Genomic DNA, 187,585 nt, shown 5'->3' with positions numbered 1-187,585 from the left:
TCACGGCGGTTGTTTGTCCTTCGGACGCAGGCATATTATTTCCCCATAATCACACAACAGAGGTATTTGCTACTGTTAACATATTGGTTTTGAGTGTGGGGTGTACGTTGATCAGCGGGTAATCATCATCATGGCCCGTGTCCTGGTGTCTCTCTTAATGGACAGCGCTCACGGCGGTTGTTTATCCTTCGGACGCAGGCATATCATATCCCCCATTAAAGCAATTACTTATTGCTTCTCGAAAGGACGCGACCAACAAGCCCCCACTTGCCAAGCTCTTTTCCTTGTTCGGCATATCCCTTTTGATTTCTGCACTTTGGCCAGTTCTGACAAACATAATACCTTTGACCAGTCTTAGAACCGGACAACCTCTCACGTACGACCATTTCTCCCCCACACCAATCACAGATCATTGTCGAATCACAGATCACCGAGCAAACCTCCCGAGAATATAGCCACTTGAACTAAAATTTAACACAGGGGACGAGTCCACAAAACTAATTAAAAAATAATGGCATGATATATGCCTTATCTATAAGTACTTGAAATTATTTTATTAATTTCCAATGGCATGATTATTGCCCTATTAAAATTTAATTTAATTATAAAATTATAATATTATATTTATATTATTAAATCGACCGAGACACCACGACCACTTTTCTAGGAAATTGTCTGCAAATACTCATCCCAGTGCGGCCCGTGAAGGGTGGAACAACGAACCCATGTTTTTTGTGTCCCTTTTTCAACCTGGGGAGGACTGCCACAGTGAACAGGATCAGTATCCCTTCCCCATGAGTCAGCACTGAACACCTCAAGCGAATCATAAAGCCGAGCCGCCCACAATGGCAAGGGGAATAAATCACGATCAGCAACAACAGAGGCACCAGCACCGAGACCAGCATACCTTTTTATAACAAGGAAAAGGGGAAAAGGAGACATAGGCAAACCGACAACAGGAAGCTTGAGTTTTTGCATATTACGGAATGTACTAGCGTATTCGGCTAATGGTCTAATCTGACTATCAACCATCTCTATTGAATGAGCAATTAGAATAACGTTCCAACCGAGTTTTCTATGCTGGGTAAAAAACTCTATCCAATCCATGTTTTTCCCCCATTTACGGGAATTAAAAACAAGCTGGCACTCATCAATTATAAGGAGGCCGGAACCCTCAGAATAACCGCCCTTGTCTTTATACAAATGAACAGCTTGTTTTCTTGGATCAATTTTCCTAATAGCGGAAACAGAGTTGACACGATAAAAACGAGGATAAAGAGAGGATGCAATCTTTTGACGATGTGAAGGGGAAAATTTACCTAGAAAATTCCTTTTTGAAACTTCATCAGCCCAACCATCGACAAGTGAAAAATTAGCGGCAACAACCCCGCCTTTTTTAAGGTGCATAATAGCACGAGCAACAGCAACGGCACTCTTACCACTGCCGGGAGTACCTTGTGCAATTTCAATCATAGAAGCCTCAGTTTAGGAGCTTAAGCCAACGAGCAACAGGAGCAATAGCCACAAAAGCCATCAAGCCACAAGTCATAAAATTAACCAGAGAGATAAAGAAAGTAACAGGGAACACCCAATTTAAAGCCATAAGGAAAGAATTTAAAACTGCACCAGAAACAGGAGCATTAACAGCCTCAAGACAAGAACCAACACAGTCAGGGAAAAGCGATATAAACTGGATACTGAAAGTTATTATGGTATCAAAAACACCTTGCAACAACTTCATGCCCGCATTTGTCTGAGCCACAAGGTAAACAGTAGCGAAACCTATGAGCCAAGTAACCAAAGGGGTGAATAAAACGGCCATTAAGAAACCCCCCTATAGAACTTAATAACAAACATAATCGCACCAACAGAAAGAAGAAGAGAAAGCACCCAACGGACAACATCCATAACAGGGTCAAAAAAGGACAAATCAACATGGGCATTAATATCTTTATAAATATGAAAATCGAAAACAGGAGCCGCATGATTAGAAGTGGCAAGAGCATCGAAATAAGATGAAATTCTAGAAATATAATTAAAGGGATATGCACCAGACATAGCACCTTTAAGGTCATTCAATTTATTAAGGTTAAAAGCGACAGGAGCTTCTGCAGTGGGAACATTGAGTACTTCCGAGGCTTTTTCGTCCTTAGATTGATCGGCTGACTCAGAAGCCTGTTGAGCTTGAGCAGCGGCGAGTTGAGCTTTAATGTCATTCAAAGATTGTAAAGTTGAATCAGAAGGATAATTATTATAAATATTTGTAGCATTTTGTACCGCATTATTAAGGTGAGTAATCTGTTCCTGACGAGCATAATTCTGGTCAACCTTTGCAAGCTCCGAAGAAGGCAAAGAAGAAGAAAAAGGGACACCCAAACGAAAAGCGCTATCAATTTCAGGTTGATAAGCAGGAGAGATAGAACCAAAAGGAGCAACTAAAGCATTAAATTGTTCCTGAGTACTAGGAGAAGGAACCGGTGCAGTAACAGAAACGACAGGATAGGAAGTCATAGCATTAGCTCGAAGAGTACCAGCGTACATAGAACAATCGCCGCTACCACCGAAAGTTAAAACATTTATCTGACCGGAGGAATAGCTGATAGCATCGATGGAAGGAGTATAACAAGCATTACGAGGAGAAACAGAACCAGCACCAACAATTTTATAATAGTTATTACCAGAAGCCTTAAGAACAGTATTGAGGGGCAAAGTCTGAGAACCAGAACCAAGACCTGGAATGTCACTAGGAGCAAAATAATTTTTATTAGCATTTAAAGCAGAATCAAGCAAAGGATGTGAAGATTTATTGGAATCGACATAAGTACGCAAAGCCTCAAAACCGATAGTCAGAACAGCAGCAGCACCAACGGAGGCCATAACGGTACCTATTGAATTACGTTTTAGACCATAATTATCGGCTGAACCGTATGAAGGAACATTAGAAGTAGCAGACGTAGGAAGAAGATACTTGACACCAGCTTGAACAACAAAAGGAGCAGCAACTTCCGCAGCAGTAAGAATCAAAGGAGCAATAGCGAGGGCAGGGGAGACAGAAAGAGCGATAATAACGAGAGAACAGATTATTTTTTTCATAAAAAACCCCAACCACTAGTGAATTGAGAAAGCCAACAGAGGAAGCGGAAAACCCCTGTTAGCTTTTTCGTTCAAATTACTTGGTAAACTTTTTGTAAAGCTTCCAAGCAATACCAGCGGCCAGAATAGTACCGGCAATAGGCATAGCGGCAGCAATGGCAGGGGAAAGTTCAGCAGTAACAGCAGTGCCAACACCGGTAAAATCAAGTGTAGCGGCAGCGAAAGAGGGAACAGCGGCAGTAACAACAGAACCAACAACAGCGAGACCAGACAAAATACGTTTTTTCATTTTAGTGCGCTCCTTTTTGCGCTTGAATACCGACTCCCAAGGAGAAGGCTGGTTAATACCTCCCACCCTACCGCAGAGCGGCAGGGGGGAGGGGTACTACCCGCTTTTTAACTGACAAACTTCTTGAATGTAAGATACGTACGATTAAGGCCCCAAGTCATAAACCAAACTGTCATACCAAGACCGTATGATTGGACTATTGGATAAACGTATTCCATGATTTAGCCCCTCCACGTTATGGCGAATATAACAGCGAGACAAAGACCGACTAAAACAGCAGTTTTATAATCCATACCATCCTCAGTGCCAGAGATATTATTTAGTTTCCTCTCGATAGTCGAAAGTTTGGAAGAAATATTATTAAAACGCGGAGGAATAGCATCTACAGTACGCCTGGTATTGTATGTATCAAGGTAAATAGATGAAATATTTGTATTAATCGTCTCAAGATAAAATTGGGCGTAAGAAAGATTATTTGCAAGGCTCAATAAACTATTTTGCGTACGATTAAGAGCGATATAAGAAGTTGAAGCAGTAGTTGACAGTTGAACAGGATCAAATGCAGTAGCAGGAACATAACCACCATAAAGTGGAACAGGAGAAGCAAATGCTAAAACAGGCAGAAAAACAAAAATGAACAATATACAAATTTTAGCTAAACCGCGCCGCATATAGGTTCCGATCAAAAAATTGAACTTTGTTGCCAGCGAACAATGGACTCATGAGTAAATGGTTCTGGGTAGTACGACCTATAATTTGTCGAGACACAACCAGACAATACAGCCGCAACACTACCCAGAACCATCAAATGCCGGAACATTAATTTGCAAACCCGGCAAAAGCGAGTTTTCCGGCCACAAAATCAACATTGATATTGGCGATCTTCCCGACAGAAGGTGCAACGGTATCGAGCAATTCTGATTTGAGCTTTAGGCGCAGCACTTCTTTTTTTGTTGCCTCTGCGTCAAGAACCTCCAACTGATAATATGGCTTTTCAACCCCTTTTTCATCTTTAAACGTACCGGAAAAGATACTTAAAACTTGAGCTTTAACTCTCATTCGTTTAACTCCTTTTTTTTGTTTAATTTTGTTGCAAGAGCAATAACACAAGAAAAAAGTCAGTTTTTTCATTTTGACTTGTAAAAGCCCGTATTCTTTAACAATTTATTTTTTGTTAATATTTTTTTAATGCTGTCGAACGATGAAAAAGGGAATTTTTCATGTACTTTTGAGACAGTCATACTCAATGACTCTCGTGGAGAATTGCCTTTATTTACAAGTGTTTGGAAAACAGTAACAGCATGTTTCTCATATTCAACAAGTATTTCATCATTTTTTATTTGCTGGACAGCATTTCGAGCATGAATTCCGTCAATATTCGTTTTTACCCGCCAACTCAAACCCTGCAACAGATCAGTTAATGAATTCAGTATACCGACAAACGGAGAAATTTGAGATTCAGGCATTATGAACGTTACAGAGTAGAGACCAGATTCAATCATTTTTACATCACATGGTAATTTTGATATTGGATGATGCGGAGCCATTTGTTCCCCCTAGAACGGCAAGCTTGAAGCATAAGCAAGCCTTGAAGTTTTAATAATAAGTGCATGTTTTTTTGTGAGTTTTTCTTTTCCTGTTTCAAGCAGATCATCCATGAAGGATCGAAACCGAGCAACGCCCAAGTACTTTCGACACATTGCAATAGTAGCTGAATATTGACGCTTCAAATGTTCCATAGATTCATCGACGAGCTTGAGCATTTTAGAAGTACTTAATTTAAGAATATCAGTAGTTGCCAACCACGCAGACCACCAAGCTTGTGTTGAACACCTAGAAATATTTGAATCATCCTTATTTATTGGTGTGAAGTAGTTATTAATTATAGAGAAAGCAAGATGGCCTACATCTACACCACGAAGCAAATGTTTAACTGCTTCAATTGCACGCTCAGCCATACATTGGAGTTCACACCTAACCCAATGCTGATTCGGTATATTCATTTGTGCAGCCTTGTCATAAAAACGTATCTTGAAGCGCGAAGCCTTCGAACCCAAATAGATAGTTTCTCCGTCTGCTACCTCTGATTCATCACCAAGACTAAAACCATTTATACGTTGCCCTTTTTTGAACTTAGAACGAACAGACTTTGTCTCAATAGCTTCCAAAAGCCTATCAAGTCTTAAAGCACCATCGACATTATCAATCGCAAGATCTAAACGTGTAAAATTTGCCTTTACTTTCATAAGTTGAACCATAAGCTGATACCAACAATGCTTAGTACCCTTGTACGCCTCATATTGACGGCAACCTTGACCAGTCAAAGAAACATGACAACCCATGCCGTCATTACCATCATAATAGACAACGACATTACCAGAGCGAAGCGTTGACTTATACCCCATGCCACCACCAGAAGACTTTTGAAAATCCATTGAATCAAGGCCAGACAAAAGAATAGCCTCTCGCGGGTCATCGACCTTAAGAGTCCAAGCAAACCAATCAATCAAAATCTGGTTTTCCTTTGGAGCAACGGGCGCTGTAAATTCTGCACCCATGTTATTAGATGGGTGCTTTTTCACCGCACACCCCCGTAAGCCTCAGCAATCCAGACAGAGCAGGCATCGAAATAAAGAATTTCGGCGAACCAGACAGAGCAAGCATCGCAGTCTTGAATCATATAAAACTGGCTACGAGTAACGTAACCACAGACAGGACAGACACAGTGATATCGCTTATAGGTAGGCTTGCAAACTTCCGAGAGAGTTTTCACAAATCACCCCCGAAAAGAGACATTTGTTTACTCTCATCCAACTTGACATAACGCTTTGTGATTCTATAACTGCCAGAGGGGAGGAGAACGGACTTGACAACCGGAGGAATTGGCAACGGAGGTGAAACATAAGGATGTGCTTGTGAATAGCCCCAGAGGTAACGAAGATCAATATCACGAAAAGCCATACCACAGGCGGCACAACGCGACCACTCACCAAACGGATTGACAGCAATATACTTTTTACACGTGGGGCATTTCGGATTCGATGGACGAACGGGAAGCAACTTCACCATGGAAAACCTCCTTTTAATGAATTGGAGGCCCGATAATAATCGCCCATAAGTTATATTATGTAAAGTTGATGTCTTCTATTGTAAGCAGGAACAAAAAACGGCGTACCTGAAAAGTACGCCGCAGATTCTGTCGATGTATTACTGGGCTACAAAGATCGCCTGTCAATCACTCGCAGTGACTTACCTTCGTGCCGAGGAATGCTATTGGGCTCCACAAGCTTTACGGTAACACTTACACCGAGTACGGAATCAATCTTTTTCTCGACCATTTCCAAAAAAGCTCTTTGCCGCTTCATTTCATCGAAGAAGATGTTTTCTGTAACTTCAATGCAGACCTCCAGCACATCCATTGCTCCCTTCCGGTCCACTATCAGCTGATAATGAGGTTGACATCCTTCGATTGCAATCAGTACCTCCTCGATTTGGGAAGGAAAAACATTTACACCTTTAATTATGAGCATGTCATCTGAGCGTCCCATCGTCTTTTTCATGCGGACCATGGTTCGACCGCAATCACAAGTCTTGTACATAAGGCTAGTGATGTCACGAGTCCTGTACCGTATCATTGGAAACGCTTCCTTGCTGATGGTTGTCAGCACAAGCTCGCCAATGCTGCCCAACGGCAATACCTCACATGTTTCAGGATCAATAATTTCAGCGATGAAGGCGTCTTCTGAAATATGCATGCCGCATTTGCACTGACATTCTCCAGCCACACCCGGACCAATGATTTCGGAAAGCCCATAATTATCTGTTGCGCTGATAGATAATCGTGTTTCAATCTCTCGTCTCATTGACTCTGACCAAGGTTCGCCGCCAAATAACCCCACCTTGAGCGATAGAGTTTTTGGATCAATTTGCTGTTTTTCAATCCTATCTGCTATCGTGATGGCATAACTGGGAGTACACACCAAAGCAGAGGTCTTGTAATCCTGCATGATCATGATCTGTTTGTCTGTATTACCGCCACTCATGGGAATTACAGCAGCCCCGATGGCCTCTGACCCGTAATGAAGCCCGAACGCCCCCGTAAACATGCCGTAACCGAAAGCTATCTGCACAACATCGTCGTGAGTAACGCCAGCCGCCGTCATAAAGCGGGCAACCAGATTCGACCACATCTTAAGATCATTTTTCGTGTAACCGACTACAGTCGGCTTACCTGTGGTACCTGAAGACGAATGAATACGCACAACTTCCCGTAAAGGGACCGCAAACATGCCATAGGGATAATTGACCCTCAGATCTTCCTTGGTTGTGAACGGTAGTTTGGAAAGATCAGCGAGAGAGCTTATGTCTTCAGGCACAATACCGAGGCTTTTGAACTTTGTCCGATAACAGGTGACATTCTTGTAAGCACGGTTAAGGGTGGCCTGCAGTCGCTCCAACTGCAACTGTTCCAGTTCCTCGCGAGGCATTGTTTCGTGTTGTGGATCCCAAATATTCATCTGCATAACAACCTCGCGGAGCGGTTATTTACTGCTGCCCAAGGCAGTTGCAACCATTTTGCAGATATGCTCGACTGCATCCTCTATCGGCAGCAGTTGAACCTCACCTGTAGCACGAATTTTAACCTCCACCTTGCCTTCGGCTAACCCTTTACTGCCAACAACAATTCGTAGTGGTATTCCTATAAGATCGTTGTCTTTAAATTTGACACCGGGACGTTCGTCCCGATCATCAAAGAGTACTTCGATACCGGAACTTTCAAGTTTTTTATACATATCTTCCGCAGCGGCCATTACTCCGGAATCTTTGGTGTTCAGGGCAACCACAGCGCAATGGAAAGGCGCGATGGGCAGCGGGAAGATGATTCCGTTTTCGTCATGGTTCTGTTCAATTGCGGCGGCCACAGTACGACCGATGCCGATACCATAGCAACCCATAAAGATGACTTGCTCTTTGCCATCAGCATCGAGATAAGTGGCATTTAGAGCTTTAGAGTATTTCGTTCCCAGCTTAAATACATGCCCAACCTCTATTCCCCGCCACATCTCCAGTTTACCGGAATCACAACGTGGGCATGCGTCACCTGTTACAACATTGCGGATATCAACGAAGCGGTCAGGAGCAAAGTCACGTTCCAGATTGGCATTAGTGAAGTGCATGTCCTTTTCGTTAGCTCCAATCACGACATTAATCATTCCTTGAACTGCCAGATCGGCTATTACTGTTACCTTCTGCTTAAGTCCCACTGGCCCCAGAAAGCCAACAGGCGATCCTGTTATCTTTTGAATATCTGTCTCGGTTGCCATCTCAATCTCATCCCAAGAGAGATGATTCTTCAGCTTGATCTCGTTCAGATCGTGATCTCCGCGCAAGAGAGCCATGACGTGCTCTCCCGCACTTGATGAATACACCAGAGTCTTGATTGTTTTATCAGCTGACATGCGTAAAAAATTAGCTACATCTGTAATGGTCTTCATTTCCGGCGTAGCAGTTTTTTGCAAAGGCAGTTGTTCAGCTTTAGCTGCAGACTGGACATTTCTTGCCTCGGCTTTCTCTACATTGGCAGCATACCGGCATGTGTTGCAGGAAACAATTGCATCTTCACCGGAATCTGCCAGCACCATAAACTCATGCGAAGAAGACCCTCCGATGCTTCCGGTATCAGCCTCAACAGCACGAAAGTTCAACCCGCACCTTTCAAAAATGCGATGGTATGCCTGATACATCTTCTCGTAAGAACTGTCAGCCGCAGAACTATCCACATCGAAGGAATATGCATCCTTCATGATGAATTCACGGCCTCGCATCAATCCGAACCTTGGGCGTATTTCATCGCGAAACTTGGTCTGAATCTGATAGAAATTGAGCGGCATCTGGCGATAGCTCTTGATTTCTCTCCGTACCATATCGGTAATAACTTCTTCATGAGTAGGTCCCATGCAAAAGTCATTATCTTTGCGATCTTTAAAGCGAAGTAACTCTTTACCATAGAATTGCCAACGCCCTGATTCCTGCCATAACTCGGCTGGCTGTACACTGGGCATGAGCATCTCGATGGCACCAGCCCGATTCATCTCCTCACGTACAATAGCTTCAAATTTGCGAATTGATCGCAGTCCCATCGGCAGATAATTATAGATTCCGGCAGCCAACTTGCGGATCATTCCGCTTCGCAGCATCAGCTGGTGTGAAATTACCTCGGCATCTGATGGGATTTCCTTGACAGTAGGAATGAAATAACGAGAATAGAACATTAAGACCTCAATAAGATTATTAGATTACAGCTTGTTTATTTCATCGATTAATGCCTCTGCCAGCTGATCTTCAGGCACCTTGCGGATTATTTCGCCATGTCGGAAAAGAAGCCCCTCCCCTTTTCCTCCAGCTATTCCGACATCTGCCTCACGTGCTTCGCCGGGACCGTTTACGGCACAGCCCATGACAGCAACAGTAATCTGCTTATCTATACCCTGAAGGCGACGTTCAACGGTTTCAGCAACCTGAACAAGATTAATCTGGCACCTGCCGCACGTCGGACAGGATACAAAATTGACACCCCGTTGACGCAATCCCAGGCTTTTCAGAATTTCATATCCCACCCTGACCTCATCAAGCACATCACCCGTAAGTGAAACACGCAGAGTGTCTCCTATGCCTTCGGACAGAAGAATTCCAAGACCGACTGAAGACTTTATCGTTCCGGAAAAAAGCGTACCAGCTTCGGTAATGCCTATGTGCAGTGGGTAATCAACTTTGGTGGAAAGCAAACGGTAAGCGGATACGGTTTTCATGACATCTGAAGCTTTAAGAGAGATTTTTATTTCCTGATAGCCCAAGTCTTCCAGAATGCGGACATGACCTAGCGCTGATTCCACCATTGCTTCTGCTGTAGGATGCCCATAACGCTCAAGGAGTTCTTTCTCGAGTGAACCCGCGTTGACTCCGATACGAATCGGAACCTGCCGCTCAGAAGCTGCCTTGACAACTTCGGCAACCTTCCAGTGATCACCTATATTACCCGGGTTGAGGCGCAGACCGTCTATACCACCTTCCAGTACCTTCAGTGCTAACTTGTAATCGAAATGAATATCAGCAATAACCGGTATGGGACTCTCGTTTTTGATTTTACTTAGTGTAACAGCTGCATCCATGTCCGGTACAGCACAACGAATTATCTCGCAGCCACCGACAGCGAGTCCCTGTATCTGTGTCAAAGTAGCGGATATATTTCGAGTGTCTGTGGAGCACATGGACTGTACAGCACAAGGTGCATCACCACCGATGCGTACAGTACCTATTTTTATCTGTCTGGTTATCTTTTTCATAAGACGCGCATAGTAGCTAAAATAGTGGCGAAAAGTCAAGAAAGACGAAACTGCGGAGAGCGTGAATAAAATACGGCGCTGCCGGTGTGACCGACAGCGCCGCATGTTTTGCAAATATGTTGGAGACTCAAATCAGACGCTGTGCGTAGAGCGGGAAGCGTTTCATCAATTGGTTTACCTGTGACTTGATTGCTTCCAGCTTCTGATCATTGCCGATGTTGGCAACAGCATCGGCAATAAAGCCTGCCACCTGGTCCATTTCGGTTTCTTTAAGGCCATGGGATGTACAAGCTGGTGTTCCGATACGGATACCAGAAGTGACAAAAGGTGAGCGGGTTTCAAAGGGCACGGTGTTTTTGTTGACCGTAATACCCGCTTTGTCCAATGCTTCTTCTGCTGCTTTACCCGTTGTGTCGGTGCCGGAAAAATCTACCAGCATGAGATGGTTATCCGTGCCGCCGCTTGTCAGTTTGAATCCTCGGCTCATTAATGCTTCTGATAACGCCTTGGCATTTTTGACAATCTGCTGTTGATAACTTTTGAACTCAGGCTGCAGCGCCTCTTTAAATGCGACCGCTTTAGCAGCAATAACGTGCATGAGCGGCCCACCCTGGATCCCAGGAAAAATCTGGGAATTGATTCCCTTGGCAAGCTCCTCACGACACAAAATCATGCCACCACGCGGGCCACGCAGGGTTTTATGGGTAGTAGTGGTGACATATTCGGCATAGGGGACGGGACTGGGATGAACTCCTGCGGCTACCAGGCCAGCAATATGTGCCATATCTACCATGACAACCGCACCCACTTTGTCAGCTATTGTACGGAATGCTGCAAAGTCAATTGTGCGGGGATAGGCTGAGGCGCCGACAACGATCATTTTCGGCTTGTGCTCGCTTGCAAGGCGCTCTACCTCAGCATAATCGATAGTTTGAGTTTCAGGAGAAACTCCATAAGGTACAATATTGAAAAAACGGCCGGAAAAGTTGACAGGACTGCCGTGGGTCAAATGTCCACCGTGGCTAAGATTCATGCCAAGAATGGTGTCACCTGGCTTACAGGCAGCAAAATATACAGCCATGTTGGCCTGAGAACCGGAGTGGGGCTGAACATTGGCATGTTCTGCACCGAAAAGTTCTTTTGCCCTGTCGATGGCCAGCTGTTCGACAACATCCACGTGGTGGCAACCGCCGTAATAGCGCTTGCCTGGATAACCTTCAGCATATTTGTTCGTTAGAATTGAACCCTGAGCTTCCATTACTGCTTCTGACACGAAATTTTCAGAAGCGATCAGTTCCAGATTGTATTCCTGTCGTTCGGTTTCGAGTTGTATGGATGCTGCAATTTCCGGATCAAATTGAGAAAGTATAGTCATGTGGCAACAACTCCTTATGAAAGAATTTCGTATACATGCTCTACAAATGCGAAGCGGGACTTATGAAAGTCCCGCTCGTAAAATCCTGACAAAAAAACTTATTTACAATAGTTCTTTTCAATTTCTGTAATCAGATCAAGTCTTCCTTGATGGCGACCACCTTCAAAAGTGGCATCCAGCCATGCACCTACCAGGTCACAGGCCTTCTGTTCATCGAGCACACGACCACCCAGCACAAGTATATTTGCATTATTGTGTTCTTTAGCCATGCGGGCCATAAAGACATCAGTTACCAATGCGGCACGAATACCGGGGATCTTGTTGGCCGCGATAGACATGCCGATACCGGTTCCACAAATCAATACACCCAGTTCAGATTCACCGGAAATGACTTCCTCAGCAACCTTGAGACCATATGTGGGGTAGTCAACGGATGCATCGTTATTTGTGCCTGCGTCATGCACCTCTATGCCACGGCGGCCAAGATAACTGATAAGGGCCGTTTTAAGGTTGAGACCACCATGATCGCTGCCAATCACTAACATTTTAAACTCCGAAAGCTATATTTTTTTAAACAGCAGCGTAGCGTTGGTACCACCGAACCCAAAATTATTGCTCATGGCGTACTCGATTTTTGCATCACGTGCGGTATTGGGAACATAATCCAGATCGCAATCCGGATCAGGCTCTCCATAGTTGATGGTCGGCGGAACAACATTATTGTTCATGGCCATAAGCGTGAAAACAGCCTCGACACCGCCTGCGGCACCAAGAAGATGTCCAGTCATGGATTTCGTCGATGAAACCATCAGCTTCTTGGCATGCTCACCAAAAACTGTTTTTATAGCCATCGTCTCGTACATGTCACCCAAAGGCGTTGAGGTTCCATGTGCATTAATGTAAGCGACAGATTCAGGATTCACACCGGCATTCTTGAGAGTCATCTTCATGCAGCGGGCAGCACCTTCTCCACCAGGAGCCGGGGATGTCAGATGATAGGCATCACCAGTCAAACCATAACCAACGATCTCTCCATAAATTTTTGCGCCACGAGCTTTGGCTGCCTCATATTCTTCCAGCACGACAATGCCAGCACCCTCCCCCATTACAAACCCATCTCGGTTTTTGTCAAATGGCCGGGAAGCTGATTCAGGTGAATCATTACGATCGGAGAGAGCCTTCATGACGGAGAACCCGCCTATACCAAGGGGGGTTATGGTTGATTCCGTGCCGCCAGCAATCATTGCATCGGCGTCTCCGCGCTTAATAATATGATAGGCATCACCAATGGAATGAGTAGCTGTAGCGCAGGCGGAAACCGAAGAAATGTTGGGTCCCTTGGCTCCATATTTGATGGAAATATGACCAGGAGCCAGGTTGATGATAAGCATGGGGATGAAGAAAGGAGAAATTTTCTTGTAGCCACCTTCCTGCAGGGACAGGTGATAGCGTTCAATGGCCGGCAAGCCGCCTAAACCGGCGCCTACCAGAACACCTACACGCTCAGCGTTTGTTTCATCAATGATCAATCCTGAATCTTCCATGGCAAAATGAGCAGCACCCAAGGAATACTGGATGAAGAGATCCATTTTTTTGATCTCTTTTTTCTCGATGAAGTCTTCGGCATTAAAACCTTTAACCTCACCGGCAATTTTGACAGGCATATCAGAAGCGTCAAAACGGGTTATCCGTCCAATACCAGAGGTGCCGCTGATCAGCGCGTCCCAGTTGGCTGCGTTACCTGTTCCGAGGGGCGATACTGCACCGACGCCTGTAATAACGACTCTTCTCATGTTGTATGACTCCCGGTGTAAAACTGTTCGTTACATTAAAAGCTTAAACAGAAAGAGGGGAGTCGGCTCCCCTCCTCCATACCTACATCATGTTGGTTTTCAGCTGTGCTCGGTAATGTATTCGATTGCATCATTAACGGATTGAATTTTTTCGGCATCCTCATCAGGAATCTCGATGTCGAACTCTTCTTCGAGAGCCATTACCAATTCAACTGTGTCGAGAGAGTCGGCGCCCAGATCATCCATAAAGGAAGCTTCGGGTACTACCTGTGCTTCTTCAACACCTAACTGTTCAGCAACGATTTCTTTTACGCGTTTTGCAATGTCAGACATCTTTCACCTCCGTGTGATGTAACCTTGTTCAGGTTGTTTTTTAGTTGAAATACACCTGCTTGATTAGCTATGAAACTGCTAAAAGTCAATCTTATTTTAGTTTGACAAATCACATGTACATGCCGCCATTGACCGAGAGAACATGCCCGGTGATGTACGAAGAAGATGGTGACACAAGGAAAAAGACTGCATTGGCAATATCATCGGCAGAGCCAAGGCGCTCCAGAGGAATCTGCTGCATTAGCGATTCACGAACTTTTTCAGACAGCTCAGAAGTCATATCTGTCTCGATAAATCCGGGAGCAACAGCATTGACTGTTATATTACGTTTAGCAAGTTCACGAGCCGCTGATTTAGTCATACCGAACATGCCTGCCTTACTCGCACAGTAGTTCGCCTGCCCAGGATTGCCCATTTCGCCCACAACCGAACTGATGTTGACAATCCGGCCATAACGCGATTTTGTCATGACTTTCGAAGCTTCACGAGTGCAAAGAAATGCGCCTTTAAGATTGGTATCGAGCACGGCATCCCAATCATCCTCTTTCATGCGCATGAGAAGACCGTCTTTGGTGATTCCTGCGTTATTGACCAGGATATCGAGGCGACCATGATCGGCGATGACCGCCTTAACAAGCGACTCAACTTCTGCCGCATTGACAACATCAAGCTTTACTGCGCGCGCTGTTCCATTCTGGGCCGTAATTGCCTCTACCGTAGCAAGCGCACCAGTCTCTGATGTCGCCGTGGCGACAACGAATGCGCCCTCTCCTGCCAGTTTCAAGGCTATTGCCCGGCCGATGCCACGGGATGCCCCTGTTACCAGAGCGACTTGACCTTCAAGAATCATGCTCGTTCTCCGACTGACTTGATACCGGCGACATCTTCGATATTCATTATGGATACTTCTTTGGTTATTCTTTTCACCAAACCACTCAGTACTTTGCCAGGTCCCACTTCCACGAAAGATGTGACTCCATTAGTGACCATGGCGGCAACTGACTGTTCCCAAAGAACCGGTGCGCAAACCTGAGTGACAAGAAGTGATTTTACACGATTTCCGTCACTATTTGCCGCAGCGTCAGCATTTGCAACAACCGGCAATTTCATGGTGGATAATTCAATAGAATCAAGTACTTTTGATAAACGATCGGCAGCTGGCTTCATCAAGGCGCAATGGAAAGGAGCGCTGACAGGAAGCAGCATAGTTTTTCTAAAGCCTCGTGCCTTGGCAATCTCTATCGCACGATTTACTGCCGTAGTATGCCCAGCAATTACTATTTGACCAGGAGAATTGAAGTTGGCTGGCGAAACTACTTCCCCATGAGCTGCTTCCTGGCAGATGTCTTCCAGTACATCGGGTTCAATACTCAACATGGCAGCCATGGTTCCTGTGCCAACCGGCACCGCTTCCTGCATGAAAGTACCACGTGCGCGAACAGTGCGAACCGCATCGGCAAAAGATAAAACGCCGGAAGAGACCAATGCAGAATATTCGCCCAAGGAATGCCCGGCAAGGCAGGAAGGCTCAAGTCCGGTTTCCTGCTCAACAACTCTCAGTACGGCGATACTTGCTGTAAGAATGGCTGGCTGAGTGTTTGCTGTAAGTTTGAGTTCCTCTTCACTACCCGTAAAACAGAGGGAAGAAAGTTTCATGCCCAGTGCGTCATCAGCTTCTTCAAAAACTTGACGCGCAACCGGGAAAGTTGCGGCTAATTCCTTCCCCATGCCTGGATATTGAGAACCCTGCCCGGGAAATATAAATGCTGTCCTGCTCACGGTCACTCCTTATTATGCAGTATTCGGCCCAAAGAGACTACCACCGCATCAATATGGAACCGTAGGTGAATCCACCACCAAAAGCATCCAACAACACAACGTCCCCGGCGTGCATACGATGTTCTCGATTTGCCTCATCCAAGGCAATGGGAATTGAAGCTGCTGATGTGTTTCCATACTTATGCAGATTCACAAAAACTTTTTCCTGCGGCAAGCCAAGGCGTTTGGCTGTTGCATCAATAATACGGCGGTTGGCTTGATGGGGGATGAACAAGGAAATATCTGCAGGGGTCATATTGTTGGCAGTAAGGGCTGTTGATGCAGCTTCATCCATACATCGAACCGCATGTTTGAATACGTCATTGCCTTCCATTTTAAGGTAAAAAAGACCCTCATCTATGGTGCGGTTGTTGCTGGCCGGGTTTCTGCTTCCGCAGCCAGGCTGGTAGAGCATGTCCCAGTAGGATCCGTTACTAAAGATGTGACTTGAAAGGATGCCTTTTTCACCGTCGCATACCTCAACAACCGCGGCACCAGCTCCGTCACCGAAAAGAATGCACGTATTACGATCGGACCAGTCTATAATCCGCGATAAAACCTCGGCACCGATTACAAGAACTTTTTTAGCAGCACCGGTGCGAATATAGTTATCGGCGATTGATAGTCCATAAATAAAACCTGAACAGGCTGCAGAAACATCAAAAGCAACAGCATTACAGGCCCCGATTTCACGCTGGACGATACAGGCAGTAGCAGGAAAAGGGAAATCAGGGGTGATGGTTCCCAATATGATCAAGTCAATCTGGTCAGCGGAAACGCCTGCCATATCCATCGCACGTCGCGATGCAGCAACGGCAAAAGTCGAAGTAAACTCACCCTCTTTTGCAATCCGGCGTTGCCGGATGCCGGTCCTGCTGGTAATCCACTCATCGTTTGTCTCAACCATTTTTTCCAGATCAGCATTGGTAAGAATGGTATCAGGCAGTGCAGATCCAGTGCCGGTAATTTTCGATCTAAGCAGTACAGAATTCATTATGCGGCCGCCTGGGATCTGGGGGTGTCACGTTGCACAAAAACAGAGGTGTTTTCAGAAAGTTTTTCGGCCACATGCTCGGTTACTCCACTTTTAGCGTATTCGTGGGCGAAACGGATGGCGTTTTTGATGGCTTTGATGTTTGAACCACCATGACAAATCATGCCGACTCCATTGATGCCGAGAAGAGGTGCTCCGCCGTACTCCGCATAATCCACTATTTTTTTAAATCGTGAAAAAGCACCACGGACAAATAGATAGCCGAGTTTGGAAACCCAACTTTTCAAAATTTCATCCTTTAGCATATGACCGGCAGCGTCAGCGAGGCCTTCTGAAGATTTGAGAACCACATTGCCGACAAAACCATCACACACAACCACTTCTACCGTACCTTTGAAGATATCACGCCCTTCAACATAACCGGAATAATTGATTGAAGCATTCCTGAGTATGCTGTTTGTTTCACGGGTCAGTTCATTCCCTTTGGAATCTTCCTCTCCATTTGACAGCAAACCAACGGATGGCGAAGTAATCCCCATGGCATAGCGGGCATAGACTTCACCCATTATGGCAAACTGCACCAGGTGAAGCGGCTTGCAATCTACATTGCCGCCAACATCCAGAACGAGCGTCTGACCTTTAAGGGTGGGAAAAATTTGTGCAATTGCAGGACGTTCGATACCTTTGATTCGCTTGAGGACAAACATTCCGGCTGCCATGGTGGCTCCGGAATTACCGGCACTTACAGCGGCGCACGCCTTGCCTTCTTTGACCAGTTCAAAAGCCAGCCTGACTGAAGAGTTCTTTTTTTTCCTCACGGCATCTGATGCGGAATCATGCATTCCGACAACTTCACTGGCGTGATAAATGTCTATATCCAGTCCAGCACATGCATGTTTGGCAAGCTCTTCCTCAAGGCGTGTCCGGTCCCCAACCAATGTTACGGAAATACCGAACTCACGACAAGCAGCGACAGCACCACCAACCTCGATAGCCGGGGCGTTGTCGCCACCCATTGCATCAACTGCTACTCTCATAGATCCAGGCTGTATCACAGACACAAAAAACAGCTTTTATTGTGCTTTGGTGAGATCAAGAACTTCTTTGCCTTTATAGGTACCGCAACTGGGGCAGACGCGATGGGGTAACTTGGGGGATTTGCACTGGGGGCAAACCGAGACGGACTGTGTAGTAAGGAAATCGTGGGCTCTTCTCATGTTTTTACGTGATTTGGATGTCTTTTTCTTAGGTACTGCCATGATGTATCTCCTTTTTTCCGGTGAAACGGCCAGGCCGCCACCATGTTGTTATCGATGTTTATTTATTAACTTTAAAATCTTTAAGTGCACTGAATTTAAAATTTACAGGGGTGAGCGAACAGTCACAGGTGCCCTGGTTATGATCGACACCACAGGTAGGGCATAGTCCCTTGCAATTTTCCGAACACAGCGGTTTAAGCGGCACTTCCATTGCTACCTGCTCCTCAATTTCATGGGACAGATCAATTTCATCCCCGCTATATGTCACCGAAATGAGATCCTGCTCGGTCAGTTCAGTTTCTTCTTCAGCTGCAACCTCTTCTGGTGTACCTCGACGGTACATAATAGTGAAAGATGAGTCGACAGCGGTTGCATAATCAGCAAGACAACGTGAACAGGTAAGCGTCAAAGGTACAGACACCCGACCAGTCACCCGTAAATGGTCATATTCACGTGCGGCATTAATATCGTAAGTCACAGGACCCGTAAATACACATTCACCTTCAGCCTGCATCCCGGAAAGCACGGGAAATGATGCGACCGGTTCTTCAGCGTGAAGGGTCTGGGTTTTTTCCTGGATGCGCTCAACTGATAGTTTCATAAAGTCAGTCCATAGCCTCTATGAGGGCTTCGCGTACATCAAATCAAATCAAAGCAAGCAAGTATATTCAATAGCTGTTGTTTGTCAAGTAATTTAGGCGTCTTGGGGTTTGAACCGGCCATATCGTTCGATCATCTCTCGCAAAGAAAAGCCCAGGTGCCGTGGTACAATGCCCCACTGGAAACGCCAACCCCAGTTCCCTTCTGCGGTTCCAGGTGTATTCATACGGGCATTTCCGGGAAGACCGAGAAGATCCTGAAAAGGAATAATTGCAGTATTTGCCACCGAAATCAGGGCCGTTCGCAACATGCCATTAACAAGGTCTCTACTGCTGCAACCAATGTACTCCAACACCTCGTGCTGTTGGGTGGGAGCAAGACTTTCAAACCATCCCAAGGTAGTAGTATTGTCATGGGTACCGGTATAAACAACACTTTTGCGGATGTAATTATGGGGCAGATATGGATTGTCTGACCCGGAATCAAATGCAAATTGAAGTATTTTCATTCCTGGATATCCGCAATTATCCAAAAGTTGAACGACGTCAGGGGTAATCAGCCCAAGGTCCTCGGCGATAATGGGGAGGTCACCAAGGACATTATGCATTGCATTAAAAAAATTCTGGCCCGGTCCATTAACCCATGTGCCGTTTACAGCAGTCAACTCATCCGCCGGCACATGCCAGGCGGCTGCAAACCCGCGGAAGTGATCAATGCGAATGACATCAAACTGAGAAAAGAGATTCCTGAATCGTTCAATCCACCAACAGTACCCCTGCTGTTGAAGCAGGTCCCAGTTATATAGCGGGTTACCCCATAATTGCCCTGTGACACTGAAATAATCCGGTGGCACACCCGCAACAACCTCAGGTTTTCCTTTGGAATCCAATAGAAATATGTCGCGGTTGCACCAGACATCCGCTGAATCATAAGCTACAAAAATTGGTATATCGCCAATAAGTGCTATTCCACGATGTGCAGCATAGTTACGCAACGCTCTCCATTGGCGGGCAAACTGCCATTGTACGTATTTATGAAAGCCAATTTCCGGGCCCAGTTCTTCCGAAGCTCTCTCATAGGCTCCGGGCTTAAGCAAAGCAATACTAGTTGGCCACTGATTCCAGGTCAACCCTTGGTAACGTTTTTTAAGTGACATGAAAAGGGCATAATTATGCAGCCAACTGGTAGTGTCACAGAAGTGCCAGAATTCTTCCATGCGAGCAGTTTGACCAGCTGCAAAAAAAGCTTCTGACGCAGAGCGCAATGCGGCCAGCTTGAAATTGGTTACAGCGCTGAAGTCAACCTGCACCTCCGGAAAAAGTGGCGTCTTGAATGTAGCAGGAAGATCTCCTTCTTTGATGATTTCTTCAAGATTGATCAGGAGCGGATTGCCGGCAAAAGCGGAAAAAGCCGAATAGGGCGAATTACCGCAACCTGGCGGTGTCAGAGGCAGTACTTGCCAGCAGGACATGCCCATCGAGGCCATCAAATCAATGAAATGTCTGGCATCCGATCCGAGTGAGCCGATACCACCAGGTCCAGGTAACGACGTTGGGTGCAGCAGGATTCCACATGTACGACGATTCAGCATAACCACTCCTCAAACCGTGACTTGAGACAAATTAAACATAGATGATAACGTCTGCGCAAACAAAATCAATTTTGTCAGATCAGTGGATGGGTTTCTGCTGAGTGAACAGCAGGTATTTTAATCCCCCCTCTCCTTCTTGACTTTCAACCTTGCAGTGTTTACCTCAATAAACAGAAGAATAATTTACCGTTTAAGGGAAGTAGCTCATGGACTTCAACAAACTTACTCAAAAGTCACAGGAAGCATTGGCCGAGGCACAGAATAAAGCTGTAACCCATGGCCACATTGAGGTAGATGGAGAGCACCTGCTGTGGGCCCTGCTAGACCAGACGGATGGCCTTGTTCCGCGTCTGCTGGAACGCATGAATATCCGATCGGAACATATAAAAAAGGATATTGAGGCAGATCTTAATCGGAGGCCCCATGTTTCAGGACCAGGCATCGAACCGGGTAAAATTGTCATCTCTCAGCGACTTTCACGGATCCTTGTAGCAGCCGAACAGGAGGCCAAGCGACTCAAGGATGAATATGTTTCCGTTGAGCACCTCTTGATCGCTTTAATGGCGGAAGGTGACAAATTCCCATCCGGAAAAATATTAAAGCAGGCCGGAATAGATCGGGAAAAATTTCTGGCCACTCTCACCGATGTACGTGGCAATCAAAGAGTAACATCTGCCAACCCTGAAGTAAGTTATGAGGCTTTGGAAAAATATGGTCGAGATCTGGTCAAGCTTGCAAAAAATGACAAACTCGACCCAGTCATAGGACGGGATGATGATATCCGCCGGACCATAAGGATACTATCTCGTAAGACCAAGAACAATCCGGTTTTAATCGGTGAACCTGGCGTTGGCAAGACAGCCATTGTGGAGGGGCTTGCCCAGCGTATCGTTCGCGGCGACGTTCCCGAAGGCCTGCACAACAAGACCATCTTCGCTCTTGATATGGGTGCGCTCATAGCCGGTGCCAAATACCGCGGTGAATTCGAAGAACGGCTCAAGGCTGTGCTCAATGAGGTCAAGGAGGCTGAAGGACGCATCCTTCTTTTTATTGACGAACTGCATACCATTGTTGGCGCCGGTAAGGCCGAAGGCTCTATGGATGCAGGCAACATGCTCAAGCCGATGCTGGCTAGAGGTGAACTGCACTGCATTGGCGCCACGACACTGGATGAATATCGCAAGCATATTGAAAAGGATGCCGCTCTGGAGCGCCGTTTTCAACCGGTTCTGGTGGAGCAACCGAGCGTGGAAGACACCATTTCGATTCTGCGCGGCCTGCGGGAGCGGTTCGAGGTGCACCATGGCATAAAGATTCAGGATAATGCACTTGTAGCCGCTGCCACCCTTTCCAACCGCTATATTACGGATCGTTTTCTGCCTGACAAGGCTATCGATCTGGTGGACGAAGCATGTGCAATGTTGCGCACCGAAATCGATTCTCTACCATCAGAATTAGACACTATCAGCCGCCGTGTCATGCAGTTGGAGATAGAAGAGACAGCCCTCAGGAAAGAAAAAGATACGGCCAGCATCGAGCGCCTTGAAGCTTTACGCAAGGAACTAGCCGAAGACCGTGAAAAAGCAACGCTGATGCGTGCCCGGTACGATTCCGAAAAATTGGCCATACAGCGTGTGCAGGGGTTACGCGAACAGATTGAGAAGACACGCCGGGATATTGAGCAGGCCGAACGGTCCTACAACCTGGAGCAAGCTTCACGTCTGAAATATTCGGAATTGCCCGGGCTGGAAACAGCACTGAAAAATGAAGAGGATTCTCTCGTTAAAAATCAGGGAGATCAGAAACTTCTGCGTGAGGAGGTTACTGAAGATGAGATCGCCGAAATCGTAGCCCATTGGACCGGCATACCTATCACACGCCTGGTGGAGGGTGAAAGGGAAAAGCTGTTGCGATTGGAGAGCATCCTCCATCAGCGGGTTGTCGGTCAGGATGAGGCGGTCCAACTGGTTTCCGATGCTGTTCTGCGGGCACGGTCCGGGCTCAAGGACCCACGCAGGCCGATCGGCTCATTTATTTTCCTGGGGCCAACCGGTGTTGGAAAAACTGAGCTGGCAAGGACGCTCGCCGAGGCACTGTTCGATTCAGAAGAAAACATGGTGCGTATCGACATGTCGGAATACATGGAGAAATTCGCAGTATCGCGCCTGATCGGCGCTCCTCCCGGCTATGTTGGTTACGAAGAGGGGGGACAACTGACTGAAGCTGTACGCCGCAAGCCGTATTGCGTGCTGCTCTTTGACGAGATAGAAAAGGCTCATCAGGATGTCTTCAACATTCTGTTGCAGATTCTTGACGATGGCCGGGTCACGGATAGTCAGGGACGCACCGTCGATTTTAAGAATACTGTCATTATTATGACCTCCAATATCGGTGCTCCTTTTTTAATTGAAGGAATCACCCCGGCCGGAGACATCCGTGAAGAGGCCCGTCATAACGTGATGCGTGAACTGAGGAGCAGTTTTCGCCCGGAATTCCTCAACAGAGTAGACGACATAGTCCTGTTTAAACCACTCCACCTTGAGGAGATCGTCAGCATTACAAAAATGCTGGCAGAGCAGCTTAGTATCAGACTCAGGGACCGACGCATCAGTTTGGATATATCTGATGCTGCCTTGCGATTCATAGCTGAATCCGGCTATGATCCGGTCTATGGCGCACGCCCTCTTAAGCGTTATATTCAGCGCGAGCTTGAAACCAAGGTAGCGCGGGCGATTATTGCGGGAAATGTTGTTGATGGCAGCACGCTTAGAGTGGATGTGGAGGATGGCAAATTAAAAATAGAAATGGCTGAATAGCAAAAAAACGGCGAGTCCCCCCTATTGGCAAGAGGGGCACTCGCCGGCTTACATGCTGTGAAATGGTTACTACTTCCTTTCCAAAGCCATGATTTCCAAGTTTTTAATCCTTTCGGCAGCAACCTGACCGACAAGTGAAGATATTCCATGTTGCTGCACAGCATGCCGTAATAGATGAAGTGCACGATCGTGGGTTTTGTGCTTTATAAGCAATGCTACTACATCATCAAGAAACCGATTGTCTTCCCCTTCATGCCGCAAAAGTTCATCATAGCAGCCACATGCCTCTTCAAGCCTGCCCTGGAGGCAGTACAATTTCAATATTCCCACCATCGTGAATTTATCATATGCGATATCCAGATTTTTTCTAAAAGCTCGTTCCGCGGCATCAAATTCACCGAGATTTCGATAGGCGTCGCCTATACGGGTCATTAGATTTACTGTCCCGCTGTTTTTCTCCAGAATTTTTTCCCATACCGCAATGGCCTTCCTATAATCGCATTTCCAACGAAAATAGTTACCCAATCCATAAAGAGCGTAGGAGTTATCCGGATCACGGGAAAGGGTTTTGTCAAAATAAAGCTTTGCCTGCTCATGGTTTCCCAAACTCCAATGCAATTTGGCCACAATGGTCAGCACATTAATTAATGTAACTCCATTTGCTAACGCCTTTTCATAATGTTCGACAGCGGATGCAGCTTGACCCTTCTTGTGATAAAGATCAGCAAGTCCCATCAACGCATACCGATCGCATCCATCAAGTGCCAGTGCTTTTTTATAGTAGATCAATGAGCTTTCATCGTCGTTCACTGTCTTGTAACTGTCTGCAATGCGTGTGAGTACGAAAATATCGCGATGATTGCGCAACTGGAGATACTTTTTCCAGCAACTGATGGCTTCCAGATATAGCCGTTGCCCACGCAGAGCATCCCCCAAACCGCGCAAAGCGAACACATTTTTGGGGTCTATCTCAAGCACCCGTCGATAATGAACGGTTGCGCCAGAAAAGCTTTTTTGCTGCCTCAGAGCATCACCAATTCCCGTAAGAATATAAGGATCATCAGGAGCCAGTTCCAAGGCTTCCTCGAACGAGGTACGTGCTTCGGCATAATTACGATTTTTGAGCAACTGACTCGCCCGCTTGGTGAGCTGAACCACTTGATTGTGTGCTGCCTGATTTTCTGTTTTGCTATCCATGTTTTATCTCGCCACGGTGGAATAAACAGTATTGTACGGGCAACTATACACATTCCCGGTATTGAAAACAATCAACCTGTACCCCCGAAATTAAGATAAATCCTTTTAGAATATTGTAATGATAATAGTTCACAGGTAATAATGTTATTATTCAATTGTAGTTGAATCCCCGCTCAGGTTTAAATTTCTGATGCAGAAACACGTAAGGGAGGAATAGGACACAATGACCATCCAACTAGCCTTTGCTAAAAACAATCAGACTGAACTGGCACTTCTTTCCAACATGGCAAATCGCCATGGCCTTATTACTGGAGCCACCGGAACCGGTAAGACTGTGACCCTGCAAACCCTGGCGGAGCTGTTTTCGTCAATCGGAGTGCCCTGTTTCATGTCCGATGTAAAGGGGGATTTGTCAGGGATCTCCCAACCAGGCGGAGGCAATGCAAAAGTGCAGGAGCGCGTTGAGCAGTTGGGTCTCTCTGGTCATGCTTATCAAGCCTATCCGGTGATATTCTGGGATGTGTTTGATCAAAATGGTCATCCACTACGCGCCACTATCTCCGATCTCGGTCCTCTACTGCTGTCGAGGATGCTTGAATTGAATGAAACACAGGCGGGAGTGCTCAACCTGGTATTCAAAGTGGCTGATGACAACGGTCTTCTGCTTCTGGACATGAAAGACCTGCGAGCGATGCTCCAGTTTGTAGGTGACAACGCAAAAAACTTTACGACTGAATACGGCAATATCTCAGCAGCAAGCGTGGGCGCGATTCAACGCAGCCTGTTAGCCCTTGAAGGCCAGGGGGGAGAGAAACTATTCGGTGAACCGATGCTGAATATAAATGATCTCCTGCAGACCGATCAGGGCAAAGGGGTCATTAATATTCTTTCAGCAGACAAGCTTATGCAAGCGCCTAAGGTTTATGCGACCCTCCTGCTTTGGCTGCTTTCGGAGCTGTTCGAAAACCTGCCGGAGGCTGGCGACCTGGATAAACCCAGGCTGGTCTTTTTCTTCGATGAGGCACACCTGCTGTTTAATGATGCTCCTGACGGATTGGTTGATAAAATCGAACAAATAGTGCGCTTGATACGCTCCAAGGGAGTCGGGATCTTTTTTGTCACCCAGAACCCAGCCGACGTGCCGGACAAAGTGCTTTCCCAGCTGGGAAACCGGGTTCAGCATGCCCTGCGTTCATTTTCTGCTCGTGATATGAAAGGGGTCAAGGCTGCAGCATCGACAATGCACGATAATCCTGACCTTGATGAGCAAACAGCGATCACCAACCTGTGTGTTGGCGAAGCATTGGTCTCCTGCCTGGATGATAAAGGACGACCCGCTGTTGTGGAACGAGCCCTGATTTATCCTCCTCATGCGGCGGTTGGTCCCATCCCTGACCAGTTGCGCCGGCAGCTGATGGCGTCATCCCTCGTGGCTGGAGCCTATGAAACGGCTATCGACCGTGAATCAGCCAACGAGCAGCTCAAGGCCCGGAGGGGGCAGGCAACAGCACAGGAGGAAGCTCACTTGCAGGAGAGCCTTACGTCACCCACCGAGGATCGTACTTCCGACAGGTTTGGCGGCCTTGGCGGGATGTTGGGCGATATGTTCGCAGGGGGGTCAGGTTCTGCAGGCGGCAGAAAGCGGGAAAGTGTTGTGGAGGCTTTAGCCAAAAGCGCGGCACGATCGGTAGGCAGTCAGGTCGGAAGAGCAATCGTTCGGGGTGTCCTAGGCTCCATTTTTGGCGGCAGGCGCGGTTGATTTAAATTTTTAATTATTTATAACTCCTCTATTTTTGTTTCCCTCAGGGGCTGGACCGGCTCTCCGCTTGACAAACAGCATTCAGGGGACAATAATCCTTAGCTTTCTGTATACACTTCACTTGGGAAAGAGACTCTCACCATGCACATTGAAAGTGATTTTCTTGTAATCGGCAGCGGTATAGCCGGCCTCTCCTACGCTCTTCAGGCAGCCAATCATGGCAGCGTCGCCATTGTAACCAAACGTGAAATTACTGAATCGGCTACCAAATACGCCCAAGGCGGCATCGCCTCCGTATTCTCTGCAGAGGATTCGTTTGATGCACATGTGGAAGACACCATGGTGGCAGGAGCAGGCATCTGTCATGAAGACGTGGTACGCATGGTGGTGGAAGAAGGTCCTCAGACAATTCGCAATCTTATTGAATGGGGCGTCAAATTTACTACCAGTGGCGAATCATACGACCTCACCCGCGAAGGTGGCCACAGCGCCCGGCGCATCTTGCATGCAGAAGACATCACCGGCAGGGAGATCGAACGCGCGCTGGTCGAGGCGGTCCGGAATCATCCCAATGTACAGATTTTCGAACACCATATTGCCATTGATCTAATCACATCTGCAAAGGTAGCTAAAAAGAGTGATGATAACCGCTGCCTGGGCGCCTATGCCCTTGACATCAATGACGGAGGTCGGGTAAGGACTTTTTCCGCCAAGGTAACTCTTCTTGCTTGTGGAGGAGCAGGCAAAGTCTACCTGTACACCTGCAATCCTGACGTGGCGTCAGGCGATGGTGTGGCCATGGCGTATCGCGCCGGTGCCACCGTTGCCAATATGGAATTCATGCAGTTCCACCCCACCACCCTGTTTCACCCACATGCCAAGTCATTTCTTATTTCCGAAGCAGTACGCGGCGAAGGAGCTATTCTGCGCCGCCGCGATGGAACTGCATTCATGGAAAAATATCATAAACTGAAAGATCTCGCCCCGCGTGACATCGTGGCCCGTGCAATCGACAACGAGATGAAAACGAGCGGTGATGACTGCGTCTATCTGGATATCACCCACGAACCTGCAGATTTTGTTCGCAGCCGTTTTCCAAACATCTACCAGACCTGTATGGATTTTGACCTCGACATGACCAAAGAATGGCTGCCGGTGGTACCTGCCGCCCATTACCTGTGCGGAGGAGTAGCGGTCAATATTAACGCCGAGACTGATATACCCGGTCTTTATGCCATTGGCGAAACGGCCTTCACAGGATTGCACGGTGCCAATCGCCTTGCCAGTAATTCATTGCTGGAGGCTGCCGTCTTTGCGAGCCAGGCTTACAAGCATTCAGTCGAAGCCATAAAAGTGCTCTCTAAGGATCGGCCAATACCCCCTGAATGGGATTCGGGTACTGCTACCAACAGCGATGAAATGGTTGTGGTCTCTCAGAACTGGGACGAAGTGCGCCGCTGCATGTGGAACTATGTCGGCATCGTCCGCTCCGACAAGCGTTTGGCGCGCGCTATGCGGCGTATTAAACTGATCCAGGACGAAATCGAAGAATATTACTGGAATTTCATTGTCACCTCGGATCTGATCGAGCTTCGCAATATTGTTACCGTGGCGGAACTAATTGTCTCCTGTGCACAAATGCGGAAAGAGTCCCGTGGCCTGCATTACACCATTGACTATCTTGAGCGTGATGACATAAATGGCAGAAAAGATACCTTCATCAAAAAACAGTTTTAATGGAGCACTCTTTGGACATCAACGAAATCCGAAAGCGTATCGATCTGTTGGACGATGTGCTGTTGCGCATCTTCAATGAACGCGCCCGACTGGCCCTTGAGATCGGGCATCTCAAAAAAGAGCTTAACCTGCCGGTTTTCGATCCTTCCCGGGAAAAGCGTATTTTTGCCCGAATGAATGAAGATAACCCGGGGCCTTTGGACGACGGAGCGATTGTGCGTCTATTTGAAAGGGTGGTTGACGAATCGCGCCGCCTGGAGCGGATAACATCGCATAAAGAAGAAGATCAGGAGAGACACCATTCATGTTGATTATAATGAAGAAACACGCGCCGGACGAAGCACTTGACCAGATCAAGGGCTATTTGATCAATCAGGACTTTGATTTTCATCAATCAACAGGAGCCAACCGGACTATTATCGGTGTAATTGGTGATACGGAGACGCTTGATGATCATGAAATCGAGGCCATGCCCGGGGTAAGTCAGGTGGTGCGGATCAGGAAGGATGATTAAAAAACGGCGGGGTAACCCCGCCGTTTTCAATGTCGTTGTGATGTTAGGGAGTGCGCTGCAGGATCTCCACAAGATGAAACCCAAATTGGGTCTGAATAGGCCCATGCACCTTGCCTACCTCACCGGTAAAAACCACTTCATCAAATTCCTTGACCATCTGACCTGGACCGAATTCGCCCAGATTGCCTCCCTGACGTCCGGATGGACATTGGGAGTGTTCCTTGGCACAAGCGGCAAAGTCTGCTCCTGCCTCAATTTTTGTTTTCAGATCTTCACACGCTTCTCGCGTCGACACCAGAATGTGTCGGGCACTTGCTCTCGCCATACTATCTTCCTCCATTGGGCTGGTATTTTCGGCTCTTGGGATACCTTCAAAACAATGTCATGTCAATAATCTTTGTACCTTCAGCCTTCCCGTAAAATCAGTTTTTCAATTTCGAGCACCGTAAAGACCACGATCCCTGGTACAAGTACCCATACCAGATTATTCAGTGTAAGAGGCATTGTGTGGAAATATGGCTGCATTACCGGCAAATACACCACCAATAGCTGAAGGATCACGACAGTACATACCATGAGCAAAAGCAGAGGATTGGTGAAAAATCCCATACGCAAGAACGAAAATCTACGCGAGCGCAGGGACATGGCCTGGCCAATCTGTGCAAAGGCGAGGGAGGTAAACAAAACAGTCTGCCAGGTACCGGAGGGGTGGCTACCCCAGTAATGACGGGCAAGCAGAATTGTTGTTAAGCCGATCAATCCGCCGGTCAAGACAGTGTGACGAAGCATGGCACGATCGAAAATTTGTGAATTCGGCGCTAACGGAGGACGACTCATCACATCCGGTTCAGACCGCTCCATTCCCATACCAAGGCCAAGCAGACCGTCCGTCAGGAGGTTAAGCCAGAGCAGCTGAAGCGGAGCCAGAGGATTTGGCAGTCCTAGAAAGGGAAGCAGCAACACTGCCAGAATTTTACCCAGATTGCCTGCAACCGAAAACTCGATAAATTTCAGAAGATTATCATAGATAGTACGTCCTTCCTTTACAGCCGAAACTATGGTGGCAAAGTTATCATCGAGCAGCACCATATCCGCGGATTCCTTAGCCACATCAGTACCTGTAATGCCCATGGCTACGCCAATGCTGGCGCGTTTCAGTGCCGGAGCATCGTTAACGCCGTCACCAGTCATTGCAACAATCTCGTTGCGATCCTGCAATGCCTGGATAATCTGCAACTTATGCTCGGGCGAAACCCGTGAATACACTGAAACATCTTGTACCCTTTCAGTCATACCCCTTAGCCCCAGTTGGTCTAGTTCAGGACCGGTTAGTACCCCACCTGGAGATAAGATACCTACCTGGGCAGCAATTGTTTGGGCGGTAAGAGGATGATCGCCTGTGATCATGATCGGCCTGATACCAGCCTTAAGGCAGCAATGCACTGCTTCCCCCGCTTCTTGCCGCGGTGGGTCCATCATGGCGACCAGGCCAAGAAGGGATAGCTGTTGTGTGCTTTCTTCTGGATCGGCATATTCAACGTTGCGCATCAATCGAAATGCCAAGGCAAGGACACGTTCTCCCTGCGATGCCAGCTGATCAACTTTCCGATTAATTTGTTCATGGACGGCCTCACCCTCGATGCACATGGCAAGAATTGCATCGGAAGCTCCCTTGGCAATGATCAGGCGATCGTCAGCCTGTGCGTTCCATTTCTCAAGTAGCGGATGCAGCAATCCCTCTTTACTAATTTCATGAATAGTAACCATGCGCTTGGTGGCTGAGTCGAAAGGAATTTCCGCTATTCGGGGAAAGAATGTCTCCAGTTCCTGGCGGTAAATTCCATTCTCGGCACCTTCAAGCACGAGTGCCGCTTCAGTAGGATCGCCCACCACTATATTTTGGCCGTTTTCTATCCGCAGCATTACATCATTGCACAACACCGAGACGGCACGTAATCGCGCAACTTCAGTTGGCTCATCAGCCTTCCCCATCAATTGGGAAACAGATACCATGCGGGTAACAGTCATGCGATTTTCTGTCAATGTGCCGGTTTTATCCGTACAAATTACTGTAACTGAGCCGAGGGTTTCCACAGCAGCGAGCCTGCGGATGAGTGCACGCTGCTTCAGCATGCGTTGGGCGCCCATTGCAAGAGTAATTGTTACAACCGCCGGCAATCCTTCGGGGATGGCAGCCACGGCAAGACTTACAGCGGTCAGGAGCATTTCGCGTAACGGTTCGCCTCGCCAGACACCAACTCCAAACACAAGAATGGCAACGGCCACAGCCAGTGCTGCCAGGAACTTTCCCAACCGGTCGAGGCGCTTCTGCAGCGGTGTCCATTGATTTTGCACCGACTGGAGCATGCCTGCTATGCGCCCCATTTCAGTTCGCATCCCGGTTGCCACCACCATGGCAGCTCCCCGTCCGGTTGTGACCACCGTACCCATCCAGATCATATTGGTCTGGTCAGCAATTGGCGCACCTTCCTGAAATACTGGAAAAATCTGCTTTTCGACAGCATCGGCCTCTCCGGTTAGCAGCGATTCCTGCACACTCAGCGAGAACGCCTCGAAAAGTCGACAATCGGCAGGTATTACATTACCAGCTTCAATCAGTACGATGTCACCGGGCACAAGCTGGCTGGCCTGGAGTTCTATCACCTCGCCGTCACGGCGAACTCGCACATTGGGTGCTGCCATTTTAGTGAGAGCCCGCATGGCACGTTCTGCACGAAATTCCTGGATAAATCCCAATAAAGCAAAAAGAAAAACAATAGCCATTATGGATATGGCATCGCGTATGGAGCCTATTACCAGAGAGAGGATAGCTGCAGCAAGAAGCATAAGCACCATTGTGGAAGTAAATTGTTCCCAGAGGATCTTCCAGAATGTTGTGCCGCCTGTTTCGATCAACAGGTTTTTTCCGTGTTTACTTAGACGGCGAGTAGCTTCGTCTGAGGCGAGACCATAATCAGGAGAAACAGCACATGAGCGAGCAACATCATCAACGCTTTGTGCGTACGGTTGCATCAGTAAACCAGCGGATCGGGATGTGACAACATCGGATTGAGACGGACGGCGAGGGAAAACAGATAGGGGTAATCCAGTTGGAGGTGTTTCATATAAAGAACCCATTCACGGGAGAGATAACCAAAAGCGCGATTAATATCACCGTTGATGTGTTCGATGTCTGATTGCGGCATGTTTTGAAAGGATTTTCGAGCATCCAACTCCTCCATCAGGTGAAATACAGCCCAGAGAAGATCGGTGAATTCTTCGTGTTCAAGCAGATTCTGATTTTCCAGGAGTCCCACCATAAAATTGCGCCTGGAGACCAGCAACTCTTTCAGCCGTTGAAGATCACATCCACTGCCGTCTACCTTGAAGTGATGCGACTGGAGCCAGTTCAGCGCCCGCTTGAAATCAGCTTCCCTCCATTGACCACTCACCTGTAGCTGGGCATGCAGGTCACCTTTCGATTCAACACAAAGAGCAAGTTCTTTCAGGAGGGTATTGCCGATCTCACTGAAGAAGACCCCAATCACCATGTTGAGTTTGCGCATGATGGTCTGGTGTTCGCGGTCGCGCATGGTTTGTTCAACCATCAAGGTAACAAATATTACATAAACAGGCAGAAATGCAAGATTACCTATAAAGCTGGAAGCGATGTCACGAACATTTCCAAGAATGTAATAATCGATCAGATACAGAAAGATTGACGCGATTGACAATGCAATCAGGATGATGTGCCTCTTCAGAACATTAAGTAATTGCACTCCGCCTCCAAACTCAATTTCCACAAGAACTACCAGGAATACTTCAGATAATCAACTGCTGCGCAAGGCATCCACAATCTTTAGTCTGCTGGCACGAATAGCAGGAATTACGCCACCAGTAAAACCCATCAAAAGAGCAAACAAGATGGACTGGTACATGATTTTGAAAGTGAGAGTGAATGAAAAAGCCAGTTCGGAAAAAGTCTGCCAGTTCATAGTCGAAATGGTTATCAGTTGCATGCTGGAGGCAAGCAAAAGCCCGGCTATACCTCCAATTAGACCTAGAAACAAAGCTTCCATCAGAAAGGAAATCATTATGCTGCCTCGTTGGAAGCCAAGTGCACGCAAAGTTCCGATCTCCCCTACCCGGTTGGCAACAGCAGCATACATAGTGATCATGGCGCCAATAACGGCGCCCATAGAAAAAATGACTGTAAGTGAAATCCCAAGAATACGCAGGAATTTCGCCATGGCTTCAGACTGATCACGGTAATACTGCGTTTCGCGTCGTACATCAAGTGTCAGGCGTGGGTCACCCTCCAGTTTATCCCTGACTTTGACAAAGTCACTCGCATTACGCATCTTGAATGTAACCGACGAGTATACGGGGCGGCGGAAAGCCTGCATCAACTGGGAGGCATCACCCCAGATTTCGGAACTGAATCCTGTGGCACCGGCATCAAATATACCAACTACAATCCAGTCAGCCATACCAAAGTGAAGCGATTCTCCTATCCCGCCTCCCTTGAAACGAGTGGCAATGCTTCTGCCTGCCATGATCTCACGCGACCCTTGGCGGGGCATGCGTCCTTCGACAAGATGCACCTGTGGACGCAATTGCAGTGACGCACTGTCAATACCCCTGATAACAACGTTGGCAGGCTTGTCGGTGCCACGTTTTGAGAGGCTAATCAAAACCACTAGCTCTTTGGCTGTCAGGGGCTGTCCATCACTGCCTGTGGCTATGTTCGGCAGGCTTCCTACAATGGCAGCCTGTTGGCGTTCAACTCCGCTTTGCACTTCAGAATTGGCAGCCTTGCGGGTCACAATCACATTGTCGTCAGATCCCGTCTCTACAAGAGTCTTTTCGAGTCCGGCTGAAAGCATGAGAATCGAGGCGAACACAAAAACCACCAGGGCCATGCCGGATGCAGTAAGAAAAGTAGTCAGTCGTCGGGTGAGCAGGTTCCGCAAACTATACGAGAGAGGTATGTTCATGTCAGGCAGGAAGAGATATTACAAAACGGCAACCGACATCAGGCGGTGATTCCACCCTGATAGTGCCTCCATGTGCTTCAATGATGCGATAAATGATCGCAAGGCCTAACCCCGTTCCTTCGGGCTTGGTAGTCCAGAATGGCTCGAAAAGATGCGACATGGATTCGTCAGACATACCAGGTCCATTATCGGTGACAGTTATGACTGCAGTCGGAGTTTTTTTGAGACCATCAATACCCATTAACTGAACGAAAGCCTTTATTTCAACTCGGCCGGTCTGTTCGGCAGCATCGGCAGCATTGTGCAGCAGATTGATCAGCACTTGACGCAACTGGTTTGGATCAGCTGTCACGGTCAAATGGGCGGGAACAGAATTTACAATGGTCATTTCTGCGAAACGTTGATCAGATTCAACCAGGATTCTGACATCTTCGACCAATTCCGCAAGTTCCAGGCGTCCTCTGCGGGGAGAAGCAGGACGGGCATATGTCAGAAAATCGGAAATAAGGCCGTTCAACCGGTCAGCTTCGCGCATGATAATAGTCAGCAGGCGTTGGTTGCTATCCACAACAGAGCCATGCTCTGCCAATAGTTGTACCGCACCTCCCATGGCTGCAAGAGGATTGCGAATCTCATGGGCCATGCGGGCTGATAGTTCTCCAAGAGTAGCCAGCCTGTCCGATCGCTTCAAAGCTTCTTCCATTCGTTTAAGTGCTGTAAGATCTTTAAAGTTAATAATAACACCAGCACAATTGCCCTGAGTATCCGTGAAGGGAACCGCAGTAAACCCAAGAATCATGGTTCTGTCAGTAAAGCTGCGACATTCGAACTCTCCGTTTGCAACGGCATCCAAATCTTCAACTATATCTGCCATCTCAGGAAAAACATCCTTGAGCGGCATATCGTATACTTCGGCCTGAGTCTTGCCGGTCAATTCTTCGGCGTAACGATTGAATACGCGAATGGTCTTTTCTAACGTGATCGTCATCAAACCGCTTTCGAGATTGGCCACAATGGTTGTATTCAGCCGTTCAAGCTCATCATAGTTAACAGTTTTTTCCCGAAGAGCTTCCTCGCTTTCCCGGGCCATTCCGGAAAGGTATCCAGTGATGAAAGCTGTAAGGTAGAAGCCAATCAAATTGAGGAAGATGTTGTAAAAAATATGACGGGGACCGAGTGATGTGGCTGCTGATTGGCTCAAACCGAGAGGCGCCAGCAAACCGAAAAACTGGAAATCAATGATAGCACCATAAAGGATTCCGCAGAGGGAAGCAGTATACAAGGCTTCACGTCGGCCTAGCAGAACCCCTGCAATCATGATGGAAAGAAGATACAGAAACGAATAGGGACTACTAACCCCTCCGGTGAAAAGAAGCAGCACAGTTACAAAAAGAAGATCCCATATTGTCTGCAGGTAGGTAACGAAGTGACGGTACTGTTGAAGTTTAAGGAAGAAGTATGAACCCACTGAAAACATGAAAGAAAAAGCCATTAAACGGACCATTCCTGAATAGGTAAGGTCGTCAATGGCTTTAGGGTCCTGAAGATTGAGAACAATTGTGGATGCCAGAAGCAGGAAGGTAACTACGATCCTGGCAAATATAAAAAGGCTGAGCCTGCGTTCAGGTCTCATGCCCTACCCGCCGACAGCTCCTGCAAGTTTGAAGATTGGCAAATACATGGCCACTACCAGACCACCCACCGTTGTGCCGAGGAAAACCATTAAAAGTGGCTCCATCATGGCAGTCATAGCCGAGACGGCATCATCGACTTCGTCATCATAAAAATCGGCAATCTTGTTAAGCATTGCATCCATAGCGCCCGTTGCTTCTCCGACTGCAATCATCTGCACCACCATCGGAGGAAACACTCCACAGGCTGCAAGAGGTTCGGCCATTGTTTTTCCTTCGGAAATGGCGGAGCGCACACCATAAATGGCCTCTTCAACAATCTTGTTTCCGGCTGTTTTGGCCACTATTTCAAGACCGTCCATTATCGGCACTCCGGAACTGACCATGGTTCCCAGTGTCCTGGTAAATTTAGCTACTGCAACTTTTCTGATCAGGGGACCGGCAATGGGTGCCTTTAAGGCCATTCTATCGATATTCTTACGCCCTACCGGCGTCGCATAATATCTTTTGATCAGCCATATTAGTCCGTAGAAACCGGCGATAATTACAATGATGTACCTTGAAAGGAAATTACTGAGGGCAATGACGAACTTTGTTGGAGCGGGAAGTTCACCACCGAAATCAGCAAACATTTTGGCAAAGGTAGGAATAACAAAAACAAGAATGACGCCGACAACAATAACCGCAATGGACATGATGGTTATCGGATAGACCATGGCACCTTTGATCTGTTTCTTCAACTTCTGGGCTTTTTCTATGTAAGCAGCCAATCTCTGCAGAATCGTATCAAGAATACCGCCGATTTCGCCAGCGGCGACGAGGTTCACGAAAAGCTGGTCAAACGCCTTAGGGTGCCTGGCAAGGGCATCTGCAAAGGTGGAGCCACTCTCAACGCTCTCCTTTACCTTGAAGAGGATATCCTTGAAGGTCTTGTTTTCCTGCTGGCTGGAAAGGATTTCGAGGCATTGCACCAGAGGCAGGCCCGAATCAATCATGGTGGCAAATTGCCTGGTAAAAATAACCAGTTCTTTTGTTTCGACCTTACCCCCTCCGAATGAAGGAAGCTTTATCTGAAAGCCTTTACTCGCTTCTTTTATGGATACATTGGAAAAGCCGAATTTTCTGAGTTGGGCTTCAACAATTTCAACGCTGGCAGCTTCAATTACACCTTTTTGCGCAGCACCTGCCTTTGTGCGAGCTTCCCAGTTATATTTAGGCATTACCATTCTCCTCGGGGGATAAAACTGATCCTGTTACAATCTGCGGAATAACTGCTAACGGCCCGGAGGACGACGCTGCATGCCCGCCGCAGGATTACTGAGCATCTGTTTAAGCTCTTCCGGATCCTGGGACCTGCCCAAGGCCTCTTCCAACGAAATGTATCGTTTCATAAACAAAGAGTAAAGTGATTGATTCATTGTCTGCATTCCGAATTTATCCTGGCCAACCTGCATCTGGGAGTATATCTGATGGACCTTATCCTCGCGGATTAGATTGCGAATAGCCGGATTGGGTACCATGATCTCCAATGCTAAAGCTCTTCCTTTGGAGTTCATCTTTGGAATGAGCATCTGAGACATAACTCCTTCAAGCACAAAGGAAAGCTGAGCTCTGATCTGGGTTTGCTGATAGGGAGGAAACACATCAACAATACGATTTATAGTCTGAACGCAGGAATTGGTATGCAGGGTAGCCAGGCACAGATGTCCTGTTTCGGAAAGTGTCAGAGCTGCTTCTATGGTTTCCAGATCGCGCAGCTCACCAACAAGAACAACATCAGGATCCTGCCGGAGAACATATTTAAGTGCGTTTTTAAATCCCTTGGTATCAGCACCGACCTCGCGCTGATTCACCAGACATCCCTTGTGAGGATGCAGGTATTCGATAGGATCTTCGATGGTGACAATATGATCATGACGATTAAGATTGATGTAATCAATGATCGACGCCAACGTGGTGGATTTACCGCTGCCGGTAGGACCTGTCACGAGAATCAGACCACGTGACTTGGCGGCCAGTTCGGGGACAATTGGAGGCAGAGCCAGTTCTTCAAATGAGAGGATTTTGTAGGGAATGACGCGAAAAACACCGGCGACGGCGCCACGCTGGATGAAAACATTGCCCCTGAAACGCGACAGGCTCTTCACTCCAAAAGAGAGGTCAAGCTCATTCTCTTCCTCAAACTTATGTTTCTGTGCGTCGGTAAGCACACTGTAGCACAGCTGTTTCGTTTCCACCTGATTCAAGGGAGGAAAATCAAGTGGATGCAGTTTACCGTCCACCCGGATCTGAGGTGGTGAATTGGTGGTAAGGTGCAGATCGGAGCCGCCGGCTTCGACAAGGATCTTAAGCAACTGATGGAGGTTTACCATATAAGAAATTCCTTCCTAATCATCTGCAACAGTGACCCTCAAGACTTCTTCCAGAGAGGTGACTCCCTCCTTCAGCTTTGTGAGTCCCGATTGGCGCATCGACTTTATTCCTAGTCGCATTGATTCACGCTTGATTTCAGCTGTGTTAGCTCCATTCAAAATAAGTTCGCGAATCTCTTCAAGCATGGGCATGACCTGATAAAAACCGACCCGGCCCTTATAGCCCGTGTTGTTGCATAAAGAGCAGCCTTTACCGCGATAGCAGACATATGAGGGTGCCTCGTCAGGAGAAACACCCGCGTCAATAAGCGCCTGTACCGGGATATCCTCGGGTTCCTTGCATTCGCTGCAGTTGCGACGTGCCAGGCGCTGGGCAGTAATAAGATTGACTGCCGAAGCGACCAGAAAGGGTTCCACACCCATGTTGAGCAGACGGTTTATGGTGGCCGGTGCATCGTTGGTATGCAAAGTGGAAAGCACGAGATGGCCTGTCAGGGCAGCTTTTACAGCAATTTCAGCTGTCTCGAAGTCACGTATCTCGCCGATCATGATGATGTCAGGGTCCTGACGCAGGAAAGAACGCAGGGCAGCAGCAAAATTGAGACCTATATCCTCATGCATCTGAACCTGATTTATGCCTGCAAAGTTGAATTCAACGGGATCTTCGGCAGTAGAAATGTTCTCGGACACCTTGTTGAGTTCAGAAAGCGCAGAATAGAGAGAAACAGTCTTGCCGCTGCCAGTTGGGCCGGTTACCAGCACCATGCCGAATGGCTTGTGGATCTCCCGCTTGAAATGAGCCAACGCATCTTCCTCATATCCAAGCTTGGTCATATCCAACTGCAGATTACTCTTGTCCAAAAGACGGAGACAGATTTTTTCACCGAAAAGGGTTGGCAGTACCGACACACGAAAGTCCATGTCTTTGCCGCCACCTAACTTTATTTTGATACGTCCGTCCTGGGGCAGGCGACGTTCGGCAATATCAAGCTCAGCCATTATCTTGATGCGTGAGGTAATAGCGTTCTTCAGCTTGAGCGGCGGTTTCATGGCCTCATACAAGACACCATCAATTCGATACCGGACTCTGAAGAGTTTTTCATAAGGCTCTATATGAATATCACTCGCTTTTTTCTTGATTGCATCCTGCAGGATGGCGTTAACCATTCTTACAACCGGCGCATCTTCAGTAGCCCGCTCTATTGAATTGACATCAAGGGTATCTTCGTCGCCGACCACCTCGACATCCTCGACATCAAGGTCGTTCATGACGTCAGCCAAAGAAGCCGATTGATCATAGTACTTGTCGATGGTGGCTTTGATGCCGCTTTCTGAGGCAACGACCATCTCGACGTTGTAGCCGGTCATGAACTTGATGTCTTCGATGGCAAAAAGATTGGAAGGATCGCTTACAGCGACGATAAGAGTGGAACCTGCTCTATTTACAGGTATTAATTGATATTTTTGGACTACATCTGACTGGATGATTTTGGTTACAGCTGGATCGATGTCGTAATCAGCGAGGTTTACAGTGGGAACACCATATTGTTTCGAAAGAAAGGAAGTTAAATCGAGTTCACTAATGAGGTTGTGCTTTATCAGAATGGAACCTAGGCGAAGTTGCCCTCCCGAGGTTTTCTGCTCCTCGAGTGCTTTGGATAACTCCTCCCGGGAAATCAGATTGTTTTTGACCAGGATTTCGCCCAGCCTGCTTGACTGCATATACGCCCCTGAATATTGATGTGGTGGGATACTAAGCGGATTGGCAGAGTATGTCAAGCTGTTGTTAGATACTGTAACTACAGGGGAAAAGGCTTTTCATTAAACCAGGAGGAGGTATTTTCCCTGTCCAGATTTTAAATGCATACTCCCCCTGCCCGACCAGCATTCCCGATCCGTTAGCACATGTATGCCCTTTTGCCATGGCCTCATGCAAAAAAGGAGTAATAGCAGGTGTATAGACCATGTCATAAACTTTTGCAGTGGGAGGAAGAGCGCTTATCTTCAGGAAAGGGATGGTTTCGTTATGCATGCCAAGGGAGGTGGTATTCAAAACCAGAACACAATCCCTTAGAAAAGGCATCAGTTCATAAGCTGTACTGACAACAGTAAAATCGACTTGCGGAAAATGTGACCAGAGCGACCTTGTCAGTTCCAGCGCCCTATCCTGACTGCGATTAACCACCACGATACTGGAAGCCCCGCCACTGCACAGGGCGGCAACTGCACCACGGGCAGCGCCACCAGCCCCGATAATTATTATTCTGTCATCACCGGGAACAAATGCCAGGTCCTCTTCCAGTGATTTCAAAAGTCCCGCTCCGTCAGTGTTGTAACCGATCAGGCGTCCACTATCGTTATGAACCACATTTACCGCACCTGCCAATTCAGCAGATTTATCGAGACGGTCAAGGTGATTGATAACAGCTGTTTTATGTGGAATGGTCACATTGAACCCTGCCACCCCCAGTGAGCGCAGACCTGCTACTGCGCACCCAAGTTCATCGGGGTGAACATTAAAAGGCACATACACATAGTTCAAATCACTGGCGTCCAAAGCAGCGTTCTGCAGCAAGGGTGACAGGGAATGCTCGACTGGGTGGCCGATAATGCCGAGGACCCTGGTTTTTCCGTTAAGAATTTGCATTTGAAGTTACCTTGTCATGCCATAACGCATGAGAACCTGTTCGACAGATGCCCTCATCTCCGGTGAAATCTGTTCCGATTTGTACAGCATGGTAATTCCGTCCTGCCTACGTCCAATACTAATCAGAAATTCACCAGCTTCAAGGTAGCTGTTGGCATAGATCAGGATAGCCTTGCCTGTATCCAGATCAAGAAAGGAAATTTTTTCAAGAATTCCCCGATTACTGTAATTATCCCAGACCGATAAATCGGGTAGCCCTCCAGGTTCCTTGACACGGCGCATGCGATAGACAATTCCCTTCTGAACAGGAATGTAGTCTTCAAAATTGATCGAGTAGCGAGTAGAGAAATCTATATAGGTAGGTCGCTTGCCGATAACATCCGATATTGCTATGCGCAAACCTGTTTCGGGACCAAAAGATTGGATGTCATATTTGCGCAGGTTGCTTTCGCTGAAAAGTCTGGGCATCGAGTTCAAATACCAGTCGAAAACGATGTGCGGAGTATGGGGCAGATCGACATCCTCGCGCATGCGTTCGACACCCTGCAAGTACCACAGTGGAAAGGCACCACTGTCTCCCCAGGTAAACATGACTGCGTTCTGGGGCAAAGAGCGAAGCGTGTTGGTGGCATAGTCAAAAGCTATATAATTATCATGCTGATCATTTTCATAATAATTCATGGCACACAATGTCACTGGCAAAGAAAAAAACATAGCAATTACAAGGGTGTAAACAGCCTTTCCGTAGTGTTCCGGTAGACGGGCATTGCGTACTGCGTATGCCAGCAGATGAAACAAAGCAACCCCTACTATCACAGCCGTCAACAGGTAGAGCGGGGTAAAAAATTCCTCCGTCAGGAAGATCAGATCAAAAGGGGTATTGAAATACCCGGCAATAATTAACAAAAAGAAAAACACTCCGGCGAAATATGCAATCACCACATCACGCTGCCGCCGCCAGAGACACACCAATCCAAAGACGAGCAGCGCCATTCCTAGCCAGGTGTATTCATGTGGAACATCAAAAGCCTTAATCTGAGCCCAGAGCAGTGACAGATTACGCTGAGGCGGTTCGCTCGGGTATCCTTGTCGCAAAAAATGCCACAAAAACTGAGTGATGTTTTGGGGGTCGCCCCAATTAAGCAAAGGATTTTGCAAGGCTCTCAATGGAAGATAAAGATGAATGGAAAAACCAAGCATTGCAAAGGCAGTGGCAAGAATAAATTCCTTGAGTCTGGTAATCAGGCGCCAGTCGGCCAAAATGATTAGCAAAGACCAGGCGGGTAAAAACAGTACGACCGTCTGATGGAGCGCCATGGCCAGACCGGCAAGAAAGGTGCACGCATAGATATAACCCGGACGTTCCTCTCCCTTATGGTAACCATCGCGCCACCTGAGGAGTATAAGAAAAATAACTGAGGTAATGAAGGCCAGCAATGGATAGGGCTTATCATGATTTGACTGAAGCCATAAACGAGGTGTGACCGAAAAGGCACACGCTGCGGCAAGACCGGCCGCTCGGGATGCAAATGAATTGAACGTGGAATCTTCAGTAATCGCATCTTTTTTGAGCAGATAAGTGGTCAGCAGGTATACTCCCAAACAGGCGAGAGAAGAGGAAAAAGCTGTGGCCATGTTGATCCGGAAGGCAATACTACCCAGAGGTACCCAGGTAAAAATTTTCAGATACATGAGAAACAGCGGGTATCCGGGAGAGTGGGCTGATCCGAGGGAAGCAGCGGCGGTCAGAAATTCCCCGCTATCGAAGAAAGTTACAGAAGGGGCCAGGGTAGCCATGTAAATGGCAAATGGAACAACCACAGCAAAGATTGCAAATGGATCGAGGTAACCCTTCCCGAAAAAGATCTTTTTCATGCAGCATCACCAGCTTTTCTAACAGTGCCAAGTGACATTTTCTCTCTCCATAGATGATAGAATCCGGCAAGTATGACCGGGAAAAAAGATGTTCCATGAATGACTAATGCGATGCTGACAGCGGTCGCCTCAGGTATTTGAAAGACAGACAACCCTTTAAAGCAGGCATAATGATAGGTCCCGATATATCCGGGTGACGCCGGTACCAGAACGGCAAAAACAAGCAGTACCATGATAAACATGGAGGCAGAAATGGGCAGATGGAGTCCAAACGCCTGAAGAACAAGATCAATGGGCAGCAAGGCAAAGGTCCAGATAAGTATCGAGGAAGCAAGCACAGCGGAAACATGACCCGCTCGTGAGGGTATTCTGATTCCGCCGATGAATGAACCAAGCAGAGGGATAAGACGATTACTAAGGCTGAGAGGAAATGGTTTCAGGAGCATTCCTACCAAATGTAAGGTCCTCACGGTCTGGCGCTTCAGAAGCAACAGAAAAACGACCAATCCCGCATACAGCACAAAGGTGATAAGTCCACCAGATTTCATAAGTGCATCTGCCTCTGCCATGTCCTTTGGCAGGTGCAGTGTAAAAAGTGTCAGAAGCAGCAACAGCATCACCGTGAACCCGTCGCACAAACGGTCAATAACAAGGGAAGCAAAAACGATCGGCGTCTGAATTCCTTCTTTTCTGGCCAGAACATATGCACGCACAAACTCTCCCAGTCGTGCCGGAAGCAGGTTATTTGCCATGTACCCGATTATGGTTGCAGGATAAAGCGATGCGAATGGAATTTTTTTTATTGATAGTAGCAGGTATTGCCAGCGAACCGCTCTCAGGAAATAGCTGATGAAGGTTAATACAATTGCGACCAGGATAAATCTGTAATCGGCGGAGCGCAGCGTATCCAGGAGTTGGTTGAAATCGATTTTTCTGAAAAAGAGCACTAAGAAAAAGATGCTGATTACCACACCCAACCAAAATCTGATATCAAACCGTTTTTTCATGATCGTTCTTTTTCGAGAAGATTGAATGGGACAGGAATCATGTCTTTTTCAACAGAAGCTAGAATTTCTCTGGTTCTGGCTACGTCATGACCGATTGCCTCAATCAAGGTTTCCATATTTGAAAATTTTTTCTCCTCCCGCAGACGCTGCACAAAACTGACAGAAAGTTGCCGATCATAAAGATGGCCGGAAAAATCCAGCAGAAAAACCTCAACAGTGCATCTTTCGCCATTAAAAGTGGGATTTGAACCTATATTGCAGGCTCCCCAGAAAAGTTTGTCGTCTACCGTCACCATTACAGCATAGACCCCCTCCGGAGGGATCAACTCATTATAGGTAGCTATATTGGCTGTAGGAAAACCAAGCTTGATGCCTATTTCGCGGCCATGGACCACCTGTCCTGAGATTGTATGATATCGCCCCAGCACTTCAGTCGCCCCGGTAATATCCCCAGCAGAGAGCAAACGTCGGGCAAGGCTGCTGCTAAAAATGGCACCTCCACCTCCAACAGGATCGAGATCCTCCAGTGTAAATCCGCACTCTTTTCCCAATCGGGATAAGGTTTCAAAGTTGCCCTGCCGGTCTCTGCCAAATGCGTAGTCATGGCCGATGATCACATGGCGCATGCCAAGAGAATGGCAGAGTATATCACGAACAAATGATTCGGCGGAACAGAGCGAAAATTCAGGAGTAAACTCAATGACCACCAGACAATCGATGCCTGCTGCTGCAATCAAGGCGGCCTTTTGATCAAAAGTAGTGATTCTTTGGGGAGCAAGTTCAGGTGCCAGAACAGCCAGCGGATGGGGCTCAAACGTTACGACAACCGATGGCATTTCAAGGTCCTGGGCACGAGTGGTCAGAAACCGAAAAATCTCCGTGTGGCCACGATGTACTCCGTCAAAATTTCCGATGGTGACAACAGACTTTTCAAAATTTTTAAGTAGCAGGTCACGGCAGTGTAATATTTTCATGTCTCTTCCGTGATAGGTGTAATGCGATCAGTAAAGTAAGTAATGAACAGACTACCCAATAGCCCCTAGTTCCAGACGTTGCCCCCAGCGTCGCAAAAGCTCTTTTCGAAGGGGTACATGACCGGTTTGGATCAATTCGGGATCTGAAGCCAGTAGATCAAAGGCGGCTTGCCGCGCCTGTTCAAGAATGGCACCATCACGCAGAATACTGGCAACTCTAAAATCTGGCAAGCCGGATTGACGTGTGCCAAGGAAATCTCCTGGGCCTCGAATTTCAAGGTCTGCTTCGGCGATACGAAAGCCGTCCGTGGTGGAGGTCATAACTCGCAGACGTTTTTCACCCTCTTCAGATAATTTACCCGGTGTCATCAGAATACAGCGCGAACTTGAGACGCCCCGCCCTACCCGTCCGCGCAACTGGTGCAACTGGGACAGGCCGAATCTTTCAGCGTGCTCGATGACCATGAGTGTTGCGTTGGGAACATCTATACCTACCTCGATAACCGTGGTTGCCACGAGAATATCGACTTCCCGTGCCTTGAAAGCGGCCATAACCGTTTCCTTTTCCTCCGGGGTCATCCTGCCGTGCAGCAGCCCCAATCTCAGATCCGGAAACACTTCTGCATTCAGATGTTCGGCCATCTGGGCTGCTGCCTTAAGGTCCGATTTCTCTGTTTCTTCCACAAGAGGATAGATTATATAGGCCTGATGCCCTTTGCCAATCTCTTCGCGGATACTTTCATATACCTGCTGACGCTTGTTCTCGAAAAGCAGCTGCGTTCTTATCGGCGTCCGATTAGGGGGAAGTTCATCTATTACCGACAGCGCAAGATCACCATACAAGGTCATTGCGAGTGTACGTGGTATGGGAGTCGCAGTCATCACCAGAATGTCGGGATTGATGCCTTTTTTTCTGAGAATGCCCCGCTGCAGGACACCAAAGCGATGCTGCTCATCAATGACACCAAGACCGAGTCGTGCAAATTCAACCTTCTCCTGAATCACTGCATGGGTACCAATTACAATCTGCGCACTTCCGTCGGCTATCCGTGCCAGCACGGCTGCTTTTTCTTTCCCTTTTAACCCGGAAGTAATCAATGCCGTTTCCAGCCCCAGTTTTGAACACCATGAGTGAATGGTGTGCCAGTGCTGTTCGGCCAGGATCTCGGTTGGGGCCATTATGGCTACCTGGTAACCGTTTTCAACCGCAACCAGCGCAGCCATTAATGCTACCAGCGTCTTGCCGCTCCCCACATCCCCCTGTACCAGACGGTGCATCGGATGGGGAGCCATCATATCGTTTTTGATTTCAGAAAGCACGCGACGCTGAGCACCGGTAAGCTCAAACGGGAGCAGCTTTACAAGCTGTTTCGTGTAGCAGTGCGTCACCTGAAAAGGTATGCCTTCCTCAAGTGCAGTGCCTCGTTTTTTAAGTGCCAGGCCAAGTTCCCAGAAAAAAAATTCATCAAATGAGATTGCCTGGTGAGCCAATGTGCGTCCACTGTTGAGTTCATCAAGCATTCCATCAGTCGGCGGCAGGTGAAGAAGTCGCAATGCATCGCGGAGGCCAGGCAGCCTCATGGGATTGAGAATGAATTTTGGAATCAATTCCTGAATCGAAACAGTAAATAAATCCACAATCTCACGCATTACCTTGCGCATTACCTTTTGGTTTAACCCCTCAGTCAGGGGATATACCGGCACGATTCTGCCGAAATTTACCGGATCGCCAGCCAGGACCTTATTTACATCCTGCTCTTCGGCAAGCCATTCAACATCAGGATGATGCACCTCACGTTGATAGCCAAACTGTGAAACCTCACCTGTAAACACACCTCTTCTGCCAGTCTTCCAAATCCGTTTCATGAAAGTAGCATTGCTGTTGAACCACTTTAATACAACAGTGCCACTCTCATCACCCACAAGGGTTTCGAAAAAACCTCTTCCTCCTTTTGTTGTTTTAGAGGTCGAAGTAATTACTTGTCCGGTGAAAACCTCGGTGAATCCAGGACGAAGTGCCTGGATGGGTCGCACTTCGCGACGATCCTCATACCGGAGCGGCAAAAAGTATAGGGCATCTTCAACTGTGTTGATTCCACGTTTGGAGAGAAGTTCTGAAAGTTTTGGCCCCACCCCTTTGATGAACTGCATTCTTGTCTCAAGGTTTTTACGGGCAACAGTATCCTTGAGAGTTTGCGTTTCTTCACTCTGAATGTGGTTACTGTTGCGGGAGAAGCTATCGGAAAGAGGTTTAGGAGAGACCACCTTCCTCAACATCAGTCCGTCATCCTGCACTTCAATTGAAACAGCATCACCCGTACGCAGACCAAGGCGTGCCAGCAGCTCGGTAGGCAAGGAAAGTTGTGATGCTTTATCAATGGTAACAATGGGCATGGAGATTGGGGCGATTTAGTAGGTTGTAGAGCTTTTCGGAAGGCTGAGATCGGGCTGGGAAGCGGCACCTGTCAAGGATTTCATAGGACTGAGTAATGTTGAACAATATCCAAGCGGGGTTGGATTGTCCACTCATTTCATTTTGAAAAAACTTTAACCTGAAGAGAGTTCTCTTGTAGGGCATAGAAAAATAAAAAAATCCAGTTGCCCTAACTATCAAGCTTAAAGGTTTGCACAACACTGTGAACGGCGCCACCTGATGTTAAACGACTCTCGAAAAGTATGAATTCATGAACCTCAACAGGGGGAAGTGCGGCTTTTGACTGATGTAGAAAAGTATTCAATTCGCAAACAGCAGGGGCTTTAATACGGGCCAGGGTTACATGAGGAACCATGGCACGAGAATCCTGGGGAATGCCATATGTCATAACTGCTGTACGTATTTTTGCCACCAAACGATTCAGCAAAGGTTGTGGCTCAAATCCGGCCCATAGAACTCGTGGTCTTTTAGGGTCGGGAAAACAGCCGGTACCAGCATGCTGAAGCTGAAATGGCGGAGAATGTATCTTATCCAATGACTCAGTCAGTCGAGGAACCAGTGCGTTCTCTACGTCTCCAAGGAATGCAAGTGTAAGATGAATTTGCTTGTTGAATACCCACTTGGCACCGGGAATATCAACACGCAGGTGCTCAAACCGATACTTTATTTCATCAGAAAAATCTATGGCTATGAACAGTCTAGGCATCACATTGAAAAAAAGCCCTCACGGAAACATGAGGGCTTATTGTTGTGATCGGAAAGCAGCCTTACTGAACAGCTGCATTAAGATCTTTGAGCAGTTCGTCAACGTTCAATCCATGGGCATTAGCTCCCTGCTCCAGACTTTCATTCTGAGCGCCCATGCAGCCGACACAGCCCAAATTGTGCTTTTGCAATACTTTCACAGCCTCGGGATAGGTGCGCATTACTTCAAAAAAGGTCATGTCCTTAGTAATTTTATCACTCATGATTAGTTCTCCTGTCCGTTATTCTTCGTTGTTCTAGGTAAAAAGATTACCCTATTCGTACTTTATTTCAATAATTTCGTATTCCTTCGTTCCAGAGGGAACGGTAACCCTGACTGAATCATCCAGCTTATGACCAATGAGTGCCTTGCCTACGGGAGAGGTGCAGGAAATCTTGCCGAGCTTGATATCAGCCTCATCCTCGCCGACAATCCGGTAAGTAACTTCTTCTTCAGATGCAGTATCATACAAGGTAACTGTAGCGCCAAAAACCACTTTGTCCGGTTTCATACCGGTCAGATCTACAACATGGGCTCGAGCAAGCTTACCGTTGATCTCCTGGATGCGGCCCTCGATAAATCCCTGACGGTTTTTGGCAGCATCATATTCCGCATTTTCCGAAAGGTCGCCATGGGCACGGGCTTCTGCAATATCCTGAATAACCTTGGGTCTTTCCTCACGGATAAGCCGCTTAAGTTCTTCCTGCAACGCCTCGTAACTTTCTTTTGTCAATGGAATGGTATGGGACATCTAACAGCTGCTCCTTGAATAAATGTAAGGGATGGTACAACCTTCCCTCTACATCATGTTAATTAAGATAATCCTGCAACGCCTTAACACCCAGTTCTTGTTCTTTCAGTGCAACGATGCTGTCGACTACGGCCTTGGCACCAGCCACTGTGGTGTAGTAGGCAATGTTGTGCATGAGTGCTTCACGCCGTATGGAGAAAGAATCGGCAACTGCCTGGGGACCATGCGTGGTATTGACCACTAAACTTATCTCGCCGTTCTTGATGGCATCAACGATGTGTGGGCGCCCTTCAGCAACCTTATTGACCCGTTTGACCGGTATACCCTTTTCCGTCAGGAATGCTGCGGTTCCGCCGGTGGCAACGATTCCGAATCCTGATTTATACAGCTTTTCTGCTGCAGTGACAACATGTTTCTTATCTCCATCACGTACGCTGATAAAGGCGTTGCCGGCCAACGGCAATTTAACGTTTGCCCCGAGCTGCGCTTTGCCAAAGGCTTCGGCAAATGTGTCGCCAATGCCCATGACCTCGCCGGTAGACTTCATCTCTGGCCCCAATAGTGTGTCAACACCAGGAAACTTTACAAAAGGAAAGACCGACTCTTTGACCGAGATATGTTTTGGTATGATATCCCCACAAACTCCCAATTCCTTCAGACTCTTTCCGGCCATGATGCGTGCGGCAATTTTGGCCAACGGACGTCCGGTTGCCTTGGAAACAAATGGTGAGGTGCGTGAAGCACGGGGATTGACTTCGAGAATATAGATATCACTGTCTTTGACGGCATACTGTACGTTCATCAGACCCTTGACGTTCAGTTCCAAAGCCATCAGTACTGTCTGCCGACGAATTTCAGCTACTACTGTGTCGGAAATGGAATAAGGGGGAAGAGAACAGGCAGAGTCGCCTGAGTGAATACCAGCCTCCTCAATATGCTCCATGATGCCGCCGATAACAACTTCAGTACCATCGCACAATGCGTCAACATCAATCTCAATGGCCTCATCGAGAAACTTGTCGATCAGGATGGGATGCTCAGGAGAAACCAGAACAGCTGTTGTCATATAACGCCGCAGGTTATCCACGTCGTACACGATTTCCATTGCCCTGCCGCCCAGAACATAGGAAGGACGAACAACAACAGGATACCCGATGCGATCTACCACTTTCTCGGCTTCTTCAAAAGAGCGGGCCGTGCCATTGGCGGGTTGGAGCAACCCAAGTTTGTGCAGCATCTCCTGAAAACGCTCCCGGTCTTCCGCACGATCGATGGCATCAGGCGACGTCCCGATGATCGGCACGCCTGCTTTTTCCAGGGCAACCGCAAGTTTGAGAGGAGTCTGGCCGCCAAACTGCACGATCACGCCTACCGGTTGTTCCAATGCCACGATCTCCAGCACGTCTTCCAGGGTAAGTGGCTCAAAGTAAAGTCTGTCAGAGGTATCGTAATCAGTTGAAACTGTTTCCGGATTACAATTGACCATAATGGTTTCGTAACCATCTTCAGCAAGAGCAAAAACACCATGCACGCAGCAGTAGTCGAACTCGATCCCCTGGCCGATCCTGTTCGGCCCTCCCCCTAGGATCATAATTTTTTTTCTATTCGTCGGTTCTGCTTCACACTCCTCCTCATAGGTGGAGTAAAGGTAGGGGGTATGGGCTACAAATTCGGCAGCGCAGGTATCAACCCGCTTATAGACCGGCTTTACACCATATGAGTGACGCAGAGTTCGAATGTCTGCCTCAGTTTTGCCACAGAGCTTTGCGAGAGTTTTATCGGAAAAACCAAATTGCTTGGCTTCAAAGAGATCTTCTCGGGAAAGTGCTGCGGGGGCAAGACTTTTGAGCTCAGCCTCTTTTTCAACTATCTGGCGGATGTTGTGGAGAAACCAGGGATCAATCCCGGTGTGCTGGTTTACTTCTTTCACGGTCATACCGCTTCGTAGAGCATCGGCAAGATACCAGAGACGTTCACAGTTGGGAGTACGAAGCTTTTCAAGGAGAAGCTGTTGTTCTTTGGATGTCAGAGCGCGGCGAGTTTCCGTGGACAGATCAAACAACTGTGAGTCCAATCCGGAAACGCCGATTTCAAGAGAACGCAGAGCTTTTTGAAAAGATTCCTTAAAGGTCCGACCTATAGCCATTACTTCACCGACGGATTTCATCTGGGTGGTCAGAGTAGCATCGGCTGCAGGGAATTTTTCAAAAGTGAAACGCGGAATTTTTGTGACAACGTAATCGATAGTCGGCTCAAAGCAGGCAGGTGTCTCACGGGTAATATCATTGGTAACCTCATCCAGGGTATACCCAACAGCCAGTTTTGCAGCGATTTTGGCAATGGGGAAACCGGTTGCTTTGGATGCGAGGGCAGATGAACGGGAAACACGTGGGTTCATCTCGATAACTACCAGGCGCCCGTCAGTGGGGTTGATGCCGAACTGAATGTTTGATCCGCCTGTATCCACGCCAATTTCTCTTATGATCTTCAGGGACGCGTCGCGCAGGATCTGATATTCTTTGTCGGTCAGGGTCTGGGCAGGTGCAACGGTAATAGAGTCTCCGGTATGTACACCCATGGGGTCAAAGTTTTCAATGGAGCAGATGATAACCACATTGTCAGCCGTGTCACGCATCACTTCCAGTTCATACTCTTTCCAGCCGATGACCGACTCCTCCACGAGAATTTCATCGGTCGGGGAGGCATCAATGCCGGCAATTGCCATTATTTCGTATTCCTGCATATTGTAGGCAATACCACCGCCAGTGCCTCCCAATGTGAAGGAAGGGCGGATAATTGCAGGGAAACCAACTGATTTTACGACTTCCATCGCCTCCTGTCTGTTATGTGCCAGGCCTGATTTAGGTACCGATAGACCGATCCTTTCCATGGCAGCCTTGAACAGAGTGCGGTCCTCCGCCTTTTTAATGGCCGGGAGTTTTGCACCGATCAACTCCACATTGAATTTATCGAGCACTCCCATCTCAGCGACCGAAACAGCGGTATTTAAAGCAGTCTGACCACCAAGTGTAGGCAACACCGCGTCAGGGCGTTCTTTTTCAATGATCTTTGCCAGGATTTCGGGAGTAACCGGCTCGATATAGGTACGATCGGCAAAATCAGGATCTGTCATGATGGTAGCTGGGTTGCTGTTAAGCAGTACTACCTCGTATCCCTCTTCCTTAAGAGCCTTGCAGGCCTGGGTGCCGGAATAATCAAACTCACAGGCCTGGCCGATGACGATCGGTCCCGCCCCTATGATGAGAATTTTTTTGATGTCTGTTCTTTTTGGCATTAGAAATTCAACTCCTTGTCATGATTGAAGATATTAAAGTCATACGAATTATCTGAAGATAAAAAATACGGCACCTGCCAGACAACATCCTGCCCAGACATAATTCCAGGAAAGAGTAGTTCCCATATAAAACACCGCAAATGGAACAAATACAGCAAGCGTTATGACTTCCTGCAGAATTTTCAACTGGGCAAGGTTGAACTTGCCATACCCCATGCGGTTGGCCGGCACCTGAATCAGATATTCAAAAAAAGCGATTCCCCATGATACTGCCACTGCCAGCAGCCAGTGCCGTGTACGCATGTTTTTCAGGTGGGCGTACCAGGCAAAGGTCATGAATATGTTTGATATGGTCAGCAGGATTATTGTTCTCATGTGATCTCAACATGGAAAAGGAAAATAACACCATTTCCTCCCCTCATGGGTCCTCATGCTCCTGTACCCACCCATGTTCAAGATTGGCATCAGAAAGCCATTCAACGGTCTCTTCGTACTCTTCGAGGGAAATTCGTCGATTTACACCCGACTCCTCATGGGCGGCATGGGCCGGAAAGTATTGGCTCATCAAGGAAACATGTGTTTCCTCGCCGCAATTAAGACTTATCCATTGCAGGGTGTCCCTCGTTCCTGACAGCCTTTCCGGAAGAACGAGATGCCTTATGATCAGGCCTTTTACAGCGATTTCTTTTGCATCAGTCTGCAGATGCCCGACCTGGCGAAGCATCTCTTTCACCGCCAACAGATTCGCTTCCCTGTAACCCTTTATGTAGGAAAGACGCAAGGCAACAGCATCATTAACGTACTTCATGTCCGGCAGGTAAATGTCCACTACGCCATGCAGAAGCTTCAAGGCGTCAACCCGCTCATATCCGCTGGAATTCCACACGAGAGGCAGTCGAAAACCCTGCGGAATGGCCAGCCACAGAGCTGCCAGAATCTGTGGCAGAAAATGGGTCGGAGTGACGAAATTTATATTGTGCACCCCCTGGTGCTGCAGTTTCATCATTCGTACTGCCAGGGCTGCCGTAGAGACCTCTTCACCGTTACCAAGCTGGCTGATGGGGAAATTCTGACAGAAACGGCACTTGAGGGAACAGCCGGACAAAAAGATTGTTCCAGATCCGTGTGTGCCTGAAATTGGTGGTTCTTCGCCGGTATGCACATTGGCCGAAGCAATTTTAGGTTTTAATCCTGCTCCACAAAGACCGCGCTCACCTTTTATACGGTTAACACCACAATCGTGTGGACAGAGATCACAGGTTTCGAGTCTCCGGTAAGCTTCGCGGATCCGTTGCAGCAATTCACCTGATTGATAGAGTTCAACATAATTCATAAATAGGGGCAATGGACAAGGCAAGGACCTTTTAAAGGATGTTTACCTCTTTAATATTAATTACCGATTCTTTTCCATGAGCTCTACAAATCTGCTGAACAGATACTGAGAATCATGGGGTCCGGGAGAAGCTTCAGGGTGATGTTGGACCGAGAAAATCGGCAATGAACAGTGCCGGATACCTTCGACTGTCTGGTCATTAAGATTCTCATGTCCAAGACAGGCAGCGTCCCCTAATGAATCGAGATCAACAGCAAAACCATGGTTCTGGGCAGTAATCTCAACCTTGCGGGTTGCCATATCCATAACAGGAAGGTTAGAACCATGGTTGCCGAAAGGAAGTTTCATGGTTTTGCCACCCAGAGCAAGCCCAAGAAGCTGATGCCCCAGACAGATACCAAAAATGGGTTTTTTACCGATCAATTTTCGTAATTCTTCCTGAACCATCACAAGCGGCTCCGGGTCACCAGGCCCATTGCTGAGGAAGATACCATCAGGATTCATGGCGAGTGCATCTTCAGCCTTAAACGTAGCGGGCACCACGGTAACATCACATCCGGCATCAACCAGGCAACGCAAGATATTGTACTTTATACCAAAATCATAGGCAACGACCTTGTACTTCAGGCTCGCAGGATCAACCTGAGGATAACCGCCTGCAAGATCCCACAGCCCCTCGGTCCAGTGATATGGCTTGTCACAGGAAACTTCACTTGCCAGATCCAGACCAGCCATGCTGGGGATGGCACGTGCCTTGGCAACAAGACTTTCATGGTTGAAATCACTGGTGGAGATGATGCCATTCTGGGAACCTTTGTCCCGCAGATGGCGAGTAAGTGCACGGGTGTCGATGCCATGAATGCCGACAACCCCATTTTCCTTGAGGTATGCATCAAGGCTCATCGTGGCACGCCAGTTGGAATAGCATTCCATATACTCCCTGACGATGAAACCTGAAAGAAACAGGCCCCTGCTCTCAACATCTTCGGGGTTAACGCCAGTATTGCCAATCTGGGTATAGGTCATGGTGACCATCTGCCCTTTGTAGGAAGGGTCCGTAAGGACCTCCTGATAACCAGACATGGCTGTATTGAAAACAACCTCGCCGGTGGACTCACCCGGTGCGCCGAATGATTTCCCTTCAAAAATACGCCCATCCGCGAGCGCCAGTACAGCTTTCATAAATCATTGCTCCTTTTTAAAATGCTCAAGAAATTCTTTAAGGACCCCCGCATTGTTGTGCTCGGCATCCTTGGCTGCGAAAAGCAGCGTAACTGTATTCATCTTAGCCCTAAAGTTCCGTTACGAGATAATGGAATTAATCCTTGCGAATTCGAGTGATATACCACGGTGCCAGAGTCTGTCACCCAGAACCGGAACCCATCATTATCTGAAGGGGCATCGTAAATCCTCTTGATTCGGATCATAAGAGCACCCAGTCGTCATTTAGCGCCCGTTGAACACCAGTTTGCCGCTAACGATTGTTGCTGCAGCGGCACCTTTCATCTGCTGTCCAAGCCAGGGAGAGTTCTTTGATTTACTGGCGAGGGCATCCGCCGCCACCGTCCATTCGACTGCAGGGTCAATAACTGTCAGATCAGCAATGCTGCCGACTTTGAGAGTGCCACGCTGCAAGTTTAGAATTTTCGATGGGTTGAACGACATCTTTTCAACTAGTTGTGAAAGAGTAAGTACTCCTTCATTTACCAGCGCAAGCGACAAGGGCAGAGATGTTTCAAGACCGACAATGCCATTCATTGCTGCATTAAATTCAACGTCCTTGTCATCCAGGTGATGGGGAGCATGATCAGTTGCAATGGCATCAATAGTGCCATCTTTCAGCCCAGCCTTGACGGCAGCCACATCATGCTTTTCCCGAAGGGGCGGGTTCATTTTAGCATTTGTGTTGTATCCGCGTACAGCATCGTCAGTCAGGGTGAAGTAGTGAGGTGCAGTCTCACAAGTTACCTGTACCCCACGAGCTTTGGCCTCACGAATGACCTGTACCGAGCCTTCGGTCGAAACATGGGCGATATGAATTGGGGATTTGGTGTACTCCGCCAGCATTACATCGCGTGCAGTAGCAATGTCCTCGGCAACACGTGGTATGCCTTTCAGGCCGATCTCTGTTGAGGTAAAACCTTCATTCATCACACCTTCACCCACCAATGTCAGGTCTTCGGCGTGAGTGATCACTAAAATACCCATTCCACGAGCATATTCAAGAGCCCGCCGCATCAGTTCAGAGTTTGCCACGGGATGGCCGTCATCTGATACAGCTACACAGCCTGATTCCTTAAGTTCCCCCATTTCTGACATACGATCGCCCTGCAGGCCGTAGGTAATGGCACCGATTGGAAAAACATTACAAAATCCTTCCGTGCGGGCTTTATTGATAATGTAAGAGACAATCGCCTTGTTATCGATAGCAGGTTTAGTGTTAGGCATGCAACAGACCGAGGTAAAGCCACCTGAGACAGCAGCACGGGTACCACTGATGATATCTTCCTTGTATTCCAGACCAGGATCACGCAGATGTACGTGCATGTCTATCAGGCCGGGGACAACGAATTTGCCTCCGCCATCGATTACCTCAACGCCGGCAGGGGTTTGCAAATCACGACCAATATCTTTGATCAGGCCATTTTCCACCACAACATCCAGTGTATCGTCAATTCCCTGGGAAGGATCTATCACCCTGCCATTCTTAATGATCAAATTCATTGTGTCACCTCATGAAATCAAGTGTAAGGCCTTCTTGTAAAAGTGAACTACACCCTCGCTGGGAATTACTCCAACTCACCGCCGCATACATGGTACAGCATCGCCATTCTAACAGCCACGCCGTTTTCCACCTGCTTGAGCACATGGGACTGATCGCCGTCAACAACGTAGGAAGACATTTCAACGCCGCGGTTGATAGGCCCAGGATGCATGACCATGGCATCAGGTTTGGCCAGTTTGATGTTTTCCGGATTCAGCCCGAAATACCGGGAATACTCACGGGCATTTGGCATGAGAGTTTTACCCTGACGTTCCTGCTGGATACGAAGCATCATCACAACATCAGCATCCTGAATAGCTTCCTTCATGGTGCAGCAAACAGTGACATTACCTAGAAGTTCAGCACCTGGCGGCATCATGGTCGGAGGGCCTGCCAGAAAAACCTGCGAACCCATCTTTGTAAGCCCCTGAATATTGGAGCGGGCAACGCGACTATGGGTAATATCTCCGATTATTGCTACTTTGAGATTATCGAGTCTGCCGAATTTGTCCTTCATGGTAAGCATATCCAGTAACCCCTGTGACGGATGTTCATGGGTGCCGTCACCAGCATTAATAATGGAGCAGGAAGGCAATTTTTTGGAAAGGAAATAGTGTGAACCGGAGACAGCATGGCGCATGACAATAATATCGGGCTTCATGGCCAGCAGGTTCAGGGCCGTATCTGCAAGTGTCTCACCCTTGGTAGCAGAACTGGAAGAGGGAGTAATATTGACCGTATCCGCAGAGAGGCGCTTGCCGGCAATTTCAAAAGAGGTACGGGTACGAGTCGAAGCCTCGTAGAAGAGGTTGATTATGGTTTTGCCTCGAAGCGTCGGAACCTTCTTGATGTCACGGTTGTTGATTTCGCGCATGCTTTCAGCTGTGGTCAGGAGTCGTTCAATTTCCTCCTTGGTCAGATCACGCAACGCGATGATGTCTTTGTGCTTGAAGTCAGCCATGCCGCCCTCCCCTCTTATTTTTCGAGAATCACTTCAACCGGTTTATTCTCAGAATCAAATATGACTTGGACATTTTCCTTGAGGCTGGTCGGAACGTTACGACCGACAAAATCCGCACGAATGGGCAATTCTCTGTGCCCTCGATCAATCAATACTGCGAGCTGAATCGAATCGGGCCGACCGTGATCCATCAGGGCATCCATGGCGGCACGGATGGTTCGTCCGGTAAACAGGACATCATCAACCAGGATCACTTTTTTACCTTCCAGAGAAAACGGTATTTCCGTTTTGCCAACAGGTAGGTGAGGTATTTGCCCGCTTATATCATCACGGTAAAGCGTAATGTCCACCGCCCCCACAGCAGCCTTTTCACCTTCAATGACCGCGAGACTATCACCAATCTCAGCGGCCAGATACGCTCCACCAGAGCGAATACCGATAAGGACTACATTGGCTAGTCCTTTGTTGCGTTCCAAGATTTCGTGAGATATGCGTGTCAATGCACGCCGGACACCCGCCCCATCCAGAATAACCGTCTTTTCAGCAGCCATATTTGTCACCTCGTTGGCATAAAAAAAGAGCCTCACCGCTTTAGGCGGCAAGACTCTCCTGGTATTGGTCTCACGTGATTCATCGGTGTCACCTTTGCTAGCCTCTCGGGCTAAATTAAAAGGTCTGATTTAATTTTGGAAACATTACCACCGTGGTCTATTCTGGTCAAGGGAAGATTTAATCTTAAAAAGACTTTCCTTAAATCTTTAGTAGGGGTTACGATATTCAGAATGGAAGCAGGATATTTTGACTATTTCAGCAAACGGGAGTGATTAAAATGAAAGAAATACTGGTGGTGCTGTTGGTTTTATTAATATGGTTCATCCTCAACCGCTACATTTTTCCCAAAATTGGAATCTCTACCTGACTGTCAAGCTCATGCACTCCCGTGGAGCGGGAGTCCAGAGAAAAAAAGAGTAACGAGCAAAAGCAGGATTAATCTCCGGTCCCTTATCTGTTATTAATCGGCTCATCCAGCACAACAAGATACCCGTCCGGATCAAAACACCACATCTCTTTGATGCCGTATGGCTTCACTTCAAGAGGATACAGTATTTCCAGTCCCTCCTCCTGTATGGCATCACTGATCCCCTCTATATCTTTAACTTCAAAGTGTAGTGTCACACCATTTCCACGAGGAAACATCCCCAAACGATGTTCCAGTATTGGATGAGTGCGGATAACATCATCTTCCTCGACGAAAACAATGGCAATACCATCCATATCAAGCGTGAGATGATCCGGTGCTCCAGGCGAAGTAAACGAACGTTGGAGGGGAATCTCAAGAATGCCTGCATAAAAAGCTTCAGTTACTACAAGCTCAGACACAACGAATTGCACAGAATGCTGTGCAGTATAGGTTTTCATTCAGAATCCAGAAAAGAGGGATGTCGTATAGCCGGAAAGGCGAGTTAGCCAGTTGGAATAAAGCAGGATACCGATGATAATCAGAAACAAGCCGGTTACAACCTCAAAAATTCGGATATGTTTCTTAAATCGATTGAAAATGGAGAGAAACTGGTTCATAGCGAGGGAAGAAAGCAGAAAAGGAATACCAAGTCCCAAGGAGTAAAGCAGCAGGAGCATGATGCCATTTAAAACATTCTCTTCTGTGGCTGCCAAGGTCAAAATGGCCGCCAGAATCGGGCCAATGCAGGGAGTCCAACCAGCAGCAAATACAAGACCTACAAGGAGACTGCCAAGATATCCTGTCGGTTTGTGTCTGATGGTGACTCTTTTTTCTCCCATCAACAGCCTTACAGGGACAAGGCCGGTTACATGAACACCAAAAAGGATGATGAGGATACCACCTATCTTACGAATCAGGACGGCCTTGCTCTGCATAAAGGAACCAATAAAAGTAGCTGAGGCTCCCAGCAGAACGAAAACTATAGTAAAACCGAGAATAAAGGCGATGGAGTGAAATAATGTTTTTTTTCGGACTATGTGGGAAGGGTGTTCAGCCTGCAAATCGGCAAAGGAAAGCCCGGTTATATATGTAATGTAAGAGGGAATCAACGGCAGCACGCAGGGGGATAGGAAAGAAAGCAGCCCCGCTATAAAAGCTCCAAGATAGGTTACGTCCGGACTATTCATTCTCTGACCCTATTTGAGCAACTCTTCAATAAAAGCTTTCACTTCTGGTGAGTCCCATTCAACTGGTCCAATTATCTTTTTCACAATTATGCCTTTTTTATCGATAAGAAAAGATTCTGGAACACCTGTAATTCCATATATCTTTCCTGCAGCATTAGCCTGATCCATGTAAGTAGGAAGCGTGAAACCAGTAGATTTAAAGAATTCTTCAAGGGCAGGCTTGCCTCCCTCATCAATTGATACTGCAAGCATCTGAAAAGGTTTTCCGCTCATGGCGCTGTTAAGCTTCATCATTGAGGGAATCTCTTCGCGGCAGGGAGGACACCATGTAGCCCAGAAGTTCAGCAGCACAACCTTTCCCTTCAAGGAGGAAAGTTTAAGAGCCGTACCATCAAGGGCAGTTACCGTTATGTCGGGTGCCGTTTTCTGCTCAATGGCTTCGCCAGCGTTACTTTGGATCTTATTAGAATTTCGCTCGCATGCCGAAGCAAAGATTACTAGCATAAGCATGATCAGACAGGTCAGCTTCTTCATTAATCCTCCAAGGCAGGGATTTGCTTCAGTCAATAAATTGAATGTTACCGGGGGAAGAATCACTTGCTGCGGGTAACTACGTATTCCGCTAGTTCAAGCAGTGCATCCTTGACTACTCCAGGTGCGAATAACTCGAGGTGGTCAGAGCAACGCTTGATGTAGCACTGTGCCGAAGCAACAGCGTAATCAATACCGCCATATTGTTTTACAAGTGCTGAAACTTCACGAAACTCTTCAAGGGACATTTCATCTTTTTCAATGACCGCAGCAATTGTGTCACGTTCATCACTTTTGCACTGACGCAGCGTATGAATCAGCGGCAAAGTGATTTTGCCCTCTTCAAGGTCATGTCCAATACTTTTGCCAAATTCTTCTTCAGTAGCAGTGTAATCAAGGGTATCATCCATGAGCTGAAAGGCAATACCGAGATCCATGCCAAAGTCAGCAAGAGCCCGTCGTCTTTCAGGAGTAACCTCACCTAGAATTGCCCCTGCTTCGCAAGCTGCAGACATGAGAATCGCCGTTTTTGCACGCACCACATTGATATACTGTTCTTCAGTAAGATCCAGCTCGCCTGTACAGAGCAGTTGCATAACCTCACCCTCGGCGATGATTGTAGTAGCAGCGGAAAGTACCCGAAGTATATCAAGGCTTCCTACGGCGACCATCAGAGAAAAAGATTTGGAGAACAGGAAATCGCCAACCAGCACGGATGCTTCATTGCCCCATAGGGTGTTTGCCGATGCAAGACCGCGACGTAGCGTGGCGCTGTCAACAACATCATCGTGAAGAAGAGTGGCGGTATGGATGAATTCAATAACGCTGGCGAGTGGAACAGCCTTATCGCCGGTATAGCCGCACAGGCGGGCCGCAAGCAGAAGAAGAGCCGGACGCACTCGTTTCCCGCCACTGGAAAGTACGTACTCACCCACTTTGCGTATAAGGGGTACGTCAGATTCAAGATCCTTAACAAACTGTTGTTCAACGCTTTTAAGCTCGTCACCGATGATGTTTAAGGCAGCTTGCATCACACCTGTCCTTAGGGGGTAAAGTTTTGACATACTAAAGGAATGAAAACGGGTTTGTCAAAGCATTTCTGGCTGTTGCACGCCCGCTTGCGGCAAGGTTTCCATTGCCAGACGTAGCTTCGCAGTATATGGTATTTAAATAGTATTTGTGAACTGACACACGAGTTAAGGATAAGGAACCCGCATGAAATTTGATTCACTTGTTCTACCGGAAGCGCTTCAGAAAGGGATTTTTGAAGCCGGATTCGTAGAATGCACCCCTATTCAGGGAAAAACATTCCCAATTTCTTTGAGTGGAAAAGATGTTGCCGGCCAGGCCCAGACCGGCACCGGAAAAACTGCTGCCTTCCTGGTAACTTTATTCTCCAGGCTTCTGGTTGGAGGCGCCCGAAAAGGCAACCATCCTCGAGCCTTGATCCTTGCTCCGACACGGGAGTTGGTAGTGCAGATTGAGCAGGATGCCCAATTGCTCGGCAAACACTGCGGCTTTACCATTCAGGCTATCTATGGCGGTGTTGATTACATGAAGCAACGCGATGCACTTCGTGATGGCGCTGACGTGATCATCGGTACTCCTGGCCGCCTGATCGATTATCTTAAGCAGAAGATCTACAGTTTGAAAGAGATAGAGATGCTGGTGATCGATGAAGCTGATCGAATGTTTGACATGGGTTTTATAGCTGATCTGCGCTTCATCCTGCGGCGGCTTCCCCCATTTGACAAACGTCAGAATCTGATGTTTTCCGCTACTCTCAACCATCGAGTAATGGAACTGGCCTATGAATTCATGAACATGCCTGAGAAAGTTTCGGTCACTCCAGAAAAAATGACCGCTGAACGGGTTGAGCAGGTTATTTATCATGTATCGCGCAAGGAAAAATTCCCGCTGCTGCTTGGACTCCTACGTCGGGATGGCATGGAGCGCACCATGATCTTCATCAACACGAAGCGCGAGGGAGAGTACCTTTACGAGCGACTGAATGCCAATGGATTTCCCTGCAGGATTATTTCAGGAGATGTTGAGCAAAAAAAGAGATTACGCATCCTCGAAGATTTCAAGGAAGGTAAGCTGCCCATTCTGATCGCTACCGATGTAGCTTCCCGTGGTCTGCATATTGACGGTATTTCTCATGTCGTGAACTACGACCTCCCCCAGGACAGCGAGGATTATGTCCATCGCATTGGGCGCACCGCACGCGCCGGCGCCGAAGGAAAAGCCATCTCACTGGCAGATGAAGATGGTGTTCTATATCTGGAGGCTATTGAAGACTATATCAAGGATAAAATTCCCACCGAATGGGCTGAAGACGAACTGTTTGTTACTGATTACAACCAGGTAGCCCGGCCGAAATACAATAAAAATCCAAGAGAGAATACCGCAAGCGGTCGAGCTGGATCAAAGCCGCACGAAAAAAATAAACAGCCTAGACGACCAACAACAGGACCTTCTGGCAAAGCATCTACTGCGGTACAGACCAATGCCGAAGCAGGTGACCCCACTAACAAACGCCGCCGACGGCGCAAGCCCGGTGCTAAGAAAGAACAAACACCGCCGACAACTGAATAATTGTGAGGCCTGCCGATATAACCTCTGTCAGCAGGCTTTTTCTTTGTCTACACCTTCAAATCCCTTTCTCTCCCTCTTCACTACCTGCTCGCCAGCAACCACAATCCTGATTTTACTGGCTATTGTCAGTTCCGCCTCTCTGAATTAAGTGCTTGCTTATTGAGCGTCATTGTATAAAGATTTGCACCTGCATTCCCTTGATATAAGCTCGAACCGGTAACGGGTTGTAATCACCAGATATGAGAGGTTGATACAGATGTCTTTTTCCGGCGACTTGGAACACCTGCCCATCGTTGATGTTATACAACTGCTCCATTCGACGAGAAAAACCGGTACCCTGTGCCTTAAAAGCCATAAGGGCGAAAGCCAGCTGGTATTCAATGACGGCTATATCGTAAGCGCCAATCATGTCAACAACAGTGTCAGGATTGGCCGGATACTGCTAGATACCAATGCCATTTCACAGGCTGATCTTGACTTGGCCCTGGAACAGCAGAAGAGTGCCGGGTCCAACCGGAAGCCATTAATTGCAACTCTCATAGAAGGCGGGAAGCTCAACAGGGAGGATGCCTATACAGGGCTGGAGACATTGATTGGGATGTCCATTGTTGAAGTACTTACCTGGACCAAGGGTACTTTTTCTCTTGATGTTCACACTACGGTCATTTCGGATGAATATCGTTATTTCCCTGAAACTCTCAAAGAAGAAATAAACATGAACACCCAGAGCATACTCATGGATGCCCTGAGGATATATGATGAAAAGATGCGTGATGGAACGCTGGAATCTGGCACATTCTTAGCCGATTCCGGACAGACACTGCCAGAACAGGATGACACGAATCAAGCAGGCAGACAGATAACTGTAGATGATCTGGGCCTGGATGAGCTTGACCACCTGGAAAAAAGTATCCCCGATGTTTTTGGGGGTCTGAAAGAATATGATCCCTCCGAAATTCATCGGCAAAAAATAAGGGAAACCGTACCCGGACTGAACCAGACACAACATGAAACGTTGCTGGCCGCTCTGATGGCTTTTTCCGATACTTCTCTTGATGGTAAAAAGAAGCCCTCAGCAGAACATTCGCCTCTTGCAGTAATTGTCTTCAGCAGGGATGATTTTCTCAAACATGAAATAACGACGGTTTGCAAATACGAAAACATGTTCGTATTCACTACTGACGAGGAAAACAGTATTGACCTGATCATAGACCAGTCGTTCTCAAGAGGGCTGATTCCACTGCTGATAATTGATTCTCCAGAAGCTGGAGAATTACAGAATGCTCTTAGGTTGCTGCATCAAAAACAGAAATATCTGCAGTTGTTGATTTTGCAGCTGGCTACTCCTGATGACAATGAATTCGCGCTGCAGGCCTTGCAGGCAGGCGCACACAAGGTGATTTGCAGACCTGCTGACCAGGAAAACAAGGATCAGTTCATTGATGAATCGACTACTTTCCTGAGAACATTGCATGAGACCATCACAAATCCTTTTTATACCCACGAGCAGATGGTAATGAACAAGTTTAAGAAGAGTATTCTCGAACTGGAGACACTGCGGGAAGTTCCTGATATAGCGGCTATTCCGCTCAAATTTGCATCTACCATGTTTGAACGTTGCATCATGTTCGTGGTCAGCTCGACGGAGTTAATTGCCGAAAAAAGCATTGGTGTAAAAAGCAATAAAAGAGCCGGTTTATCGTCTCCACTGATGTTTAAAATATCTCTGACACAACCCTCCCCTTTTCAGAAAGTCATCCAGAGCGGTGTTTTCCATTACGGTCAATGCGCTGATTCACCTTCAACAAACCACCTGTTCAAGGAGATCGGACTGCCCCGAGAATCAAAAATACTCCTCATGCCAATAAAGAGCTTTGGCAGGGTAATTGCCATTATCTACGGTGATTTTGGATCAGGAACCACTTCCCCCGTGCAAACTGACCTGCTGGATATCATGACCCGTTTTGCGGGACTCGTTCTGGATAACAACCTTTACCGTAAAAAAATAGAAAAGCATGCTTGATATCATACTGTAAATAAACTCATAAAAGGCTGATATGGACGCACATATTTTGACCCAGATACTCGAGATAGCATTTCAAAAAAAAGTATCAGATCTGCATTTTGAAGTAGACAATCCCCCGTTTTTCCGAGGCAGAGGACAACTAATTCGCTCAAAAATGCCGAACTTGACTCCTCAGGATACGGAGTTCATTGCTTCCAGAATCCTGGAGTTCAACGGTCGGCAGATCACCAGTGATCTCAAGGAACTAGATGCCTCCTATTCCATCCCCAGCGGGGGACGCTTCAGAGTAAGCATATTCAGACAGCGGGGCCATTTCGGCATTATCATGCGTGTCATCCCTCCCCATATTGGTACTTTCAAGGAATTAAACCTTCCTCCTGTTCTCGGCGAAATTGCAAAGGCTCCCAACGGATTAATCCTGGTCACCGGCCCAACCGGGAACGGTAAGTCCACCACTCTTGCTTCAATGCTCAGGTATATCAATGAAAATAACTACTACAACATCATCACCATTGAAGATCCCATAGAGTTTCTTTTTTCTTCACAAAAAAGCTGCATTATCCAGAGAGAAGTCGGCATTGACACGCAAAACTTCAATTCAGCTTTAAAAGCTGCCTTAAGAATGGATCCCGATGTTATCATGGTTGGTGAAATGCGTGATCGGGAGACTATCGACGCCTGTATAAAAGCAGCGGAAACCGGACATCTGATCCTGTCAACCCTGCACACTCAGGGAGCTGTTTCAACCATAAACCGTATCATTGGTCATTTTCCTCCTGAGTCCCAGGAAATAGTTCGTCAACGTTTAGCCGACATATTGGTGGCAACAGTATCTCTGCGTCTGGTGAAGGACAAAACCGGAGAAAGTATTCTGCCGGTTGTGGAAATAATGCGAGCCACCACTACGATTCAAGCATGCATACGTGAGGGACGACTGGACGAAATTGAAAAACACATTGAAAATGGAAGTTCTCAATACCAGATGCAAAGCCTGGATCAACACCTGTTATCCCTTTATCGTCAGGATCTCATTTCGATTGAAGACGCCAAGCGGCTGTCACATTCGATGGATTTTGAACGCAAACTTATGTTTGACAATTGATATTGCCAGGCAATAAAAAACCCGTTTAAAGCGGGTTTTTTGTTGCCTTATTGATGCCGCAACTTATGCAACAACCTGCTGGGGTGCTGCATAAGTTGATGAAAAAGGCATTGAGCTAAAAGGAGTTAACAAGGTGATCTGAAGGTTACTTATTTACCCAGCTGTTCTTTTTAGCGCTCTGTTCAATGAGGTTTCAGCAAGAAGGGTGATAGAAAGGTTAGCAGAGAGGAATTAACAGTTGATATCACTAAGTTGGTCTATTGGAACTAATTTTAACCGTGGAAGCAATTCTGAAGGAAGATCTGCCATGTGTTCAGGTCCAAGGGAAATCAGTTTTTCCCGCATTCTGTTAGCGGATTCAACCAACGCTGTAACATCTATTCGTTGACAGGTGGAGTTCACACGGCTCAGATAACCTGCTCCACCTTCCAGCAGGCTAATCGATCCCCCAAAATTGCCGTTTCGCCAGTGATGTAAAGCAACGGCGATTTGAAGCATGCCTTGATAGAAATCCCGCAATTCTCCTTGTTCGCCCAACCACAGGTCTTCGAGCGTTTCATGACATTCAAACCATTCACCGCGGTTGAACTCACCCAAGGCACGCAGTAATGGACCTGGGGGTGATGAATTACAACTTTTCATTCATTATACCTGTTTGCAAAAGCAGAGCATGCGGAGTCAGCGCTTTCAATCGCGCTAAAAAGGGCTCTGAAGTTTAGGGGTTTGAGGAGATATGAGTCAATTGAAATACCTTGAGAGAGGAGGGCCTCAGAAATTGTTTTGTTGCCGAAAGCTGTCAGGACAATGATTCTGGTGGTAGCTTTAATCGACTTGATTCTACCAGCCATGCAAATACCGTCCATTCCCGGCATGTTTATATCAGTAATAACAATATCCGGACGATGCCGGATGAAACAGTCAAGTCCGCTCTTACCGTCTTCTGCAGTATGCAAAGAAAAGTTGGGGAACCTGACGGTAATAACCTTTTCAAGGATCTGACAGGCGGCACAATCATCTTCTACAATTAGTATTGACCGCATTTCTTGTACCTCACCATAACTCTTCGCGATTGTCTCAGGAGGTAAAAAAAAGGCTCGTCTTTACGACGAGCCTTTGAAGTTTTATTGATAGTCTGACATCTCGTCAAACTGCAGATATTTGTAAATTTTTTCCTTATTGGGTTCAATTTTCTCTTTGTAGATAGCCATGAACTCGGCAACCGTCGGCAGTCTGCCAATCGTTGAAGCAACTGCACCCAGCTCGGCGGAACCGAGAAATACCTTGGCACCGTCACCTATGCGATCATCGAAGTTACGGGTCGAGGTTGAGAACATGTTTACCCCATCAGGTACGCGTGCCTGATTGCCCATGCAAAGAGAGCAGCCGGCAATTTCAATGCGGGCACCAAAGGCACTGTAGACTGAAAAATAAGCCTCGTCCTTGAGTTGTTGCTGATCCATGCGGGTCGGAGGGCAGATCCACGTGCGAACGTTTGAATTAAATTTCAGACCACGCCAGATTTCAGCGGCAGCACGGAAATGACCAATGTTGGTCATGCAGGAACCAAGGAAGATATCCTGAATCGGGGTATTAGCTACTTCAGAAAGAAGCTTGACGTCATCCGGATCATTGGGACATGCCAGAATCGGCTCGGTAATTTCGGCAAGATCGATTTCAATAACGTCGGCATAAGCACCAGTTGCTTCGGCATTCTTGTCTGCTTCAAGCAGTTCGGGTTTTGCCAACCAGGCCTGAACAGCATCAATGCGGTTCTGCAAGGTCTGAGCATCCTGATACCCGTCGGCAATCATCTTCTTCATCAAGGCGACATTGGAGCGAAGATAGGTAGCAACCGATTCTTTGGAAAGTTGAATGCAACCGGCAGCAGCAGAACGTTCTGCAGCAGCATCGGTCAATTCAAAAGCCTGCTCCACGGTCAATTCCGGGAGACCTTCCATTTCTAGGATGCGACCGTTGAAGATGTTGATCTTGTTTTTCTTGGGCACGGTGAGCTTGCCCTGTTTAATGGCCCAGTAGGGTATGGCATTCACAGCGTCACGAAGGGTAATACCGGGGTTAAGCTTACCCTTAAAGCGAACAAGTACAGATTCAGGCATATCAAGCGGCATGAAACCCATGGCACCTGCAAACGCTACCAGTCCTGACCCTGCCGGAAAGGAGATACCAATGGGGAAACGGGTATGCGAATCGCCGCCGGTGCCAACAGTGTCAGGAAGGAGCAGACGATTCAGCCATGAGTGAATAACTCCATCGCCTGGCTTGAGTGGTACTCCGCCACGCTCGATGATGAACTGGGGCAGAGTCTTGTGCATTTTCACGTCAGCAGGTTTTGGGTATGCAGCTGTGTGGCAGAATGACTGCATGAACATCGGTGAAAGGAACTTGAGGCAGGCCAGTTCCTTCAATTCGTCAGCAGTCATAGGACCGGTTGTGTCCTGAGAACCAACAGTAGTCATCTTCGGCTCACAAGCTGTGCCTGGAAGAATACCTTGCACGCCGCAGGCCTTGCCGACCATCTTTTGCGCTAATGAATATCCTTGGTCAGACTTGGGAACAGGGTTGACAGGAAGGGTAAACGCTTCAGTCGCTCCCAGACCAAGTGCTTTACGCGCCTTGTCGGTAACTGCGCGACCAATAATCAGCGGTATGCGGCCGCCGGCGCGAAATTCATCAGCCAGCGTGTTGGGAGTAATCTTAAAAGTAGAGATGACCTCCCCTTTTTCGTTGCTGATCTCACCTTTAGCTGTATTTATTGTAATGATGTCGCCATCATTCATTTTGGTAACGTCAGCTTTCAGCGGCAGTGCACCGGAATCCTGAGCGGTATTGAAGAAGATCGGAGCAATAACACCACCGATGATTACACCGGCGGTTTTTTTGTTAGGCACGCAGGGGATATCCTGGCCCATGTGCCACAGCACCGAGTTGCATGCTGACTTACGTGAAGATCCAGTGCCGACCACGTCACCGACAAAAGCGACCTGGTGACCGGCAGCACGCCAGTCAGCAATATCCTTGAGGCGGTTAGGAAAGCGGGTTTTACCCATTGCCAGAGCATGAAGAGGGATATCGGGTCGACTCCAGGCATCGCCAGCAGGTGAGAAGTCGTCAGTGTTGATTTCACCCTCGACCTTGAAGACTTTTACTTTGATTGTTTCAGGTACGCCCGGACGATTTGTAAACCACTCCGCTTTAGCCCATGACTCAAGAACTTTTTTTGCCGCGGTATTAGACGAGCTAAGAGCTGCTACTTGATCAAAGCCATCATAAACCAGGGTCATACCTGAAAGTGCACAAGCAGCTTCTTCAGCAAGCTCTGTGTCAGACAGCGCTTCAACCAGCGGGGTCACATTATAGCCACCGAGCATAGTTCCCAATATACGGACCGCATCTACCCGCGAGATCAAAGGAGATTTCTTGCCACCTTTGATGATCTCGGCAAGAAAGGCAGCCTTGACCTTGGCAGCCGGATCAACACCAGGAGATACACGTTCTTTGAGAAGGTTCAGAAGAAATTCTTCTTTGCCTGCAGGGGGCAATTCCAGCAACTTGCACAGGTCGGCAGTCTGCTCGGGGGTCAGTGGCAGCGCGGGAATGCCCAGTGCCTTGCGCTCAGCCTCGTGGGCCAGATAAGCTTCGATCATTGTTTAATCCTCCTTCGTAATATGGGGTGACATTCAGATGTTTTCTGGGCTGTAAAGTGCATACTGTATACATTTTTAGTGACGTCTTGTCAATGGATTATGAAGATTGTCAAAGGGGGTTTTACTTGCGGAATGTTGTTTGAAGCCGTTGCTGGAGAAGCGAATCAGCGCAATCAGGAGTGCCTACTGGATCGTCACCGCAGCATAAGCTACCACCTTGCTGTTGTCTCCGGTTACATCACCACTCGTGCCATAAGCGGTGATTTCAGCAACCGTGGCGCCAAGCAACCCGGCAGCCACCAGCATAACCGCAACTGGTGCCACGCCGCACATGGTGATCCGCTCCATGCGGCAGATACGTAGCAAACCTTCTGGATCAAAGGCCAATACTCTATCAAGCGCCAGGTTGTCTTTGGCGCGAGCAGAGGCAGCAGGTTCATAATGCGTCATATCAGAACTGGCTACAATGAGGACATCCTGACCATATTCACGCACTGCTGCGGCGATACCGGATCCAATCTCACGGAGGATAGGGAAGTTTGCAGTACCGATGCAGAGAGCCGCGATAGTTACATTAGGCTTGAGTACTTGCAAAAACGGTACTTGTACTTCAAGGGAATGTTCAAATTGGTGAGCGACATTGTCAAACTGGACATGGGAAGCATGTTTGTTGATCAGAGAATTCAGGCGAGAATTGAGAGCAACTGTTCCCAAGGGAGTTAACCATTCTCCATCGGGAAATAGTGCTGTCGTTTCGCCAAGGCCGTGGTGATTTGGGCCGATTATCAGAACAGTGTCGGGGATATGTACTTTACCGTATATTTGGCCGGCAATGGAACCTGAATACATGTAGCCGGCATGGGGAGCAACGATGCCGATTACTTTTTGGCGCGTATCAGTGAGTTGTATCAGTCTGGTCAGATCATCATGCAACTTGATTCTATCTTCTGAATAAAACTGTCCAGCCACAACAGGTTGGCGCTGCATAGTATACCCTCCTGCTCTAGGTTGCCTGTAATGTTCCTAGCAAATTATAACACTCCTGAAGGAATCAGCTTCCGGCAGAATGTTCCGTATCGAATGGCAAAAGGGTATCTATATTTTGAGTGGCATTCTGGTCGAGGGGCAACTCTTCCTGCAGTTCCATAAAGGGGGTTTCGTCAAGGGCCTGAATCTCTTTGAGTGTTGGTAAAGCTTTCAAGTCCTTTAGTCCGAACGTTTCCAGGAACTCCTTTGAAGTGCCATAAATGAGTGGCCGTCCGGGAATTTCTTTCTTTCCCAAAATCCTGATCAGCTTTTTATCCAGCAGGGTTTTGATTACGCCTCCGCAGTCAACTCCGCGGAGATATTCCACTTCGGCACGCGTTATCGGCTGGCGGTAGGCAATGATAGCCAGGGTTTCAAGAGCTGAAGGGGAAAATTTAGCAGATCTTGTCCTGACATGCCTGACGATGTAGTCCTGAAATTCCGATCGAGTCCTGAATTGCCAGCCACCGGCCACTTCCACCAGATGAAAACCCCCTCCCCGTCCCTCATGAAAGGCAGCCAGATCGATGAGGCAGGACTTTAGCTCACTGCGCTCAAATTCCTGCAGCAGGTCACACAGCCGGTCAAGGGACAGGGGAGTTTCCGCTGCAAAGATAATACTTTCAACAATAGCGGATAATGACATTGGTATCCATGAGGTGAACGCTACTGCGCCGACACGCCATCATTAGAATCATCCCGACTCACGGCGGGTATAAACCATATCGCACCATGCGGTTCATTCTGGAAAATGCGAATAAGCTTAAGTCTGCACAGCTCCAGAATTGCAAGAAAAGTTACAACAATTCGCTCCCGTGTCGGTTCCAGCGAAACCATTTCGTCGAAATGGATCAGGTCCCGCTCCTGCAGAAGAGAGAGCATTTCATTGATACAATCGGCAATGCTGAGCGAATCGGCTGCAGCAACATCATGAAAACTTTCAGCAGGTACACGGGCCAGCAGTGCACGGAAGGCATCCACAAGATCAAAAAGCTCCAGCTCAACCGGACCATCATCGTTCTGCATCCGGGAAGCCAGTGGTTCCTCACAACAACCACGAGTGAAAACTTCGCGCCCCAGAAGCGCCCGTGCTCCAATTACAAGACCCGCTTCCTTGTACTGCTGGTACTCCAGCAAACGGCGAATGAGCTCAGCTCTGGGATCAGCTTCCTCTACCTCTCCCTCTTCCTGGTCATCCAACGGCAGCAGCATGCGGGACTTGATATGCAGCAACGTGGAGGCCATCAGCAGAAAATCTCCGGCAACTTCCAGATTCAGGTCCTTCATCAACTTGATGAAATCCAGATACTGACGGGTAATAACTGCAATCGGGATATCCCGTACATCAAGTTCATTCTTCCTGATCAGATGCAGAAGAAGGTCCAGAGGTCCGTCGAATACATCAAGATGTACATTGTAATAGCCCTTGCAGCTATCCAGCAGGCTTGGATTATCTTCTCGCACCTGCTTCATTCCATGTCGCCGATTATCAACATCTTTAGATTTTCAGAGCTGAGCGGGCCTCGGCCATAACCGCATCGGATATCAAAGAAGCCCTGCTGCTTCCATCCTGCAGAAGTTCCTCCACAAATTCTGGTTTCGAGCTCAACTCAACTCGTTTGGCTCTGAAGGGTGCAAGATGATCATTCATGCATTCAGCAAGAATGCGCTTGCACTCGACACAGCCAATGGTGGCGTTGCGACAAGCCGGAATTATCTCATCCAACTTTTCTTGAGGGACATAAATGCGATGCAGATTAAAGGCTACGCACACATCAGGTTCCCCCGGGTCTGCTCGTCGAACGCGAGCCGGATCCGTCATCATGGAAAGAACTTTTTTTGAAGTTTCCTCAGCTGTATCAGACAAATAGATGGAGTTTCCGTAAGACTTACTCATCTTGCGACCATCGAGTCCGAGGAGTTTGGGTGTTTGGGTCAAGAATGCCTCGGGCTCCGGAAAGACATTTCCATAGAGATGATTGAACCTCCGGGTGATCTCACGAGTGATTTCAAGATGTGGAAGCTGGTCGTGCCCGACGGGTACTCGGGTTCCCTTGTACAGGATGATGTCGGCTGCCATCAGGACCGGATACCCTAAAAAACCGAATGTAGAAAGATCACGATGTTCAATGTTGTCCTGGAGTTCCTTGTAGGTGGGATTCCGTTCCAGCCAGGAGACCGGAGTAATCATGGACAGGATCAGGTTGAGCTCTGCATGGTGCGGCACCAGGCTCTGCCGGAAAATGATTGATTTTTCCGGGTTCAAGCCAAATGCAATCCAGTCCAGAACCATCTCGCGAATGTTATCTCTGATAGCGGCTGTATCGGCATATTCAGTGGTAAGTGAGTGCCAATCTGCCACAAAGAAAAAACAATCAAACTGGTCTTGAATTTTAATCCAGTTTTCAAGAACACCATGATAATGACCAATGTGAAGCTTTCCGGTAGGCCTCATTCCGCTGACAACTCGATGTTTCATCTGAATATGCTCCTTAATGGCATCAGTTAATATTTAAGGCACAATATGTTTCTGCATTTTGAAATACGAACAGAAACAGGTTCAACGCATCATCATATGTGTTACCCCAAGCACGAGACCGCTCTGTGGCCCTGCAAGGAGATTTACACTCACCTGAAGAAACGGGGAAATTACATAGGAAAAGACGTTGGTGAAAAATACCAGCAAAATAATGATTATCATGCCGTAGGGCTCAATACGCGACCATGCAGCCGCCTGACGGTAGGGCAATAGACCCACCAGCACCCGTCCGCCATCCAGTGGAGGGACCGGAATCATATTGAAGATGGCAAGCAAGAGATTGATGTAGACCGAGAATGCAAGCATCAGCACCAGCGGCTCGGCAATCATTCCAAACGGCAAGGCTGTTGTAGTCAAATTGCCTAAAGCCACCATCCCTCTCAGGGCAAGCGCCGATAGAATTGCCAGCAGGATATTGGTAATTGGTCCAGCAGCTGCGACCCAGATCATGTCCTTCTTGGGATTACGCAGATTCTCATAGACGACCGGTACCGGTTTTGCCCATCCGATGCCAATGAAAAAAATCATCAAGGTACCAATTATATCAATATGTTTTAGGGGATTGAGGGTGAGCCTGCCTTGCATGCGGGCAGTAGGATCACCGTAACGCCAGGCAACCAGCCCATGAGAGACTTCATGGCAGGTAATAGCCAGCAGACCAGGAACCAGCATGATGGAAAGCTTGAAGAAGAAATTTTCCATGGATATCCTTTTCAGAGGGATAAAATCAGTAAAACTAACAGAGTGAAATTCCAAAGTCAACCGCACGACCTGTGGACTTCCTTTCCCTCAGTTGGAAAAATTGATTTATTGTTAATTATATCGACGATTCCAATAGAACCTCTGGGAATCTTTTCTTTAAAAATAATAGTTTTTAATTTGGAAAGGTACTTGCAGCTGCCTTGAGTCATCTGACTGTTAAGAAGGAGGCTGAAGTACGATGATTGCAAATTTCCTTAAGCTACTGTTGCCATCAAAAACATTTCTATACTTAAAAGTCTTCTATTACAGCCTGAAAAATGAACTCACCTATCTGGAGACCCACATAACCAATCATTGTAACCTTAACTGCAGTGCATGCCGGCATTTTAGTCCCCTTAGTGGCGAGAGTTTCAGAGACCTTAATCTTTTTAAAAAAGACATGGAACGAATGCAGGAATTATTCTCTAACGTCAGAGTAATCCGTTTGATGGGTGGAGAACCGTTATTGCATCCAAATGTATCCGACTTTTTGACCATTACACGAAAAGCTTTCCCAAGGGCAGAAATTCACCTCGCAACCAATGGGATTCTACTTTCAAAAATGAATATAGGGTTCTGGAAATCTTGTTCTTCGGCAAAAATAATTCTTGATGTAACTCGATACCTGAAAGGGTTCGATTTTTCTCGTATCAGGCAGTTGACACTTGAGTATGGCGTAACAATGAATGAATCCCCATTGGTGACCAAATTTCACAAGTATCACATGAATCGCGAAGGAAATTCTAATATCGAAAAAACCTTTAACGCCTGCAGAAATCAGTCCTACTGCCCCTTCCTGGACAGTGACAAAGGACGTCTTTATACATGTGCTGTTTCAGCAACGGCCAGTATATATTCGGAACATTTCCAGGATAAACTAAATACCTCTGACAGGGATTACATATCCATTTATGGGAATCTCACCTCCCGAGATATATTCAAATTCCTGAGTTCTTCAGTCCCTTTTTGCCGCTATTGCACCACAAAGAAAACTCTTTTTGACTGGTCCCTGAGCCGCCTTACAAAAGAAGAGTGGTTTGATTGATTACATAAGTTTCTTGTCTTTAAACGCAAAAAGGCGGAGGTTACACCCCCGCCTTTTTGCGTTACGTACGTTTAATATTAAATATCGTAGTACAGTTCAAACTCGAGAGGTACCGGACGCATGCGAACGGGGTTAACTTCTGCCTCTGTTTTGTACTCGATCCATTTTTCAACAACATCTGGTGTGAAAACATCACCTTTCAACAAGAAGTCATGATCTTCTTTGAGAGCGTTAAGTGCTTCCTCAAGGCTGCCCGGAGCAGAAGGTATGTGTTTGAGCTCTTCTGGAGAGAGACCGTAGATGTCTTTGTCAAGCGGTTGACCGGGATCGATTTTGTTTTCGATTCCGTCAAGTCCGGCCATCAGCATTGCAGCAAAAGCAAGGTAGCCATTGCATGAAGGATCTGGTGTGCGGTATTCAACGCGTTTTGCCTTGGGATTGGTGGACATCATCGGGATACGCAACGAAGCGGAACGGTTACGGCTTGAATAAGCCATATTAACCGGAGCTTCGAAGCCCGGCACCAAACGCTTATAAGAGTTGGTGGTCGGGTTGGTGATGGCGCAAAGAGCCTTGGCGTGCTTAATGATACCGCCGATGTACCAGAGAGCCATCTGGGAAAGCCCGCCGTATTTATCACCGGCAAACAGGTTTGAACCGTCTTTCCAGATTGACATATGACAATGCATACCGGAGCCGTTATCACCGTAAAGAGGCTTAGGCATGAATGTAACAGTTTTGTTATTGCGGTAAGCAACGTTTTTGATGACATACTTGAACCACTGCAGCTGGTCAGCCATGTCAACCAGCGAGGAGAAACGCATATCGATTTCGGCCTGACCACCAGTGGCGACTTCATGATGCTGGCATTCTACACGGATGCCGACTTTCTGAAGTTCAAGGACCATTTCATTGCGCAGGTCATTCTGGGAGTCAACCGGTGAACAAGGGAAGTAGCCTTCCTTATGACGTGGTTTGTACCCAAGATTCGGGAATTCTTCACGCCCTGAGTTCCAGGCACCTTCTGAAGAATCTACAGCATAAAAAGACTGATTGGAGCTTGAGTCATAGCGAACATCATCAAATATGAAGAATTCAGCTTCTGGTCCAAAAAAAGCAGTATCGCCAATCCCGGTCGACTTCAAGTACATTTCAGCCTTTTTTGCAATATTACGCGGATCCCGTGTGTAGTCTTCCTTGGTAATAGGATCGAAAATGTCGCAGATGATCGACAGAGTCGGTACAGCAACAAATGGATCCATTTTGGCTGTAGTGGGATCAGGAAGAAGGATCATGTCGGATGCGTGAATAGGTTGCCAGCCACGGATGGAAGAGCCATCAAAGCCTTGACCTTCTTCAAAGGTATCTTCACTGAACTCTGTCATGGGAACAGATACATGCTGCCATGTTCCTACAAAATCCATGAATTTGTAATCAACCATCAATGCGCCATTTTCTTTTGCAAACTCAATTACTTGCTTCGGTGTCATTAAAGTACTCCTTTCGGGGATTTAGAGGGCGTCTTCGCCGGTTTCTCCAGTTCTGATACGTACAACAGCTTCAACGGGGGTAACAAAAATCTTGCCATCGCCGATTCGGCCAGTTTTTGCAGATTTTTCAATTACTTCGATAACCTTAAGCAGGATATCGTCAGCGACTATTATCTCTAGTTTAATTTTGGGGATGAAATCTACAACATATTCTGCACCACGGTATAACTCGGTGTGTCCCTTCTGGCGGCCGAAACCTTTGACCTCACTCACGGTAATACCCTGAATACCGATTTCGTTCAGAGCCTCTTTGACTTCATCAAGCTTGAAGGGCTTGATTATAGCATCTACTTTTTTCAATGGCGCTCCCCTTTCATGAAATTTGACAGACAAAGCGATTGCCGCTGAGCAAAGTCGCCTCAGAATTGCAATTCTTTTGCCAAAATTTACGTCATTTTTTTAACATTAAGAAACAAAGACTTAAGTAATCATCAAAAAGTTGTGAGAGAGATGTGAAGAAATGTTTGCCTTATTTTTTAGCAGAGACAACAATAACTGCTCATTATTTAGTCAACTACTAATTCCCTAGTTCTTTAAGTTCCTTGATGATTTCCACTTGTCGTTGATTGATGAAATAAGCGATCTGCTGTTGGGAAATTTTATCTGGCTGGAATTCAAGCAGGCATGTAAAAGGGGCCGAATCACCTACTATGCGTACAACTTTTGCACTTAGCTCAACTTCGGTTACTCTTCCGGAACCTGGATCACTCAGCTTTAAGCAAGGTGTGACGATCAGACCCGGTAGCAGCAGTTCTGCGTCAATCACCTTCAAAGCCGCGCCTCCCAATGAAATATCAAGAACTGAAGCTTCTATTGGGTGTCCCTCTATCACCAACTCAACTTCAAGTGGCTTATCCAGAACAACTCTGACAAAACGCCTCATGTCGGAACGGATCTTGGCATAACTGAATTTGCAGAGAATGACCTTTTTTCTATTAACATTGATATAGAAAGCTTCTCCTAGAATGTCGTCCGAAAACGGTGATTTTTCGGGACAATATATCAATGCTCTTTTTTCTAAATTAACCACTTTGGCTTGATATTCATGAACTTCAAATTCAGACATTTCATTTTCAATAGCTAGCAACGTAGCATCATAGGAAACAGGGATCTCTTTGTAATAATTGAGGAAGGAAAACTTCTTTCCAATCATCCCCTTCATATGCTGCAGAATCATCAATGCGTCATCATATGGTGTTGTACGTACAATTTTATCAAAATATTGAAACATTACGGGATCCTGAAGGTAACAAGATTTGCATAAGGAATCGGCTTGCTGTATATTCCTTTGAGCTGAATTTCTCTATCAGAAATATTCTGTTCCCACAAGCACTAATGAGTTATCAATGTACATTTCAAACCTTTCGCGCGTTTTCTCTCCATGTATAGTTGCTGGCAGCATGATGTTTTTAATTTCATCCGCCTGCCCCGTTCCTTCTTATGCTGACATTTACCGTTTTGTTACCGTAGATGGAGTCGAGACCTTCACTGATGCGCCATCGAACAAACAGGCAAAAGTCATCATCAAAGATTCAATAGCAAAACAGGGTAAAAAAAAGAAAAACACTGGAAGGGAAAAAACAAGAGATATTTCACTTGATGAAATTGTCGCCAAAACAGTAAACGCATCACTTTCTCCACAGGATACCAACGCCACAATCGTACCCAGGCTGCCTTCGGTTGGCGGCACCATAACTTCCGTTGTCGGCATGCGCACTGATCCAATCGATGGAAAATGGCGCCAGCACAACGGTATAGACATTGCGCTTCGCGAAGGGACCCCCGTCCCTCCCGCTGCCCCAGGTGTGGTAGTATACAGCGGCCAACGATCCGGATACGGCAATACCGTCATAGTTGAACATTCCAATGGTATGATCACGCTTTACGGCCACAACAGTCGCCTCATGGTTTCATCGGGACAGATAGTAGATAGTGATACCGTCCTTGCCCTGTCCGGTAATACCGGTCGATCCACCGGTCCTCACCTGCATTTTGAAGCCTGGCAGGGAGGGACCAACATCACCTCGGCATTTCTGTCAGGCAGCAGGGAAAAGCTTCCCCAACTTCAGCTGGCTTCATTCAAGTCCAAGGTACAGTTTCGAAAAGAAACGCTCTCGGATGGTTCAGTTCTCTTTACCAACATTCCATCATCCACTCCCTGATGCGCGATCAACTCGAAAAATATAGTAACAAGCTAAAAGCAGACCGTTCCGCTTTAGCTGATAGAATTGCACTAGCGGCCCAGGACGATATTCTGATCAGCGCAGGTGAATCAACGTTATCACTGCTTTCAGCGGACATCCTTTCCCAGCTCAATTGTCTTGCTTTAGTTGCTGCCACCCCTGCCCTTCCTTTTGCAGATTTTCTGGTACAACGTTCGTGTGCCCAAACGCACGAAATTATTCCCCAGGACACCGAAACCAGGACCTTCCTGCATGATATCCCGATTCTTCGTTCCAGTGACCTTGGCACACAACCGGCTGACACCATTGCCCGATTGCTTGGCAACCGCAAAGGGATAGTTGTCGAAGGTATCGGCATCATTGCCACCGGAGCGCTCACCGTAGAACAGGCCTACATCAACTGGTCGTCTGTCTTCCACGCTACCTTTGTCAAATATCTGCAAGATGTTTTAAGTAATGGATTCAACTTGCCTGGCGAAGCATCCGCCTTTTCCCGCTTCCGAAATGAATGGCTGCTGCCGCTTTCCGCCAACGGGCTGGAATTCAGAGAAGGACCGTTGCTGGAAAAAAGCGAAATTCTCCATGAAATGGCACGGGTTGGAAGTTATACCGTACACCGCGGGCTGGTTGACTCCTTCTTCGGCAATATTTCCTATTCCAACGGAGATCTGATTTACATATCCCAGACCGCTTCCAGCTTGGACGAACTGCCTGGCTGCATTGATCCTGTTCCCTTTGAAGATAGCTCAACAGTAGGTATCACTGCCTCCAGTGAGCTTGTGGCCCATCGACGAATATTTGAAACAACCGGCTGCCGGGCCATACTGCATGGCCATCCTCGTTTCGCCGTTATCATGAGTATGCAGTGCGAAGAACAGCAACAGTGCCATGTCAGAGACTGCTGGAAAGATTGCAGCAAGGTCAGGCTGCTGGGAGCCACACCGGTTGTAGCAGGAGAAATTGGCGCCGGCGGAATCGCAAAGAACGTTCCACCTGTCATCGGCAGCACAGGCCAGGCTATCGTGTATGGCCACGGTGTTTTCAGCATCGGCAAGAAAGATTTTGCAGAAGCGTTTCAGGCGCTGGTGGATGTTGAAAACTGGTGCCGCGAAGAGTATTTTCGCAGGTTTGATGAGCAGTATTCCACCATGTCGTCGTAAACGCTGTTTTTCAAATCCGCTTTGCAATTCCTCCCATTTTGCCAAACCCTCAATATCCTTCACCATCCTCATTGTTAGAAACTCCGCTCCCGACATGAATCGTTATCATTTCTCATGTTTGACCTGCATCAAGGCATGCAACGCAGGTCCATGCCAGAGTAGAGACCTTATACTCTATTTTGACAGGAGCAGAACATGATCACTACGAGCGAGATTGCCGTTACTATCACCATATGGGTTTTAACTCTGGCAGGTGTTTTTTTTGGCAGCCGAGCCGCCTGGCGGCGCCGAAAAAAGAAAAAGCGTGGGGAAAAAATATAAATTTGAGGGGCGAGGGATCAGAAGCGGACAATCAAAGATCCTGTTACTTTACATACGCGACACTTTGAAACTTTTTGATGCATTATGAATTAATTTGATCTGTGTTTTAATACATCCTAAATCAGTTTCATCTTGTCGTGTACCTCAACAGTTGTGCTACAAAATGAAACATATTGATTTAAGTTACAACAAATTTGCCATCCCAAAAACACCATTATTACTGATTAACAGGTTCCCCCAGCAACAGACGATTTTTCGGAGTGATATCGCCAGGAATCCTTTGTGTAATTATTCGATAGCCTGATTCGCGCAGACGTGATGCCCTGATTACATCCTGAGCCAGCGGCCCGTCCAGCCAGCCTCGCAGACCTCCTGTAGTACTTTCAGCCACATCGTGGCAACAGGGAAGCACAGCCACCCTTGCTCTTACCGCAACAGCCCGTTCCAGCACCAGATCCGTCAAAGCTCCACAGGCATGTACTGATACTACCAGATCGTCAGGCAGCAGGTTAACCTGTTTCAGATCCGTCTCTAAGAACGCCACCCTACCCGCCAGACGTGGCCAATCTTCCTCCAGACAGGCCGCCAGCTTGGCTGCCTGCTCCGGAATGCGCCGGTCAACAGCCAGGGCCATCGGTGAACTGTCGTCCAATAACAGAAGAATGTACGCCAGCAGTCCGTGTCCACAGGCAAGGTCTATCACCCTACCCCCACGGAAGCGGCGCCGAATCCGTCGTGCCACCTCCCATGCCTCATATAATTCTTTACGGGGCAAACAGCCTGCCTGGCACACACTGCGGGCAATTCGATCGAAGAGAGTCTCGCTGGAGAACTGGGGGATGAGCTTTTCAGTAAGTCTGTTGCGAGATGCTCGGTTCATTTTAATCCTATCTGTGATTACTACTAAATATACGCCTTTGTTCCGACCAGGATGCCGCATTCACTAAAATTGTGGTAGCGTACACCGGTGAAATCAGCCTTGGCACGCGTTTACTCCTTTGTGCTTTTTCAATCGCCATGCTATCACTACCCGACTCGTTCCATAAAAATCAATTACATCAAAGAGCCCTATGAACAGAAAACTCAGCATGATCCTCCTTCTTGTTTTTGTACTCATCCTGGTTGTTTTCGGGACCTGGCAACTCTTTGCAGGCAACCTGAAAGCCGCCTTTTCCACCTTTCCCTTTCTGCTGATCATGTACCTGTTTGTACTGAAACTTCGACGCTAGATTTATCCATAAAAAAAGCCGTTCATCAGCATCTGCTGCCAGAACGGCCTTACCTTCTTGACCAGGCAAGCCTCACGGAATCATCGATTTTCAAGGTTGGCTTAATCGTGAAGTAATCGCTAAATCAAGGAATTTCTCTGTGTCTTTTGCGGTAGATTCTATTAAATGTTGATCTTCCTAGCCACCTCGAACAGAGCAATCCCACCGGCAACTGAAGCATTCAGCGAACCTATTCCGCCGTATTGGGGGATTGACATGACCACGTCACACTGCTTACGCACCAGCGGCCTGATTCCTTCCCCTTCATTACCGATCACCAGCACCACGTTGCCGGAAAAAGCGGTTTCATAGATTGACTGCTTTGCCTCCCCGGCCAAACCATAGGCCCAGTATCCTGCTTCTTTCAGGGTTGCCAGCGACTGGGCAATATTGGTCACCTGAACCACCGCAATGGTTTCCACCGCACCAGCAGACGACTTCTCGGCAGCAGCAGTCACGCCGCAGGCACGATCCTTGGGAATGATTACGCCATTGGCACCTGCACAGGCTGCCGATCGGATCAGGGCGCCCAGGTTGTGAGGGTCCTGGATGCCGTCCAGCACCAGCAGAAAACCGCTTTTGCCGTTTTCAGAAATGGAAACCAGCAAATCGCTCAGATCAGTATAGCGAAAAGGCTCCACTTCCAGGGCAATCCCCTGATGATGGGACGATGCGCACATCTTGGTAAGATCCAGCTTCTCGCGACGATGTACCGCCACTCCGCGCTCTTCGGCCAGTTTGATGATCTTTTCCACGCGATGGTCACTGGCGCTGACCTGCACATACAAATTATAGGCGCCGCGCGTGCTCTGCAGGGATTCCTTGACCGGGTTGACACCAAAGATCAATTCACCTTTCATGGACAGCCCCCTGCAATTTCCTCCACTATCAGATCAGCTGCGGCCGCAGGATCGGATGCCTTGGCGATTGGCCGGCCGATAACCAGATAATCTGCGCCGGCTGTCACCGCCTCGGCCGGAGCCATGATGCGTTTCTGATCATCAACCGCTGCAAAGGATGGGCGTACGCCCGGAGTGACAATCAGAAAATCAGGGCCGCATGCCTCACGTATCAGGCCTATCTCAAGCGGAGATGCCACTACACCGTCCATACCGCTCTCCTGAGCCAGACGAGCCAGACGGACCACCATCTGGTCCACTGGATGCTCGATACCAACCCGCCGCAAGGTTTCAGCGGTAGAAGAGGTCAGAATGGTAACTGCCAGCAGGCGCGGACGATCATCACCGAATTCCGAACGCACAGCATTAGCCGCTGTTTCCATCATTTCGGCTCCACCCAAAGCATGCAGGTTTGCCAAGCGCACCCCCATCCGGGATGCCTCTACCATGGCTTTGGCCACCGTGTTGGGAATATCGTGATACTTAAGATCCAGAAATACTTCCCCTCCATGGCGCAGGACGGTCTGTACCGCCTCGCGTCCGCAGGCGGTAAAAAGCTCCTTGCCCACCTTGAACATACCCACTTTGCCCGACAGCAGAGCGGCGTAACGGTCTATCTCAGCCACCCCGTTCACATCCAGGGCAAAGATTATTTTTTTGCGTGCTTCATCACTATTCATGGATTACCTCTCAATTAGCGCTCCCAAATTTCCTTCTTATCCTTGCCCAGGTAGGCCCGCTTCACCTCGGCATTTTCCATCAGCTCGTTGCTGGGCCCTTCCAGGATCACCTTGCCGGTCTCCAGAACATAGCCTCGATCAGCCAGCTTAAGGGCGGCCTTTGCATTCTGCTCCACAAGCAGGATCGTAGTTCCCTGTTCCTGGCGCAGCCGTGCAAGCACTTTGAAAATCTCCTGCACAACAAGCGGCGCCAGTCCCATGGAGGGTTCATCCAGCAGCAGCATTTTCGGCTTTGCCATAAGAGCCCTGCCGATGGCCAGCATCTGCTGTTCCCCCCCTGACATGGTGCCTGCCAACTGCCTGCGACGTTCCTCAAGGCGCGGGAACAGTGAGAAAATCTGCTGCATGTCCTGGTGGATGGCACTCTTTCCTTCGCCGCTGCGATAACGCAGATAGGCACCCAGCTCCAGGTTATCCTCAACTGACAGTGGTTTGAATACCTGTCGTCCCTCTGGTACCTGGGAGATACCCAGCTTAACGATTCTGTCTGGCATCAGGGCTGTAATCTGCTCTTTGCCGAAAAGAATCTCGCCACCTGCTGCCGGTGTTACACCGGAAATGGTATTCAGAATGGTAGTCTTGCCAGCCCCGTTTGCACCGACCAGAGTAACAATCTCCCCTTCGTCCAGATGCAGGGAAACATTCTTGAGAGCGTGGACCTTGCCGTAATAGGTATTTATATTTTTGAGTCGTAGCATGGGCTTGGTTACTCATCTCCCAGGTAGGCGGCAACAACGTCGCCGTTTTCCTGTATCTCACGCGGTGTGCCCTCGGCCAGTTTGCTGCCCAGATTCAGGACCACGATTCGGTCGCAGATATCCATGACAAGTTCCATGTCATGCTCAACCAGCACGACCGTGATACCCATGTCGCGTATCTTTTTAATCACATCAGCCAGGCCAAGTGTCTCCTGGCTGTTGAGACCAGCAGCAGGTTCGTCCATCAGGATGATTTTCGGATCTGCAGCAAGAGCGCGGGCAATTTCAAGCATGCGCCCCTTACCGAATGGAAGGTTTCCGGCGACGGTTCCAGCCAGGTCGCTGATCTCCGCAAATTCAAGCCAGCGCATGGCGTTATCCCGTATGCGGGCCTCCTCCTTGAACGTCCAGGGCATTTTCAGAGAACAGGCCAGAAGACCGCTGGAGCTCTTGGTGTGCATGCCCACCATCACGTTTTCAAGAACAGTCATGCTGCTGAATAGCTCGATGTTTTGAAAGGTACGCACCATCCCGAGAGGAGCAAGCCGCTCCGGGGGCAAACCCGAAATGTTCCTGCCTTCCAGAACCACGGTACCCGAAGTCTGGGTATAGATTCCGGAGATGATGTTGAAAAGTGTCGTCTTGCCTGCTCCGTTAGGGCCGATCACGCCGGTGATGCTTTCCTTGGCAATGGAAAAGGAAACATCCTTCAGGGCGGTAACTCCACCGAATATCTGAGTGATGCCGGAAACTTCAAGCATTGCCGGCACCTCCCTTCAATCGTACAAGCTTCCGTACCGCATCAGGCACGCTGCGCACCAGACCGCCCGGCATGAACATGACCATCACCATAAGAAGTCCCCCGTATATGATGATGTCATAGTCATGGGCTGCTCGCAGGAATTCGGGCAGCAGGGTCAGCAGGGCAGCACCGAGAAAAGAGCCATAGATGCTTCCAAGTCCGCCGATAACTACCATAGTCAACAGTTCGACGGAAAAGTTGAATCCAAAGGAGGCGGGTGAAATGAAAGTCATGGTATGGGCATACAGACAACCAGCCAGGGCTGAAATGACTGCAGACAGGGCGAAAATACGGACTTTCAGCTCGCGAGCATTAACGCCGACTACACGGGCAGCTATCTCTGAATCATGAATCGCCCGCAATGCACGCCCTACTCGCGAATTCGCCAGGTTAAGGGAAAAAAGGCATACCCCCAGGGTGAAGGCCCAGACCAGATAATAGCTTTTGACGTCACTGTCAAAGCTCGTCGAACCGATGGAGAGAGCAGGTATGCCTGAAAGCCCTGAGGGGCCACCGGTGTAATCGACAGATTCGTTGAAAACGATGTAGATGATGATCCCCATTCCCAGGGTGGCCATGGCAAGGTAGTGACCTTTGAGTTTGAGTATCGGAAATCCGATCAGGTAGGCCAATAGCCCGACCAGACCGGCAGCCAGAGGCATGACCAGCCAGGGATTCAGGCCGTGGGTTGCGGTGAGGATGCCGGAGAGGTAGGCACCCAGACCGAAAAAGCCTGCATGCCCCAGTGAAATCTGGCCGCAATAGCCTAAAAGCAGATTAAGGGCAATGGCAAGCATGGTATTGATGCCCACGAACACAAGAACGTTCATCAGGTAGCCCCCCTTGAACGCAAGCGGAGCAACGAGAATCAGGACGGTAAAGATCAAGAATTTGAATAGTTCTTTTTTCAAGCGGTCACACCCTCTCCGATTCCGCTTTTCCGAACAGGCCCTGAGGCCGTATGAAGAGGATCAGCAAAAGAATAATGAATGCAATGGCATCCTTGTAGCCGGAGGAAATCAGGCCGGCACCCAGGGATTCCAGAATACCCAGGATCAAGCCACCGATCACCGTAGCAATACCACTGCTCATACCGCCGATGATGGCGGCGCAAAAACCTTTCAGACCGAGCATGATACCCACGTCATAGCTGGTCATGGTCAAGGGCGCAACTATGATGCCTGCCATGGCCCCCATTGCGGAGGAGATCACGAAGGAGAACAGCACCATGCGGCGAACATCGATACCCACCAGTCCTGCAGCGCGGCTGTTATACGAACAGGCCCGCATGGCCTTGCCGCTGATGGTGTGGTAGAAAAAGAACTTATTCGCTCCGATTATTACCAGGGTGATGCCGAGAATCCATAGGTGCTGGGGCAGGATTGTAGCATTGGCGATGGTGATTGGTTCGTCGCCAGAGAAGGACGGCAGGGAATGGGTATCCTTGCCCCAGAGCAGCATGGAGAGACCGCGGATGAAGATGCTGCCGCCAATCGTGATAATCACCAGATTGATAGGTGTAGGCTTCCTGAGCGGGCGAATGGCTAGCCGCTCAAAGAGCATGCCTGCCAGAGTGCAGACTAGTACGGCACATGGTATCGCCGCCCAAAGCGGCAACTGCAGCAGTCCGATAAAAAACAGCGTCAGCATGCCCCCCAGCATGACAAATTCACCTTGAGCAAAATTGATGATTCCAGTGGAGTTGTAAATGATGGAGAAACCGATACCGATCAGGGCATAGATTGCACCGGTGGACAAACCTGAAAGCGCGAATTGAAGAATCTGGTCTAACTGCATGGGACCTCATGGCAAAACAGGGCAATCAGTAAATAATCGGCTTTACCCATTAGTGGTAATATTACAAAAACCGGGCGAAGCAGGTATACCATGCTTCGCCCGTGTATCTTGACGTGAAGATGGACAGCTATTTTACAATGACCCAATCCTTGTTTCGCACTTCAACAAGCACGAAAGCATCTTTTCCAAGACCGGCATGATCATTGGCAGAGTAGGTAAAGGTTCCGCCGACGCCATGAAATTGCGTTGTCTTCTCAAGTTTCTCACGGATGGAGGCAGGGCTATCGCCGCCACGTTCAATGGCATTTTTGAGAAGCATAACAGCATCCCAGGCGTGACCACCGAAATGGTCTCCCTCTGCCTTGTAATGTTTCTGATAATCCTTCACGAATTCCAAAAGTGACTTCTTCTGGGAATCAGAATTGGGAAGCAGGTCCGCCACAAGCACCTTGCCTGAAGGGAGCCTGATCCCTTCAGCCGCGTCGCCTGCAAGCTGGATGAATTTCTTGGATGAAACACCATGGCTCATGTAAAGGGGGGTCTTGATGCCAAGCTGATGGGCATTTTTCGCAATGACAGCAGGGCCCGGATTGGTTCCCCAGCAGATGATGGCCTGGGCACGGGAGCCGCGGATCTTGGTAAGCTGGGCTGTCATATCCGTATCTTTGGGGCCATAGGTATCATCAGAGACAATGGTGATTCCGTACTTGCCAGCCTGGGCCTTGAGCTGCTCCCGTCCTGAGGCACCAAAGCCGTCCGAAACCGTGAGCAGTGCTACAACGGTCAACTTCTGTTTCTGGAGTTGTTCATAGATTCTGCCAACTGCAAGAGCATCGTTCTGGGCTGTCTTAAAGACCCATTTTTTTACAGGATCGGTGATTTTGCTTCCTGCCGAACAGGAGATCAGCGGAATGCGTTCCTTCTCCACAACCGGAATGACGGCCATACTTTCACCGGTGGTACTGGGTCCGATAATTGCCGAAACCTTATCATTCTTGATCAGTTTGGTGGCCAGTTGTACCGCCTTGGTGGCATCGCCGGCAGTATCATATACGACCAGTTCCAGTTTACGCCCTTTGACGCCACCTGCCCTATTTATTTCTTCGATCACCATCTTGGCCGTATTGCGCTCAGGTTCCCCCAGAAAAGCAGCCGGTCCGGTCACGGCAAACAACGCTCCTATCTTGATTGGTGCTGCTGCAAATGCTGAAACGGATGTCAGCATGGTAAAAGCAGTGAAAGTCAAAAAAAATCTTTTAAAGCTCATGGATACCCTCCGAACCTGAAATCGCTACTTCACCATTGACCAGTCACCATTGACGATTTTGACCATTTCAAAAGCAGACAGATCAAGCCCGTTATGATCCTGGGGAGACATGTTGAATACGCCGGAAACACTTACCAGTTTGTGGGTCTGTTCCAGGCCGTTGCGAATTTTTTCAGGAGAAGGACCTGAAGTCTTGATGGCGTTGGTTACCAGCAGGAACGCGTCATAGGCATAGCCGCCAAAAGTGGATGCTTCCACTCCAAAATGTTTGCGATACGCCTGATCATAATCCTTAAGCAGCTTTGCCTGTGGGTCAGCCTTTGGCAAGACATCATAGATGGCCAGTTTGCCGGCAGGCAGCATCACACCCTGTGCCGCTTCGGCACCGGCGAGCTCTATATATTTTTTGGAGGCAACGCCGTGGCTCATGTAGAGCGGAATCTTGATTCCAAGTTGTTTGACATTCTTGGTAATTACCGCAGGTCCGGGATTGGTGCCCCAGCAGATGATCGCATCCGGTCTGATACCACGGATCTTTGTCAGCTGGGCAGTCATGTCCGTATCTTTAGGGCCGTAAACCTCATCAGCCACTATTTTAAAACCTTTTTTAGCTGCCAGTGCCTTAATCTGCTCACGTCCCGAGGAACCAAATCCATCCGTTACCGTGAGCAGCGCGATGCTTTTCTGCTTGGATTTGGCCATCTGGTTGAGAATCTTTTCAGCAGCAATGTGGTCATTCGCGGGGGTTTTGAAAACCCATTTCTTTACCGGGTCAGTAATCTTAATGCCGGCTGCACAGGAAATCAGCGGTATCTGTTCTTTCTCAACAACAGGAATAACCGCCATGGACTCTCCGGTGGTACTTGGACCAACAATTACCGCCACCTTGTCATTCTTGATCAGCTTGGTTGCAAGCTGCACAGCCTTGGTTGCATCACCGCCGGTGTCGTAGATAACGGCCTCAAGCTTCATGCCGCTGATGCCGCCTTTGTCGTTGAGGTCCTTTACCAGCATTTCCAGTGTCTTTTTTTCAGGTTCACCAAGAAAAGAGGCGGGACCGGTCACGGCGAAAAGTCCGCCGATCTTGATTGTGCCCGCAGCCATGGCCGATGAAATCCACAGCAGACTGATGAATATCACGCTCATTACCAAAATATTTTTTTTCATTCCCCCTCCTTTTAGCGTAAAGCTGAATTACATGCCATACAGTCTTTCACCTTCAAGGATGTTGAAATTCCTTGCCTTGAGGGTGGTGATGGCCTTGTCGGTCTCATCGAAACGGAAGATGATGACAGCATTGCCGCCGCATCGCTCCACAAATGCATACATATACTCGACATTAATCAGATCGGAATCCAAAGCTTGCAGTATGGTAGAAAGCCCGCCAGGCTGATCAGGAACTTCCACGGCTACCACTTCGGTTTTGTTGACCGTGAAACCTTTATCCTTGAGAACACGCTTGGCTGTTTCAACGTCATTGACGATCAGGCGAAGAATACCGAAATCGGACGTATCAGCAAGCGACAGGGCGCGGATGTTGATACCTGCTTCACCGAGAATGCGGGTAATTTCCGCCAGACGGCCAGACTTGTTTTCTATAAATATGGATAGCTGTTCGACCTTCATGAGTACCTCCATTCTGACGTGCTGTGTCAGATTCGCTTTAAGATGCGGTCCCTACAGTTTCCTGTTATCAAATACTCTTTTTGCTTTACCTTCGCTGCGCTGGATGCTCTTCGGCTCAACCAGTTTTGCAGTGCAGGTAATACCAAGCATGTCCTTGATCTCTTTTTCAATCCTGCGGGACAGTTTCTGAAGCACTTTTATCTCGTCGGAGAAAAGCCGTTCATCAACCTCAACCTGAATTTCCAGGGTATCAAGATTATCCTTACGCTCAACAATCAGCAGATAATGCGGTTCGACTCCCTCGATGCCAACAAGGACAGATTCGATCTGGGAAGGGAAGACATTGACGCCGCGTATAATCAACATGTCGTCGGAACGTCCGCTCATGCGCATGATACGGGCATGGCTCCTGCCGCAAATGCATGGTTCAGTGGTGATGCTGGTAATATCGCGGGTGCGGTAGCGGATAAGGGGAATGCCCTGCTTCGTTATTGTGGTGATGACCAGTTCGCCCCGTTCACCCTCTTCAAGACGTTGACCTGTTTCGGGATCGATGATTTCCGCAATAAAGTGGTCTTCCCAGATATGGAGGCCTTTCTTGCCCTGGATGCATTCGATGGCAACGCCAGGTCCCATGATTTCAGAGAGTCCGTAAATATCTATGGCAGAGAGATTGAGCTTATCTTCTATTTCAGCACGCATGGCCTCTGACCATGGTTCGGCACCGAAAATACCGACCCGCAGTTTGAGGCTGCGGAAATCAATACCCTCCTCGTGGGCTGCTTCAGCCATAAAGAGCGAATAGGAGGGTGTGCAAGTCAGAACGGTGGAGCCGAAGTCCTGCATGATCATGATCTGTTTCTTGGTGTTGCCGCCGGACATGGGAATAACCGAGGCACCCAGGCGTTCGGCCCCGTAATGCGCACCGAGTCCGCCTGTAAAGAGGCCGTACCCGTAGGCGTTATGAATGATGTCACCTTTGTGAGCGCCTGCAGAGACAAAGGAACGCGCCATAAGTTCTGCCCAGACATCAATGTCTTTAGAAGTATATCCTACGACCGTAGGTTTGCCGGTGGTGCCGCTGGATGCGTGGATGCGGACGATTTCTTCCATTGGCGTGGCAAACAGGCCATAGGGATAGGAATCGCGCATATCCTGCTTTGTGGTGAAAGGAAACCGCTGCAAGTCCTCAAGGCCCTTGACATCACCAGGCTTTACACCGGCTTTATCAAAAGATGACTTGTAAAAAGGCACATTTGCATACACTCTTTCAAGTACGACCTGAAGCCTTTTGAGCTGTAATGCCGCCAGAGCCTGACGCGGGAGTGTTTCGAACTCTTCGTTGAAAAACATGGCCTGCTACCCTCTTGGAAGTAAATAGTATCAGGGATGGAACTACAGCGCGCGCCCCATTATGAATGCTTTCCTGTTAATTTCCAGCGCCTTTGCAGGCACCATTTTCTCCAAAGCCTTGATCCAGAATTCCTCGGCAACATCAAGTCGCTTAGAGACGGCCCCCAATAGAACTGTATTTGCCGCACGGGGATTGCCCGCCTCAGTAGCCAGTTTCTGGCCATCGACAAGCAGAAAATCAGGGAAACGATTTCTTATCTGATCAGCGAGACCATCCGGATAGGCCACCTGCCCCATCAGCACAGAGGGGGGCGGGATGCGCAGATCATTGACGATCACTGCACCCTCCGGTTTCAGCAGTGAGAGATAGCGGCTGGTTTCCATCAGTTCGAAACCAAAAAGAATATCTCCCTCTCCTTCGGGCACTATTGGTGAAAAAACCTCTTTGCCGTAGCGCACATGGGAAACGACGCTGCCGCCACGCTGGGACATGCCGTGGATCTCGCTCTTTTTGACATCAAACCCTGCCAGCATGAAGGTTTCAGAAAGGATCTCCGAGGCCAGCAGGATTCCCTGGCCGCCTACTCCAACCAGGAGGATGTTGGTTATCTGTTCGCTCATTTACTCCTCCTGATTGCATTGAATTTGCATAATTGGCTGCACACGTCACAGCCGGTACAGAGAAACGGATCGATATAGGCCTTGCCTTTTTTGCTCCCCTCTCCTTCAGGACGCCATTCAATTGCAGGACATCCGATCTTGAGACAGGCCCTGCAACCGGTACAGGTATCTTCACTGACCTCAAGGACGATCCCCTTTTCAAAGACACCTTCACGCTTGATCAGGACACAGGGCTTGTCGGTAATGATGACAGAAGGCTCCGGCCGGTTCATCTCCTCCTGGAGTATCCGGCGGGTTTCTTCCAGGTCAAACGGATTGATAACGCGGATATGCTTGACTCCCACCGCTTTGCAGAGCAGCGGCAGGTCGATTCGGTGTGACGGGTCATCCATCAGGGTATAGCCGGAAGCAGGATTGTCCTGACGTCCGGTCATGGCTGTGATGCTGTTGTCCAGGATGATCAAGGTCGCCGGAGACTGGTTGTAGACCATGTCCATCAGACCATTAATGCCTGTATGTAGGAATGTAGAATCGCCAATGACACCGACAACTTTTTTCTGTTCCTCGGAAGAAACCACTTTAGTTACACCGGTTGCCATGCCCACGGATGCGCCCATGCAGACACACGTATCCATTGCTGAAAGCGGCGGCATAAAACCAAGTGTATAGCAACCGATGTCGCCGGTGACGTACGCTTTAAGCTGATTGAGAGTATAAAAAACACCGCGATGGGGACATCCGGGGCACATGTTAGGTGGCCGGGGAGGCAGCTTCGCAGGGGATTCTTCAGGCTGAGCGACTGCAGGTGCAGTAGCAACACCGATGGAGGCAAAAGCCTTCTGAATTCTTTCGGGGGTGAGTTCGCCGCAGATTGACATGATCTGCTTGCCGATCACACTGATACCCATCGCTTTGATCTGCTCCTCAATGAAGGGGTCCAACTCTTCAACGACATAAAGTGCTTTAACCTTGGCAGCAAACTCTCGGATCAGGTCATGGGGCAAAGGGTGCACCATTCCAAGCTTGAGAATGGAAGCAGTGGGCAGAACTTCGCGCACATACTGATAACAGACGCCTGAGGTAATAATTCCAATGGCAGAATCACGCATTTCCAGACGATTAATCGCCATGGTAGCGCCATCCTTTGAAAGCTTTGAAATGCGCTCTTCAACCAGAGGATGACGGACCCGCGCATTACCTGGCAACATGACCAGCTTGGATGCGTTACGGATGAGACGGGGCTCGGGCAGACCTGTCACCGGCTCTTCAAGTTGCACTATGGATTTGCTGTGAGATATGCGGGTGGTGGAGCGGAGCAGGACCGGTGTGTCATACTGTTCGGAGAGTTCAAAGGCCAGACGGGTAAAGGCTTTGCACTCCTGGGAATTAGAAGGCTCCAGCATCGGAACTTTGGCAAACTTGGCGTAATTGCGGCTGTCCTGTTCATTCTGGGAAGAATGCATCTCGGGATCATCAGCAACAACAAGAACCAGGCCAGCGTTGACACCGGTGTAAGACAGGGTAAAGAGCGGGTCGGCAGCCACGTTGACACCAACATGCTTCATGGTGCAGAGGGCGCGTCCGCCACCGAAGGATGCACCAATGGCAACTTCCAGAGCTACTTTTTCGTTGGGAGCCCAGGAGGAGTTAATCTCATTATAATTGACTACGTTTTCAAGTATTTCCGTAGAAGGTGTACCAGGATAGGCACAAGCGACACGACAACCAGCCTCATAGGCACCACGGGCAATAGCTTCATTGCCTGACAAAATTTCTTTCATACAGCTTACCTGCTTGCATAGTGGAATGGTCCGGCTAAAGTCTTGGCACTATACTAAAACAGGAAGCAGATTGCAAACGTTTGCAACCATTGTTTTAATCTTGGGCTGGCCTGGGAGGCGGGTTTAAGGGCGCAGGAGAAAAGTTTGACAAGATCAAAAAATTAGAAAAACCTTCTGAACAGGGCCAGGCCGGCTAGATTTTAACCTCAACTTCAGAAGCTGACATTGGCGAAATCATCATTAACAATCAGCCCTTCCAACAAACCGTAATCACTGACCTTCATCGAATCCAACGCAAACATATCCATGGTAGCGAGCGTAACCATTGATCCGGCTATGATCAGATCTTCTCTTCCTTTTTCAAGTCCGGGGATTCTCAAACGTTCTTCAGGCGACATAGTCACCATTCGGTCAAAGATATCCTGTATCTGCTTACGGGATATGACCAGATTATTCACTTTGCGATAATCATAATGTTCCATCTTCAAGCTTATTGCAGCCAGAGTAGTGGCGGTACCTGCCGTACCGATCAGTACGGTACCCGACTTTATTGAGCAGTTTGAATTTTTCATCGATTCCCCAAGAGCCTGCAGTTCTCGGCGGATCTTGTCTTCCATGGCTGGCAGGTTCTTCTTCCCTTCGGTAAGCCGCACAACCCCCAGGGGCAGACTACTGATAAAGCGTGCCTCGCCATTATGTGCCAGGGTATATTCGGTACTGCCCCCCCCGATATCAAAGAGCAGGATATCTTCGTGGTTCTGGTCCAGGCCGGCCAGCACACCCTCCAGAGTCAGCAACCCTTCTGTTTTTCCATCAATTACGATCAGCTCGATACCGGTCTCCTGAAGCACGCTTTCCCTGAAGCAGGCACCATTCTCTGCGTCTCGAATCGCACTGGTCGCCACGGCCCTTACCTCTGTAACAGAGTTGGATTCAATTATTGAGGCAAACCTCTTCAGACATGCCATACCTCGTTCAATAGCCTCTGGTGACAAGCCGGAACCGGAGCTGAATCCGCCCCCCATCCGCACTATTTCCCTTTCTAGGCAGATATGGTTGAATCCCCCCTCCGAAGGACGGTCGGCAATCAGCAGTCGCGCAGTGTTGGTTCCAAAATCTATAGCAGCAATCCGGTTTTTCATTTGTTCTGCTTTCTCCCCTGCACCGTTATAATATTCCAGCACAATTCAGCTATACGCACAAAGGCTGCGGTGAATTCGTTAAACAGCATGGCAGCCCTGGGTGGGCAGACTCCCGAGCTGATTCTCTCAAAATGATGCTGTTTGATTTCATCAAACAGCAGTCGCGCCGCCTGTTTCCGTTCGCGAAATTCCGTATCATCCGGAGTCCTTACCTGCTTGATACTATCCTCAGTGAGAACTACGTTCTTTTTCACTTCCGCAGCCAGTCGACGCAAGTCATTCATGGCTTCATCGGAAAAAAAGATGTTGCCCTCCTTGCGATCAACGATGCAATTAAGAACATTTTCGGTGCTATCACCCATATGTTCAAAATCTGTTACCGTCTGAAGCATGCCTGGAATTTCAAAACTGATTCCGGGATTTGACGTTGTACGGGCCAGGGCTGCCAGGAAAGAGGTGATTTCATGATTCAATGAATCGAGTACCTGCTCGTGCTGCCTGATCGTCACGGCCCGGCGGGCATCAAAGTCAAAGAGCATTTCTTGTGTTTCGGCAAACATAGAAGATGTAATGGAGGCCATTCTGATGATTTCTTTGCGGACCTGCTCTATGGCAAGAGTTGGCGTATTGAGAATGCGCATATCAAGGTACCGCGCGCTTGGCTGGGGGTTTACATCCTCGCTCTGCCTGAATCCGGCTCCTGCGCGCCGGGCAATAAATCCCACCAGTGTGATGACCAGCAGAGCGACCATTAGAGAAGCACTGGTATGCACCCATGCCAGGTGTTCGAAAAGCAGCCGCCCCATAGAAACCCCTCGGACTGCTGCGACCGGAAATCTGTCATCTATGAGATCCAGCAGCTGAGGCACAAGCGACACAAGTACCAGCGTCGAACAGAGGGTGATCATAAAAAAGGATGCTGCTATTCGACGGGCGACGGAGGTGCCGCCTATGGATGCCAACCCGCCTATTACAGCCACCCCTACTATTCCACCAAGCATCATTGCACTTGCAGTCACCGTAGTCATGTCGTGGCTCACAACCAGTGAACAGATTGCTGTAGCAGAAGAGAGTGTCGACTGCACGAATGAGGTGAGCATGCCGCCGAAGACCATTGCCAGAAGAGGGTTTGAAAAGAAAATTTCACTGAAGACGCTGTAAAAAGGCTGGCTGACCGATGATCTGAAGCAAGTTTCCAAAAGGGTGAGTCCCAGGAAAAGCAGGCCTGAACCCAAGAGGAGATTACCGGCATTGGCAAGCTTGCGCCGGTGGGCAAAGTATTTGAGAATTACACCTAGAAAAAGAAGTGGCGTCGCAAGCAGGCTGTAAGGAATCCATGTAAGGTGCAGCGTAAGTGAGGCGCCGATCAGTATCCCGGCCAATACACTTAATGCCTGAAATAGATTCAGTATTCCTGCATTTGCCAGGCCTATGGAAAAAACTGCCGCTGCATTGGCGGAATTAAGCGTCATTGAAAGTGCCATACCAAAAAGCATGGCATAAAAACGATTTGAAGTGAAAACGGCAAAAACGTTTCGGATGCGGTCATCAGCAACTGTTCGAATGCCGTCGGACATGAGGCGCATGCCGAGCAGAAACAGGCCGATACCACCCAAAACGCTCTCTGTAAGACTGAGAGGCATGGGAATGTGTACTCCTGTTATTATTTTAGAACAGTAAAAGGGAAAATAAAGTCAGCGGGAAGCGACCTGGATGAATTCTTGCGATACACATGCAGCTTTACCTGCTGATGGTTGGCAAGATCAATCTTAAAGAAGAGAAGACCTTCAACTGACATGCCGGGAATAACGGAGGTTGCGGGCAGGGATTTACTGAGCAGATCCTGTGGATACAACTCATAGTAGTAAGGCAATGAGGAATTGAATCGGTTATAGAAGCTGGTTTTCTGAAAATCCTCAAGATAGTAAAAACCAACGTAAGGGTACGGCATCAGATAATAAGAATCCTTTTTCAAAATATCCTTCAACCGTTCCGGAGTCAGCTGCTCGTACTGCAACCCGCGCTCATCGGTAAGTACAAAGGAACTGTCTGAAAAAAGCACCTCATTGGAGGAGTTGTTTTTAATGCTCACATTAAAGGAAGAGACAGTTTGCTCAAGATTGTAGGCATTGATACCGGAGTCGGCGAGGCGAGCCTTTATTTCCAGGTCATTTCGTACAATAGTCTGGGAATTATCGGCACCATTGATGGTACCGCCTTCCACCTGCTGAGGAACGATTTTAATTGAAGAACAGGCAGCGACCAGAAATGGCAACAGTATGATCAAAAGAGATTTTCTCATGTTCTTGTATCCTTCCGGCGGAATACGCCTATTCAATGTGGGCCATGACCGATTCAGCTTTCATACGATCAAGCTCCCGGTAGGATGGTGATAACACAGAAAAGGTAAGTGCAGAAGCATTTCCGTCTGTTTTTGAATGTGCCGATAGCCATAGTTCAACATGAAGTTTATGGTGTTCACGCAGGTATTTTTCAACCTGAGCTGCGATGGTGAAAGCCCGTGAAAGATCGTTTTCCCTGTCTATTTTTCCATTGTAGTGACATTCGAGCAGTATGACCTGTTCCTGCGAAAGTTTTTTTAGTTCAGGAACCAGACGATCAACACGTTGATATACATTTCCTGTTACACCTGCCGTTGGTACCGGAATAATGCCTACCTTCGTGAGGTATTCTGATAAGTCACTATCACCTGCAGCCACTTCTCTGCTGCTTGTCAGTGCCAGAAACAGCAGGATTCCAGATATGAGATTAGCCAACCTCATTGGCCATCCTTGTTAACCAGCAGCATAACTTCGGTCCTGCGATTCTTTTTTCTACCCTCTGCACTATTGTTATCGGCAAGTGCAGCTGATTTGCCGAAACCTTTGATAAAGACGCGCAAGGGGTCAAGACCTTCGTGGCTGATCAGATAAGTGGCAACGGCTATAGAGCGTTTCAAGGAAAGATCCATGTTGTAGGAAACGGAACCAATACCATCAGTATGTCCATCAATTTTTAAATAATGCCATTTCTTGTCTTTTCTGATTTGATCGGCAACTTCGGAGAGCATTTTTTTCCCCTCCGCGGATAATGTCCATTGATCAAAATCAAAGGTCACATCGGGAAACCTGAATTTCCGGTACACAGCCATTTTTCCAGGAAGAACAACTTCATCCGGAACCATAACCTCTGTTCCCTTGACGTCTACACCATACAAAGGGGTGATGCCTCTAATTCTGTTCAGGGTGTATTCAACGGCACTTGCCTCGAGATCCTTGGTGCTGCGACTTGGAAGCAGAGTTATTTCCTCTTCTCTAGTTTTACCTGGAACTTCTACCGGAATAACTGGAGAGGTAAGATTGGATGAGGCTTGCTGAGGTGCAATGGTGACCTGTCCATACGGCTTGACGTAAACTTCCTCACCATCACCGTCCATTTCAACTTCCAATCTGTTTGCCGGTGATGCCAGGGGGGCAGAAGCTTTGAGGAGCAATGTGGAAATAGGAATAATCTTGAGCGGTTTTACCAGATCCTTGGCAGGACCTTTCTGGACAAATTTTCTACCTACAGACGGAATTGGCTGGACATATGATCCTACACCCTGGCATGAGCTTAATCCGGCGATAAGACGAAAATCAGGATCATTCTTGCCAAGTCCGGTACCAGCGGATACATTAAATGTAAAGTGAGGCGACAAAAAGTACTGCAGCCCCAACGATGCTTCGGCACTCAGTTCTGATGAGGGATAACTGCTGGTGCTGCCAACAATTTCACCAAGAAGTTTCGTCCTCGAAAACAGCAGATACTCAATACCAGCTCCAAAAAGAAATCCATTATCACGTGATAATCCGGGAAGGGAGCCGGGAAAAAGGTATCCCGCATACATGTGTATCCCAAGTTGGTTTTTTGAATAAGAAGCAATGACTTTTGCTGAGAGATCGGTGGTTCCGTCAACAGAGAGATTTTCGGAGATATGGCGTTGAGCAAGAAAATCGGCAGCCACCTTGAAGAAAGAATCACGACTGCCTAGAAAACGCAGTTTCGTACCGAGATCCAGAGTTCCCTTGCCCGATGCGTCCTCGTTATCATTAAAAAGGATATTGGGATAAGCTCCATATATTTCCCAGAAAGAGCCGATACCGAGGGTAATGCTTACTGGTGCGATTAATGCGCTCTTCTTGGCTTGGTTGCTATTTTCGCTAAGATCGGTCCAGACGCCAATACAAACGTTACCTGCATCAAGAGTATCTGCAGAGGGAACAGAAATGAGTCCGGTCGATCCATTTTGACCAGGATTAGCAAATGCAGAGGTAGCCGTGGATATGAAAATTGCTATTAAGATAGCAAAAAAATTTTTCATAGGGTGATAGGGGTGTGCCTTTCCTTGAATGACCTTTACTGGCAACAACTGAGGGATGTTCATTCTGCAGGTGCAGAATCCGATCACCCATGGAGATAATTACTAGCCGATAACCATTTCTCGTAACTCTTTGCCTACTTTGAAAAACGGAAGTTTTTTGGGACGCACGGTGATTGGTTCACCTGTTTTGGGATTCCTGCCAGTGTATGTTTCGTAGCTCTTGATCACAAAACTGCCCAAACCGCGAATTTCGATGCGATCACCCTCGATCATCGCCTCGGTCATGGAATTAAAAATCAGATTGACTATCTCTTCAGCACGCCTGTTGGAGATATCCCTTTTGACTGCCAGATGTTCGATGAGCTCAGATCTATTCATATTTCCTCCCGAGTGAAACTGCAAATTTTTCAATGGATTGGCATTATCAGTGACAACACCCTCCAAGATATTTCTTAAAAACCAGAGCAGCCTCCTGATGACGGCCGCTTTCAAGCAGAATGTGATGAAGCCTTTCTGCGGCAGGCTTGGCAACAGGTGATTGCAACAATCCTGCAAAAATATCCATTGCTCCTGCAGCATCTCCGGCCATCATGCACACCTCACCCCGCAGCAGGTGCGTCTGTTCAGGAATCATGGTCCGGGCAATCATTTGATCAAGCCGGACTGCAGCTTCATCAAGTCGTCCTGCATCCATATAAAGAAGAGCAAGTCCTAGGTGAGCAAGAGAATTTGCTTCTTCAAGGCGGATGGCGTCAAGAAAACATGTTTCTGCTTGTTCTACCTTGCCAATCCGGTACAACACTTTCCCTTTTTCATACTGATAAATGTCACTGAAATCCTTTTTATACCACTCATCAAGCAGCGCTAAAGCCTTGTCATGTTCATCCCGGCTTGAAGCAATATAAAAATATGCAAATTCCTCTCCTAATCCTTTGTAACGCTTATACATTTCAGCAGGCAGCTGCCGAATGAGCAAATCGTAGTAGTCCAGGAGATCCATATCAGGCTCTTCAAGAACTGCATCAGAAGAGGCTTCATGCCCTTTTGACGAACAGGAACCACAGCCACCTGATGGTACGTGATTTACCTTCTCTGTACCGGCATTTTCCGTGACAGATTCCAGCAGCTTGTCCGCCTTTTCCCGTAAAACTGTGTCATTTGTCAGTGTTTTTGCAAGTTCAAGATGTTCCAGCGCTTTCTTCAGCAAGCCCTGTCTGATTGCACCTTCGGCTTCACAGATGTTTAGAGACGACAGCTCACGATTGGCAAGGGCTATTTTGGCGGCAAATTCAATGGCAACTTCATCGTTTGCGCCATGAGCATCATTTTCCAGGTGGCGCCGCAACCCTTCTTCAAGAGTTGTGCGGGCATCGAAAAAACGTTCGGCAGCCAAAAGATTGGCTCCTTTGGCCAAATAATCTTCGGTATTCTTTGAAAATAGACGCGATAGAAATTTCACTGATTTACCTCGTTTTTATATACGTTCGAGCAGAGTCACACTCTCGATATGGTAGGTTTGTGGAAACATATCCACCGGCACACTGACGCATACCTGATATCCATTTCCCCCAAGCAGGCCGCAATCCCGAGCCAGAGTAGAAGGATCACAGGAGATGTAAATGATTTTGGCGGGCCGCAGACGACTAATTTCCTTTACCGTCTCCACAGCACCACTACGAGGAGGGTCAATTATGATCGTATCAAAAGAACGGCCTTCATCAGCAAGCCGTTTGGTTGCTTTGGAAGCATCGGAACACACAAAGTGCGTGTTGTTTAGCCCATTACGACGAGTATTGTCAACAGCAGCGGCAATGGACTCAGCAGATTCTTCAATGCCGGTTACATTGGCAACTTCACGTGCGATGGGCAAAGAAAAATTACCATTGCCACAATACAAATCGAGAACCTGCTCTTTCCCGGTAAAGTGTGCCAGAGATCTGACAAGATCAAGCATGGCACGATTCTGTAACGCGTTCACCTGGGAAAATGAACCTGGACGGAATCCCAGGCTGAATTCATCGCCGGCACCTGTGGGCAGATGATAGATCAGCTGGTCATCACCGTACACCTTATGCAGGTTGGATTTACGCCCGGTCTGCAGGTACAGGCCTGTCAATGGTTTCAGTCGGTCCTGATGCTGCAGGAAAAAAGAAGCAGCACGGTCACGCTCCTCTCCAACATAATGTACGATGGCAACAATTCCTTGCTCTGCACCTTCTATATTAATCTGTAGCAGGTTCTCCTGATCGGGAAATACAGCCAGTACAGAGCGCAGACTCACCAGTGATTCATTAATGGCTGGCGCGGCAATGGGACAACCTTGCGGTGCATCGACAACGGAGTGGGAATTATGGCGAAAGAAACCAATTTCAAGCTTATCCGCTGGCTTATAAAGCTTAAACTGGACTCTGCTGCGATATCCATACTGCAGTTGCGATGCAACCATCTGCCTGATTCGATCACCGCCTACCCGTGCTCCCCTCCAGAGTGCGTCGGCAAGAATCTGGCGCTTGGACTCTTTTTGCTGCTCATACCGGATGTGTTGCCAATCACAGCCGCCGCAGGTGCCGAACAACGGACAAACCGGATCTGTACGTTGAGAGGAAGGTGTCAGGATTTTAGAGATCGAACCGGTGAGGTAGGAGCGTTTTTCAGAGACAATAGAAACAGACAGTTCGTCCCCAGGGCAACTATACGGAACAAAACAAACCTTGCCATCAATACGCCCGATTCCACTCCCTCCGAAAGCAAGTTTGTCTATGGTAACAGGTGCATCAGCCATGGTTATAGATTCTCTTAGGTCTCGCGGATTTAACGTGTTTGACGTATTCGGCAAGTACAAATCGTCGGGGAAAGTCCGGTCTAGAAAGATACACAAGCATGTTTTTCTCGTACATTTCCAGCAATTTCAGACGTACAGCTTCAATTTCTGCTTCAGGTACAGCCATTTTTTCAAGTGTACGTCTGAAAAAGACCGAAGTGCCCAGGTGCTGACAGGCCTGTTCGAAAGCAAGCTGATTTTCGAACCAGCTTTCATCCAAACAGATTTCTGCCTGTACATCAAGGCGGACATGATAATAGCCGCCGAAGTAATGGCGGGTGATATCCCGAACTTCAGCTTTGACACCACCAGACAGAACGTGGTGACGAACAACATTATGCATCATTTGAACTCACCCGATTCAAGCAGTTTCACAAGATCAACCAGCTTACCTACCACCAGATCCTCAAGCAAGGCACCTTTTTCTGCAGAAGCCTTGCCAGGATCGCCCCAGACGCCGCCAGGCCAGAAACGCCGTTTATTTCGCACCAATATACCTGGTGGAAAAGAGGGGAATTCGCAGGGAGCACTTCCCTTTACCAGGTGTGGATGGCTATGCAGAATACGAGAAGTCTCAATCTCGCCGGCATGGGAATCGCCTGCTGTCTCGACCAACCCTCTCCCAGCTGCACGGGCCAGATCAAGCTCAGTCACCACTGCAATTTCAATGTCCATCAGCTCGGTGATGAGTTCTTCACCAGCATCCTGCAGCGCCATGCAATGGGCTCCGCCTGCATGACCGGACAAGGCGATGAAATTGCGCATACCCTGGTTGCGAAGCGAACGCACGATATCCTTGAAGAGCATTCTCAAAGTAGTTGTGGAAATCGAGATTGTTCCCGGATGGCAGAGCGTTGAGCGGCAATTGCCATAATGAACCGGTGGTGCGACGAACAACGGTATGATTCCGGCCGCCTTCCGGGCAACTTCAAAAGCCTCAAGGGTATCCGTAGAGAGCGGCAGGTGAGGACCATGTTCTTCAACCGAGCCAAAGGGAATCACCACGGTGCGGGAACAGGCCAGACCGGCTTCAAATTCCGTCATGGTCATTTCTTGAATGATCATGCAACCCCCAGCAGTTTATGCATCTGGGGAATAACCATCACATTCGGCAACCGGGCGGATGCTATGCCCTGAAGACGCAACAGAGCAACGGCAGTAATCCCCACGGTTCCACCTGCAAGGGTTACCGGTTGCAGAAACAGCGGGATATTCCGGTCAACAGAGGTTATGATGTCACACGCTTCCAGGATCTCATCCCGTGTCGACTCATTCCCTACAACCAGTTTTACTGATACATCGGTGCCTTGTGCAGTTTTAAGAAATAACCGGTGCAGACCCCAGAGATTGTCAGTACAGCCCGATGTGGAAGGAAGCTTCATATCCATGCTGATGTAATCCAGATGCTGAACAACCGTTTCAAGCGCAAGGTGCATGGTGCCGTTTGTTTCCAGATGAATCGGCAACTTATGCCGAAGCTCCGGAAGCCACTCCTTAAGCATATTGCTCGAGAGGAGCGGCTCGCCTCCGGTCAGGCTGATGGAATGGTGGGCATTTGGCAGCTGTTCTATCCAAGTAGCGCACTTTTCAAGAACTGCAGAGAGAGCGAGCGGTTGAGGGATGGAATCAAACGCATTAAACCCGGGACCAGTCTCCATACGGCATGTATCACACCTTTCAAAAGCGGTGTCACAATAGCTGCAATCCAGATTGCACTCAGTCAGCCGTATGAATATCTGCCGACGGCCGGCCAGCATTCCTTCGCCTTGGATGGAAGAAAACATTTCACTGACGTACAGCGGACTACTCATAGTAACAGGCAGATGCGTTATCGGATTCCCAGACCGTTACAGATTCAACCTTGATGTTGTCGTTATTGAAATGTTTCGACAGACGTTCGTACAGATAGCGGGAGATGTGTTCCGAAGAAGGTGACAGATCGCGGAAGGCCGGATTGTCATTGAGATATTTGTGATCGAGCTCGTTGATAATTACGCCCGCGTCACGCTTAAGCACTTTGAAATCTATTCCCAGCCCGGCTTTGTCTAGTTCATTGGCGACAACGGCTACGTCAACTTTCCAGTTGTGACCATGCAGATTTTCACAGTCCCCCTGGTAATTGATCAGATTATGTGCAGCAGCAAAGCTCGTGCGGATGGTTAGTCTATACATGCAGGACTCCTGAAACTGGAAGATATATGGAAATACGGTCTGTCGATACTACACAAAAAACAGGGCAACCACAAGTCGCAGTTGCCCTGAATCGAGATGAGAACGCTATACAGCAGAATTGCTTATTGTTGCGATATCTCCAGCGCCTGCTGAATATCGGAAATGATATCGTCAACATTTTCCAGACCAATCGAAAGGCGGATGAAATCTGCCGTAACACCAGATGCAATCTGTTCTTCTTCGGACAGCTGCTGATGCGTGGTTGAGGCAGGGTGAATCACCAGGGATTTTGCATCGCCGATGTTGGCCAGGTGAGACAGAAGCTTCACATTGTCGATGAACTTCGTTCCCGCTGTAAGCCCACCCTTGATGCCGAAACCAATAATGGCGCCCTCTCCTTTGGGGAGATATTTTTTAGCCCTGGCATTGTCCTGGTGACTGGCAAGCCCCGGATAGTTGACCCAGGTAACGGCAGGATGCTTTTCAAGCCATGCGGCAACGGTGCGCGCATTTTCAACATGGCGCGGCATGCGTACATGGAGAGTTTCCAGCCCTTGCAGGAACTGGAATGCATTGAATGGCGAGAGGCATGCCCCGGTGTCACGCAACAGGGTCACTCTCATCTTGAGAATGTAGGAAAGTCCGCCAAGGGCCTCCCAGTATTTCAACCCATGATAAGAGGGGTCCGGTTCGGTGAATTCAGGGAACTTGCCGTTATCCCAGGGGAATTTGCCGCCATCTACAACAGCGCCACCAATGCTGGTGCCATGTCCGCCGATAAATTTGGTCAACGAATAGACCACGATGTCTGCACCATGCTCGAGCGGTTTGAACAGAAAAGGGGTCGTGACTGTGTTGTCAACTACATAAGGGATGCCGGCTGCATGTGCTATGCGGCCTATTTCTTCAAAATCATCCACGTTGTTCTTGGGATTGCCGACCGATTCCGAATAAACCAGACGAGTACGCTCATCAATGGCAGCCCTGACGTTTTCGGGATCTGAGGAATCAACAAATTTAACCTGAATTCCAAGTCTTGGCAGGGTGTAATGAAACAGGTTGTAGGTTCCGCCATACAGATAATTGGTGGAAACGATGTTGTCCCCAGCCTGGGCAATATTAAGAACAGCATAGGTGATGGCGGCCTGACCCGATGCTACGGCCAGAGCACCTACACCGCCGTCCAGGGCAGCTAAACGCTGCTCCAGTACATCGGTGGTGGGATTCATGATGCGGGTGTAAATATTACCAAACTCTTTGAGACCAAAGAGATTGGCAGCATGTTCCGAGTTTTTGAAAACATAGGAACTGGTCTGATAAATGGGAACAGCACGGGAAAGGCTGGAGGGGTCAGGAGTGTGGCCTGCGTGAAGCAAGAGTGTCTCGATTGAATGTTTTTGTGAATCCATGATACCTCCCACATATGTTAGTAAATAATTGTGCTTAAGTACCTTTTACACCCAAACAAGTCAAGTAGATTGAAAAATTACCCAGTGTTTATATGAACAATCAAAAACTACATTGCTACAAAGTTCCCTGGGTAAATCAGATCGTGATTGTTGAGCCGGGATGCAAGGGCCTTTCATTCACAGGGGTGGTGAGAGTAGTGACAAACAGATAGAAGAAAAAGATCATGCCAAAAGCAATCAGCATGAACAAGGGCAGCACACGCACGCCGTCATCACGAGGTGTGGATGGAAGTATGAAACCAAGAGTGGCAAGCATTACTCCATATGCACCCATGGCAGCAGCCCAGAAAATACCGAGACTATAAATACGTTGTTCGGTGTGCATCGATAAAGAAAAAAAGTCAGCTATTCCTGCGTGGAAAAAACTTGCCACAATTATCAACAGCAAAGCTGCCAGCAGGATGCGCATCCCGCTGCGTATGGTGCGCTTACGCATCACTGCGCTCCATGCGAAACATCACGAACACCATGAGACATCCCCCAGACCTGCCCGCAATACCTGGGGCGTATCATCGACCAGACTGACAACCGAACTGACATCAGTGGCCAAGATACCGCCATCCACAATGATATCGAGCCTGCTGCCAAAAATATCTTCAATCACCCGGGGATCCCCAACCGGTTCTTCACCGGAAAGATTAGCACTGGTTGTTACAATAGGATTACCAAGAAGCTGAACGATATCGATGCAGATTTTATTATCGGGAATACGTATGCCAACGGTCTTTTGACGCGTAACCAGCAGGTCCGGCACATCGCGGGTAGCATCAAGAACAAAGGTATATGGCCCCGGCAGATATCGCTTGATTATCTTGAAAGCAACATTGCTCACCCGGCAATATTGAGCAATTTCCGAGATACTTGGACAGATGAACGAAAAGGGTTTCTTATGTTCACGTTGCTTCATCTGATAAATACGTTCAATGCCTTTTTTATTGAAGATAGAGCAGCCTATACCGTAAGTGGTATCAGTCGGATAGGCAATAATACCACCATCTCGCAGAGACTGTGCTACACGGGCAATGTATCTGGGCTGAGGGTGTTCCGGATGAATTTCAAGCAGCATAAGAGACCCTTTCTGGTAGTGGTTAACTTACACAGACTATAGCAAAACTTGCCTGCCTGTAAACATATTGTACACCTGCCGGTTGTACTAACCTACTCCTCCGCTATACTTTCTTAACGGTCAAGAAACAGATAGTCAGTACTTCAGTCACTATCCCTCCTCAGGATACACCCATGCAACTCCTCTCCCACCACCTCTGGATCGGCTTCATCGGCGGCCTTCTGGCATTCGCCCATTGCCTCGGCATGTGTAGTGGATTTGTAGTTCATCTGGCGCGGGAATCCGACAGGCGCCGCGTGATGCACCTGCATCTGCTCTGGCACGCTGGACGAATCACCATGTACATTTTCATGGGTGCAATTGTCGGCTACACCGGAGACCTAATTCAGAAAGTGATATTTGATTATAACCGCCTCCAGAATGTTTTAGGTTTCATCACAGGAACCTTCATCCTGGTGATGGGGATCAATCTGCTCGGTCTGCTGCCGGCAAAGATGAAACGAAGTAGCCTGACAGGCGGTTTGCTGGGAGACTTTTGCAGCACCCTGAAAAATTCCCCCTCAATGGGAGCAACCTTTTTTATGGGAATGCTCAATGGCTGTCTCCCCTGCCCTGTATTGCTTGCTTTCCTGGCCTATGCCCTTCAGACCGGATCTGTCCTAAGCGGCATGGCAACCATGGTCGCAGTGGGATGTGGAACCACGCTGCCGCTGCTGCTGGTTGGCATTGCCGGACGATGGGTACACCTGTGGAATTGGGGGAGCCGGGCTGGTGGTCTGATTCTGATCCTGCTCGGTATCAGCACCATACTCAGGGGCACCGGCTTCTATCATTCACTCCTGGGCTGCTCCCCTTCCGTGCCTGTCCATGTCCAGAGCCTGTCCAACCGTCACGAATGCCCCCACCCGACTCAGGTCAAAGATGTCCGTCACTAGGAAATCCCTTCATCGCCGCTGCACCCACTGCGGCCTGCCCATCCCCGGTGTGGCTGCCGCGAATCAGGAAACCCTCTTCTGCTGCCATGCATGTCGACTTGCTGCCATGATCGTAGGAAAGCAGCAAGAGCAGGGACCGGCCTCCTGCCACCTGTTGCGGCTCGGTTTTGGCACCCTCCTGGCAATGAACATCATGATGATATCCCTGCTCATGTATAGCGGCAGCATCGAGGAACACACTCTGCCGGCCTTCCGCATGGTACTTTTGGTGCTCTCCCTCTTGGCGCTGATAGTACTACTCCCTCCATTTATTAAAGGTTCCCTTCAGGAGATGAAGAGCTTTCATATCCTGATTGCCGGAGGTTCATTGACCGCATTTGGTGTCAGTGCCTTCAACACACTGAGCGGTACAGGAGAATTATTTTTTGATACCGCCACGATGCTTCCGGTTCTGGTTACCTTCGGCACATTCATCGAATCCAGCGCCAAAAGAAGGGCCAGCGATCTGCTGGAGAGTCTTGATTCCTTACTTCCGGCTTCAGCCAAACGCATTACTTGCTCTGGCTTGGAAGAGGTCACAACCGCCTTGCTTCAGCCAGGCGACATGATCAGAGTACATCCAGGAGAACGGATCCCGGTGGACGGCTGCATAATGGAAGGAAACACAACCATCGAAGAAGCGCCTTTTACCGGGGAATTTCTTCCCAGGTTGTGCGGGCCGGGAGACAATGTTATCGCCGGAACCGTCAACGGAACAGGCAGCCTGGTGGTAATCGCCCGACAGACTGGAGATGACCTGCTTTTGAACAACATTGCAGAAATGATTGACACTGCCTGGTGCAATCCTTCCACAGCAGAATGCATCGCCGAACGGGCAGCAAAACTGTTCATTCCGCTGGTACTGATCATTGCGGCAGGATCGCTGGTTGTCTGGGCAGCTGCCGGAGATCCGGCACAGGGATGCTTGAGCGCTCTGGCAGTGCTGGTGGTGGCCTGCCCTTGCACAATCGGGATTGCGACCCCGCTGGCAACCACCCTTTCCGTGGCCCGCGCGGCAAGAAGCGGAATCGTAGTCCGCGGAGGTCGCACCATGGAAACAGCAGGCACAATCGACCACATCTATTTCGACAAGACCGGAACCATTACCGCCGGCTGTCCTGTGATACTGGAAACAATAACAACCGACCCGGACGTCGAACCACTGGAATTGCTTGGCAGGTTGGCCGCACTGGAATCCGCAAGCGAACATGCATTGGCACGTGCCATACTAACCTTTACACGGGATCAAGGCATCGAGACCGGTACTGTTAGAGGTGTGCAGGTTCATCCCGGCAGAGGCATCAGCGGAATGGTGACCTGGCGGGGTAGGACCTGTGAAGTAACTGCTGGAACCAGTGACTTTGCCGGCACATGCAAACGTCCAGTCAAAGGTCCCTGGACAGTCATTGATGTAGTATGGGAGGGGAAAACCAGGGGACATGTCCTGTTGACAGACCGGATGCGTACCGATGCAGGTCAGACTGTCAAGGCGCTGCACAGCCAGAATATCACCAGCGCCATCCTCTCGGGTGATCGCTACCTTGCTGCGTTGGCAATGGCGGAACAGTGCGGAATTAAAAGGGTTGAAGCGCCGTGCCGTCCGGAGGAAAAACTGGCTGTCATTACAATGGCCATTGCTGCCGGGGAAAAGCTAGCCATGGTAGGTGACGGTATTAACGATGCTCCAGCACTTGCTGCTGCGGATGTGGGCATTGCTTTTGGGGCGGGAATGGAACTGGCCAGACAGGCGGGCAATGTAATTATGTTTTCAGATCAGCTGCAACAGATTCCATGGCTGATCGGTCTCAGCAGATATACCGGAAAAATCATCAAGCAGAATTTTGCCTGGAGCTTTCTTTACAATGCAATAGCCCTCGGGGCTGCTGCAGCAGGGCTGCTTCATCCTCTGCTGGCAGCAGTTGCCATGGTTGTTTCAAGTCTTACGGTGCTGGGCAATTCTTTGCGCGTGATGAATTTTCCCGAAATGGAGCCGGCATCGTTACCCCAGCTTTACTCAGCCAGCGCTTTGCCGGCGGAGAACGCCTGACCAAGCACTGGACCAACGCCATGATAGTTACGGTGGCTGGTATCGAAAATCAGCGGTTTGATCTTGCTGATGTCAGGCAGACCGTCTTCACCAAGCACATTTGCTTCAGCCTTCACATCCACTATTTCACCGACAAACAGGGTGTGCAAACCTATTTCAAGAGTGTGCAGCAGGCGGCACTCCAGGACAAAAGGGAATTCAGCAGCATAAGGGGCATCGACAAGTTCGCTTCTCACCGGAGTCAGACCGGCAACCTCAAACTTGCGCACACTGCGCCCCGAACTTATCCCGACATAATCCGCTTGCTTCAGATACTCTTCCGATGGAATACCAATGGTAAACGCCTTGCGCTCCATGATCGCGCCATAGGAGTAGGTTGCCTTGCGCAGGGAAACCGATATGCAGGGAGGTTGGGAACAACAGATACCACCCCAGGCCGCATTCATCAGATTGGGGACGCCCGCCTCGTCATAGGTACCCACCAGCAGGACTGGTGTCGGAAAAAGAAGGGTTCTGGCCCCTAAAGATTGTTTCATGGTATTCGCTCCTTATAAAATAGCAATGTGGTGGGCAACTCAGGACATCAATGCCCGAGCTGACGCATCAGCCTGCTGCAGGAAATTTTTGGGAACCGCATCAACACTCGCAGGACCAACCCCACAGACACGGATCAAACGGCTCTCAGTCACCCCCATCCATTTCAGAAAACCATCATAGCGGGGAAAGATATCGCTGAAGGATTCCTCATCAGGATTACCCTGGGTAAGCACGAAAACCAGCTTCTTCGGGCCGAGCCTGCTTGGATCGGGGTTGGTTAGGTAATCGGGTTTAAGGAAGGAATAACAGCGGTCAATGAAACCTTTCAGCTGAGCGGTCACATCACCGTAATACACCGGAGACGCAAGCACCACAGCATCTGCATCCTGCACCGCGGAGAGGACTTCGGTCAGATCGTCATTCAGGACACAATGATCGCTGGTTTTCTTGCAGGCATAGCATCCCTGGCAACCGCGGTATGAAAGCCGGTTCAGCTCGTAAGTGTGGACCTCAGCACCGAGTTGTGCGGTAGTTGCGGTCACGCGGTTGGCAATGGTAGCACTGTTTTTGTTTGAACGTGGACTTCCCAGAAGTGTAACGATTTTCATGCAGCTCTCTCCTTGAATGTTGTTCAGCTTTCTAAAAGATTTACCACAACGCGTCCAGTGATACTGCCATCAAGCATGGCCTGTATCGCCGGTTCCAGCCCGGAAAGGGTCTGTTCGGCAACCAGTTCTTCCAACCGGGCAGGTTTCCACTGTGCAGCCAGACGCTGCCAGATTTCTCTGCGAGTTTCAGTGGGGCAATTAACTGAATCAATCCCAACCAGACTTACTCCTCGCAGGATAAAAGGATACACATTCACTGGCAGTTCCGGAGAACCAACCATTCCGCAACAGGTCACCGTACCGCCATACCTGGTGCTCTTGAGCACAGCCGACAACAGCGCACCGCCGGACACCTCCACGGCACCGGCCCAGCGCTCGGGAAGCAGCGCCTTTTCCGCACCCGCCACGATCTGGTCCCTGGACACAACTTCAGCTGCACCGCACTTCATGAGGAACTCATGCCGATCCTCCTTGCCGGTGACCGCAACAACCCGATAACCTGCAGCAGCGAGTATGGATACAGCCATACTTCCGACCCCGCCGGTGGCCCCGGTAACCACAACATCGCCCGATTCCGGCTTGACTCCGTTGCGCTCAAGCTTAAGCACGGACAGGGCTGCAGTAAAACCGGCAGTGCCCAGTGCCATGGCCTCACGGAGCGTCAGCCCAACAGGAAGTTTGATTGCCCAATTAGAGGGGACGCGGATGTACTGGCCAAAGCCGCCATCGGTTTCCATGCCCAGGTCATGGCCCGTGACCAACACTTTGTCACCTGGATCAAAAGCCCCGTTTGTGCAGGAAACCACCTCACCGGCCGCATCGATACCGGGTGTATGGGGAAACTGCCGTGTCACTCCGGGATGACCGGTGGCAGAAAGGGCATCCTTATAATTAAGAGATGAATAATGAACCTGTACCACCAGATCACCGGCCGACAGGTCTTCGATGGATTTTTCACGAACAGAGCGCAGAAACTGCCTGTCTCCCGTTTTCTCTACAACCAGTGCCCTGAAGGTGACCACATCCATACCAATTCTCCCTCATGCATTTATTGAATCGCCCCAAAAGCCTATGGGGTTTTAAGACTGGAGAGATCAATGACAAAGCGATAGCGAACATCACTTGCCACAACCCTGTCGTAGGCTTCATTAATCCTCTGAATCGAAATGATCTCAACGTCGGAAACTACCCCGTGTTCGGAACAGAAATCAAGCATTTCCTGGGTTTCACGGATGCCTCCGATCAGAGACCCAGCCAATCGACGACGTTGCATCACCAATGCCGCAGCTGAAAGCGGAACCGGATCAGGAATCCCGACCAGCACCATGGTTCCATCACGTCTCAGCAGGTTGAGGTACTTGTTGTAATCATGCTTCGCTGAAACCGTATCCAGAATGAAGTCAAAGTGCAGGGCATGCGTGAAAAAAGCTTCCGGGTCACCAGTTGCAATAAAATCATCGGCCCCAAGGCGCAAAGACTCTTCCTTTTTTCCCGGGGAATGACTGAGTACGGTGACATGTGCTCCCATGGCCTTAGCGATCTTGACTGCTATGTGTCCTAGACCGCCTAACCCGACAATAGCTACCTTATCTCTTGCTTTGACTCCAAAATGTCGCAACGGAGAATAGGTGGTTATTCCTGCACAAAGCAGCGGGGCGGTCCGCTCCAGGGGCATATTCGGCGGAATGCGCAGAACGTAATTTTCGTTTACCGTGATACGGGTGGAATAGCCGCCATAGGTCGGTGTAATCCCGTCCTGCTCAAGCCCGTTGTAGGTCTGGTTCATTCCCTTTTCACAGTACTGCTCCTCACCATCCCGGCAGGGACCGCAGTCGCGGCAGGAACCTATAAAACAGCCAACTCCTACAGCTTCGCCACGTTTCCACCTGGTAACGTGGTTGCCGGTAGCCACCACCGTACCGACAATTTCATGGCCTGGTACCATGGGAAAAACAGCTTCACCCCATTCATCGCGCACCTGATGAATATCGGAGTGACAGACACCGCAGTAAAGAATCTCAATCAGTACGTCATGGGGGCCAGGCTCACGTCGTTCTATGGTATAGGGCTCAAGCGGCGCGGCAGAAGTCAGAGCTGCGTAAGCAGGTACTTTTGACATGAAAACGCCTCCTTTTTAGGTTTTTCTTTCGAATACTTGTTAAATGCGAAATCCATGGCAGTTTGACCACCATGGATTTTTTTTCGTCACTAAATTCAACGAAGAAATAGTTCATGCAGATAATGTGCATGAACTGCCGCTCCTTATACCATTTTTTCCAGCTCCTCTGCTTTCGTGCGAATGGTATCCAACTCTTCTCGAATAGCAGCCTCCAGATTGGCATCAGGCTTTACAAGCCCTTCTTTGTGGTTGTCCTTCAGTTCAAGATGTACATTGATATCAAGGTTCACAGGTGAAGTTGGATTCTGTACCGATCTTGGCAGCACTCGAGTATCCAGGAATCCGAGATACCGTGGATGCTCCAGCAGTTCGGCATGAACAAGCAGCTCGCCGTCATCATAGGTGATGCGCTCGCGGATCAGCATGTCGTCAATGCGCATCTCTCGGACAACCCCTTCACTGAATCGTTCCACAACCCTGGATTCCAGAATCCTTGGCTGGTATTTTTGTGGATTTTCCACCCGGTCAAGCAGCAGATTCCAGATCGTGTCCACCTGGGCATGAATTACGGTTCCATATGAAGTTATCAGCATCGGGGCGCCTCCAAAATAAGAAGTCTTTTATACAATAATAACGGTAGCGGCCGCGATGTCAAAGGCGCAAAGGAGGCAAGAGAGGCAGCGTAAAAACGATAACGATAGGTCTTGTGCCACAGTCCCACAAGCCTGCCAATGTATGCCGATCGAAGAATCCAACAACATCAGAGCACCTGTTCCAGCTCTTCCGCACGCACCTTCACACGTTCCATTTCCTCTTCCAGCAGCCGTACCGCTTCCTCTTCATAGTACTGCCCTGTTCCCTTCAGATGTTGTTCCTGTGCTTCAAGCCTAACCTGCACCTCAATGTGCAACGGCGCCATCGGGTTCTGTATAGAAGTAGGTAAGACCCGAGTGACGATGGTGCCTGTAGAAAGAGGATGCTCAAGCACAACCGTGTGAATGGCGTTTTCCTTCATGACGACTGAAATTCTTTCACGGATAGAACCATTTACAACCTTTGATTCCCTGATTATCCCCTCTGGTGTACGCTGGGTAATTCGGGACCCGAGTATAAGCGGCTGATAATTCTGCGGGTTCTCAATACGGTCATAAAGAAGTTTCCACACGGTTTCTGCCTGGGCATGTACAAGAACTCTGAACGTAGTAATAGCCATTTCATCCTCCTGACACCTGATACCTTCCCTTTTTAAGTGTACCATCAAGCCTGAAAACATCTTCATCGCTGCGTTTTTTCAGCGCCAGCATCAGATGAGTTGCCACCTGTTCTTGCTACATGATCCGCTGCTGTTACAATCAAAAAGGATAATCCTCCGACAGCCCAGGTGGTGCCCCTATGCCGGAACTCATGCAGGCCCTGAAAGGATGGGAATCCACCCTCTTTTCCTTTGGCCTGATCTTCGCTGCTTTCATGGTTGGACTGATCCTGTACGGATTCCTCTTTCACTTTCTGGAACGTGCCGCGGGTCTGGGCTGGTTTTTCACTGACAGGCGAATGGTGGACCGCTGGGTTGCTCCGGTGCGCATCATACTGCCCCTGGTGATGATCGTGATGGTTGCTCCTTTTCTCACCTTCCACCAGGAAATCAAGGTAGTTCTTACCCATATCTTCACCCTCTCCTTCATTGTTTCCGGAACCTGGTTACTGATCAATACAATAGATGGTCTGCAGACCATCGTACTGGCACGTTACGACATCATGGCTCAGGACAACCTCAGGGCGCGGGCGGTTCACACCAAGGTCAACGTACTGGTCAAAATCCTGCTGGTGGTGATCACTGTAATTGCCTTTGCAATCGCGCTGATGACTTTTGAACGAATCAAACAGTTCGGCGTCAGCATCCTGGCTTCGGCCGGAATTATCGGGATCATAGCCGGAATCGCAGCCCAAAGATCAATCGCCAACTTCATTGCCGGAATCCAGATTGCCTTGTCACAACCTATCCGAATCGATGATGTGGTAATAGTGGAAGGAGAATGGGGGATTATCGAAGAAATAACGCTTACGTATGTGGTCGTGAAAATATGGGACCTGCGACGCATGGTGGTACCCATTATTTATTTTCTGGAAAAACCCTTTCAGAACTGGACCCGGATGTCGTCCTCCCTGCTGGGGACTGTGTACATCCATACCGACTACACTATTCCTGTTGAAGAACTACGCGAAGAACTGCAGAGACTCGTAAAAACGAGTTCATTCTGGAACGAAGAGGTGTGTGTACTGCATGTAACTGACGCCAAGGAGCGGTCACTGGAACTGCGGGCGATTGTAAGCGCCAACAATGCAGGTCATATGTGGGAACTGAGGTGTTACGTGCGAGAAAACATGATCAGATTCATCAGGCTCAACTATCCCGAATGCCTGCCAAGACTTCGAGCAGAGCTGGAGCCAAAGGAAGTTTTCGAAACAAAGGACCCAAAGTTGAAGGGCAAACCCAAACCCCCAGAAATGGGCCCTACCTTCTGACAGGTTTTATCCGGAAGCTCCGGATGGAAACTAACCCCATATTGGTTTTTCGTTCCTGCCTTCCCTCGCTTCTTTTTCACTCTTCTGCCGCATCCCGCTCCCTCGGTCATTCGAGATAGGAATTCTACGTTTTACCGCTGCCCTTGAACCAATGGCTCCGCCGAACATTCCGAGTCCCATTGAAAACAAAACCCCAAAAAACAGGCCCCACTGCAGTCTGGAAGTCCCTTCAGCTCCAACCGCCCCTTTCCCTGCGACAATGCCCCCTTCCTGTCCCACCAGGGCAAAATTCCCCCCAACAAGAGAACCTAATGGGGTGGTCAGCAGAAAGGTAAACACAAGAGTGCTGACGCCCCATACCACCAGGCCATGCAGGATACCGTCAGCCAGCCGTGACAAACCCGACATGCGCGCCGATACATACCCGCCCACAAAGGCGGAAACGATAAAGCTTATGCTGGTCCAGACACTGGATACGATCTGCATCGTCTCGGAGGGTCGTAGCGTTTTTACCGGCGTAAGACCCGCAGCCAGTCCAAACAACGCAAAAACTATATATATGGCCATGCCGCTGACCAGACCGCCTGTTATCGCCCCCCAGCTGATTCCGGGAAAATAACTCCTGCGCACCTGAACCTGGTCTTCCATGGTCGCTGATTCCATTGTGAATCTCCCTGCTGTTTGTAACGCTGCATCGATATCGTCTGTCGATTTTCAAAGTTTTTTTATCACTTCGCGAGCAGCGATCACAACTGGGTCCCAGACTGGTGAAAAGGGAGGTGCGTAGCCAAGGTCGAGATTGATCATTTCTTCCACCGTAAGGCCCGCATGAAGTGCGGTGGCCAGAGTATCTATCCTTTTGGCTGAGCCTTCCATACCGACTATCTGCCCTCCCAATAAACGGCCAGTACCTTTTTCGGCAAATACCTTAACCGATATTTCTCCTGAGCCGGGGAAATATCCAGCCTTGGTGCTACTTTTGATCACGGTACTTACCCATTCAAATCCCAACTTCCTGAGCTCTTTTTCCTGAAGGCCGGTGCGGGCGACTTCTAAATGACATATTTTTGTGACAGCCGTTCCCATGACTCCAGGAAAAGTGGCGTAGCCACCTCCAAGGTTTACTCCAGCAACCCGCCCCTGCTTATTGGCGACTGTTCCGAGTGCTATATAGAATGGTTTACGACTGACCAAGTGAAACGTTTCAGCGCAATCTCCAGCGGCCCAGATTCCGGTAATACCGGTTTCCATCCGTTGATTCACCCGTATCGAACCTTGTTCTCCAAGGGGAATTCCGGCCGCCGCGGCAAGTGAGGTATTGGGTTTTACTCCGAGCCCGAGGATGACAACATCTGCCGGAAGGCTATGCTTTTCTGTAGATACTCCGGTGAGTTTCCCACCTGTTGTCTCAAACCCTGTGAGTGCTTCTTCCAGATAAAGTTTTACACCAGAGTCCAGCAGAGCCTGGGAAACCAATTGCCCCATGTCCTCATCAAGAGTCCCCATCACCTGAGGAGAACGGTCAATCAGCGATACATCCATACCACGCCTGAGCATGGCCTCCGCCATTTCGAGGCCGATATAGCCACCGCCGACGACAACCGCTGTTTTCGCGTTTCTATCGTCAATGATACGTCGCAAACGAATTCCACTCTGGAGAGTGTTAATCCCGCAAATCTCGACAGCACCAGCGCCGGGAACGGTCGGACAGGCAGGAATCGCACCAGTAGCTATAAGAAGATGGTCAAAAGTTTCCCATTCCACCTGTTTGCTTTGCAAATTGCGAATACGAATTTTTCTACCTGCTGTGTCTATCTCCTCAACTTCATGAAGGACCCTTACATCAATTCCTTCCCGCTCCCGAAACGTGTCCGGAGAACGGATAACAAGTGTTTTCTCAGTGTCGACAACACGGCCGACATAGTAGGGAATTCCTCAGGCAGAATATGAAGTGTGAGGGCTTCTTTCAAAAACAACGATCTCCATGTCGCGGCGGCGGCGCTTGGCCTGAGAGGCAGCGCTCATCCCAGCTGCATCGCCACCGATAACAACAAGCTTTTCTTTAGCCATTGATCGTCCTCCTCTGTCTTTTGCTTGAATCCGTAACGTTGGAATGCTGTAGTGGCCGGAAAGAGCCGGGCCCAACGTCGCCTTGCGGCAACAAACTGCTCACCCGGTTGGTCCTCCGTCGGGCTGTCATGAATGACCAGAAATGCAGAGGCAGGTGCCTTCCGGACTAGCGAAAGCATGGAGACGTCACGGATTCAGGTTTTACCTCAGCAACTGACATTTTGCTGTTTGAAGAACCGGATTCCGTTTCCTTCGCGTTTCAGCCTACTATCTCATGCCTTATTTTATCTTTACCCCCTACCTTCGCTTCGTACATCAGACCATCAGCCCTGGCAATCATTCCGTCAACGGTTGCCGGCGGTTTGACAAAAGTGACCATGCCGATACTGAATGTTACCGGCCAATCGTGCTGCACTGCAGCCATAAGTCCATTTTTAACTTTAAGTATTACAGCCTCAGCCGCTTTGTTTCCCGTCTCGGGTAGAAATATGGCGAATTCATCCCCACCCAGTCTCGCCACCATATCGGAAGTTCTTATGTTGTCTTTCATGGTGGCAGCCACCATTCGTAAAAGAGTGTCCCCCGCAAGATGTCCCATCGTGTCATTGACGGTTTTAAAATTATCAATATCAATTGAGATTATGGTGAAAGGGTGGCCATAGCGACTGCTGATACTGAGTTCCAGGTCTACGAGGTCATAAAAGTTTCTTCTGTTCGATATCCCGGTCAGATGATCCGTTCTAGCCGAATTTTTCTCCTGCTCAAGCGCATTTTTAAGAGCCGATAGAGTGAAGGAAACTATAAGAAAGAAACTGAGCTCCATTAAGTCATTCCAATAAAGCGCAATGGGATAATCGTGGTATGTCTTTTCAAGTAATCCAGCAACGAGCCACGCAAGTGCAGCAAACAAGGAAAACAGCATACCTGTCGTTCTTCCGCCAAACCATGCAACAAGAACTACGGGTAACAGGTAAAAGAGGGAAAGAGAATATTCCGGGTGGATCAGGTAGTCAGCGGCAGCCACAGCTAGAATACCTGACACCCCCCAACCCAGGACAATGGTTTTTTTGTTGAAGTATTCCTGCAACCTGGCCTCATACTTCCAGAATGGTTTCAATGGTTTGGTCTCCTAAGCAAGTTCATTGCCTTCCATCCCATCAAGCTGTTTAGTCAGTGGGTGTGCGTACTTCTCTTCAGTCTCTCCTCAAGGAACTCCTTGAGGGCTAGGGCGTTGTTGTGCTCATGGTCGTGGGCGCTGTAGAGCAGCGTTACGGTACGCTGACGTGCCTCTGCCAAAAGCGGCTCCCAAAAGTCACTGTGTTCCTCCAGCTCGGCAGTGTAACGGTGCTGGAACTCCTCCCATTTGGCAGGCTCATGCCCGAACCAGTGTCGCAGTGCGTCACTGGGTGCCACATCTTTTATCCACCCGTCCATTTTCAGGCTTTCTTTCTTCATTCCCCGCGGCCACAGGCGTTCCACGAGAAATCGCGTACCGTCAAGGTCATCCGGTGGATCATAGACTCGTTTGATTTGTATCATATGCTCTTCTCCATCGCGTATTTCCAGAAGGTGAACAGGCAATTCCGTATCAACTGTATTTGGGTGAAAGTTGCGTTCAATGCAATACGATTTTTAACTTCAACTGCAAATCTGCGGCTACTGCACCACCCCCAGTGACCGCACGAACACCGCCAGGTCCCGGACATGCTGGGGATCCACAACACGTTTCAGCACTGGTTCATGTCCGTTTCCCGTCAGCATCGCCCTTAGCAGCTCCGTGTCGTTGTATTGCCTGATCCTCAATTCCGTGAGGTTGGCAGGCACCGGCACATAACTCTGTCCTACCGGACCACGACCATCTCCTTTTTCACCATGACAGAATACGCAGTAATAATGGTAATACACCCTGCCCCGCTCAAGACCGGACATGCTCCCGGTCACTGGTATCTGGAGCACAGGCCTATTCGCATCCGGCCAATCGGTGGTTACCGTACCCGGTGGTACTGCAGGAAGAATCGCCTGGAATGCCCGTATGTGCTGCTGAACTCTCATGCGAGGCCCGTTATAAAGCACCACAGCATAAAGTCCTATCAAGACCACAAGAAACAGGGCCATAAGTGACAGAATCAGTTTTTTCACCGGCTTGTCCCTCTTTCACGCAAATGCTCCTGGTGCGGCTTGGCAGGATTCAGCGGCTGCGATCCCGGCAGCACCGGCATCTGTCGCGGTACCACCGTCCGAGTGGGTGGTGCTTTGGTGGAATAAATCGATTCAGCCGGCGTATCCGGCAACTGGCCAAAATCCCAATATCGGGGACCTTCCTGAATCAAATGGTATACCAGCAATCCGAACAGCACGATCGAAGCACTGAACAAGGTAATGATCACCCATTCCCAAGGCGATGGCAGTTCCCTTTCCTCATCATATTTTCTCTGTCTTTCCATGGCTCACCAATTAGGCAGATGCAGCGTAGCATCCAGCAAATGTGTGATGGTGTAGGCAATACTTATCAAAATCACCAGAATCACAACCCACGGCATGAAATTCACGATCCAGTGAAGAAAAGAAATCGGCCCCGTGATCCTGATCTGTTCCTGCATGGTTTCCATTTCCCTCGGACGCCATAGGGCCCAATAACCAAGACATAAAAGGATCGTCAGTATAGTTCCGGCCAGTAACGTAAGCAGAACCCAACGATCATGCTGAACAAAGACATCGAACATCATCATGATTGTTTGCCCCGTTTTTCAGCAGCTTGTTTCTCTCCAGGGTACCTCTTACGCTGATCCGAAAGCGGTAAGTAACGGGCGCGATCCTGGTCCTTGAACTGACCGGACCGGATCGCCCAGATAAAAACCAGAAGGATCCCGGCGATCATCAGAAAGAGAAACCCGATCCACATGTAAAAAAAAGTTGCGCTATCAGTAGGTCCATTCATGGTTCTCTCGTAAAAGTTTCTTTAAACTTTCCCCTTTTGGTTGGAAGGGAGATTTGCACTGGGTCCTTTTTCTTCATTTTCCCGGTTGCCCTGGCAGTTCAGGTGCCTGGTAATTGTTTTTCCATTCTTCCTCGTAGGCGGCATCGATCCCACGTGGATCAGTGTTGGCATCGGTAAAACCAAGAAATGTAACTCCCAGGTAATTTGACAAGTCCCATATTTTTTCCGATTCGAGATGTTTTTTAAAATACGGCATCGCTGTGCCGGTTACTCCGTTCATGATCTGATAGTAAAAAATGCCGCCGATGTATTTGTTCTCCACCAGGTGCCGACGCAGGGTTGTGAAGTTAAGCGGCGGCGGATAGGTCTGAAGAGCAGCCATCCCCTGACCGTCGCCAATCGGACCATGGCAGTTGATGCAGAAATCCTGGTAGATCCGCTTGCCTCGCAGCAGGGAGGCCTCTGTTGCAGGATAAGGATTGGGCATCTTGCGCCAGACTTCCGGGACCTGGGAATGAAGCCAGGTAATATTCCCGTCAGGCCCCGCCTCAAACGCTGCAATGGCTGCCCGTTTATAGTGGTTTTGACGCTTCATCCTGCTATCCGCCATTTTGCCCCCCATTGCCTGGACAAAGGCGGTCAGCTGCCGTATTTTCTCGGCCCCCAGAAACTTCCAGGAGGGCATCAGTGAAATCGGGCTAGTGAAGCGTGGGTTGTTGAAATGTGATATGTGCCAATCATCGGGATGCTCCCCTCCTTCCTGGGAAAGGTCAGGACCGGTTCTTTCGGTGCCGAGAATTGCCGGTTCCTGACCGACGTAGTCGCCGCTCTGGGCGATGCGTTCCGCACCGATATCCCAGTCGTTGATCCTGATGTACCGTGAATGGCAATAGCTGCAGCCGTTCTGCACATACAGGCGCAGGCCCGCCTGTTCGTCAGGCGTCAATTGACGCCAGATGTCGGAGGGTTCATCCTTCATGGTCAAAGAGGGAAGCCCAACTATGATGAAACTGGAAGCCCAGAAGACCATCAGCGCACCGACGATAAGCAGAGCCGGGGTCATCTTCATAAACCCTCCTCTGCTTGATCCAGCTCTTCAGGAGCAAGCTTGCGACCATGGGTAATCGTCATGATCAGGTTGATCAGACCTATAATGGAAGCAGTCAGTATGAAGATGCCCAGTGCTGCCCTGGAGACCATGAACGGCCTCAGTTGCGGGAGCACGCGGTAAACTGTTTCTCCGTTATTCCACGATGTACCCTGGACAAGTCCGGCAGCGGTCAGAACAAGAAAGAAACCGGTCAAGCCGAAGGTGATCAGCCCGAACTGGAGATTGATGAGTCTGGCTGAATAGACACTGCGACCTGTAACCATCGGCAGGATGTGGTACATAGCCCCGAGGGCGATATACCCGCCGAAACCGAGCATGGCTATATGGGCATGGCCGACGGTCCAGTTATTGAAATGGGTGACCCGCTGCAGGTAGGGAAGTGACTGGACCGGTCCCTGGATGCAGGTGATCAGGTACCAGACGATTCCGGCCATTACCAACCGGGCCGCCGGGTCCCCCCACACCACTGCACCGCGTTGGCGTGCTGTCAGCCACAGATTGAGCACCACGATCGTTACCGGCACCACCATGGCAACGGAGTCGACAATGGAGACCGCCTTCAACCAGTTAGGGATCGGTGATTGGAGCACATGATGTCCACCGATGTGGGTATAAAGCGCCACCAGCAGCCAGAACCCGAGCAGCGACAAGGTGTGTGAATTAAGCGGCGTACGGGCAACTCTTGGAATAACGAAATAGGCGGCTCCAGTAGCAAGCGGCGTTATAAACAGTCCGGGAAGATTGTGACCCCAGAACCAGAGGAAAATGGAATCGATCAAGCCGGGCATGGCTCCGGTTGCCGGGTGCCACATGACATTTCCGATAGGATAGTTTCCGGCGGTCCAGAGAAATGCAGCCACGAAATACCAGATGGAGACATATAACTGCTGCTCAGTGCGATGCACGATGGTCATGATCAGGTTTATGATAATCAGAGTCACCGCCACCATCAGGAGCATATCGGCTGACCAGGTGTATTCGCTGTACTCACGCCCCTGGGTGTACCCGAAGGCAAAGCCCAATGGCCCGCTTAGGATCACAAGATTCCAGAGGACGAATCCGCCCCAGGCCAGAGGTTCAGACCAGAGCCTGGTTCTGAGCAGCATCGGAACGCAGTAAAGCCCGCAGCCGATCAACATGGTTCCGACAAAGCCATACAACATGGTGTTGACATGGACCGGTCGCTCACGCCCGAATACCAGCCAGGCGACTTCGGGAAGGAATTCCGGCGACACCAGGTGAATGGCGGAAAACATCCCATATACCGCGCCTACCACGAACCAGACCGCTCCCGCGACCATGAAGGCAAGTGATGCGCTGTTGGGTTTTTTGAAATAACGTGTCATAGAGTTCTCGTTGTTACTCAGACGGCAATGCACCCTCCTCCAACCCTTTGGGTCCTCCCATAAAGGGAAGGGAGCTTTCGCCCCCTCTCCCCTCAGTGGACCCATAGGGCCTAAAGGAGAGGGCCGGGGAGAGGGGTGGTTGCCTTTCCCGCCTCACCGATGGCATCCCATACAATCATGTGTCGCGTTATTCCTGCGATGACACTCAATACAAAATCCCATCTGAAACTCCTGTTTAGGCACCACCCGATCCATCATGGAGACATCTCCGTGGCATATGCCGCAGTCAATACCTTTATTGATATGCATTGAGTGATTGAAATAAACAAACTCGGGCACCCAGTTTACCCGCTCCCATATGACCGGTTTCCCCTGCTGAAAATGTTCCCGGAGTTTGACGATATATGGATGGGTCCTGATGATCCGCTCATGACACAAAAGACAGGTCTGTAACGGCGGAATGCCTGCCCTGGCGGAAGTTGCCACCTGGGAGTGGCACATCATGCAGCTGATATGCTTTGTGTACACATGTACCCGGTGGCTGAAAGGTATCGGCTGACGAACCCCCAGATACGTCGGATAGACCACGCCATAGAGCACCAGTGCGGCCAGAAACCCCAAGAGCAGCACCAGCAGGCTGACCACAGCAGGCTTCCACATGAATTTTTTCTCTATCTGCCGGGTATCGCCCACGTGTCACTCTTCCTTACCGAATCGCATCAGGTGTGGCCCAAACCTGCGATACAACCCGATACCCAGACCAAGTATTCCGCTTAAGGCTGCTGCTGCCGAAAGTTCAACCATACCCAGCCGGGACGCCTTCTCGAATGTCGGCGCTATCAACCACCACCGCTCCCCCCACATTCCAACAAGGATGATCAGCGAAATCATTCCAAGCGTTATCCTGTTGCGTTTCGCCCACTCGGTCAGAAGCATCACAAGCGGTCCCAGGTACACTGTGGCAAGCAAAATGAAACTTACAATTCTCCATGAAGGAGGTTTTATTCGATTCATGGGAAACCGTACTTCGTGGGGCAGGTTTTCGTACCAGATCGGGAGCAGGTGTGAATACATCAGGTAAGCGGTCATCAGGCTGAAACAGAGTACGAGGCGCCCGAGATCGTGACGTTCCGTTGCACTTCTTTCCGACTCACACGAGCATAAAAAAGCCCAACAGGCAGCGGCAATATAGAGGCCGGATATGAAGAAATAACCTCCTGCCAGGGTGCTGAACCAACGTGGATCAAGCGCCATGACAAGATCAAAACCAAGCAGGGAAAACACCAGGCAATATACGACAATCAGTATCCCCCCAGTTATTCGGGCTTCCCCGGTACGCCGTCTAATAATAAAAATCCAGGCGGCTGCCCAGAACAAAAAAAGAGCAGCCAGGTCACGAGCAAACAGGAATGAATTGTTCAACCAGATTCCCTGATGATGTTCGATCCCATACCAGGGAGACCAGGAGGGGCTGCCAAACCAGAGCAGCACGAGTACCAGGAGCGAGGGGAGCGAGAATGAGATCCCTGACGCAGCAAGGTGTTCCACGCCTGAGTGCCATCTGCCATTGCAGGTCTGCGCTACGGCCGGCCAGACTACAAGTCCTCCTGCCAGAGATGTGAAGAAGATGAAATTGGACAGCAGTGCTCTCCAGGCCCGGTCCGCTTCGCCGCTGGTCACAAGCATGATCCACAGACCGCTGCCGGCAATGGCCAGCACCAGCCATATCCACGTCGCAGCAGACACGCGGCGAGTTGTGGAGTCAGCGGCTGACATGCATTTCCTCCGGCCGGGTCGTTGAAAGCAATTTCTGAAGCCGTTCCTGATCGTGAATGTCACAGTTCACCAGCAGACCGAACCTGTCACGGCTGAAGCGGCGATCATAAAAGGAAGGAAGCCTGTACTTGAACAGTCCGGCATGTAGCACAAGCCCGCACAGATTCGCCAGACTCCCAAGAAGCACGGTCCCTTCAAAAGCTATGACACAGTAGGGAATCAGCGAAACCGGCTGTTTACCTCCGACAATCAGACTGTTGACCAGAGCCGTGCCGATGGCCAGCCAGAAACCGCCGGCCATTCCTGCTATTGCACCGGCAAGAGTCCAGAAGCGGACAGGACTTTTCGGCCTGGCCATCACTTTTTCCACTTCTTCCAGTTTTGTTGGCGAAAAAACTTCCATAATGGTAAATCCATGTCCGCATGCAGCCTTTACGGCCTCCAACATATCGCCGGCATGAGAAAAAACCGCCAGTACAGAAGAATGTGCCAGGTGACTTTTTCCAGGAGAAACTCGCATGGCGCACTCTTCGCTTGACCGCATCTGCATCTCGGAAATCTTTGTCTTAAGCTCGGCAATCGGCACTGTCGGCAGAAATTTGCTGAACCCGAAAAACCAGAGAAAGAAGAATGAAAACGATCCGATCGTTATGCTGACTTCCACCCAGGTAGGAGCATAGCTGCCCCAGTTGTGGGGCAGGAAATCATGGGCCAGAGAGGTGAAAATCAAGAAAAGTCTCTCAAGCCACATGCCCACGTTGATGAGCAACGAGATGCAAAAGAGCCAGACATAGCTGGTACGTATTTTTTTAAAAACAAACATCCATGGAATCAGCACATTAAGCGGAATGATCATCCAGTACAGCCAGGCTGGGGAGCCTGTGCTGCGCCAGTGATAAAGCTGCCATTCGAACCTGTCGCCCGAATACCACGCAATGAAAGCTTCCGCTGCATAGGCATAACCGACAATGGACGCTGTCAGTACGATGGTTTTGGCGATCATTTCGAAATGATGCAGGGTTATGATGCGCTCAAGGTGGAGCAGTTTCCGCATGGGGATCAGCAGGGTCAAGACCATGGCTAAGCCTGAGTGAATCGCACCTGCTACAAAATACGGGGGGAAGATTGTACTGTGCCACCCGGGTAGAAGACTCACCGCAAAATCCCAGGAAACAACGGAATGCACTGAAATGACCAGTGGTGTTGCAAGAGCGGCGAAGTAGAGATAGGAACGATTATAATGCAGCCATTGAGTCCCGGACCCGGTCCATCCCAGACTGAGTATTCGGAAAATACGGGTGCGAATATGGTCAGGACCAAGCGCTTCCTCGTAACGGTCACGGGCAGCAGCCAGATCAGGAATCATTCCCACTGACCAGAAGATGAGGCTGACGGTAAAATAGGTTCCGACAGCGCATACATCCCAGACAAGAGGACTGAGGAAGTTCGGCCAGAGCTGACGCTGGGACGGGTAAGGGATGATGTAGTAGAAGACCCACAGCCTCCCCAGATGTATCAGCGGGAAAAGTCCGGCAGTCATAACGGCAAAGATGGTCATTGCCTCTGAAGCTCTCGAGACCGGTTCACGCCAGTTTGCCCGCAACAGATAGAGGATTGCTGAGATCAGGGTTCCGGAATGGGCTATGCCGACCCAGAACACGAAATTGGTTATATAGGTAGCCCATCCTACCGGACGGTTAAGTCCGGTGACGCCGATTCCATTCTGAATCTGGTACAACAAAACCAGTGCAGCATAGCCTACGACTGCGGCAAGACAAGCCACGGCTATCAGATACGGAAGCCGTGGGGGCCGCATCGCATTCAGCACGTCGTCGTTGATATCACCGTAGCCAAGTTCCTTCACATCACACTCCAGTTACGGCAGAGTAAGGTTCAGGTTGAGGTTAAGGTTAAGGTTGAGGTTTTTCGCTCAACCTAAATCTCAACACTCAATCTGTCTGCTAAATCTCAACCTCGACCTTTTTTAGATATGCGATCGCCGGTTTGGTATTCAGCTCTTCCAGTACGTGATAGCGTCGCGGATCGTTACGGGTCAGCCGCGTAACCTCGGAATTCGGGTCCAGCAGGTCGCCGAAGGTAAACACTTTTGTCGGGCAGGTTTGCACGCAGGCGGGCTGCACTTCGCCATCACGAACAGGGCGCTTCTCACGTGCTGCCCGGTATTCAACCTCCCGAATGCGCTGTATGCAGAAAGTGCATTTTTCCATCACCCCTCGAGAACGTACCGTCACTTCTGGATTGAGCTGCAGATCAAGGGGTTTTCTCCACTCAATGTTGACCCAGTTGAACCTGCGAACCTTATAGGGACAGTTGTTGGAACAATAACGTGTACCGATGCAGCGATTATAGACCTGGGCATTTAATCCCTCTTCATTGTGCACTGCAGCAAACACGGGACATACCGGCTCGCAAGGGGCTGCATCGCAATGCTGGCATAGCATCGGCAGCCAACCGTATCGCATGATAGAGCCAGGTTTTCGATAGGGAGGCACCCGCAGCCAGGCCATTTCACGTCCCCCACCCACCCCTGCCTTTCCAATCACCGGAATGTTATTTTCGGCATAGCAGGCAACAGAGCAGGCTCCGCAGCCGATACAGCGTTGCAGGTCAATCACCATTGCCCAGCGATGCTTCAGATATTCCCGTTTGGGATACATGTCCTTGCCGGAGCGGTAGCCTTCCGGCAGCGGCATGATCAACTTTTCACCATCCCCTGGTTCCATGGTACTGACTTGGGAAAACGGGGCCCACTGCACTATTTCCCGTCCAAATTGCTCGGTGCTGTGTGCTGTTGCCCGGGGACCATAGTCATCACTTCTTTCCACCCTGCGAATCCTGCAGGTACCAAACATACCGGTGGCAGTTTCCCTGCCAAGCATGAAAGCATTAGTTCCAACACCCCTGGCATTCTTTCCCATCTCTGAATGCCCCTGACCGTAGGCCAGAGCAACCGTCTGTTCGTGAACCTCTTTGCTGATTCTCACCGGGGCACGAACCATACCTGCAGAGGTTGTCAATTCAGCCAGATCACCATCCTTCAGTCCCAACCCGGCAGCCTTGCCGGGATGAATATCGATCCAGTTCCCCCATACGTAAAAAGTGATCGGGTCAGGTGCTTCCTGCAGCCACCCCCGGTTCGCCAGTCGTCCGTCATAGAGCATGATCGAAGCCCATAACCACAGCTCCGCCGCATCGGTAGCCTGCTGTTGCTCTCTCGGGAAGGGGGTAAAAGCTATTTCCGACTGTTTCAACTGAACCGGACGAGGTTTTTCACGCTCTTTCCACAACCCGCCTTTGCGGAGCACATCCATCCAGAATTCTTCGCTCGGTGTATTTGGGTCCGTCTTGGTGCGCAATACTTCCCAGCGCTGCCTAATCCATGCGAGAAAATCCTGTGGCGGCTGACTCGTGCCGGTTCTGGACAAAGGTTGTCCAGTTCGGCGGGACAGTTCCAGAAACAGATCACCGGGAGAGCAGGTATCGTACAGGCGTCCCATTGTAGGCTGCATGATCCCGTTAACACCCGCGACAGGTTCATAATCACCCCACATTTCAAGAGGGAAATCCATAGGCAGCACCCAATCCGAAGCTTTGGCGGTTTCATCCATCAAAGTGCCCATGGAAACGACCATACCTGCCTTACGGATAAAAGGCGCAATGTCAGGCCTGCTGTAAAAAGGATTGGTATCGTGCACAAAAACTATTTCCCTGGGTCCGATGCCTGCCAGCACACCCTGGAGTTCAGCCTCCCGTGCGGTGGCAGAGAGTGCATGCGGCCGCGAAAAATCGACATTTTGAGAGGTTCGACCGGCAGCATGGTTTAGCAATCCAACTGCAACAGCTGTTTCCATGGCAATTTGATTGTTGGCTCCCAAGGGACCTGCAAGGGCGACACTGCTCTGTGCGTCAGTAAACATCACAGCCAGTTTGATCAGTCTTTTCGGAGAAATTCCGGGCACTGGTCCGCATTGCTTTAAAAAACGGTTGATTGCCGGCATGAATGAAGCAAGATCATTACTCCCCCACCCATTCTCCACGATGATTTTCACCAGGGTCAATGCAACCAACCGCTCCGCACCAGGCGGCACCTGCACGAATTCATCGGCATTAGCCGCTGTCATTGAGAGTCGTGGCCCCACATAGACAAACCTGTTCAGATCCTGGGCACGAACTTCTTTGGAACCAGCTCGCTTTCCATGAAAAGCGTGCATGTCGCCAAACTGGGCAGCAAAAGATACCGGAGAAATCCATGTCTCGAGGAAATCTGCACAAAAGCTGATAACCATTTCACTTGTTCCGATGTCAAAGGAAGGAATCAATGGCAGGCCGAACAGTTTTTCATTGGCAGTCTTGAGAGGCTCATGGTTGAAGGCTTCATACATCAGCAGACGACCTGCACCAAACCTGTCCGTGAACTGTTTCATCACCTCGGCCAACGATCCGGTCTGAAGGCTGGAAAGGATGATAGCCCGATCCCCGGCTTTAAGTCGGCTACTGATAGCTTCCAGGGCTTCAGTCCAGGAACTCCGCGCTTCGCGCCCTTGCCTGGTACGCTGCACTACAGATTTCAGACGGTCCGGATCATAAAGTCCCTGCAGTGCCGATTGCCCCCGGGGGCATAACCTGCCGCGATTGATAGGGTGCAATGGATTGCCCTCTGCCTTGGTCGCACGTCCATCCCGATGCCTGACATGCACGCCGCACCCGGCCGGACACTCCCGACAGGTGGTAGCAAAGGAGACCCATTCTCCAGGTTTGATATTTTCAGGGGGAATTATCTGAGGAATCAGCTTGTTGATCAGTTTTCTGGAAGGGTCGGTCGCAAGTGCAACTCCGCTTCCTCCAGTAAGCCACATGAATGTACGTCTGGATATGGGCATCAACAGATCCTCGGGCAACACCATAGATCGCAAGCTTATAAAAGTCTTATCAAGTAACCGGTGCTTGTCAACATTAGCCCCATGCCCGACAGTCGCCTAGAAGTCGGTTTTCTCTGCGCCTTGGCGACTTAAGCGAAGCGAGCGAGAGAGCAGTTGAAAACCTTCCCTCACGCGAAGTCGCAAAGACGCTAAGAGAAGCAATTCTTTAAAAGAAGAATCACTTTTGAGAAACCGCAACACAAGTCACTAGGAGGCGCCAGATTGACAAGGTGCCAGGTGGACTTAGACTTGAAGTTAAAAAGCAGAGGTTTGGGAAAAACCGGCAAAACAAGGAGAAAACCATGGCCACGACAGGCGATTACCTGGTGCAGCGACTCTATGACTGGGGAGTGCGCCGGGTATATGGATATCCGGGAGACGGAATAAATGGCGTCATGGGGGCCCTCGGTCGGGAAAGGGAGAAGGTGGAATTCATCCAGGCACGCCACGAAGAAGAGGCAGCTTTCATGGCCTGTGCCCACGCAAAATTTACCGGGACTGTTGGAGTCTGCATCGCAACCTCAGGACCAGGGGCGATCCATCTGCTGAACGGCCTCTATGATGCGAAGCTGGATCACCAGCCGGTCGTGGCAATTGTCGGACAGCAGGCCACCAGCGCCCTGGGAGCGGACTATCAGCAGGAAGTGGATCTGATATCACTCTTCAAGGATGTGGCCGCACACTATGTACATATGGCCAGCAACCCAACCCAGGTGAGGCACCTCATTGACCGTGCCATCAGGATTGCCGTGGCCGAACGTACCGTTACCTGCGTGATTCTGCCCAATGATATCCAGGAGGAAGATGCGGTCCCCTCACCGGATCGCAAGCATGGTAACACCTTCACCGGAATTGGCTTTAGCACTCCGGAGGTAATTCCGCGTAAACCTGACCTTGCCCGGGCTGCAGATCTGCTTAACGCAGGTAAGAAAGTCGCCATGCTGGTGGGAGCCGGTGCCCTCGGGGCCGCTGAAGAGATTGTCGAAGTTGCGGAACGGCTGGGCGCAGGCGTTGCAAAGGCCTTGCTCGGCAAGGCCGCACTGCCCGATAGTCTGCCGTTCGTGACCGGGTCCATCGGATTACTTGGTACCAAACCGAGCTGGGACATGATGAATGACTGCGATACGCTGCTCATGATCGGCAGCGGGTTTCCCTATTGTGAATTTCTCCCCAAAGAGGGACAGGCGCGAGGAGTACAAATAGATATCAATCCGCGCATGCTGAGCCTGCGCTATCCCATGGAGGTCAACCTTCAGGGAGACAGCCGGTTGACACTCCGGGCTCTGGCTCCCCTGCTGGCACGCAGGAAAGATCGCCAATGGCGGGATACCATTGAGAACAATGTTGCGGAATGGTGGCAAAAAACTGAAGCACGGGCCATGGCAGGCGCTAACCCGATCAATCCCCAACGCCTGTTCTGGGAACTCTCTCCCCGACTTCCGGACCGCTGCATCCTGACCTGCGACTCAGGCTCTGCCGCAAGCTGGTTCGCAAGAGATCTCAAGATAAGAACCGGCATGATGGCTTCACTGTCAGGGGGATTGGCCACCATGTGCCCCGGTGTTCCCTACGCCATTTCAGCAAAAATGAATTATCCCGACCGTCCGGTAATTGCCATGGTAGGGGATGGCGCTATGCAGATGCTTGGAGTCAACGGCCTGATCACAATTTCCAAGTACTGGAAAAACTGGAGCAATCCATCTCTGGTTATTCTAGTACTCAACAACCTTGATCTCAACATGGTCACCTGGGAACAACGCGTCATGAGCGGAGATCCAAAATTTACCGGATCCCAGGACCTGCCGCAGTTCCCTTATGCACGCTATGCGGACATGCTCGGGTTGGAAGGGATCGAACTGGAAAGGCCCGAACAGATCGGCGTTGTGTGGAGCCAGGCTCTCAGCGCCAAACGCCCGGTTGTAATAGATGCCCACTGCGATCCGGACGTGCCCCCTCTTCCTCCGCACATAACTTTCGATCAAGCCAAGAGCTTCATGTTCTCACTCTTCAAAGGGGACCCCAATCGTGCGGGGGTAGTGCGGCAATCGGCAAAGCAGGTGATGTCAGCCCTGCTGAACAAAAGCGGGGACCGGTAGACCCTTCTCCCTTATGACCCAAAGGGCCTAAAGGAGAAGGTGGCCGAAGGCCGGATGAGGGGGCAACAGCATACGTTTCCCCCCTCACCCATCCCTTTCCCTCAGGGAGAGGGGACCAATTGCAAGAGAAGGAAAAATATGAAAGAGCCAACCATCGAGCGTGTCGAGGCCAGAGCATTTCGGATTCCGACCGATCAACCGGAAGCAGACGGTACGTTCCGGTGGGATGCCACCACTATGGTGGTGGTACAGCTGAAAAGCGAGGGAGTCACAGGCCTGGGGTATACCTATGCAGACACCTCTGCGGCCTGCCTGACCAAGGATAAGCTGGCTGATCTGATCATCGGCAGGAATCCATGTGACATTCCTGCCTGCTGGGACGCCATGCTGGGCAGTCTGCGCAATCTTGGAGAAGCAGGTATCGGCATGCTGGCAGTATCCGCCATTGATGTCGCTTTATGGGACTTGAAAGCGCGCCTGCTCGATCTGCCTCTGGTGGACTTGATCGGAAATTTCCGGGACCGGGTACCGATCTATGGCAGCGGCGGATTCACCACCTACAGCATTCCGCAGTTGCAGCAGCAATTGGCCGGATGGGTCACCGAGGGGATTCCGCGGGTGAAAATGAAAACAGGCTCAGATCCCGGACAGGATGCGGAACGTGTGCGCTATGCCAGGGAAGCAATCGGCAGTTCTGCGGAGCTGTTCGTGGATGCCAATGGAGCCTATGGCCGCAAACAGGCCTTACATCTGGCCAATACATTTGCTGAGCAGGGTGTGACCTGGTTCGAGGAACCGGTGGTGCACCATGATCGGCAGGGATTGCGGCAGCTACGGGATCGAGCACCCTGCGGAATGGAAATAGCTGCAGGGGAATATGGATTCACAACCGGATATTTCCAGCAAATGCTGCATGATGGTTGTGTAGATGTGCTCCAGGCAGATGCCAGCCGATGCGGCATTACCGGATTCCTCAAGGCAGCTGTACTTTGTGAGGCTTACCATTTACCCCTTTCCTCCCACTGCGCACCTGCCCTGCATGTTCATCCCTGCTGCTCGGCCGAACCGGTACGGCACCTGGAATACTTCCACGATCATGCAAGGATAGAGCAGATGCTGTTTGAAGGTGTACCGGAGCCGGTTGGTGGAAACTTGCTTCCGGACCGTAGCCGTCGGGGAATGGGACTGGGACTGCGGGAGGAGGAATCACGGAGGTACGAGCTGTGATAGTGACCGGGGTCGGGAAAGGCGGGGACCGGGTACCGGGAAAAGGTTTTTCAGGTCCCAAATTCCCAGTCCCAGATTTACAGGTCCCGGATGCCCTGGAAACGGACCTGGGTAACGAGGTTGATGGGGAAGTACGTTTCGATACAGGCAGTCGTGCCCTGTATGCCACCGATGCCTCCAACTACCGCCAGGTACCGGTTGGAGTGGTGCTCCCCAAAACCACTGCAGCGGTCATCAAAACTATCGAGATATGCCATCGCCATGGCGTACCGATTGTCTCCCGTGGAGGAGGAACCGGACTGTGCGGCCAGACTTGCAACACCGCCGTAGTTATCGACCATTCCAAGTACCTCAACAATATCCTGGAAATTAATTTTGATGCAAAGACCGCCCGGGTGCAGCCCGGCACAATTCTCGATCATCTCCGGGACAGGGCGGAAGAAGGACATCTCACCTTCGGCCCCGACCCGGCCACCCATGACCACAATACCCTCGGCGGAATGATCGGCAACAATTCTTGCGGCATCCACTCGATAATGGCTGGAAAAACGGTGGATAATATTCTTGAGCTGGATGTTGTCACCTATGACGGCATACGCATGCGTGTCGGCCAGACATCGGAAGAGGAGCTGAACAGGCTCATCGCCGGTGGTGGCAGAGTCGGAGGAATATACAAGGGGCTACGCGAGCTGCGCGATCAGTACGCAGAGCTGATCCGTGAGCGCTACCCCCAGATTCCCAGGCGTATTTCAGGCTTCAACCTGGACCAGTTGCTCCCGGAAAACGGTTTTAATGTCGCAGGCGCCCTGGTAGGCACGGAGAGCACCTGTGTGACCGTATTGGAGGCGAAAGTACGTCTTGTACATAGCCCCCCTGCCCGCTCATTACTGCTGCTGGGATATCCGGATGTTTTCACGGCCGGTGACCATGTGCCGGAAATACTGGCTTTTGGTCCCGTCGGTTTGGAAGGACTGGATGACCTTCTGATCGCATTTGCTAAAAAGAAAGGACTGCATCCCGAGAACCTGACGCTGCTGCCGGAAGGTAATGGCTGGCTGCTGGCTGAGTTTGGCGGTGAATCCAAGCAGGAGGCAGATGACAAGGCACGCCGGGCCATGGACGCAATTAGCCGTTTTTCCCAGCCACCTTCAATGAAGTTGTTTACTGACGAACAGGAAGAAAAAAAGATCTGGCAAATTCGGGAATCGGGACTGGGAGCAACCGCGAATGTGCCGGGCATGCCGCTGAGCTGGCCCGGTTGGGAAGACGCGGCCGTGGCACCGGCACAGATCGGCGCTTACCTGCGTGATTTCAAGGCGCTGCTGGACGCACACGGCCTGATAGCATCACTGTACGGCCACTTTGGTGACGGATGCATCCACTGTCGCATATCCTTTGATCTTTTTTCCCATGATGGTGTCCGCAATTTCATGGCCTTTATCGACAAAGCCGCTGATCTGGTGGTGAAGTATGGCGGGTCGTTTTCGGCAGAACATGGCGATGGACAATCAAAGGCGGTTTTTCTCGATCGGATGTACGGTCCGGAACTTATGGAAGCTTTCCGGCGCTTCAAATCCTTGTGGGACCCGGATTGGAAAATGAATCCCGGCAAAGTGGTGCTGCCCTACATTCCTGACCAGAACCTGCGCCTCGGTGTGGAGTACAACCCCTGGCAGCCGGAAACCCATTTCCATTTTCCCGATGATGAGGGAAGCTTCTCCCGGGCAACCCTTCGCTGCGTTGGGGTCGGCAGTTGCCGCAGGACTCACGACACCTTCATGTGCCCCAGTTTCCTTGTCACCAGGGAAGAAAAGCATACAACCCGGGGCCGTGCCCATGCCCTTTTCGAGATGTTCAGGAGAGACTTTCTGAAAGATGGCTGGCGCAGCGGAGAAGTACGGGAGGCGCTGGACCTGTGCCTCTCTTGCAAGGCATGCAAGGTTGATTGTCCGGTCAATGTTGACATGGCCACCTACCGCGCTGAATTTCTTTCACATTACTATCACCACAGGCTGCGGCCAATGCCTGCCTATTCCATGGGCCTGATAGGCCTGTGGAGCAGGCTTGGCTCTTTCATGCCTCGGCTGGCTAATTTCATGCTGCATGCTCCGGTGCTGGCCAATATCAGCAAGATGTTGGCTGGCATCGCACCTGAACGCACGCTGCCTAAATACAGTACGGAAACATTCACCGAATGGTACCACCGATACCACAAGCCGATCGAATCAGGTTCACGGGTACTGCTGTACACGGACACCTTTAATGACTGTTTCTTCCCCGAAACTCTTAAAGCCGCACATGAGGTTCTGATCCACTATGGATACGAGGTGGAGATCCTTCCACAGCGTCCCCCTGCAGCCCGCCCTCCCCTGGATTACGGCATGATCACCTATGCCAAAAAACAGATGATGAGGATCATCGATGCGCTGTCCGCAACAGTGCGCCAGGGAATACCTGTCATCATTCTGGAACCAAGTACGGCTGCACTCTTTCGCGAGGAACTTCCTGAACTTGCTCCCCAGCACCTGGACGGGCAACGTCTGACCCGACTGACCTTTCTGCTGAGTGAGTTCATGGAACGAGAACGGCTCGACCCGCCCAAGCTTTCCGGCAGGGTCATATTCCAGCCTCACTGTCACCAGAAGGCGGTGCTTGATGTCAACGCCGGCCGGTCGGTACTGACAAAAATGGGGCTGATAGTGGAGGAGCCGCAAAAATGCTGCTGTGGCATGGCGGGCTCTTTCGGGTTTGAAAAGGATAAGTTCCAGCTCTCGATGAAAATAGGCGAATTGGCACTTCTGCCAGCGGTTCGAGCCGCCGGTGAAGACAGCTATGTCGTGGCGGATGGTTTCAGCTGCCGTACCCAGATTCTGGGTGGAACAGGCAGACAGGCAATGCATACGGCGGAACTGCTGGCATATGCATTGCGCGGAGGGCACTAGGTAATGAATGTAGGGCCGATGCATGCGTCGCCCAACAGGAGGTGTGACAATGCCCAAAACAGGAACAACGGTAATGGTTACCGGCGCCTCAGCCGGAGTAGGACGTGCTGTGGCCCAGGCTTTCGCCCGGCAGGGAGCATACATCGGACTGCTTTCGCGTGACCGGGAACGCCTGGAAACGGTCCGGGAAGAGGTTGAGCAGCTGGGGGGAAAGGCAATCGTACTGGTGGCAGATGTAGCAAATGCCGAAGAGGTGGAAACCGCCGCCGTGAAACTGGAAGAGAGATTCGGCCCCATCGGGATCTGGATTAATAATGCGATGAGTTCGGTTTTTTCAACCTTTATGGAAATGACTGCGGATGAATTCAAGCGGGTGACGGAAGTGACCTATCTGGGAATGGTTCATGGCACCCGCTCCGCCCTCAGCCGCATGTTGCCGCGTAACAGCGGCTGTATTATCCAGGTCGGCTCGGCCCTGGCAGAACGGAGCATCCCGCTGCAGTCAGCTTATTGCGGTGCCAAACATGCCGTGCGCGGTTTTACCGACTCTCTGCGCTGCGAACTGCTCCACGACAGAAGCAAGGTACATATCACCATGGTTCATCTACCGGCCATGAATACGCCCCAATTCAGCTGGGTTAAATCCCGACTTCCCAATCATCCACAACCTGTTCCTCCAATCTTTCAGCCGGAAGTAGCTGCTGATGCGATTGTCTGGGCCAGTCAGCACCGGCGGCGGGAAATGTATGTCGGTATGCCGACCGTGAAGGCAATGTGGGGCAACAAGTTCATTGCCGGGCTGTTGGACCGGTACCTGGCACGCAAAGGATACAGCGGCCAACAGACTGGTGAACCAGTAGAACCTGACCGTCCCGACAATCTCTGGCAGACGGTAAAGGGCAACTTCGGCAGTCATGGCATTTTTGATAACCGTTCCCATGCTTCCAGTCAGGAACTGTGGCTGGTTAAACACAAATGGCTGATGCTGGCGGCTGCAGGCACAGGGCTGGCCATGGCGGCAGGGGCCGGATACGAGCCGTTCATGCGTCGATACAGAAAAGTGAAGTTCCTGTTGAAACTTAAGAAATGGCTGTAACTGAGTGGTGAAACATAACACGGAGATACTTGAAAAAAGACACAACAAATTACAACAAATAATGTCTTTATGCTTCATATTGAATCAAATTGTATTATTTAAATTTGATGCAAAACATATCGAATCGGGAGGTGCTGCATGAAAAAAGATATCGGTAAAAAGCATTGGGCCATTGCGGAAGGATACATCCCAGGCTGGAGCCATGGAGTAGCGCCGGAAATGACCAGTCATGAAACCGTGTGTATCCTAAACATGACAGACCACGACGCGGATGTGGAGATAACCATTTATTTCAGTAACCGGGAACCACAGGGGCCGTATCGTCTGGTAGTACCGGCGCGGCGTACCCTTCACAAGCGTCTCAATGAACTGCACGATCCTGCACCGATTCCGAAGGAAACCGATTATGCCTGTACAATCGATTCCAATGTGCCGATCGTGGTTCAGCATACACGCCTGGATTCGCGGCAGGCTGAAAATGCTCTGATTACCACCATGGCTTTTCCGGGTGATTAATACAAGCCGTCCAGGACGTCGCGATGAAACCAATGCAGTCACTTCATACCTACCCAGCTATCAGCGACTATGGGTTCATCGCCGACTGCCATTCCGCTGCGCTGGTATCCAGGGAAGGTTCTATTGACTGGTGCTGTATGCCAAGGATTGATTCCTCCAGTTGCTTTGGGCGTCTGTTGGACTGGGAATCAGGCGGATTCTGCAAGATTGCGCCTGCAGTGGAGTTCGAGACCAGTCGCTGCTATTTGCAAGACACCCTGGTACTGGAAACACAATTTCACACAGGAACCGGAGACCTGCGCCTGATAGATCTTTTTTCAATGTGCAAGGAGGGCCGGCACAAGCCGCATCAACAGCTGCTGCGAATTATTGAGGGAATTCAGGGAGAGGTTGCACTGGACGTACATATTGTACCTCGCTTTGAATACGGAGCGGTACGGCCCTGGATCAGAAAGTATCTTAGCAACTCGTTCATAGCCCTCGCGGGATGTGACGGCCTGCTCATTTCTGGCGACATTTTACTGCATCAGCCCGACCGCCACTGCCTGATGGCTACTGTAACGATCAAAGCGGGAGAGCGCCGACGACTATCCCTGCTCTATCGGCTGTCCCAACCACTTGATGACGGGTGGGTTGTTCCGCCTGACATTGATGAATTGGATCAACGTCTGGAAGAGACACTGACACTCTGGCGAACCTGGGCCGCAAAAGGTAAATCAGCTGACCCGCGCAATGAATTAATCAATCGCTCCGCACTTGTCCTGAAAGGACTCTCAAACGCCGCCACCGGCGCCATTGCCGCTGCGGCCACAACTTCACTGCCAGAAGCAATTGGCGGTATCCGAAATTGGGATTACCGCTTCAGTTGGGTCAGGGATTCAGTTTTTACCGTCCATTCCCTGGCCGCTGTTGGTTACCCCATGGAGGCGGATGGATTCCGCCGTTTCATAGAAAGGAGCGCTGCCGGCAGTGCCGATGAATTGCAGATAATGTTCGGTGTGGGTGGTGAACGGCGCCTGGAGGAGTATGAAGTCCAAGGGGCCGACGGCTACTGTGGCTCTCGGCCTGTACGCATCGGCAATGCTGCATTTCGTCAACTGCAGTTGGACATTTACGGCGAACTGCTGGATCTGGCCTGGCGGTGGCACCAGGGGGGGCAATCACCGGATGACGATTATTGGGCATTTTTGAAGGATTTGGTGAATGAAGTTGGACGCAACTGGCGCAGGAAAGATCAAGGCATCTGGGAGATGCGCGGCAGAGCACGTCATTTTGTATTCTCAAAAGTAATGTGCTGGTCAGCAGTGGACAAGGGTATCGCACTTGCAGAAGAACTGGGTCGCAAAGCTCCGCTGGAATGTTGGTACGGCTTGCGGAATGAAATCAGAAATGAAGTGGAAAATTTGGGCTATGACAAAAAAAGAGGAATTTTCGTGCAGTATTATGGAGCCAAGAGACTGGATGCAGCTTTGCTGCGCATGCCCATGACCGGTTTCATTGCATTTGACGATCCTCGCATGGTGCGAACAGTAGATGCGATTAGTCAAGAACTGGGAAAGGACGGCCTGGTGCTTCGGTATGCAAGTGGAACTGACGGATTCAAGGAACCGGAGGGAGCTTTTCTGGCATGTTCTTTCTGGCTGGCAGAGTGCCTTTCCCGCCAGGGACGTCGCGAGGAGGCTCATGAAGTCTTTGAAAAGGCAATGGCAACAGGTAATGATCTCGGCCTTTTTTCCGAACAATTTGACACCTGCTCGCGCAAAATGCTTGGCAATTTTCCACAGGGGCTGACCCATCTATCCTTCATTTCAGCAGCCATGGCATTGGATAAGGTCAGCAGGCAGAGTGGTAAGAATACCTGGAAAGAAATTCAGAAAAATTAGCGGGATCGTTTCGGATGTATGATTGCAAAGAAAAGGTAGAGAACAATCCCAAGATTTACGATCAGGACCGAGACCTTGGGCCATGTGGAACCGCGAAGTACTTCAAACAGTTCCACCGGAACATAGATCCCCCCACTCAACAAACCGAACCATTCCGCCCACGCCTGTCGTTTCCATAGCCCATACGCTTCAGTAAACCGTACAATGCTGTAAATCATGGCTGCCAGTGCCAGTGCCACAAGCTGTCCATTGGTAATATTGCCGGCTGCATCGATAAAGATACGCGGGTAATGTTGGGCGGGATTTATATGCAGATGGGTCACCAGCTGTTCGGCTGCGAGCCGCAGATCCTTGTGAATAAAAGAAAGCAGACCAAAGCCTGCCAAGATAACGATAGCTCCTTTGGCACCTTCAAACAGGGCAACCAGATATATTCCGTCGAACGATCCTCTTCTTTTCTTCTGAAGCATAAAGGTACCCTTACCCTTAATAATTCCTCTGATCGTAACGAAGTGAAGGATACCATAACCAGAACATGCATCCAGATTAAAGTGGGACCTGCATGTCTTGCGGGCAAAAAGGGCGGTGATATACTTTCGCACAGGAGGGAATGCCATGAACGATCAGCCCAAGGAAAAGACTCTGCACAAGTTGAGAAGCAATCTTGTTGAAATGCGGGACGGGCTGTTGGAACTGCAAAGTGCGCTGGAAAAGCTTCATCGGGCACTGCAGTATAAGCAGCGCGTAATTCAGGAAGGATTCAAACATGAAGGTATGGAGAACGCGGGAAATCTGATCCATGCTGGTGTGCCATTAAGGGAAAATCCGGCTGCTTTGACTGATCTTGTCCGGCGTATGGCTGATAGCAGAAACAGGGTACGTGAGACGAAGAACTAATATAAATAAAAACCCAGATTCTCTTTTTTAAGCAAGGACCTGCCATTGAACCAGGTCCTTTCTTTTTTTAATCAGGAGGTAAATAGCCAGGCGTGCAAGGCCATCAAATTCAAATTTCAACAAACTCGGTCAGACCAAAAAGATTGCAATATTAAAATACAGACGCTATAAAAATTGGTTTGTATTTCATGCCATTTTCAAGGAATTAACCATGACAGGCCCTTTCCGTTCTTTAACTGTTGCGATGCTTATTACCCTTGCCTCTGCAGTACATGTTTCAGCACAAACAGAGCAGGATTCCTGCGGGCCTGTGACTCCAATGGAGGAACAGTTACTGAAGCTCCAGTTTGACAATGAAGCCCTGACCCTGCAAATAAAACAACTTGAGCTGGACAAAAAAGTTCCTGCTGAACGGTTGCATCAAAAGAAAATACGGCGACTGAAGGATATTGCCGCAGATGTAAAAATGCAGCGACAAACAACCAGTGATTTTGAAGGGTTTGTGAAATGGATGAGCCTGCATCTTGCCGGCTACAATCGCTACATCCAGGCGGGCTCCTATGCTGCCGTTGCAGCCAGAATGTTGCCCATTCCCTATGCGGGTCAGGCCTCCATCTTCACCAAATTTATTGCACAGTTTACCGTTGCCCTTAACTCAGCTTCGGTCTCCCTCACGAACTACCTCAACTCCTCACAGAAATTTGTGGCCATGGCCGATGCAATCGATACATCGAAACCGGTGGATGACAAAGCCGTCGCCCAAGCGGCGCTGTTTGCCGACCGCCAGCTGCTGAAGGACATGCAGGATGCCCAAGCCAAACTGGCAACAGTGTCAGATCTCTCTTCAGGTGCGCTATCTTTTCTGGAAAGCCTCAATCATTATGTAGGTGGCACTGATGAGTACTGGAATAAGGCGAAGGGGATCTTCAAGAACAATGTGGATCCGAAAGAGAAAAGTTTCATTTCAGACAACATCAGCACCCTTAAAACCCAGGCCGATCGTTTCAATGGCAGATTGAAAACGTTCGCAGAGCTTGGACAAAAAGAAACCGCCAGCGTAAAAGCGCTGGCGGTTTATGATGAGCTGGTGCAGGACGTCAGCCTACTTAAATAATGTAACCACTCCGTCATCCAGATCGTATTTGGCAGCTACGATAGCTATTTTTTTAGACTCCAGCAGATGTTTTATAATCTTTGATTTGCCTGGCAGGTTGGCTGCCACGCGCTTGGCATTCGTATCGGATACACATTCAAGGAAGTCATCTTTCTTTGATTCGGCACACTTTGCCTCACCCTTGCAGGCTGCACAATCTTTGGCAGCAATCTTTACCGCTGGCGCTACGGTTTTTACAATGGCATCGATGTTTGCACTACCGGTGGATTTGCCCTTGGATTCAACTGTTGCTTTTACAGCTCCGCACCTTTCGTGACCCAACACCATAATTAAAGGTGATCCAAGATGTTCAGCAGCATACTCGATACTGCCGAGAACGACCGGATCAGGAACGTTGCCTGCCACGCGAACGACAAACACTTCTCCAAGCCCTTTATCAAAAATCAGTTCGGGGGGTACCCGCGAATCGGAGCAGCTCAGGATGATGGCGTATGGTTTCTGCGATTTTGCCAGTGCGGTGCGTGCTGTAATATCGCACAGTTTTTCACCGGTCATCTTGTTTTCAACGTAGCGTTTGTTGCCTTCCATGAGTTTCTCCAGCGCCGTATCGGGAGACATGGCGGATTCATGACCGGCACCGGCCCAGGCCATTCCAGCCATCAGGGCCGCCATACCTGCTACTACTGCTATCCTGCCTGCAATACTTTTGTTATGCATTGATTCCTCCTGTTTTAAATTTAAGCGCAATTTAATTAATGTTTTTGCTGTCTGTCAAGTATTTTGTATACATTTATAATATCCAGACAGCATCGATCAAGGAGATTAACATGAAAGCCGAATCAAACAGTTTTGAAGACCTGGTAGAGATCATGCGTAAACTACGCGCTCCCGGTGGATGTCCCTGGGATGCAGAGCAGACTCATGAAAGCCTGACACGGTATCTGCTGGAAGAAACCTATGAAGTAATTGAGGCTATTGATAACAAAGACCCGGATCACATCAAGGAAGAACTTGGTGATCTCCTGCTGCAGCCGGTTTTTCATGCCGCCATTGCAGAAGAGGCCGGTTCATTTACTATTACTGACGTAATCCAGACTTTATGCGACAAACTCATCCGGAGACATCCACATGTATTCGGTGATATGGAGATCAGTGACAGCAGCGCCCAGATCGAAAACTGGGAAAAAATAAAAAAAGCAGAAAAAGGAGAAGAAAGAAAATCGGCACTTTCAGGAGTACCGCCCCATCTTCCCTCTCTCTTGAAGGCACAGAAGATCACGGAGAAAGCAGCCCGCGTCGGATTTGACTGGGAACATGTAGACCAGGTGATTGCAAAAGTGATGGAAGAGTTACACGAGTTTGAAGAAGCGATGATCAGCAGGAATAATGATCATATGGAAGCTGAATTGGGAGATCTTCTTTTCGCCATTGTCAATCTGGGCCGTTTTCTATCCATCAACCCGGAAGAGGCATTACGAAAAACGATCAATCGTTTCCAAAGCAGATTTCAGCATGTGGAAAACAGCCTGCAACGTAAGGGATTTTCAATGAGCGAAACTTCGATTGATGAGATGGATCGGCTGTGGGAGGAAGCAAAAAAATTGGAGAGATCTGGCAAGTAACAGGAATGTTACAGTTTTTGCAGCATGTTCATGTTTATCAACAAAAACTGTGGATAACTTGTTGGCAACCATGTTGATAGAGAACAAAAGTAATATTTTTACAAGACATTTTTACGATTTGCCTTTTTTTTATACAGCAAACTTTTAACGAAAAATCAAATACTTACATCGTTTTCCTTGTTTACTGGGCAGTTAGCTCATCCGTTAAAAAAAAGGCCTGTCAAGTTTTTTTACATGCAAGATGTGCATGTTTATAACCTTAACATTTTCTTGCTACTTGCTCGCCTTTAAATTCAACACCTTCCGCTCTTAATATATTTTTCTTTAATTTTAATCCACCAGGCGCAGTGTACCCGGTCAGCAATCCGTTAGCGGCAACAACACGATGGCAGGGGATGATTATCGGCACCGGATTGGAAGCCATTGCCCCTCCAACCGCACGTGCTGCATGGGGCAGACCGGCCAAAAGAGACACATCTTTATAGCTGCGGGTCTCGCCGTAAGGTATGGTCCTGATCAACGTCAGAATACGCATCCGGAATGGCGGCAGGCCGGTCAGATCGACAGGGACAGATTCGAATGGCTGCTGTTGCCCCATGAAATAAAGTCGCAGCATCTTGGCAACCTGTTCAGTCAAGGGAGATGAGGGATGCTGCCCTGCTTCGGCACCAATACCGTCACCAGGCTCGGAAGGAAGATTGATTTTGCAGATACCCAGTTCAGTTGCGAAAACAGTTCCATATCCACGTTCTGTTTCAAAGTTTGATTGATACATATTTACCTCTCTTTCCGCTTCAACCTGGACTTGACCAGCGCCATCAAATCCAGCGCCTCATCTGAACGCAGCAAATGAACACACACGCCATAAACGGCAATTCCTGCAGCAACAGCGCCTGCCAAAACCAGTGTCTTGGAAAAGGAATGTCCTTTAAGTGACCAGTCGGTCAGGCGACATAAATAATGTACCACCACAGCCATGGGAATTGTAGCCAGTAAAGATTTGGCTGCTGAGACAACAATTTTGCGCCCTCCCAGGATACCGATTTTGCGGCGAAGAAACCAGAGCAGAAGAAGCATATTGCAACAGGCAGAAAGTGTAGTTGCCAGTGCGAGACCACCGTGTTTAAGCGGTCCCATCAGCAAAAGGCTGAAGCCAAAGTTGAGCAGGAATGATACAAAAGCTGTCCAGACAGGGGTCTTGGTATCCTTGAGCGCATAGAAGGCCGGTGCCAGAACACGTATCATGGCAACGAAGGAAAGCCCTAAGGAGTAATATACGAGTGCCTGTGCAGTGTTGACCGCCTTTGCATAGTCAAACTCGCCCCCCATAAATAACAGGCTGAAGATGGGAACAGCACACACCATCAAACCTGCCATGGCAGGAATGGTAATGAAGAGGGTCAGACGCAGTCCGAATGTGAGGGAATCCTTCATGCCGGCCATGTCACCGTCGGCAGCCTGTCTGCTCATTGAGGGAAGCACTGCCTGTGCAACAGATACTGTAAAAATACCCTGAGGGAACTCGAACAGTCGCTGAGCATAATAGAGATAGGAGATACTTCCCTGGGGCAGCAGCGACGCCAGAATGGCACCAACGGTGATGTTGAGATAGTAGACACCGACACCGAAAATTGAGGGAAGCATCAACAGGGCAATGCGCCGGACTTCCGGACTGAACATGTCAAGGCGGGGACGCAGGGGAAATCCCTTGTGCCAAAGCACAGGCAATTGCATGACTAGCTGGATGATGCCACCAATTAGTACGCCACAGGCCAGTGCAGTGATCGGTACTTCGAAATACCCCCTCAGCAGCAGGGCTGCGAGGATCATGGATACGTTGAGAAAAACCGTGGAAATGGCAGGAGTGAAAAAATGGCGAAGCGTGTTGAGAATGCCCATGCAGAGTGCAACCAGGCTGATGAAGAAAATGTAGGGGAACATCAGGCGGTTGAGCATCACCGTCAGCTCGAACTTTCCCGGAATGGTGCTGAAGCCCGGAAACATCAGCTTCACCAGAAAAGGGGAGAAAATGATTCCCACAATGGTGATGCCGGCCATGACGATGGTCAGCAGAGTGAAGCAGAGATTGGCAAGTTCCCGCGCCTCGTCCCTGCCCCGTTTTGCCAGGGTTTCCGAAAAAATCGGCACAAAGGCCGCTGTGAGCGCGCCTTCGGCGAAGAACCGGCGCAGCATGTTGGGAATCTGGAAAGCTGCAAAAAAAGCATCCGTTGCCATTCCGGCACCAAAGAGACGTGAAACCACCATGTCCCGCACCATTCCCAGAATACGGGATAGCATCGTTGCACTTCCCAGGACACCGGCTGCCCTGGCGATATTCTTTTTTTCAGACATTCATAGCCCCGTTCTTTAATTTCTCTGTAACTACCGGCTCTTCAATACTCGACTCACTCTTCAGTCCGAGCAATAGTTCGGCCTCAACCTCGCCAACCTGCTCCACACCCTTCAGTTTCCGGGTTATGGCTCTCTGCCGCACAGCAGCAGTGTCGATGCTCGAAGAAGCTTCATCAAGCTTTTTCCTGGTTTTGTCCAGCAAGACACCGAACACATCGAATTCCGTTTTTATGGCCCCCAGCAGACGCCAGACATCGCTGGTACGCTTTTCAATGGTGAGTGTGCGGAAACCAAGGCTGAGAGCGGACAGTAGGGCTGAAATGGTTGTCGGACCGGCCAGAATGACCTTGTAATCGCGCTGCAGGGTTTCAAAGATGAGCGGCCTGCTGAGTACCGAGGCATAGGCAGCCTCATTTGCCAGATACATGATCGCAAAATCCGTAGTATGGGGAGGATCGAGGTATTTTCCCGAAATCAGCTTGGCCATGGAGACGAGAGTGCGGTCCAGCAGGCGGCTTGCTTCATCGATGGCAGCCCGGTCCCCCTTTTCCTGAGCCTCGACCAGACGAACGTAATCTTCGTGGGGAAATTTTGCATCGATGGGAAGCCACAAGGGGCGATCATTGCTGCCTGGCAGACGAATGGCGAACTCGACCCGCCCCGCACTCCCCTGCCTGGTGACAACATTTCTCTCGTACTGGTCGGGAGTCAGCAGTTCCTCCAGCAGATTGTGCAGCTGCACCTCTCCCAGCGTGCCACGGGTTTTTACATTCGAGAGCACTTTCTTAAGATCTCCCACCCCATGGGCCAGGCTTTTCATCTCCCCCAGCCCCTGATGAACCTTTTCCAGCCGTTCGCTGACCTGTTTGAAAGATTCGCCAAGACGCTGCTCCAGGGTGGCATGCAGCTTTTCATCCACCGTGCGGCGCATTGCCTCAAGTTTCTGGTTGTTATCCTGCTGTATGTTTTTCAGGTGTTCACCGACCGTCGAGCGAAGCAGTTCAAGCTGTTCCTTCTGGAGCGTGCCAACTTCCATCATGCGCTTTACGAGTGAACCGGCAAAATTTTGCAGCGCTTCGCCAGTCTCTTTGCGATTCTGGGCCATTTCCTCACGCACAGTTCGCACAGTCGCCTCATGGGCCTTTTCAAGAACTTCGAACCGGAGCTGCCACTCAAGCGGCTTTCGGAATGATCTGACTGCGGCAACGAGTGCTGCGCACATGGTAACAGCCAGAAGTATGAGAATGGTTATCTGCATCAGGTACTCCGAATAAGGGTCTGTCAGGAAATAGGTGTAATAATATAGCGCTCAGATTTGGGTCAGATTTGGCTGGGCTGATTGAGCCAAATCCTCAGCGTAGCAGGGCTACGCTGAGGATTTGGAGATTGAGGGCCGGTCAAAGCTGGCCCGAAGATGAGATGCTAGATGTAACAGTTATTTCCTGGCAGGCCCTATGCCCGGTTCCTCAGCAGGCGATTGCTGGGAGACCGGGCCGTGATGTGCTGCCAATGAGTGGAATATATACTAGAAACCAGGTATCAGTAGAGCTTCTTTACAAAATTGGCAATCTCTTCACCTTCATCCTTGGCCTGTACCTTGAAAACATAGCCGACAAATCCCATGGTCGACCCTTCCCCACCGGATCGTGTATCACTGAATGTGGCAAGCTCCTTGCCGGTCTTGGCGTCGATCAGACGTCCCTTGACAGAGATGTTCGTTTTTGTCCCTTCTGGCGCCATCCAGCCGAGAAAAAATTTGGCTGCGCCGTGGCCTGCATTGAATTTTGTAAATTTACCTTCCAAAATTACCGCCTTGCCCTTGGGTGCGGTGTTACTTACGACATTTTTGAAACCTGTCTCCTTCTTCACATATTTAACGGCGCTTTCAGTCAGAGCCTTGATGATCTCAGGTTTCACCTCGTTAAGCTTTGCTTTCTCCTCGTCGTTCATATTGGCAATTTCAGCCCCTTCTGTCGTGAAATCCCGGACTATGAAGGTATCGTAATTGGCCGAAAGTTTTTCGGTCAGCAACACGTTTTCTTCACCAAGTACGTCCGGCTTCGGAAGGGTTGCGTCTCCGGCAAAACCTGCCACGGCAGTACTGAACATCAACATAATCCCCATAAGTAACCGTTTCATATCAGCCTCCTTTTCATGAGTAAATATAATCTCATATAATCAAACCAGATCATCCCTGTCAACCAATCTGACCCCACCTCGATCTGCTATTATTTTCTGGCATCAGCGCCCGGTTTCTGTAGAATACCCGCTTAATTAGTTCCCGACTAGGTTCATATCCTGAGTTCCGGATAGAAACCATTTACATTTGGAGGTAGGAAGTTTGAAGGTCCTTTTCATTCACCCCCATGGCAGCAACTGGCTGGGAAGCCAGAAAGACATAAGCTCCGTTTTCAATCTCATGCCCCCCTTGGGAATGATGAGTATTGCGGCAGTACTGGAGCAAAACGGTATCGAGGTCGAACTTATCGACTGTTACGGCACCATCGTGACACCTGAAGAACTGGTTAAACAGATATTACATAATCCACCGGATGTTATCGGTTTTTCCTGCACGACCTCTTCCTTTTTGCAAGGCAACCACATCGCCACGTTAATCAAGGAACGACGACCGGAGATTATCACCGTTTTTGGAGGGGCCCATGCCTGCACCATCGGAGCCCCTCTGCTGGATTCCTTCCCTGACATCGATTACCTGGTAATTGGCGAGGGGGAACAGACCATGCTGGAACTGGTCCAATCGGGGTTCAGGAATGTCGAAGCCATTGCCGGCGCAGCATGCCGCATCAACGGAACCGGCACATTGACGGCGCCCCGCGACCTGATCCGCAATCTGGATGAGCTTCCTTTCCCGGCCTATCATCTGCTGCCGAATTTCCCGAAACGCTATAACCTGCCGCTGTTCAGCTACCCGACTGCACCCAATACAAGCATCATCTCCAGCCGCGGCTGTCCCTATTCGTGCTCTTACTGCGATCGATCGGTCTTTTCCAGCGGTTTCCGCTTCAACTCCCCCGAATATATTATCGAGCACATCGCCATGCTCAACCGCGACTACGGCATCAGGCATGTGTTCTTTTATGACGATCTCTTCACTTTTGATCGTAAAAGGGTGGCCCGCTTCTGTGAATTAAAAGAGCAGAAGGCACTAAAGGTGACCTACAACTGCATCGCCCGTCTCGAACATGTGGATGGCGAACTTCTCGGTCTTCTCAAAAGATCGGGATGCTGGCAGGTGAACTTCGGCATCGAATCCGGAGACCCGGAGGTACTTAAGCAGCATCGCAAATTCTTCGGTCTGGACCAGGTGGGCATGAAGCTGAAGATGGTCAAGGATGCCGGCATGCGCGTCAAAGGGCTCTTCATGGTCGGGCTGCCGGGCGAAGATGAGGCGGCCATCCGCCGCACCATCGATTATGCCCTGTCACTTCCGCTGGACGAGATCAACGTCACCAAGTTTACCCCTTTCCCCGGCGCGCCTATTTATAAGACCATCCGTGAGCATGGTGAATTCGAGGAAAAATGGGAGCTAATGAACTGTCTGAACTTTGTCTTCATTCCCTCCGGTATGACCAAAGAACAGCTGGAAAGCCTGTACGACGAATTCATCCGCAGGTTCTATCATCGCCGGCATATTAACCTGGGATATGCAAAGATGCTCTGGAAATCCCCCCACAGCTTCATCACCTTCCTGCGCAATCTTCCCGAGATCCTTGCTTTTGCACTCAAGCAAAAATGGTGAATTGACCTATACTTGAAGGTATTGCTTCAACCTTTGAAATAACTGCAGTGGTTGATCATCAAGGAGTCACCATGACAGCTCATCTCGACACAGGCGCCTACATATCCTCATTGATGCATCTCGATAAAAGCACCCTCCCCTCTAACGGTGGTGAACGCTTCAACCGACTGATCTTTGCCCGCAGTCCCTATCTGCTGCAACACGCTGAAAATCCGGTCGACTGGTATGAATGGGGAGATGCAGCTTTTGAGAAGGCTGCCAGTGAAAACCGTCCGATCATGCTCTCAATCGGCTACGCCACCTGCCATTGGTGCCATGTCATGGCCCATGAATCTTTTGAGGACCAAGAGGTGGCCCAGGTCCTTAACCACGATTATGTCTGCATAAAGGTGGACCGTGAGGAACGCCCGGACATCGATGACTTCTACATGACTGTCTCCCAAGTGCTGACCGGCAGTGGAGGCTGGCCGCTCAACATTTTCATGACCCCCGACAAACGACCATTTTTTGCAATGACCTACCTTCCAAAACGCGGCAGGAAAGGCATGAGCGGATTCATGGACCTGCTGGTTCACATCACCACCCTCTGGCACGATCAGCCCGAAAGGATCGAAAAGAACTGCGCAGGCATCATGAATGCAATGGAACATCTCTCACAGGAGTCCACCCAGGAATACAGCGATTTGAAAGAGATGAACACAAAGGCCCTGAAATCCCTTTCCTCCAGCTATGATCAGGAATACTCCGGATTTGGGACTGCACCTAAATTTCCCATGCCAATCAACCTGAGCTGGTTGATTGAACAGGGCGACAAGGACAATCAGGAGGCGCTCAAAATGGCGCTGCAGACCTTGCGCGCAATAAGGCAGGGTGGAATCTGGGACCAACTGGGAGGCGGGCTGCACCGCTATGCGGTGGACCGTGAATGGCTTGTTCCTCATTTTGAGAAGATGCTTTATGACCAGGGGATGGTGGCCTCAACCGCGCTGGAAGCGTATCAAGCTTCCGGGGATAAATTTTATCTGGAAATTGCAGAGAACATCTTCGGCTTCGTAGAGCGGGAACTAACCTCTCCGCAGGGGGGATTCTTTTCTGCCCTGGATGCGGATTCAGAGGGGGTGGAAGGTAAATTTTATGTGTGGGACAGGCAGGAAGTGGAAGCCTGCCTCGGCTCCGACGCTGAACTGTTCTGCTCCTTTTATGACATATCGGCACACGGCAATTTCGAGGGTCACTCAATTCTGAATATTCCGGCAAGCCTTGTGGAATTCTGCGTCCGTGAAGATTGTGCACCGGGAAAGACATCCCAGATGCTTGAGCGCTGTCGACAGCTCCTGCTCGACCGGAGAGCTTCACGGATTCGGCCACTGACGGATCAAAAGATCATCACGGCATGGAATGGGCTGATGATTGCTGCACTGGCCAAAGGGGGCGCAATTACCGGTAAAGAGAGGTATGTAGAGCGTGCCGCTGATGCTGCCGATTTCATCCTGCACAACCTGAAACGCCACGATGGAAGGCTGCTGCGCAGCTATCTGAATGGACCTTCCGAAGTGTCGGGGTTTCTCGAGGACTACGGTTTCCTTTGCAACGGACTGATTGAGCTTTTTGAGGCGACTCTTGATGACACCTGGTTGAAAGAAGCACTGTTGCTGGCTGATGAGATGATCCGGCTGTTCCATCAGCCATCCGAGCAGTTTTTTTCAAAAATCGGACATGATGCAGAGCAGATGCCGATCCGGGCTTCGCTGGAGCATGACGGCGTGATTCCGTCGGGCTTTTCTCTGGCCGCAAAATCTCTTGCCCGCTTGGGTCATACGGCTGACCGTCCGGATCTGCACGACATGGGGCATGTAATGCTCAATCGCATTATTGCCGAGGCAGGCCGCCATCCGACTGCATATCTGGCAGCGCTTCAAGCTTTTGAAATGTTGGAAGACGAACCGGTAATAGTGACACTGCAGGGGGACAAGGATTCTCCACAAGTACGAGAGTTGCTGCGAACGTCAAAATCAGTTCTGATCCCCACAATGATCATCCGGTTTGAAGAAAAGAAACACACCGGCCAGGCGATGATCTGTGCTCAGGGTGCCTGCAGGCCCCCCGCAACCAAACCTCAGGAGCTGTTGGAACTCCTGACCAGGCTAAAGTCAGAATAAGGACTCATCCATGCTTCGAAGGCATCTGATCGTGGCCGCCAGTATTTTTGCGGTGTTCTGCGGTTTTACAGGTGAAAAACTTTTGCATGCTGCGGATTCCCCCCTCGCCAGCGCCAAAGGAGAACTGGGTTTTCTTACCGGTTACGGCATATCCCACGTCGGCTTCGGCGCCACAAAGAGCCAGGTGCAAACCTGGGATGCAATTCTGCGGGGAGGCTGGTTTTTCTCGGATGAGTTGGGCAAAGGAAGCTGGTATCAGGGCAGGCACGAAACGCTTTTTGAGCTTCCATTCCATCTAGCCGTGGATCACGGCGGGCGTTCAATGGTAGGCTTCTATGCCCTGGGCCACTGGCGCTTCACTTCAATGGGAAGGATTGCACCCTACATTCTGGCCGGCGGTGGCCCGGTGTATGTGGACCTCGGCCTGCCGAGCATGGGGTCCAGACTCTGCTTCAGCTACCAGGGAGGCACCGGAGTGCAGTATTTCCTGGACAAAACAACGGCGCTGAACATGGAGTATCGCTACCACCACATATCCAACGCCGGGACCGCCTCACCAAATGAACCGCTTAATTCGAGCAAGTTTTTGTTTGGGATTTCATGGTTTTATTAAATCAACTACCGTGCCTTCTCCACCCGAATTCGACCGGTCTTCTCTACGCTGATTGTATATTTGGTGGCTAAACGGTCCCTGATGCGGATGCGACGGTCTTCTAAAACAGTGCCGTTGGTATTGAATACCGTAGTTCCTGCGGAGGGTCCACTAAGGTTCAAAAATACTTCCCGTGGCATTCTGCCATTTGATACTACCCCACCATTGACCTGCTGCACCCGATAGCTGCCACTTAAGGTATTAAACAGCACTTGATGCCGTGAGTTGCGCTGGATAGCTCTGCTTTTGGCGATTTGGAGAGCAGAAGATACATCGTTGGCACTGCTGCGGTAAGTCATGTTCTGACGCCAGCTTACAAACGGAGGCAGCGCCAGGGCCATCATTATCCCAAGCAGAACCATGGTTATCAGTACTTCAACAAGAGAGAAACCTTTCCCCATATTCATCCTACTTCTGTCTCCAGTAAAGGGGGATGATGGTCCCACCTTTTTTGAGCTGCAGGGGAACAAGAACCCCTCCACTGTTCACATTTGCATTGACCTTTCCATCGGGATTGACCACCACAGAAACACCTGAAGCGATACCTGGTCCCAGAGCTTCGCTCCGATCGCTCCTGAGCAGGGCAGTGTCCCCGCTCTGGGCACGGGTGTTGCTGACGGCAGTACTGTCGTTTTTTCGGTCAAAATTAAATACCGCCTCGCCAGTGGCATAGTTGACAGCGTACAAACGACTTGTACCGATATTCGGGGTACAGGGATCACCCCAGGCAACACGCCATGCAGAAAAGGTACCCGCCCCCACCACAGAAGTGATATTGGCCGTCAGGAGCCCGCTGGTGCTGTCATAGTCAGTGACAATGCCTTTCATACGGTTGCTTCCGTTTTCGATAAACACCTGCTGGTTGGGGAGAATGCTCGCCCCCTTGTCAACCGTCAGTGTTTTGATGCCTGTGGAAATCGGCAAACTAGAGGCGGAGGAACTGCTGTTTTTGTCCGGAGTATAGGTGGTGAAGTAAGCAACCTTGTTGAACACGGTGGCCGGCGCCAGCACCTTCTCTCCATCGCGCTCATTCAGCTTAATGTACCAGCCGTATTTGTCGACATTCTTGAGGTCGGTCAAAATACTATTCACTGCTGCTGTGGTGGCACTGGGATCCTGTAGCAGGTCCTGAGTCACATCGACAATTTTATCTTCCCCCACAGGGATAATCTTAGGGTCGGTTTGCCCACGATCCCGCAACGCATACATACGGTCAATTACGCCGGTATTCAGGGGATGTTCACGATCACCGCTTCCCAGAAATATCAAGGCGTCCAGCCCACGTGATGAACTGGAGGTTGCTTCTACGGTCACTGACGGTTTGAAGAAAAATTTGCGACCCGTATCACCTGTAGCGGGATTGATGCTGAAGATCTTGTTACCGCTCCACTTGTTAACGTTGCTGCCGCCAATATCAAAGCGCCAGACATTGCCCCCCAGGTCGGCAGCGTACATGCGGTCGGGATAACCGCTGCCGGCCGTATCCAACAGGGCAACTTCTCCAGTAAGTGAATATTCCAACTTGTCCGTGGCCGGGTTGGTACCATAGTTTTTACTTCCCGGTACAACACTCCACAACAGTCTGCCCAGGTTGGCGAAATTTGGAACACCTTTATTATCTTTATTATCTATAGTTGCCAACTCAACCAGATAAATGGCTCCCCCCTTGGGATTTTGCTGGGTGCTGCTGCCACTGCTGGTGACCGAGCCGCTACCGCTGTCGGTCAGAGAAACCTTGCCATCGCCTCTGAATTTTTGGGTGGCGCCATAGCGGCTGTCTTCATTTACATTATCGTAGCCACCTATGATGAAAGCAGCAATTTTCTCTTCACCGCCGATTTTTATTTTAATAATGCGCGGTTCACTCCAGCTCTCCCCCATTTCGGTAAGCGTATTGCTGCCGATACTCCCAAGGTATTTAGGATCAACGGGATTAGTTACATCAAGAGCAATATAGGCCCCCTTGGCCGCGGCACTGCCGTCGCCCGCGGCGCCCCCCCCCCGACGCATGCCAAACAGCAGAATAACCTTGTCTTTGCTTACATCGATTTTGCCGTCCTTGTTGGCATCATACACATAAACGCTGGGAGTGGCATCCACCCCGTAGGTATGAATCTCGCCCGGTATCTCCTTGAGGCTGGTGAGCATGTTCGGGGGTATGAAGGCCCACTCCTCGCCACCATCACAATCCCTGATCGCGTGCAGCATGCCGTCATTGCCCCCCACATAGAGCATGTTTTTGTTGGCATTATCCCCGCAGGTGCCCTCATTGCTTTCAGTGACGGGCCCATAGCTGACAAAAGCGGGGCGTGAATGAAGCAGATCGCCCAATAACCAGGAGCGCTTTTCTGCTGGTTTTCCGTAGGCATCCATTCCCTGGAGATAACTGATCAGCTGGGTACGTTCAGCATCACTACTGACCCCCAAATCGGCATTACTGACATTGGCAAGGGGAATCCGGCTAGTAGTATAAGTGTATATTACACGCTTGGTTAGATCCATTCCTGCGAGCTGGCCGCCGGCACCGCCTTTGTCCACGATTCCGCCGTCGGAAGCCGTGCTCCAGAAAGAGATGCTGTCGGTTTTAAAGGTGCCGCTGCTCACACCGACAGGCAATTTCGTTCCACTAAAATCATCTGTATTGTCGCCATCAAGATCCATCCAGACCGCAACGTTTTTATTCTTGTCCATGATAACGTTGCTGATATCAGTTTTGCTGGTGTTCGTCTTAGTACCCAGACCGTACTTCTTGAGGTTCCCCTTCCAGAAACTTTCATTTACCGGTTTGAATAACCCCATATAAATCCGATCAGAACTATAGGTGCGATTAGTAGCATTGGTGGGAACGACAGGCGTTACATAAGAGGTATCTGCGGAGGTAATGTGAGAAAGGATTTTATTCAAAGCGGTACTAAGTTCAGCCTGGTTGCCGGCCATATAGGAGGCTCCATGGCCGTGGCTATTATCTGAAACCAGCTTCAGCAAATCTATCGCAGCCTGTTCCTCATCCTTGGTGGATTTAAGATCAAAACCGATGGTGAAAGTTGAAACGTGTTGTTTGCCCTTTGTATGTTCCTGCCCGACAGTTGAATCATCCGGCAGCAGGTCAGTGTCATACAGGTACTTGGCCACATCATCCATTGAGTGCTTAAACCTCTGCATAGTTCCAACCCTATCAACGTATTCTATACCGTCATTATCATAATCCCCCTCGCAGTCAGGCCTTTCAGGGGGGCAGACGGTTGTAAGCACGGTACTGTCATCGGAGGTAGACATTCCATCAGTTACAAAAATGATGAAATTAGTCTGACAGCTTGCTGTGATGGGTGATGTATATTTTGAGCTCGAATCAAGACCTATTGTATTGCCAAAAGCGCTGGTGGCACCCTTAAAATACTGCCCCGCCTCGTACAAAGATTCTGCCAGAGGAGTCCAACCACTAGCCGTAATGGTTGTCCTGTTTATCGACGCCAGCAGGGCATCCCGGTTGGTAAGGGCGGCGTTAAATGCAGCATCCATATCCTTGATAACGGTGACATATTCCTGGCCAGCGATTATATCACTGAAAAAACGGGCACCCTTGGATTGCTTCTTGTCAATGCCGTCACCGTTGTTGTAGATCATGAGTCCGAAATTGACACCCTTATTCCTGGGATCAGAAATCAGATCTTTGACAACCTTACGGGCTATACTGATTTTAGCGTACTGTTCATTCCAGTTGATCCAGTTGCCCATTACATAGGTACTATCCTTGATAAAACCTCTAGGCTCACAGGCACCAGTGGTGGTAAGCGTTCCGATATAAAAACCATCGCTGCTTAAAGAGCTATTCGGATGATTATTTGTACACTTTTCAGTGACATTATTAAGGCTAAAGCCTGAATCAGTATAAAAGACATTTCCCGAATTAGTGACACTCTTGACATATACCCTGTTGGAGAGACAAGTGGTTGAGATGCCTGTGGATAACCAACAGGCAGGAGCTTGATCATAAGTAGTGGCAGGATCATATGTTGTGGAGATAGAATCATCCATACTGCCGGAGGTATCTATAATGATCAGAACATTGGGCTTCACGAGAGAGGTCATGCCACCATAGATCCAGGTATCGCCGGGATATTGGTCACAGGTGGCGGCGGCATGGGAAGTGTTGATTCGAGCCAGCAGGGATGAAGCGAGAAACAGCACAAAGAATATGGTTTTTTTCATATCAGGTTTCCTCACACTGCCCTAACGTTTGTTGCTTATGGGTACTCGATCATAATTCAGCCGGTTACCCAAAGCCCACTCCGCCGGTTCGGCCGGACTGCCACAGGAACCGTCAGGTTTGAGATGCCCCTGCCAGGTGCCGCTGGTTTTGAAACTGATTACTGCTGGACGGCACGCTAATGAATCGAGTTCCCGGCTGTAACCACGCTGCCAGAGTGTGTAGCCAGGGTAGCGGTAATAAAGCACCTGATCTTGAAAGGGACCGGAATAAATCATGCGGGGGTTATAGCCGCTCCCCATCACGCTGACGGCTGCCTGAGCCTGTGGCGATTGCAGACAGACCAGCATAGCCAACAGCATCACGTATATAATATTTTTCATAACTGCTCCTCTGTCAGTAATCTTTGACCTTGGGAACCACCCTCGCAACTTCAGACTCCAGTTCGGCGGCAGCACTATTGGGACCACTACCGGTAACATCTACAATGTAAAAATAGGACTGAAAACTGTCGTCGCTGCCACTGCCGGGAGGTGCCATACCGGTACCGACGAATTCAACCTTGTAGGTTGCCGCGTTGTCACCCACTTTTACAACTGCACTTGAATATTTGTTCTGAACACCGGGAATAATGGCAGTATAGGCGGCGGGGTCGGTCTGGGCAAACTCAAGGATCGCATCGGCGGTGTAGAAAGCCTGCTGGCTGGTGCGGTAATTTCCGGCAATCTGCAACTCGGTAGTGGAGGAGGTCAGCAGCGTCATACCGAGGATGGAGAGAAGAAGCAGCATCATCAATACGACAATCAGTGCCGCACCATGCTCGCTCGCGCCTCTCTGGCAACCCGATTTTGCGACGGCGAAAGGTGGTGAAAGGCTCATCTCCTGTTCCTCAGCCGCACGATGGAGGTCACTTCACGGACAGCCGGACCCTCACCCGGAGTTGATGCGCGCATGGTCTGACCGATGATGGTGACTCGAACAGCCCTGAGGCCCGCAAGGTCGTCTGAAGTAAGGCCTGCAAGATCGTTTACTTCCTTGCCTGTGGCGGTGCCATCGTCCAGTAGATATGCAAACCTAAGGTTGGAGATACTTTGAGCAATCAACTCCGTACGACCGTTGATCGTTCGCTGCAAACAGCCTGCACCACAGGCCGGATTATTCCTGGTAACGGCATAGCCGACGGTTTCGGGATAGTTAATGGACGTAGTACTATCCAACCCGCAGATCACATCACCAGCCTTATAGTAAATTTCAATTGACGCGGCCTTATCAGGTGTTTTGACATTTATTGCAGGGGAGGAATCTATCGACTCAACGGAGAAAAGGTTATTCTGAGGGACAATTGAGTACGGCTCATTGCGGGTCAAGGGACGAATGATGCGAACTGCACTAATATTTGCAAAACTGTTTGCCTCGGCTGAGGAGGCAACGGACAGGCTTAACTTTTGAACCCCTATTGTGGAAATGTCAGCTGCAAGCCTTGTGTAGATTTTTTTGGCCGAGGCGGTATTCAGATTGACGGTGGACAAGTTGGACATTGCTGGATTTAAGGTTGTGGCCTGAAGCGGAATCAGGAAACCCGCTGTTTGCAGATCACGAGTTACGGCATCCATGGCTATACGAAGGTTTTGCTGTACATCAACCACCTCTTCCTGTCGAAAGGCGGTCCTCATGTGGGCTACATACAGAGAGTAAACAGCGCCCATAAAAATTCCGAACAGCAGAATTACGATCAGGATTTCTACCAGGGTGAAGCCCAACTGCGCTTGGCGGTCGATCTGCGGCTTCATTGAACCCTCTTGTAACATGTCAGCATGGGGACATTGCTCGCAGTCGAGAGTGCTGCAAAAACATCTATCCTGCTCACTCCACTGACAGGATTATTAGTAGTAATCCTGTACTGCGCCTTGAATCTGCCGGCACCCTGAATGGTAATATTGGTACCTGGAGTGTTGATGCCATTAAGATCAAAGACCTTATTAGTGGTGGTATCCGTGTTTACAACAGGGTCATCAACTTTTTTCGAAAGCAGTTCCTCCATCACCTGCTGACGAAGCGCTGTCTCTACCGATAATCGATTTGCAATGCTGTTGTGCTTGATTGCGGTGCTGACCATGCTCAGGGCGGCAAGAACGCCAACCACCAGCAACAGAATGGCGACCATCACTTCGACAAGACTGAAACCTGCAAAGGAGCGAAAAGGAATTTGCATAGCGGTGAGGGGTTTAGTCTTTACAGGTACCGATACATGGCCGTCTTCCATCAGATGGTGGCACATTCAAGTTTGTTGTACTTCAACTTTATTACATCCGAGCTGTTGCAATTGTTGTTCAAGAGCCGTGGGGTCAGGAAGATCAAAAGTTCCCGCCGATTTTTATCGTTGGACTTGGATTTAAAAAGCCGACCCAACCACGGAATATCCATTAGGTAAGGAACTCCAGATTCCCTTTCCGTTTCGTCATTAATAAATGTCCCGCCAATAACAGCAGTCTCGCCGTTTTGAATGGACAGCGTTGTTTTTGCTGTTTTTTTGTTGATCGGCACCTGGCCGTTTATGGGGGCACCAAGAGAGTCGTTGGTTACCTCTAATTTCATGATGACGTCACAAGCCGGTGTGATGGTTGGTGTGACGTCCAGGGACAGGACTGCATCCTTGAACTCGTAGGTAACCTGGCCGGATAACCCATCTGTCTTGGCATAGGGATACTGGGTACCATCCTTGATGGTTGCAGTCTCACCATAGGTGGTTGCTATCCTGGGGGTCGAAATGACCTTTGCCATATTCATGTCTGCTGCTGCTGAAAGTCTCATGTCAAGCTCAATGCCACCGACAAGGGTACCGAAAGTGAGTCCCATACCATAAGTATCCATCGTTCCTGTTGTAGAAATTGCTCTATCTATGAGACCTCCAAATCCAAAATCTTGAAAAGGACCATCTTGTTTTATACCGCCCGCCCCCTTAATTCGATGCACCCCCCACTGAATTCCAAGGGACTTTGTAAAACCTGTTGTAGCTTGTACAATTCTCGCTTCAATCATCACCTGCTGATCTGGAACATCCAGAAGACTGAGAAGTTTGAGCACCTCAGGAAATTTGGAAGGCAAGTCCCTGATGATAAGCCGGTTTGAATTGGGTTCTGCATAGATGTTGTTATATTCAGCTGCCACTGGAACGTTAACAGGCCGTGGTTCAATATCTTTACTCTGGCGGCCATCTGCATTGGCTTCAGGATAGACACCTGCATTACCGCCGGTTGCTCTAGCTTGAACCTTTGCAGTCTCTTCCCGGGTTGGTGTTTTGGCACTGTTCTTAAGAATGGCTGTTGCTGCTGTAGCAACTTTCGGCGCAGATGCATGCCGCAGTTGAACGGCACATATTCCTACTGTCTCACGCGCTTTGTTGAAATCTTCCTCTTCCAGCTGTTTCTTAACCCGTTCCACTTTCTGATTAAAGCTGATGATTTCTACGATATTCCCTTCCTCAATAGCCGCAAGGTTATTGACCCTTAAAAGCAGTTCATATGCCTGGTCCCAAGGCACATTGGTCAACTTTATGCTGATGTTGCCCTTGACCTCATCGCTGAGGATGTAATTTTTCTTGTTCACTTCAGACAGCAATCTGAATATCTGTTTCAGTTCCGCATTATCGAAATCGAGAGAAATCTTCTGTCCCTTGTATTTTGCAGAGGGAGCTTTGAAGTTGGGGTCGCTGTCCTGAGTAATCATTTTGGATTTGGGGGAAAGGGAATCTGTTTTCTGAACGGTGTTTTTTGTTTCGTCGATCACAAAGAACCGTATGGCGACTGCATTGGTGTCTTTGGTTGAGAGGTAATTGGGAAGAGGCTTATTCTTTTGGACCGTGAAGGTCAGTTTAGTGTTGGGTCCCTCCTGCTCCACTTCGAGGTGAGACAGGTTCAGGAAACCGAGCGGATAACGTCCCTCCTTAAAGGCAAGAACCGTGTCCTTTAAGATGAAAACCAGCCTGTCTGACTCGGGAAAACTGAAAGTTGAAACGTTATCGATGAAGCCACTTGTGCCGATCATCACTGAATTATCCTTAATGATCAAACTGGCAGCAGAAGCAGAAGCAGTGGCTGTTGGTGTGGTAACAGGAGCAGAAGCGGGAGCAACAGAATTGGAGGGAACAACTGGCACAACAGCCTGTTTGGGCTCAGGCACCCCGACAATACTCAAAGTATTCTTTGAAATCTGTTTCAAAATCAGGGGTGTTTTCCCCGCTGGCTCCACCACAATTCGAGTGCCGGTGCTGGTGCCGCTGACTGTCAGCTTTGCTAGGTGTTCATTTTTGTTGAGAAGTTCACCTGGATCGGCGGAAAGATTCTTGACATCTATTACCAGCCGATAAGGATTTTGCACCTTAAAGGAGGTAAATTCGATCTCCTGGTCTGCCGAAATGGTTGCATACTCATTGCCGGAAGAGACAAAGGAGAGTTTAAGCTGTGCTGCAAGACAAGGAGAAGAAAAAAATGCAAACGTTAGAATTACAAAAGTAACTTGCAATAAATGGGCGTGAACCCTTGAAAATTCTTTCATCAAAACAACCCCGCCTTCAGACAAATCTATAGAAAAGTACTGTATAAAATAGGGTAAAACCCGCAAATAATCAAGCCATTGTTGCTGTTTCGGGGTGTCGCAGAGAGTTTGTCTTTTGCTATGTTTCGCGGAAGAGGATTGCCAAAAGCATTGCTGCAAGGCAAGGTAATCCGTATAGGGTCACGACGGAATGGAAAGGAGACAGCAGGACTGCTCAGTAATCACAACCCTTTGAGATCAGACAACGGCAGAATGGTGAACCCCTCAAGTTGGGGTATGAACACGGCATCTTCCAAGGCAGTATTAACCTCAGGTTCATTAAGCGTCAGCCGGACACGATCATCACGGATATTACGCATCTCAACTTTGACAGCAACCGGCACGCCGCCGATTACTTCATATTTTTCATAGAAAACCTGGTCCCCGTTGGGGGCTGATTTGGAAGTTATCAGTCCATCAGCATAGGTCACTTTTTCAATGAACCCTAATTTCCCCATACGCTCGACTGTGCCGTTACCGTGCCTTTCGTTAGAAGGGTCGGCATCCATGACCCAGCGCATCATGCGCCACCCCTGCAGACCGCCGCCGTCGGGAAGTTCATCGATGCTGCCGGTGTAGGCTGTAGCTTTGGAAGGGAAAATAAGAGTGATCTGTTTACCCAAGGCAAAAACTTCCATTATCGTTGTACCGAAAGGAGACAGCACGACCAGATGCACCTGGTCCGGTTTGCGGAACACCATATATCCCTGCCCGGACATGCCGCGATCCGAGGTTTGAACCGATAATGCAACAGCAGAAGAAAGCGTCTCTACAACGGCATTCGGCCGATAATCCACTGTCCCGGAAGTGGTGGCACACCCGGAAAAAATGAGCAGGCTAACAATGCACAGTGCCAGTACCGACAGTTTTTGCTTTGGATTTATCAAGAGAAGGTCCTCTTTATGATTGTTTGTTTATCTATGCCGGAGATCATTCCAGCCTGAAATCTTTCTCAGTCAATCGGATGTTTTTACGCACTTTGCGAAATGTCATCACAGCCCGGTCACCGTTCTGCTCGGCTATCACCAGGCGCTTGATGACGCCATCTTCCTGAAATGTGATGACCAGCTCTCGTACCTGCCCCTTGCCCTGAGGCATGATCGTAACGGTATAGACCGCACCTGACTTGTCCGCAAGAACCTTCATTCCCTCAGGCATGACAGTTATCGGCTCTGCAATCTTCGAGAACCAGCGTTTCAGCCCCTGCTCAGGCGGCAGTACAATCCTGTTGCGGTCTCCAGTGCCTGTAATCTGTTCGACCACGTTATCCCGCAGCAGCAAGCGGCTGGGATATGGAGAAAGTATCTCCATAAAAAACAGGTCAGGCTTGCGAAAACGTACAGTACCGTTCATGGTCATGGTACGTTTCATCAGCGAAAGACGCTTCTCCTGGACAATTTCAGCTGTGAAATCGGATACATCGGCAAAAGCCTTGCGCAGTGCCTCCAGACCGTCCAAAGGGGGCACCGGACGTGCCTGGACCGGTAAAACAGATAAAAAAACTATGGTAAGTGCAAACAAAAACCGGATCATAATTTTCCAACCCCCAAAGATAACTTTGCCCGCACCAGCATGCGTCCCCCGCAATCAACCTCTCCTTCCATGAGGAAAAGCCTTCCGAAGGAGGCCACGATTTTAGCTGAAATCGTCAGAATGTCCCCTGCGCAAGGTAGCTCTCCAAATTCAGCACTGTTGATGGAAGCAAGAAAACCTCCCTCCTCTTCTTCCTGTATGGCAATAATACCGCCTAATTGGGCGATGCACTCGATCAGACATACCTGAGGAAAATTGCCTGAGGTTCCCGTCAGCTGCCGTTCCGCACAGGCGGAAACACCCGGTTCGAGAGCGAGCAATCTGTCGAGCATCAAAAATGGATAACGATGGGGAAGATATGCGGCAGGATCAGGATTAAACAGGAGAGCCCCCTGTCACACTAAGGGAGAAACAGGGACCTTCCGGGGAGGCTGCGATGTGAACCCCGCGTTCCCCGGCAGAAAGCGATGCAACGAGTGTAGCCAGGGCTGTTCCTCCCATGGCAAGCGATCTTCCGATGGCGCGCCCTACTTCGATACGTGTTATTCCATCGGCAGCCTTCAACATTTCAGGAACATCGGCAGCACACCCTGAAACAGACACGAGCCTGCAATCCTCCATGGGGCCAGTGAGCAGATCAATACCTTCCTGCTCGTGCCCTGGTATAAGCATACCAAGACTCCGCACCGATTCAACGGTGGCCAAAATTCGGGCATCACGTGCACGGGCATGAGCCAGTTTTTCCAGGACAAGAATGCCGCATCCCTCGCCAAATGGGGGCGTACTGCGCGTGAGTTGACCAAATGCAGCGAATCCCTTGACAAGCAGCGGCATCAAATCATCAACACCGCCGGCCAGCATGACATCGGCACGCCCTTCCTGGATATAACGGCAAGCATGAAGCAAGGCAGATTCAGCCGAACAGAAGCGCTGGACAAGGGTTACATTTGGACCCTTAAAGCCATGTTCAATAGAGGCGTTACTGGCAGGTGCATTGGGCACGGTATTAGGAAAGATCATTGGTATCAGACCTTCCACCCCGGCTGTGAAATAGCCCGTCAAAAATTCAGCTGATGTGGAGACACCGCAAAAACCACTGCCGAGAGCGATTCCAAGTCTTTCGGGGGCAATGGATTTAGGATCGAGGGCAGCATCCTTCAGAGCCATACCAGTGGCAATCACAGCGAATTGGCTGCAACGATCCATCTTGCGTGCCTTCATGGGAGGCATAAAGGTTGAGACGGTAAAGCCGGTAGTTTTGCCCCAGCGATAACCCTCTGATCCGAGAATATCTGCAGGGATATCCGTCAGTGCATCGCCACCGGAACTGATCAGTTCCTGTACGGCAGATACACCGATTCCAGCTGCTGAGATGACCGCAGAACCGGTGATTACAATATCATCAAAGGAATTGTTCATAGTGAAAGTACCAGAGAGGTTACATTCCCGCCAAAGGCAAAGGAGTTTGAAAGGGCAATCCTGCTATCGGTCGTCCGGGGACCGGCATGGCAATATTCCAGATCGCATTCCGGATCCCTTCCACGATAATTGAGGGTCTGGGGAATAAAGTTGCCATTGAGGGCAACGATAGTTGCCACTGCTTCTATGGATCCGGCAGCTCCCAGACAGTGACCTGTCATGGCCTTGGTGGAAACCAGCGGCACCTGGTCGGTCCTTTCTCCAAATACCAGTCTCATTGCATTGGATTCAACCACGTCATTGAGAGGTGTGCCGGTGCCGTGGGCATTCACCCAACCGACCTGCAGCGGATCAACAGAAGCCGATTTCAGAGCTTCCTGCATGACTCGGGCAGCCACCATGCCTGAAGGATCTGGCGCAGTCATATGATGGGCCTCACCAGCCAGGGAATAACCGAGAATCGCTCCATGAATATGGGCACCGCGTGCCAGAGCATCCTCTTCGGACTCTAGTACAACAAAGGCGGCCCCTTCTCCCAGTGAAATTCCCTGTCGGCCCAGACTAAAAGGTGCGCATGGCTGCGGATCAACCACCCGTAGTGAATTAAAACCGGAGAAGGTCAGGACAGATAGAGTATCAGCGCCTCCTGCCACAACCATTTTCTGGCTTCCACTGGCAACCAGGTCGGCACCCCAGCCAATGGCCGTTGCAGACGACGAGCAGGCAGTGGTCACCGTTCCCTGGTAACCACCCAAGCCATATATCCGGGATATGTCCGTGGCGGTTTGATCAGGCAAAATGCCGCGCAGCAGTGAAGGATGCTCTTTGCGACCTTCAAGCAGGGCCTTCAGCCAGCGTTCTCCCTGGAACATCCCGGCAGCCCCTCCCCCCATGGAAACGCCCATGTCGTAGGGTGAGTAACATCCGAGAACACCACTGTCACGAAGCGCTTCTCCAGCGGCAATCACGCCGAACTGGTCGGAACGGGACAATTTTGCGGCAGTCCGTTTGTCAAAATGATCGAGAGGATCGTAGTTCCTTACTTGCGAAGCGATGCGGGAAGGAAAGGCCGAGACATCGAACAGGTCAAATTCGCCGATGCCGGTTTTATCTGATTTCAATGCTGCGGAAAACTCCTGGATATTTTTACCGACACCGCAGAATACTCCCAGACCGGTAATTACAACTCGTTTTTTCATGTACATTTTCCTGTAAAAAAGCAGATCACTATACAATTCCACCATCTACGACGATGGATTGACCGGTGATATAGGCAGACTTTTGAGACGCAAGAAACAAAACAACAGAGGCAACTTCTTCCGGTGTTCCCATTCTTCCCAATGCAGAACTGCTGACAATGCGATCCACAACATCCTGTTTCAGTGAAGCGGTCATATCTGTAGCTATGATTCCGGCAACCACAGCGTTGACACGGATCCCCAGCGGTCCAGCTTCTCGGGCCAGGGATTTGGTGAAACTCATCACCGCTCCCTTGGATGCAGCATAGTTGGTCTGTCCAATGGTGCCGATCATCCCCGATACGGAGGAGATATTAATGATACTGCCGCAACGACGAGCCATCATCTTGCGCAGTGCCCATTTGCTGCAATGGAAGAGCGGATTGATATTGGCGCGGATTACCTCATCCCAATCATTATCGGACATCATCGCAAGATAGCAGTCCTTGATGATTCCGGCATTGTTGACCAGAACATCCAGTTTGCCGGAAGCTGCCACTGCGGAGTTGATCAAGGCTGTGGCTCCCGCAGAAGTGGCTACATCCGCCTTGAAGATTGAAATTTTCCCGTCAAGCTCCTGCGCATCGCTCACTAGAGTATGTGCAGCAGCATCATTTGTCAGATAAGCGGCATGAACATGTGCCCCTTCCCTGGCAAACGCCAGGGAAATTGCCCTGCCTATGCCTCTTGTGCCGCCCGTAACAATGATAGTTGAATCTTTGAAAGACATGTAAAAAGCAACCTCACAACTGAAATTAAGAAAAAATAGTATACTAAGCAGGCCGCGAAAAGTCCAGCAAGGCCTCAGCTAGGAGTCTATGGGGTGTTGAGAAATCCAGGTTGTTCAAAAATAGTCAGATCGTCGCTCCCGGAGAAAGCACCGCGGAGGCATGAACTTAATCCGTCGCACACTTTCACGTGTGAAATGGACCGCGAAGGCGCCCGAAGGGTGAGGCCGTAGGCCGAAGTCACAAGGCGGTTTTCGAGGACGGCGGCGAGATGGCTGTTTTTCAACAACCTCCTAGTGGCCGATGATGGCTGCGTCCCAGGCTCTTGATCATCTTCCACAAGGGACCCTTGACCTTGAACAGGCGAATGGCATCAAGCATTGCAGAGCTAGTATTCACTTCAAGCCCAGGTGCCACCCAGTTTCTGCGTTTCATTGCCTCGGAGGTGATCAGATCGGCGAAAAAATCTTTCACATGGGGGGAGATATAGAAAACTGGCTCCAGCAACTGTGTGGAAGGTGTGATCAGGCCATCATGAAGTGCGGTACGATAGAGCACCGTATTGGGATAGATACGTATGCCGGTCATTGCAATAACAGCGGTCGGCTGGAGTTCGTCCATCAGACTGAAACTTTCCATGATGGTCTCCCGCGTTTCACCCGGCCCGCCAAAAAGCAGATAATGGGCGAAATCCATACCGCGCTCGTGACAGAGAAGCGAAGCACGTCGCAGGTCTTCAACAGTGAAAGACTTGTGCAGACTCTTCAGCATTGCAGGAGAACCGGAATCACTGCCGAATTCAACTGCATCACACCCTGCAGCCAGCATGTCATCCATAAGTTCCGGAGTCATGAAATCAGGGTTGATGAATGCTGACCATTTAACCGGCAGGCGTTCGGCCACCATGGCTCTGCAGAGATCGGCAGCAAATGCGGGGGGGTAATTAAAAATGTCATCTACGAAATACAGGTACGACACTCCGTGATCATCCACGAGAGAGCGGATTTCAGCAAGAATGTCAGGAATCGGCCGCAGGCGAACCGCACGCCCTTCCAGCAGTGGATAGGTACAATAGGTACAGAAGAAGGGGCAGCCCCGCTTCGTCTGCACGTTAGCCATGCCACCCTCCTGATGATAATGCCCCACCTTGAAAAGCGAACGTTCGGGTGTGCCGACTCCTGAAACCGGTAGTGAAGGCACAAACGTGGTCGCCCCCCCATGCACCACCCCCGGCAGGCCTGAAACATCCAGGCCCTGCTCAAGATACGACAGCAGGCGGGGCAAGATTTCTTCCCCCTCTCCCACGACACCGTAATCGGCACCTGTTGCAGCCAGGATTTCAAGCGGCATGAGAGAGAAACCGGAGCCGCCGATAATTACAGGAGCATGGGTTTGGCAAATTGTGATGAGATTAGTGACGCCTGACAGATAGGAACGGCTTTCGGGCCAGGTGACATTATCGAGATTGCGCAGAGAGATGACCACGGCCTGGGGCTTGTGCTCGGCAAGAAGACCGGAAACGGCTGCTTCCGGTTCTTTTTCAAAACAAAGATCCAGAACAGTCAGGTCATGCCCTGCCTGGGTCAGAGGAGTCACAAGAAAAGAGAGACCTATGGGAAATACCGGATAGGGATCGCGTTCACGATTGGCAGAAATCAGCAGCAGTTTCACGGGAGCTCCAACCACTCAGTCATTTGCTGGACCCGTCCGGCAATTACAGGAGGCATTCTCAGCTGGAGAACACCATGCAGGTCTGTTATTGCGTGGGTAGTACGACCTGTTGCCAGAAGCCGCCCACCGCTGTCACGTATTTCATTACGGAAAACAAGTACTGCCGTTTCGTTGGGTTCCAGAGTGGTAAAAATGCTGATCTGATCCTTGAAGCGAGCGGGACTCAGATACTTCACCTCCAGGCTGACAACCGGTCCAAGATAACCTGCCTCAGACAGCTGCTGGGCATCGAGGTCAAACCTACCGGCAAGGTCATTTCGCCCAACCTCCATCCAGGCGACATAATGTCCATGCCAGGCAATATTGTAGGAGTCGACCTCGTTGAAACGAACAATCAGAGACGTGGTGTGCATTTTCATCTTTCGCTATCAATCCATCTATTGAATTTGGTAAGGGACGAGCCGGCTCCTATTTCATGAAAACTGTTTAGGCCCCGTCCTATCAGTGCCCGGTAGGTTCTATCCCAGAAAACCGGACGACAAAGCTCTTCCACCAGGAAACCTGGAACATCGGCAGCAGTCAGATTCCGCTGTTCAAGATGGTCAACCAGCGGTATCTGAGGATCTTTATAATCGTAATCGTTCACGATCCGCTGGAGGTCAGCGGCAATCTCCCGAATCAGTGGAGTATGCAACGGTGCATCACAGCCGAAAACTGCCGTTGAGAAAGCACCTGCCGCTGCAGCCTCATTTGCAAAGGTTTCTATGCAGGACCGCTCTCCAGCCACCAGAAAGTGACGCGAGGTATTATGGTTCGCAATATAGATCCGGTTGGCGGCAACAAGGGGATTCAGGCTTTCATAGGCAAGTCCGACTACACTCGCCAGAGCGTACTGCACTCCCTGTGACATTTCTGTTAGACGTTTACCTATGCGAAAGGTGAGTTCAAGGGCTTCAGCATTGTTCAAGGACCGAGACGCCGCTAGAGCAGGATAGATACCCATGCTGTGTTCGGCAATAACATCCGGCAGCCCCCGCTCGAGAACCATCATCGAATAACGGTGCAGACTCATGGTAACGCCGAAGAGCTGCAAGCGCACATTTTCACTCAAGCCAGGGTCGGAACATTCATCAGACAGGGGATTAAAACCGGTTTTATCCTGACAGCAACAGGCCAGCTCGTCAAAAGCAGGCATTGCCTGCATCTCGGTGCGGAGCAGCGGCTGCCCGGGGAACATGAAGCAGGTCATGGACACGTTGTTTTCCGGCGGATGGCGGCCCGAAAGCCGAGGTTCATGGGGCCAAAGACCTGCACGGAACGGTGAAGTTTGAATATGCGTCGATACATGGAAGGGAAGGAATAGAACTCGCGGCAGATACGTTCGTAACCCTGCTGCAGCTGGTCCACAGTCATGCCGTTTGGTTTGAAGGTGACATGCTCCATGTCATAGTCACGCCAGTCATCTGAAATAATGCGACCTTCCTCCTCCAAACGTTGCCGTACCGTGGTACCTGGATAGGGTGTCAGAATAGGAAAAATTGCTGACTCCAGACGAGCATCTTCACAGAATCGCAGGGTCTTTTCAAAAACATCGGGAGTATCTCCATCGTATCCGAGCACGAAGGAACCGAGAATACCGATGCCGTTGTCCCGGAATGCCCGGGCATCTGTCAGGTAGGATTGGGCCGTGTTGGTTGATTTACCCATTGCTGACAAAGAATCCTGACTGAGAGATTCAAAGCCGACAAACATGCCCAGACAACCAGATTCACCTGCCGCCTTCATTAGTTCCGGGTCACGGGCAAAATCAATCGGGGCATGGGAAAGCCACTTCAAACCCATTCCCTTCATTCCCTTGAAAAGTTCGAGCGAATACTTCCGATCAGCCACTATGTTGTCATCAACAAAAAAAGCGAAGGAATTGGTCTTGATCAACTCTCCCAGTTCCGCCAGGACCAGATCGATCGGCCTCTTGCGATACTTGCGACCGTAAAAGGCGGTGACAGAACAGAATTCGCAGTCATGGGGACAACCGCGGGTGGTCTGAATGGTGTTGGTGAGCAGGTACTTCTTGTTTTTGAAAATGTCGCGCCGAGCAGCAGGAATAAGAGACATTTCCATCTGCGAGCCGCTTCTGTAAAGGGGCTGCAGAGCACCTGCCTGCCAGTCTGCCAGCAGCCGGGGCCAACTCAACTCCCCCTCCCCCACCACCACGGCATCCACATGCCCCAAGGCTTCATCCGGCATGTTGCTCACATGAAACCCGCCCATCACCACAGTCTTACCTCGGCTGCGGAATGCATCGGCAATCTCATAGGCCCGGGTGACCTGGGCTGTCATGGCTGTCAGTGCTACTATATCTGCATCTGTATCAAAATCGATGGTTTCACAATTGTCATCGCAGAACGAGATATCCCACCCAACAGGAGAAACCGCAGCCAGGGCAGCCAGGGAAAGAGAAGGAAACTTGAAGGTCAACTCACCCCACAAACGGCCTTTCGGCCATCCTGGTGAGATAAATAGTATTTTCATTCGGTTCAAAATTCCTTCCACTAGGAGGCTGTTGAAACACTCAGGTTGTTGATGGTCGGGTGGCCAGGTGCTCCCGCAAATACTCGGCAGGTTTCATCATGCGTTGCGTGCGCCAAAGCACCCTGATGATATAGGGAATCTGACTTGGACGGACCTGTCGAATCCAGGCCATGATGCCTTTGTCACCGGCGGTATTCAGAATCGAACGTCTCCATGTCTCAGCATAAAGTTGAAAAAAACGCTCTGCACCGAGTTTTGGTTCCCAGAGCAGGTGATGCATGTCGAAGTTTGACCACTGCTGGCCGGCAAGCCGGGCGCTTTTTTCGTTATAAAAATCTGTGCCCGGCAAGGGAGTCAGGATGGTGAAGCCAGCTCGTTGCAGGCTGTACTGTTCTACAAAATTCCAGAGTTCATGAAAATCAGCTTCCTCCCAATCCGGGTCGACCAGGAAGTTCCCGTTGATGCCATATCGCAAGGAGCGGGCGATGGTCACCGCCTCGATACTGTCTTCTACCCCTGCTCCTTTGTCCAGACCATCCAGCCCCTTGTCACTGGCAGATTCCAACCCCAGGAAGATGTCGAAATCCTTGGCCAGCGGTCGCCACGCCTCCATCAGGTCAGCGCTCTTCCTGATAAGATCGGTTCGGGTCTGCACAAGAATCCAGCGTTTGAAGATCCCCCGTCGTTTCAGAGCTTGAGCAAGCTCCAGACTGCGGGCAGGGTTGTACCAGAAGAGATCGTCAGCCACAAAAATCGAATCACCGCAAGTGGCAAAATCTTCGACTACAGCCTCAATGCTCCGTTCACGACAGGAACGGTCATACAACTGCCAGACAGAACAAAAGGAACAGTGATGCGGGCACCCGCGGGCGGTCTCTATCAGCCAGACCGGTTTGAAGAGCAGACAATGGTAGCCGGAGCGATGCCTCTCAACCAGGTCACGGGCAGGTAAGGGAATTCTGTCAAGACTGGTACGTTCCAACAGGGGAGAGGTTTTGATCCAACCGTCGGCGGTTCGCAGGCGCAGAGCCGGAACTTCATCAAGTCTGCTACCCTTCTGTATCGCCTCAACCAGAATCGGAACAACTTCTTCCCCGTCATCGACAACAATCGCGTCTATATCATCGCATTCAAGGGCAGCCGGATAGGCAGCAGCGGCATGACCTCCAACGAGAATGAACGCTCTTGGATTGACACGCCGCACTTCTCGGGCCGTTTCAATTACCCGATCGAATTCAAGCGAATGGAGACAACCAATACCGACGATATCCGGATGTGTGCGCTTGACCCATGTCGTGGCACCAGGACGGAATCGAAGATCAGCAATAGTAACCTGATGACCGCGTGATCTAAGGGCACTGCCGAGATATTCCAACCCCAGCGGTTCTACACAGAAAAAGGGACCCAGTCCGAAGCGATCATTTCCTGGATGTGGACGCAGAAGCAGTACGTTCATGAGGACCTCCGCGAGCCGCTGTATATTCGAGCGGAACCGGTATTCACCCCTGCTGTTCCTGAATGTAACCGGCCATGCTGCGTACAGAGGCAAAGACCTTGCTGCCGGTTGCTGCATCCGGTACAACAGTGGAAAATTCTTTTTCCATTGCCACTACCAGCTGGAGTGCATCTATGGAGTCAAGCCCCAGCCCTTCTCCAAACAGAGGCGCATCACTATCTATCTCATCGGCACTCATTCCTTCGATACGCAGACTGTCTATGATCATCTGTTTGACCTTCTGAATAAGTTCTTCTGACATTTTAGAACCTCTCTTGTGTGATGTGATGGATTTCAGGAATGACTTTTGTACCATCCTCTACTTTGGATACATTCCAGAAATCGAAAAAATTGTACCACTGGTCCGGGTATTTCCTGATGTAACGTTCAAATACTTCTAACAGCTGTTCCATGCCTTTTCGAATGGCTGCACCATGCTGACCGTGCCCCCCACTGAAGAAAATGGGGTCCTCCATTACGGTGACATATTTGCCGCCTTCCAGTGGAACAAACACAGGAATAACAGGAGCGCCGCTGGCCATGGCCAGATAGGCGGCACCAACCGGAATATTTGTCTGTCTGCCAAAGAAATTTAATCGCAGCGTGTGTGAAGAGCCATCCCGATCCCCAAGAATGGCCAGGACTTCGTTCCTGCGCAAAGCATTTACAGCCTCTATGATGGCCAGGGGGGATGAGTCATTGCGATCCACATAAATGAATCGAATTCCACGCTTCAACCGCAACTGTTCACGCATCGCATTCACTTTTTCATCCGGCTCCCGAAAGGTGAGTACGTTGACCGGATATCCCAAATCGGCAAGACCCAGGCCGCCCAGTTCCCAGTTCCCGAGGTGAGGCGAAATCAGGATTGCACCGGTGCCGGCAGCCAGTGCTTCCTCCATGGGGCGGGCAGAAGCGTGGCTGCTGATTAGCGCATGAAGGCGTGGTCCGGTCAGGCGCATGAGCAGCATGATGTCGCACCAGTTGAGGGAAAATTTGTACAGGGTGGAAATTACAAGGCCCTCAACCCGGCGACGTCCGGTAACCACTCTCAGATTGGCCCGTATCGCCTGCCGCAGTTTTTCTCCGACGCAGTAGGCAATGAGTGCTGAGACAAATGCCAGGGGCAGGAATATCCAGCGGGGAGCAATACGCGTCAGGGCATTAATCAGAAAAAGGTTGTTACTGTTGTAGACTGCCATGGTTTCTAATAATAACGGCTAAAGCAAGTATAGATGGTGATCATTGGGGCCCGGTATTACCTTTCATTTTCTTGGGATGATCAGCAAACTCTGTTTCCCAGACTGCATCAGCTATTTTTCCGTATGCACGTGAATAAGTGTCCATCTCACCGGCAAGCACTGTAAAAATCTCTTCGGCACCATCATGGGTCGGATAGGCACCTTCCGAGGCAAAAATCTCGCGACCAACTTCCGGATGATCAATCAGCATGCAGGGACGCAGCAGATTGTCATGGTCCCCCTGTTCCTGTCGGATTTTCCGGAAAAATGGTGAAGCCAATGCTTCACGGAGTGTTGTCCGACGGATGTTGTCAACAGCCATGTGGCAAAAGACGCACGGTTCGATATCGCCGTTGGCATTGATGTGGAAATATTTTCTGCCGCCAGCAAGACAACCCGATACCATCGGACCATCGTTCCAGAAATCAATGAAGAGCATGGGTTTCTCTGCTCGGAAGCCGACAACACTCTGACGCAGGTGGTCCCGCTGTTCAGGCGTGGGCATCAACTCCGGTTCAGGCTTGCGACCTACAGGCACATATGAAAAAAGCCATAATGCAAAGACACCTTTGGAGAGAAGCATGTCTATGTATTCGCCGTTCGTAATGATGTGGGAGTTTTTACGGGAATGCGTAAAAGAACCGCAAAATGAGAGGCCAGATTCGCGTAGAAGGTCCATGGCACGCATGACTTTGGCAAAGTGCCCGCTGCCACGCCGTTCGTCGGTTTCCTGTTCATATCCTTCAAGCGAAAAAGATGGCATGACATTGCCCACTTCAATAAGCTTTTCAACCATGGCTTCATCGATAAGGCCGCCGTGAGTAAACACCAGAAAGGCCATGTCACTGTGTTTTTTGAAAATCTCGAAAATGCCGTCCATGTAGAACGGCTCACCGCCTGAAATAACAGCGAAATAGATACCCATTTCCTTCATCTGCAGCAGGATTGAGTCCAATTCATCCAGAGACAGTTCCAGATTTTTCTTGTAATCACCAGCATAGCAGCCGTAACAGGAGAGATTACAGCGCATGGTGGGACTTATGACAACTGTTGATGGAGGATAGAAGCCATTGGCATCTGCCCATTCCTTGCGTTTATTGGTGCCGCTGAGAAGATGATTGATAGCGAGATTGCTGATCCACTTGTCACGCTGATTGGGATGCAGGTCACGCAGAATTCGGCGGGGAAATTCAATACTGGGATGCTTGTCGCGGATCAGACCTCTGATCCAGCGGATACGTTGTTTATAATAGTCTTTCTTGGGAATCATTTCCATCAGGTGTGTCATTTTGATGAGTGACTCATCCGAGGAACTTGTCGCCATGGATAGTAAATAGGAAAGTACTTTTTCTTTGGTGTAGTTTTTTAACGATTGAATCATCTGAACTCCTGTTACATGTTACGCAAGAAAACCTTGCAGATATTCCAGGTATCGCGTACGGGGCGAAAATGACTGGTGGATCGTCCGTCAGCCACCCGTGCCGCTATCGGGAGGCAAGCAACGCGAAAACCGTGACGCCAAGCCTGCATGAGTATCTCCATCTCCAGATCATACCCCGAAGTAGACAAAGTGACTGTACGTAGCAGGCGTGAAGAATAATAGCGAAAACCAGACTGGCTGTCGTTAATTTCAAACCCTGTCCGCGTGCGCATGCACCATACACCGAAACGATTCCATGTCTTGCGCAAACCGGACATCTGTTCGAATTGACTGAAACGGGATGCGATCAGGATATCGACATCTGCCTGACGGGCAGAGTCAGCCAGTCGTGGAACAGCAGAGACATCATGCTGACCATCGGCATCCACGGTTACTACGGAACCAAAACCTTGCTGCACTGCCCATGAGAAACCGGTTTTCAGCGCACACCCTTTTCCCATGTTTGCTGCATGAGACAGAACTGTCACAGGAAAATCAGCCACCACCTTCCCGGTGCCTTCAGTTGATCCATCATTGACCACCACCACAGGCATACCAAGGGTCAGGCACTCTTTAACAACAGCTGCAATGGTGTGTGCGGCATTATAAGCCGGTATCAGGATACAAGTTTCCACGATCTGACCATGCTTTCCAGGGTAGTGAAACGAAACGTTTTAAGCAATGCTGTAATCCTTGGAGCAGCATCATTGCGCGTCCCATAGGCAGCAAAGCTCTGGAGCGGAGATAAATCCAATCTGGGGCCCAAGGGATCCACCTCACGGGGATGAAGATACAATACTGCAGGGTGGCCAGCTTTTTGATACCTCCGAATTGTCGAAGAAATGAGCGGGAGCGGAAAAAGACGAAAGCCCCAGCCTCCGCCTGTCGGAAGATTCCCCATTGGTGTCGGTGTCACCATTGGAGGCACCTCCCAGAGAGCACCTTTGCCTGTTTGGATGCTGTAGGGCCGTCTAGGCGCCCTCCCGTTTCCGACAAGGGGCAGAGGATTGCAACTTGAATCGTAGAGGTACCCCTGTTCAACAAGGATCTCATGCGCCCATGGTGTACGCTCGGAAATAGACCAGCGAGGAGCACGATATCCAACAGGGCGGGCACCTGTCTGCTTAAAGATTAATTCAGCCGTACGTTCCAGCTCCGCCTTGAATTCATCGGCTGTCATTTCATGTACCAAACGATGTGACCAACCATGGGAGGCGATTTCATGTCCCTGAGAGGTAATTAGCCCTGCAAGTTCAGTTTCTGCCTCGGCAACACTGCCAAGAATAAAGAAAGTAGCTTTGATTTCAGATACTGCCAGAAGAGAAAGAATGCGTTCTGTAGCACTATGGACACGCCACCGGGAACGGGCTATTACAGGTTCGTATTGCAAATTGCAAACGTGAAACCAGTCCTCCACATCAATTGTTAATGCATGAACATCGCTATGATTCACAGACTCTTTCTTAAACAGGGAAATAAAGAAGCTAATTATCGGGATGCCAATTCTCATTGATTATACAGGGAAACAGTCTTTACACCAATTACTGATCTGTGTACAGAGCGTATTTACCCATTCCAAATGAAGAACCCTTGCCAGCATGAAGATAAGAGCCAAGAATTATAAAGGGCATAAGATCATTGAGCGCACCATAGACTACGCCGTTTCCAACAATACCCGATAGTTTGTTGGTTGCCTGCCACAAAGGTTGATACTGGAAATAGTTATCACAACAGGAAATTTGGTCTACGTGGCGGGACAGCTCCTTGAAATCAGGCTCTGAACAGTTTTCTCCGTAATAGTATGCCAACGAGGATATACGCCTCAACAATGAACGGATAAACAAACCTGTGTCGAAGGATTTGAGGATATGCCCTTTGTCGAAAAGGCGAAGCGGTGTTTCAAAAATCAACCTGATTCTGTCACAACTCCACGGCCATTTCTCTATTAAACCAGCGGTTGATAAAATAGTAAGATTTTCCGGAAAGTTAATACAGCACCCTTCTCCCAAAGCATGAGCATCCTCATGATAGCCCACTGATGCAACTTCCCCCACTTCACATTTAATGTGTTTGGTCTGTTTCTCTAGGAGAATTGAAAATCCCTTTAATAACATCTCCAGACAAAGGATGGCCTTTCCAATCACGATCAGTCGTACAGTAACTAATCCGGGGTTATCAGAGGCAATGGCCGGATTTTCAAATGTGAATACAAAGGGTAAGGGGGGCTTCTGATGGCGTTTGAGTGCTTCCGGATCAACAGTTAATTCCTGGCCGAAAACTCTATGCCAGGTACAGTCGTGTCTCGTCGAGCATTCATGGCAGTCACGTACTGGCCACCGGCAAACTATATCTCTACAGGTGGATGAAAATTCAGCGCCACAACGAAATAGCCTTTGAAGCAGGGCAGATTCATTTGCTGTTGTAACGGAGAGGACAAGATTAATAAGACTGAATTCCACAAATGCCTCTGTAAAACACAAAAGGGCAGCCCAAAGGCTGCCCAGTTATGTAACGATGGTGGATAAAGATTAAGAGAATTGAGCCTTGAGGAATTCTCTGTTCATCCTGGCGATGAACTTGACGTTGATCCCTTTAGGGCAGGCGGCCTGGCACTCGTAGTGGTTGGTACAGTTACCGAAACCACAGTCGGTCATGGCTTTTTCCAGAGCCTTGACGCGGGCTGCAGCTTCAGGCTTACCTTGAGGCAACACAGCAAACTGAGACACCTTTGAGCCGGTGAACAGCATGGCGGCGCCATTGGGGCAGCCAGCTACACAAGCCCCGCATCCGATGCATTCTGCAGCATCCATGGATTCATCAGCAACCGGTTTTGGGATAAGAATCGCATTGCCATCAGGAACCCCGCCGGTATGGCAGGAAACATATGCTCCTGCCTGGACAATGGTGTCCAAGGCAGCGCGATCCACGATAAGGTCGCGGATAATCGGAAATGCACGTGCTCTCCAAGGCTCGATGTAGATAGTGTCGCCGTCCTTGAATTTTCGCATGTGAAGCTGGCACACAGTCGTACGGTCCTGACCGCCGTGGGCCATACCGTTAACAACCTGTGAGCACATACCGCAGATACCTTCGCGGCAGTCATGGTCGAATACTATTGGATCCTTGCCAGCCAGAATCAGGTCCTCGTTCACGACATCAAGCATCTCCAGAAAAGAGTGGTGCTCGGTTATGCCTTTAGCAGTGTAAGTTTCAAATTTTCCAGGATCGTTGGCATTCTTTTGGCGCCACACGATCAGCGTTAAGGTCATGGTCTTGTGATCGCTCATTATTTGTAGCTCCTTACAGCGAGATGTACATTCTCGAACTTCAAAGGCTCCTTGTGCAGTTCTGGCTGCTTGTCAACACCCTTGAACTCCCATGCGCCTACGTAACAGAAATTTGCATCATCACGCTGAGCTTCGCCGGCATCCTGATATTCTGTGCGGAAGTGACCACCACAGGATTCATTGCGGTGCAATGCGTCACGACACATCAGTTCTGCAAATTCAAGAAAATCAGCGGTACGGCCAGCATTTTCAAGTTGCTGATTCAATTCGTTACCGGAACCGGAAACTTTGACATTTTTCCAGAACTCTTCACGCAATGCCGGAATTTTCTTGAGGTTTGTCTCAAGGGATTCCTTTGTGCGGGCCATGCCGCAGTTTTCCCACATCAAACCGCCAAGTTCACGCATGAAATCGCTTGTTGTGCGTTTTCCGTTGATGGAAAGGAAGGTTTCGACACTTCTCTTGGCATCTTCTTCGCATTTCTTGAATTCAGGATGTTCAGCATTGACTGCACCTGGCTTGACAGTAGCAAGGTAACCGCCGATGGTGTTGGGAATGACAAAATATCCATCAGCCAATCCCTGCATGAGAGCTGACGCTCCAAGGCGGTTAGCACCATGAACGGAGAAGTTTGCTTCGCCCAGAACGAACAGGCCCGGAATATTGCTCATCAGGTTATAATCAACCCAGAGACCACCCATGGAATAGTGAGGTGCAGGGTACATCCGCATTGGACGTTTATAGCCATCTTCATCAGTAATTTTTTCATACATTTCAAAGAGGTTGCCGTAACGTTCCTTAATGGTGTCAGCTCCAACCCGCTTGATTGATGTTGAGAAGTCAAGATACACCCCGCGGCCACCAGGTCCAACACCGCGCCCATCGTCGCACTGCTCCTTGGCAGCACGGGAGGCGATGTCACGAGGTGCCAGGTTACCGAAGGAGGGGTACTTGCGCTCCAAGTAATAATCGCGATCCTCTTCTGGAACTTCATTGGGATGCTTTCCGCAATCCTCTTTTTTCTTGGGAACCCAGCAACGACCGTCGTTACGCAGGGATTCTGACATCAGAGTCAGCTTAGACTGGTAATCGCCCGCCTGAGGAATACAGGTCGGATGAATCTGGGTATAGCAAGGGTTAGCAAAGTAAGCGCCTTTTTTATGCGCCTTCCAGTTAGCTGTAACCGAGCATCCCATGGCATTGGTGGAGAGATAGAAAACGTTAACATATCCACCGGTAGCAAGACAGACAGCATCAGCAGCATAACTTTCAAGTTCACCGGTAATCAGGTTGCGCACCGTGATGCCGCGAGCGACGCCATCAACGACAACAAGATCGAGCATTTCGCGACGATCATACATCTTGACAGTGCCCAATTTAATCTGGCGAGAAAGAGCCGTGTAAGCACCCAACAGTAGTTGCTGACCAGTCTGGCCACGAGCATAGAATGTACGGGAAACCTGAGCACCGCCGAAGGAGCGGTTGTCCAGGTATCCGGCATAGTCACGGGCAAAAGGAACACCTTGGGCAACACATTGGTCAATGATGTTATTAGAGACTTGGGCTAGTCGCCATACGTCTGCCTCACGGGCACGGAAATCGCCACCTTTGATGGTATCGTAGAACAGCCTGTAAATGGAATCACCATCATTAGGATAGTTTTTAGCGGCATTGATGCCACCTTGTGCAGCAATTGAATGTGCGCGGCGCGGAGAGTCCTGATAACAGAAAGCTTGAACGTTATAGCCTAATTCTCCGAGGGAAGCAGCAGCAGCGCCACCGGCCAAACCCGTACCGACCACTATTATGTTGTATTTGCGTTTGTTGGCAGGATTTACAAGCTTCAGATCGAAGCAATGTTTATCCCAGGTTTGCTGAATTGGTCCGGTAGGACATTTTCCGTCTAGTATCACAATAACCCCCTTATTTCAGAATCCGAACGAGAATGATGAGCGGGACTGCGGCATATCCGAGAAACATGAACAGAGCCCCAAGAGTACTTCCCTTGATGAGGCAAGGCTGAGTGCGGTCGTTACTCCAACCCATAGACTGAAATGAGCTTTGTATACCGTGGGACAGATGCAGGAAGAGCACAACCATTGCTCCTACATACAACAACGCAATACCAACGTTCTGAAAAGCAGCTACAACCATGGCCAGAACATTAGGATGCCCCAGAGCATCAGGATTGATAAGAGCACCTGTTTCCGGGTTAATAACTTGGAAGGTAAAGTGCAACAGATGATAAATGATGAAGAGTAGCAAGAGAGCGCCAGTCCAAATCATAGTTTCACTGGCAAATGATGCCTTCTGCATGTTTTTTACCGCGTATTGCTGAGTACGACAGGCGCGATTTTCAATAGTCAGTTGAATGCCGAACCAGATGTGAATGCAAGCCAAGGCCAGCAGGCCAAGCCTGAATCCCCATAAAAGTGGGAGCGGTAAACTGTGAAGATGGTGTGCATACGCATTGAGTCCACCAGTGAGCCATCCAAACGCAGTGGAATTTCCAAGCAGATGGATGATGGCAAACAGGACCATGCACTGTCCTGTTATGGCCATCACTATCTTTCTGCCGATTGACGAGCTAAACAGTTGCATAGATTTCCTTCCTTTTCTTGAATTTTAACTGCATTAGTTTCTTGCGGATTGCGGACACACACATGGGAATTTCAAGGCAGACTGACGTTGAGGAGGACCACGCCAACGCATTCTATAGACAACCTGCATACCATCCTCCTTCGAGTTTATTTGATGCGGTAGTCGCAATATGGAAACGTTCTTGTCAGTTTGTACCAATGCTCTTCAGATTTTGGGATACTAAACGTCGTTATACAAAATTGCAAGAATTTTATGTATACAGAATACAAAATAAAATCGCCTAGAAAGGCTTCCCTTGCGGGATTGCTTTTAAAGTTACATTCTGATAGTAACAATATTCTCCAGCAGTACTTCTTTTAAATTTTATTGTTTTTCAATCAACAGGATAAATTATGGACTTCAAACTATTAAAAAAAGATAAATTTTGTGGTGCTCGTCTCGGAATCGTAACAACCTCCAGAGGAGAAATTCAAACTCCTATTTTTATGCCCGTAGCCACACATGGTGCGATGAAGCCGCTGACCCCGGCACAGATAAATGAGACTGGTGCCCAGATTATTCTCAGCAATACGTATCATTTACATTTGCAGCCGGGGGAAGGCCTTGTGAAAAAGGCTGGTGGGCTGCACAAGTTCATGGCCTGGGATAAACCTATCCTGACGGATTCGGGTGGTTTTCAAGTTTTCTCATTGCCTAACAAACGCATCACCGAAGAAGGCGTTTTTTTCAGACATGAAATAAGCGGTGAGGAAATTTTTCTTGATCCTGCCAGCGCTACTCGTATTCAGCAGGACCTGGGTGCCGATATTATCATGGCCTTCGATGAATGCATCCCCTACCCTTGCGAACGCAGTTACGCCGAATCGTCAACAAAGAAAACAATCAGGTGGCTCAAGGAATGCCAAAAGGCAATGACAGATAATGGGCAAGCCCTCTTCGGTATCGTCCAGGGAAGTGTGTACGAGGATCTAAGAGAAATGTGCGCCAAGGAGATGCGCAAACTTGATCTACCTGGATACGCAATCGGTGGCGTCAGTGTGGGAGAAGGTTTGGAGTTGCTGAAGAAAGTAGTTGGCTGGACTGCTCCACATCTTCCCGAAGATAAACCGCGTTATCTGATGGGAGTAGGCCTGCCCGAGGATATACTTGAAAGTGTCGAACGCGGCATCGACATGTTTGATTGTGTCATTCCTACGCGCTATGCCCGTAGCGCCACCCTCTTTACCAGAAGAGGAAAAATCCGCCTTACGAACAAAAATTACAAACGTGACTTCTATCCTATTGATCCGAGCTGTGACTGCTATACCTGCAAAAACTTTACCCGTGCATATCTTCATCATCTTTTTGTTGCCAATGAAGTCATCTCGGCAGTACTGTCCGCCATTCACAATGTTCACTTTTATCTAAAGATGATGGAGGAGATCAGGGAAGCAATTAAGCGGGATTGTTTTGTGGAATATAAAAATAAATTTCTTGCTGAATATCTTGGTGAGAGTAAACGTAAAGCCTAATGCCGTATTTTCTGTTCCAGTTCCAAATCGAGACTTTTGAGGCGTTCGAGAATCTGTCGCAGTTCTTTATTATCTCGGTTTAAAGAATAATTCAATTCTCGTAAATTTTTCAATTCCCGGACATTTTCACGAAGATGCCGTTCTTCCACAAGGTGAGCTGCCAAGGGAGCTGACTGCCTCGCCCACAGACTATTCGGATATTCTTTGGCTAACTGCTCCAAGAGTTTTTGTGCTTTGACAGTTCCCTTATTTCCTTCGTCCCTGAGAGAGAGCAGCGCGAGACGAAAAAGCGCCTCATCAGTTCCCCCATAACTCGTTTTTTCGGCAATCAGCTGTTCCAGCAAACCACGCGCCTCTTTCTCATTGCCTGCTCTCAACTTCGCAATAGCACCATCCAGAACAATTTGCTGATCACGTACCGGCTCACCTTTGCTTCCCAACATAGCGCAGCCACCTGTTAATTGTGCCACAGTGCTCCATATCAGAACAACGCTCAGCCTATATCTCACCGGAATGAGCCTCCCTCACAATAATATAGTTGCTGCCAGAGGTTTTTTTAAGGCGATCTTTTACCTTGGCTGCTGCCGTGGCAATCTCTGCCGCAGTCGAATAACTTCCTGGCTGACAGTTCAGCACTGCAATTGATATTGAAAGCAATGGGAAGACACGTACAACACCATACCGATCTGCCCCCTGAATAGAACCGGCAATTCGGTCTTCCTCAGAATAGTAAGAAGGAATCATCTCATCGAAATCTTTTATGATGGCCTGACACGCCTGCCGGGCCAACCGTGCATCAATAATAACCACAAAATCGTCACCCCCGATATGCCCAACAAAAGTATCAGGATCATTTAAGCGATGGACTGCATCATGAATCAATCGACCAGTTTGGTGCAATATATCGCTGGCTTTTATATATCCGTAACGATCGTTATAAGATTTAAAATTATCCAGATCAAGATAGCACATAGCGAAGGGCGTTCCTTCTCGTAGACGCCTGTTAATAGAACGTTCAATGGCAATATTGCCGGGCAATCGTGTCAATGGACTGGCATCCAGACTAATCTGCTCAAGCTCTTTGAGTCGTACCGCCATGCTCATAAAGTCCTGAGCCAAAGAACCTATTTCGTCACCTGGAGGAATGTGAGGATCGTAATCAAAATCTCCAGCCGCAATACGATGGGTTGTCTTCTGAAGTTTTCTAATAGATGTAGAGAAAGAATATATCAACGCTGCTGCTACCAAAAGGGCAACGGAAACGCCACCTAAGGCCAGCCCAAAAGCCAATGATGCAGTGCGTGCCTCTCGCTTCCTGGCAGTTTCCAGCTTCCTATCCAGGATTTTGCGTTGTTCGGTACGCAGACTTTCAATTGCTTTTTCCACTTGCTCGGCAGAATGCTTAAACTCAACATCTCGAACAATTTTACCCGCGAAAATTCTTTCACTTAGCTCGGTGTATGTCAGATATGAAGACCGGAGCTTTTCCAACTCAGGTCCAACCGGTTGTTGCTGCAGCAATGCAAGTGTACGTTTAAAGAGATTTGCCTGATTTATAAATAGTTCTCTGAATTGAGGAAGCTTAAAAATCAAAAACCTTCCAGCAGCACGCTGCTGTGCAAGTATAGAATCTCGCAACACGATTGTTGAGGTCGCAGCTGACAAATCATGGCGTGCAATGTCATCTACCATACGATGCATTGTTCCCAATCCATGAATGGCATAAACCAAGGCAGTGACAAGACAAATGCCGATAATAGCAAAGCTTGCAATAAGTTTTTGAATGAGGGTTAAACGCAATTTCATTGACCTGTCCTCGACGACTAACGTCATCTAAAAACTCATCACATGGTAATTCAGGAGCGACTCAATTGCAATATTTGCTGTCGATTTAACATAAAAACAAAAAAAGCACCTGCAACATCAGTTGCAGGTGCTTGTTTTTTAAATGGTCGGGGAGACTGGATTCGAACCAGCGACCCTCTGCTCCCAAGGCAGATGCGCTGCCAGACTGCGCTACTCCCCGACAAAGAGTAACTATCTATCACCATTAATCCTCAAAAGGCAAGCTTTTTTTCTGTCTTTCTCCGATCAAGCTACTTTTTTTCTTCTTCAACTTTATAAAACCTGAAACAACACTGTAAAGTGTCATTTTTCTGACTCCAAAAGTGACACCAATTCAGGGATCGCCTTATTCATTGTCGAATGCAGGGTTTCTCCAAGAACAGCCCTTGCGAGTAAGTCTCGATCGGTAACAGTTGTGTTGGAATAGGTAGCGTTATATTCCATCTTCTTCACTAAGTGTCCATTTTTCCATATTTCCAACGGCATACGCAAACGACATGAAGCAGTAAGTTTTCCTGTACTTGAAATCTGGTCAAGCACCAACTCAGGGGTTGTGATGACAAGCATCTTAGTTACATCTGCAGGAGGCGAGGTGACAGAAGTGATCGTGTAACCTGCCCTCTTCATTTCTTGGCCAAGAGCACCCTGGATGAGCTCGCCCGGGGACTGGGCGCTAAATATTTCATCGATTTTGTTTTCATCTTCATCCTTAACTGCACCAATGACCCACTTCACACTACCTGACTGGGTCTGCTGACTTAACGGCATAACAATATATAAAACACCCGAACCACCTCTTGCAGTGGAAACAGGGTCGTACATCGTGCTTACGCTCCGGGAATAGCGGGCACAACCAGAACAGAACAGCAACAAAAGCAGAACGGACATCAGTACTGACGATCTAATAGTAAACATCTCCCTCTCCTTTTTAATCAGTTCTTTTGCATGCAGTTCACACATTTTTTCAACAGTCATGCCAACAGCTAAGACAAGAAAGAAAATGTGTAATGAATGAAATCAACAGCAAGGAGGAAGTAAATCCGTCAGCAGGAAGCATCACATATAACGGAAATACCGTTTATGACTAACTCGTGGAAAAATAAAAGACAAACCGCCCGAAACCGTCAGTCACCTTCCACAAGAATCGGTGCCTGCACAAAACTCTTTTCCATCTCCTTCTGCCACTCCAGAATCAAAGTATCATAAGTGATCGAGTAATCTTGAAAGGACTGCAAGACCGCCTCGTCAATATTCATCCCGTTGCCAAGGGACGACAGTATCCCATTTACCCGGTGCCACCCGTAATTGGTAACCATATAATTGACCATGGCATAACTCTGCTGATAGGCCAGAGAAGCATCAGGTGTGGTCAATCCACTGAAGCCGGATTCCATCTTTCTGAAATCCATATAGCTTTTCTTCTTTATAGCCTGCCGGAATTCGCCCATAGGGCGATTATGCTCTTTGCGGCCAAACATCTCCGCAACCCCCTCATTCAGCCAAATTGGACAATTGCCGCGTGTCATTTCAAAAATTACTACGTGGGCGTATTCGTGGAACAGCACAGCCCGCATCTGTGGAGTGACTTCGGCCGTAGCACCGAAGGGTAGTCTGATGGTGCCGTCATAGACCCCGCCGGACCATTCAGGCGAATCTGTAACGATTTTGAAGTCTGCGCGTGTGTATATGGCCACTGGTACGCGATTAACGGGAAAGAAACCAAGCTCGGCGCCTACCTGATTGGCGGCATTTTCAAGAACATCGAGCACAGCCAATGCAAAAGCAGCATTCACACCGGAATCATATGTCAGATCGAATCTGGAGCTATGCCCACGGTCCATGCCCGCCTCTACGGCCATCTCCTTGCGTGCCTTTTTCAACAGTTCTTCAAATTCCACCCGACTTGGTGAGAGCTTGAGTCCCTGCTCCCAGAGCTCCACAGCCTGCTGCCTATTATTCGTCTCATAGTAGACAAGTCCAAGGTAGTAAAGAATCTCCACGGTTTCCGACTGTTTCTGATGAGCCCGCTCCAGTTCGTGACGTGCCACGTCATATTTTTTAAGATGATAGGTGCAAATACCACGAAGCAGAGCATAAATAGCCTCTTCAGGATATAACTCCATAGCTTTGACAAAATTGTCATCAGCCTTATCGTATTTTTTCTGTTTAAAAAACTGATGGCCGAAGGCAGCGTACCCTTCGGCCAAATTATGTTTTAATGTTTCATTATATGGAAACAGCAGGTATGCACGCCGCAGCTGCTCGATCCCTTTTTCATAATCTCCCCGCAGCATGAGATCTCTTGCATAGCTACTGTGCAGAATTGAATCGTTTTCATCTGCATTGCTGGGAACAGCGGAGATACAGCATAAGAAGCTGCCTAGCAGGAGTATTCGCATTATCATCATTATTTTACCGGAATGCATGGTGCAGCCTTTTCGGATATTGAGCAAGCGCGAGGTGCAAGCTCCTTCCCACGTCATGACTTTTTCAGGAAGTTGCGCAGGGAAAAAACAAGTCCCTCGGCATCAAGTCCCAGCATGGCACGCAATTCATGCTGCTCAGCCTGGGTGACCGGTTCTTCAGGATAACCAAGTCGCAAAACTCGCACACCGGTAAGATCATGTTCTTCAAGCAGTTCAAGTACAGCTGTGCCAAAACCACCTTGCAGGACATTTTCCTCCATGGTAACTAAACAACCGTTTCGCCGTGCAAGATCCAAAATCATGTTTTCATCAAGCGGCTTAACAAAACGGGCATTGACAACAGTCAGGCTGATACCATCCTGTTCTTCGAGTTGTTTGGCGGCTACAAGCGCAGGATATACCATTGTGCCCAGGGCCAGTATTGCAGCATCTCCACCTTCTCGAACAATTTCGGCTTGTCCAAAAGGGAGGATTTTGTATCCCTGATCAAGTGCTACGCCATAACCATTACCGCGAGGATAGCGCACCGCTACCGGCCGTCCGAGATCGATTGCAGTGGCAAGCATATGCTGCAGCTCATTCTCATCTTTGGGGGCCATAATCACCATGTTGGGCAGGTGTCGCAGATAAGATAGATCGAATGCCCCGTGATGAGTCGGACCATCATTTCCGACAACTCCAGCCCGGTCAAGAGCAAATGTCACGGGCAGGTTCTGCAGACAAACATCATGAAAAACCTGATCATAGGCGCGCTGCAGAAAAGAAGAATATACGGCAAATACAGGCCGCAGACCGTCGGCAGCCAATCCGGCGGCGAAGGTGACGGCATGCTGTTCAGCGATTCCAACATCGTAAAAACGATCGGGAAATTCCTTGGCGAAACCACTTAATCCAGTACCATCCGGCATTGCGGCAGTAATAGCTACAATACGCTCATCATCTGCAGCCAGCTTGCACAGCGTGGTACCGAACAAGGCGGTGTAAGAGGTGCCCCCCCCCTTCCCTTTCAACACCTTTCCGGTCTCGATATTAAATGGACCAACCCCATGGAACAGCGACGGGTTGTCCTCTGCCGGCTTGTACCCTTTACCTTTTTTTGTAAGCACATGGATCAAAACGGCATCATCAAATTTTTTCACATTTTCCAGGGTTTCGATCAGTTTGGGAAGATCATGGCCATCAATGGGACCAATATAGTCAAACCCGAAAGCCTCAAATAACATGCCGGGAGTAAGGAGGCCCTTAAACGACTCCTCCACCTTACGAGCTACATGAAGCATGCTTTTACCCACTCCATCCAGACGACCAAGGAATGACTCCACATCCTTTTTAAAACGAAACATGAATTCGCTGGAAGCAGTTCGACTGAGAAAATTTGAAACAGCACCGACATTTTCAGCAATGGACATTTCATTGTCATTCAGTACGACAATCAGGTCCTTGTTAAGGTGACCAGCTTGATTGATACCTTCATAGGCAATACCGCCGGTCATGGAACCGTCACCTATGACAGCAAGTACCTTATTCTTACGACCTGCCAAATCGCGTGCAACCGCAAGGCCAGTTGCAGCGGAAATCGAGGTGGAAGAGTGGCCGACATCAAAAATATCATGACACGATTCCGCCCGTTTCGGAAAACCGCTGATGCCATTGAGTGTGCGCAAAGTATGAAAGCTGTCCCGCCTGCCGGTAAGAATTTTGTGTGCATAGGCTTGATGCCCCACGTCCCATACGAATTTGTCGACAGGACTATTGAATACACGGTGCATGGCAATAGTCAACTCAACCACACCCAGACAGGGTGCTAAATGTCCACCATTTTTAGAACAAGTTTCAATGATAAGCTGACGCAGTTCCCTGGCGACAAGCGTGAGTTTGTGCGATGGGATTCTCTTCAGATCATCAGGGGAGTTAATCGTTTCAAGAATAGACATGGGGCCTTTACCTTCTGGAGCGGAACCTGAAAATAGGAGCTGAAAAATTCGCTCAGTTCTTGCGTTTTACGATGTACAAGGCGATTTCCCTGAGATAATCGGCCTCAGGACCAAAGATCTCCAGGGCCCGAAAAGCCTCATCCATCATGGCCTGGGCCTCTTCCTTTGCAGCTGCCAATCCTATTACCGCAGGATATGTGGCCTTGCCGCGAGCTTCATCGCTGCCGGCATCTTTGCCGATTTCCTCAGTGGTGCCTTCAATATCAAGTATGTCATCGGCAATCTGAAACGCAAGACCAGCCGCTTCGCCGTAGCGTTTGACAGCAGCGAGTTTCTCAGCGTCAGCACCTCCGAGGAGTGCGCCCGCGACAACAGAGGCTTTGATCAGGGCACCAGTCTTATGAGCATGAATATACTGCACCACGGGAAGATCGATATCAGATTTCCCTTCGCTTTCCATGTCAACCACCTGTCCTCCAACCATGCCGTATGAACCAGCGCAGGTGGCGATTTCATGTATGACAGCCAAGCGAGCTGCAGCAGGACAATCCACGGCAAACCTCGGATCACTGATAAGCTTGAAGGCTTCGGTCAAAAGTGCGTCTCCGGCCAGAATTGCAATCGCCTCTCCGAAAACTTTATGGCTTGTTGGGTTCCCCCTGCGGAAATCATCATCATCCATGGCTGGCAGGTCATCATGAATAAGTGAATAAGTATGAATCATTTCCATGGCACAGGCAGCCGGAATAGCTCGCTCCGTATCTCCACCTACTGCTTGGCAGGCAGCCAGCATAAGGATGGGACGAACCCGCTTGCCTCCAGCAAAAACAGAATAGCGCATTGCCTTGTGCAGACTGTGTGGAAGCTCGCTCTCTTTGGGAAGAAAACGGTCAAGCGCAGCATCCACACGAATGCACTGTTCTTTAAGGTAAGTTTTGAGATCCATAATATTCCTTTTCGTAGAATTTAGCGGCCGTAAGGATGAAGGCTCTTTGACGGCTATCCTTCTTCGGTTTCAAAAGGCTTCCTGTCATAGCTGCCATCTTTGCATTTCAACAACACCTCGACACGACGCTCTGCCTCATCAAGCTTTTTTGAACAGAAAGCAGCCAACTTGACCCCCTCCTCGAAAGCTTTTAACGAGTCATCAAGGGAAAGGGAGCCACCTTCCAACCGCCGTACGACCTCTTCAAGTTTTTTGAGTGATACCTCGAATTTTTCAACAGCCATTGCAGTAACCTTTTTTGTATAAGCGAATCATGGAAAGCAAACCTGTATCATTTTCTACACTTTCAGTTCAGTACTGGAAGCAGGTTTAAAAAATTTTGTATTATACAGATATGACTTTACCCGTCAAGGTTTCGCAGCTTTTACGACTTCTTCCACAATGCAGACCGCTCCTCCAAAATTGAAAGTGAGACGCAGTCGATCACCTTCTGTCAGTCTGGCGGCATCAGTCACCACCGAATCATCTGCCATCAGTGTCGCGATGGAATAGCCCCGTGTTAGCGTGCACAGTGGTGAAAGCACCTCCAGCTGCGCCACTGAAACAGAAAATTTTTGTTTGTAATTTTCAAGATGCTGCACCATATGGCGTTCAGCTCTATTTGCAAGCAGCTGCAGGCTGTTGCGCAGATGGTTCACCTGACCTGCAGGGGAATGGTGCATGAGCACACCTTCACAGTGATTGAAAAGCTCCCTGCGTCGAGCAGTAGAAGTCTGCAAGGCGAGATAGAGCCGCTCCGAAAGATCATCCACACGTTGGGAAAGATGGCCAATGGTACC

General features: G+C 49.3%; 182 protein-coding genes and 1 tRNA gene (1 of these 183 running past the window's edge). 29 read left to right on the top strand and 154 right to left on the bottom strand.

Going from position 1 to position 187,585, the window contains the following annotated elements; genetic code table 11:
* Positions 1–224 precede the first annotated feature (224 nt).
* The 24 genes from KJB30_RS18430 to malQ form a co-directional block, all read right to left on the bottom strand.
* On the bottom strand, positions 225–413 hold the full coding sequence (locus KJB30_RS18430) for a topoisomerase DNA-binding C4 zinc finger domain-containing protein (RefSeq protein ID WP_367618943.1): 189 nt from the start codon (positions 411–413) through the stop codon (positions 225–227).
* A gap of 250 nt (positions 414–663) precedes the next feature.
* Entirely contained in the window at positions 664–1,473 is an 810-nt protein-coding gene (locus KJB30_RS07515; protein WP_214297559.1) for a zonular occludens toxin domain-containing protein, read from the bottom strand.
* 7 nt (positions 1,474–1,480) lie between these two features.
* The gene (locus KJB30_RS07510) at positions 1,481–1,822 is read right to left on the bottom strand and encodes a hypothetical protein (protein ID WP_214297557.1); all 342 of its coding nucleotides are present in this window, start codon (positions 1,820–1,822) and stop codon (positions 1,481–1,483) included.
* On the bottom strand, positions 1,822–3,093 hold the full coding sequence (locus KJB30_RS07505; RefSeq protein ID WP_214297555.1) for a hypothetical protein: 1,272 nt from the start codon (positions 3,091–3,093) through the stop codon (positions 1,822–1,824). The genes KJB30_RS07510 and KJB30_RS07505 overlap by 1 nt, the downstream gene beginning before the upstream one ends.
* 76 nt (positions 3,094–3,169) lie before the next feature.
* The gene (locus KJB30_RS07500; protein ID WP_214297554.1) at positions 3,170–3,382 is read right to left on the bottom strand and encodes a major coat protein; all 213 of its coding nucleotides are present in this window, start codon (positions 3,380–3,382) and stop codon (positions 3,170–3,172) included.
* Positions 3,383–3,603: 221 nt separating this feature from the next.
* Complete coding sequence (locus KJB30_RS07495) at positions 3,604–4,053, bottom strand: hypothetical protein (protein ID WP_214297553.1); 450 nt, start codon at positions 4,051–4,053, stop codon at positions 3,604–3,606.
* 148 nt (positions 4,054–4,201) lie between these two features.
* Positions 4,202–4,441 carry a hypothetical protein gene (locus KJB30_RS07490; RefSeq protein ID WP_214297552.1) on the bottom strand — a complete coding sequence of 80 codons (240 nt, stop codon included), beginning with the start codon at positions 4,439–4,441 and terminating at the stop codon, positions 4,202–4,204.
* 68 nt (positions 4,442–4,509) lie between these two features.
* Complete coding sequence (locus tag KJB30_RS07485; RefSeq protein WP_214297551.1) at positions 4,510–4,929, bottom strand: hypothetical protein; 420 nt, start codon at positions 4,927–4,929, stop codon at positions 4,510–4,512.
* Between the two features lie 9 nt (positions 4,930–4,938).
* Positions 4,939–5,964, bottom strand: coding sequence for a replication initiation factor domain-containing protein (locus KJB30_RS07480; RefSeq protein WP_214297550.1), 1,026 nt, complete (start codon positions 5,962–5,964; stop codon positions 4,939–4,941).
* A 187-nt stretch (positions 5,965–6,151) separates the two neighbouring features.
* A complete protein-coding gene (locus KJB30_RS07475) occupies positions 6,152–6,451 on the bottom strand; it encodes an LIM domain-containing protein (RefSeq protein WP_214297542.1) in 300 nt (99 codons plus the stop codon).
* Between the two features lie 146 nt (positions 6,452–6,597).
* A complete protein-coding gene (locus tag KJB30_RS07470) occupies positions 6,598–7,899 on the bottom strand; it encodes a phenylacetate--CoA ligase family protein (RefSeq protein ID WP_214297592.1) in 1,302 nt (433 codons plus the stop codon).
* Between the two features lie 24 nt (positions 7,900–7,923).
* Positions 7,924–9,654 (bottom strand): proline--tRNA ligase, encoded by a 1,731-nt coding sequence (locus KJB30_RS07465; RefSeq protein WP_214297541.1) that lies wholly within the window; start codon positions 9,652–9,654, stop codon positions 7,924–7,926.
* A gap of 24 nt (positions 9,655–9,678) precedes the next feature.
* Entirely contained in the window at positions 9,679–10,725 is a 1,047-nt protein-coding gene (gene ispG, locus KJB30_RS07460) for a flavodoxin-dependent (E)-4-hydroxy-3-methylbut-2-enyl-diphosphate synthase (protein ID WP_214297539.1), read from the bottom strand.
* Positions 10,726–10,852: 127 nt separating this feature from the next.
* Positions 10,853–12,100, bottom strand: a complete 1,248-nt coding sequence (glyA, locus tag KJB30_RS07455) for a serine hydroxymethyltransferase (protein WP_214297537.1) — start codon at positions 12,098–12,100, stop codon at positions 10,853–10,855.
* 98 nt (positions 12,101–12,198) lie between these two features.
* Positions 12,199–12,645, bottom strand: coding sequence for a ribose 5-phosphate isomerase B (gene rpiB / locus KJB30_RS07450; RefSeq protein ID WP_214297535.1), 447 nt, complete (start codon positions 12,643–12,645; stop codon positions 12,199–12,201).
* A 15-nt stretch (positions 12,646–12,660) separates the two neighbouring features.
* The gene (gene fabF, locus KJB30_RS07445; RefSeq protein ID WP_214297533.1) at positions 12,661–13,893 is read right to left on the bottom strand and encodes a beta-ketoacyl-ACP synthase II; all 1,233 of its coding nucleotides are present in this window, start codon (positions 13,891–13,893) and stop codon (positions 12,661–12,663) included.
* A gap of 99 nt (positions 13,894–13,992) precedes the next feature.
* On the bottom strand, positions 13,993–14,226 hold the full coding sequence (gene acpP, locus KJB30_RS07440; RefSeq protein ID WP_214297525.1) for an acyl carrier protein: 234 nt from the start codon (positions 14,224–14,226) through the stop codon (positions 13,993–13,995).
* Positions 14,227–14,335: 109 nt separating this feature from the next.
* Positions 14,336–15,076, bottom strand: coding sequence for a 3-oxoacyl-[acyl-carrier-protein] reductase (fabG, locus tag KJB30_RS07435; protein WP_214297523.1), 741 nt, complete (start codon positions 15,074–15,076; stop codon positions 14,336–14,338).
* Positions 15,073–16,005 (bottom strand): ACP S-malonyltransferase, encoded by a 933-nt coding sequence (fabD, locus tag KJB30_RS07430; protein WP_214297521.1) that lies wholly within the window; start codon positions 16,003–16,005, stop codon positions 15,073–15,075. The genes fabG (KJB30_RS07435) and fabD overlap by 4 nt, the downstream gene beginning before the upstream one ends.
* Before the next feature lie 37 nt (positions 16,006–16,042).
* Entirely contained in the window at positions 16,043–17,026 is a 984-nt protein-coding gene (locus KJB30_RS07425) for a beta-ketoacyl-ACP synthase III (RefSeq protein ID WP_281415540.1), read from the bottom strand.
* Between the two features lie 11 nt (positions 17,027–17,037).
* Entirely contained in the window at positions 17,038–18,075 is a 1,038-nt protein-coding gene (gene plsX, locus KJB30_RS07420) for a phosphate acyltransferase PlsX (RefSeq protein ID WP_214297517.1), read from the bottom strand.
* 36 nt (positions 18,076–18,111) lie between these two features.
* Positions 18,112–18,297 (bottom strand): 50S ribosomal protein L32, encoded by a 186-nt coding sequence (gene rpmF, locus KJB30_RS07415; protein ID WP_214297514.1) that lies wholly within the window; start codon positions 18,295–18,297, stop codon positions 18,112–18,114.
* 58 nt (positions 18,298–18,355) lie between these two features.
* Positions 18,356–18,898 carry a YceD family protein gene (locus KJB30_RS07410; RefSeq protein WP_214297512.1) on the bottom strand — a complete coding sequence of 181 codons (543 nt, stop codon included), beginning with the start codon at positions 18,896–18,898 and terminating at the stop codon, positions 18,356–18,358.
* 93 nt (positions 18,899–18,991) lie between these two features.
* Positions 18,992–20,488, bottom strand: a complete 1,497-nt coding sequence (malQ, locus tag KJB30_RS07405; protein ID WP_214297510.1) for a 4-alpha-glucanotransferase — start codon at positions 20,486–20,488, stop codon at positions 18,992–18,994.
* Between the two features lie 206 nt (positions 20,489–20,694).
* On the opposite strand from malQ, the gene clpB reads away from it, so the two are divergent.
* Positions 20,695–23,304, top strand: coding sequence for an ATP-dependent chaperone ClpB (clpB, locus tag KJB30_RS07400; RefSeq protein WP_214297508.1), 2,610 nt, complete (start codon positions 20,695–20,697; stop codon positions 23,302–23,304).
* A 69-nt stretch (positions 23,305–23,373) separates the two neighbouring features.
* Here clpB and KJB30_RS07395 read toward each other — a convergent pair whose 3' ends face one another.
* Complete coding sequence (locus tag KJB30_RS07395) at positions 23,374–24,501, bottom strand: tetratricopeptide repeat protein (protein WP_214297506.1); 1,128 nt, start codon at positions 24,499–24,501, stop codon at positions 23,374–23,376.
* Between the two features lie 223 nt (positions 24,502–24,724).
* On the opposite strand from KJB30_RS07395, the gene KJB30_RS07390 reads away from it, so the two are divergent.
* From KJB30_RS07390 to KJB30_RS07375, 4 genes are all read left to right on the top strand, one after another.
* A complete protein-coding gene (locus KJB30_RS07390; protein WP_214297505.1) occupies positions 24,725–26,260 on the top strand; it encodes a helicase HerA-like domain-containing protein in 1,536 nt (511 codons plus the stop codon).
* Between the two features lie 141 nt (positions 26,261–26,401).
* The gene (nadB, locus tag KJB30_RS07385; RefSeq protein ID WP_214297503.1) at positions 26,402–27,997 is read left to right on the top strand and encodes an L-aspartate oxidase; all 1,596 of its coding nucleotides are present in this window, start codon (positions 26,402–26,404) and stop codon (positions 27,995–27,997) included.
* Between the two features lie 11 nt (positions 27,998–28,008).
* A complete protein-coding gene (locus KJB30_RS07380; protein ID WP_214297501.1) occupies positions 28,009–28,308 on the top strand; it encodes a chorismate mutase in 300 nt (99 codons plus the stop codon).
* Positions 28,302–28,511 (top strand): hypothetical protein, encoded by a 210-nt coding sequence (locus KJB30_RS07375; RefSeq protein ID WP_214297499.1) that lies wholly within the window; start codon positions 28,302–28,304, stop codon positions 28,509–28,511. Before KJB30_RS07380 ends, KJB30_RS07375 begins: the two co-directional genes overlap by 7 nt.
* Positions 28,512–28,554: 43 nt before the next feature.
* Here the strand turns inward: KJB30_RS07375 and KJB30_RS07370 are convergent, their stop codons facing one another.
* The 27 genes from KJB30_RS07370 to KJB30_RS07240 form a co-directional block, all read right to left on the bottom strand.
* Positions 28,555–28,836 (bottom strand): peptidylprolyl isomerase, encoded by a 282-nt coding sequence (locus tag KJB30_RS07370; protein ID WP_214297497.1) that lies wholly within the window; start codon positions 28,834–28,836, stop codon positions 28,555–28,557.
* An 80-nt stretch (positions 28,837–28,916) separates the two neighbouring features.
* Positions 28,917–31,544: a cation-translocating P-type ATPase gene (locus tag KJB30_RS07365; RefSeq protein ID WP_214297495.1), complete on the bottom strand. Its 2,628-nt coding sequence runs from the start codon at positions 31,542–31,544 to the stop codon at positions 28,917–28,919.
* Complete coding sequence (locus tag KJB30_RS07360; protein WP_214297493.1) at positions 31,544–32,290, bottom strand: MJ1433 family protein; 747 nt, start codon at positions 32,288–32,290, stop codon at positions 31,544–31,546. Before KJB30_RS07360 ends, KJB30_RS07365 begins: the two co-directional genes overlap by 1 nt.
* A gap of 51 nt (positions 32,291–32,341) precedes the next feature.
* Positions 32,342–33,508 carry an ABC transporter permease gene (locus KJB30_RS07355; RefSeq protein ID WP_214297491.1) on the bottom strand — a complete coding sequence of 389 codons (1,167 nt, stop codon included), beginning with the start codon at positions 33,506–33,508 and terminating at the stop codon, positions 32,342–32,344.
* A gap of 1 nt (position 33,509) precedes the next feature.
* Positions 33,510–35,141 carry a two-component system sensor histidine kinase NtrB gene (locus KJB30_RS07350; RefSeq protein WP_214297489.1) on the bottom strand — a complete coding sequence of 544 codons (1,632 nt, stop codon included), beginning with the start codon at positions 35,139–35,141 and terminating at the stop codon, positions 33,510–33,512.
* A 3-nt stretch (positions 35,142–35,144) separates the two neighbouring features.
* Positions 35,145–36,359, bottom strand: a complete 1,215-nt coding sequence (locus tag KJB30_RS07345; protein WP_214297487.1) for a type II secretion system F family protein — start codon at positions 36,357–36,359, stop codon at positions 35,145–35,147.
* 54 nt (positions 36,360–36,413) lie between these two features.
* The gene (locus KJB30_RS07340; RefSeq protein WP_214297485.1) at positions 36,414–37,511 is read right to left on the bottom strand and encodes a type IV pilus twitching motility protein PilT; all 1,098 of its coding nucleotides are present in this window, start codon (positions 37,509–37,511) and stop codon (positions 36,414–36,416) included.
* A 15-nt stretch (positions 37,512–37,526) separates the two neighbouring features.
* On the bottom strand, positions 37,527–39,233 hold the full coding sequence (gene pilB, locus KJB30_RS07335) for a type IV-A pilus assembly ATPase PilB (protein ID WP_214297483.1): 1,707 nt from the start codon (positions 39,231–39,233) through the stop codon (positions 37,527–37,529).
* Positions 39,234–39,297: 64 nt separating this feature from the next.
* Positions 39,298–40,158: a shikimate dehydrogenase gene (aroE, locus tag KJB30_RS07330; protein ID WP_214297481.1), complete on the bottom strand. Its 861-nt coding sequence runs from the start codon at positions 40,156–40,158 to the stop codon at positions 39,298–39,300.
* A 6-nt stretch (positions 40,159–40,164) separates the two neighbouring features.
* Positions 40,165–42,033, bottom strand: coding sequence for a protein O-mannosyl-transferase family (locus KJB30_RS07325; protein WP_214297479.1), 1,869 nt, complete (start codon positions 42,031–42,033; stop codon positions 40,165–40,167).
* On the bottom strand, positions 42,030–43,040 hold the full coding sequence (locus KJB30_RS07320) for a lysylphosphatidylglycerol synthase transmembrane domain-containing protein (protein ID WP_214297477.1): 1,011 nt from the start codon (positions 43,038–43,040) through the stop codon (positions 42,030–42,032). Before KJB30_RS07320 ends, KJB30_RS07325 begins: the two co-directional genes overlap by 4 nt.
* Positions 43,037–44,014, bottom strand: a complete 978-nt coding sequence (locus KJB30_RS07315; RefSeq protein WP_214297475.1) for a bifunctional riboflavin kinase/FAD synthetase — start codon at positions 44,012–44,014, stop codon at positions 43,037–43,039. Before KJB30_RS07315 ends, KJB30_RS07320 begins: the two co-directional genes overlap by 4 nt.
* A gap of 51 nt (positions 44,015–44,065) precedes the next feature.
* Positions 44,066–46,408 carry an ATP-dependent DNA helicase RecG gene (gene recG / locus KJB30_RS07310; protein ID WP_214297473.1) on the bottom strand — a complete coding sequence of 781 codons (2,343 nt, stop codon included), beginning with the start codon at positions 46,406–46,408 and terminating at the stop codon, positions 44,066–44,068.
* A gap of 209 nt (positions 46,409–46,617) precedes the next feature.
* Entirely contained in the window at positions 46,618–47,154 is a 537-nt protein-coding gene (thpR, locus tag KJB30_RS07305; RefSeq protein WP_214297471.1) for an RNA 2',3'-cyclic phosphodiesterase, read from the bottom strand.
* A gap of 61 nt (positions 47,155–47,215) precedes the next feature.
* A complete protein-coding gene (locus KJB30_RS07300) occupies positions 47,216–47,416 on the bottom strand; it encodes a DUF1858 domain-containing protein (RefSeq protein WP_214297469.1) in 201 nt (66 codons plus the stop codon).
* 51 nt (positions 47,417–47,467) lie between these two features.
* Positions 47,468–47,944, bottom strand: coding sequence for a transcription elongation factor GreA (gene greA, locus KJB30_RS07295; RefSeq protein WP_214297467.1), 477 nt, complete (start codon positions 47,942–47,944; stop codon positions 47,468–47,470).
* Positions 47,945–48,002: 58 nt separating this feature from the next.
* The gene (carB, locus tag KJB30_RS07290) at positions 48,003–51,239 is read right to left on the bottom strand and encodes a carbamoyl-phosphate synthase large subunit (protein ID WP_214297465.1); all 3,237 of its coding nucleotides are present in this window, start codon (positions 51,237–51,239) and stop codon (positions 48,003–48,005) included.
* 48 nt (positions 51,240–51,287) lie between these two features.
* Entirely contained in the window at positions 51,288–51,614 is a 327-nt protein-coding gene (locus KJB30_RS07285; RefSeq protein WP_214297457.1) for a DMT family protein, read from the bottom strand.
* 43 nt (positions 51,615–51,657) lie between these two features.
* Entirely contained in the window at positions 51,658–52,572 is a 915-nt protein-coding gene (locus KJB30_RS07280; protein ID WP_214297455.1) for a radical SAM protein, read from the bottom strand.
* A 60-nt stretch (positions 52,573–52,632) separates the two neighbouring features.
* Positions 52,633–53,754 (bottom strand): glutamine-hydrolyzing carbamoyl-phosphate synthase small subunit, encoded by a 1,122-nt coding sequence (gene carA / locus KJB30_RS07275; protein ID WP_214297453.1) that lies wholly within the window; start codon positions 53,752–53,754, stop codon positions 52,633–52,635.
* A gap of 264 nt (positions 53,755–54,018) precedes the next feature.
* Complete coding sequence (locus KJB30_RS07270) at positions 54,019–55,296, bottom strand: dihydroorotase (RefSeq protein ID WP_214297451.1); 1,278 nt, start codon at positions 55,294–55,296, stop codon at positions 54,019–54,021.
* A gap of 65 nt (positions 55,297–55,361) precedes the next feature.
* On the bottom strand, positions 55,362–56,297 hold the full coding sequence (locus KJB30_RS07265) for an aspartate carbamoyltransferase catalytic subunit (protein ID WP_214297449.1): 936 nt from the start codon (positions 56,295–56,297) through the stop codon (positions 55,362–55,364).
* 14 nt (positions 56,298–56,311) lie between these two features.
* Positions 56,312–56,848 (bottom strand): bifunctional pyr operon transcriptional regulator/uracil phosphoribosyltransferase PyrR, encoded by a 537-nt coding sequence (gene pyrR, locus KJB30_RS07260; RefSeq protein ID WP_214297442.1) that lies wholly within the window; start codon positions 56,846–56,848, stop codon positions 56,312–56,314.
* Positions 56,849–57,299: 451 nt separating this feature from the next.
* A complete protein-coding gene (locus tag KJB30_RS07255; RefSeq protein WP_214297440.1) occupies positions 57,300–57,716 on the bottom strand; it encodes a VOC family protein in 417 nt (138 codons plus the stop codon).
* Positions 57,717–58,445, bottom strand: coding sequence for a cytochrome c biogenesis CcdA family protein (locus tag KJB30_RS07250; protein WP_214297438.1), 729 nt, complete (start codon positions 58,443–58,445; stop codon positions 57,717–57,719). It lies immediately after the preceding gene.
* A 9-nt stretch (positions 58,446–58,454) separates the two neighbouring features.
* Complete coding sequence (locus tag KJB30_RS07245) at positions 58,455–58,979, bottom strand: TlpA disulfide reductase family protein (protein WP_214297436.1); 525 nt, start codon at positions 58,977–58,979, stop codon at positions 58,455–58,457.
* A 59-nt stretch (positions 58,980–59,038) separates the two neighbouring features.
* Positions 59,039–60,007 carry a polyprenyl synthetase family protein gene (locus tag KJB30_RS07240; protein ID WP_214297434.1) on the bottom strand — a complete coding sequence of 323 codons (969 nt, stop codon included), beginning with the start codon at positions 60,005–60,007 and terminating at the stop codon, positions 59,039–59,041.
* Positions 60,008–60,191: 184 nt separating this feature from the next.
* On the opposite strand from KJB30_RS07240, the gene KJB30_RS07235 reads away from it, so the two are divergent.
* From KJB30_RS07235 to KJB30_RS07225, 3 genes are all read left to right on the top strand, one after another.
* Positions 60,192–61,574, top strand: coding sequence for a DEAD/DEAH box helicase (locus tag KJB30_RS07235; protein ID WP_214297432.1), 1,383 nt, complete (start codon positions 60,192–60,194; stop codon positions 61,572–61,574).
* A gap of 256 nt (positions 61,575–61,830) precedes the next feature.
* The gene (locus KJB30_RS07230; RefSeq protein WP_214297430.1) at positions 61,831–63,597 is read left to right on the top strand and encodes a DUF4388 domain-containing protein; all 1,767 of its coding nucleotides are present in this window, start codon (positions 61,831–61,833) and stop codon (positions 63,595–63,597) included.
* A 34-nt stretch (positions 63,598–63,631) separates the two neighbouring features.
* Positions 63,632–64,702 (top strand): type IV pilus twitching motility protein PilT, encoded by a 1,071-nt coding sequence (locus KJB30_RS07225; protein WP_214297428.1) that lies wholly within the window; start codon positions 63,632–63,634, stop codon positions 64,700–64,702.
* A gap of 231 nt (positions 64,703–64,933) precedes the next feature.
* On the opposite strand, the gene KJB30_RS07220 is transcribed toward KJB30_RS07225, so the two are convergent.
* The 8 genes from KJB30_RS07220 to KJB30_RS07185 form a co-directional block, all read right to left on the bottom strand.
* Positions 64,934–65,344: a DUF309 domain-containing protein gene (locus tag KJB30_RS07220; RefSeq protein WP_214297426.1), complete on the bottom strand. Its 411-nt coding sequence runs from the start codon at positions 65,342–65,344 to the stop codon at positions 64,934–64,936.
* Positions 65,341–65,742 (bottom strand): response regulator, encoded by a 402-nt coding sequence (locus KJB30_RS07215; protein ID WP_214297424.1) that lies wholly within the window; start codon positions 65,740–65,742, stop codon positions 65,341–65,343. The genes KJB30_RS07220 and KJB30_RS07215 overlap by 4 nt, the downstream gene beginning before the upstream one ends.
* An 81-nt stretch (positions 65,743–65,823) precedes the next feature.
* Positions 65,824–68,367, bottom strand: a complete 2,544-nt coding sequence (acnB, locus tag KJB30_RS07210) for a bifunctional aconitate hydratase 2/2-methylisocitrate dehydratase (protein WP_214297422.1) — start codon at positions 68,365–68,367, stop codon at positions 65,824–65,826.
* 183 nt (positions 68,368–68,550) lie between these two features.
* Positions 68,551–69,354, bottom strand: a complete 804-nt coding sequence (gene amrB, locus KJB30_RS07205; RefSeq protein ID WP_214297420.1) for an AmmeMemoRadiSam system protein B — start codon at positions 69,352–69,354, stop codon at positions 68,551–68,553.
* Between the two features lie 64 nt (positions 69,355–69,418).
* Positions 69,419–70,039 (bottom strand): SMC-Scp complex subunit ScpB, encoded by a 621-nt coding sequence (gene scpB, locus KJB30_RS07200; protein ID WP_214297418.1) that lies wholly within the window; start codon positions 70,037–70,039, stop codon positions 69,419–69,421.
* 20 nt (positions 70,040–70,059) lie between these two features.
* Entirely contained in the window at positions 70,060–70,866 is an 807-nt protein-coding gene (locus KJB30_RS07195) for a segregation and condensation protein A (RefSeq protein WP_214297409.1), read from the bottom strand.
* A gap of 25 nt (positions 70,867–70,891) precedes the next feature.
* The gene (trpS, locus tag KJB30_RS07190) at positions 70,892–71,872 is read right to left on the bottom strand and encodes a tryptophan--tRNA ligase (RefSeq protein WP_214297402.1); all 981 of its coding nucleotides are present in this window, start codon (positions 71,870–71,872) and stop codon (positions 70,892–70,894) included.
* 81 nt (positions 71,873–71,953) lie between these two features.
* On the bottom strand, positions 71,954–72,634 hold the full coding sequence (locus KJB30_RS07185; RefSeq protein WP_214297400.1) for a site-2 protease family protein: 681 nt from the start codon (positions 72,632–72,634) through the stop codon (positions 71,954–71,956).
* A 238-nt stretch (positions 72,635–72,872) separates the two neighbouring features.
* On the opposite strand from KJB30_RS07185, the gene KJB30_RS07180 reads away from it, so the two are divergent.
* Positions 72,873–73,718 (top strand): radical SAM protein, encoded by an 846-nt coding sequence (locus KJB30_RS07180; protein ID WP_214297398.1) that lies wholly within the window; start codon positions 72,873–72,875, stop codon positions 73,716–73,718.
* 77 nt (positions 73,719–73,795) lie between these two features.
* Here KJB30_RS07180 and glnA read toward each other — a convergent pair whose 3' ends face one another.
* The 3 genes from glnA to KJB30_RS07165 all read right to left on the bottom strand — a co-directional run bounded on the left by glnA (position 73,796) and on the right by KJB30_RS07165 (position 76,499).
* Positions 73,796–75,208: a type I glutamate--ammonia ligase gene (gene glnA, locus KJB30_RS07175; protein ID WP_214297389.1), complete on the bottom strand. Its 1,413-nt coding sequence runs from the start codon at positions 75,206–75,208 to the stop codon at positions 73,796–73,798.
* A 21-nt stretch (positions 75,209–75,229) separates the two neighbouring features.
* A complete protein-coding gene (locus KJB30_RS07170; RefSeq protein WP_214297387.1) occupies positions 75,230–75,568 on the bottom strand; it encodes a P-II family nitrogen regulator in 339 nt (112 codons plus the stop codon).
* Between the two features lie 217 nt (positions 75,569–75,785).
* On the bottom strand, positions 75,786–76,499 hold the full coding sequence (locus KJB30_RS07165) for a PilZ domain-containing protein (RefSeq protein WP_214297385.1): 714 nt from the start codon (positions 76,497–76,499) through the stop codon (positions 75,786–75,788).
* 115 nt (positions 76,500–76,614) lie between these two features.
* Here KJB30_RS07165 and KJB30_RS18000 point away from each other — a divergent pair, with 115 nt between their 5' ends.
* The 3 genes from KJB30_RS18000 (at position 76,615) to KJB30_RS18220 (ending at position 78,932) form a co-directional block, all read left to right on the top strand.
* Positions 76,615–77,430 (top strand): M23 family metallopeptidase, encoded by an 816-nt coding sequence (locus KJB30_RS18000; protein WP_246545556.1) that lies wholly within the window; start codon positions 76,615–76,617, stop codon positions 77,428–77,430.
* Positions 77,430–78,611, top strand: a complete 1,182-nt coding sequence (locus KJB30_RS07155) for a class II aldolase/adducin family protein (protein ID WP_214297383.1) — start codon at positions 77,430–77,432, stop codon at positions 78,609–78,611. The genes KJB30_RS18000 and KJB30_RS07155 overlap by 1 nt, the downstream gene beginning before the upstream one ends.
* Before the next feature lie 195 nt (positions 78,612–78,806).
* A complete protein-coding gene (locus tag KJB30_RS18220) occupies positions 78,807–78,932 on the top strand; it encodes a hypothetical protein (RefSeq protein ID WP_281415538.1) in 126 nt (41 codons plus the stop codon).
* A gap of 217 nt (positions 78,933–79,149) precedes the next feature.
* Here KJB30_RS18220 and KJB30_RS07150 read toward each other — a convergent pair whose 3' ends face one another.
* Positions 79,150–79,812: a methyltransferase gene (locus KJB30_RS07150; protein WP_214297381.1), complete on the bottom strand. Its 663-nt coding sequence runs from the start codon at positions 79,810–79,812 to the stop codon at positions 79,150–79,152.
* Positions 79,813–80,002: 190 nt separating this feature from the next.
* Here KJB30_RS07150 and KJB30_RS07145 point away from each other — a divergent pair, with 190 nt between their 5' ends.
* The gene (locus tag KJB30_RS07145) at positions 80,003–80,161 is read left to right on the top strand and encodes a hypothetical protein (protein ID WP_214297379.1); all 159 of its coding nucleotides are present in this window, start codon (positions 80,003–80,005) and stop codon (positions 80,159–80,161) included.
* 161 nt (positions 80,162–80,322) lie between these two features.
* On the opposite strand, the gene rlmB is transcribed toward KJB30_RS07145, so the two are convergent.
* From rlmB to KJB30_RS07010, 27 genes are all read right to left on the bottom strand, one after another.
* Positions 80,323–81,060: a 23S rRNA (guanosine(2251)-2'-O)-methyltransferase RlmB gene (gene rlmB / locus KJB30_RS07140; RefSeq protein WP_214297377.1), complete on the bottom strand. Its 738-nt coding sequence runs from the start codon at positions 81,058–81,060 to the stop codon at positions 80,323–80,325.
* The gene (pyrF, locus tag KJB30_RS07135; protein WP_214297370.1) at positions 81,057–81,779 is read right to left on the bottom strand and encodes an orotidine-5'-phosphate decarboxylase; all 723 of its coding nucleotides are present in this window, start codon (positions 81,777–81,779) and stop codon (positions 81,057–81,059) included. Before pyrF ends, rlmB begins: the two co-directional genes overlap by 4 nt.
* A gap of 14 nt (positions 81,780–81,793) precedes the next feature.
* Positions 81,794–82,537 (bottom strand): ABC transporter ATP-binding protein, encoded by a 744-nt coding sequence (locus tag KJB30_RS07130; RefSeq protein ID WP_214297368.1) that lies wholly within the window; start codon positions 82,535–82,537, stop codon positions 81,794–81,796.
* Positions 82,538–82,545: 8 nt separating this feature from the next.
* Positions 82,546–83,298, bottom strand: coding sequence for an ABC transporter ATP-binding protein (locus KJB30_RS07125; protein ID WP_214297366.1), 753 nt, complete (start codon positions 83,296–83,298; stop codon positions 82,546–82,548).
* The gene (locus tag KJB30_RS07120) at positions 83,291–84,250 is read right to left on the bottom strand and encodes a branched-chain amino acid ABC transporter permease (RefSeq protein ID WP_214297364.1); all 960 of its coding nucleotides are present in this window, start codon (positions 84,248–84,250) and stop codon (positions 83,291–83,293) included. Before KJB30_RS07120 ends, KJB30_RS07125 begins: the two co-directional genes overlap by 8 nt.
* Positions 84,251–84,254: 4 nt before the next feature.
* Entirely contained in the window at positions 84,255–85,136 is an 882-nt protein-coding gene (locus KJB30_RS07115; protein WP_214297362.1) for a branched-chain amino acid ABC transporter permease, read from the bottom strand.
* Between the two features lie 127 nt (positions 85,137–85,263).
* The gene (locus tag KJB30_RS07110) at positions 85,264–86,403 is read right to left on the bottom strand and encodes an ABC transporter substrate-binding protein (RefSeq protein ID WP_214297360.1); all 1,140 of its coding nucleotides are present in this window, start codon (positions 86,401–86,403) and stop codon (positions 85,264–85,266) included.
* A 24-nt stretch (positions 86,404–86,427) separates the two neighbouring features.
* On the bottom strand, positions 86,428–87,570 hold the full coding sequence (locus KJB30_RS07105) for an ABC transporter substrate-binding protein (protein WP_214297359.1): 1,143 nt from the start codon (positions 87,568–87,570) through the stop codon (positions 86,428–86,430).
* A gap of 27 nt (positions 87,571–87,597) precedes the next feature.
* A complete protein-coding gene (locus tag KJB30_RS07100; protein WP_214297357.1) occupies positions 87,598–88,029 on the bottom strand; it encodes an ACT domain-containing protein in 432 nt (143 codons plus the stop codon).
* A gap of 51 nt (positions 88,030–88,080) precedes the next feature.
* Positions 88,081–89,382 carry a phenylacetate--CoA ligase family protein gene (locus KJB30_RS07095; RefSeq protein ID WP_214297355.1) on the bottom strand — a complete coding sequence of 434 codons (1,302 nt, stop codon included), beginning with the start codon at positions 89,380–89,382 and terminating at the stop codon, positions 88,081–88,083.
* 42 nt (positions 89,383–89,424) lie between these two features.
* Complete coding sequence (locus tag KJB30_RS07090; RefSeq protein WP_214297353.1) at positions 89,425–90,003, bottom strand: indolepyruvate oxidoreductase subunit beta; 579 nt, start codon at positions 90,001–90,003, stop codon at positions 89,425–89,427.
* Positions 90,000–91,784: an indolepyruvate ferredoxin oxidoreductase subunit alpha gene (gene iorA, locus KJB30_RS07085; protein ID WP_214297351.1), complete on the bottom strand. Its 1,785-nt coding sequence runs from the start codon at positions 91,782–91,784 to the stop codon at positions 90,000–90,002. Before iorA ends, KJB30_RS07090 begins: the two co-directional genes overlap by 4 nt.
* Before the next feature lie 212 nt (positions 91,785–91,996).
* Positions 91,997–92,926 (bottom strand): Ppx/GppA phosphatase family protein, encoded by a 930-nt coding sequence (locus KJB30_RS07080; protein WP_214297350.1) that lies wholly within the window; start codon positions 92,924–92,926, stop codon positions 91,997–91,999.
* Positions 92,923–94,569, bottom strand: a complete 1,647-nt coding sequence (locus KJB30_RS07075) for a Na/Pi cotransporter family protein (protein WP_214297348.1) — start codon at positions 94,567–94,569, stop codon at positions 92,923–92,925. Before KJB30_RS07075 ends, KJB30_RS07080 begins: the two co-directional genes overlap by 4 nt.
* A 20-nt stretch (positions 94,570–94,589) precedes the next feature.
* Positions 94,590–95,228: a putative periplasmic lipoprotein gene (locus tag KJB30_RS07070; RefSeq protein ID WP_214297346.1), complete on the bottom strand. Its 639-nt coding sequence runs from the start codon at positions 95,226–95,228 to the stop codon at positions 94,590–94,592.
* A 28-nt stretch (positions 95,229–95,256) separates the two neighbouring features.
* Positions 95,257–95,709 (bottom strand): hypothetical protein, encoded by a 453-nt coding sequence (locus tag KJB30_RS07065; RefSeq protein ID WP_214297344.1) that lies wholly within the window; start codon positions 95,707–95,709, stop codon positions 95,257–95,259.
* A complete protein-coding gene (locus tag KJB30_RS07060; protein WP_214297342.1) occupies positions 95,706–97,286 on the bottom strand; it encodes an OmpA family protein in 1,581 nt (526 codons plus the stop codon). Before KJB30_RS07060 ends, KJB30_RS07065 begins: the two co-directional genes overlap by 4 nt.
* 102 nt (positions 97,287–97,388) lie before the next feature.
* Entirely contained in the window at positions 97,389–97,664 is a 276-nt protein-coding gene (locus KJB30_RS07055) for an HU family DNA-binding protein (protein WP_214297340.1), read from the bottom strand.
* A 46-nt stretch (positions 97,665–97,710) separates the two neighbouring features.
* On the bottom strand, positions 97,711–98,745 hold the full coding sequence (locus KJB30_RS18425; RefSeq protein WP_214297338.1) for a tetratricopeptide repeat protein: 1,035 nt from the start codon (positions 98,743–98,745) through the stop codon (positions 97,711–97,713).
* A gap of 15 nt (positions 98,746–98,760) precedes the next feature.
* Complete coding sequence (rlmD, locus tag KJB30_RS07045; protein ID WP_214297336.1) at positions 98,761–100,068, bottom strand: 23S rRNA (uracil(1939)-C(5))-methyltransferase RlmD; 1,308 nt, start codon at positions 100,066–100,068, stop codon at positions 98,761–98,763.
* Positions 100,061–100,453, bottom strand: a complete 393-nt coding sequence (locus KJB30_RS07040) for a hypothetical protein (RefSeq protein WP_214297334.1) — start codon at positions 100,451–100,453, stop codon at positions 100,061–100,063. Before KJB30_RS07040 ends, rlmD begins: the two co-directional genes overlap by 8 nt.
* Positions 100,450–101,172, bottom strand: coding sequence for a creatininase family protein (locus tag KJB30_RS07035; RefSeq protein ID WP_214297332.1), 723 nt, complete (start codon positions 101,170–101,172; stop codon positions 100,450–100,452). The genes KJB30_RS07040 and KJB30_RS07035 overlap by 4 nt, the downstream gene beginning before the upstream one ends.
* Positions 101,169–101,918: a 7-carboxy-7-deazaguanine synthase QueE gene (locus KJB30_RS07030; protein ID WP_214297330.1), complete on the bottom strand. Its 750-nt coding sequence runs from the start codon at positions 101,916–101,918 to the stop codon at positions 101,169–101,171. The genes KJB30_RS07035 and KJB30_RS07030 overlap by 4 nt, the downstream gene beginning before the upstream one ends.
* The gene (gene queD / locus KJB30_RS07025) at positions 101,911–102,279 is read right to left on the bottom strand and encodes a 6-carboxytetrahydropterin synthase QueD (RefSeq protein ID WP_214297328.1); all 369 of its coding nucleotides are present in this window, start codon (positions 102,277–102,279) and stop codon (positions 101,911–101,913) included. Before queD ends, KJB30_RS07030 begins: the two co-directional genes overlap by 8 nt.
* Positions 102,280–102,401: 122 nt before the next feature.
* Entirely contained in the window at positions 102,402–103,688 is a 1,287-nt protein-coding gene (locus KJB30_RS07020) for an O-acetylhomoserine aminocarboxypropyltransferase/cysteine synthase family protein (RefSeq protein WP_214297326.1), read from the bottom strand.
* A gap of 136 nt (positions 103,689–103,824) precedes the next feature.
* On the bottom strand, positions 103,825–104,184 hold the full coding sequence (locus tag KJB30_RS07015; protein WP_214297324.1) for a hypothetical protein: 360 nt from the start codon (positions 104,182–104,184) through the stop codon (positions 103,825–103,827).
* A 21-nt stretch (positions 104,185–104,205) separates the two neighbouring features.
* On the bottom strand, positions 104,206–104,814 hold the full coding sequence (locus tag KJB30_RS07010) for an L-threonylcarbamoyladenylate synthase (RefSeq protein WP_214297322.1): 609 nt from the start codon (positions 104,812–104,814) through the stop codon (positions 104,206–104,208).
* Between the two features lie 173 nt (positions 104,815–104,987).
* On the opposite strand from KJB30_RS07010, the gene KJB30_RS07005 reads away from it, so the two are divergent.
* Both KJB30_RS07005 and KJB30_RS07000 read left to right on the top strand, forming a co-directional pair.
* Positions 104,988–105,749 carry a sulfite exporter TauE/SafE family protein gene (locus KJB30_RS07005; protein WP_214297320.1) on the top strand — a complete coding sequence of 254 codons (762 nt, stop codon included), beginning with the start codon at positions 104,988–104,990 and terminating at the stop codon, positions 105,747–105,749.
* On the top strand, positions 105,736–107,835 hold the full coding sequence (locus tag KJB30_RS07000) for a heavy metal translocating P-type ATPase (RefSeq protein WP_214297318.1): 2,100 nt from the start codon (positions 105,736–105,738) through the stop codon (positions 107,833–107,835). The genes KJB30_RS07005 and KJB30_RS07000 overlap by 14 nt, the downstream gene beginning before the upstream one ends.
* On the opposite strand, the gene KJB30_RS06995 is transcribed toward KJB30_RS07000, so the two are convergent.
* From KJB30_RS06995 to KJB30_RS06970, 6 genes are all read right to left on the bottom strand, one after another.
* The gene (locus tag KJB30_RS06995; RefSeq protein WP_214297316.1) at positions 107,799–108,371 is read right to left on the bottom strand and encodes a flavin reductase family protein; all 573 of its coding nucleotides are present in this window, start codon (positions 108,369–108,371) and stop codon (positions 107,799–107,801) included. The two genes, KJB30_RS07000 and KJB30_RS06995, sit on opposite strands and share 37 nt — an antisense overlap.
* A 39-nt stretch (positions 108,372–108,410) precedes the next feature.
* Positions 108,411–108,980 carry a flavodoxin family protein gene (locus KJB30_RS06990; protein ID WP_214297314.1) on the bottom strand — a complete coding sequence of 190 codons (570 nt, stop codon included), beginning with the start codon at positions 108,978–108,980 and terminating at the stop codon, positions 108,411–108,413.
* A gap of 23 nt (positions 108,981–109,003) precedes the next feature.
* Positions 109,004–110,008, bottom strand: coding sequence for a YhdH/YhfP family quinone oxidoreductase (locus KJB30_RS06985; RefSeq protein ID WP_214297312.1), 1,005 nt, complete (start codon positions 110,006–110,008; stop codon positions 109,004–109,006).
* Between the two features lie 41 nt (positions 110,009–110,049).
* Complete coding sequence (locus tag KJB30_RS06980) at positions 110,050–111,099, bottom strand: NAD(P)-dependent alcohol dehydrogenase (protein ID WP_214297310.1); 1,050 nt, start codon at positions 111,097–111,099, stop codon at positions 110,050–110,052.
* Positions 111,100–111,242: 143 nt separating this feature from the next.
* The gene (locus tag KJB30_RS06975; RefSeq protein WP_214297308.1) at positions 111,243–111,692 is read right to left on the bottom strand and encodes an AtaL-like protein; all 450 of its coding nucleotides are present in this window, start codon (positions 111,690–111,692) and stop codon (positions 111,243–111,245) included.
* A gap of 167 nt (positions 111,693–111,859) precedes the next feature.
* Entirely contained in the window at positions 111,860–112,312 is a 453-nt protein-coding gene (locus tag KJB30_RS06970; RefSeq protein ID WP_214297306.1) for an SRPBCC family protein, read from the bottom strand.
* Between the two features lie 179 nt (positions 112,313–112,491).
* On the opposite strand from KJB30_RS06970, the gene KJB30_RS06965 reads away from it, so the two are divergent.
* Complete coding sequence (locus KJB30_RS06965) at positions 112,492–113,622, top strand: mechanosensitive ion channel family protein (RefSeq protein ID WP_214297304.1); 1,131 nt, start codon at positions 112,492–112,494, stop codon at positions 113,620–113,622.
* 30 nt (positions 113,623–113,652) lie between these two features.
* Here the strand turns inward: KJB30_RS06965 and KJB30_RS06960 are convergent, their stop codons facing one another.
* The 15 genes from KJB30_RS06960 to KJB30_RS06895 form a co-directional block, all read right to left on the bottom strand.
* On the bottom strand, positions 113,653–114,285 hold the full coding sequence (locus tag KJB30_RS06960) for a transmembrane 9 family protein (protein WP_214297302.1): 633 nt from the start codon (positions 114,283–114,285) through the stop codon (positions 113,653–113,655).
* 51 nt (positions 114,286–114,336) lie between these two features.
* Positions 114,337–115,506, bottom strand: a complete 1,170-nt coding sequence (locus KJB30_RS18420) for an FAD-dependent oxidoreductase (RefSeq protein ID WP_496198529.1) — start codon at positions 115,504–115,506, stop codon at positions 114,337–114,339.
* A 51-nt stretch (positions 115,507–115,557) separates the two neighbouring features.
* Positions 115,558–115,692: an NAD(P)-binding protein gene (locus tag KJB30_RS18635; RefSeq protein WP_246545555.1), complete on the bottom strand. Its 135-nt coding sequence runs from the start codon at positions 115,690–115,692 to the stop codon at positions 115,558–115,560.
* A 259-nt stretch (positions 115,693–115,951) separates the two neighbouring features.
* Positions 115,952–116,809 carry a GGDEF domain-containing protein gene (locus KJB30_RS06950; RefSeq protein WP_214297298.1) on the bottom strand — a complete coding sequence of 286 codons (858 nt, stop codon included), beginning with the start codon at positions 116,807–116,809 and terminating at the stop codon, positions 115,952–115,954.
* Positions 116,810–116,862: 53 nt separating this feature from the next.
* Positions 116,863–117,231: a DUF488 domain-containing protein gene (locus KJB30_RS06945; RefSeq protein ID WP_214297296.1), complete on the bottom strand. Its 369-nt coding sequence runs from the start codon at positions 117,229–117,231 to the stop codon at positions 116,863–116,865.
* 117 nt (positions 117,232–117,348) lie between these two features.
* The gene (locus KJB30_RS06940) at positions 117,349–117,831 is read right to left on the bottom strand and encodes a c-type cytochrome (protein ID WP_214297294.1); all 483 of its coding nucleotides are present in this window, start codon (positions 117,829–117,831) and stop codon (positions 117,349–117,351) included.
* A complete protein-coding gene (locus KJB30_RS06935; RefSeq protein WP_214297292.1) occupies positions 117,828–118,136 on the bottom strand; it encodes a hypothetical protein in 309 nt (102 codons plus the stop codon). The genes KJB30_RS06940 and KJB30_RS06935 overlap by 4 nt, the downstream gene beginning before the upstream one ends.
* 3 nt (positions 118,137–118,139) lie before the next feature.
* A complete protein-coding gene (locus tag KJB30_RS06930) occupies positions 118,140–118,421 on the bottom strand; it encodes a hypothetical protein (protein WP_246545554.1) in 282 nt (93 codons plus the stop codon).
* On the bottom strand, positions 118,418–118,630 hold the full coding sequence (locus KJB30_RS06925) for a cbb3-type cytochrome oxidase assembly protein (protein WP_214297290.1): 213 nt from the start codon (positions 118,628–118,630) through the stop codon (positions 118,418–118,420). Before KJB30_RS06925 ends, KJB30_RS06930 begins: the two co-directional genes overlap by 4 nt.
* 73 nt (positions 118,631–118,703) lie before the next feature.
* Positions 118,704–119,699, bottom strand: coding sequence for a cbb3-type cytochrome c oxidase subunit II (locus KJB30_RS06920; protein ID WP_214297288.1), 996 nt, complete (start codon positions 119,697–119,699; stop codon positions 118,704–118,706).
* Positions 119,696–121,087, bottom strand: coding sequence for a cbb3-type cytochrome c oxidase subunit I (locus KJB30_RS06915; protein WP_214297286.1), 1,392 nt, complete (start codon positions 121,085–121,087; stop codon positions 119,696–119,698). The genes KJB30_RS06920 and KJB30_RS06915 overlap by 4 nt, the downstream gene beginning before the upstream one ends.
* Positions 121,088–121,240: 153 nt before the next feature.
* A complete protein-coding gene (locus tag KJB30_RS06910; RefSeq protein WP_367618941.1) occupies positions 121,241–121,780 on the bottom strand; it encodes a cytochrome c3 family protein in 540 nt (179 codons plus the stop codon).
* Positions 121,781–121,783: 3 nt separating this feature from the next.
* On the bottom strand, positions 121,784–122,863 hold the full coding sequence (locus KJB30_RS06905) for a hypothetical protein (RefSeq protein ID WP_214297284.1): 1,080 nt from the start codon (positions 122,861–122,863) through the stop codon (positions 121,784–121,786).
* Positions 122,850–124,727 carry a quinol:electron acceptor oxidoreductase subunit ActD gene (locus KJB30_RS06900; RefSeq protein ID WP_214297282.1) on the bottom strand — a complete coding sequence of 626 codons (1,878 nt, stop codon included), beginning with the start codon at positions 124,725–124,727 and terminating at the stop codon, positions 122,850–122,852. The genes KJB30_RS06905 and KJB30_RS06900 overlap by 14 nt, the downstream gene beginning before the upstream one ends.
* A gap of 97 nt (positions 124,728–124,824) precedes the next feature.
* Positions 124,825–127,764 carry a 4Fe-4S dicluster domain-containing protein gene (locus tag KJB30_RS06895; RefSeq protein WP_214297280.1) on the bottom strand — a complete coding sequence of 980 codons (2,940 nt, stop codon included), beginning with the start codon at positions 127,762–127,764 and terminating at the stop codon, positions 124,825–124,827.
* A 341-nt stretch (positions 127,765–128,105) separates the two neighbouring features.
* On the opposite strand from KJB30_RS06895, the gene KJB30_RS06890 reads away from it, so the two are divergent.
* The 6 genes from KJB30_RS06890 to KJB30_RS06865 all read left to right on the top strand — a co-directional run bounded on the left by KJB30_RS06890 (position 128,106) and on the right by KJB30_RS06865 (position 137,563).
* Positions 128,106–129,899, top strand: a complete 1,794-nt coding sequence (locus KJB30_RS06890; RefSeq protein WP_214297278.1) for a thiamine pyrophosphate-requiring protein — start codon at positions 128,106–128,108, stop codon at positions 129,897–129,899.
* Between the two features lie 138 nt (positions 129,900–130,037).
* Complete coding sequence (locus KJB30_RS06885) at positions 130,038–131,126, top strand: enolase C-terminal domain-like protein (RefSeq protein WP_214297276.1); 1,089 nt, start codon at positions 130,038–130,040, stop codon at positions 131,124–131,126.
* Complete coding sequence (locus tag KJB30_RS06880) at positions 131,123–134,068, top strand: FAD-binding and (Fe-S)-binding domain-containing protein (protein ID WP_367618940.1); 2,946 nt, start codon at positions 131,123–131,125, stop codon at positions 134,066–134,068. The genes KJB30_RS06885 and KJB30_RS06880 overlap by 4 nt, the downstream gene beginning before the upstream one ends.
* 49 nt (positions 134,069–134,117) lie before the next feature.
* Complete coding sequence (locus tag KJB30_RS06875) at positions 134,118–135,164, top strand: SDR family oxidoreductase (RefSeq protein WP_214297274.1); 1,047 nt, start codon at positions 134,118–134,120, stop codon at positions 135,162–135,164.
* A 138-nt stretch (positions 135,165–135,302) separates the two neighbouring features.
* Positions 135,303–135,680 (top strand): sensory rhodopsin transducer, encoded by a 378-nt coding sequence (locus KJB30_RS06870; protein WP_214297272.1) that lies wholly within the window; start codon positions 135,303–135,305, stop codon positions 135,678–135,680.
* Positions 135,681–135,703: 23 nt separating this feature from the next.
* Positions 135,704–137,563: a glycoside hydrolase family 15 protein gene (locus KJB30_RS06865; protein ID WP_214297270.1), complete on the top strand. Its 1,860-nt coding sequence runs from the start codon at positions 135,704–135,706 to the stop codon at positions 137,561–137,563.
* Here the strand turns inward: KJB30_RS06865 and KJB30_RS06860 are convergent.
* On the bottom strand, positions 137,560–138,033 hold the full coding sequence (locus tag KJB30_RS06860; protein WP_214297268.1) for a DUF2127 domain-containing protein: 474 nt from the start codon (positions 138,031–138,033) through the stop codon (positions 137,560–137,562). The two genes, KJB30_RS06865 and KJB30_RS06860, sit on opposite strands and share 4 nt — an antisense overlap.
* Before the next feature lie 145 nt (positions 138,034–138,178).
* Here KJB30_RS06860 and KJB30_RS06855 point away from each other — a divergent pair, with 145 nt between their 5' ends.
* Together KJB30_RS06855 and KJB30_RS06850 are read left to right on the top strand one after the other, a co-directional pair.
* On the top strand, positions 138,179–138,460 hold the full coding sequence (locus tag KJB30_RS06855) for a hypothetical protein (protein ID WP_214297266.1): 282 nt from the start codon (positions 138,179–138,181) through the stop codon (positions 138,458–138,460).
* A gap of 211 nt (positions 138,461–138,671) precedes the next feature.
* Positions 138,672–139,574 (top strand): hypothetical protein, encoded by a 903-nt coding sequence (locus KJB30_RS06850; RefSeq protein ID WP_214297264.1) that lies wholly within the window; start codon positions 138,672–138,674, stop codon positions 139,572–139,574.
* Here the strand turns inward: KJB30_RS06850 and KJB30_RS06845 are convergent.
* Positions 139,563–140,291, bottom strand: coding sequence for a carbonic anhydrase (locus tag KJB30_RS06845; protein WP_214297263.1), 729 nt, complete (start codon positions 140,289–140,291; stop codon positions 139,563–139,565). The two genes, KJB30_RS06850 and KJB30_RS06845, sit on opposite strands and share 12 nt — an antisense overlap.
* A gap of 110 nt (positions 140,292–140,401) precedes the next feature.
* On the opposite strand from KJB30_RS06845, the gene mazG reads away from it, so the two are divergent.
* A complete protein-coding gene (mazG, locus tag KJB30_RS06840; protein WP_214297261.1) occupies positions 140,402–141,196 on the top strand; it encodes a nucleoside triphosphate pyrophosphohydrolase in 795 nt (264 codons plus the stop codon).
* Positions 141,197–141,455: 259 nt separating this feature from the next.
* Here mazG and KJB30_RS06835 read toward each other — a convergent pair whose 3' ends face one another.
* The 4 genes from KJB30_RS06835 to KJB30_RS06820 form a co-directional block, all read right to left on the bottom strand.
* Positions 141,456–141,971 carry a methylated-DNA--[protein]-cysteine S-methyltransferase gene (locus tag KJB30_RS06835; RefSeq protein WP_214297259.1) on the bottom strand — a complete coding sequence of 172 codons (516 nt, stop codon included), beginning with the start codon at positions 141,969–141,971 and terminating at the stop codon, positions 141,456–141,458.
* Positions 141,972–141,973: 2 nt separating this feature from the next.
* Positions 141,974–143,548, bottom strand: a complete 1,575-nt coding sequence (gene murJ / locus KJB30_RS06830) for a murein biosynthesis integral membrane protein MurJ (RefSeq protein WP_214297257.1) — start codon at positions 143,546–143,548, stop codon at positions 141,974–141,976.
* The gene (locus tag KJB30_RS06825) at positions 143,541–144,806 is read right to left on the bottom strand and encodes a DNA recombination protein RmuC (protein ID WP_214297255.1); all 1,266 of its coding nucleotides are present in this window, start codon (positions 144,804–144,806) and stop codon (positions 143,541–143,543) included. The genes murJ and KJB30_RS06825 overlap by 8 nt, the downstream gene beginning before the upstream one ends.
* 281 nt (positions 144,807–145,087) lie before the next feature.
* Positions 145,088–145,687, bottom strand: coding sequence for a DUF4410 domain-containing protein (locus KJB30_RS06820; protein WP_214297253.1), 600 nt, complete (start codon positions 145,685–145,687; stop codon positions 145,088–145,090).
* Between the two features lie 202 nt (positions 145,688–145,889).
* On the opposite strand from KJB30_RS06820, the gene KJB30_RS06815 reads away from it, so the two are divergent.
* The 3 genes from KJB30_RS06815 to KJB30_RS06805 all read left to right on the top strand — a co-directional run bounded on the left by KJB30_RS06815 (position 145,890) and on the right by KJB30_RS06805 (position 150,080).
* The gene (locus tag KJB30_RS06815) at positions 145,890–147,308 is read left to right on the top strand and encodes a B12-binding domain-containing radical SAM protein (RefSeq protein ID WP_214297251.1); all 1,419 of its coding nucleotides are present in this window, start codon (positions 145,890–145,892) and stop codon (positions 147,306–147,308) included.
* A gap of 71 nt (positions 147,309–147,379) precedes the next feature.
* Positions 147,380–149,467: a thioredoxin domain-containing protein gene (locus KJB30_RS06810; protein WP_214297249.1), complete on the top strand. Its 2,088-nt coding sequence runs from the start codon at positions 147,380–147,382 to the stop codon at positions 149,465–149,467.
* A gap of 10 nt (positions 149,468–149,477) precedes the next feature.
* Positions 149,478–150,080: an acyloxyacyl hydrolase gene (locus KJB30_RS06805; RefSeq protein WP_214297243.1), complete on the top strand. Its 603-nt coding sequence runs from the start codon at positions 149,478–149,480 to the stop codon at positions 150,078–150,080.
* Positions 150,081–150,085: 5 nt separating this feature from the next.
* Here the strand turns inward: KJB30_RS06805 and KJB30_RS06800 are convergent, their stop codons facing one another.
* From KJB30_RS06800 to KJB30_RS06670, 27 genes are all read right to left on the bottom strand, one after another.
* Positions 150,086–150,526, bottom strand: coding sequence for a pilus assembly FimT family protein (locus KJB30_RS06800; RefSeq protein ID WP_214297242.1), 441 nt, complete (start codon positions 150,524–150,526; stop codon positions 150,086–150,088).
* 1 nt (position 150,527) lies between these two features.
* Entirely contained in the window at positions 150,528–154,328 is a 3,801-nt protein-coding gene (locus KJB30_RS06795) for a pilus assembly protein (protein ID WP_214297241.1), read from the bottom strand.
* Between the two features lie 21 nt (positions 154,329–154,349).
* On the bottom strand, positions 154,350–154,709 hold the full coding sequence (locus KJB30_RS06790) for a hypothetical protein (RefSeq protein WP_214297240.1): 360 nt from the start codon (positions 154,707–154,709) through the stop codon (positions 154,350–154,352).
* Between the two features lie 13 nt (positions 154,710–154,722).
* The gene (locus tag KJB30_RS06785) at positions 154,723–155,205 is read right to left on the bottom strand and encodes a PilX N-terminal domain-containing pilus assembly protein (RefSeq protein ID WP_214297239.1); all 483 of its coding nucleotides are present in this window, start codon (positions 155,203–155,205) and stop codon (positions 154,723–154,725) included.
* Positions 155,202–156,116 (bottom strand): PilW family protein, encoded by a 915-nt coding sequence (locus KJB30_RS06780; RefSeq protein WP_214297238.1) that lies wholly within the window; start codon positions 156,114–156,116, stop codon positions 155,202–155,204. The genes KJB30_RS06785 and KJB30_RS06780 overlap by 4 nt, the downstream gene beginning before the upstream one ends.
* A complete protein-coding gene (locus KJB30_RS06775) occupies positions 156,113–156,604 on the bottom strand; it encodes a type IV pilus modification PilV family protein (RefSeq protein WP_214297237.1) in 492 nt (163 codons plus the stop codon). The genes KJB30_RS06780 and KJB30_RS06775 overlap by 4 nt, the downstream gene beginning before the upstream one ends.
* On the bottom strand, positions 156,589–158,880 hold the full coding sequence (gene pilQ / locus KJB30_RS06770; RefSeq protein ID WP_214297236.1) for a type IV pilus secretin PilQ: 2,292 nt from the start codon (positions 158,878–158,880) through the stop codon (positions 156,589–156,591). Before pilQ ends, KJB30_RS06775 begins: the two co-directional genes overlap by 16 nt.
* A gap of 221 nt (positions 158,881–159,101) precedes the next feature.
* A complete protein-coding gene (locus tag KJB30_RS06765) occupies positions 159,102–159,806 on the bottom strand; it encodes a lipoprotein insertase outer membrane protein LolB (RefSeq protein WP_214297235.1) in 705 nt (234 codons plus the stop codon).
* A 43-nt stretch (positions 159,807–159,849) separates the two neighbouring features.
* Complete coding sequence (locus KJB30_RS06760) at positions 159,850–160,452, bottom strand: LolA family protein (RefSeq protein ID WP_214297234.1); 603 nt, start codon at positions 160,450–160,452, stop codon at positions 159,850–159,852.
* Positions 160,449–160,784, bottom strand: a complete 336-nt coding sequence (locus tag KJB30_RS06755; protein WP_246545553.1) for a 3-hydroxyacyl-ACP dehydratase FabZ family protein — start codon at positions 160,782–160,784, stop codon at positions 160,449–160,451. The genes KJB30_RS06760 and KJB30_RS06755 overlap by 4 nt, the downstream gene beginning before the upstream one ends.
* A gap of 43 nt (positions 160,785–160,827) precedes the next feature.
* The gene (locus KJB30_RS06750) at positions 160,828–161,871 is read right to left on the bottom strand and encodes a beta-ketoacyl synthase N-terminal-like domain-containing protein (protein WP_214297233.1); all 1,044 of its coding nucleotides are present in this window, start codon (positions 161,869–161,871) and stop codon (positions 160,828–160,830) included.
* Entirely contained in the window at positions 161,868–163,070 is a 1,203-nt protein-coding gene (locus tag KJB30_RS06745) for a beta-ketoacyl-[acyl-carrier-protein] synthase family protein (RefSeq protein ID WP_214297232.1), read from the bottom strand. The genes KJB30_RS06750 and KJB30_RS06745 overlap by 4 nt, the downstream gene beginning before the upstream one ends.
* A 28-nt stretch (positions 163,071–163,098) precedes the next feature.
* Positions 163,099–163,839 (bottom strand): 3-oxoacyl-ACP reductase FabG, encoded by a 741-nt coding sequence (gene fabG, locus KJB30_RS06740; RefSeq protein WP_214297231.1) that lies wholly within the window; start codon positions 163,837–163,839, stop codon positions 163,099–163,101.
* Between the two features lie 280 nt (positions 163,840–164,119).
* The gene (locus KJB30_RS06735) at positions 164,120–165,508 is read right to left on the bottom strand and encodes a lipid biosynthesis B12-binding/radical SAM protein (protein ID WP_214297230.1); all 1,389 of its coding nucleotides are present in this window, start codon (positions 165,506–165,508) and stop codon (positions 164,120–164,122) included.
* The gene (locus tag KJB30_RS06730) at positions 165,505–165,921 is read right to left on the bottom strand and encodes an acyl-CoA thioesterase (RefSeq protein WP_246545552.1); all 417 of its coding nucleotides are present in this window, start codon (positions 165,919–165,921) and stop codon (positions 165,505–165,507) included. The genes KJB30_RS06735 and KJB30_RS06730 overlap by 4 nt, the downstream gene beginning before the upstream one ends.
* Positions 165,922–165,923: 2 nt before the next feature.
* Positions 165,924–166,757 carry an ACP S-malonyltransferase gene (locus tag KJB30_RS06725; RefSeq protein WP_367618942.1) on the bottom strand — a complete coding sequence of 278 codons (834 nt, stop codon included), beginning with the start codon at positions 166,755–166,757 and terminating at the stop codon, positions 165,924–165,926.
* Complete coding sequence (locus KJB30_RS06720) at positions 166,754–168,040, bottom strand: B12-binding domain-containing radical SAM protein (RefSeq protein ID WP_214297227.1); 1,287 nt, start codon at positions 168,038–168,040, stop codon at positions 166,754–166,756. The genes KJB30_RS06725 and KJB30_RS06720 overlap by 4 nt, the downstream gene beginning before the upstream one ends.
* A gap of 40 nt (positions 168,041–168,080) precedes the next feature.
* Complete coding sequence (locus KJB30_RS06715) at positions 168,081–169,496, bottom strand: B12-binding domain-containing radical SAM protein (protein WP_214297226.1); 1,416 nt, start codon at positions 169,494–169,496, stop codon at positions 168,081–168,083.
* 43 nt (positions 169,497–169,539) lie between these two features.
* Positions 169,540–169,797, bottom strand: a complete 258-nt coding sequence (locus KJB30_RS06710; protein WP_214297224.1) for a phosphopantetheine-binding protein — start codon at positions 169,795–169,797, stop codon at positions 169,540–169,542.
* Position 169,798: 1 nt separating this feature from the next.
* The gene (locus KJB30_RS06705; RefSeq protein ID WP_214297222.1) at positions 169,799–170,737 is read right to left on the bottom strand and encodes a lysophospholipid acyltransferase family protein; all 939 of its coding nucleotides are present in this window, start codon (positions 170,735–170,737) and stop codon (positions 169,799–169,801) included.
* Between the two features lie 40 nt (positions 170,738–170,777).
* Positions 170,778–172,157, bottom strand: a complete 1,380-nt coding sequence (locus KJB30_RS06700) for a radical SAM protein (RefSeq protein ID WP_214297221.1) — start codon at positions 172,155–172,157, stop codon at positions 170,778–170,780.
* A gap of 11 nt (positions 172,158–172,168) precedes the next feature.
* Positions 172,169–172,831, bottom strand: a complete 663-nt coding sequence (locus KJB30_RS06695) for a glycosyltransferase family 2 protein (protein WP_214297220.1) — start codon at positions 172,829–172,831, stop codon at positions 172,169–172,171.
* On the bottom strand, positions 172,813–173,649 hold the full coding sequence (locus KJB30_RS06690; RefSeq protein WP_367618939.1) for a polysaccharide deacetylase family protein: 837 nt from the start codon (positions 173,647–173,649) through the stop codon (positions 172,813–172,815). Before KJB30_RS06690 ends, KJB30_RS06695 begins: the two co-directional genes overlap by 19 nt.
* Before the next feature lie 88 nt (positions 173,650–173,737).
* Complete coding sequence (gene cas6 / locus KJB30_RS18415; protein WP_214297218.1) at positions 173,738–174,655, bottom strand: CRISPR system precrRNA processing endoribonuclease RAMP protein Cas6; 918 nt, start codon at positions 174,653–174,655, stop codon at positions 173,738–173,740.
* 69 nt (positions 174,656–174,724) lie between these two features.
* A complete protein-coding gene (locus tag KJB30_RS06680) occupies positions 174,725–175,483 on the bottom strand; it encodes a succinate dehydrogenase/fumarate reductase iron-sulfur subunit (RefSeq protein WP_214297217.1) in 759 nt (252 codons plus the stop codon).
* The gene (locus KJB30_RS06675) at positions 175,483–177,396 is read right to left on the bottom strand and encodes a fumarate reductase/succinate dehydrogenase flavoprotein subunit (protein WP_214297216.1); all 1,914 of its coding nucleotides are present in this window, start codon (positions 177,394–177,396) and stop codon (positions 175,483–175,485) included. Before KJB30_RS06675 ends, KJB30_RS06680 begins: the two co-directional genes overlap by 1 nt.
* A gap of 10 nt (positions 177,397–177,406) precedes the next feature.
* Positions 177,407–178,084: a succinate dehydrogenase cytochrome b subunit gene (locus KJB30_RS06670; protein ID WP_214297215.1), complete on the bottom strand. Its 678-nt coding sequence runs from the start codon at positions 178,082–178,084 to the stop codon at positions 177,407–177,409.
* A 392-nt stretch (positions 178,085–178,476) separates the two neighbouring features.
* Between KJB30_RS06670 and tgt the strand changes: the two genes are divergently transcribed.
* Entirely contained in the window at positions 178,477–179,595 is a 1,119-nt protein-coding gene (tgt, locus tag KJB30_RS06665; protein WP_214297214.1) for a tRNA guanosine(34) transglycosylase Tgt, read from the top strand.
* Here tgt and KJB30_RS06660 read toward each other — a convergent pair.
* The 9 genes from KJB30_RS06660 to xseA all read right to left on the bottom strand — a co-directional run.
* The gene (locus KJB30_RS06660) at positions 179,592–180,065 is read right to left on the bottom strand and encodes a tetratricopeptide repeat protein (protein WP_214297213.1); all 474 of its coding nucleotides are present in this window, start codon (positions 180,063–180,065) and stop codon (positions 179,592–179,594) included. The genes tgt and KJB30_RS06660 overlap by 4 nt on opposite strands.
* Before the next feature lie 28 nt (positions 180,066–180,093).
* Positions 180,094–181,401 carry a GGDEF domain-containing protein gene (locus tag KJB30_RS06655; RefSeq protein ID WP_214297212.1) on the bottom strand — a complete coding sequence of 436 codons (1,308 nt, stop codon included), beginning with the start codon at positions 181,399–181,401 and terminating at the stop codon, positions 180,094–180,096.
* A 143-nt stretch (positions 181,402–181,544) separates the two neighbouring features.
* Positions 181,545–181,621, bottom strand: a tRNA-Pro gene (locus tag KJB30_RS06650).
* Between the two features lie 122 nt (positions 181,622–181,743).
* A complete protein-coding gene (locus KJB30_RS06645; protein WP_214297211.1) occupies positions 181,744–182,415 on the bottom strand; it encodes a YajG family lipoprotein in 672 nt (223 codons plus the stop codon).
* Positions 182,416–182,564: 149 nt separating this feature from the next.
* Positions 182,565–183,734: a peptidase MA family metallohydrolase gene (locus KJB30_RS06640; RefSeq protein ID WP_214297210.1), complete on the bottom strand. Its 1,170-nt coding sequence runs from the start codon at positions 183,732–183,734 to the stop codon at positions 182,565–182,567.
* Positions 183,735–183,919: 185 nt separating this feature from the next.
* Entirely contained in the window at positions 183,920–185,800 is a 1,881-nt protein-coding gene (gene dxs, locus KJB30_RS06635; RefSeq protein WP_214297209.1) for a 1-deoxy-D-xylulose-5-phosphate synthase, read from the bottom strand.
* Positions 185,801–185,852: 52 nt separating this feature from the next.
* A complete protein-coding gene (locus KJB30_RS06630; protein WP_214297208.1) occupies positions 185,853–186,746 on the bottom strand; it encodes a polyprenyl synthetase family protein in 894 nt (297 codons plus the stop codon).
* 53 nt (positions 186,747–186,799) lie between these two features.
* On the bottom strand, positions 186,800–187,030 hold the full coding sequence (locus KJB30_RS06625; protein ID WP_214297207.1) for an exodeoxyribonuclease VII small subunit: 231 nt from the start codon (positions 187,028–187,030) through the stop codon (positions 186,800–186,802).
* Between the two features lie 123 nt (positions 187,031–187,153).
* On the bottom strand, positions 187,154–187,585 hold the 3' portion of the coding sequence (gene xseA / locus KJB30_RS06620; RefSeq protein ID WP_214297206.1) for an exodeoxyribonuclease VII large subunit. 921 nt of this gene lie beyond the right edge of the window; 432 of the gene's 1,353 nt are visible here — the last part of the coding sequence; the start codon falls outside the window, past its right edge — the gene reads right to left on this strand; the stop codon is at positions 187,154–187,156.

Origin of the sequence: Pelotalea chapellei (assembly GCF_018531195.1) — a bacterium.
GTDB classification, from domain to species: Bacteria; Desulfobacterota; Desulfuromonadia; order Geobacterales; family Pseudopelobacteraceae; genus Pelotalea; species Pelotalea chapellei.
Note: the sequence above shows the minus strand (reverse complement) of the source record. Positions and strands in the feature narration are given on the sequence as shown.

Excerpts from the sequence above, each read along its gene's own strand:
- KJB30_RS06730 (WP_246545552.1), bottom strand. The coding sequence starts at position 165,921 with ATGCACACCACGTCTCTGATTGTTCGTTTCAACGAGGTCGACTCCTAC.
- KJB30_RS06700 (WP_214297221.1), bottom strand. The coding sequence starts at position 172,157 with ATGATTCAATCGTTAAAAAACTACACCAAAGAAAAAGTACTTTCCTAT.
- KJB30_RS06905 (WP_214297284.1), bottom strand. The coding sequence starts at position 122,863 with ATGTCAGCCGCTGACTCCACAACTCGCCGCGTGTCTGCTGCGACGTGG.
- KJB30_RS07130 (WP_214297368.1), bottom strand. The coding sequence starts at position 82,537 with ATGCTACGACTCAAAAATATAAATACCTATTACGGCAAGGTCCACGCT.
- KJB30_RS06625 (WP_214297207.1), bottom strand. The coding sequence starts at position 187,030 with ATGGCTGTTGAAAAATTCGAGGTATCACTCAAAAAACTTGAAGAGGTC.
- KJB30_RS07375 (WP_214297499.1), top strand. The coding sequence starts at position 28,302 with ATGTTGATTATAATGAAGAAACACGCGCCGGACGAAGCACTTGACCAG.
- iorA (WP_214297351.1), bottom strand. The coding sequence starts at position 91,784 with ATGAAAGAAATTTTGTCAGGCAATGAAGCTATTGCCCGTGGTGCCTAT.
- KJB30_RS06935 (WP_214297292.1), bottom strand. The coding sequence starts at position 118,136 with ATGGAAAGACAGAGAAAATATGATGAGGAAAGGGAACTGCCATCGCCT.
- KJB30_RS07495 (WP_214297553.1), bottom strand. The coding sequence starts at position 4,053 with ATGCGGCGCGGTTTAGCTAAAATTTGTATATTGTTCATTTTTGTTTTT.
- KJB30_RS06915 (WP_214297286.1), bottom strand. The coding sequence starts at position 121,087 with ATGACACGTTATTTCAAAAAACCCAACAGCGCATCACTTGCCTTCATG.
- KJB30_RS06755 (WP_246545553.1), bottom strand. The coding sequence starts at position 160,784 with ATGCTCGACAGATTGCTCGCTCTCGAACCGGGTGTTTCCGCCTGTGCG.
- KJB30_RS06655 (WP_214297212.1), bottom strand. The coding sequence starts at position 181,401 with ATGAAATTGCGTTTAACCCTCATTCAAAAACTTATTGCAAGCTTTGCT.
- greA (WP_214297467.1), bottom strand. The coding sequence starts at position 47,944 with ATGTCCCATACCATTCCATTGACAAAAGAAAGTTACGAGGCGTTGCAG.
- scpB (WP_214297418.1), bottom strand. The coding sequence starts at position 70,039 with ATGTCATTATCCGCTATTGTTGAAAGTATTATCTTTGCAGCGGAAACT.
- KJB30_RS06980 (WP_214297310.1), bottom strand. The coding sequence starts at position 111,099 with ATGTCAAAAGTACCTGCTTACGCAGCTCTGACTTCTGCCGCGCCGCTT.
- carB (WP_214297465.1), bottom strand. The coding sequence starts at position 51,239 with ATGCCAAAAAGAACAGACATCAAAAAAATTCTCATCATAGGGGCGGGA.
- KJB30_RS07325 (WP_214297479.1), bottom strand. The coding sequence starts at position 42,033 with ATGAAAAAGATCTTTTTCGGGAAGGGTTACCTCGATCCATTTGCAATC.
- KJB30_RS07155 (WP_214297383.1), top strand. The coding sequence starts at position 77,430 with ATGCGCGATCAACTCGAAAAATATAGTAACAAGCTAAAAGCAGACCGT.
- KJB30_RS06845 (WP_214297263.1), bottom strand. The coding sequence starts at position 140,291 with ATGCATAACAAAAGTATTGCAGGCAGGATAGCAGTAGTAGCAGGTATG.
- KJB30_RS06945 (WP_214297296.1), bottom strand. The coding sequence starts at position 117,231 with ATGATACAAATCAAACGAGTCTATGATCCACCGGATGACCTTGACGGT.
- KJB30_RS07035 (WP_214297332.1), bottom strand. The coding sequence starts at position 101,172 with ATGATCATTCAAGAAATGACCATGACGGAATTTGAAGCCGGTCTGGCC.
- KJB30_RS06990 (WP_214297314.1), bottom strand. The coding sequence starts at position 108,980 with ATGAAAATCGTTACACTTCTGGGAAGTCCACGTTCAAACAAAAACAGT.
- KJB30_RS07070 (WP_214297346.1), bottom strand. The coding sequence starts at position 95,228 with ATGAGAAAATCTCTTTTGATCATACTGTTGCCATTTCTGGTCGCTGCC.
- mazG (WP_214297261.1), top strand. The coding sequence starts at position 140,402 with ATGAAAGCCGAATCAAACAGTTTTGAAGACCTGGTAGAGATCATGCGT.
- KJB30_RS06795 (WP_214297241.1), bottom strand. The coding sequence starts at position 154,328 with ATGAAAAAAACCATATTCTTTGTGCTGTTTCTCGCTTCATCCCTGCTG.
- KJB30_RS07365 (WP_214297495.1), bottom strand. The coding sequence starts at position 31,544 with ATGCAACCGTACGCACAAAGCGTTGATGATGTTGCTCGCTCATGTGCT.
- murJ (WP_214297257.1), bottom strand. The coding sequence starts at position 143,548 with ATGTCTGAAAAAAAGAATATCGCCAGGGCAGCCGGTGTCCTGGGAAGT.
- KJB30_RS07225 (WP_214297428.1), top strand. The coding sequence starts at position 63,632 with ATGGACGCACATATTTTGACCCAGATACTCGAGATAGCATTTCAAAAA.
- KJB30_RS06850 (WP_214297264.1), top strand. The coding sequence starts at position 138,672 with ATGACAGGCCCTTTCCGTTCTTTAACTGTTGCGATGCTTATTACCCTT.
- KJB30_RS06810 (WP_214297249.1), top strand. The coding sequence starts at position 147,380 with ATGACAGCTCATCTCGACACAGGCGCCTACATATCCTCATTGATGCAT.
- KJB30_RS06835 (WP_214297259.1), bottom strand. The coding sequence starts at position 141,971 with ATGTATCAATCAAACTTTGAAACAGAACGTGGATATGGAACTGTTTTC.
- KJB30_RS07280 (WP_214297455.1), bottom strand. The coding sequence starts at position 52,572 with ATGAATTATGTTGAACTCTATCAATCAGGTGAATTGCTGCAACGGATC.
- KJB30_RS06715 (WP_214297226.1), bottom strand. The coding sequence starts at position 169,496 with ATGAACGTACTGCTTCTGCGTCCACATCCAGGAAATGATCGCTTCGGA.
- KJB30_RS07195 (WP_214297409.1), bottom strand. The coding sequence starts at position 70,866 with ATGAAGCAGGTGCGAGAAGATAATCCAAGCCTGCTGGATAGCTGCAAG.
- recG (WP_214297473.1), bottom strand. The coding sequence starts at position 46,408 with ATGCCCATTGTTACCATTGATAAAGCATCACAACTTTCCTTGCCTACC.
- KJB30_RS06930 (WP_246545554.1), bottom strand. The coding sequence starts at position 118,421 with ATGATGATGTTCGATGTCTTTGTTCAGCATGATCGTTGGGTTCTGCTT.
- rpiB (WP_214297535.1), bottom strand. The coding sequence starts at position 12,645 with ATGTTAGTGATTGGCAGCGATCATGGTGGTCTCAACCTTAAAACGGCC.
- KJB30_RS06785 (WP_214297239.1), bottom strand. The coding sequence starts at position 155,205 with ATGAGCCTTTCACCACCTTTCGCCGTCGCAAAATCGGGTTGCCAGAGA.
- KJB30_RS18430 (WP_367618943.1), bottom strand. The coding sequence starts at position 413 with ATGATCTGTGATTGGTGTGGGGGAGAAATGGTCGTACGTGAGAGGTTG.
- KJB30_RS07230 (WP_214297430.1), top strand. The coding sequence starts at position 61,831 with ATGTCTTTTTCCGGCGACTTGGAACACCTGCCCATCGTTGATGTTATA.
- KJB30_RS07165 (WP_214297385.1), bottom strand. The coding sequence starts at position 76,499 with ATGTTTCAATATTTTGATAAAATTGTACGTACAACACCATATGATGAC.
- KJB30_RS06985 (WP_214297312.1), bottom strand. The coding sequence starts at position 110,008 with ATGGATGTGGTCACCTTCAGGGCACTGGTTGTAGAGAAAACGGGAGAC.
- KJB30_RS07185 (WP_214297400.1), bottom strand. The coding sequence starts at position 72,634 with ATGGAAAATTTCTTCTTCAAGCTTTCCATCATGCTGGTTCCTGGTCTG.
- KJB30_RS06925 (WP_214297290.1), bottom strand. The coding sequence starts at position 118,630 with ATGAATGGACCTACTGATAGCGCAACTTTTTTTTACATGTGGATCGGG.
- KJB30_RS07300 (WP_214297469.1), bottom strand. The coding sequence starts at position 47,416 with ATGAGTGATAAAATTACTAAGGACATGACCTTTTTTGAAGTAATGCGC.
- KJB30_RS07515 (WP_214297559.1), bottom strand. The coding sequence starts at position 1,473 with ATGATTGAAATTGCACAAGGTACTCCCGGCAGTGGTAAGAGTGCCGTT.
- KJB30_RS06725 (WP_367618942.1), bottom strand. The coding sequence starts at position 166,757 with ATGACCTGCTTCATGTTCCCCGGGCAGCCGCTGCTCCGCACCGAGATG.
- KJB30_RS07470 (WP_214297592.1), bottom strand. The coding sequence starts at position 7,899 with ATGAATATTTGGGATCCACAACACGAAACAATGCCTCGCGAGGAACTG.
- KJB30_RS06825 (WP_214297255.1), bottom strand. The coding sequence starts at position 144,806 with ATGCAGATAACCATTCTCATACTTCTGGCTGTTACCATGTGCGCAGCA.
- KJB30_RS07040 (WP_214297334.1), bottom strand. The coding sequence starts at position 100,453 with ATGATGCATAATGTTGTTCGTCACCACGTTCTGTCTGGTGGTGTCAAA.
- KJB30_RS07395 (WP_214297506.1), bottom strand. The coding sequence starts at position 24,501 with ATGGATAGCAAAACAGAAAATCAGGCAGCACACAATCAAGTGGTTCAG.
- ispG (WP_214297539.1), bottom strand. The coding sequence starts at position 10,725 with ATGAAAAAGATAACCAGACAGATAAAAATAGGTACTGTACGCATCGGT.
- KJB30_RS06630 (WP_214297208.1), bottom strand. The coding sequence starts at position 186,746 with ATGGATCTCAAAACTTACCTTAAAGAACAGTGCATTCGTGTGGATGCT.
- KJB30_RS06975 (WP_214297308.1), bottom strand. The coding sequence starts at position 111,692 with ATGCTGATAACTTCATATGGAACCGTAATTCATGCCCAGGTGGACACG.
- KJB30_RS06870 (WP_214297272.1), top strand. The coding sequence starts at position 135,303 with ATGAAAAAAGATATCGGTAAAAAGCATTGGGCCATTGCGGAAGGATAC.
- KJB30_RS07220 (WP_214297426.1), bottom strand. The coding sequence starts at position 65,344 with ATGAAAAGTTGTAATTCATCACCCCCAGGTCCATTACTGCGTGCCTTG.
- fabF (WP_214297533.1), bottom strand. The coding sequence starts at position 13,893 with ATGAGAAGAGTCGTTATTACAGGCGTCGGTGCAGTATCGCCCCTCGGA.
- KJB30_RS07055 (WP_214297340.1), bottom strand. The coding sequence starts at position 97,664 with ATGAATAGATCTGAGCTCATCGAACATCTGGCAGTCAAAAGGGATATC.
- KJB30_RS06860 (WP_214297268.1), bottom strand. The coding sequence starts at position 138,033 with ATGCTTCAGAAGAAAAGAAGAGGATCGTTCGACGGAATATATCTGGTT.
- thpR (WP_214297471.1), bottom strand. The coding sequence starts at position 47,154 with ATGCCTAGACTGTTCATAGCCATAGATTTTTCTGATGAAATAAAGTAT.
- KJB30_RS07125 (WP_214297366.1), bottom strand. The coding sequence starts at position 83,298 with ATGCTTGAAGTTTCCGGCATCACTCAGATATTCGGTGGAGTTACCGCC.
- malQ (WP_214297510.1), bottom strand. The coding sequence starts at position 20,488 with ATGCTGAATCGTCGTACATGTGGAATCCTGCTGCACCCAACGTCGTTA.
- KJB30_RS06875 (WP_214297274.1), top strand. The coding sequence starts at position 134,118 with ATGCCCAAAACAGGAACAACGGTAATGGTTACCGGCGCCTCAGCCGGA.
- KJB30_RS06920 (WP_214297288.1), bottom strand. The coding sequence starts at position 119,699 with ATGAAGATGACCCCGGCTCTGCTTATCGTCGGTGCGCTGATGGTCTTC.
- KJB30_RS07410 (WP_214297512.1), bottom strand. The coding sequence starts at position 18,898 with ATGAAACTATCAGTTGAGCGCATCCAGGAAAAAACCCAGACCCTTCAC.
- KJB30_RS07020 (WP_214297326.1), bottom strand. The coding sequence starts at position 103,688 with ATGGATTCACAAAAACATTCAATCGAGACACTCTTGCTTCACGCAGGC.
- KJB30_RS07505 (WP_214297555.1), bottom strand. The coding sequence starts at position 3,093 with ATGAAAAAAATAATCTGTTCTCTCGTTATTATCGCTCTTTCTGTCTCC.
- KJB30_RS07075 (WP_214297348.1), bottom strand. The coding sequence starts at position 94,569 with ATGCCTCTCAGTCTTACAGAGAGCGTTTTGGGTGGTATCGGCCTGTTT.
- KJB30_RS06805 (WP_214297243.1), top strand. The coding sequence starts at position 149,478 with ATGCTTCGAAGGCATCTGATCGTGGCCGCCAGTATTTTTGCGGTGTTC.
- dxs (WP_214297209.1), bottom strand. The coding sequence starts at position 185,800 with ATGTCTATTCTTGAAACGATTAACTCCCCTGATGATCTGAAGAGAATC.
- KJB30_RS18220 (WP_281415538.1), top strand. The coding sequence starts at position 78,807 with ATGATCACTACGAGCGAGATTGCCGTTACTATCACCATATGGGTTTTA.
- acpP (WP_214297525.1), bottom strand. The coding sequence starts at position 14,226 with ATGTCTGACATTGCAAAACGCGTAAAAGAAATCGTTGCTGAACAGTTA.
- KJB30_RS07270 (WP_214297451.1), bottom strand. The coding sequence starts at position 55,296 with ATGAATTTGATCATTAAGAATGGCAGGGTGATAGATCCTTCCCAGGGA.
- rpmF (WP_214297514.1), bottom strand. The coding sequence starts at position 18,297 with ATGGCAGTACCTAAGAAAAAGACATCCAAATCACGTAAAAACATGAGA.
- KJB30_RS06720 (WP_214297227.1), bottom strand. The coding sequence starts at position 168,040 with ATGAAAATACTATTTATCTCACCAGGATGGCCGAAAGGCCGTTTGTGG.
- KJB30_RS07010 (WP_214297322.1), bottom strand. The coding sequence starts at position 104,814 with ATGCTGCTTGAAATTCATCCGGAACACCCTCAGCCCAGATACATTGCC.
- trpS (WP_214297402.1), bottom strand. The coding sequence starts at position 71,872 with ATGAAACATCGAGTTGTCAGCGGAATGAGGCCTACCGGAAAGCTTCAC.
- KJB30_RS07145 (WP_214297379.1), top strand. The coding sequence starts at position 80,003 with ATGAACAGAAAACTCAGCATGATCCTCCTTCTTGTTTTTGTACTCATC.
- KJB30_RS07080 (WP_214297350.1), bottom strand. The coding sequence starts at position 92,926 with ATGAAAAACCGGATTGCTGCTATAGATTTTGGAACCAACACTGCGCGA.
- tgt (WP_214297214.1), top strand. The coding sequence starts at position 178,477 with ATGGACTTCAAACTATTAAAAAAAGATAAATTTTGTGGTGCTCGTCTC.
- KJB30_RS06780 (WP_214297238.1), bottom strand. The coding sequence starts at position 156,116 with ATGAAGCCGCAGATCGACCGCCAAGCGCAGTTGGGCTTCACCCTGGTA.
- pyrF (WP_214297370.1), bottom strand. The coding sequence starts at position 81,779 with ATGAATAGTGATGAAGCACGCAAAAAAATAATCTTTGCCCTGGATGTG.
- KJB30_RS06775 (WP_214297237.1), bottom strand. The coding sequence starts at position 156,604 with ATGTGCCACCATCTGATGGAAGACGGCCATGTATCGGTACCTGTAAAG.
- KJB30_RS07510 (WP_214297557.1), bottom strand. The coding sequence starts at position 1,822 with ATGGCCGTTTTATTCACCCCTTTGGTTACTTGGCTCATAGGTTTCGCT.
- KJB30_RS06800 (WP_214297242.1), bottom strand. The coding sequence starts at position 150,526 with ATGAATATGGGGAAAGGTTTCTCTCTTGTTGAAGTACTGATAACCATG.
- KJB30_RS18635 (WP_246545555.1), bottom strand. The coding sequence starts at position 115,692 with ATGGCTAAAGAAAAGCTTGTTGTTATCGGTGGCGATGCAGCTGGGATG.
- nadB (WP_214297503.1), top strand. The coding sequence starts at position 26,402 with ATGCACATTGAAAGTGATTTTCTTGTAATCGGCAGCGGTATAGCCGGC.
- KJB30_RS07350 (WP_214297489.1), bottom strand. The coding sequence starts at position 35,141 with ATGAGACCTGAACGCAGGCTCAGCCTTTTTATATTTGCCAGGATCGTA.
- fabG (WP_214297523.1), bottom strand. The coding sequence starts at position 15,076 with ATGATTCTTGAAGGTCAAGTCGCTCTGGTAACAGGGGCATCCCGTGGC.
- KJB30_RS06680 (WP_214297217.1), bottom strand. The coding sequence starts at position 175,483 with ATGAGCGATCACAAGACCATGACCTTAACGCTGATCGTGTGGCGCCAA.
- KJB30_RS07465 (WP_214297541.1), bottom strand. The coding sequence starts at position 9,654 with ATGTTCTATTCTCGTTATTTCATTCCTACTGTCAAGGAAATCCCATCA.
- KJB30_RS06645 (WP_214297211.1), bottom strand. The coding sequence starts at position 182,415 with ATGACTGTTGAAAAAATGTGTGAACTGCATGCAAAAGAACTGATTAAA.
- KJB30_RS06820 (WP_214297253.1), bottom strand. The coding sequence starts at position 145,687 with ATGAAACGGTTACTTATGGGGATTATGTTGATGTTCAGTACTGCCGTG.
- KJB30_RS06640 (WP_214297210.1), bottom strand. The coding sequence starts at position 183,734 with ATGCTGCGGGGAGATTATGAAAAAGGGATCGAGCAGCTGCGGCGTGCA.
- KJB30_RS07065 (WP_214297344.1), bottom strand. The coding sequence starts at position 95,709 with ATGAGGTTGGCTAATCTCATATCTGGAATCCTGCTGTTTCTGGCACTG.
- KJB30_RS07000 (WP_214297318.1), top strand. The coding sequence starts at position 105,736 with ATGTCCGTCACTAGGAAATCCCTTCATCGCCGCTGCACCCACTGCGGC.
- KJB30_RS07030 (WP_214297330.1), bottom strand. The coding sequence starts at position 101,918 with ATGAGTAGTCCGCTGTACGTCAGTGAAATGTTTTCTTCCATCCAAGGC.
- KJB30_RS07015 (WP_214297324.1), bottom strand. The coding sequence starts at position 104,184 with ATGCGTAAGCGCACCATACGCAGCGGGATGCGCATCCTGCTGGCAGCT.
- KJB30_RS06790 (WP_214297240.1), bottom strand. The coding sequence starts at position 154,709 with ATGAAAAATATTATATACGTGATGCTGTTGGCTATGCTGGTCTGTCTG.
- KJB30_RS07315 (WP_214297475.1), bottom strand. The coding sequence starts at position 44,014 with ATGAAAATATTACACTGCCGTGACCTGCTACTTAAAAATTTTGAAAAG.
- KJB30_RS07490 (WP_214297552.1), bottom strand. The coding sequence starts at position 4,441 with ATGAGAGTTAAAGCTCAAGTTTTAAGTATCTTTTCCGGTACGTTTAAA.
- KJB30_RS07320 (WP_214297477.1), bottom strand. The coding sequence starts at position 43,040 with ATGAAAAAACGGTTTGATATCAGATTTTGGTTGGGTGTGGTAATCAGC.
- KJB30_RS07180 (WP_214297398.1), top strand. The coding sequence starts at position 72,873 with ATGATTGCAAATTTCCTTAAGCTACTGTTGCCATCAAAAACATTTCTA.
- KJB30_RS07370 (WP_214297497.1), bottom strand. The coding sequence starts at position 28,836 with ATGGCGAGAGCAAGTGCCCGACACATTCTGGTGTCGACGCGAGAAGCG.
- KJB30_RS07095 (WP_214297355.1), bottom strand. The coding sequence starts at position 89,382 with ATGTTTTTCAACGAAGAGTTCGAAACACTCCCGCGTCAGGCTCTGGCG.
- glnA (WP_214297389.1), bottom strand. The coding sequence starts at position 75,208 with ATGACACCGAAGCAAGTAATTGAGTTTGCAAAAGAAAATGGCGCATTG.
- KJB30_RS06995 (WP_214297316.1), bottom strand. The coding sequence starts at position 108,371 with ATGAAACAATCTTTAGGGGCCAGAACCCTTCTTTTTCCGACACCAGTC.
- pilB (WP_214297483.1), bottom strand. The coding sequence starts at position 39,233 with ATGCAGTCAAGCAGGCTGGGCGAAATCCTGGTCAAAAACAATCTGATT.
- plsX (WP_214297517.1), bottom strand. The coding sequence starts at position 18,075 with ATGAGAGTAGCAGTTGATGCAATGGGTGGCGACAACGCCCCGGCTATC.
- KJB30_RS07475 (WP_214297542.1), bottom strand. The coding sequence starts at position 6,451 with ATGGTGAAGTTGCTTCCCGTTCGTCCATCGAATCCGAAATGCCCCACG.
- KJB30_RS07285 (WP_214297457.1), bottom strand. The coding sequence starts at position 51,614 with ATGAGAACAATAATCCTGCTGACCATATCAAACATATTCATGACCTTT.
- KJB30_RS07110 (WP_214297360.1), bottom strand. The coding sequence starts at position 86,403 with ATGAGCTTTAAAAGATTTTTTTTGACTTTCACTGCTTTTACCATGCTG.
- KJB30_RS06895 (WP_214297280.1), bottom strand. The coding sequence starts at position 127,764 with ATGCCCATATCCAGACGTACATTCATGTGGCTTACTGGAGGAAGCGGA.
- KJB30_RS06705 (WP_214297222.1), bottom strand. The coding sequence starts at position 170,737 with ATGGCAGTCTACAACAGTAACAACCTTTTTCTGATTAATGCCCTGACG.
- clpB (WP_214297508.1), top strand. The coding sequence starts at position 20,695 with ATGGACTTCAACAAACTTACTCAAAAGTCACAGGAAGCATTGGCCGAG.
- KJB30_RS06885 (WP_214297276.1), top strand. The coding sequence starts at position 130,038 with ATGAAAGAGCCAACCATCGAGCGTGTCGAGGCCAGAGCATTTCGGATT.
- KJB30_RS06745 (WP_214297232.1), bottom strand. The coding sequence starts at position 163,070 with ATGAAAAAACGAGTTGTAATTACCGGTCTGGGAGTATTCTGCGGTGTC.
- KJB30_RS07100 (WP_214297357.1), bottom strand. The coding sequence starts at position 88,029 with ATGAAGGTCGAACAGCTATCCATATTTATAGAAAACAAGTCTGGCCGT.
- aroE (WP_214297481.1), bottom strand. The coding sequence starts at position 40,158 with ATGCAAATTCTTAACGGAAAAACCAGGGTCCTCGGCATTATCGGCCAC.
- KJB30_RS06670 (WP_214297215.1), bottom strand. The coding sequence starts at position 178,084 with ATGCAACTGTTTAGCTCGTCAATCGGCAGAAAGATAGTGATGGCCATA.
- KJB30_RS07150 (WP_214297381.1), bottom strand. The coding sequence starts at position 79,812 with ATGAACCGAGCATCTCGCAACAGACTTACTGAAAAGCTCATCCCCCAG.
- KJB30_RS07390 (WP_214297505.1), top strand. The coding sequence starts at position 24,725 with ATGACCATCCAACTAGCCTTTGCTAAAAACAATCAGACTGAACTGGCA.
- rlmD (WP_214297336.1), bottom strand. The coding sequence starts at position 100,068 with ATGGCTGATGCACCTGTTACCATAGACAAACTTGCTTTCGGAGGGAGT.
- KJB30_RS06890 (WP_214297278.1), top strand. The coding sequence starts at position 128,106 with ATGGCCACGACAGGCGATTACCTGGTGCAGCGACTCTATGACTGGGGA.
- KJB30_RS06970 (WP_214297306.1), bottom strand. The coding sequence starts at position 112,312 with ATGGCTATTACTACGTTCAGAGTTCTTGTACATGCCCAGGCAGAAACC.
- KJB30_RS06865 (WP_214297270.1), top strand. The coding sequence starts at position 135,704 with ATGAAACCAATGCAGTCACTTCATACCTACCCAGCTATCAGCGACTAT.
- acnB (WP_214297422.1), bottom strand. The coding sequence starts at position 68,367 with ATGATCGAAGCTTATCTGGCCCACGAGGCTGAGCGCAAGGCACTGGGC.
- pilQ (WP_214297236.1), bottom strand. The coding sequence starts at position 158,880 with ATGAAAGAATTTTCAAGGGTTCACGCCCATTTATTGCAAGTTACTTTT.
- KJB30_RS18000 (WP_246545556.1), top strand. The coding sequence starts at position 76,615 with ATGTACATTTCAAACCTTTCGCGCGTTTTCTCTCCATGTATAGTTGCT.
- pyrR (WP_214297442.1), bottom strand. The coding sequence starts at position 56,848 with ATGGCTGCTGAAAAGACGGTTATTCTGGATGGGGCGGGTGTCCGGCGT.
- KJB30_RS07240 (WP_214297434.1), bottom strand. The coding sequence starts at position 60,007 with ATGCAAGCTGCCTTAAACATCATCGGTGACGAGCTTAAAAGCGTTGAA.
- KJB30_RS07115 (WP_214297362.1), bottom strand. The coding sequence starts at position 85,136 with ATGCAGTTAGACCAGATTCTTCAATTCGCGCTTTCAGGTTTGTCCACC.
- KJB30_RS07340 (WP_214297485.1), bottom strand. The coding sequence starts at position 37,511 with ATGGTAAACCTCCATCAGTTGCTTAAGATCCTTGTCGAAGCCGGCGGC.
- KJB30_RS07355 (WP_214297491.1), bottom strand. The coding sequence starts at position 33,508 with ATGAACATACCTCTCTCGTATAGTTTGCGGAACCTGCTCACCCGACGA.
- KJB30_RS07105 (WP_214297359.1), bottom strand. The coding sequence starts at position 87,570 with ATGAAAAAAAATATTTTGGTAATGAGCGTGATATTCATCAGTCTGCTG.
- KJB30_RS06960 (WP_214297302.1), bottom strand. The coding sequence starts at position 114,285 with ATGGAATCAGCGACCATGGAAGACCAGGTTCAGGTGCGCAGGAGTTAT.
- KJB30_RS06760 (WP_214297234.1), bottom strand. The coding sequence starts at position 160,452 with ATGATCCGGTTTTTGTTTGCACTTACCATAGTTTTTTTATCTGTTTTA.
- queD (WP_214297328.1), bottom strand. The coding sequence starts at position 102,279 with ATGTATAGACTAACCATCCGCACGAGCTTTGCTGCTGCACATAATCTG.
- KJB30_RS07090 (WP_214297353.1), bottom strand. The coding sequence starts at position 90,003 with ATGAGCGAACAGATAACCAACATCCTCCTGGTTGGAGTAGGCGGCCAG.
- KJB30_RS06750 (WP_214297233.1), bottom strand. The coding sequence starts at position 161,871 with ATGAACAATTCCTTTGATGATATTGTAATCACCGGTTCTGCGGTCATC.
- glyA (WP_214297537.1), bottom strand. The coding sequence starts at position 12,100 with ATGACTATACTTTCTCAATTTGATCCGGAAATTGCAGCATCCATACAA.
- rlmB (WP_214297377.1), bottom strand. The coding sequence starts at position 81,060 with ATGAAAGGTGAATTGATCTTTGGTGTCAACCCGGTCAAGGAATCCCTG.
- KJB30_RS07255 (WP_214297440.1), bottom strand. The coding sequence starts at position 57,716 with ATGAAAACCTATACTGCACAGCATTCTGTGCAATTCGTTGTGTCTGAG.
- KJB30_RS06710 (WP_214297224.1), bottom strand. The coding sequence starts at position 169,797 with ATGTCAGAAGAACTTATTCAGAAGGTCAAACAGATGATCATAGACAGT.
- KJB30_RS07215 (WP_214297424.1), bottom strand. The coding sequence starts at position 65,742 with ATGCGGTCAATACTAATTGTAGAAGATGATTGTGCCGCCTGTCAGATC.
- carA (WP_214297453.1), bottom strand. The coding sequence starts at position 53,754 with ATGAAAGCTGTACTGGCGCTCGCGGATGGGCGTATTTTTGAAGGGAAA.
- KJB30_RS07005 (WP_214297320.1), top strand. The coding sequence starts at position 104,988 with ATGCAACTCCTCTCCCACCACCTCTGGATCGGCTTCATCGGCGGCCTT.
- fabG (WP_214297231.1), bottom strand. The coding sequence starts at position 163,839 with ATGTCTTTCAAAGATTCAACTATCATTGTTACGGGCGGCACAAGAGGC.
- KJB30_RS07500 (WP_214297554.1), bottom strand. The coding sequence starts at position 3,382 with ATGAAAAAACGTATTTTGTCTGGTCTCGCTGTTGTTGGTTCTGTTGTT.
- KJB30_RS07265 (WP_214297449.1), bottom strand. The coding sequence starts at position 56,297 with ATGGCTGACTTCAAGCACAAAGACATCATCGCGTTGCGTGATCTGACC.
- KJB30_RS07345 (WP_214297487.1), bottom strand. The coding sequence starts at position 36,359 with ATGCCTAAATATAACTGGGAAGCTCGCACAAAGGCAGGTGCTGCGCAA.
- KJB30_RS07235 (WP_214297432.1), top strand. The coding sequence starts at position 60,192 with ATGAAATTTGATTCACTTGTTCTACCGGAAGCGCTTCAGAAAGGGATT.
- KJB30_RS07245 (WP_214297436.1), bottom strand. The coding sequence starts at position 58,979 with ATGAAGAAGCTGACCTGTCTGATCATGCTTATGCTAGTAATCTTTGCT.
- KJB30_RS07250 (WP_214297438.1), bottom strand. The coding sequence starts at position 58,445 with ATGAATAGTCCGGACGTAACCTATCTTGGAGCTTTTATAGCGGGGCTG.
- KJB30_RS06965 (WP_214297304.1), top strand. The coding sequence starts at position 112,492 with ATGCCGGAACTCATGCAGGCCCTGAAAGGATGGGAATCCACCCTCTTT.
- amrB (WP_214297420.1), bottom strand. The coding sequence starts at position 69,354 with ATGCAGCGCCAACCTGTTGTGGCTGGACAGTTTTATTCAGAAGATAGA.
- KJB30_RS07060 (WP_214297342.1), bottom strand. The coding sequence starts at position 97,286 with ATGAAAAATTTTTTTGCTATCTTAATAGCAATTTTCATATCCACGGCT.
- KJB30_RS07485 (WP_214297551.1), bottom strand. The coding sequence starts at position 4,929 with ATGGCTCCGCATCATCCAATATCAAAATTACCATGTGATGTAAAAATG.
- KJB30_RS06855 (WP_214297266.1), top strand. The coding sequence starts at position 138,179 with ATGAACGATCAGCCCAAGGAAAAGACTCTGCACAAGTTGAGAAGCAAT.